The sequence below is a fragment of the Bradyrhizobium sp. SMVTL-02 genome, assembly GCF_051853005.1.
Taxonomy (GTDB): domain Bacteria; phylum Pseudomonadota; class Alphaproteobacteria; order Rhizobiales; family Xanthobacteraceae; genus Bradyrhizobium.
Genome location: NZ_CP182469.1, coordinates 1 through 228,552 on the forward strand (window position 1 = coordinate 1; position 228,552 = coordinate 228,552).

Here is a 228,552-nt window from a genome sequence, read left to right on the forward strand (position 1 = left end):
GACGATGGACTCGCTTGAGGTCGCGTCATTCCAGGGATTCGGCAGGACCCTGCATGGCGCTCACCGATTCAATCTGAGCTCTCAAGAGAAGTTTTTGACGATGAACACATCGGAACAGGATCGCTGGTCACGCGTGAAGGGTCGGCTGCGCTCGAGCGTTGGCGAAGACGTCTATACGAGCTGGTTTGCACGCATGGATCTCGAAGGCGTGCAGGACGAAAGCGTGCGGCTGTCGGTGCCGACGCGCTTCCTGAAGAGCTGGATCCAGGCCCATTATGCCGAGCGCGTGCTGTCGTGCTGGCAGGCCGAGATGCCGGAAGTGCATCGTATCGATCTCACCGTTCGCTCCGCGGTGCGCCCGGTGGCGCCGCCGAAGGAAGCGCCCGCGCCGGTCGAAGCGCGTCGCGCGCCTGCGGCGGAGCTGCGTTCGACCGCGACCGCGCCGGTCTCGGCCAATCATGATGCGCTCGGCGGCTCGCCGCTCGATCCGCGCCTGACCTTTGCGAGCTTCGTCGTCGGCCGCGCCAACACGCTGGCGCATGCGGCTGCGCGTCAGGTCGCAGAAGGACGCCGCGGCGATCCCGTCATGTTCAACCCGCTCTACATCCATGCCGGCGTCGGCCTCGGCAAGACGCATCTGCTTCAGGCCGTGACCTGGGCCGGCAATTCCGGCAACGAGCGCAAGGTGCTTTATCTCACCGCCGAGAAATTCATGTACGGCTTCGTCGCAGCGCTGAAGACGCAGACGGCCCTGGCGTTCAAGGAAGCGCTGCGCGGCATCGACGTGCTCGTGATCGACGACCTGCAGTTCCTGCAGGGCAAGTCGACCCAGGCCGAGTTCTGTCACACGCTGAACGCGCTGATCGATGCCGGCCGCCAGGTCGTGATCGCGGCCGACCGTCCGCCGTCCGATCTCGAGAGCCTCGACGACCGCGTGCGCTCGCGCCTTGCCGGCGGCCTGGTGGTCGAGATGGGCTCGCTCGGCGAGGAGCTGCGCCACGGCATTCTCAAGTCGCGCGTCGCCGCAGCCCGCGCCCATCACGCGACCTTCGACGTGCCGGAGGAGGTGCTGCATTATCTCGCGCGCACCATCACACACAACGGCCGCGACCTCGAAGGCGCGATCAACCGCCTCTTGGCGCATTCCAAGCTCAACAACCAGCCGGTGACGCTGGAGATGGCCGAGCGCGAGGTGCGCGACCTGGTCCGGCCGCAGGAGCCGAAGCGGATCAAGATCGAGGACATCCAGCGCGTGGTGGCCCGGCAGTACAATGTCAGCCGCTCCGACCTGCTGTCCTCGCGCCGTACCGCCAACGTGGTCCGGCCCCGCCAGGTGGCGATGTATCTCGCCAAGACGCTGACCCTGCGCTCGCTGCCCGAGATCGGCCGCCGCTTCGGCGGACGCGACCACACCACGGTGCTGCATGCCGTGCGCAAGATCGAGGCGCTGGTCTCCAAGGACACCGCGCTGTCGGAGGAAGTGGAGTCGCTGAAGCGCCAGCTTCAGGAATAAAGGCCTATTTCCTTCACCTCTCCCCGCTTGCTTCGCCTCTCCCAGCCTGCGGGCAGAGGTCGGAATCCGCGCGCAGCGCGGATTCCGGGTGAGGGGGAGCCCTCCGCGCATCCAACTCTCACCGTCCTCCGCGGAGACTCCCCCTCACCCCCAACCCTCTTTCCGCAAGCGGGGCGAGGGAGCGCACCTGTGCCTGGGCGGCGGCCTTCGTTTCTGCCTGTAAATCGTGGGGAACTGCCCCCGATCCCTTGAATCCCGGGACCATCCGAGCCACCTTGCGCGACCCTGACAGCTTTGATCATATCGGCTGGATGATCCGGCTTTTCGGGGTCTTCGGTGCCGTGGCGCGCGTCCCGCCGCCCGGCCTTCTCAACGCTGAGTTTTCCTCGGGGATCGGGCGAGTAGTGCAATGAAGGTTACGGTCGAACGCGCGCAACTCCTGAAGTCACTGGGCCATGTCCACCGCGTGGTCGAGCGCCGCAACACGATCCCGATCCTCGGCAACGTGCTGGTCCGCGCCGAGAACGCCAAATTGTCGCTGAAGGCGACCGACCTCGACCTCGAGGTCACGGAAACGCTGGCGGCGGAAACCGCGACCGCCGGTTCCACGACCGTGCCGGCGCACATGTTCTACGACATCGTGCGCAAGCTGCCTGACGGCTCGCAGATCGTGCTGGAGGCCGACGGCGACCGCGCCGTGCTGGCGATCCGCGCCGGCCGCTCGCGCTTCACGCTGCAGACGCTGCCGGAGAATGATTTCCCGGATCTGGCCGCCGGGGACATGTCGCACTCCTTCTCGCTCGCCGCCAAGGACGTCAAGCGGCTGATCGACCGCACCCAGTTCGCGATCTCGACGGAAGAGACGCGCTATTATCTCAACGGCATCTATCTGCATGCCGCGGGCACGGCCAAGGCCGCGACACTGCGCGGCGTCGCCACCGACGGCCACCGCCTCGCCCAGCTCGACCTGGTGCAGCCCAAGGGCGCCGAGGGCATGCCCGGCGTGATCGTGCCGCGCAAGACCGTCGGCGAGGTGCAGCGCCTGATCGAGGACACCGACGCCGAGATGACGATCGAGCTGTCGCAGGCCAAGATCCGCTTCACGATCGGCAACGTGGTGCTGACCTCGAAGCTGATCGACGGCACCTTCCCCGACTATGGCCGCGTCATTCCGCAAGGAAACGACAAGGAGCTCGTCGTCGACAAGAAGGATTTCGAGAACGCGGTCGACCGCGTCTCGACCATCTCCAGCGAGCGCGGCCGCGCTGTCAAACTGTCGCTGTCGGCGGGCAAGCTGGTGCTGTCGGTGACCAATCCGGACTCGGGCAGCGCGACCGAAGAGCTCGAGGTCGAATACGCCTCCGACGCCCTCGATATCGGCTTCAATTCCCGCTACCTCCTCGACATCGCCGCCCAGATCGAAGGCGAGGTCGCAACGCTCCGCCTCGCCGACCCCGGCTCGCCGACCCTGGTGCAGGACCGCGACGACAAGAGCGCATTGTACGTGCTGATGCCGATGCGGGTGTGAGGGAGGTGGTCCCTCGCAGGCGCATGCTGCCTCTAGAATCGAGCGCGATGCGCATTATTGCGCCCTCTCCCCGTGCGGAAGAGGGCTACTCCGCTATTGGCCACGACCTCACTCGGGTGAGGGGTCCTCTCGCGGCACCCTCACTGCGGAGACAACCCCTCACCCGCCGCCGCTACGCGTCGGCACCCTCTCCCACAAGGGGGAGAGGGGAAGAAGTCGCCACCGCTTCATCATGAGGGTGCGAGGTGAGAGCTGGTGCCACAAGATCCTCACCATCGGCCGACCGCTAAGCATCTTCGCCAATTTGCGAAGAATATGCGGCACGCGCCGACCGACGCGGAAGCCGCAATGTGGCGTCTGGTCAGGGATCGTCGGCTGTCAGCCGACAAATTCCGCCGGCAAGTCCCATGCAGGAGCTACATTCTCGACTTTGTCTGCTTTGAAAAACGCCTTGTAATCGAGATCGACGGCAGCCCAGCACGCGGAATCACACGGCGATATCGCGCGCAATGCGATGATCGCGGCCGAGGGATTTGAGATAGCTCGCTACTGGAACAACGACGTGCTGCAGCAGCCCACGTCTGTCTTGGAGGATATCCTTGCAAAGCTTGCCGGGCGGTAACATACACCTCACCCGTCGCCTCACTTCGTGAGGCGCCACCCTCTCCCACAAGGCCCCACAAGGGGAGAGAGGGAAAAAACGCGTCGATGACAAAGCACCCATGACCCCCTCCCGCATTCATCGCCTGACGCTGACGCATTTTCGCAATTACCGGGCGGCGGGGCTCGAGACGACGGCTGACATGGTGGCGCTGGTCGGGCCGAACGGGGCGGGCAAGACCAATTGCATCGAGGCGATCTCATTCCTGTCGCCGGGCCGGGGCCTGCGGCGCGCGACGCTGGAGGACGTCGCCGACAATCAGGGCGATGGCTCCTGGGCGGTGTCGGCGCAGGTCGAGGGCGCGCTGGGGCTCGCCACGCTCGGCACCGGCATCGATGCGCCGAGTGCGGACACCGGAGTGAGCCGGCGCTGCCGCATCGACCGCGAGCCGGTGAGTTCAGCCACCGCGTTCGGCGACCACATCCGCATGGTGTGGCTGACGCCGGCCATGGACGGGCTGTTCATGGGCGCCGCCTCCGAGCGGCGGCGCTTCTTCGATCGCCTGGTGCTCGCCATCGACAGCGAGCATTCCAGCCGCATCAACGCCCTGGAACGTTCCCTGCGCTCACGCAACCGCCTGCTCGAAACCCGCAATTACGACGACCATTGGTGTGACGCGATCGAGCGCGAAACCGCCGAGCTCGCGGTCGCGGTCGCCGCCACGCGCAGCCAGACCGCGGCGCGGCTGACCGGCATGCTCAACGCACGCGCGCAAGCCTCCGCATTTCCGTCGGCGCACATCGCGCTCGACGGCTGGATGGAGAACGCGCTGCTTCAGGAGACCGCGACGTCGGTCGAGGACCGCTACCGGCAGATCCTGCGCGACAACCGTCCGCGCGATGCGATTGCCGGCCGCACCACCGACGGCCCGCATCTCACCGATCTCCAGGTGATCTACGCGCCGAAGAGCATGCCCGCGCGCGACGCATCCACGGGCGAGCAGAAGGCGCTGCTGATCGGCCTCGTGCTGGCGCATGCCATGCTGGTCGCCGAGATGACCGGCATCGTGCCGCTGCTGCTGCTCGACGAGGTCGTCGCCCATCTCGATCCGGACCGGCGCGCTGCGCTGTTCGACGAGCTGCACAAGCTCGGCGCGCAGGTGTGGCTGACCGGCGCGGACCCCGCCGCCTTCGCCGAGATTGGCGCCGGCGGCGAATTGTTTGACGTCGAGAGCGGACGCGTATCGGCCCGGCGCTCGCCTTCGCATTGAACCCGCCCGGCCGGTGGGGCCAACGCCGTCGCGCTGGATCTGCCGCCCGGCACGTCTTCCTACGAGCTGCGCGTGTCGGGCCTTCTGGTGCGCACCGATACCATCACCCTGGCCTCAGGCGAGGCCTTGAGCCTGAGCGACGATCCGAAGCCGTCCCAGGTCTACTGAACCCGAGGCCCGTTCCGGGGCGTCACGGCGCCTCGCAACAAGCCTCTGCGCCCCGCAAAAACCACGCCTGCCAGAGGTTTGAAACGGCCCCTCGAATCGGCCTTTTTGCAGTGCCCGGAATCGACCTTCAAACGGCTTGAAAACCGGCGGAAAAACCCTATCTGCTCAGAGGGTTGCCGGAGGATACTTTGCGCTAGGCGCAAGCGGTCTTTCATGGCACAAATAGCTCGCAAATCAGCGCCTTTTGCGCCGCTGATTCGGGCGACATCTCGAAGGCCTCTCATGACAGAACCTGCTCGGCAGACGCCTGCCGAAAACGAGCCCTCAAATCCGAGCGATTACGGGGCGGAATCGATCCGCGTGCTCAAGGGTCTCGACGCCGTCCGCAAGCGCCCGGGCATGTATATCGGCGACACCGACGACGGCTCGGGCCTGCACCACATGGTGTACGAGGTCGTCGACAACGCGATTGACGAGGCGCTCGCGGGCCATGCCACGCGCGTCGACGTGATCCTCAACGCCGACAATTCCGTCACCGTGCGCGACGACGGCCGCGGCATTCCCGTCGACATCCACAAGGGCGAAGGCATCTCGGCGGCCGAGGTCATCATGACCCAGCTGCACGCCGGCGGTAAGTTCGACCAGAACTCGTACAAGGTCTCCGGCGGCCTGCACGGCGTCGGCGTCTCCGTCGTCAACGCGCTGTCGAGCAAGCTCGGCCTTCGCATCTGGCGCGACGACAAGGAGCACTACATCGAGTTCGCGCATGGCGATGCGGTGGCACCGCTGAAAGTGGTCGGCGACGCGCCCGGCCGTCGCGGCACCGAGGTGACGTTCCTGGCCTCGACCGAGACGTTCAAGAACGTCGAATATGATTTCGCAACGCTCGAGCATCGCCTGCGCGAGCTCGCCTTCCTCAATTCCGGCGTCAACATCATCCTCTCCGACATGCGCCATGCGGTCGAGAAGCGCGAGGAGATGCACTATTCCGGCGGCGTCGAGGAATTCGTCAAATATCTCGACCGCAACAAGAAGGCGCTGGTGCCGACGCCGATCATGGTGCGCGCGGAAGCCAACGGCATCGGCGTCGAGGCCGCACTGTGGTGGAACGACAGCTACCACGAGAACGTGCTGTGCTTCACCAACAACATCCCGCAGCGCGACGGCGGCACCCATCTCGCCGGCTTCCGCGGCGCGCTGACGCGCCAGGTCAACGGCTATGCCGAGGCCAATGCCAAGAAGGAAAAGATCGCGCTGACCGGCGACGACTGCCGCGAAGGCCTCACCGCCGTGCTGTCGGTGAAGGTGCCCGATCCGAAATTTTCGTCGCAGACCAAGGACAAGCTGGTGTCCTCGGAAGTGCGTCCCGTGGTCGAGAACGTCCTCAACGAGGCGCTCCAGGCCTGGTTCGAGGAGCACCCGTCCGAGGCCAAGATGATCGTCGGCAAGGTGATCCAGGCCGCGGCCGCCCGCGAGGCCGCGCGAAAAGCGCGCGAGCTGACGCGCAAGAGCCCGCTGTCGGTCTCCTCGCTGCCCGGCAAGCTCGCCGACTGCCAGGAAAAGGATCCGGCCAAGTCCGAACTGTTCATCGTCGAGGGTGACTCGGCAGGCGGCAGCGCCAAGCAGGGCCGCAACCGCGAATTCCAGGCCGTCCTGCCGCTCCGCGGCAAGATCTTGAACGTCGAACGCGTCCGCCCCGACAAGATGCTGTCGTCCGAGCAGATCGGCACGCTGATCACCGCGCTCGGCACCGGCATCAGCGACGAGTTCTCGATCGAGAAGCTGCGCTATCACAAGATCATCGTGATGACGGACGCCGACGTCGACGGCGCCCACATCCGCACGCTGCTGCTGACCTTCTTCTACCGCCAGATGCGCGACATCATCGATGGCGGCTATCTCTATATCGCCCAGCCGCCGCTCTATAAGGTCTCGCGCGGCAAGTCCGAGCAGTACCTGAAGGACGAGCGCGCGCTGGAGGACTATCTCATCGACGCCGGCCTCGATGACTGCGTGTATATCCCCGGCACTGGCGGCGACCGCTCCGGGCGCGACTTGCGCGCGCTGGTCGACGACGCCCGCGTGGTCCGCAGCATCCTGCGCAACCTGCACAGCCGCTACAACCGCAGGGTGGTCGAGCAGGCCGCGATCACCGGCGTGCTGAACAAGGAAATCTACGGCGATCCCGAGAAGGCAGCGGCCGCCGCGCAATACATCGCGAGCCGGCTGGACAGCCAGGCCGAGGAGGTCGAGCGCGGCTGGGTCGGGCAGTTCGCCGAGGGCCAGGGTTTCGTGTTCGAGCGCACCGTGCGCGGCGTCAAGGAATCGGCGATCATCGACGACGCGCTGCTCGGCTCGGCCGAAGCCCGCAAGCTCGACGAGTACACGCCCAAGCTCCAGGACGTCTACGCCCGCTCCGGCAAGCTGCGGCGCAAGGACAGCGAGCACGTGGTGCACGGCCCGGTCGACCTGTTCGAGGCGGTGACCGACGCCGGCCGCAAGGGCATCACGCTGCAGCGCTACAAAGGTCTCGGCGAGATGAACCCGGAGCAGTTGTGGGAGACGACGCTCGACACCGAGGTGCGCTCGCTGCTCCAGGTGAAGGTCAAGGAGGTCGACGAGGCCGACGACATCTTCACCAAGCTGATGGGCGACGTGGTCGAGCCCCGCCGCGATTTCATCCAGGAACATTCGCTGAGCGCGACGATCGATATCTGAGGCCGGTTGGCTTCAGGTTTGATCTGCTACTAGCCAAGCTCTTGCTGCACCTCTCCCGCTTGCGGGAGAGGTCGCGGCGAAGGCGCGGGTGAGGGCTTTCACCACTTGGGATTGTCCCGTTGCGGCGACACCCTCTCCCCAGCCCTCCCGCGCAAGCGGGGGAGGGAGCGCACCTGCGCTCGGGGCAAACGTCGCGTCCCTGAACCTCACCACCCGCCCCCGCGACGAAGTAGCGTGCCCACGGGCCGCCTGACCTCACCATGAGGTCCGGCACAGTCTCCGAAGCTGGCGGGCGCGCCCCGAACCCCACCCGGCACAATTGCTCCCCTGCTCAAATCTCTGTAGTTTCCGCCCGAAACAGGCCCGCCCACCCCATCAGGACAGCGAGAATCCATTTGGCGCCCATCCAGTACATCGTCGAGGGCGGTCACCGGCTCTCGGGCTCGATCGAGCCGTCCGGCAACAAGAACTCGGCGCTGCCGATCATCGCCGCCGCCCTGCTCACCGAGCATCCGGTGACGCTGGAGAACGTGCCGCGGATCCGCGACACCGAGACCCTGGTCGAGCTGATCCGCTCGGTCGGCGCCTCCGCCGAGTGGACCGCGCGCAACACGCTTCACATCCACGCCAAGAGCATCCGCGCCGCCGATCTCGATCCCGAACTGTGCGTCCGCATCCGGGCCTCGATCCTGCTAGCCGGTCCCCTGCTGGCCCGCTGCGGCGAGGTGATGCTACCGCCGCCGGGCGGCGACGTCATCGGCCGGCGCCGGCTCGATACCCATGTGCTGGCGCTCGAGCAGCTCGGCGCGAAGGTCACAGCGACCGACCGGCTCGAATTCCGCGCGGCCAGGCTCGCCGGTGCCGACGTGTTCCTGGACGAGCCGAGCGTGACCGCGACCGAGAACGCGCTGGTGGCGGCGGTCGCCGCCGACGGCGTCACCATTTTGCGCAACGCCGCGTCCGAGCCGCACGTGCAGGACCTCGCCAACTTCCTGGTCGCGCTCGGCGCGAAGATCGAGGGCATCGGCACCAACACCATGGTCATCCATGGTCCGGCGACGCTGGGGGAAGCAACCTACCGGATCCAGCCCGACCATATCGAAGTCGGCTCCCTGATCGGGCTCGCCGCCGTGACGCGCTCACAGCTTCGCATCGTGCGATCAGGCGTCGAGCATCTGCGCTCGATCCGCATGGGCTTCGAGCGGCTCGGCATCGTCTGCCGCGTCGAGGGCGACGATCTCATCGTGCCTTCGAACCAGACGCTGAAAATCCAGGATGATTTCGGCGGCCATGTGCCGAAGCTCGAGGACCAGCCCTGGCCGGCCTTCCCGGCCGATTTGATGTCGATCGCGATCGTCACCGCCACGCAATGCGAAGGCGTGATCCTGATGTTCGAGAAGATGTTCGAATCCAGGATGTTCTTCGTCGACAAGCTGATCGCGATGGGCGCGAGAATTGTTCTTTGCGATCCTCATCGCGCCATCATCGCCGGCCCCAGCCGCCTGCGCGGCGCATCGATGATCTCGCCCGACATCCGCGCCGGCATGGCGATGCTGCTGGCGGCGGTATGTGCCGAGGGCACGTCCACGATCAACAATGCCGACCAGATCGAGCGCGGTTATGAGCGCATCGAGGAACGGCTGAACGCGCTGGGCGCCAAGATCAAGCGCGTGCCGGAAAGGAAGAGCTGAGGCCTTCTTCCTTCTCCCCTTGTGGGGAGAAGGTGGCGCGAAGCGCCGGATGAGGGGTTCTCGCGGCGAATTCAAATGCGAGTTGGACTGGCGGAGAGAGACCCCTCACCCGTCTCGCCGCTACGCGGCGAGCCACCCTCTCCCGCAAGGGGAGAGGGAAGGGACACGGGCCATGTTTTCGACGTGGGGCTGTGCTAATGAGCCGCCATGCTCGACACTGTCCAACATCATGCGGAGCCGCGAGCCGGCGTGCCGCAAAGCCATCTCGCGCAAGAATTCGGCGAGACAATGCGGCTGGCCGTGCCGATGATGCTGACGCAGCTCGGGCAGATCGCGATGATCACGACCGATCTCGCGATGATCGGTCACCTCGGTGAGAGCGCGGTCGCCGCGGCCGCGCTGGCGCATACCGTCTATTTCGTCAGCTTCACCTTCGGGCTCGGACTGATGTCCGCGGTGTCGCCGCTGGCCGCGCAGGCGTTCGGGGCCGGGGATGTGAGGCGTATCCGCCGCTCCCTTCGCGTCGGCCTGTGGACCGCGCTGCTGATCTCGCTGCCGATAATGGCCTCGCCGCTCTATGGCGAGCAGATTCTGCTCGCGCTCGGTCAGGTGCCGCAATCGGCCGCGCTGGCGCAGCGCTACCTGAACGGTCTTGCCTGGGGCATCGCGCCGGCGCTCGGCTTCATCGCGCTGCGCAGCATGATGAGCGCGGTGAACCGCCCGCAGGCGCCGCTGTGGATCACGATCGCGGCGATCCCGATCAATGCCGTGCTGGTCTATGCGCTGGTCCACGGCGTGTTCGGCCTGCCGGAGCTCGGCCTGTTCGGCGCGGGCCTTGCGACCACGCTGGTCAATCTCGGCACCTTCATCGTCGCGCTGGCCATCGCAGGGCTGCGCAAGCCGTTCGCGGATTATCATCCGCTCGCCCGTCTCTGGCGGATCGACTGGCCCTTGATGCACCAGCTCGTCGCGGTCGGCGCGCCGATCTCGTTCTCGCTGCTGCTGGAATACGGCCTGTTCTCCTCGGCCGCGCTGCTGATGGGACTGATCTCGACCACGGCGCTCGCCGCGCACCAGATCGCGTTGCAGGTGACGGCCGTGCTGTTCATGGTCCCGCTCGGGATCGGCATGGCGGCGACCGTGCGGGTCGGTCATGCCTTTGGCCGCAACGACCCGGCGGGCGTCCGGCGCGCGGGGCTCGTTGCCGCCGTGCTCGGAATCGCATTCGTGTCCGCTTTGACCGTCGCGATCATCGCCGGCCGCTACGAACTCGGCCGGCTGTTCTTCGGCCGCAGCGAGGCCAGCGCGGCGACGGTCGAGCTGACGGCGACGCTGCTGCTGGTCGGCGCGAGCTTCTTCATCGCCGATGGCCTGCAGACCATCATGGGCGGCGCGCTGCGCGGCATCAATGACACCGGGATGACACTGGTGTTCGCGGCCATCGGCTATTGGTGCGTCGCCTTTCCCATCGCCTGGGTGCTGGCCTTCCACACGGAACTGGGCGCGGTCGGCGTCTGGGTCGGATTCTCGATCGGCTCGTTCGTCTATGCCGCCCTGTTGATCTTGCGCTTCCGGATGCTGGCGCGCAAACTGATGGGATGATCGGGACGGTCCGCGAAATCACCCCCAATGTCGATGCCGGCCCGCTGCTGGCAGGCGCGCAGTTCATCGATGCCTTTCGCGTGGAGGTCGGCGCGACGCAATTGAGCGCCCGCGAGGCCTGCACCCGGATGCTGCTGCACGGGCCGCGCTGGATCGATGCGCTGACGCGCTTGCGCAACATCCTGGTGAAACCCTTCGGACTGAAGACGTCGGGCGAAGGTGCTCCGGCTCCGCACGGGATGATCGGCCTGTTTCCGGTGCTGAGCGAAACGCCGGAGCGGCTGATCGCCGGGTTTGACGACTACCATCTCGATTTCCGCGTCGTGGTTGACGTCGCCGGCGACGCGGCGCGCCGGCGGGTGACATTGACCACGTTGGTGCGGACCAACAATCTGCTCGGGCGTACCTACCTCACGCTGATTGTACCATTCCACAAGCTCGTCGCCCGCAGCATGATGGGAGACCTCGCGGAGCCGGCCCGATGACGCTGTCCGTCGACCTGTTCTTCTCGTTCCGCAGCCCGTATCTGGCGCTGCCGAAAACATTGAAGCTGATCGAAGAGTATGATCTCGCGGTGAACCTGCGGTCGGTCCATCCGGTCGCGCTCCGCATACCCGGCTTGTTCAAGAAGGCCAATTGGCCTTCAATACTGTCGCATCGGAAAACTTCATAACAACGGCAGCTGTCCCCTTCTGCGTCGGGGATATCGTCAGCCGCAACTGGGATGTCGGTGCCCCGGAGACCGCCTAGGTTAAGCTCAAGCGAGCTAGGCATTGGTTTTTCCTCCCCAGCTTATTCCGCCACCCGCACGGACTTGCCGGTCGCTGCCTCCGACCACTCCCCGACGACGCGGTCGAGGTCGCAGAGATTCTGGTGCATCTGCTCCAGCGAGAAGCCGAGGGCGAAGAAGCGCTCGGCGGTGTCGCCGGGCTGGCCGCGGATCAGGCCGTCGTGACGGACGGACGCGACCGCCTCGGCGTAATGCTGGAGCGCGACGTGGACGGGATGGATCGGCGGCGCGCCGGCGCCTTCGCGCAAGGCCGCGGCGGCCGAACGCAGGAAGCGCGCGATCACCGTCGAGACCTCGGTCAAGGGAGCAGCTAACCGCATCTGCACCTCGACCGGCAGCGGCACCACCGTGGCACGGCCGATCATCACGACGTCGTGGCGCAGCCGCAGCACGGTACGCAGCAGCGGGCCGGTGTCGGGCCCGCTCGACAGCCGCGCGGCGCGCTCGCGCTCGGCCTCGGCGCCGATCGCATTCATGCCGACCATCGCGGTGCCGATGCCGTCCTGGATCCGGTGCAACGCGTCGTTGTCGCGGCCGCGCGTCAGGCCCGCGAGCAGCTCGGTGAAAGCATCCGCGATCAGTTCGAGCAGCGCGGCCGCGGCGGCACGGATCTGCCGCACGGCGCGCGAAGGCAGAACGAGAAACGAGACCAGCAGACCCGTGATGGCGCCGACGCCGACCTCGCTGACGCGGTCAATCGCCGAGGTCATGGGATCGGAGTGGTGCATGGTCGGGACCAGCAGCACGATGATGGCGGTCACCGTCGCGGCGTTGAGACTTGGATTGATCGCGGCCACGAAAGCAAGTGGCGCGACCGCCAGCACCAGCAGCCCCAACAGCCCCGCCTCGGTCGAATAAGGGATCAGGATCGCGATGGCGCCGCCATAGATGGCGCCGCCGATCGTGCCGATCACGTAGTCGCGCGTGGCCTTCAGCGAGCGGCCGACGCTCATCTGGGTCACGATCAGCGACGTCAGCACCGCCCAGAGTGGTAATAGCAGATGCAGCGCGGTGGCGATCGCATAGGCGGCAACCGCGGCCACCGTGACCCGGATCGCCAGCCCTAACTGCGTTCGCCGCGACCGGATCCGCTCCAACGCCTTCCCCGCGAATGCCATGCTCGACTATCCCGGTCCGATCCTCATGAAGCGAGGCAAAAGCATAGCTGATGCCCGCGGCCGCAAGGTTGCTTGAAAGGCCAGATCAGCCCGCCTAACTTGCCGGCCAAAACGAGGAAACACGATGGCCCACGAAACCGCAACGCTCGCCGCCTACGTCTTCAACCTGAAATTCCAGGATATTCCGGCGCAGGTGCTGGAGCGGGCAAAAGTGCTGACGCTGGACTTCCTTGGCAGCGCGATCCGGGCCCGACACGAGGCGGAATCGACCCCGTCGATGCTGAAGATGCTGGAGGCGCTGGCGCTCGACACCAGGGGCGACTCCACCGTGTTCGGCGACACCAAGACCTGGACGCCGGCGGTCGCGGCTCTCCTCAACGGCGCGCTCGGCCATTCACTCGACTTCGACGACACCCACGCCGATTCCTCGCTGCATCCGAGCGCGCCGGTGGTTCCGGCCGCTTTCGCCGTCGGCGAGATGGTCGGCGCCTCCGGGCGCGACGTGCTCACAGCGATCGTCGCTGGCTATGAAGTCTGCTGCCGGCTCGGCAATGCGCTCGACCCGACCTCGCATTATGCGCGCGGCTTCCACCCGACCGCGACCGCCGGCACCTATGGCGCGGCCGCGGCCGCCGGCAAGCTGTTCGGCCTCAGCGAGAAGCAGCTGATCGCCGCGTTCGGCGTCTCCGGCAGCCAGGCTGCGGGCTCGCTGCAATTCCTGATGAACGGCGCCTGGAACAAGCGCTACCAGGTCGGCGCCGCCGCGATGAACGGCGTGATCGCCGCGACGCTGGCGCGCAACGATTTCGTCGGCGCGACCGAATCGGTCGAGGGCAAGCACGGCCTGCTCGCCGGCTACACCGACGATGCACATCCGGACAAGGCTGTCGCCGAGCTCGGCAAGACCTACGAGACGATGAAGATCGGCGTAAAACCCTATCCGAGCTGCCGCTACACCCATGCCGCGATCGACGCGCTCATCGCGATGCGGCGCGAGCACAACCTGACGCCCGACCAGGTCAAGCGCGTCGAGATCGGCCTGCACCGCAACGGCATCACCTTGACCGGCGATGCCGCGACCAAGCGCCACCCGCGCTCGATCGTCGGCGGCCAGTTCTCGATGTTCTTCACCGGCGCGCTCGCGCTCGACCAAGGCTCGTTCGGCTGGGACGACTACAACCGCCTCGGCGATGCCGCCATCGATGCGCTCGCCGACAAGTTCGACGTGGTGCAGGACGACCGCCTCGAGATCGGCCGCACCCATCCGTTCGGCGCGCGCGTCAGCATCACCACGGATGACGGCGTGCATGAGCGGCTCTATGCCGATCCGTCCGGGGAGCCGAATTCGTTTCCGGACACGCAGGCGATGCAGCAGAAGTTTTTGACGCTGGCCCGCCCGGTGCTGAACGCGCGGGCGGAGAAGTTCGCCGACGCGATCATGACGCTGGAGCGGTTCGACCGCGTGGCGAAGGCGACCGAGCTGGGGAGGTAGTAAATTATCGCCACGAAGGCGGTGCACCCTCGCCCCTTGTGGGAGAGGGTGGATCCGCGGAGCGCCGAGCCGCACGGGCTTTGTCGCGACGGCGATGCGAAATTCTGCTACCGTCGCGACCAAGAGAGCCCAGAAGGAGCCTACCCATGAGCTGGATGCCCGACAACGATCCCGTGCTCGGCGATCCCAAATCCTGCGACGCGCTCGACCTCGTCATCGTGCCGCGCACGCGCGACCTCGGCGACGGCTTTGCGGTGCGCCGCGCGCTGCCGCATGGCAAGCGGCAGATGGTGGGGCCCTTCATCTTCTTCGATCATTTCGGCCCGGTGCAGTTCGTCTCCGGCAAGGGCATGGACGTGCGGCCGCATCCGCATATCGGGCTTGCCACCGTCACCTATCTGTTCGACGGTGCGATCATGCATCGCGACAGCGAGGGCAACGTCCAGGAGATCGCGCCCGGCGCGATGAATTTGATGACGGCCGGGCGCGGCATCGCGCATTCCGAGCGCACGCCGGACGCGCAGCGCGCCTCGGGCCAGAAGATGCTGGGCCTGCAAAGCTGGATCGCGTTGCCGGCGGGATCGGAAGAGATCGCACCCTCGTTCCAGCATTATGCCGCGGGCGATCTGCCGATGATTTCCGAGCGCGATTTCACCGCGCGGGTGATCGCGGGCTCGTCCTTCGGCATCGCCTCGCCGGTGTCGATGGTCTCGCCCTGGTTCTACACCGAGGTCACGGCCGCGGCAGGCGCGAGCGTGCCGCTCGACCCCGACCATGAGGAGCGCGCGATCTATCTCGTCGACGGCGAGGTCGAGATTGCGAGCGAACGCTATGAGGGGCCGCGGCTGCTGATCTTCCGGCCCGGCGACCGCATCACCGTGAAGGCGCTCAAAGCGACGCGGATGATGTTTCTCGGCGGCGATGCTTTGGAAGGCCCGCGCCACATCTGGTGGAATTTCGTCTCCTCCAGCAAGGAGCGGATCGAGCAGGCCAAGCAGGACTGGAAAACCGGCCGCTTTGCCCCGGTTCCGCAGGAACATGAGTTCATTCCACTACCGGAATAGGCTAATCCGGTCTCCGGCCGCGCCATTTGGTGCGTCCGGACTCCCGACGCCGCGCCTGCGAAAGATCTGCCGATGACCGCCATGCTCTCCAGCGACCTGCCCCTGACCAAGATCGGGCGCGGCAAGGTGCGTGATATCTATGCCGTCGACGATGACCGCCTGCTGCTGCTCACCACCGATCGCATCAGTGCCTTCGACGTCGTGATGGGTGAGACCATTCCGCTGAAGGGCGCGGTGCTGACGCAAATCAGTGCGTTCTGGTTTGGCAAGCTCGAAGGCGTGGTGCCGCATCACATGATCAGCGCCGACACCGACGAGATCATCGCGGCCGTGCCTGCGTTGGAGCCGCACCGTGCCGACATTCTCGGCCGCGCCATGCTGTGCAAGCGCACCACCGTGTTTCCGATCGAATGCGTGATCCGTGGCTATCTCTCGGGCTCGGCCTGGAAGGAATATGCGGCCTCAGGCACGCTCGCGGGCGAGAAGCTGAAGGCGGGCCTCGTCGAAAGCGAGAAGCTGGAGCCTGCGATCTTCAGCCCGGCGACCAAGGCCGAGACCGGTCACGACGAGAACATCACCATTGCCAAGATGCGCCAAGTGGTCGGCGACGAGGTCGCCTACACGCTGGAGAGCATGACGCGCGCGATCTACACGCTCGGCGAGGAGCTCGCCCGCGAGCAGGGCATCATCATCGCCGACACCAAGTTCGAGTTCGGCCGCGACAAGGACGGCCGCATCATCCTGATCGACGAGGTGATGACGCCGGATTCGTCGCGCTTCTGGGCGGTCGATGCCTTCAAGCCCGGCCAGCCGCAGGCGAGCTTCGACAAGCAACCCCTACGCGACTATCTCGATGTCGAGCGCCGCGCCGGCCGCTGGAACGGCGACGCCCCGCCGCCGCCGCTGCCGGCGAGCGTGGTGGAGGCGACCAGCAAGCGGTATCTGGAAGCGTATCGGCGGGTGACGGGGACGGAGCTGAAGCTTTAAGCCCGACAGTTGCCGCGCGCTCCGTCATTGCGAGCACGGCGAAGCAATCCAGACTGTCGCCGCGGAAATAGTCTGAATTGCTTCGCTACGCTCGCAATGACGTGGAGGGGTCCGTGCTCCTCGTCGTACCGGCGAACGCTGGGCATGAAGCCTCGCGTCAACCTCAACATGTGGTCCTGGACGAAAGGGGTTTGCGCGACCAAGCCCCATGATGAGGCAGTTGGCGTGACCCATTGCGGGGCGTTGGGACAATAGCTCCCGGCCCCCGGATGTATCGGTGTCAGTAAAGTCGCAGCCGCGGGAGCGGGAGGCGGCTTTCGAGCCTCCTCCCGCCGGTTAGACGCCCGCCATCATCACGTATTTGATCTCGACATATTCTTCCATGCCGTGACGCGAGCCTTCGCGCCCCAGGCCGCTTTCCTTGATGCCGCCGAAGGGCGCGACTTCCGTGGTGATCAGGCCGGTGTTGACGCCGACCATGCCTGATTCCAGCGCTTCGGCGACGCGCCAGACCCGGCCGAGATCGCGGGAGTAGAAGTAGGAGGCGAGACCGAACGGCGAGGCGTTGCACATCGCGATGACGTCGGCTTCGTCCTTGAAGCGGATGACAGGCGCGAGTGGACCGAAGGTCTCCTCCTGGGACACCAGCGAGTCCGGCTTGACATCGGCGAGCACGGTCGGCTCGAAGAAGGAGCGTCCGAGCTCGCTGCGCTTGCCGCCGGTCACGACCTTGGCACCGCGCTTCACGGCATCCGCGATGTGCCGCTCGACCTTGTCGACCGCCTTCATGTTGATCAGCGGCCCCTGCGTGACGCCGCTCTCGGTGCCGTCGCCGATCTTCATCGCCGCGACCTTCTTCGACAGCTTCTGAACGAACTCGTCGTAGATCTTGTCCTGAGCGTAGATGCGGTTGGCGCAGACGCAGGTCTGGCCCATGTTGCGATACTTCGAGACGATGGCGCCCTCGACCGCGGCGTCGATGTCCGCGTCGTCGAACACAACGAAGGGCGCGTTGCCACCGAGCTCGAGGCCGAGCCGCTTCACGCCCACGGAAGCCTGCTGATAGAGGATCTTGCCGACCGCGGTCGAGCCGGTGAAGCCGACGAAGCGAACCGCCGGATGCTCGCACAGCACCTTGCCGATCGGCGGCGCATCACCGGTGATGATGTTGAGCACGCCCTTGGGGATGCCGGCCTTCTCGGCGAGCACGGCGAGCGCCAGCGCCGACAGCGGGGTCTCGTTGGCGGGCTTGAGCACCACGGTGCAGCCGGCCGCCAGCGCCGGCGAGACTTTTCGCGTGATCATCGAGTTCGGGAAATTCCACGGCGTGATCGCGCCGCAGACGCCGATCGGCTGCTTGATCGCGAGCAGGCGCGCATCGGGGCGCTGGCTCGGAATGGTCTCGCCATAGACGCGGCGAGCCTCCTCGGCGAAGAACTCGATATAGGCGGCGCCGATGTCGACCTCACCGAGCGCCTCGGACAGCGGCTTGCCCTGCTCGGAGGTAAGGATCAGAGCGAGGTCCTCACGGTTGGCGGTGATGAGCTCGAACCATTTGCGCAGGATGTTGGAGCGCTGCTTGGCGGTGTGCTTGGCCCAGGCCGGAAAGGCGCGCTCGGCGGCTTCAACCGCTTTGGTGGTCTCGGCCGCACCAAGCTGCGGCACCTTTGCGAGCTCGACGCCAGTGGCGGGATTGTTCACCGCGAAGACCGGCGTACCGACCCAGGCGCCATCGATGTAGCAGGCCTCCTTCAGCAGCGAGGGGTCCTTGAGCCGATCGCGCAGGGTGGCGGTGGCTTGCGTGGCGCGGGCGGCGGCGGTCGGGGTCATGGCATTCTCCCTGAGGGCGATCGGATTGGCCCGGTATATAGGGACAGGCGCCGCACAATGCACCGCCGCGCAACGCACAGCTGATGGGAGCTAAACTCGGGGCGGCGAGTCCTTTACCTCTCCCAGCGGGGAGAGATTGGCATCGCGATCGCGGAAGCAATTACGCAGCGCCGCTCATATAGGTCTCACGCCGTCCGATCATGCGCTCGGCAGCCGCCTTCGCGGCGGCCCTCGAGGACGTTGCGCACGTCCGGTATTCGAGATCGGGAACGTCGGTGGTGTCGCGGCGGCCGAACCAGCTCTTCGAGCCGACCGGCAGCAGCGCCAGCGCCTGCGCCAGATTGTCGACCGCGCCGAAGGAATAGAGTGCGCCGGTGCCGGCAACACGCACCTCATAAATGCCGGGCGAGATCGGCGCCTCGAGGTTGTCGCCCCGTCCGGGACGGGGATAGCGCTTCCATTCGCTCCAGGTCGAAATCATTTGAGGTCCCCCGCGGCCGGGAGCCGGCCGCCAAATTTGCGTCGAGTCTTAACGTCGGCCGTCGATTGACCGAGTGATGAACGTCGCAACGCACAAAATGTTTCAGGTGCTTCCAACACGCGAAACATATCCCCGCGCCCCATCCATGGTCACGGCTCGTTGCGGTCATCCACCGCAGATTGTGATGGAGTGTTGCCGTCCAGCCGCCTTCTCGTCCTGCGTGGGGCGCGGCCCGTCAAGTCACGACATCGCGACCAGGGTGAAGGTTGAGGCGCTTGCCGCGCAGGACCTCCGGGAGGACAATCGATCACTTCCAACGATAATCAAACCGGAGGAAACGCGCATGCAAAGCCAGGCCCAGATCGACGCGATTCTGCGCAAGACCAGCGATGCCAAGGAGATTCCCGGCGTGGTCGCGATCGCCGCGAGCGGGAATGACGTGCTGTATCAGGGCGCGTTCGGCAAGCGCGACCTCTCCAAGCCCGAGGCGATGACGCTGGACAGCGTGTTCTGGATCGCCTCGATGACGAAGGCGGTGACAACGGCAGGCGCGATGCAGCTGGTCGAGCAGGGCAAGCTGTCGCTGGATGCGCCGATCGGCGAGTTGCTGCCCGATCTCGCCAAGCCGCAGGTGCTTGAAGGCTTTGACGCGAAGGGCGAGCCGAAGCTGCGCCCGGCCAGGGGCGCGATCACGCTGCGCCAGCTCATGACCCACACCGCCGGTTTTGCCTACAACGTGTGGAACGGCGATCTCGCGCTCTATCTGGAGAAGACCGGAACCCCGAACATCTTCTCCTGCCAGGACATCGCGCTGAAGACGCCGATCATGTCTGATCCGGGCACGCGCTGGGAATATGGCATCAACATCGACTTCGTCGGCAAGGCAGTGGAAGCCGTCAGCGGCAAGCGGCTCGATGCCTACTTGCGCGACAATCTCTTCACCCCGCTCGGCATGAGCGACACCGGCTTCAAGATCACCGACACCATGCGCCAGCGGCTGGTCGCCACCCATGCGCGCGGCGAGGATGGATCGCTGGCGCCGATCCCGTTCGAGATCGAGCAGAATCCGGAATTTTGCATGGGTGGCGGCGGCCTTTACGGCACGGCCGGCGACTACATCAAGTTCACCCAGATGATCCTCAACAAGGGCCGCGGCAACGGCAACCAGGTGCTGAAGCCCGAGACGGTCGCGCTGATGGGCCAGAATCACATCGGCGATCTCACCATTGGCAAGATGACGACGGTTGCGCCCATGTACACCAACGATGTCGATCTCTTCCCCGACATCGTGAAGAAGTGGGGGCTGTCCTTCCTGATCAATACCGCCAAGACGCCGGAAGGCCGCAGCGCCGGCAGCCTCGCCTGGGCCGGTCTCGCGAACACCTATTTCTGGATCGACCCTGCGCGCGATGTTTCCGGCGTGATCCTGATGCAGGTGCTGCCGTTCGTCGACGCCAAGTGCATCGAGGCCTTCACGGGATTCGAGCGTGGGGTCTATGCCGGACTCGATGCGGGGAGCGGGCAGAAGGCGGCGTGAGAGGCTGATCTCGCTACAGGAAAACTGTCATTCCCCGCCTTGTGCGCAATTGCGCACTGGAGCGGGGAATCCAGTACGCCGCGGCCGCACCGTATTCCATTGGCGTCTCTGAGATGCTGGATCGTCCGGTCAAGCCGGGCGATGACAGCGGAGGACGAGGCGCGCATCTGCATCCACATCGTCATTGCGAGCGTAGCGAAGCAATCCAGTCTGTCTCCGCGGAGGGATTCTGGACTGCTTCGCTTCGCTCGCAATGACGGCGGAGAGAGTGAGGACTAAACCGTCAGCCCGCGCTGGCCGGCGAGCTCTTTCAGCGACACAAGCGGGCGGGCGCCGATGTGCTGGATCACTTCGGCGGCCGCGAGTGCGCCGAGCTCGCCGCACTGCTTGTAGGCAAGATTGCGCGCGAGACCATAGAGGAAGCCGGCGGCGAAAAGGTCGCCGGCTCCAGTGGTGTCGACGACCTTGTCGACCGGAAAGGCGGGCGCTGCGACGGCGTCTTCCGACGACACCACCATGCAGCCCTTCTCGCTGCGGGTGACGACGCCGAGATTGACGTCGTTGCGCAGCTGCTTCAGCGCGGTGTCGAAATCCGAGGTCATGTAGAGCGAGTGCAGCTCGGACTCGTTGGCGAAGACGATGTCGACGGTGCCGCCCCGCATCAACGAGAGAAACTCGTCGCGATAGCGATCGACGCAGAAGGAATCCGACAGCGTCAGCGCCACCTTGCGCTTGGCATCATGCGCAATCTTGGCCGCCTTGACGAAAGCATCCTTGGCGTTCCTCGGGTCCCAGAGATAACCTTCGAGATAGACGATGCCGGCGGAAGCGATCTCGGCCGGATCGATATCGGCGGGCGACAGATCCTGCGCGGCGCCGAGGTAGGTGTTCATGGTGCGCTCGCCGTCATCGGTGACGAGGATGTAGGAGCAGCCGGTGGCGGGACCGTCGGTCGCGGGGGGCGTGTTGAAGGAGACGCCGGCGGCGCGGATGTCGTGGACATAGAGCTTGCCGATCTGGTCATCCTTGACCTTGCCGACATAGGCGGCGCTGGCGCCAAGGCTGCCGATGCCGACGATGGTGTTGGCGGCAGATCCCCCCGAGACTTCCGTGGCGGGCCCCATGTCCTCGTAAATGGCCGCAGCCCGCGCCTCGTCGATCAGCGACATGCTGCCCTTGGTCATGCCGTGCTTGGCCAAGAAGGCTTCGTCGGTCCTGACCAGCACGTCGAACAGCGCGTTGCCGATCCCGAGAACGTCATATTTCACGTCAGCCATTCACCTTGATCCTGTTTGGCGGATTGCGATCCCTGCGGAAATCCGCTTCCTGTCGGCCTGAATCCGGCTCGCGGCCTATCACGACCGGCCCTGCCCGGGCAAGCAACGGTATTATGTACGCTCGATGATCCGCTCCTTCCTGACAGTTTCGACGGGAACACTGGCCTCGCGGCTGCTCGGCTTTGCGCGCGATTCCATGATTGCCGCACTGCTGGGCACCGGCGCGGTGGCGGATGCGTTCCTGGCGGCGTTCCAGCTCGTCAACGTGGTGCGGCGGCTGCTCAGCGAGGGGGCACTGAATGCGGCGCTGATTCCGGCCTGGCTGCGCGTCCGTGACCGCGATGGCGAGCAGGCTGCATCTGCCTTCGCGGGCCGCGTGCTGGCAACGGTGAGCGCGGTCCTGATCGCGATCTCGGCCGTCATAGCGCTGGTGATGCCCCTGATCATCACGATCATCGCACCGGGCTTTCTCGGCAGCGGCACGCTCGATCTCGCCGTCGCGAACGCGCGGTTGATGCTGCCCTATCTCGCCTTCGCCGGGCCCGTCACGGTGCTGATGGGACTGCTCAACGCGCAGGGACGTTTTGCCCTCACCTCATTCTCGCCGCTGCTGTTCAATATCGCGTTGATCGCTGCGATCGCCGCGCTCCTCGTCGGACATACTGATGCGACCTTCGCGGCATGGATGCTGGCGGCCACCGTCGGCATCGCCGGCCTGCTGCAACTATTGATGCTGGTCTCGCAGCGCAGTGCGAATCTCGCGACACCGTTGCGCGTGAGCTTCGACGAGGAGATGCGCGGCTTCTTCGCCAGGGCCATTCCCGGCATGATCGCAAGCTCGGGGCCGCAATGGCTGATGGTCGCGGGCGCGATCATCGCGTCCGCCACGCCGTCCGCGGTGTCATGGCTCTATTTCGCCAACCGCCTGATCGAGCTGCCGCTCGGCATCGTTGGCGTCGCCATGGGTACGGTGCTGGTGCCGGAGCTGACGCGCGCCGTCACCAGCGGCGACCGCGAGGCGGTGGCGCAGGCGGAATCGCGGGCGCTGGAGCTTGCGACCGGGCTGGCGCTCCCGGCGACGCTCGGCCTCATCGTGCTGGCCGAGCCGATCGTGCGGCTGCTGTTCGAGCACGGCGCCTTCGGCGCGGACGACAGCACGGCAACTGCGCATGCGTTGATGTGGCTGGCGCTGGGCCTGCCGGCCCACGTGCTGATCAAGGCGCTGTCGCCGGCGTTCTATGCCCGCAGCGACACGATGACGCCGCTGCTCGCCACGGCCAAAGGCTTTGTGGTTGCGGTCGCGCTCGCCGTTCTGCTCGGCCATGTCTTCGGCGCCAGCGGGATCGCGGCGAGCATCGCGGCCGGCGCCTGGAGCAGCGCGATCTCGCTGCTCCGGAAGGGCACGAGCGAATTCGGCTTCTCGGTGGACCATGCCGCGCGAAAACGGCTGCCGCGGATCGTGCTCGCCGCGGCCGCCATGGGCGTCCTGCTCTGGTTGTCCGCGGATCTGATGCCTGCCGAAGCGCATGGCCTGATCCGCTTCATCGTGCTGGGCGTGCAGATCGGGGCCGGAATCGCGATCTATGGCCTGCTGCTGCAAACCCTCGGCGCCGCCTCCTGGCGCGAGGCGGCTGCCGCCTTGAGGCGGGCCACACATTAGAGCGTTCGCCGCCGCCCTTCACCTCTCGCATCGGGAGAGGTCGATTTGCGCAGCAAATCGGGTGAGGGGCTTGGTCCAACGATAGAATCTAACCCCTCACCCGCGCCTTCGGCGCGACCTCTCCCTATGGGGAGAGGTGGAATTACCCTTGACGGAGCAGCGCCGCTGTTGGAAACGACGGCCAAATAGCTTTGGGAAGGCTGACCATGCCATTCGTTGAACGGGTCTTTTCGGGCGTCCAGCCGACGGGCAATCTGCACCTCGGCAACTACCTCGGCGCCATCGTCAACTTCGTGAAGATGCAGGAAACCCACAACTGCATCTATTGCGTCGTCGACATGCACGCGATCACACAGGGCGTGGACGTCTGGGGCGGACCGGCCGAGCTCGCGCGCAACACCCGCGAGGTGACGGCGGCGTTCATCGCCGCGGGCATCGATCCGAAGAAGCACATCGTGTTCAACCAGAGCCAGGTCTCGGGACACGCCGAACTCGCCTGGATCTTCAACTGCGTCGCGCGCATGGGCTGGCTCGGCCGCATGACCCAGTTCAAGGAGAAGGCCGGCAAGGACCGCGAGAATGCCTCCGTGGGCCTGTTCGACTATCCCGTGCTGATGGCGGCCGACATCCTGCTGTACCGCGCGACCCACGTTCCCGTGGGCGAGGACCAGAAGCAGCATCTCGAGCTCTCGCGCGACATCGCGCAGAAGTTCAATAACGACTTCGGCGACTCCATTCGCGCGCAGGGCACCAATGACGGCCTGTTCTTCCCGCTGCCGGAACCCTTGATCACGGGCCCGGCGACGCGCGTGATGAGCCTGCGCGACGGTACCAAGAAGATGTCGAAATCGGATGCCTCCGACAATTCGCGCATCAACCTCACCGACGATGCCGACACCATCGCGCAGAAGATCCGCAAGGCGAAGACCGATCCGGAGCCGCTGCCGACGGAAGAGAAGGGCCTGGAAGCGCGCCCCGAGGCCGACAATCTCGTCGGCATCTTCGCCGCGCTCTCCGGCCGCTCCAAGCCCGACGTGCTGCGCGATTTCGGCGGCGGCCAGTTCTCCAGCTTCAAGAATGCGCTGGCGGAGCTGTGCGTGACAAAACTCGCGCCGATCGCCGGCGAGATGAAGCGCCTCGTCGCCGACCCCGGCGATATCGACACGATCCTGAACGAGGGTTCGGACCGGGCCCGCGCCATCGCCGACGAGACCATGAAGCTCTCGAAGGACATCGTCGGCTTCATCCGCCGGCGCTAGGGCGCGCTTCGCAAGAGCGGCCGGCGCCACGGCGCCGGCTCGTTCGCCTCTCCCAAACATTGCGGGAGTATGGCAGCATGCTACCCGTGCACATTCCGGGACATGCATGACCAGCAAGCGACTTTGCTTCGAGCCGGGTCACAAGCCCAAATGCCTCGTCGTCGTCGACGACAGCGCCGAATGGGATCGCGCGGTCTATTACGCCAGCCGCTGGGCGATCCGTGCCGGCGGCGGCGTCGTGATGCTGCGCATCATCGAGCCCGAGGAGCAGACGCAGGAATGGCTCGGGGTCGCCGACATCATGCGCGCCGAGGCGCAGGAGGCGGCGGAGGCCGCGCTCGACCGCGCCGCCGGGAGAGCCAACGGCATCGCCGCGATCACGCCGGAACGGGTGATCCGCGAAGGCGCCGCGATGGAACAGCTGCTGGCCGTGATCGACGAGGACCCTGATATCGCCATGCTGGTGCTCGCCGCCAATCCGGGGGCAGAGGGTCCGGGACCGCTGGTCTCGCTGCTCGCGCATGAGCTCGGCACGTTCCCGGTGCCGGTGACGATCATTTCGGGCGCGCTGAGCGACCAAAGCGTGGATTCGCTGTCGTAGCTCGCTCTTCACCTCGCCCCACTTGCAGGAGAGGTCGGATCGCGAAGCGATCCGGGTGAGGGGGAGCCTCCCCGCGTCCAACTTTCACCGTCCCCGCGGAGACTCCCCTCACCCCAACCTTCCCCCTGCAGGCGGGGCGAGGGGAAGGAAGCACCTAACCCGCTGACATAACAGCGAAACTGTCTGCCGCCCCCTTGACCGTGCGTTCCCCGTCGCCATCTGCTAGGTGATAGAGCACGCGCCGGCCTTGAACCGGCGACGTCTGGAGAAAACCATGTTCATTCAAACCGAAGCCACCCCCAATCCCGCCACGCTGAAATTCATTCCCGGCCGCGTCGTGGTCGACGGCAGCCCGATGGAATTTGCCAGCCGCGAATCGGCTGCGCGGTCGCCGCTGGCCGAGAAGCTGTTCGACGTGCCCGGCGTCACCGGCGTGTTCTACGGATCGGACTTCATCACCGTGACCAAGGCGAGCGGTGAATGGCAGCAGCTCAAGCCCGCGATTCTCGGCGCCATCATGGAGCACTACATGTCCGGTGCGCCGCTGCTCGCCGGCGGCGAGGCGCAGCGCGATGTCGATCTCGACGACGAGGACGAGTTCTTCGACGAGGCCGATGCCGAGACGGTCGACATGATCAAGGATCTGATCGAGACCCGCGTGCGGCCGGCGGTCGCCAATGACGGCGGCGACATCACCTTTCGCGGCTTCAAGGACGGCATCGTCTATCTCAACATGAAGGGCGCCTGCTCCGGCTGCCCGTCATCGACCGCGACGCTCCAGCACGGTATCCAGAACCTGCTCAAGCACTTCGTGCCCGACGTGGTCGAAGTCCGTCCGATGTGATCGATCAGCGAATGGCGAGTAGCGAATGGCGAATGGCATTCCGATCGGCTAGACTATTCGCCATTCACCACTCGCCATTCGCTCTTTCATGCTGATCCTTGCCATCGATACTGCGCTCGAGGCGTGCGCGGCGGCCGTGCTCGACACCGACGCCGACGAGCTCCTCGCACAAGAAACGCTGCTCATGAAGCGCGGTCACGCCGAGGCCCTGATGCCGATGATCGCGCGCGTGATGCAGTCAGCCAATCTCGCCTTCACCTCGCTCGATCGCATCGCCGTCACGGTCGGCCCCGGCAGCTTCACCGGCCTGCGCGTCGGCATCTCGGCAGCACGCGGCCTTGCGCTTGCGGCGAAACGGCCGGCGGTCGGGCTGACGACGCTGTCGGCCTATGCCGCCACCATCGTCGGCCAGAGCGGCACGGTGCCGGTGATCTCCGCGATCGATGCGCGGCATGATCACGTCTATTTCCAGATCGTCGCCGGCGACGGTAGCCAATTGGTGCGGCCGGGTATCGCGCCCGTCGATGATGCGATCGCAGCCTCGCAATTCGGCGCGCCGCATCTGGTCGGCAATGCCGCAAACATTCTCGCCGATCGCTGGCCGAAGGATCTGCCGCCTCCGGTCGCGGTCGACGCGCAGCCCGCGCCCGACATCGCCTGGGTCGCTTGGCTCGGCGCCGCCGCCGACCCCGAGACGACCGCGGCGCGGCCGTTCTATCTGAAGGCGCCCGACGCAAAACCGGCCGCAACGCCGTCGCTCGCACAAGCCGCGAGCTCATGATGGGATGGCTGTCGGAATGGTGGCGCGGCGGCGCGGCAGCCGTCGAGCCGGTTTCCTTGCGCGACGCCGCACGGCTGGCGCAGCTTCATGGCGCCTCCTTCGCGCATGGCTGGGGCGAAAGCGAGTTCGAGAGCATGATCAGCGAGCGCAACACGCTCGTGCATCGGTTACGCCTCGGCCGCAAGATCATCGGCTTTGCCGTCTCGCGGATCGGCGCGGACGAGGCGGAGATCCTCTCGGTCGCGGTCGACCCGGCCTATCGCGGCCGCGGCCTGTCTCGCACGCTGCTGATGACCCATCTCGGCCATCTCGCGGGGCGCGGCGTGCGCACGATATTTCTCGAAGTTGAGGAAAATAACCAGCCGGCGCGGCGACTCTACGACCGGGCCGGATTCATGGTGGTCGGACGCCGCGAACGCTACTATAAGCAGCCGAACGGGGAACAATTGAACGCCCTTCTGATGCGACGTGACTTGTCGTAACATTCGATGGCAGAAAGCGCCCCGTCAGGCAGACAAATCATGACCGCACTGAAACCTTCTTCCGCATCCAAGGCGTCCGGCATCGAGGCGCGCTGTGCCGCCACCGGCATGCGCATGACCGAGCAGCGCCGCGTCATCGCCCGCGTGCTCGCGGAGGCGGTCGATCATCCCGATGTGGAGGAATTGTACCGGCGCTGCGTTGCCGTCGACGACAAGATCTCGATCTCGACCGTGTATCGCACCGTCAAGCTGTTCGAGGACGCTGGTATCATCGAACGCCATGATTTTCGCGAGGGACGTGCGCGCTATGAGACGATGCGCGACAGCCACCACGATCACCTCATCAATCTGCGCGACGGCAAGGTGATCGAGTTCACCTCCGAAGAGATCGAGAAGCTGCAGGCGGAGATCGCCCGCAAGCTCGGCTACAAGCTGGTCGATCACCGGCTCGAGCTCTATTGCGTCCCGCTCGACGACGACAAGCCCACGAATTGATGAACGGATCTTTCGGCGAGCTCTCTTCACCTCTCCCGTTGGCGAGAGGTCGATTTGCGAAGCAAATCGGGTGAGGGGACTCAGGTCCCCGAGAGAGCTGATCCCCTCACCCCGCGCTTCGCGCCAGATCATTTCAAGCTCACCGCAAACTGAATGCCCATCGATCTCATCATCTTCGATTGCGACGGCGTGCTGGTGGACAGCGAGGTGATCTCCTGCCGCGCGCATGCCGACGTGCTGACCCGGCACGGCTACCCGATCACGTCGGAGCAGGTGTTGGTCCGCTTTCTCGGGGTGTCGGAGAAGGACGCGCGGCGGATGGTCGAACAGGAAATCGGCCGCAGTCTTCCCGACGATCTGGAAAGCCAAGTCAATGCCGCCACGCTGCAATTCTACGCCAGCGATCTGCAGCCGATCACCCATGTCGCCGCGGCGATCGCCGCGATCGATTTGCCGAGATGCGTGGCATCGAGCGGCACGCCGGACAAGATCCATCACGGCCTGACCTGCGCCGGGCTCCACGACCTGCTCGCCCCTCACATCTTTTCGGCGAGCCAGGTCGCGCGCGGCAAGCCCGCGCCCGATCTGTTCCTATTCGCCGCCGCGCAGATGCAGGTCGCGCCTGAACGGTGCCTCGTGATCGAGGACAGCGTTCCCGGGGTGACCGGCGCGCACGCCGCCGGGATGACCGTGCTGGGCTTTCACGGCGGCAGCCACTGCCCGCCGGGCCATGCCGAAAGGCTGCGGTCTGCCGGCGCCGCACTGACCTTCGACGATATGCGGCAATTGCCCGAACTGGTGCGGCGGGTCGAGACGGATGCTCTCGCGGGCTAGCCCCTGGCCGTCATTCCGGGCGATGCGCAGCGTTGAACCCGGGAATCTCGCCTAAAAACGTCCGGATTCCGGGTTCGCTCGCGCGCGAGCGCGCCGGAATGACCGTATGGCCGCCCATTCGCTGGATTTTCGCCCCTCCAGCCTATATCTCAGGGCCGTCCTCCACCGCCATTTTCGGGTTCCATGACGCCGCCGCGCAAGCTGCACATCAAATCATATGGCTGCCAGATGAACGTCTACGATGCCCAGCGCATGGTGGATACGCTGGCTCCGGAAGGATTCGTGGAGACGGCGAGCGCCGAGGATGCCGATCTCGTCATCCTCAACACCTGCCATATCCGCGAGAAAGCCTCCGAGAAGGTCTATTCCGAGCTCGGCCGGCTGCGTATCGCCAAGGACGAGGCCGCGCGCGGGGGCCGCGCGATGCAGATCGCGGTTGCCGGCTGCGTGGCGCAGGCCGAGGGCGAGGAGATCGTGCGCCGGGCGCCGGTCGTCGATGTCGTGGTCGGACCGCAGAGCTATCATCACCTGCCGGAGCTGTTGAAGCGCGCCGGCAACGAAGGCCGCGCGATCGAGACAGAATTCCCGGCCGAGGACAAGTTCGGCTTCCTGGCCCAGCCGAAGCCCGATGCGATCCGCGCGCGAGGCATTTCCGCCTTCGTCACGGTGCAGGAGGGCTGCGACAAGTTCTGCACCTTCTGCGTCGTGCCCTATACGCGGGGCTCGGAAGTCTCGCGCCCCGTGGCGAAGATCGTCGACGACGTGAAGCGGCTCGCCGACAACGGCGTGCGCGAGGTCACGCTGATCGGGCAGAACGTCAACGCCTATCACGGCGAGGGCCCGGACGGAAAAACCTGGCCGCTCGGCCGGTTGCTCGAACATCTGGCGACAATTCCGGGGATCGCGCGGCTGCGCTATTCGACCAGCCACCCCCGCGACGTCGATGACAGCCTGATTGCAGCCCATCGCGATCTCGGTGCCCTGATGCCGTTCGTGCACCTGCCGGTGCAGTCGGGCTCGGACCGGATTCTCGCCGCCATGAACCGGAAACATACCGCCGATGATTATCGGCGTGTCATCGACCGTTTCCGTACCGCTCGCCAAGACATTGCTTTTTCATCAGATTTCATCGTCGGCTTCCCCGGCGAAAGCGAGCAAGATTTTCTTGCCACTCTCGCGCTTGTCACGCAAATCGGCTACGCTGCGGCGTATTCGTTCAAATACTCCGCCCGGCCGGGAACGCCGGCCGCGGACATGCAGGAGACGGTGTCCCCCGCCGAGATGGACCAGCGATTGGAGCGGCTCCAGGAACTGATCGACAGTCAGCAATCGGCCTTCAACAAGGCCGCGATTGGCTCGACGGTCGACGTGCTGTTCGAGCGTCCGGCGCGCAAGGACGGCCAGATCGTCGGCCGCACCGCTTTTCTCCAGCCCGCCCATGTGATGGCCTCGCCCGACATCATCGGACAAATCCTGCCGGTGCGGATCGACAGCCTCGAGCGCTACAGCTTCCTCGGCGAGCTCGCGACACCGCGCACCGCGCGCGAGCCCGCTTTATCGCAAGCCACTGGAGCCTGAACCCTTGCCAAAAAGCGCATCGGATTCGTCTTCTATCGCTCCCAGCCGCAAATTTGATCGCGACATGCAAGTTCCGCCCGAGACCCAGGTCGTCATCGATTTCGACGACAACCGCGCCGCTTCCGCCCTGGTCGGCCCTTACGGCCAGCACCTCGCGCAGATCGAACGGCGGCTCGGCGTCGTCGTCGATTCCAAGGGCAACCACATCACCATCGGCGGCACGCGCGACGGCTGCGACGCCGCGCGCCGCGTGCTGGAGATGCTCTACGCGCAGGCCCTGAAGGGACAGGACCTCGACCAGGGCGAGGTCGAAGGCTCGATCCGCGCCGTGATCGCGCAGGGCTCGCTGTTCGAGTTCGATGCCAAGTCGGCCAAATCGACCTTCGACAGCATCAACCTGCGCAAGCGGCCGGTGCGCGCACGCACCGCCGCGCAGGACTCCTACATCCGCGCGCTGAAGCGCCACGAGCTGGTGTTCGGCATCGGCCCCGCGGGTACCGGCAAGACCTGGCTCGCGGTCGCGCATGCCGCGCAGCTGTTCGAGCGCAAGGAGGTCGACAAGATCATCCTGTCGCGCCCGGCGGTGGAAGCCGGCGAGCGGCTCGGCTTCCTGCCCGGCGATCTCCGCGAGAAGGTCGATCCGTATCTCCGCCCGATCTACGACGCGCTTTACGATCTCATGGACGCGCGCATCGTCGAGCGCGCACTGCAGACCGGCGAGATCGAGATCGCGCCGCTCGCCTTCATGCGCGGCCGCACGCTCACCAACGCCGCCATCATCCTGGACGAGGCGCAGAACACCACGTCGATGCAGATGAAGATGTTCCTGACGCGTCTCGGCGAGAACAGCCGCATGATCGTGACAGGCGACCCCTCGCAGATCGACTTGCCGAACGGCCAGACCTCGGGTCTTGCCGAGGCAACGCGCCTGTTGAGCGGCGTCGAAGGCATTGCCCAAGTTCATTTCAAAGCCGAGGACGTGATCCGCCATGAGCTCGTGGCGCGGATCGTCGCCGCCTATGAAGGTTCGCCGCAGCGGCCGGCCACCGATAAATCCTGACGGGACAACAGCCGGACCAGACGGGCGCGAACGCGGCGCCTGATCGTTCCGAACAAAGACAATGTCACATCCGAACCTTCCCATGACCGAGGTCCTCGTCGTTGCCGATTGCTGGCAGCGCGAGCCCGATTCCGAAGCCGTGATCCAGCGCGCGGTTGCCGCCGCCGCCGAGAGCGTCGAGGAAGATGTTGCCGACGCGGAAGTGGCGGTGATGCTGACCGATGATGCCGGCATCCGCACCCTCAACAGCAACTGGCGCGGCATCGACAAGCCAACCAACGTGCTGTCGTTTCCCGCGCTCCAGCCGGAAGGCGAATGGAAGGAAGGCGATGCGCCGCGCATGCTCGGCGACATCGCGATCGCCTACGAGACAATGCGGCGCGAGGCCGACGAGGAACACAAGCCGTTCGAGCATCATTTGAGCCATCTCGCCGTGCACGGCTTCCTGCACCTGATCGGCTACGACCACGAGAACGACGACGACGCCGAGGAGATGGAAGCGCTGGAAACCGAGATCCTCGCCCATCTCGGCATCCCCGACCCCTATGCCGACCGCCCGGGGACGCACTGAGATGCCGGATTCCGAGCCAACCCACGACAATTCGCGCAACACGCCCAATCTGCCGGCCGTAGTGACCCCTGGCGAGGTGCTGCGTCCCACTGCGGAAAGCTGGTTGCTGCGCGCCATCCGCACGCTGTTCGGCTGGAAGGCGGGATCGGTGCGCGACGATCTCCAGGTCGTGCTCGACGCCACGACGCCCGACGACACCGGCTTCTCCGCCGTCGAGCGCACCATGCTGCGCAACATCCTCGGGCTGCACGAGCGCCGCATCGCCGACGTCATGGTGCATCGCGCCGACATCATCGCGGTGAAGCGCGACATCCCGCTCGGCGAACTGATGGACCGCTTCGAGAGCGCCGGCCATTCCCGCCTCGTGGTCTACAACGAGACGCTCGACGATCCCGTCGGCATCGTCCACATCCGCGATCTGCTCGCTTTCATGACCGTGCGGGCGCGGGTGTCGGAGGCCACCAAGACCAAGCGCAAGAAGCCGCTGCCGGCCGGCCTCGATCTGCGCGCGGTCGACCTTGCGATGCCGCTCGAGGACGCCCGCATCATCCGCAAGCTGCTCTACGTGCCGCCGTCGATGCGGGCGATCGACCTCCTCGCGCAGATGCAGGCGACCCGCATCCACCTCGCGCTGGTGGTCGACGAATATGGCGGCAGTGACGGGCTGGTCTCGATCGAGGACATCGTCGAGCAGATCGTCGGCGAGATCGACGACGAGCACGACAGCGACGAGCCGCCCTCGATCGTGCGCCTGCCTGACAACGCCTTCATCGCCGACGCCCGCGCCAGCCTCGACGACGTCCGCACCGTGATCGGCGCGGACTTCGTCACCGGCGAGGCCGGCGAGGAGGTCGAGACGCTCGGCGGCTATCTCGTCAGCTTCGTCGGACGCCTGCCGGTGCGCGGCGAGGTGATCTCGGGGCCCGGCAATTACGAGGTCGAGGTGCTCGATGCCGATCCGCGCCGCGTCAAGCGGCTGCGCATCTCGACGCGGAAGGAACGTCCCGCGCCGCGCACCCAGCGCGAGAGCCGCCGCCGCGAGGCCGCGCCGGACAGCAGCCCGCCGCCGGCCAGTGACACGCCGACCCCGCCGCCGAGCGAGGGGACCGGCCCGCGGTGAGCGCGTTGCAGCGACTTCGGCAGATCGCGCTTGCCATCATCCTCACCTGGGGCTGGAAGCGCGCCGTCATCGCCATGGCAGCCGGCGCGCTGTCGGTGCTGGCGTTGGCTCCGTTCAACCTCTTCCCGGTGCTGTTCATCACCTTCCCGGTGCTGGTCTGGCTGATCGACGGCGCCGGCGGCGGACGTTATGGCGGCGTCCCCGCCGCGGCGCTGACCGGCTACTGGTTCGGGCTCGGCTATTTCGTGCCCGGCCTCTACTGGATCGGCTACGCCTTCTTCGTCGACGCCGACATCTTCGCCTGGCTGACGCCGTTCGCCGTGCTGGGCCTGCCGGCCTATCTCTCCATCTTCACGGCGATCGGATTAGCGCTGGCGCGCCTGCTCTGGACCAAGAACGCCACGCGCGTGCTTGCGCTCGCGGCAAGCCTCACCATCGCCGAATGGCTGCGGGGCCATGCGCTGACCGGCTTTCCCTGGAACGCGTTCGGCTATGCACTGTCCGAGCCGCTGCCGCTGGCGCAGACGGCCTCGCTGATCGGCCTATGGGGCATGACCTTCCTGACGGTTGCGATCTTTGCGAGCCCGGCGACGCTGATCGACCGCACGCCCGATCGCAGCATTGCGTGGCGCGGACCGGCGGCGGCAATCGCGCTTCTGACCGTCATGGGCATCTTCGGCGCGATCCGCCTGTCGCTGCACCCGACCACGATGGTCGCTGGCGCCAAGCTGCGCCTGATGCAACCGAACCTGCAGCAGGACGCGAAGTTCAACTACGCAGCCAAGGCCGAGGTGATGAAGAAATACCTCGCGCTGTCGGACCGCGCCTCCGGACCGCAATCGACGGGCGTGCGCGATGCCACCATCCTGATCTGGCCGGAATCCGCCTTCCCGTTCTTCCTGACCCGCGAAGCCGACGCGATGGCTGAGATCGCCGAGCTGTTGCCGAAGGGCACGGTGCTGATCACGGGTTCGGTGCGCGCGCCCGACCTGCCGCGGGGGACGCCGATCACGCGCGCCTACAATTCGATCTACGTCATCGATCACGACGGCAGCGTGCTCTCGGTTTACGACAAGCTGCACCTCGTGCCGTTCGGCGAGTTTCTTCCCTATCAGGAGTTGATGGAGAAGCTCGGTTTCGAGCAGCTGACGCGTGTGCGCGGCGGCTTCATCGCCGGCAGCGGGCGGCATGCGCTGCCGGTCCCCACCGCGCCATCGGCACTGCCGCTGATCTGCTATGAGGCCATCTTTCCCGGTGAGGTGGCAGGACGCAACGAACGTCCGGGCTGGATCGTGAACCTCACCAATGATGGCTGGTTCGGCATCTCGACCGGCCCCTATCAGCATCTGGAGCAGGCGCGAATGCGCGCGATCGAGCTCGGATTGCCGCTGGTCCGCTCCGCCAATACAGGCATCTCGGCGGTGATCGATCCGGTCGGACGAACCGTCGCCAGCCTCGGTCTCGGCATCGAAGGCATTTTGGACGCAAACCTGCCCGCAGCAATCCCCCCGACAGTCTACGCGCGGCTGGGCGATGTGCCCGCAGCCACCCTCGTCGCGCTCGGCGTGATACTCGCCGTCCGTCGGCGTGTTGCCAAACGGCACCCCCGATCGCACCGCGGCGAGCGAGGCGGCCGGAATCCTTTGACAACCGTAGTCCCACGGTTGACAGATTGCACGCGGGTTCCTCATTCTGCATCCGCTGCGAAAGACAGCGGGCGTTGCTAAATTTCTCCGCAATGTTTCCCAATAACAGGGTTTGATTTTTACGTTGCTGGCACCTGAGGCATTCCGTCGATTGCGCTGAAGGTGGTGTTTGGAGGCTGAGGAAATGTCGAAAGCGCCCAACCCTGTTGACAAATATGTCGGCAGCCGTGTGCGTATGCGCCGCATCATGTTGGGCATGAGCCAGGAAAAGCTCGGTGAAGCTTTGGGCCTGACGTTCCAGCAGATCCAGAAATACGAGAAGGGCACGAACCGGGTCGGCGCGAGCCGCATCCAGCAAATTGCCGAGATTCTGCAGGTACCGGTGTCGTTCCTGTTCGAGGGCGGCCCGAGCGGCGTGCCGGGTCCGGACGGCTTCAGCGAAGGCGCCTCGCCCTCTTACGTGTCCGACTTCCTCGCGACCTCCGAAGGTCTCGCTCTGACCAAGGCCTTCACCCGAATCACCGATTCGAAGATGCGCCGCTCGATCGTCGATCTCGTCGAGCAGATCGCGGCCCGCGAAGGCCCCGACAAGCGCTGAGGCGCACCAGCTCAATCCGATTTGAGGCTGCGCCAAATCTGGCCTATGTCGTCGTTTGCGGCCGCGCGTTGACGCGCGCCTTCCCGGATGATGCGATTCAAAGGCATAGATGCGTCCATGACGAACGCCAACTGGTTCGATACCCAAACCATTCTCGACGGCATCCGGCGCTGGGTGGAGATCGAGACGCCGACAGAGGCGCCTGAACAGGTCAACAAACTCGTGTCGCTGGTCGCCGCTCAACACCGCGACCTGCCCGTCACGCTCGAGCGCGTCGCCGGCGTCGACGGCTGCGGCGATCATCTGCTGGCCCGCTCGACCTGGGGTCAGGAGCAGCCGGGCATCCTGGTGCTGAGTCACCTCGATACCGTGCACCCCCTGGGCTTCATCGAGCGCCTGCCGTTCAGGGTCGAGGGCGACAGCGCGTTCGGTCCCGGCATCTACGACATGAAGGGCGGGGCCTACATCGCCCATCATGCGTTCGCGGCGCTCTGCGCCGACGGCAAGCGATCGCCGCTCGGCATCACCCACATGTTCACCTCCGACGAGGAGATCGGCAGCCCCACCTCGCGCGCACTGATCGAGCAGGAGGGACGCAAGGCCAAATACGTGCTGGTGACGGAGCCGGCGCGCGACGGCGGCAAGATCGTCACCGGACGCAAGGGCGTCGGACGCTTCGAGGTGTTCATCAAGGGCGTGCCGGCGCATGCCGGCTCGCGGCCCGAAGACGGCCGCAGCGCCATCCGCGAGCTCGCCAACATCATCCATGCGCTGGAAGGAATGAACGACCTGAAGCGCGGCGTCACCGTCAATGTCGGCGTGGTGCGCGGCGGCACGCGCCCCAACGTGACGCCGGAAGAGGCCTATGCCGAAATCGACCTGCGTGTTCCGAGCTTTGCCGATGCGGATGAATTCGCCGGCAAGATCCTCGGGCTGAAATCGAAAACGGAGGGCGTCACCGTCACGGTCACCGGCGAGCTCAATCGTCCTCCTTACGAGAAGGGCAATGCGGGCGCCTCGCTCTACCAGCACGCCAGGGCGCTCGCCACCGAGATTGGCTTCGAGCTGATCGACACCTATACCGGTGGCGGCTCGGACGGCAATTTCACCGCGTCCCACACCGCCACGCTGGACGGGCTCGGCGTCGACGGCAAGGGTGCGCATACCCCTTATGAGCAGCTCTACGTCTCGTCGCTCGAGCCGCGCGCGCGGCTGCTCTATCGGCTGTATCAGACGCTGCGATGAGCGAGCGCAAGCCAGACCCCGATCGCGACGACAGCGAGCGCGCCTTCTTCGGGCGCCGAAAGGGCCACAAGCTCAGGCAGCACCAGGCCGACCTGATCGACAATCTGCTGCCGCATCTTGCACTCGACATCGAGGGCGAGAAGCCGGCTGATGCGCGCGAGATCTTCGATCCCGCCGCGGATGACGTGCGGCTCGAGATCGGCTTCGGCGGCGGCGAGCATCTCGCGGCCGAGGCGCAGAATTTCGCCACGACCGGCTTCATCGGCTGCGAGCCCTATGTCAACGGCATGGCGAAAATCCTCGCGCAGATCGAAGCCGCGAACATCGCCAACATCCGTCTGTTCGCCGGCGATGCCGCCGAGCTGCTGGCCTGGCTGCCGAAGGCCTCGCTGTCGCGGATCGACCTGATCCATCCGGATCCCTGGCCGAAGCGGCGGCACTGGAAGCGGCGCTTCGTCCAGGACAGGACGATCGCCGCAATGGCGCGCGTGCTGAAGAGCGGCGGCGAATTCCGCTTCGTCTGCGACATCGACGATTACTGCGCCTGGACGCTGTCGCATCTTGCGCGCTCGCCGGATTTCAAATGGCTCGCGGAGCGCGCCGACGATTTCCGGCAGCCCTGGGCCGGCTACACCATGACGCGCTACGGCCGGAAGGCGGCCCGCGAAGGCCGCAAGGCGGCTTACTTGCGGTTCAGGCGGGTCGGTTAGAAGCTAGATCGTCTGCCGGTTGCGCCAGAAATTCACGACGCGTTCGGCCGTCGTCGGCATCAGGCGCGTGAAGTTCATGCGGGCGGCTTCGATGTCGGCATCGGCGGGCGTGCGATTGGGGCCGCACCAGAGCAGGATCAGTGCGCGCACCGTGGGCCAGCCGAGATTTAGCACCCGGCCGAGGATCAGGATCGGATCGTAGCGGTCGCCCGCGATCAGTCGGTCGAGGATCGAGATGCGGATGCCGGCCATCGCCGAGAGCGAGGCGATCGATTCCTCGTATTTGTGCGCCTTGGCAAAACCAAGCAGCGCGCTCTCGCCGAGATGGCCCTCGCGATGCAAGGTGAGCACGGTGCGCTGGGCCGCGGAGAAATCGCGTCGCGGTCCGGGCGGCAGTGCAGCCTCTTCGATCGCCGCCATGGCACGCTTGATCTCGACCTGGCGAACGGGATTGACCACGGTGGAGAGGCGGCGGCGGATGACGTCGAGCGTGCCCTCGAGAAGCTGTTTCAGGTTCTCGCCCGAGAGATCGCTGCGCTGGCCGAGCTTGAGCGTCAACACGCCATCCTGCGCCGAACGCTTGATCAGCTCGGAATAACTGGCAGGCGAAAACACCGCGCCGGCATTGCCCGCGGCGCGGCGCACGACGTCGCGATCGCCGCGCTCAACCAGCACGTCGGTGACGACGGCCGGCAGGACGGGACGTTCCGTCATCGCCAGAAGATGACCCTGTCCTTTCAGCCGTGCGATCTCGACGAGAGCGGCGTCATCGAGCACGGGCGAGCGGCGCAGCACGGGGCCCGCCACCATGATCTCGTTTTCGCGCGCCAGCTGGTTCACCAGATGCGGCGGCGCATTGTTCAGCCGCGAGAAGCGCTCGGCGAGATCGACGCGCGAGTCGAGCTCGGCATGCGGGACGAGATCGATCAGGAGATTGTCGAACAGATCGATGAGCTCGGGACCGAGGCTCGCCGGATCCTGGAAGTAGAGGTCGGCGATGGCGTGCGCGATCTCGCCGCGACGGCGAGGGTCGCCGCGTTTGACGATAGCGTCCAGTCCGGGAATGAGCGACGTGGCAGCGGTCATGAAAACACAAACTCGTACAGGGCACGCCGCGGGTGCGCCCTCGGCCCCACAATCAAGAAATAGGCCTCGGAAATGAAGGAAGCGTTGCGTGCGAGACGCCGCGAATCGGGCGTAAAAAGCCTCATCCGGCCTCCGATGGGCCTTGTCCGGGAGAGCAGAAAGGGCTATATCAGCGCCAATTCATCTTCTCATACGATCCGCGTAGTGAGAGTGGGCCCGAAAGGACCCGCTCTTTTTTATTACCTGAACGCGGGTTGGCGGAAGATCCGGCCCGACGCGCTGTCGGGAGAGTTCCGAAACGGGCTTTGAAGTCTTAACCAAGCCTTAACCCAAGCGTTAACCAACGAGCGCCTTGACCGCTGATATGACCGAACCGAACACTGGTTCCACCGATGCCGAACTGCTGGCCGAGCCGAGGCTCGTGGTCGAGCCCGGCGTGGCGGCGCGGGTGTCTGCGGTCGCAGCTCCCGTGCTCGAGGGCATGGGTTACCGCCTGGTCCGGATCCGCATCTCCGGCGAAGCCGGCTGCACCGTGCAGATCATGGCCGAACGGCCGGACGGTTCGATGCAGCTCGAGGATTGCGAGGCGATCTCGCGGGCGCTGTCGCCCGTGCTGGATGTCGCCGACCCCATCGACCGCGCCTACCGGCTGGAGATCTCCTCGCCGGGGATCGACCGCCCCCTGGTGCGGCGGTCCGATTTCGAGCGTTATTCCGGCCATCTGGTGAAGGTCGAGATGGCGGTGGCCCACGAGGGACGCAAACGGTTCCGCGGCACGCTCGGCGCCGTCGAAGGAGACCGCGTCCATCTGCATCGCGACGACGTCAAGGCGGGCGACGATGCCGACGTTCTCCTGACGATGGAGGATATCGGCGAGGCCCGGCTGGTGCTGACCGACGAGCTGATTGCCGAATCCATGCGCCGCGGCAAGGCCGAAGAGCGCCAGATACGCCGGGATCTCGGTCTCGCGCCGCCGCAGGCGCCGCACGCGAAAATCAGCGAAAAAACCACCAAGAGCACCAAGCCGAAAAAGAAGCCGGCCCCGACCAATACCAAGAAACATCGCCTTGCCGCCGAACGCGCGCGGCGCGGCGAGATCGAGCCTGAAGGAGACTAGCCATGGCAGTCAGCGCCAATCGACTCGAATTGCTCCAGATCGCGGACGCCGTCGCGCGCGAGAAATCGATCGACCGCGGCATCGTCATCGCGGCGATGGAGGACGCCATCGCCAAGGCCGCGCGGGCCCGTTACGGCAGCGAGACTGACGTTCACGCCGAGATCGACCCGAAGAAGGGCGAGCTGCGGCTGTCGCGGCACATGCTGGTGGTCGACAAGGTCGAGAATCATTCCAACCAGATCTCGCTGGTGGACGCGCAGCGTGCCAATCCCGGCGCCCAGGTCGGCGACACCATCGCCGACACCCTGCCGCCGCTGGAATACGGCCGCATCGCCGCGCAGTCGGCCAAGCAGGTCATCGTGCAGAAGGTGCGCGAGGCCGAGCGCGACCGGCAGTACCAGGAATTCAAGGACCGCATCGGCGACATCGTCAACGGCGTCGTCAAGCGCGTCGAATATGGCAGCGTGATCGTCGATCTCGGCCGCGGTGAAGCCATCATCCGCCGCGACGAGATGCTGCCGCGCGAAGTGTTCCGCAACGGGGACCGCGTCCGCGCCTACATCTTCGACGTCCGCCGCGAGACGCGCGGCCCGCAGATCTTCCTCTCCCGCACCCATCCGCAGTTCATGGCGAAGCTGTTCGCGCAGGAAGTGCCTGAGATCTATGACGGCATCGTCGAGATCAAGGCGGTGGCCCGCGATCCGGGCTCGCGCGCAAAAATCGGCGTGATTTCCCGGGATTCCTCGGTCGATCCGGTCGGCGCCTGCGTCGGTATGCGCGGCTCGCGCGTGCAGGCCGTGGTGAACGAGCTGCAGGGCGAGAAGATCGACATCATCCCGTGGTCGCCCGACATCGCGACCTTCGTGGTCAACGCTTTGGCGCCGGCCGAAGTCTCCAAGGTCGTCATCGACGAAGACCGCGAGCGCATCGAGGTCGTGGTGCCCGACACCAACAACCAGCTCTCGCTGGCGATCGGCCGCCGCGGCCAGAACGTGCGTCTGGCCTCGCAGCTCACCGGCTGGGACATCGACATCCTGACCGAGCAGGAGGAATCGGAGCGCCGCCAGGCCGACTTCGAGAACTCCACCCGCGTCTTCATGGAATCGCTCAACGTCGACGAGGTGGTCGGCCAGCTGCTGGCGTCCGAAGGCTTCACCTCGGTCGAGGAACTCGCGATGGTCGACGTCAAGGAGCTCGCCGGCATCGAGGGCTTCGACGAGGAGACCGCCCAGGAGCTCCAGAGCCGCGCCCGCGAATATCTCGAGCGGCAGGAAGCCGAGCTCGAGGCGAGGCGCAAGGAGCTCGGCGTCGAGGACGCCCTCAAGGACGTGCCCGGCGTCACCTCGAAGATGCTGGTGAAGTTCGGCGAGAACGACATCAAGACCGTCGACGACCTCGCCGGCTGCGCCACCGACGATCTGGTCGGATGGACCGAGCGCAAGGAAGGCGGCGAGCAGACCAAATATCCGGGTGCGCTCGACGGTATCGAGATCTCCCGTGACGATGCCGAGGCGATGATCATGCAGGCCCGCGTCAAGGCCGGCTGGATCACCGAGGCCGATCTCGCCAAGCCCGCCGAAGAGGCTGAAGCGACCGAAGATCAGCCGGCTTAAGGGCGACGGAGGATGTCGCCCGGATGCTCGCCAGCACTGACAGCGAACTCGATCATGGGCCGCGGACCGAAAGGTCCGCGACCATGCGGATGTGCGCGGTCAGCCGGCAGGTCCGGCCGATCGACGAGCTGATCCGCTTCGTCGTCTCGCCGCAAGGCGACATAGTTCCCGATCTCAAGCGCAAGCTGCCCGGGCGCGGCATGTGGGTCACCGCCTCCCGCGAGGTGGTTGCGGAAGCCGTGCGGCGTCACCAATTTAGCAAGGCCTTCAAGCGCGAGCTGCGCGTTCCCCAGACGCTCCCCGCCGACATCGAGGCGCTCCTCGTCAGGAGCGTGGCGGAAGCCCTTGGAATCGCCGCCAAGGCGGGCCAGGTCGTGGCCGGCTTCGGCAAGGTCGAGAGCGCCCTGCGGGAAGGCACGGCCGAGGTCCTGATCCACGCCAGCGACGGGGCTGCGGACGGAATCCGCAAATTGGACATGCTGGCGCGTCAAAATGCCGGAAATCGCGGCGGCAAGCCCCAGATTCCCGTCGTCACCGCACTGAAATCGTTAGAATTGGATTTGGCACTGACCCGGTCAAATGTGATACATGCTGCGCTGCTCGCGGGCCCGGCGAGCAGGTCATTCCTGTCACGTAGCCAGATGCTGGTCCGATACCGGATGGCGGACGATGACAAGACTGCCGAAAAGCACGGCCAGGATTTCTGAAAGACAACGACGAACCGATCTGACGGTGCGGCAACGCACAACACTGATAAATCAGGATTAGGACTGCTGAATGGTTGATACCAAGACCCCTGGCGACAAGAAGCTGAGCGTTCCGAGCAAGACGCTATCGCTCAAGCCGCGCGTCGAAACGGGTACCGTGCGCCAGAGCTTCAGCCATGGCCGCAGCAAGCAGGTCGTGGTCGAGAAGCGCGGCAAGCGCCGCATTGGTGAGGGCCCCGAGCCGCACGCGCCCGAGGCTGCTGCAAAGCCGGCTCCGGCTGCGCCCGCTCCGTCGCGCCCCGCGCCGCCCCCGCCGCGCAACGCCGGTTCCGGCGTGGTCCTGCGCACCCTGACCGAGGATGAGCGCTCGGCCCGTGCGAGCGCGCTGGCCGATGCCAAGCTGCGCGAGGTCGAGGAACGCCGCCAGGCCGAGGAAGAGGCCCAGCGCCGCGCCGCCCGCGAGGCCGCCGAACGCGCCGAGCGAGAGGCCGCCGAGTCCCGCCGCAAGGCCGAGGAAGAGCGCCACCGTCACGAGGACGAAGCCAAGCGGAAGGCCGAAACCGAGGCCAAGAAGCGTTTCGGCGAAGGCGAGCAGCCGGCAGGCGCCGCACGCCCCGCGACCGCCGCGCCGGCCTCTCCCGCGCCGCGCCCCGGCGCGCCCGCGCCCCGGCCTGGAACCACGACCGCCCGCCCGGGAACCGCCACCACGCGTCCTGCAACCACGACCGCGCAGCGTCCGGGTGGACCGGCCGGCCGCGGCCCCGCAGTTGCCGCCGAAGCCGATGAGGACGAGGCGCCGCGCCAGATCCGTCGCGGTCCCGGCGGCGCCGCGCGTCCCGCGGCAGCCCCGAAGACCACCCACAAGCCCGGCCCGCAGAAGGAGCGCGGCCGCCTGACTGTTGTCACCGCGCTCAACGCCGACGACGTGCGCGAGCGCTCGATCGCCTCGTTCCGTCGCCGCACCCAGCGCCTGAAGGGCCACGCCTCGAACGAGCCGAAGGAAAAGCTGATCCGCGAGGTGACGATTCCGGAAGCGATCACGATCCAGGAACTCGCCAACCGCATGTCCGAGCGCGCGGTCGACGTCATCCGCATGCTGATGAAGCAGGGCGCGATGCACAAGATCACCGACGTGATCGACGCCGACACCGCGCAGCTGATCGCCGAAGAGCTCGGTCACACCGTCAAGCGCGTTGCCGCCTCCGACGTCGAAGAGGGCCTGTTCGACCAGGTCGACGATTCCACCGACACCGAGACGCGTTCGCCCGTGGTGACCGTGATGGGCCACGTCGACCACGGCAAGACCTCGCTGCTCGACGCGCTTCGCCATGCCAACGTGGTCTCCGGCGAAGCCGGCGGCATCACCCAGCATATCGGCGCCTATCAGGTGCTGTCGCCTGAGAGCGGCAAGAAGATCACCTTCATCGACACGCCGGGCCACGCCGCGTTCACCGCGATGCGCGCCCGCGGCGCCAAGGTCACCGACATCGTCGTGCTGGTGGTCGCGGCCGATGACGGCGTGATGCCGCAGACGATCGAAGCCATCAACCACGCCAAGGCGGCGCGGGTGCCGATCATCGTTGCCATCAACAAGATCGACAAGCCGGATGCCAAGCCCGAGCGCGTCCGTACCGAGCTGCTCCAGCACGAGGTGCAGGTGGAATCCTTCGGCGGCGAAGTGGTCGACGTCGAAGTGTCCGCCAAGAACAAGACCAATCTCGACAAGCTGCTCGAGATGATCGCGCTGCAGGCCGAAATCCTCGACCTGAAGACCAATTCGGAGCGTCCGGCCGAAGGCACCGTGATCGAAGCCAAGCTCGATCGTGGTCGCGGTCCGGTCGCCACCGTGCTGGTCCAGCGCGGCACGCTCCGTGTCGGCGACATTATCGTCGCCGGGGCCGAGATGGGCCGCGTCCGCGCGCTGATCTCGGATCAGGGCGAGACGGTGCAGGAGGCCGGTCCCTCGGTGCCGGTCGAGGTGCTCGGCTTCAACGGTCCGCCGGAAGCCGGCGATCGTCTCGCCGTGGTCGAGAACGAAGCCCGCGCCCGCCAGATCACCAGCTACCGCGCGCACCAGAAGCGCGAGAACGCGGCTGCCTCGATCTCCGGCATGCGCGGATCGCTCGAGCAGATGATGTCGCAATTGAAGACGGCGGGCCGCAAGGAATTCCCGCTGATCGTCAAGGCCGACGTGCAGGGCTCGCTGGAGCCATCCTCGGCTCGCTGGAGAAGCTCGGCACCGACGAAGTCGCCGCCCGCATCCTGCATGCCGGCGTCGGCGGTATCTCGGAATCCGACGTGACGCTCGCGGAAGGTTTCAACGCCGCAATCATCGGCTTCTCGGTTCGCGCCAACAAGGAGGCCGCTGCGGCCGCCAAGCGCAACGGCATCGAGATCCGCTACTACAACATCATCTACGACCTCGTGGACGACGTGAAGAAGGCGATGAGCGGCCTGCTCGCGCCGACCTTGCGCGAAACCATGCTGGGCAATGCCGAGATCCTGGAGATCTTCAACATCTCCAAGGTCGGCAAGGTCGCCGGCTGCCGCGTCACCGACGGCACCGTGGAACGCGGCGCCAATGTGCGCCTGATCCGCGACAACGTCGTCGTGCACGAAGGCAAGCTGTCGACGCTGAAGCGCTTCAAGGACGAGGTGAAGGAAGTCCAGGCCGGTCAGGAATGCGGCATGGCCTTCGAGAACTACCACGACATGCGCGCAGGCGATGTCATCGAGTGTTATCGCGTGGAGACGATCCAGCGCTCCCTGTAAGTCCAAATCTTACCGAAGCGTTCGGATCTTTTTGAACTGAAATTGCGGGAGTGCGATGGCCGGATTTTTCCGGCCATCCACGCCTCATTCGTTTCAACAGGACAAATGACAATGCTCGTGTCCCAAACGCGGGCACGACGAGGTGATTTCCAGACCATGCCCCGCCACCACCAGAAGAAAAGTTCCGCGCCCGGCGGTTCGCAGCGTCAGCTGCGCGTCGGCGAGCAGGTTCGCCATGCGATGGCCGAGATTCTGGCGCAAGGCAACGTGCATGATGCGGATCTGGAAGGCCACATCATCACCGTGCCGGAGGTACGGATGTCGCCCGACCTGAAGCTCGCGACAATCTACGTGATGCCGCTCGGTGGCCGCGACACCGAGATCGTCATCGCTGCGCTCGAGCGCAACAAGAAATTCCTGCGCGGTGAAGTCGCGCGGCGCGTTAACCTGAAATTTGCACCTGACATTCGCTTCCGCGTCGACGAACGATTCGACGAAGCGGAACGGATCGAGAAGCTTTTGCGAACACCTGCGGTGCAGAAGGATCTCGAACGGGACTTGGAACAGGATCCGGCTTCGGATCGGGAAGAAGAGCAATGACGATGGACCCGGCTCACGGCACGATCGACGGCAACGACGCCGATCAGCGCGATGTGCAAAAAAATGATTTTGCCGAGATGGGCGGCAATTCTCAGCCGCATCAGGAGCCGCGCCGCGTCAACAACGATCCGCGCGCCAAGCAGCAGAAGGGCGGCCAGGTCCGCCGCGACCGCCGCGACGTCCATGGCTGGGTCGTGCTCGACAAGCCGATCGGCATGACCTCGACGCAGGCGGTTGCGGTGCTGAAGCGCCTGTTCAACGCCAAGCGCGCGGGGCATGCCGGCACGCTCGACCCGCTCGCCTCCGGCGGCCTGCCGATCGCGCTCGGAGAGGCCACCAAGACGGTTCCCTTTGTGATGGACGGCCGCAAGCGCTACCAGTTCACCGTGTGCTGGGGCGAGGAGCGCGACACCGACGACATCGAGGGCCGGGTGACCGCGACCTCCGACCAGCGCCCGACCCGGGAGGCCATCCTGGCGCTGCTGCCCCGCTTCACCGGCGTGATCGAGCAGATCCCGCCGCGCTATTCGGCGATCAAGGTCCAGGGCGAGCGCGCCTATGACCTCGCCCGCGACGGCGAGGTCGTGGAGCTGGCCCCTCGCCCCGTCGAGATTCACCATTTAACCCTTGTAGATCAACCAGATAAGGACCGGGCCGTGTTCGAAGCCGAGTGCGGCAAGGGCACCTATGTCCGGGCGCTGGCCCGCGATATGGGCCGGATTCTCGGCAGTTACGGCCATATCTGCGCGCTCAGGCGGACCCTGGTCGGCCCATTTGGCGAAAACGACATGATTCCGCTGGATCAGCTGGAGGCTTTGTGCGATAGAGCCGCGTCAGGCGAGGGCAGCCTCGCCGACGCGCTTTTGCCCGTTGAGACCGCGCTGGACGACATCCCGGCACTGGCCGTCACTCGGGCTGATGCGGCAAGGCTCCATCGGGGCCAAGCCGTTTTGTTGCGCGGACGGGATGCGCCCACTTGTAGCGGCACAGTCTATGTCACGGTGGCAGGCCGTCTTTTGGCGCTTGCCGAACTTGGCAATGGCGAAATCATCCCCAAGCGTGTGTTCAACCTGACCGGCCTGACTGCCAGCCCCGGTCGCAACGAGAGAAATTGACGATGTCGATTGCCGCAGAACGCAAAGCGGAAGTCATCAAGACGAATGCCACCAAGGCCGGCGACACCGGCTCGCCCGAGGTTCAGGTCGCGATCCTGTCGGAACGCATCAACAACCTCACCAACCATTTCAAGACCCACGTGAAGGACAATCATTCGCGTCGCGGCCTCTTGAAGCTGGTCTCGACCCGCCGCTCGCTCCTCGACTACCTCAAGAAGAAGGACGAGGCGCGCTACAAGGCGCTGCTCGAGAAGCACAACATTCGTCGTTGACGGTTCCTGCGCGCGCCACGGGCGCGCGTTTTTGCGCGTAGTTTCGAACGAAAGCGCTTATTTGAAGGTTTTTGATCGAGGCTGCGTGCGCGTCGGATGCGGGCCAACAACCACTCGCATCCGGGGCATGACCGAAGACCGCGGTTTGGTGTTCGCGTTCGTGCCGACTGACAGTCCAGCAGCAATCCGGCGGCTGGGCACAACGGGCAAGGCGCCCGTATGACCCGAAAGGATGGACGCCATCCGACATCCAAAAACCATGGCAGGATCGCAGGACGCTGATCAACCGCTCCGATCAGCGTCCCGCAATCTTGCGCATGGTTTTTGTTTTTCGAAGCGTCCCTTCTTTCGAGAACCCATGAAAGAAGACCTCTATGTTCACTAAGCATTCAGTCGAGATCGACTGGGGCGGACGCCCCCTCAAGCTCGAAACCGGCAAGATCGCTCGCCAGGCCGACGGCGCCGTCATCGCCACCTATGGCGAGACCGTGGTGCTCGCCACCGTCGTCGCGGCGAAGGCGCCGCGCGAAGGCGTCGACTTCCTGCCGCTGACCGTCGACTACCAGGAGAAGACCTATGCTGCGGGCCGCATTCCCGGCGGCTATTTCAAGCGCGAGGGCCGTCCGACCGAGAAGGAGACGCTGGTCTCCCGCCTGATCGACCGTCCGATCCGCCCGCTGTTCGTCGACGGCTGGCGCAACGAGACCCAGGTGATCGCCACCGTGCTGTCGCACGACATGGAGAACGATCCCGACATCGTCGCGCTGGTGGCATCGTCGGCTGCGCTGACGCTCTCCGGCGCGCCGTTCAAGGGGCCGATCGGCGCCGCGCGCGTCGGCTTCGCCAATGACGAGTTCATCCTCAACCCGACGCTCGACGAGATGGTCGACACCCAGCTCGACCTGGTCGTCGCCGGCACCGCCGACGCCGTGCTGATGGTGGAATCGGAGGCCAAGGAGCTGAACGAGGACATCATGCTCGGCGCCGTGATGTTCGGTCACCGCCACTTCCAGCCGGTGATCAACGCGATCATCGAGCTCGCCGAGAAGGCCGCCAAGGAGCCGCGCGAAGTCACCGTGATCGACAACGCCGCGCTCGAGAAGGAGATGCTCGGCCTCGTCGAGCAGGAGCTGCGCGCCGCCTACGCCATTCCGGTCAAGCAGGATCGCTACGCCGCGGTCGGCAAGGTCAAGGAGAAGGTGATCGCTCACTATTTCCCCGAAGGGCAGGAGCCGAAATACGACAAGCTCCGCATCGCCGCGGTGTTCAAGGAGCTCGAAGCCAAGATCGTTCGCTGGAACATTCTGGATACCGGCAAGCGCATCGACGGCCGCGACGTCAAGACCGTGCGCAACATCGTCGCCGAAGTCGGCGTGCTGCCCCGCGCTCACGGCTCGGCGCTGTTCACCCGCGGCGAGACCCAGGCGATGGTGGTGACCACGCTCGGCACCGGCGAGGACGAGCAGTACATCGACGCGCTGTCGGGGACGTACAAGGAAACGTTCCTGCTGCACTACAACTTCCCGCCCTTCTCGGTCGGCGAGACCGGTCGCCTGGGCGGCACCAAGCGCCGCGAGATCGGCCACGGCAAGCTGGCCTGGCGCGCGATCCATCCCGTGCTGCCGCCGCATCACGAATTCCCCTACACCGTGCGCGTGGTCTCGGAGATCACCGAATCCAACGGCTCCTCGTCGATGGCTTCGGTCTGCGGCGCCTCGCTCGCGCTGATGGACGCCGGCGTGCCGATGAAGCGGCCGACCGCGGGCATCGCGATGGGCCTGATCCTCGAAGACAAGCGCTACGCGGTGCTCTCGGACATCCTGGGTGACGAGGATCATCTCGGCGACATGGACTTCAAGGTTGCCGGTACCGAGCACGGCATCACCTCGCTCCAGATGGACATCAAGATCGAGGGCATTACCGAGGAGATCATGAAGGTCGCCCTCGGCCAGGCCAAGGAAGGCCGCATCCACATCCTCGGCGAGATGGCCAAGGCGCTCACCAACGCCCGCGCCGAGCTCGGCGAATACGCGCCGCGCATCGAGACCTTCAAGATCCCGACCGACAAGATCCGCGAAGTGATCGGCACCGGCGGCAAGGTGATCCGCGAGATCGTCGAGAAGACCGGCGCCAAGGTCAACATCGAGGACGACGGCACCGTGAAGGTCGCCTCCTCAGACGGCGAGGCGATGAAGGCTGCGATCAAGTGGATCAAGTCGATCGCGTCCGAGCCGGAAGTCGGCCAGATCTATGACGGTACCGTCGTCAAGGTGATGGAGTTCGGCGCCTTCGTGAACTTCTTCGGCTCCAAGGACGGGCTCGTCCACATCAGCCAGCTCGCGGCCAACCGAGTGCAGAAGACCTCCGACGTCGTCAAGGAAGGCGACAGGGTGAAGGTCAAGCTGCTCGGCTTCGACGACCGCGGCAAGACCCGCCTGTCGATGAAGGTGGTCGATCAGACCACCGGCGAGGACCTCGAGGCCAAGGACAAGGCCGCCGAGGGCGAGAAGGCCCCGCGCGAAGCGGCCGGCGAGTAAGCCTCGCTACACAGTGCAGAAAAACGAAGGGCGGCCGAAAGGCCGCCCTTTTTGTTTGTGCTTCGATCGGTCAGCGCGCTGCTCTTCACCTCTCCCTATGGGAGAGGTGAACCGGCCTCACGCCGCGATGTCGTAGCGGTCGAGGTTCATCACCTTGGTCCAGGCCTTGGCGAAGTCCTTGACGAACTTCTCCTTGGAGTCCGAGGTCGCATAGACCTCGGCGAAGGCGCGGAGCTGCGAGTGCGCGCCGAAGATGAGATCGGCGCGGGTGCCGGTCCACTTCACCGCATTGGTCTTGCGGTCGCGTGCCTCGTAGGTGCCGTCGGCCACCGGCGTCCACTGCGCGCTCATGTCGAGCAGGTTGACGAAGAAGTCGTTGCTCAGCGTTCCCACCTTCGTGGTGAAGACGCCGTGCTTCGAGCCGTTCGCATTGGCGCCCAGTACACGCAGGCCGCCGACCAGCACCGTCATCTCGGGGCCGGTGAGCTTGAGCAGCTGCGCGCGATCGACGAGGGCTTCTTCCTCCTGCAGGAACTGATGCCTCTTGCCGACATAGTTGCGGAAGCCATCGGCCCGGGGCTCGAGCGGCGCGAAGGACTCCGCGTCGGTCTGCTCCTGCGAAGCGTCCATGCGGCCCGGCGTGAAGCCGACCTTGACGTCGACGCCGGCATCCTTGGCGGCCTTCTCGACCGCGGCGGTACCGCCGAGCACGATCAGATCCGCAAGCGAGACCTTCTTCGCGCCTGATGACGCGTTGAAGTCCTTCTGGATCGCTTCGAGCTTGCCGAGCACCTTGGAAAGCTGGGCCGGCTGGTTCACCTCCCAGTCCTTCTGCGGGGCAAGGCGGATGCGGGCGCCATTGGCGCCGCCACGCTTGTCCGAGCCGCGGAACGTCGAGGCCGACGCCCAGGCGGTCGAGACCAGCTCGGACACCGAGAGGCCCGAAGCCAGGATCTTGGTCTTCAGCGCGGCGATATCCTGCTCGCCGACCAGTTCGTGGTCCACGGCCGGAATCGGATCCTGCCAGATCAGCGTCTCCTTCGGCACCAGCGGGCCGAGATAACGCTGGATCGGGCCCATGTCGCGATGGGTCAGCTTGAACCAGGCGCGGGCGAACGCGTCCGCGAACTGATCGGGGTTTTCGAGGAAGCGGCGCGAGATCTTTTCATAGGCCGGGTCCATGCGCAGCGACAGGTCCGTCGTCAGCATGGTCGGCCGGTGCTTCTTCGACTTGTCGAAGGCGTCGGGGATGATCGCGTCGGCGCCCTTGGCCGTCCACTGGTTCGCGCCGCCCGGGCTCTTGGTCAGCTCCCATTCGTACTTGAACAGGTTCTCGAAGAAGTTGTTGCTCCACTTCGTCGGGGTCGTCGTCCAGGTCACCTCGATACCGCTGGTGATGGCATCGCCGGCGAGGCCCGAAGCGTGCTTGCTCTTCCAGCCGAGGCCCTGATCCTCCAGTGCACCCGCTTCCGGCTCCGGTCCGACCAGCGAGGGATCGCCCGCGCCGTGGGTCTTGCCGAAGGTGTGGCCACCGGCGATCAGCGCGACCGTCTCCTCGTCATTCATCGCCATTCGGGCAAACGTCTCGCGGATGTCCTTGGCCGCGGCGACGGGATCCGGCTTGCCGTTCGGGCCTTCCGGATTGACGTAGATGAGGCCCATCTGCACGGCACCGAGCGGTTCGGCCAGCTGGCGTTCGCCGCTGTAGCGTTCATCGCCGAGCCAGGTGCCTTCCGGACCCCAATAGAGCTCTTCCGGCTCCCAGACGTCGGCGCGGCCACCGGCGAAACCGAAGGTCTTGAAGCCCATCGATTCCAGCGCGACGTTGCCGGCGAGCACCATCAAATCGGCCCAGGAAATCTTGCGGCCGTACTTCTGCTTGATCGGCCAGAGCAGACGGCGCGCCTTGTCGAGGTTGGCGTTGTCGGGCCAGCTGTTCAGGGGCGCGAAGCGCTGCTGACCGGCGCCGGCGCCGCCGCGGCCGTCGGTGATGCGGTAGGTGCCCGCGCTGTGCCAGGCCATGCGGATCATCAGGCCGCCATAGTGACCGAAGTCGGCCGGCCACCATTCCTGCGAGTCCGTCATCAGGGCGGTCAGGTCCTTGATGACCGCGTTCAGGTCGAGCGACTTGAACTCCTTGGCGTAATCGAACTCCTTGCCCATCGGGTCGGACAGGTCGGAATTCTTGTGCAGCATCTCGATGCTGAGCTGGGTTGGCCACCAGTCGCGGTTCACGCGCGTGGGTTTTCCGCCCGAAAACGGGCACTTCGAAGTGTCGTCCATGATTACCTCCTCTGGTGGCGTCCGACGGCGCCCTTTGACCAGGTAGAACCACTCTAGGCGGCGCCTTCTATCAGGTGAAGTTGACTTTAATGATCGCTGCGATAGGATTTTCTTATGATCAATCTGACGCTGCGCCAGCTCCGGTATTTCGACGCGCTGGCGCGCCACGGCCATTTCGGCCGCGCGGCCGAGGCCTGCTCGATCTCGCAGCCGGCGCTGTCGATGCAGATCAAGGAGCTGGAGGAGACGCTCGGCGGCCTGCTGCTGGAGCGCAGCGCGCGGCAGGTCGCGCTGACCCGGTTCGGCGAGGAGCTCGCGCAACGTGTCCGCGACATCCTGCGCTCGGTCGACGAGCTCGGCGATTTCGCTCGCGCCTCGCAGGACCGCTTCGCCGGCCGCCTGCGCATCGGCATGATCCCGACCATCGCGCCGTATCTGCTGCCCAAGATCACCAAGAACCTCACGCGCATGCATCCGGAGCTCGACATCCGCGTGCGCGAGACCATGACGCCGCGGCTGATCCAGGAGCTGGTCGAGGGACGGCTCGACACCGCCATCGTGGCGCTGCCGGTGTCGGAGCCCTCGCTCACCGAGGTCGCCCTGTTCGAGGAGAAATTCCTGCTGGTGCGGCCGGGCGCCGATGAGGGGACGCCAGCGCCCTCGCGGGAGATGATGCGGGAGATGCGCCTGCTGCTGCTCGAGGAGGGTCACTGCTTCCGCGATCAGGCGCTGTCGTTCTGCAACATGCAGTCGGCGCCGCCGCGCGAGATGCTCGATGCGAACTCGCTGTCGACGCTGGTGCAGATGGTCAGCGCCGGCATCGGCGTCACCTTGATCCCGGAGATGGCCGTGCCGGTGGAGACGCGATCGGCCTCGGTCTCGCTGACGCGCTTCCGCGACCCGCAGCCCTCGCGCACCATCGGCATGGTCTGGCGCAAGACCAGCCCGCTGGCGCGGCAGCTGCTGCAGATTTCCGAGGTGGTGTGCCTGTCGGCCGGCAAGGTGCGCGCACGGCAGACCGTGCGCAGCCAACGGGGTTGAACGTCGATGTCAGATCCGATCATCCGTCCCGCGCGCAGCGACGAGTATGACGAGATCGGTCGCGTCTGGATGGAGAGCTGGGCTTCGACCGGCCTCGGTGAAGCCAGCGAATTCCTGCTGGCTAACCTGCGCGCGCGCATTCGGCGCGAGATCGAGGACGGCTGGAGCCTGTTCGTCGCCGACGACAACGGCACCATCGTCGCAATGCTGGCGCTGCATCTGCCAAAGCTCTATCTCGACATGCTGTTCGTCGGGCCCGCCTATCAGGGGCAATCGCTCGGGCGAAAGCTGCTCGCCTTCACGCGCACGCAAATGCCGGACGAGATGTATCTACGCTGCGTGCGCGAGAACGAAAAGGCCTGGCGCTGGTACGAGCGCGAAGGTTTTGTGTTCGAGAAGGAGGAGATCGAGCCTTCGAACGGGTTCATGATGAAACATTATCGGTGGAAGAACAAGGGAAACGCCCGATGATCAGGCTCTATTGGTCGCCCCGCTCGCGCTCGTTCACGACGCTCTGGCTGATGGAGGAGAGCGGCCTGCCCTATGAGCGCGTGCTGACCGACATCTCGACCGGCGCGCAGAAGGCGCCGGACTATCTGAAGATCAACCCGATGGGCAAGGTGCCGGCGCTGACCGATGGCGATGCCGCGCTCGGCGAAGCCGCGGCGATCTGCGCCTATATCGCCGACCGCTATCCCGAGACCAAGCTCGCGCCCGCCGTGACCGATCCGCGCCGCGCGCGCTATCTGCAATGGCTGTTCTTCTCGCCCGGTTGCATCGAGCCCGCCATCATCCAGATCTTCACCAAGATCGAGATCGCGGCCTCGACCGCGGCGTGGGGCAGCGCGACGCAGGTGTTCGACGTGCTGGAGGCCGCACTCGCCAACGGCCCGTGGATTCTCGGCGAGGAGTTTTCCGCCGCCGACGTCACGGTCGGCTCGGGCCTGAATTTCGCAGTGCGCCTGTTCAAGATGGTGCCGTCGCGGCCGGCGTTCGATGCTTATCTCGCGCGCTGCATGGCGCGACCGGCGTTCCAGCGCGCGGAGAAGATCGCGGCGGGGTAAGGTAAATCTCGCATGGTGGGCAAAGCTGAGCGTGCCCACCACTGGCGTTGTGATCGCGGAGAGATGGTGGGCACGGCGCACGAAGGACGCGCCTTTGCCCTACTCCGAGGCCTTCAGATCATCCGGCCGCGGCATCAGGACGATGTTGTAGCCGGAATCGACATAGTGGATCTCGCCGGTCACTCCGCCGGAGAGGTCGGACAGCAGATACAGGGCCGAGCCGCCGAGCTCGTCGAGCGTGACGCCGCGGCGAAGCGGCGCGTGCTTCTGCATGAAGGCGAACATCGCGCGCGCCTCGCCGATGCCGGAGCCCGCGAGAGTGCGGATGGGGCCCGCAGAGATCGCGTTGACGCGGATGCCGCGCGGCCCGAAATCGGAGGCGAGGTAGCGCACGGAGGCTTCCAGCGCCGCCTTGGCGACGCCCATCACATTGTAGTTCGGCATCGAGCGCTCGGAGGCGCCGAACGTCAGCGTGATCATGCTGCCGCCGTCGGTCATCAGCTCGGCGGCACGTTTTGCGACCTCCGTGAACGAGAAGCAGGAGATCACCATGGTACGCGAAAAGTTCTCGCGGCTGGTGTCGGCGTAGCGGCCCTTCAGCTCGTTCTTGTCGGCAAAACCGATGGCGTGGATGACGAAATCGAGCTTGCCCCATTTTTCGCGCAGCACAGCGAATGTGGCATCGACGCTGGCGATGTCCTCGACGTCGCAGGGCAGCACCAAGTCGACACCGAGCGATTCAGCCAGCGGCTTGACGCGCTTGCCAAGGGCCTCGCCCTGGAAGGTGAAGGCAAGCTCGGCGCCATGGGCATGCAGCGTCTTCGCCATGCCCCAGGCGATCGAATGATCATTGGCGATGCCCATGATCAGACCGCGCTTGCCTTTCATCAGTCCTTCCATTGCCTTGCGGCTCCTATCATTCCGACGTCATCGCCCGCCTTGTGCGCGCTCGCGCACTGGGCGGGCGATTCAGTATTCCAGTGACGGCGATTACAGGCCGAGAAGCCGAGGTGTGGGGCTCACACATCCAGCCGGCTGAGCACCAGCGTGGCGTTGGTGCCGCCGAAGCCGAACGAGTTCGACAGCACGGTGCCGACCTTCACGTTGTCGATGCGCTTGCGCACGATCGGCATGTCGGCAAACACGGGATCGAGCTCCTGGATGTGCGCGCTCTCGCAGATGAAGCCGTTGTTCATCATCAGCAGCGAGTAGATCGCCTCCTGCACGCCGGTCGCGCCCAGCGAATGGCCGGTCAGCGCCTTGGTCGCCGAGATCGGCGGGCACTTCTCTCCGACGCCGAACACCCTGCGGATCGCCTCGATCTCCGGCGGATCCCCGGCTGGCGTCGAGGTCGCGTGCGGATTGATGTAGTCGACCTTGGTCTTCACCGTCGACATCGCCATGCGCATGCAGCGCTCTGCACCTTCGCCCGACGGCGCGACCATGTCGTGGCCGTCCGACGTCGCGCCATAGCCGACGATCTCGCCATAGATGCGCGCGCCGCGCGCCTTGGCATGCTCGAGCTCTTCCAGCACCAGCACGCCGGCGCCGCCGGCGATGACGAAGCCGTCGCGGTTGACGTCGTAGGGGCGCGACGCGGTTGCCGGCGTGTCGTTGTATTTCGAGGACATTGCCCCCATGGCGTCGAACAGCACCGACAGCGACCAGTCCAGCTCCTCGCAGCCGCCGGCGAAAATGACGTCCTGCTTGCCGATCTGGATCGTCTCATAGGCATTGCCGACGCAGTGGTTCGACGTCGCGCAGGCCGAGGAGATCGAATAGTTCACGCCCTTGATCTTGAACCAGGTCGCGAGCGTCGCGGAGGCCGTAGACGACATCGCCTTCGGCACCGCAAACGGCCCGACGCGCTTCGGCCCCTTGGTGCGGGTGATGTCGGCGGATTCGACGATGGTGCGCGCTGACGGTCCGCCGGAGCCCATGATGATGCCGGTGCGGATGTTGGAGACTTCGTTGGGCGACAGACCGGAGTGCTGGATCGCCTGCTCCATTGCGACGTGATTCCACGCTGCGCCCTGACCGAGGAAACGCATGGCGCGGCGGTCGACCACCGTCGACGGATCGAGCGTCGGCTCACCTTGCACCTGCGAACGGAAGCCGAGCTCGGCATATTTCTCAGCCCGCGAAATGCCCGACCTCGCCTCGTGAAGGCTCGCAAGCACTTCCTGGGTGTTGTTTCCGATGGACGAAACGATGCCCATTCCGGTGACCACAACCCGCCTCATGACAGCCTCGCCTAAATCGTTGTCTTTCGTGTGATGCGCCTCAGCCCAGGCTCGTGCCCTGCTTGAACAGGCCGACCTTCAGATCCTTGGCGCGATAGATAATCTGGTCATCGACCGAAAGCCACCCGTCGGCGATACCGAGCACGAGCTTTGAGCGCATCACGCGCTTCATGTCGACGTTGTACACAACCTTGCGGGCCTCGGGCAGCACCTGGCCGCTGAACTTCAACTCGTTGAGGCCAAGCGCACGGCCGCGACCTTCGCCGCCGATCCAGCCCAGATAAAAGCCGACCATTTGCCACAGCGCATCGAGGCCGAGGCAGCCGGGCATCACCGGATCGTTCTTGAAGTGGCAGCCGAAGAACCAGAGGTCCGGCTTCACGTCGAGCTCGGCGCGCACGAGCCCCTTGCCGAACTCGCCACCATTGTCGTTGATTTCCGTGATGCGATCGAACATCAGCATCGGCGGCAGCGGCAGCTGGGCATTGCCCGGGCCGAACATCTCGCCGCGCGCGCATGCCAGCAAATCCTCGTATTCGTAACCGTTGCGCCTGTTCAGCATGCACGAGCCTCTGTTCAAATACCGGTTGAGCGGCGTTCTTTGGCGAAAATGGGCCCCGGCTCGGTCGGAGAGCAACGCCACTTGCCGTCGTCAGGCGCAGCTCCCGCAAGCCCCGGATGGACGGCGGACCGGGCTCCATGCCCGGTTGCGCCAAAATCGGCTAAGCGGAACCGCGGGCTCTCTAACACAGGCGATTTCAGTGGCAAAGCGGTCTCATGAAGGTAAAATGACGGTGTCCTCGCCAGGTTCCAGAGCTGATTAGAAGCTCTCTAGTTGCGAGAAACTTGCATCTGCATCTTTCTATTCTTATATTGCAGGGAGTTATTGTTCACGCGTGCCCGAAATCTGGAAATGAGCGAGAATACCGCGCCCCATCACGACGACGAGGTCCATGCCGCGGCCCTTCTGTCCGGCCGCCAGCCGGCACTGACCGGCTGCCCCTGGCACGACGTCAACGAAATGCTCCAGTCTGCCGGGCTGCGTCCGACGCGCCAGCGGATGGCGCTCGGCTGGCTTCTATTCGGCAAGGGTGCGCGGCACCTCACGGCTGAAATGCTGTACGAGGAAGCGACGCTCGCCAAGGTCCCGGTGTCGCTGGCGACCGTCTACAACACGCTGAACCAGCTCACCGACGCCGGCCTGCTCCGCCAGGTCAGCGTCGACGGCACCAAGACCTATTTCGATACCAACGTCACCACCCACCACCACTATTACCTCGAGAACAGCCACGAGCTGGTCGACATCGAGGATCCGCATCTGGCGCTGTCCAAGATGCCGGAGGTGCCCGAGGGGTACGAGATCTCCCGCATCGACATGGTCGTGCGCCTGCGCAAGAAGCGCTGAGGTTTACCTGCAGGGTCGTCCCGGCCAGTGCGCAATTGCGCACCGGAGACCGGTACGACAACAAGTCAATTCACCTGCTCGTCCGAATAAACGCCCCAGAGGCGTTCCTGCTGGATCCAGCCGTCAAAACCGTTACCGGTGACGCGGCACCAGTTTGCAGCGCACTTCCTCACCTGGGTGACGACGCCGGCCTGGAGCCGGGCCGTGACCGCGCTGTCGGGATCAGCCCGGTCGTAGATCGGCGCGAGGTCGTCCTTGTGCTTCATGGTGACGACCGCAGTGCGGCGGCCCGACAGCAGCGAGTGATAGACCCAGCCCTCGGCGCCCTCGGAATCGCGCACCCGGCGCCAGTTCTCGAACTCGGCAGTGATTTCGACCGGCAGCCCGGCGCGGGTGTAGACCCAGGCCACATCATTGTCCTTGGTCGGGCCGGCGCGGACGTTGACGTGGTCCGACTTGAGGCTGACATAGCGCGGCACCGGCAAGCCGCTGGCGGTCTGCGGCGTGTTGTCCTTCGCCGAATGCGAGGGGCCGACCGAGGCGCTCAACCAGGTACAAGCGAGCGCCATCACCGAACAAAAACGCCCCAACGCCATCAACCCGTCTCCTGTCGAGGACCCGGCCACGCGCCGACCCCTCACCCCAAAATTCCAAAAACCCTGCCGCGCCAGTTCCTGACCCGCCCCACGCGGGTGTTCCACCAAGCCGGCCCGTGGTTCTTGTTTTGGCCCGGCCTTCTGCTAGAGAGGACGGGCACTTGAACAACCAGTTTGCCCCGATTTTCCAGCCTGGAAATGTCGGGAGAGCTTGAAGGAAACGCCGGGGACGACACGGCACGGGCAGTGTCGAACAACCGGGTTAATGAGGGCTGAACGACCGGCCTTTGGCGACAGAGGCGGCGTGCGGCGCCTCATGAGAGCAGGACATGTCGGTGAAGAAAAAGCCCCTCGTCGTGGTGACGCGCAAGCTGCCGGATTCGATCGAGACGCGGATGCGCGAGCTGTTCGACGCGCGGATCAATCTCGACGACACGCCGATGTCGCCTGAGCAGATCGCGGAAGCCGCGCGCACCGCCGACGTGCTGGTCCCGACCGTCACCGACCACATCACCGCCGACATCGTCAACCAGGCCGACTGCAAGCTCCGCCTGATCGCCAATTTCGGCAACGGCGTCGACAATATCGATGTCGAGGCCGCGCATGCCCGTGGCATCACCGTCACCAACACGCCAAAGGTTCTGACCGAAGACACCGCCGACATGACCATGGCGCTGATCCTGGCCGTGCCGCGGCGGATGATCGAAGGCGCCTCGATCCTCACGGACGGAAAATCCTGGGCCGGCTGGTCGCCGACCTGGATGCTCGGCCACCGCATCGGCGGAAAACGTCTCGGCATCGTCGGCATGGGCCGCATCGGCCAGGCGGTGGCGCGCCGTGCCCGCGCCTTCGGCCTGCAGATCCACTATCACAACCGCCGTCCCGTCGCCCCCAAGATCGCCGAGGAGCTCGGCGCGACGTATTGGGAAAGCCTCGACCAGATGCTGGCACGGATGGACATCATCTCGGTGAACTGCCCACACACGCCGGCGACCTATCATCTGCTTTCGGCGCGGCGGCTGAAGCTGATCCGCAAGGACGCCTACATCGTCAACACCGCGCGCGGCGAGGTGACCGACGAGGACACGCTGGTCAAGCTGATCGAAGGCGGCGAGATCGGCGGCGCCGGCCTCGACGTCTACGAGCACGAGCCTGCGGTGAACCCGAAACTGGTGCGGCTCGCCAAGGCGGGCAAGGTGACGCTGCTGCCGCATATGGGCTCGGCCACGATCGAGGGCCGCGTCGAGATGGGCGAGAAGGTCATCATCAACATCCGCACCTTCCTCGACGCGCACAAGCCGCCGGACCGCGTGCTGCCGAGCATGCTGTAGGGTGCCGCGCGCTACTCGCGGTGGACGCTGAGATCCTCGAACACAGGCCCATCGCCGTTGAGCGGATTTGCGGGATCGCGAGAATAGCGCAGCGTCTCGAAGCGCATCGCGCGTGCATCGATCATCAGCAGGCGGCCAACCAGGCCGTCGCCGAAGCCGACGATCTCGCGGATCGCCTCCAGCGCCATCATCGAGCCGAGCACGCCCGCGAGCGCGCCCATGACGCCGGCCTCGGCGCAGGCCGGTATCGTGCCCGGCGGCGGCGCCTCCGGAAACAGGCAGCGATAGGTCGGGTTGAATTCCCCGGCTTCGTTGGTCTCATGCGCGCGGATGGTGGTGAGCGAGCCGTCGAAGGTGCCGAGCGCCGCGGTGATCAGCGGCCGCTTCGCGAAGAAGCAGGCGTCGGAGACGAGATAGCGCGTCGAGAAATTGTCGGAGCCGTCGAGCACGAGGTCGTAATCGCCGATCAGGCTGAGCGCGTTATCGGCGTTCAGCCAGGTGGCGTGGCCGACGAAGCGCACATGCGGATTGAGCGCCGCGATGCGCTCCGCCGCGCTTTCGACCTTGTGCCGGCCGATATCGGGCGTCGTGTGGATCACCTGGCGCTGCAGGTTGGACAGCGACACCACGTCGTCGTCGACCACGCCGAGCGTGCCGACACCGGCCGCGGCCAGATACATCAGGGCGGGCGCACCGAGCCCACCGGCGCCGATCACCAGCACGGAGGCCTTTTTCAACGCAGCCTGGCCGGGACCACCGACATCGCGCAGCACGATATGGCGGGCATAGCGTTCGAGTTCGTCCGGGCTCAGCATCGTCCTACGCCTCTCTTACCACGCGTTCGCTCTCGATCCTCATGGTGAGGAGCGCGGAACGCGTCTCCGGACGATGCTACGCATCGCCGTCGAACCATGAAGGCGCCGATATCGCCTGTGGCCATCCTTCGAGAGGCGGCCGTCGGGCCGCGCCTCAGGATGAGGACCTCAGTTCTGGCCTCTCAGCCACCTGAACCGCCGCAACATGGTTCGCGACCAACGAGATGTGCTTGAATGGCATTGCATTCAATGGGCTGGCTGGATTTGTCATGAGATCGATGCTTGCGGCAACACTGATGTTGGCGGCCGCCACGGCCGCGCACGCCCAGATGACGGCGCCGCAGATCCCCGGCACCAAGCCCAAACCGGTCCAGACCGTTCCCGTCCGCCCGCCCGCACTGCAAACGGCGCCGGAGACCGCCGATGCCATGGCGCAAGCCGAGCGCCTGTCGTTGCAGTCCGACCTCGCCTGGGTCGGCCAATATAACGGCGCCATCACCGGCGACGTCAGCGAGCGCATGGTCAACGCGATCAAGGAATACCAGAAGGCCACGGGCGGCAAGCCGACCGGCGTGCTCAATCCGCAGGAGCGTTCGGCGCTCGCCGAGACCGCGCGGCGGAAGCAGGACAGTGTCGGCTGGAAGATCGTGGTGGAACCGACCAGCGGCGCGCGGCTCGGCATCCCCTCGAAACTGGTGCCGCAGCAGGCGGGCGATGCCAACGGCTCGAAATGGACGTCGCCGACCGGAACCGTCCAGGTGGTGCTCAGCCGTCGCAAGGAGGCAAACCCGACCACCGCAAAGCTCGCGGACGCGGAAAAGAAAGAGCCTGCGGGGCGCAAGGTCGACTACACCGTGGTGAAGCCCGACTTTTTCGTGCTGTCGGGCTTGCAGGGCCTGAAGAAGTTTTACGTGCGCGGCACCTTCAGGGGCGGCGAGGTCCGCATCATGACGATCCTCTACGACCAGGCCATGGAGAATACGGTCGAGCCGGTCGTGATCGCGATGTCGAGCGCGTTCAATGCATTTCCGTCCACCCCGATGGCCGGGCCGCCGCCGCGCAAGAACGTCGAATACGGCACCGGCATCGTGGTCAGCGATGACGGCGCAATTCTGGCCGACCGCCTCGTCACCGACAGCTGCCTTGCGATCACCATCGCAGGCTTCGGCAGCGCCGATCGTCTCGCCGAGGACAAGGAGCACGATCTGGCGCTGCTGCACATCTACGGCGCGCGCGGCCTGAAGCCGCTCAGTCTCGCCAGTGGCGCAGCGAAGACGAGTGTCGATGTCATCGGCATCGCCGATCCACAAAGCCAGGGCGGCGCGGCCGGCGTCTCGAGCGTCAAGGGCGCGCTGGCGCCGGTCACCTCAAGCGATTCCGGGTTGTCGCCGCCACCGGCGGTCGGATTCTCCGGTGGTCCTGCCCTCGATGGCGACGGCAAGTTCGCCGGGGTCGCGCTGCTGAAGCCGGCGATGGTCGCGGGCCCCGGGATAGCGGTGCCGGCGTCACAGGCGGTGATGGTCTCGGCGGAAACGGTGCGCGATTTCCTGAAAGCAAATGGCATCACCGCCAATGGCAGTTCGACGGACGCGAAAGCCGCCGTCGTGCGCGTGATCTGCGTGCGGAAGTAGCGATCAGCTCAGCCTGAACCTGACCCCGGCCTTCGCCAAGCCACCCGAAATCCCGACCGGCGTGCCATCGGCGCGCCAGCAGGCGGCGCCGGTCATGGTGCCGTCGTCGTCGAACGCGACGGCATTCATGCCGCCGGCGACGGTCGCGACGGGCTGCACCTTGTGGCCCATGCCCTTCAGCTTCACCCGCACGCTCTCCGGCACCTTCTGCTCGACCTCGAGCGCGTTGCCTTCCGTCCAGACCCTGGGCGCCTCGACCGCCTCCTGCAGGCTCATGCCGTGGTCGATCAGATTGACCAGCGCCTGCATCGCGCTCGGGAAGATGCGCTTGCCGCCGGGCAGTCCCAGCGCATAGCGCAGCTTGCCATCGCGCAGTGCCATCATCGGCGACATCGAGGTGGTGACCCGCTTGCCCGGCGCCAGCGACAGCGCGTGTCCGGGACGCGGATCGAACAGGTTCATGTAATTGTTGGCGATGGCGCCGAGACCCGGGATCATGATCTTGGCGCCGGACAGATTGTTGATGGTCTGCGTGGTCGCGACCACGTTGCCGAAGCTGTCTGCCGCCGTCATATGCGTGGTGTGCGCGCCTTCGAGCTGCGAGACGCCGGCGCTCCAGGCCTGCGCCCGCGCGGGATCGATCGCACGGCGGCGTTCCTCGGCATACGCCTTCGACGTCAGCTTCTCCACGGGCACGCCGACATAGTCAGGATCGCCGCTGGCCGCGGCGCGATCGGCAAAGGCGATCTTCAGGACCTCGGCGAGATAGTGGATCGTCTCTGGTGTGCCGAAGCCGAGGGTTTCGATGTCGTAGCCTTCCAGGATGTTCAGCATCTGCGCGATATGCACGCCGGACGCCGCCGGCGGCGGCGGCCCCAAAATGGTCCAGCCGCGATAGTCGGCGCGGATCGGCTGGCGCTCGACGGTCTTGTAACCGGTGAGATCGTTGCGGCGGATGAAGCCGCCGGTCTTCTCCATGTAGTCCGCGAGGATGTCGCCGAGCGGCCCGTCGTGGAGCGCGGTCTCGCCGTGATCGGCGATGAAGCGCAGCGTCTCGGCATATTCGGCCTGCACCACGCGCTCGCCGACCTTCAACGGCTCACCATCAGGCAGAAAGACCGCCGCGATCGGCTTGTCCTTGCGCATCTCGGCGGCACACTCGCCGATGCATTCGTGCAAATAGGGCGTCGCCGCATAGCCGCGCGCCGCATGCTTGATGGCAGGCTGCATGACGTCGGCGAGGCTCATGGTGCCGAATCTCTGCAGCGTCTCGCACCAGGCCTTCAGCGAGCCCGGCACCGCGACGGCCTTCGGGCCGTTGAGGTTCTCGTTGCCGGCGGTATCGAACACGTCATGCGCGGAGCCCGGCTTGGGGGTATAAGTTGTGTCGCGCACTGCCGATGGGACCGTGCTCTGGCCGTCGATGAAGCGGTGGCCGCCGTCAGCCAGACGTATGTGCGCCATGCCGCCGCCGATGATGCCGACCATCATCGGCTCGACCACGGTGAGAGTGAACAGGGTTGCAATCGCGGCATCGATGGCGTTGCCGCCGGCGGCCAGCATCTCGGCGCCGGCGCTGGAGGCAAGCGGATGATTGCTGACCACCATGCCGCGGCTCGAGACCGCCGGCATCTTCTGGCAGTCAAACGTCGTCGCCGTCCGGTCACGCCAGTTGCCGCTCATCTCGCCTGCTCTTTCCATTCAAGGCGTCGAGCACACCATAGGCGCAACCACGGGTCCAGTATTGGTACGGATTAGCTGGCATTCCCGATTCTGCCATCATCGTTACCGTCGATTCGGACATCCGCGGTCCCCTTTGGATCGGGCAGGGCACGTCCTGAGCAAGAAGAGCTCAGCATCAAGAAGCGATGCACGTTCGCGTGGCGTTTCCCCTAAGACCCAAGCGCCAAGGGATTGAACTTCAATGCATACGATCGTACTGGCCACCCAAAAGGGCGGCAGTGGAAAGAGCACGCTTGCCATCGGGCTCGCGCTGGCAGCCAAGCAGGCCGGCTTTACCGTCCGCCTGATCGAGACCGATCCGCAGGGTACCCTCTCCAATTGGCAGCGCCGCCGCACCACCGACGATCTCGTCGTCGAGCCGATCTATCAGGCCGCCGATATCGCGCCGCGCCTGAAGATGCTGGCCGACAGCGGCCTCCAGCTTGCGATCATAGACACCGCGGCCGGCCTTTCCGCCGCCACCACCGCCGCGATCCGCCATTCCGATCTCTGCCTGATTCCGGCCCGCCCGAGCGTCGCCGACATCGAGGCGACCGCGTCGACGCTGAGCGTCGCGCGCGCCTGGAAGCGTCCCTACAGCTTCGTGCTGAACCAGACGCCGATCCGCGGCCAGCGCAACGACAACGCGGCGGGCGCGCTCGCCGAAGAAGCGGCGCTCGATCTCGCTGATGTGCTCGCGCGTCCGCCGATCGTGATGCGAAACGACCACCAGGACTCGCTCGCCAGCGGCCTCGCCGTCAGCGAGTTCGCGCCGAACGGCAAGTCGGCCGTCGAGATCCGCGGCCTCTGGCGCTGGATCGAGACCCGGCTCGAGCTCGAAGCCACGACCAATTTCCTGATCGACCAGGTCATCGCGGCTGCGGACGGCATGCTGCACATCGCCAGTGAGCTGGGCGTAGACGAAACCACGACGCTGGCGTCCTGAGCGGGGCGATCGCTCCGACGCCAGCCGGCCCTTCTCCATCCGGAAGGGCCCTAGCGACCAAGCACTTCCGCCACGGAGGGATTCTGGATTGCTTCGCTGCGCTCGCAATGACGCGCGTGGTGGGATCGTCGCCTTCGCCGGAACTCACGGCCTGTCGGCGGCAAGCCTGATGGTCACCTCTGACATTTCGGGCACCAGAAGGTCGAACGGCCGTTCTGGGTGAAGCGCTTGACCGTGCCGCCGCAGCGCGGCGTCGTACATGTCTCGCCTTCGCGGTCATAGACTTTGAACGAGTGCTGGAAATAGCCGAGCTCGCCAGTGGTCTGGCGGTGGTCGCGCAAGCTGGAGCCGCCGGCCTTGATCGCATCGTTCAGCACGGTGTGGATCGCGCCGACCAGACGCTTTGCATGATCGGTCGGCTCGCCCTTCCTGGTCGACAGCGTCGCGGCAATGCGCCGCGGCGACAGATGCGAGCGGTGCAGCGCCTCGCAAACATAGATGTTGCCGAGGCCGGCCACGACGCGCTGGTCGAGCAGCGCCGCCTTCAGGCTGGTGGTCTTGCCTTCGCACGAGCGCGCCAGCATCGCGGCGTCGAACTCGTTGCCGAGCGGCTCGGGACCGAGCCCGCGGAGCAGCGGCTCTTCTTCGAGCGCGTTGCGCGCGATCACTTTCATGTAACCGAAGCGGCGCGGGTCGTTGAACACGATGTCGGCGCCGGAGGACATCCGAAACAGCACGTGGTCGTGCGCGGAATCCTTGGATTTCGGATAGTGAAACTCGCCAGGCTGAACCTCGTTGTCCGGCTTGATGACGCGGAACGAGCCCGACATGCCCAGATGCATCAGCAGCACGTCACCGGAGGCGAGATCGGCCATGAGATATTTTGCACGGCGGCCAAGCCCTGTGACGACCTGCCCCTTGAGCCGGGCCACGAAATCCGGCTGGAAGGGGAAGCGCAGGTCCGGCCGGCGGGCCTCCGCGACCAGGATTTTCGCACCCTCCATGACGGGCTGAAGGCCGCGGCGGACGGTCTCGACTTCGGGCAATTCAGGCATGGTCAGGCATTCACCTTATCAGGGCGGTGTGATAGCGCCATTGCAGCGGGCAGGCTATGGTCCGCCTCGTGGAGCAGAGTAATGGATCGGCCGGGCGAAACCACGCATTTTGGCTTCAAAGACGTCCCCCTGGGGGACAAGCAGACGCTGGTGAACGACGTGTTTCACAGCGTGGCGTCGCGCTATGACCTGATGAACGATTTGATGTCCGGTGGTCTGCACCGGGTCTGGAAGGACATCATGATCAACGCGCTGGACCCGCCGAGGAGCGACCGGCCGTTCGCCCTGCTCGACGTCGCCGGCGGCACCGGCGACATCTCGTTCCGCGCCGCCAAGGCGGCCGGCCCCGGCTTTCATGCCACGGTTTGCGACATCAATTCAGACATGCTCGCGGTGGGGCGCGAGCGCGCCGCCAAGCGCCATCTCGGTACCCAGGTCGATTTCGTCGAAGGCAATGCCGAAGCGCTCGGCTTCGCCGACCGCAGCTTCGACGCATATACGATCGCTTTCGGCATTCGCAACGTGCCGCGGATCGACCTTGCGCTGCGCGAGGCCTATCGCGTGCTGAGGCCCGGCAGCCGCTTCCTGTGCCTGGAATTCTCCACCGTCGAGATGCCTGGCCTCGACAAGCTCTATGATCTGTTCTCGTTCAAGGTGATCCCGCCGCTCGGCCGCATGGTCACGGGCGACGCCGAATCCTACCAATATCTGGTCGAATCGATCCGCAGGTTTCCGAAGCCTGCCGCCTTCGCCGACATGATCCGCGAGGCCGGCTTTTCCCGCGTGAGCTGGCAGACACTTTCCGGCGGCATCGTCGCACTGCATTCGGGCTGGCGTTTGTGATCTCTGCTTTCACCCACATTACGCGCCTCATCCGCGCCGCGTTCGTGTTTGCGCGCGAAGGCGTGTTCGGCTCGGTCGATCCAAGCCTGGTGCCACCGCCCGGGCAGCTTGCGCTGAAGCTCGCGCGCCTCGTCGAGCGCCGCGGCGTCAAGCAGGGACCACGGATCTCGCGCGCGTTGACGCGCATGGGCCCGGCCTATCTCAAGCTTGGGCAATTCCTGGCGACGCGTCCGGACGTGGTCGGCTTCAATATGGCGCGCGACCTCGAAAGCCTCCAGGACCGGCTGCCCCCGTTCCCGCAGGCGGACGCGGAAGCTGCCATCGCGACCTCGCTGGAGCGGCCGCTCAAGGACATCTTCGTGAGCTTCGGCCCGCCGGTCGCGGCAGCCTCGATCGCGCAGGTGCATCGTGGCGAGGTGATGCGCGACGGCATCCGCAAGCCCGTTGCGGTCAAGGTGCTGAGGCCCAATGTGGCCTCGCGTTTCCGCCGCGATCTCTCGGATTTCTTCTTCGTCGCGGAGAAGGCGGAGGCTTATTCGGCCGAGGCCCGGCGCCTGCGCCTGGTCGAGGTCATCAACACCATGTCGCGCTCGGTCGCGATGGAGATGGACCTGCGGCTGGAAGCAGCCGCGCTGTCCGAGATGGCGGAGAACACGGGCGACGATCCCGATTTCCGCGTGCCGACCGTCGACTGGGACCGAACCACGCACAACGTGCTGACGATGGAGTGGATCGACGGCATCGCGCTGAACGATCACAAGCGCCTTGCAGAGGCGCAGGTCGACCTCCCCGATCTTGGCCGCAAGGTGATCCAGAGCTTCCTGCGACACGCCTTGCGCGACGGCTTCTTCCACGCCGACATGCATCCCGGCAACCTGTTCCTCGATGACGCCGGCCGCCTCGTCGCGGTCGATTTCGGCATCATGGGCCGGCTCGGCATGAAGGAGCGGCGCTTCCTCGCCGAGATCCTGCTCGGCTTCATCACTCGCGACTATCGCCGCGTGGCGGAAGTGCATTTCGAGGCGGGCTATGTGCCCGCGCACCATTCGGTCGAGAATTTCGCGCAAGCCATCCGCGCCATCGGCGAGCCGATCCACAACCGCACCGCCGAGGAAATCTCGATGGCGCGGCTGTTGACGCTGCTGCTCGAGGTCACCGGCCTGTTCGACATGACGACGCGGCCGGAGCTGATCCTGCTGCAGAAGACCATGGTGGTGGTCGAGGGCGTGGCGCGCGGCTTCGATCCCAGGCTCGATATCTGGAAAGTCGCCGACCCCGTGGTGCGCGAATGGATCGAGCGCAATCTCGGACCGATCGGCCGGGTGCAGGGCGCGATTGCCGGGACCGGGGACATTGCGCGCGTGCTGATGCGCCTGCCGGAGATCGCGGAGCGATCGGTGAAGGTCATCGAGCAGCTCGAGACCATGACGCGGGAGGGTATCAAGCTGTCGCCGGAGAGCATCGCGGCGATGGGCCGCAGCGAGGGCCGCAAGAACCGCTGGCGCACCGTGGCGCTCTGGATCATCGCCGCGACATTCATCGGGATCCTGATCGCCGTCCGGAATCTTTGATTGCACTGCAATCAAACGAGTGATAGCATCGCCATCATTCCGTGCTGGAGGGCGTCATGGCAAGCCTGACCATCCGCAAGCTCGACGATGCCGTCAAAACCTATTTACGGCTGCGCTCGGCCAAGAACCACAGGTCGGTCGAGGAAGAGGTCCGGGTCATCCTGCGGGAGCTGATCGAGGGCCGCGAGGAGTCGGTGACGCCGTTTTCAGCGCCGCCGGCCCAATCCATGGCCCCGACACCCCAGCGCACCGGCGCCCTCCCCGAGGCCAGCGTCACCCTGATCATAGGCGGCGGGATCGCGGCCTATAAATCGCTGGACCTGATCCGCCGGCTCAAGGAACGCCGCATCGAGGTCCGCTGCGTGCTGACCAAGGCGGCCCAGCAATTCGTGACCCCGCTGGCGGTCAGCGCGCTCTCGCATGAGCGCGTCTACACCGACCTGTTCGACCCCCAGAGCGAGTTCGACGCAGGTCACATCCGCCTCGCGCGCGACTGCGACCTGATCGTGGTGGCGCCGGCGACCGCCGACCTGATGGCGAAGATGGCGAACGGCCATGCCGACGATCTCGCCAGTGCCATCCTGCTCGCGACCAACCGAAAGATCCTGCTCGCGCCGGCGATGAATCCGCTGATGTGGAACAACGCGGCGACGCGGCGCAACCTCGCCCAGCTCCAGCGCGACGGCGTGGTGCTGGTCGGACCGAATTCCGGCGAGATGGCCGAGGCGGGCGAAGCGGGTGTCGGCCGCATGTCGGAAGCGATCGAGATCGCCAATGCCGCCGAGCGCCTGCTGCGACCGCCGGTGCCGAAGCCGCTCGCCGGCAAGCGCGTGCTGATCACCGCCGGTCCGACGCACGAGCCGATCGACCCGGTGCGCTACATCGCCAATCGATCCTCCGGCAAGCAGGGCTTTGCCATTGCCGCCGCGGCGCAGGCCGCCGGCGCCGAAGTGATCCTGGTGAGCGGCCCGGTCGACCTCGATGATCCCGCCGGCGTCACCGTCAGGCACGTCGAATCGGCACGGCAGATGCTGGAGCAGGTCCAGGCGGCGCTGCCCGCCGACATCGCGATCTTCGCCGCCGCCGTCGCCGACTGGCGCGTCGCCAACGCGGGCGAGCAGAAGCTGAAGAAGACCGCAGGCAGCATGCCGCCGCTTGAGCTGGTCGAAAATCCCGACATCCTTGCCACGATCTCGAAGCTCGCGGACAAGCGCCCACCGCTGGTGATCGGCTTCGCCGCCGAGACCGAGCACCTCATCGACAACGCCAAATCGAAACTCGCGCGCAAGGGCTGCGACTGGATCGTCGCGAACGACGTCTCGCCTGCGACCGGCGTGATGGGCGGCGACCGCAACACTGTCCACCTCATCAGCAAGAATGCTGCGAAGAACGGCGAGATCACGGTTGATTCCTGGCCCGTGATGACCAAGGAACAGGTCGCCATCGAACTGGTCGCGCACATCGCCAGAAGCGTGACCGACAAATCCATGGAGCCGGCATCTTGAGCACGAAGGTCACCGTCGAATTGCAGCGCCTCGCCCATGCCGACGGGCTGCCGCTGCCGGCCTATCAGACCGCGGAAGCCGCCGGCCTCGACCTGATGGCCGCGGTGCCGGATGCCGAGCCGATGACGCTCGCACCGGGCCAATATGCGCTGGTGCCGACCGGCCTTGCGATCGCATTGCCGCCTGCGCACGAGGCGCAGGTGCGGCCGCGCTCGGGGCTTGCCGCCAAGCACGGCGTCACCGTGCTGAACTCGCCGGGAACCATCGACGCCGACTACCGCGGCGAGATCAAGGTGATCCTGATCAACCACGGCACCGCGCCGTTCGTGATCAAGCGCGGCGAGCGCATCGCGCAGATGGTGCTCGCGCCCGTGGTGCAGGCCGCGCTGGTTCCCGTGGCGAGCTTGTCGGCAACCGATCGCGGCGCCAGCGGCTTTGGTTCGACGGGCCGCTAACCGAGGTGCGAGTGGGTACACCTCTCCCGCTTGCGGGAGAGGTCGGCACGCAGTGCCGGGTGAGGTCCCGATGCGGTAGAATACCTTCTCCCCAACCCTCCCCCGCAGGCGGGAAGTCACCCGCAGAACTACGTGCGCCTGGAACCCTGCGGCCGGCATTTTTTGGGAGCCGCGTTGGCGTTCACGATCTGGACTCTTACCGGTAGAGTCACGCTGGGGGTATTGTCCTTTGATTCGCGTGCGGCGGGGGTCGCCGCGCGTAAATCCGTGCGGTCTTGGGGCAACTATGTCAGGCGTGATCGTGTCGATGCGTCGGACGCTGCTGTCGTGCACATCGTTGGCGCGCAACAGCTTGTTGGGAGGCGCTTTCGCAGCGCTGCTGCCGGCTGCGCCGGCCGAGGCCGCCGACCTCGTCGACACGCTCTCCATATTGCTGGACTTCAACCGGCAGGAACTCGCGGTGCTCGCCACAGCGCTCGCCTTGCTCGGCTTCTCGGTCATGGCCGCGATCCTGCTGATGCGCACGCGCGTGCGCACGGCGGAGAACGAGGCGCGGCTGCGGGCGCGGATCGGGGAGCTGCAGCTGCAGGCCGACCGCTTCGGCGCGCTGCTGTTCGCCGAGCCGCAGATCCTGATCTCCTGGCCGGCCGGCGACAATCGCGCGCAGATCTCCGGCGACATTGCGATGGTGCTGCCGCGCGATTCCTCGCCGCAGCGCGTGCTGGCGTTCGGAACATGGCTGCCGCCGGAACCCGCGCTGCAGATGGACCACGCCGTCGACGCGCTGCGCGAGCGTGGCGACGGGTTCCAGCTGACGCTGACCACCGCGCATGGCCACACGCTGGAAGCCATCGGCCGGGCCATCGGCGGCCAGGCCATCGTCCGGATTCGCGAGCTCTCCGGACTGCGGCGCGATCTGGCCGAGACCCATCTGCGCTACAAGGCGCTCTCGGACGAGACCGAGATGCTGCGCGGCTTCGCCGCCGCCGCGCCGTGGCCGATCTGGGCCAAGGGCGAGAACGGCGCCCTCACCTACGCCAATCCGGCCTATGTTCGCGCCACCGAGGCGAGCAGCATCGCCGACGCCCATGAGCGCAAGCTCGAGCTGCTCGACAGCGCCGACCGCACCGCGATGGAGCGCGGACTGAAGGATGCCGCCAGCTTCAGCTCGCGGCTGCCGATCGTCGTCAGCGGCGAGCGGCGCATGTACGACGTTCGCGCCGTCAATGTCGGCAGCGGGAGCGTCGGCGTCGCCATCGACGCCAGCGAAGCGGATGCGCTGAGCTCGGCCCTGGTGCGGATGGCGGAGGCGCATCGCCGCACACTCGACCAGCTCTCCTCCGGCGTTGCCGTATTCGACGGCCATCGGCGCCTTGCTTTCTACAACGATTCCTACCGCCGGCTGTGGGACCTCGACCGCAACTTCCTCGACGCCAACCCCGATGATTCCAGCGTGCTCGACCAGCTTCGCGCTGCGCGCAAGCTGCCGGAGCAGCCGGACTTCCGCGCCTGGAAAGCCAAGCTGCACGAGGCCTATCGCGCGGTCGAGACCGCCAAGGACACCTGGTATCTGCCCGACGGCCGCGCGCTCTCCGTCGTCACCACGCCGAACCCGGAAGGCGGCGTCACCTACCTGTTCGACGACGTCACCGAGAGCCTCGAGCTGGCCCGCCGCTTCGACGGCATGATCCGGGTCCAGCGCGAGACGCTGGACAGTCTCGCCGAGGGCGTTGCCGTGTTCGGCAGCAACGGCAAGGCGCAGCTGTTCAACCCGGCCTTCGTGCGGATGTGGAAGCTGTCGAGCGACGCCATGCGCGAGGAGCCGCATATCCAGACCGTCGAAGGCTGGTGCCATCAGCTGTTCGACGATCCGCGCGTCTGGCGGCAGATCCGCGAGGCCATCACCTCGATCGAGAACCGCGCCGACGTGCCGCTCAAGCTGGAGCGCAAGGACGGCAGCGTGCTCGACGGCATGATCCGCCCGCTGCATGACGGCGCCACCATGCTGACGTTCCAGGACATCACCGACACCGAGAATGTCGAGCGCGCGCTGCGCGAGCGCAACGAGGCGCTGGAAGCCGCCGACCAGATGAAGGTGGATTTCGTCCACCACGTCTCATACGAGCTGCGCTCGCCGCTCACCACCATCATCGGCTTCGCGCATTTCCTCAGCGACCCCTCGACCGGGCCGCTGACGCCGAAGCAGGCCGAATATCTCGACTACGTCACCAAGTCGACCAACGCGCTCTTGGCGCTCACCAACAACATCCTCGATCTCGCCACCATCGACGCGGGCGCGATGAAGCTGGAACTCGGGCCCGTCGACGTCAGCAAGACCATCGAGCTGGCCGCCGAGGGCATCCAGGACCGCCTCGCCACAGACCGCATCCGCCTCAAGGTCGAGATCGCGCCCGATATCGGCAGCTTCATCGGCGACGAGAAGCGCGTGGTGCAGGTGCTCTATAACCTCCTCGCCAACGCCGTCGGGTTTTCTCCACAGGATTCCACCGTCGGAATCAGCGCGCGCCGCACCGAACGCAGCGTGGTCTTCACTGTGACAGATTCCGGGCCTGGAATACCTGCCGACATGAAGGACAAGGTGTTCAACTGGTTCGAAAGCCGCTCGCAGGGGTCGCGTCACCGCGGCGCCGGGCTCGGCCTGTCGCTGGTGCGCTCCTTCGTCGAGCTGCATGGCGGCAAGGTGCGGGTGGATTCGATCGTAGGCCGCGGCACGGTCGTGATCTGCGACTTCCCGACCGACCAGGCGGCGCATCGCGACGCCGCCGAATGACCGCGCCCACCACATTCTCCGTCGCGCTTCACGACGAGACGGCCACCGCGCAACTGATGGCCGATCTCGCACTGCTGATCGGACCCGGCGACGTCATCACCCTCACTGGCGATCTCGGCGCCGGCAAGACCGTCGCCGCCCGCGCACTGATCCGCTATCTCGCCGACGACGAGGAGCTGGAAGTGCCGAGCCCGACCTTCACGCTGGTGCAGGGCTACGAGCTGCCACCCTTGCCGGTGATGCATGCCGATCTCTACCGCGTCGAGGACGAGAGCGAGCTCGAGGAGATCGGGCTGTCGCCGCTTCCCGAGGCGACGCTCGTGCTCATCGAATGGCCCGAGCGCGCGCCGTCGGCGATGCCCACGGATCGCATCGACATCGCGCTCACACACCGTCCGGCACTGGGCTCGACTGCGCGCGCCGCCGACATCACCGGTTACGGCAAGGGCGCTGCGCAGGTCGCGCGGCTGCAGGCGCTGCGTGAATTCCTCGACGCGTCCGGCTATATCGACGCGACGCGACGGCGCATGAACGGCGACGCCTCGACCCGCTCCTACGCGCGACTGCTGCGTGACGGCGAGATCGTCATCCTCATGAACTTCCCGCAGCGCCCCGACGGCGCGGCCCTCTACAACGGAAAGTCCTACAGCGCCGCGGTGCATCTCGCCGAGAACGTGAGGCCGTTCGTCGCGCTCGACGAGGGCCTGCGCGCCCAAGGAATCTCTGCGCCCGCGATCCATCATTTCGATCTCGACCACGGCTTCCTGATCAGCGAGGATTTCGGCAGCGAGGGCGTGATCGAGGGCGATCCGCCGCGCCCGATCGCCGAGCGCTACGAGGCCGCGACCGACCTGCTGGCGATGCTGCACGGCAAGGCGCTGCCGGAGAGCCTGCCGCTCGACGGGCAGACCTACGACATCCCCGTCTTCGACGTCGAGGCGCTTCTGATCGAGATCGGATTGATGCCGGAATGGTATCTGCCTGATCGCAACGCGCCGCTGAGCGAAGAGAAGCGCGCGGAATTTTTCGCGATGTGGCGCGAGCTGCTGAAGAAGCCGCTGGCCACGCCGAGGACCTGGATCATCCGCGACTATCACTCGCCCAATCTGATCTGGCTGGGGGAGCGCAACGGAATCGGGCGGGTCGGCGTGATCGACTTCCAGGACACCGTGCTCGGGCCGCACTCCTACGACGTGGTGTCACTGCTCCAGGACGCGCGCATCGACGTGCCTGAAAACATCGAGCTGATGCTGCTGTCGCGCTACATCAAGGCGCGGCGCGCGGCCGATGCGAGCTTCGATGCGGCCGGCTTCGCCGAGCTCTACGCGATCATGTCGGCGCAGCGGAACACGCGTCTGCTCGGCACCTTCGCGCGTCTCAACCGCCGCGACGGCAAGCCACATTATCTGCGTCACCAGCCGCGGATCTGGACCTATCTCCAACGCTCGCTGGCGCATCCCGCCCTCAGCGTCCTGCGCGACTGGTATCTCGCCAACGTGCCACCGCCTCGAGGATCGTCCTAACAGCGGCCAATGCCCGAATCGGGCCCGATTTACCGGCTGTTAGCCAAGACCTCGCTATTCTGGCGGCGAAGCAGCCGGATAAAGACGGGGCTGGAGCAGGGCAGATGGCGGTAAAGACGGATCAGCGCGGCAACAGCCGGGTTGTTTTCGAGCGCGGGATACCGGCCCAAATGATGGGAATCGACGGCACCTGGCGGCGCGACTGCACCATGGAGGATGTCTCCGACAGCGGCGCCAAGCTCACCATCGACGACGGTTCGGTCGAAGGCCTGCATCTGAAGGAATTCTTTCTGCTGCTGTCTTCCACGGGACTTGCGTACCGGCGCTGCGAACTGGCCTGGGTCAATGGCGACCAGATCGGCGTCAATTTCCTCAAGGCCGGCGACGGGAAGAAAAAGGCCCGTTCCGCATCCCTTGGGGCGTAACGGCAACACCCGTCGCACAACCGTCACGGCGGGTGGTTAAGGCGGTTGAGACGCGGTACGATCGATACAGTCCCGTGCTAGGATTTGCTGCAAACGCGAAACCAGACAGGTCGAAGAAGAGTTCCGAGAAGGCAAAGGATGTCCGTCAAGCCGACCAAAGCCATGGTGCTCGCCGCAGGGTTCGGCCTGCGCATGCGTCCGTTGACGGACAAGATGCCGAAGCCGATGGTGCCGGTGGCGGGCCAGCCGCTGCTCGACCACGTCCTCGACAAGCTCGGCCATGCCGGCGTCACCGAGGCGGTGGTCAATGTGCACTACCTCCCGGACCAGATCATCGATCACGTCGCATCGCGTCAGATCCCGCGCGTGACCATCTCGGACGAGCGCGACCAGGTGCTCGGCACCGGCGGCGGCGTGGTCAAGGCACTGCCACTGCTCGGCGACGCCCCGTTCTTCCACGTCAACTCCGACACGCTGTGGATCGACGGCGTGCGCTCCAATCTGACGCGCCTTGCCGAAAACTTCGACCCCGAGCACATGGACATCCTGCTGCTGATGGCACCGACCGCGACCAGCATCGGCTATAGCGGCCGCGGCGATTACGGCATGCTGCCCGACGGCGCGTTGCGCAAGCGCAAGGAGAAAGAGGTCGTTCCGTTCGTCTATGCCGGCGCGGCGATCCTGTCGCCGTCGATCTTTGCCGATGCGCCCAAGGGCGAATTCTCGCTGACAAAGATGTTCGACCGCGCCAACGAGCAGGAGCGGCTGTTCGGCCTGCGCCTCGACGGCGTCTGGATGCATGTCGGCACGCCCGATGCCGTGCACGCCGCGGAAGAGGCGTTTCTGGAGAGCGTGGCCTAGTGACCAGCCTCGAAGATGGTGCCGTACGGGACCTGTCCCAGGCGCAGCGAACAGCGGGGAAAGACTTCGCCCCGCCCATGACCATTCGAGTCAGCCTGCCTATATTGCCCTGATTCCCGAATCAGGCGGCCCATGCGTGTTTTCAGCGTTCCCATCTCAGTTCCGTTCCTGCGCACGGTCGTCACGGCCCTGCTCGACGGCCGCCTGGTGGACGGCTTCGAGGCCCGCAAGGAACCGGCGCGACTGGCCGACGCTACGCTGTATCTGCCGACACGGCGCGCGATGCGCGTCGTCCGCGAGATATTCCTCGATGAAATGAATGCGGACGCGGTGGTGCTGCCGCGCATCGTCGCGCTCGGCGACATCGACGAGGACGAGCTCGCCTTCACCGAAGAGAGCGAGCAGTTTTCCAGCGCAACGCCGCTCGACATTCCGCCACGGCTCGGCGAGCTGGAACGGCGGCTGACGCTGGCGCAACTCGTGGCCGCCTGGGCCAAGGGCCCGGTGCTGGCGCCGCTGGTGGTCGGCGGCCCCGCCTCGACGCTGGCCCTCGCCGGCGACCTCGCGCGCCTGATCGACGACATGGTCACGCGTGGCGTGGACTGGAGCGCACTCGACGGCCTCGTGCCTGATCAGCTCGACCGCTACTGGCAACATTCGCTCGAATTCCTGCGCATCGCCCGCATCGCCTGGCCCGCTCATCTCGCCGAGATCAAGCGCATCGAGCCTGCGGCGCGACGCGACCTCCTGATCCAGGCCGAAGCCAAGCGACTGACCGCGCATCCGAGCGGGCCGGTGATCGCGGCGGGTTCGACCGGCTCGATGCCGGCCACCGCAAAATTCCTGCACGTGGTCGCCGCGCTGCCCCATGGCGCGGTGGTGCTGCCGGGGCTCGATACCGATCTCGACGACGACGCCTGGCGCACCATCGGCGGCGTACGCGATGCGCTCGGCAAGTTCGCGGAGCATCCGGCCTCGAACCATCCGCAATATGCGATGCACACGCTGCTGGAGCGCTTTGGCATCAAGCGCAGCGACGTCGAGATCCTTCAGCCGCCGGCGGGACGCGGCCGCGACCTGCTTGCATCCGAATCGATGCGGCCCTCCACCAAGACGGAAGTCTGGCACGACCGGCTGAAGCAGCCTGATGTCGCCGGAAAGATCGCGCGCGGCATGAGAAATCTCGCCGTGGTGGAGGCGCCCAATCCCGAAATGGAAGCGCTCGCGATCGCGATCGCGATGCGCGAGGCGCGGCATCTCGACAAATCAGCGGCGTTGGTGACGCCTGACCGCGCCTTGGCGCGGCGGGTGATGGCGGCGCTGACGCGCTGGGATCTCGCCTTCCACGATTCCGGCGGCGACGTGTTGATGGAAACCTCCGCCGGAGTCTTTGCACGCCTTGTGGCAGAGGCAGCGACAAAGGGCCTGGAGCCGCCGACGCTGCTGGCGATGCTGAAGCATCCGCTGTGCCGGCTCGGCCGCGCGCCTGGCGCGTGGAAGATGGCGATCGAAGGCCTCGAGCTCGCGGTCTTGCGCGGCACACGTCCGCCGGCGGGCACGGCGGGCCTCTTGCGCGAGTTCAACCGTTTGCGCGAGGAGTTGGCAAAGCTGTGGCGCAGCGAAGTCTCCGCGCTCCATAAGGCAGAGCCGCGCGCTCGTCTCAAGACCGAGGATCTCGATCGCATCCAGGCGCTGATCGATACACTGCAAAAGGCACTGGCGTCGATCGAGAGCCTGCCCCCGCCGAAGCCGTATGACTTCGCCGAGCTCGCGCACCGGCATCGCGAGATCATGATCGAGCTGTCGCGCGACGAGCAGGGCATCCCGCTCGCCTTCGAGGAGCGCGAAGGCCTCGCGCTCGCCGGCGCCTTCGACGATCTGCTGCGCGGCGGCACGACCAGCGGATTGATGGTGCCGCTGCCCGAGTACGCGGACGTGTTCCAGACCGCCTTCGGCGACCGCGCGGTGCGGCGGCGCGACAGGCCGGGTGCGCGGCTGCAGATTTACGGCCCGCTGGAATCGCGCCTGATGCAGGCCGACCGCATCATCATCGGCGGCCTGATCGAAGGCGTCTGGCCGCCGGCGCCGCGCATCGACCCCTGGCTCAGCCGGCCGATGCGGCACGAGCTAGGGCTCGACCTGCCGGAGCGCCGTATCGGCCTCTCCGCGCACGACTTCACGCAACTGCTCGGCGGCGACGAAGTCATTCTCACCCATTCCGCCAAGGCCGGCGGCGCGCCGGCGGTGGCCTCGCGCTTCCTGCATCGGCTGGAAGCGGTTGCCGGCGACGAGCTCTGGAAGGCGGCCGTTCGCGCCGGCGAAAAATACGTGCAATTCGCGGGCGCGCTCGACCAACCCGATGAAGTCAAGCCGATCAAGCAGCCCGAGCCGCGGCCGCCGCGCGCGACGCGGCCGCTGAAAATGTCGGTGACTGCGATCGAGGACTGGCTGCGCGATCCCTACACGATCTACGCCAAGTACATTTTGCGGCTCGATGCACTGGACCCCGTCGACATGCCGTTGTCGGCCGCCGACCGGGGTTCGGCGATCCATGATGCGATCGGCGAGTTCACCGAAAGCTATGCAACGCGTCTGCCCGACGATCCCGCGCGCGTGCTGCGCGCGATCGGCGAGAAGCATTTTGCGCCGCTGATGGAACGCCCCGAGGCGCGGGCGCTGTGGTGGCCGCGATTCCAGCGCATCGCGCGCTGGTTCGGCGAATGGGAGCAGGCGCGCCGCGACGCGATCGAGACGATCGTCGCGGAGACCCCTGGCGAGATCTCGATCACGCTCGACAACGCGCGCACTTTTTATCTCTCCGCGCGCGCCGACCGCATCGAGCGGCGGCAGGGTGGCAGTTACGCCATCCTCGACTACAAGACCGGCCAGCCGCCGACCGGCAAGCAGGTCCGCATGGGCCTGTCACCGCAGCTCACGCTGGAGGCCGCGATCCTGCGCGAAGGCGGTTTTCCCGATATCGATGCCGGCTCCTCCGTGAGCCAGCTCGTCTATGTCCGCCTCAGCGGCAACAATCCACCCGGAGAGGAACGCATCCTCGAGCTCAAGTACAAGCAGGGCGACGAAGCGCAGCCGCCGGACACGGCAGCCGCCGAGGCGCGGGCCAAGCTTGAGGCGCTGATCCGCGCCTTCGAGGATGAGAACCAGCCCTACACCTCGCTGAATCTGCCGATGTGGGCGAACCGCTACGGCGCCTATGACGACCTCGCCCGGATCAAGGAATGGTCCGCGGCCGGCGGTTTGGGAATCGAGGAATGGTGAAACTGCCGCGCCCCATTCCCGACGAGGTGCGCGCGCGGCAGGCGCGCGCGTCCGATCCGACCGCGTCGGCCTTCGTGTCGGCCAATGCCGGCTCGGGCAAGACGCATGTGCTGGTGCAGCGCGTGATCCGCCTGTTGCTGTCGGGCGTGCCGCCGGAAAAGATCCTCTGCATCACCTTCACCAAGGCTGCCGCCGCCAACATGGCCGAGCGCGTGTTCACCACGCTTGGACACTGGGTGACGCTGGACGATGCCGGGCTCGACGCCGCGATCCGCGCGGTCGGCATCCCGCATCCTGATCGAAAATTGCGGCGCGAGGCGCGAAAGCTGTTTGCCTGCGCGCTGGAGACACCGGGCGGATTGAAGGTGCAGACCATCCACGCGCTGTGCACGCGCCTGCTCCAGCAATTTCCGTTCGAGGCCAACGTACCCGCGCGCTTCTCGGTGATCGACGAGCGCGACCAGACCGACATGATGGAGCGCGCCAATCTGAAGGTGCTGCTGGAGGCCGCACGAGACCCCGACAGCGTCACCGGGCGCGCGCTGCTGACGGCGATGGCGAGCGCCGCCGACGTCACCTTCAAGGAGGTCGTGCGCGAAGCGTGCCTGAGCCGCGACCATTTCATGGCCTGGACCGACGAGGCGGGTAATGCAGAAGCGGCTGCCGCGCAGATGGCGGCGGTGCTGGGTGTCGACGCGAGCGACCGCATCGAGGACGTCGAGACCGAGATCCTCGACGGACCGTTCCTGCCGCGATCGCGCTGGGACGACATCGCCTTCGCGCTGGAGGGCGGCAGCAAGTCCGACAATGACCAGGCGGGCCGGCTGCGCGAAGCGAAGGCCTTTTCCGGCGGCGCGCAGGTCGATGCCTATCTCTGCGTCTTCCTCACCGACGACAAGCTGCCGCGCAAGGCGGTTCTGACCAAGAAGTTTTGCGACAACAACCCCTCCATCGCACGCCTGTTCGAATCGGAAGTGCAGCGCCTCAGCGGATTGATCGAGAAGCGCCGCGCAGTGACCATGCGCGATCGCACCGCGGCGTTGCTGCATATCGCGACTGCCGCCGCCGCGAACTACCGCCGCGAGAAGCAGGGACGCGGCCTGCTCGACTACGACGACCTCATCGACAAGACGCTGGCGATGCTTGACCGCATCTCCTCGGGCTGGGTGCATTACAAGCTCGACCGCGGCGTCGATCACGTGCTGATCGACGAGGCGCAGGATACGAGCCCGCGGCAATGGGACATCGTCGCTCACATCATTTCCGAGTTCACCACAGGCGAAGGCGCGCGCGAGGGGCTGAACCGCACGGTCTTTGCGGTAGGTGACGAGAAGCAGTCCATCTTCTCGTTCCAGGGCGCTGACCCACACGAATTCGACAAGCGCAAGCGGGAGCTTCAACGCAAGTTCAAAGCTGCCGGCCTGAAGTTCGATCCGGTTGCCTTCACTTATTCGTTCCGCTCGGGTGCAGCGATCCTTCATTCGGTGGACCACGTCTTCCGCGAGCCCCAGATCTACAAGAGCATCCATTCGATCGATATCGGTTACCCGCTGCACAATTCGCTCGCGGATGCCGGCCCGAGCGTGATCGAGCTATGGGACCTTGCGGAAGCCGATGACCGACAGGACATCGAGGGCTGGCGCGCGCCGTTCGACGGCGTCGCCGTCACCAGCCCCGAGATCAAGCTCGCGGGCCGGATCCAGGCCGAGATCAAGCGGCTGGTCGAGAGCGGCACGCTGACCGGTCACGAGGGCGAGCGCCGGCCGCTGCGCTATGGCGACATGCTGATCCTGGTGCGCCGGCGCGGCAATGCGTTCGACGCCGTGATCCAGGCGCTCAAGCACGCCGGCATCCCGGTCGCGGGCGCCGACCGGCTCAAGCTCACCGAACACATCGGCATCATCGATTTGATGAACCTTGCGGACGCGCTGCTGCTGCCGCAGGACGACCTCGCGCTCGCAGTGGCACTGAAGAGCCCGCTGTTCGGGTTCGACGACGACGATCTGTTCCAGCTCGCCTGGAATCGCAAGGGCTCGCTGCGCCGCGCGCTCGGTGAGCATGCGGCCACAAGCGAGAAGTTCGCGACGGCGTTGCGGCGCCTGGAGGCCTGTGAGATCCGCGCGCGCGAGGAGACGCCGTTCGCCTTCTACGCCTGGCTGCTCGGGGGCGACGGCGGCCGCGCCCGCATCCTGCGCCGGCTCGGCCATGAGGCCAACGACGCGCTCGACGAATTCCTGGAGCTGGCGCTGAACTACGAGCGCAAGGCGCCGGCCTCGCTGCAGGGCTTCATGGCCTGGCTGCGCTCAGCCGACACCGAGGTGAAGCGCGACATGGAGATCTCGCGCGACGAGGTGCGGGTGATGACCGTGCACGGCGCCAAGGGCCTCGAAGCCTCGGTCGTGTTCATGGTCGACACCACGTCGTCGCCCGCCGACTCGCAAAGGGTCCGGCTGATCAACGTGCCGCGCGGCAACGGTGGCGAAGTCGTGGTCTGGGCCGGGCGCAAGGCGGACGATCCAAAACCCGTCGCCGATGCGCGCAAGGCCATGATCGAGGAGACCGAGGACGAATATCGTCGCCTGCTCTACGTCGCGATGACGCGCGCGGCCGACCGGCTGATCGTCGGCGGCTGCTTGCCCGGCAACATGAGGACGGTGCGCAAGCTGAGCTGGTACGACCTCATCGACACCGGCCTCGCCGGCTCGGGCCTGGACAAGCAGACCATCGAGACGCCGCTCGGCAAGGTCACGCGTTTCGCCCGGCCGGAGGATGCCGTCGGGTTGGGCACGCCGGCGACGTCCGTGCACCAGACCATCGCGTTGCCGGACTGGCTGCGGACACCGGCGCCGCGCGAGACCGCCGACGACGATGCGGTGCGCCCGTCCGGCCAGTCGGCCGGGGACGGCCGCAGCGTGCGGGCAGGCGAATCGGTGCAGTCCCGGGCGCTGGCGCTGCAGCGCGGCACGCTGGTGCACCGCCTGCTGCAATCCCTGCCCGACATCTCCTCCGAGCGCCGGCGCGAGGCCGCGCTCGGCTTCATGGCGCGCAATGCCGCGGACTGGCCGGAAGCCGACCGCGTTGCGCTGGCCGACAAGGTGCTCGCCCTGATCACCGAGCCGCGTTTTGCCCCGGTCTTTGCCGCCGGCAGCCGGGCGGAGGTCGCCATTGCCGGCCGGCTGGAGCGGCCGGGCCGCAGCCCGGCGCTGGTGTCGGGGCAGATCGACCGGCTGGTCGTGCGTCCGGACGAGGTTTTGATCATCGATTTCAAGACCAATCAGGCCGCGCCGAAGAGCGCCGCCGAGGCGCCGGCAGCCTATGTCCGGCAGCTTGCGCTGTACCGGGCGGTGCTCGCGCGGCTTTATCCCCAAAGGCCGATCCGGGCCGTGCTGCTCTGGACCGAGGCCCTTGAATATATGGAGATTTCGGCCCCCGCGCTGGACGCGGCGCTGGCATCCCTTCATCTCGGTGTGAGCGTCCTTGACCCGGCAAGGAGCCGTTCATAGGTTCACCCCATGATCCCGGGCGCGATTCCACGTCGCGCCGATTCTCCTTCAACCGAGTGAGGTACTCCAATGGCCGTTAGCAAGGTTTCCGACGCCGATTTCGAAGCCGAAGTGCTCAAGGCGAACGGCCCCGTGGTGGTCGATTTCTGGGCCGAATGGTGCGGTCCCTGCCGCATGATCGCGCCCGCGCTCGACGAGATCGCCGGCGCGATGGGCGACAAGGTCAAGATCGTGAAGCTCAACGTCGACGAGAGCCCGAAGACCGCATCGAAGTATGGCGTGATGTCGATCCCGACCCTGATGATCTTCAAGGGCGGCGAGATGGCCTCCCGCCAGGTCGGCGCCGCGCCGAAGGCGAAGCTGCAGCAGTGGATCACCTCGGCGGTCTGATCCGCGGCGCTTCCGAAGAATTTGTGCAACGGCCGGCGCTATGCCGGCCGTTTTGTTTTGCTTAACTGGTCGTCCGTGAAGAGTGGCTAAGCGATTGAGCTAGAATCGCATTTGTCGTTGTGGACTGTTTTGCGTTTGCAGGGGTTTGATGCTTCGGGCGTCGGAACCTTGCAATTTCATTTTCAAGATTGAACGAAGCCGCTGGCGCGGCATGTAGGGAGGCATAGCAAGGATTGCCTCCTGTCTGAGAGGATTGCGGGTTTTCGAAGCCCAACCCTTTAGACAGGAGGTTTTCCGATGGCTGAGATCAGCCCACTTCGCCGCCGCATGATCGAGGACATGACGGTCCGCAATCTGTCACCGGCGACGCAGCAATCCTACCTCAACGCCGTAGCGAAGTTGAGCCGATATTTCGGTCGTTCTCCTGACCGCCTCGACCTGGAGGATATCCGTGCTTTCCAGGTTCATCTGGTTGCGACGGGGATGTCCTGGCCGGCGCTGAACCAGATCGTCTGCGCACTGCGGTTTTTCTACGGTGTGACGCTGGGTCATGACACCGTTCCGGAGCGCATCGCCTATGCGCGTAAACCGCGCAAACTGCCGGTGGTGCTGAGCGCCGACGAGGTCGTGCGCTTCCTGGAAGCAATCCCAAGCCTCAAGAGCCGTACCGCGCTGACCACCGTCTATGCCGCAGGCTTGCGCGTATCGGAAGTGGTCCTCTTGAAGGTTGTCGACATTGATAGCCAGCGGATGTTGATCCGGGTCGAGCACGGCAAGGGCGGCAAGGACCGTTACGTTATGCTCTCGCCGCAGCTTTTGAGGATTCTGCGGACGTATTGGCGGCTCACTCGGCCCAAACGATGGCTATTTCCCGGCCGCGACGACGAGCGTCCGCTCGTCCCTAACGTGCTGCACGCCGCCTGCCGTTCAGCCTGTACGGCGGCCGGCTTGAGCAAGTCGGTGACAGTGCATACGCTGCGGCACACATTCGCGACCCATCTCCTGGAGAACGGGGCCGACGTGCGCATCATCCAGGTGCTGCTCGGCCATGCCAGTCTGCAGAGCACGGCGCGCTATACCCAAGTCGCCACAAAGACCATCAGCAATACGCCAAGTCCGCTTGACCGGCTCCGCCTGGAGGTCGTGCCGCCCGGCTGAGCGGACCTGATGACTCCAGTTCTGGAAGTGGCGGATATCTTCCGCCGCCACGGCGAAGCGTTTCGGCAAGCTCGTGCCGGACATCTGGGTCGCGTCGAGCGGCGCGTCATGGGCGCGATCACGGCATGCCGGACGGCTGTGCTTGGCGGCCACATCGAGCAATGCGACGACTGCGGTGCCACCCGGATCGCCTACAACTCCTGTCGCAATCGGCATTGCCCGAAGTGCCAAGGCTCGGCGCGCGCGCAATGGCTTGCCGAGCGACAATCCGAACTCCTTCCCGTGCCATACTTCCACGTCGTCTTCACCTTGCCGGCGCCGGCCAGAGAGATTGCTTTCCAGAACAAGGCGGTGGTCTATGCCATTCTGTTCCGCTGCGCGGCCGAGACGCTCACCACCATCGCGGCCGACCCCAAGCATCTCGGCGCTCAGCTCGGTCTGACCGCCGTCCTCCATACTTGGGGTCAAACCCTGCAACACCATCCGCATATCCACTGCGTCGTGCCTGGTGGTGGACCTTCACTCGACGGCACACACTGGGTCGCTTGCCGGCCCGGCTTCTTCCTGCCGGTGCGCGTCCTCTCCAGGCTGTTCCGCCGCCTGTTTCTGCAAGAGCTGCAAGCTGCCTTCGCGGCTGGCCAGTTGGGCTTCTTTGGCGATCTCGCCCGTCTCGCCGATCCCGCCGCATTCGCCGAGCGCCTCGCTCAACTTCGATGGACCGACTGGGTCGTCTATGCCAAGCCGCCATTCGGTGGGCCCGAACAGGTGCTGGCTTATCTCGGCCGCTATACGCATCGCGTCGCCATCGCCAACAGTAGGCTGATCTCGCTTGCCGACGGCAAGGTGAGCTTTGCCTGGAAGGACTATCGGCAGAATCGTAAAACCAAAGTGATGACGCTTAAGGCCGATGAGTTCATTCGTCGCTTTCTCCTGCACACCCTGCCGGACAGCTTCCACCGCATCCGCCACTATGGTTTCCTCGCCAATGGCGGACGCAACGATAAAATCGCTTTCTGCCGTCAACTCCTTGCTGTCCGCAACGCTCCGACTGATCAAGAAGCCGGCGCCGATCCCCTCACCAAATGCGAGATCCCCGTCTGCCCGCATTGTGGCGGCACCATGCGGCGCGTCGATATCGTCCCGCGAGCCTGCGCGCGCGACCAGCCGTTTCATTGTGATACGTCATGACCAGCGTCTGTACCATCCACCCCTTCCGTAATCACCTTCTTGGTGGCAACGTCCGAAGTCGCCGTGGCCGCGCTCGTCACCGAACACCCCGCCAATCGTTCGGTAGCGCATCCCAGCGCTGCAAATCGCTCGCTGGATCGCGCCCTTGGCCCGATCAATCGGGCCCCTCACATCCGATGAATGACTCGCGGACGCGCGGCGACCACAGGCGAGCGTTCCCCGCAGCCGCACCCGCTGCACTATTCCCATAGCGCCCACAACTCCGCAGCTTCGTTCAATCCGGCTTCTATGAGGTCGCACGCACCACAGAGCGCGCGGCTCGCGCCTGCCACGCGACCTCACAGAACCCTCAAGATTCCGTCGAATCGCCAACCATGATTCCGTCATCACATCGGAGGTGGCGATGCGACCGAAGAAGCACAGGACGACGGGATCGGGCGATCTGTTCCGGGCCAGGCTGGACCAAATCATCAATATGAAGCACGAGCTGGTTCAGCTCGCCGGCAAGGTCGATTGGGACTGGATCGACGGCGAGATCGCGCCGCTCTATAGCGAGAATGGTCGGCCCGGGATCGCGAGCCGCTTCATGATCGGGCTGTTGCTGCTCAAGCACATTTACGGGCTGTCCGATGAGGGGGTGTGCGAGCGCTGGGTCCACGACCCATATTTCCAGTACTTCACCGGCGAAGAGTTCTTCCAGCACGCATTCCCGCACGAGCGCTCGGACCTGAGCCACTGGCGCAAGCGGCTCGGCGACAAGCTGGAGCTGTTGCTGGCCGAGAGCTTGCGGGTGGCACACGAGGCCGGCGCGTTACGCAGCCAGGACATCAAGCGGGTCACAGTCGATACCACCGTGCAGCCGAAGGCGATCACCTTCCCGACCGATGCCAAGCTCTTGCACGCGGCGATCAAGGGGCTCAACCGTCTGGCGAGGAAGCACGGGGTCAAGCTGCGGCAGTCCTATCTGCGCATTGCCAAAACCGCGACAATGATGGCGGGACGCTACGGCCATGCCAAGCAATTCAAGCGGCATCAGCGGCAGTTGCGCATCCTGCGCAGCCGACTGGGCCGGATCATCCGCGATATCCGCCGCAAGATCGAAGGTCAGGCTGTGCTTGAGAACACGTTCGCCCTCCCGCTCAGCCGGGCCTCGCAGATCCGCTCGCAGCAGCAACGCCAGCGCGGCTTCAAGCTTTATTCCTTCCACGCCCCGGAGGTGGAGTGCATCGGCAAGGGCAAAGCAGCCGCGCCTTACGAGTTAATGGCATGGACCACGCCCGCTCTCAGCGGCAACGTGCAGCCCGGCGGGGGGCAGCAGCAGGAGCGCAAGCCATGTCGAATACGAACCTTGTCACAATCGGCATCGATCTCGGGAAGAACACATTCCACGTCGTCGGTCTCGATGCCACAGGCGCAATTACGCTACGCAAGAAGCGGTCGAGAAATCAGCTTGACCAGTCGCTGGGCAATATTCCGCGTTGTCTGATCGGAATGGAGGCGTGTGCAGGCGCACATCATCTGGGGCGCAGGCTCGAGAAATTAGGCCATCAAGTACGGCTCTTGCCGGCGCAGTACGTCAAACCATACCTCAAGGGTCACAAGAATGACTTTCGGGATGCTGAAGCGATCGCCGAGGCCGCTCAGCGGCCGACAATGCGGTTCGTTCCAGTGAAGTCAGCCGAACAACTTGATTTACAGGCACTACACAGAGTTCGCAGTCGATTGGTGACGCAGAGAACGGCGGTCATCAATCAAATCCGGGGCTTTTTGCTTGAGCGAGGGCTACCAGTGCGGCAGGGAGCGGCAGCACTCCGACTGGCACTTCCTCAGATTCTCTCAGCGCCAAACGACAACTTATCGCCTCGCGTGATCCAGCTCATTCAGGACTTGGCCGAGGACTGGCGCTATCTCGACCGACGGGTCGCGTCAATGACGAAAGAAATCGACGAACTCGCTGATCAAGATCCACACTGTCGCCGCCTAATGAGTGCGCCCGGCGTCGGGCCGATCATCTCAAGCGCGATGGTCGCCGCCATCGGAACCGGTGATGCCTTCCATAAAGGCCGAGACTTTGCAGCATGGCTTGGTCTGGTACCAAAGCAAATCTCGACCGGCGATCGAACCATTCTCGGGCGCATATCGAGGCGCGGTAATCGGTACCTGCGAACGCTGTTTATTCAAGGTGCCAGAGCCGTACTTCTGCAGCGTCAGAGTTGGCCTCGGCATGGCTTCGCAGCCTGGTTAGAGGCAGCGTCGAAGCGGCTCCACTCCAATGTCTTGGTTGTTGCCCTGGCCGCAAAACTTGCGCGCATGGCCTGGAGCATGCTCGCAAAGGGCCGTGACTACGACGCCAACCTCCTGGGCCGCACCGCATAAGAAACAGGGCCGGAAAGGAAAATCCAAGGTCGGGATCAGAAGGCACAATAACCCGCCGAGGTTTGCGAGACGGAAAGGACGAATGGAGAAACGGTTCCACCGACACTTCTGAAGCCTGGTTCGACTCCATGGCCCTTCTTGAGGCCGGCGAGTTATTGAGGACAGAAGTGAGCGGATATCCATGATGGCTCGGGGCAACAGCCCCAAATTGAAGCCGGATAGATTGGCGCAAACCGCTTCATCCCTTTGTCGATTCCTCTTGCAACGCGGGCGTGGTCCATAGATCGGCGTCAAAGCCTCCATCGTCACCAACAACCGCCGTTCTCCCGGGGGCCTGTTCGTGCTGCACGCCAGGGCGCTACCCGATAACCCGTACGACGGTCACACCTTGCGGGACGTCATCGACCGCACCGAGACACTCACCGGCTGCGCGATCGAGCGGGCCTATGTCGACAAGGGATACCGCGGCCACGACGCACAAAATCCCCGACGGATCTTCATCTCCGGCCAGAAGCGCGGCGTCTTCGGTGTCATCAAGCGCGAGCTGCGCCGCCGCTCCGCCATCGAACCCATCATCGGACACCTGAAGGCCGATGGTCACCTCGGCCGCTGCTACCTCAAAGGCCGCGCCGGCGATGCGGCTAACGTCATCCTCTCAGCCGTGGGCCACAACTTCCGCCGCATCCTCGCCTGGCTCAGAGAACTCTTGTGCCTCATCCTGCTCCAGCTATGGCGCACGTTCGGCCGTCCCGCCCCGCTCAATTCGCCTTCTTAACGGACGACTAATCAGCGTCAGTGCCCGTTGAAACTGCTGCCGCGCACTCCGTCCTCATCCTGAGGAGCCCGCCTGAAGCGGGCGTCTCGAAGGATGGCCGCGGGAAAAGCTTCAAACGCGATAGTCCTGCCGCTTGCGGGGAAAGGGGGCGCACCTTTCGAGCCGACAGACTAATTAATCGGCCCCACCGTGAACGGTCCGATCGCGATGACGTGGCAGTCGCTGTCGCGCCTGGCGCAGTCGGCGAGCGCGGTGTTGACGGCGGTCTGCTCCTCGGCGGCCTTGAGGCCGAGGCCCGGGCGGCCGGCGGTGCCGACGGCGACGGCGTTCCAGCCCATGGCGTCACCGAGCTTGCGCACGACCTCGTCGCGGGCATCGGCCACGATCGAGGGATTGCTCGCGGCGTGGAAGAAGCCGGTAATCCTGAGCAGGGTCGGGATCGGCACGACGAAATTGTCGTCGACCGCGACGATCATGCAGGCGACGCCGGCGATCGCGCCGCACGATTCAAGCGAACGCCGCGCCGATTCCTCGGCGGATGATGCGCCCAGCACCATGAAGTATTGTCCGGCCGGTCCGAGCGCGACCGAGCGGGATTTCGCGGCCGGCACGAACATGTTCTCGAGCCGGACTTTCTGCGGATCGCGCACGATCGGAAAATCCTTCGAGGCGAACGCCCGCTCGGTCATGGCGTCGTGCCGGAAGTAGGGCGCCGGCGGCATCGGCGGCTTGCCGTGCGCGTAGACGACGTTGTTGCCGACCGCATAGAGCTCGCAGCGCCGCGGCGACTGCGCGGCATCGGCGCGCTTCTGGCACTGCTCGAGCGCGCCGTTGCGCGCGGCCTCCTCGCTCGGCTGGTTCAACACCGAGCCGGTGAAGCCGCCGACATTGAGCGCGAACGCCTTGTAGTCGCCGGCCGCGGCATAATCGCCAGCCAGATAGTTGCGGACGCGCTCGTTGATGAAGGGCACGCTGTCGGCCGAGAGCTTGCCTGTCATCGGCGATGCGGATGGTGACGGCGCGGGCACCGGCGCCATCGCAGCGCCGGCATTCGACGCAGGCATCGGAGCCATCGGCGCCTTTGCCATTTGGGTCGGCATCGGGCTCGGCGACGCCGTCATCGCCGTCGGTGTTGCGCTCGGCGTGGCAACGGCTGGCGCGGCCGGCGTCGATGCGGCGGTCGCGGTCTGCTTGAGCTTGGTGTTGTAGAGGAAGCCGGTGACGACGATGCCGACGATCGAGACCACGGCAACCACCAGCGGCCACATCCACACCGGCGCGGCGGCCACCTTCGAGGCCGCCTTCTTCAGTTGCGGCTTGGAATAGCTGCCGTCGTCGCGCCGCATCGCCACCATGTAGGCGTGCACCGGCGTCGGGATGTTCTTCACCTCCTGCGCACCGATATCGGCAAACTGAACCGACAGCTTGTTGGCGACCTGCTCGTGCACGGCGCGGGAGACGCAGATGCCGCCGACCTCGGCAAGGCCCTCCAGCCGCGCCGCGATGTTGACGCCGTCGCCCAATAAATCGCCGTCGCGCTCGACCACGTCGCCGATGGTGATGCCGATGCGGAACGACATCTGCCGGCTCGGCGGGTACGCCATGTTGCGGGTCCGCAAGCTCTCCTGGATGTCGATCGCGCAGCGCACGGCATCGACCGCGCTCGGGAATTCCGCGAGCACGGCATCGCCCGCCGTGTTGAAGATGCGCCCGCCGGCCTTGGCGATGAAATCGTCGATAACCTCGCGATAGGAGGCGAGACGCCGCAGCGTCTCCTCTTCGTCCTCCGCGACCAGCCTCGAATAACCGGCAATATCGGCTGCGAAAATCGCCGCGATCTTGCGTTTCATCTGTGACCCGCCCGGAACAAATTCGCGGGCGCAGAATGCCGCTATCTCCAGCGCGGCGCAACAAAGTTCAACGCCCGCCACGGTCGGTGGCGAGCGCTGAACTTATTCAGGAATTTTGAGCTGAGCCCCGGAGCGGTGCCCCGGGGCTTAGTGCATAGCCGTCGTGTTGAGCTCGTGCTGGATGCTCTTGTAATGATCGAGCCGCGCGATCGCGAGATCGAGCTCGGAGCCTTCCTGCTCGGACAGCTTTTCCTGCATTTCGGCGATCTTGTCGGCGAACTGCGCCCGATCAAGCTCCTCGATCGACGTGGCGACATCGGCCAGGACGGTGAGGCGATCGTCGGACACTTCCGCGAGGCCACCGGTCACGATGACCTTCTGCTTCTGGCCGCCGACAATGATGGTCAGGATGCCCGGCCGCACCGCGGCCACGAGAGGAGCATGCCCGGCGAGCACGCCGAAATCGCCTTCCCAGCCGGGGACGTCGACCTGGTCGACCTCGCCCGAGAATGCGAGCCTTTCCGGCGAGACGAGATCGAAGTGGAAGGTGGCCATGATGTACCTGCGAATAGCGAATAGCGAATGGCGAACAGCGAACCGAATGGGAGCAGCTATTCGCCACTCCCGATTCGCTATTCGCCAGCTTAGGCGGCCTCGGCCGCCAGCTTCTTGCCCTTCTCGACCGCCTCTTCGATGGTGCCGACCATGTAGAAGGCAGCTTCCGGCAGGTGGTCATACTTGCCTTCCACCAGGCCCTTGAAGCCCTTGATGGTGTCGGCGAGGTCGACGAACTTGCCGGGCGAGCCCGTGAAGATTTCGGCGACGTGGAACGGCTGCGACAGGAAGCGCTCGATCTTGCGCGCGCGGGCCACCGTCAGCTTGTCCTCTTCCGAAAGCTCGTCCATGCCGAGAATGGCGATGATGTCCTGCAGCGACTTGTAGCGCTGCAGCACCTGCTGGACCTGACGGGCGACGGCGTAGTGCTCCTCGCCGACGACCAGCGGGGAGAGCATGCGGGAGGTCGAGTCGAGCGGGTCGACGGCCGGATAGATGCCCTTTTCCGAGATCGCGCGCGACAGCACCGTGGTGGCGTCCAGATGCGCGAACGAGGTCGCGGGCGCCGGGTCGGTCAAGTCGTCGGCCGGCACGTAGATGGCCTGGACCGAGGTGATCGAACCCTTCTGCGTGGTGGTGATGCGCTCCTGCAGCGCGCCCATGTCGGTGGCGAGCGTCGGCTGATAACCCACCGCCGAAGGAATACGGCCGAGCAGCGCCGACACTTCCGAACCCGCCTGCGTGAAGCGGAAGATGTTGTCGACGAAGAACAGCACGTCCTGGCCCTGGTCGCGGAAGTGCTCGGCGACAGTCAGACCGGTCAGGCCGACGCGGGCGCGGGCGCCCGGCGGCTCGTTCATCTGTCCGAACACCAGCGCGCACTTCGACTTCACGCTCGGATCCGGATTGTGCGGGTCGGCGTTGACCTTGGATTCGATGAACTCGTGATAGAGGTCGTTGCCCTCGCGGGTACGCTCGCCGACGCCGGCGAAAACGGAGTAACCGCCGTGCGCCTTGGCGACGTTGTTGATCAGCTCCTGAATCAGCACGGTCTTGCCGACGCCGGCGCCGCCGAACAGGCCGATCTTGCCGCCCTTCGCATACGGAGCGAGCAGATCGACGACCTTGATGCCGGTGACGAGAATTTCGGCTTCGGTCGACTGGTCGGTATAGGTCGGCGCTTCCTGGTGGATGGCGCGGGTGCCTTCCGACTTGATCGGGCCGGCCTCGTCGATCGGCTCGCCGATGACGTTCATGATGCGGCCCAGCGTACCGTCACCCACGGGAACCGAGATCGGCTGACCGGTGTCGGTCACTTCCTGGCCGCGCACCAGACCTTCGGTGGCGTCCATCGCGATGGTGCGGACGGTCGACTCGCCGAGATGCTGCGCGACTTCCAGCACCAGGCGGTTGTTGCCGTTCTTGGTCTCGAGCGAGTTGAGAATGGCCGGCAGGTGGCCTTCGAACTGCACGTCGACGACGGCGCCCATGACCTGGGTAACGCGACCGATCTGTGTGGCTGCTGTAGCCATTTACTGTCTCCTTCGATCCGAATTTCGTGTCCGGTCAGACTGCTTCTGCGCCGGAGATGATTTCGATGAGTTCCTTGGTGATCTGAGCCTGACGCGTGCGGTTGTAGACCAGCGTCTGCTTGCGGATCATCTCGCCGGCGTTGCGGGTGGCGTTGTCCATCGCCGACATCTGCGCGCCATAGAACGAAGCGTTGTTCTCGAGCAGGGCGCGGAAGATCTGCACCGCGAGATTGCGCGGCAACAGGCGCGTGAGGATCTCGTCCTCCTCCGGCTCATATTCGTAAGAGGTCGCGCTGCCGTTCGCAGCGCCTTCCTCGACGACCAGCGGGATGATCTGCTGGGCGGTCGGGACCTGTGCGATCACCGACTTGAATTGCGAGTAGAACAGCGTACAGACGTCAAACTCGCCGGCGTCGAAACGGGCCAGCACCTTCTTGGCGATATCCTCGGCGTTGACGAAGCCGAGCTGGCGCACGCTGCGCAGGTCGAGATGCTCGACGATCTGCTTGTCGAACTGGCGGCGCAGCTGCTCGTAGCCCTTGCGGCCTACGCAGAAGAATTTCACCTCCTTGCCCTGGTTCATCAGAGCGAGCGCGCGCTCGCGGGCAAGACGGACGATCGAGGAATTGAAGGCGCCGGACAGGCCGCGCTCGCCGGTGCAGACCAGCAGCAGGTGAACCTGATCGCGGCCGGTGCCGGCCAGCAGCGCCGGCGCGCCGGGCGAGCCCGCCGCGGCGCTGGCGATGTTGGAGATCACCGCGCCCATCTTGTCGGCATAGGGACGCGCGGCTTCCGCCGCGGTCTGCGCACGGCGCAGCTTGGATGCCGCGACCATCTGCATGGCCTTGGTGATCTTCTGCGTCGCCTTGGTGGAGGCGATGCGGACGCGCATGTCTTTAAGTGAGGCCATTCTTCGTTCACCCCGGCGGTTCGACTGAAGCGTCGGACCGCTAGCCTGTCCCTATCGCAATGCCCGGCCGGGCGCCGGGCACGCGTCTTATTGGTTGCCTCTCGCGAAGCAGTCATGGCCGGACGGCTCCGGCCATGCCTGAATTAGGCGAAGCTCTTCGCAAAGCCTTCGACCACCGACTTCAGCTTGCCGGCGGTGTCGTCGGAGAGATCGCGGCTGTCGCGGATCGAGTTGAGGATGTCGACATGCTTGCCGCGCAGCAGCGAGAGCAGGCCGTCCTCGAACGGCTTCACCTTGTTGAGCGGGAGCGGATCGAGATAGCCGTTGGTGCCGGCCCAGATCACGCAGACCTGCTCTTCCATCTTCAGCGGCGAGAACTGCGGCTGCTTCAGGAGCTCGGTGAGGCGCGAGCCGCGGTTGAGCAGGCGCTGGGTCGAGGCGTCGAGGTCGGAGCCGAACTGCGCGAACGCCGCCATTTCGCGATACTGCGCGAGCTCGCCCTTGATCTTGCCGGCGACCTTCTTGGTGGCCTTGGTCTGCGCCGACGAACCCACGCGCGACACCGACAGACCGACGTTCACCGCCGGACGGATGCCCTGGAAGAACAGGTCGGTCTCCAGGAAGATCTGGCCGTCGGTGATCGAGATGACGTTGGTCGGGATGTAGGCCGACACGTCGTTGGCCTGGGTTTCGATGACCGGCAGCGCCGTCAGCGAGCCCGAGCCCTGGTCCTTGTTCAGCTTCGCCGCGCGCTCGAGCAGGCGGGAATGCAGATAGAACACGTCGCCGGGATAGGCTTCGCGGCCCGGCGGGCGGCGCAGCAGCAGCGACATCTGGCGGTAGGCGACGGCCTGCTTGGACAGATCGTCATAGATGATGACCGCGTGCATGCCGTTGTCGCGGAAGTACTCGCCCATGGTGCAGCCGGTGAAGGGCGCGATGTACTGCATCGGCGCCGGATCCGACGCGGTAGCGGCGACGACGATCGAATATTCGAGCGCGCCCTGCTCTTCCAGCACCTTCACGAACTGCGCGACGGTCGAGCGCTTCTGGCCGACCGCGACGTAGACGCAGTACAGCTTGATGTTCTCGTCGGGCTGCGCGTTGAGCGGCTTCTGGTTCAGGATGGTGTCGAGCGCGATCGCGGTCTTGCCGGTCTGTCGGTCGCCGATGATCAGCTCGCGCTGGCCGCGGCCGATCGGGATCAGGGCATCGATCGCCTTGAGGCCGGTCGCCATCGGTTCGTTCACCGACTTGCGCGGAATGATGCCGGGCGCCTTGACGTCGACGCGCATGCGCTTGTCGGCCTGGATCGGGCCCTTGCCGTCGATGGGGTTGCCGAGCGCGTCGACGACGCGGCCGAGCAGGCCCTTGCCGACCGGCGCGTCCACGATGGCGCGGGTGCGCTTGACGGTCTGGCCTTCCTTGATCTCGCGGTCGGCACCGAAAATAACGACACCGACGTTGTCGGTCTCGAGGTTCAGCGCCATGCCGCGGGTGCCGTTCTCGAACTCGACCATTTCACCGGCCTGAACGTTGTCCAGACCGTAGACGCGGGCGATACCGTCGCCGACGGACAGCACCTGTCCGACTTCGGAGACTTCAGCTTCCTGGCCGAAATTCTTGATCTGGTCCTTGAGGATCGCGGAAATTTCCGCGGCGCGGATGTCCATCAGCCTGCCTCTTTCATCGCGTGCTTGATCGAATTGAGTTTGGTGCGAAGCGAACCATCGACCATGCGGCTGCCCAGCTTGACGACGAGGCCACCGATGATCGCGGGATCGACTTTCACGTTCAGCGCGACGTCCTTGCCGGTCACCGACTTCAGGGCAACCTTCAGGGCGTCGAGATTCTTGTCAGAGAGCGCTTCCGCCACGGTCACATCGGCCGTCGTCTCGCCCTTGAACCTGGCGACGAGGACGCGGTAGGCGCGGATGACGTCGGACACCGCGAACAGGCGGCGGTTGGCGGTCAGCACCTTGAGGAAATTGGCGGAGATCCCGGCGATGCCGGCCTTGTCCAGCACGGCCGCGAGAGCCTTGGACTGGGTGTCAGCCGCGAACACCGGGCTGCGGACGAGGCGCTTCAGATCGGCGCTCTCGGTCAGCAAGGCATCGAATTTGTCGAGATCGGCTTTGACCTCGTCGACCAGTTTCTGGTCGCGGGCCAGTTCAAACAAGGCCGTTGCATAACGGCCGGACACACCTGAAACGGACGTATCTTCTGCAGCCACAGACGCGCTCTTTTTGCTGTCAAACTCGCAAGGGAAAAACCGTCGCCACGAAGCGGCGCCTAGCGATCCAAGCCCTTGGAATTCAAGCGGGACTTCGATTTTCGGCCGGCACGGGAGGTGCCGGATCCGTTAAAATCGCGGCTTTGCTAACATAGCAGGCGCGCACGTGCAACATGACGCCAAATTAAAGGCAAGGGTTCTGTCGCAGTGCTCGCACTCCGCGGGAACTCCCGGCGCTCGAAGGCGACGGGGCTTGCCGCGCCACGGAATTGCCATCAGCCCTGACGGCGGCATGCCGAGCTTTGGTTCCTGCCGCCAGCGCATACCCGCCATGAACACGGATCGCTGAGGCGTGATTTTCGGCCACCCCATTCCACTGGCTGAATACTTTCCCAATTCTAAACGCTGCCGGCTATGACTTCGTTTTACAGTATTGGTAAGTAATAATGAAGTTAACAAATCGTTAAAGCCCACGTTTGCGGAACATCGGCTGGATACCGTGCTGCGGTAACAAGATATTTCATCACGCCACATAGGGGATTTACTGCCCAATTCACGCCTCATTAGGAATCGAAACGCCAACCCGCTCACAAACTGATGGGGGCTCCACTAGCCACATATGTGGCAATACTAGCTTAGGGACCAATAAATGCTGTCTTTGAAGACGCTGGGCTTTGCGACCCGGCCGCGCACGGCGCTCGCTTTCGTCGCCGCAACTGTCATCGTCGGTGGAACTGCCACCGAGGCTTCCGCCAAATCCAGGCATCACCGGCATCATCACAGCCACCAAGCCCAAGCTGACACCAACGCGACCTCCGATTGGCGCAACGCCAATGCGGCGATGACGCCGTCGTCGGGCACGGGGCACAGCTTCTCCGGCATGGCCTCCTATTACGGCAACGAGTCCGGCAGCCGGACCGCGTCGGGCCAGCGCTTCAACCAGAATGCCCTGACTGCTGCGCACCGCTCGCTGCCGTTCGGCACCAAGTTGCGCGTCACCCACCGCGGCCAGAGCGTGGTCGTCACCATCAACGACCGTGGCCCGTTCATCCGCGGCCGGGTCCTCGATCTCTCCACCGGCGCTGCCCGCGCCATCGGCCTCACCGGCGCGGGCGTCGGCCGCGTCACCGCGGAAGTCGTCTCCTAAGGCGCCCTTCAAGCGCCTCACATTAAGCGCGCACTTTCCATCAGTTTGATGCGCGCATGAAACAAGCCCGCGGTCTTGGGGGACCGCGGGCTTTTTGGTGTTTGCTGTCCTCATTGCGAGCGCAGCGAAGCAGTCCAGAACCTTTTCGCGGAGGGATTCTGGATTGCTTCGTCGCAAGGACTCCTCGCAATGACGAGGGATAGATCGAGACCTACAAGAAGCTCTGTGGATCGACGTCGACTTCGAGCTTTTGGTTGCCCGTCGGCTTCGGGCAGACGGCGAGCCAGTTGCGCAAATAATCCGAGAGATCGAAGCCGCGCGCCGATTTCACCAGGATGCGGAAGCGGTAGCGGCCCTTGATGACCGCGAGCGGCGCCTCGGCCGGCCCGAGCACCACGACGCGCTCGTCGCGCGGGGCGAGCGCGACGAGACGGCGGCCGAGGCCTTCCGCGCTCGGGCGATCGCCTGCCGAAATGATCAGGCTCGCGAGCCGGCCGAACGGCGGATAGAGCGTCTTCTCGCGCAGATCGATCTCGCTGTCGTAGAAGGCCTCGCGGTCGCAGGCGACCAGCGCCTTCATGACGGGGTGATCGGGCTGATGGGTCTGCAGGTAGCCGACGCCGCGGCCCTGCTCGCGGCCGGCGCGGCCGATCACCTGGTTGAGCAATTGCCAGGTGCGCTCCGCCGCGCGCGGATCGCCGTTGGACAGGCCAAGATCGGCATCGACCACGCCGACCAGATTGAGCCGCGGAAAATTGTGGCCTTTTGCCACCAGCTGCGTGCCGATGATGATGTCGACGCGGCCCTCCGCGATCTCGGCAAGCTCCGAGCGCATCGTCTCGATCGAGGTGATGAGATCGCTCGACAGCACCATGGTGCGCGCTTCCGGGAACAGCGCGGCCGCCTCCTCCTGCAGGCGCTCCACGCCGGGACCGACCGCGACCAGCGATTCCTCCGCCGAACAGTTCGGACAAATGTGCGGGCGCGGCATCGAGAAGCCGCAATGGTGACAGACCAGGCGCTGGCGAAAGCGGTGGTCGACCAGCCAGGAGTCGCAGATGGTGCAGGCGAAGCGATGACCGCAGGCACGGCACAGCGTCAGCGGCGCATAGCCGCGACGATTGAGGAACAGCAGCGCCTGCTCGCGCTTTTCGATCGCGGTTCTGATCTCGGATGCCAAGCGCGGCGAGATATAGCGGCCGCGCGCAGGCGGCTCGCGGCGCAAGTCGATCGCCTCGATATGCGGCATGTGCTGGCCGCCGAAGCGCGAGGGCAGCGCGATGCGCTGATAGCGGTTCTTGCGCGCATTGACCTCGGATTCGACCGACGGCGTCGCCGAGGCCAGCACGACCGGGATCTTGGCGATATGCGCGCGCACCACCGCCATGTCGCGGGCGTGATAATGCACGCCCTCGTCCTGCTTGTAGGCTTGGTCGTGCTCTTCATCGACGACGATGAGGCCGAGATTGGCGTAAGGCAAAAACAAGGCCGAGCGCGCGCCGACCACGACCGGCGCGCTTCCCTCGGAGATCGCTGCCCAGTTGCGCGCGCGGGTGCGCGGCGTCAGCTCGGAATGCCATTCGATCGGCCGCGCGCCGAAGCGTTGCGCGAAGCGGTCGAGGAACTGGCCGGTGAGCGCGATCTCCGGCATCAGGATCAGCGACTGCTTGCCGCGGCGCATCGCTTCCGCCACGGCCTCGAAATAGACCTCGGTCTTGCCGGAGCCGGTGACGCCGTCGAGCAGCGCGACGTGGAAGGTGCCATTGGCCGCGAGCCCGCGCATCGTATCGGCAGCCGTGCGCTGAAGCGGCGAGAAATCCGGACGGCCGAAATCCGGATCGGGGGCCGGCGGCGGCGCAGGCGGAGGCATCGGCTCGACCGTCAGCGTGCCTTCGTCGACGAGGCCGTCGATCACGCCGGCCGACACGCCGGCCTCCTTCGCGGCTTCCGACTTGCCGTGCAGCAGCCGGTCCGACAGCACCTCGATCACGCGCGCCCGCGCCGGCGTCAGCCGCCGCGGCGGATCGCCGACGAGGCGCACCCCGGGCCGCACCCGCTCGGGGCCGAGATTTTCGCCCATCCGCAGGCACATCCGCAGCACCATGCCGCGCGGGCTCAGCGTGTAATCGGCGACCCAGTCCACGACCGCGCGCAACTCGGGTTTGAGCGGCGGAATGTCGAGCTTCTCGCTGACCTCCTTGAGACGGTTGTGCAGGCGCGAATCGGGATTGGCGTTCTCGCCCCAGACCACGGCCAGCACCTCGCGCGCCCCGAGCGGCACACTGAGGAGATCGCCGGCCTTCAGCTCCATGCCGCGCGGCACCTTGTAGGAATAGGTCTGGTCGAGCGCGACCGGCACCAGCACGTCGACGATGCGGGTCGCGTTGGCGGGGGCGGCGTTGCTGCGCGACGAATGATCCATCAACGGTCTTGGAGGGAGAATCGGAACCTTGCGGCCTCAGGCTAGCGCCATGAAGCGGCCTTAGCGAACGGTAAACTTGTGTGATGCGATATACTGTGCGGAATCATTACGTCCAGAGCGCATGAGCAAAGCGGCCTCCCCCTTGATCGAGCTCGCCAGCGCCGATCCCTCGATCGCGCGGGAGATGACGCGCTGGCTGTCGCATCTCGGCGCCGAGCGGCGGCTGTCGCCGAAGACGCTCGAGGCTTACGGCCGCGACTTGCGGCAGTGCCTGGATTTCCTCTGCACCCATTGGGGCGAGCGCGTGACGCTCGAGCGATTCGCCGCGCTGGAGGCGACGGACGTGCGCGCCTTCATGGCGATGCGCAGGGCCGACGACATCGCCGGCCGCTCGCTGATGCGCGCGCTGGCGGGCCTGCGCTCGTTCGGCCGTTTTCTCGAGCGCGAGGGCAAGGGCAAGGTCGGTGCATTGTCCGCGATCCGCGCGCCGAAAGTTGCGAAGAGCCTGCCGAAACCGCTGCCGATGGCATCGGCAAAGCGTCTTGCCGATGCCGACGAGCGCGCCGGCGAGGAACGCGAGACCTGGATCCTGGTGCGCGATGCCGCGGTGATGGCGCTGCTGTACGGCTCCGGCCTGCGCATCTCCGAAGCGCTCGGCCTGAAGCGCCGCGAGGTGCCGAAGCCCGGCGAAGGCGACGTGCTGGTCGTGACCGGCAAAGGCAACAAGACGCGCATGGTGCCGGTGCTGCAGAACGTGCTGGAGCTGGTGCAGGAATATGTTTCGATGTGCCCGTATCCGCTGCCCGCGGAAGGGCCGATCTTCGTCGGCGCGCGCGGCGGCCCACTCAGTCCGCGCATCATCCAGCTCGCGATGGAGCGGCTGCGCGGCGCGCTTGGGCTACCCGACAGCGCCACGCCGCACGCGCTCCGCCACTCCTTCGCCACACATCTGCTGTCGCGCGGCGGGGACTTGCGCGCCATCCAGGAACTGCTCGGCCATTCCTCGCTCTCGACCACGCAGATCTATACCGGGATCGATTCGGAGCGGCTCCTCGAAGTCTATGCCAGCGCGCATCCGCGACGCTGAATCCTGACATCAAGCTGTCATCCCGCGCATGCCTCTTGCGCGCCACCTGCGGTTCAGTCAATCGTGGGGAACCAGACAGGAGGTAACATGAGCGCACATGAAAGCATGGAGCATGCCGAGCACGCCGAGCACGCCTCCGGCTCGAACAAGAAGATCGCCCTTCTGATCGCCGTGCTGGCGCTGTTCCTTGCGATCTCGGAGACGCTCGGCAAGGGCGCCCAGACCGAATCGATCAGCAAGAACGTCGAGGCCGCCAATCTCTGGGCGTTTTTCCAGGCCAAGAGCATCCGCCGCACCGTGGTCGTGACCGCAGCCGAGCAGGGCAAGCTCACGCTGGCCGGTACCACCGACGATACCCTGAAGGCGACCGTGCAGAAGCAGGTCGACGACTGGACCAAGACCGCGGCGCGCTACCGCTCCGAGCCCGAGACCGGCGAAGGCACCGAGCAGCTCGCCGAGAAGGCCAAGCATGCCGAGCACGAGCGCGACGAGGCGACCGCGAAGTACCACCACTTCGAACTCGCATCCGCCGCCTTCCAGATCGGCATCGTGCTGGCGTCCGCCACCATCATCACCGGCATGATCGCGCTGGCCTATGTCGGCGGCGTGCTGACGCTCGCCGGCCTGATCATGACCGCCCTCGGCCTGTGGTGGCCGCATCTGCTGCATCTGCATTGAGGGGTTGAGGCAGGGTTCTCATCGCGTCATTGCGAGGAGCCTTTGCGACGAAGCAATCCAGACTGCCTCCGCGGAAAGACTCTGGATTGCTTCGCTGCGCTCGCAATGAGAGGATAGAGGCGCGTGCCTCTGGCAGCGCAGCTAGCGCGCTTCGTGCACGCTCTTGCGGAAGCGCTGGATCAAACGCAGCGTGCGGGCGGACCAGCCTTCGCCGTTACCGGCGACCAGCTCGCGGATGCGGCGCTTGATCGGGTCGACCAGCCCGTGCGCCTTGGCGCGCACCTTCAGCACGAGATCGTAGATCCGCTCGAACCAGGGCATCTCCAAAAGCTTGTCGCGCGTGACGTCGAACACGAAGGCGGTGACGCCGACGCCGGCGAGCTTTGCGAACACCATCGTGAAGACCGCGCTGGTCCAGTACTCGTGCGTGAGCAGCCACAGGCCGACCAGCTTGAGCGGAAACAGCGGAATGATCGGGACCGCGAACACGATCAGCGTCATGGCCGGCGACAGCGCGTCGACACGCTCCGTCAGCCATTGCTTGAAACGTGCGAGCGGGATGGCTGCGACAACCCGCGCGACGATCGGTTCGAGGTGGTCCCACAGCCAAGCTTCGATCAGGAAGACGATCGCAAGCAGGACCCAGACCGGTTGCAGAAGGCGGCGCAGCATGTGTTTCCCGCCCGATTCGTCGCTGGGCACGCGCCTACATATGGATGGCCCGCTTGCCGACCGCAAGCGCGGCCTCCTTGACGGCCTCCGAGCGGGTCGGATGGGCGTGGCAGGTCCGCGCGAGATCTTCCGCACTGCCACCAAACTCCATGAGAACGCAGGCTTCATGGATCATTTCGCCGGCTTCACGGCCGATAATGTGCACGCCGAGCACGCGATCGGTCTTCGCATCTGCGAGAATCTTCACAAAGCCATCGGTGGTCTGGTTGACCTTGGAGCGGCCGTTGGCGGTAAAGGGAAACTTCCCGACGGTATAGGCTGTGCCCGCCTGTTTCAGCTCCTCCTCGGTCTTGCCGACAGAGGACACTTCCGGCGTGGTATACACGACGCCCGGGATCACGTCGTAGTTCACGTGGCCGGCCTGACCGGCGATGATCTCGGCGACCGCAACGCCTTCGTCCTCGGCCTTGTGGGCGAGCATCGGGCCGGCGACGACGTCGCCGATGGCATAGACGCCCTTCAGGCTGGTGGCGAAATGCGGATCGATCTGCACGCGGCCGCGCGGGTCGAGCGCAACGCCGGCTTCCTTCAGGCCGAGCCCGTCCGTGTAGGGCGTGCGGCCGATGCAGACCAGAACGACGTCGGCCTCGATGGTCTCGGCGGCACCGCCCGCAGCCGGCTCGATCTTCGCGAGCAATGCCTTGCTGTTCGCTTCGACGCCGGTGACCTTCGAACCCAGCTTGAATGCGAATCCCTGCTTTTCAAGGATGCGCTGGAATTGCTTGGCGACCTCGCCGTCCATGCCGGGCAGAATGCGATCGAGGAATTCGACCACCATGACCTCGGATCCGAGCCGGCGCCACACAGAGCCAAGCTCGAGCCCGATCACGCCGGCGCCAATGACCAGCAATCTGCCGGGCACCTTCTCCAGCGATAGCGCGCCGGTCGAGGACACGATGCGCTTCTCGTCGATCTCGATGCCCTTCAGGCGCGCGATGTCGGAGCCGGTGGCGATCACGATGTTCCTGGTCTCGACAAGTTGCGACTTGCCGTCGGCGGAGACCTCGACCTTGCCCGTCCCCAAGATCTTGCCGGTGCCCTTGAGCACGTCGACCTTGTTCTTCTTCATCAGGAACTCGACGCCCTTGACGTTGCCGTCGATGCCCTGCTGCTTGAAGTTCATCATCGCGGGAAGATCGAGCTTCGGCGCGGAGACCGACACGCCCATCTTGGCGAAAGAATGCCCGGCTTCCTCGAACATCTCGGACGCATGCAGCAGTGCCTTGGACGGCATGCAGCCGACATTGAGACAGGTGCCGCCGAGCGTTGCGTTCTTTTCGACCACGGCGACCTTCATGCCGAGCTGGGCCGCGCGCACTGCGCAGACATAACCGCCCGGTCCGGTGCCGATGACGACGAGATCGTAGGTAGCCATGAGAGAAAGTCCCGTAGGTTTAGCGTGACGAGGATGTGTCAGCGTCCGCGCGGCGCGTCAGCGTCCGCCGGACACATCGAGAATGGCTGAGGTGACGTAGGAGGCCTCGTCCGACAGCAGCCAGACGATGGCATTGGCGATTTCGTCGGCGGTGCCGACGCGCTTCATCGGCACCATGTGGGCCAGACGATGGGCGCGGTCCGGCTCGCCGCCGGCGGCGTGTATCTCGGTGTCGATCAGGCCGGGACGGATCGCGGCGACGCGGATGCCTTCGTTCGCGACCTCGTAGCCGAGACCGACGGTGAAGGAATCGACCGCGCCCTTGGACGCGGCATAATCGACATAGGTGTTGGGGGCGCCGAGCCTCGCAGCAACCGACGACAGGTTGACGATGACGCCGCCCTTGCCGCCGTGCTTGGTTGACATCCGCTTCACCGCCTCGCGTGCGCAGAGGATCGAGCCAGTGACATTGACCGCCATCACGCGCTGGATGCGTTCGGCCGACATCTCGTCGACGCGCACGCCGCTCTTGCCGACGATGCCGCCATTGTTGACGAGCGCGCCGAGGGTGCCGAACCTGTCCGCTTCCTGGAACAGGTTGAGGATGTCGCTTTCCTCGGCGACATCGCATTTCACCGCGATGGCCTTGCCGTTGCTCGCCTCGATCTGCGCGACCACCTCGTCGGCCGCCGTCTTGTTGCTGGCATAGCCGACCACGACGCGAAAGCCGCGCGCGGCCGCCGCGATCGCGGTCGCACGGCCGATGCCGCGGCCGCCGCCGGTGATGACAACGACTTTATCCGTCACACGCGCCTCCATGGTTCGACACGCGCCGTCGCACGACAGAGCGACGGCGCTCGCAGAGCATCAGGGATCAGAGGTCCAGCACCAGCCGCGCCGGATCTTCAAGGCTCTCCTTGACGCGAACCAGGAAGGTGACGGCTTCCTTGCCGTCGATGACGCGGTGATCGTAGGACAGCGCCAGATACATCATCGGGCGGATCTCGATCTTGCCGCCGACGACCATCGGCCGCTCCTGGATCTTGTGCATGCCGAGAATGCCCGACTGCGGCGCGTTCAGGATCGGGGTCGACATCAGCGAGCCGTAGATGCCGCCATTGGTGATGGTGAAGGTGCCGCCCTGCATCTCGTCGATCTTGAGCTGGCCGTCACGGGCGCGGCGGCCGAAATCGGCGATGCTCTTCTCGATGTCGGAGATCGACTTTTGGTCGCAGTCACGCACCACGGGCACGACCAGGCCCTTGTCGGTGCCGACGGCGACGCCGATGTGATAGTAGTTCTTGTAGATCAGGTCGCTGCCGTCGATCTCGGCGTTGACTGCCGGGACGTCCTTCAGCGCCTGCACGACGGCCTTCGTGAAGAAGCCCATGAAGCCGAGCTTGGCGCCGTGCTTCTTCTCGAACGCGTCCTTGTAGTGGGCGCGCAGCGCCATGACGTTGGTCATGTCGACCTCGTTGAAGGTCGTGAGCATGGCCGCGGTGTTCTGCACGTCCTTGAGGCGGCGCGCGATGGTCTGGCGCAGGCGGGTCATCTTGACGCGCTCTTCGCGGGCGGCGTCGTCGGCCGGCGACGGCGCGCGCACCTGCACGGCGGCGGCGGGCTGGTTGACCGGCGTCGGTGCGGAGGCAGCACGCTCGATCGCAGCTAACATGTCGCCCTTGGTGACGCGGCCATCCTTGCCGGAGCCGGGAACGGTCGAAGCGTCGATACCGGTCTCGGCCGACAGCCTGCGCACGGACGGAGCGAGCGGCGCATCGACCGGCGGCGCCTTCGCGGCAGCGGCGGCAGCCGCCGGGGCCGCAGCAGCCTGAGCGGGCGCGGCGGCAGGCTTGGCGGGAGCAGCGGCGGGCTTGGCGGCGCCGGCACCGTCGGTGATCTGACCGAGCAGCGCACCCACGGCAACCGTCGCGCCATCGGCGGCGATGATCTCGCTCAGCGTGCCCGCGGAGGGCGCGGGGACCTCGATGGTGACCTTGTCGGTCTCGAGCTCCACCAAGGGCTCGTCGACGGCGACGGGATCGCCGGCCTTCTTGAACCAGCGGCCGATGGTAGCCTCGGTGACGGATTCGCCGAGCGTCGGCACACGAATTTCAGTCATGGTCTCTTCCTTAAGGGATCGCCGGTAGCAGTCATGAATTCAGGTGTCATCGGCCGGCGGAAAGCCGGCCTTCCAGCAAGCCGGGACGTTCGCACTCACGTCACGACGACTGGATGCCCCGCTCCGGTGCGCTGGTTGCGCACAAGGGGGGGCATGACGCAGTTCAAAAAGTTCAGCTCAGTGCTTCGTCCAGGAACGCCTTCAGCTGAGCCTGATGCTTGGACATCAGACCCGTGGCGGTCGCGGCGGAAGCGGCGCGGCCGACATAACGCGGACGCCGGCTCGCGCCGTTCACCTGGTTCAGCACCCATTCCAGATAGGGCTCGATGAAGTGCCAGGCACCCATGTTGCGGGGCTCTTCCTGGCACCACACCATCTCGGCCTTCTTGAAGCGCGACAGCTCGGCCACCAGCGCCTTCAGCGGCACCGGATAGAGCTGCTCGACGCGCATCAGGTAGATGTCGTCGATGCCGCGCTTCTCGCGCTCCTCGTAGAGGTCGTAGTAGACCTTGCCGGAGCACAGCACGATGCGGCGGATCTTCTCGTCCGGAACGAGCTTGATGGCTTCGTTCGGCAGCATCTGGGCGTCATCGTACAGGATGCGGTGGAAGGTCGTTCCCTTCGCGAGCTCCTCGAGACGCGACACCGCCCGCTTGTGACGCAGCAGCGACTTCGGCGTCATCATGATCAGCGGCTTGCGGATCTCGCGATGCAGCTGCCGGCGCAGCACGTGGAAATAGTTCGCCGGCGTGGTCGGGTAGACCACCTGCATGTTGTCTTCCGCGCACATCTGCAGGTAACGCTCGAGGCGCGCCGAGGAGTGCTCCGGACCCTGGCCCTCATAGCCGTGCGGCAGCAGGCAGACGAGGCCGGACATGCGCAGCCATTTGCGCTCGCCCGAAGAGATGAACTGGTCGAACACGACCTGCGCACCGTTGGCGAAGTCGCCGAACTGGGCTTCCCACAGCGTCAACGTGTTCGGCTCGGCGAGCGAGTAGCCGTATTCGAAGCCGAGCACCGCTTCTTCCGACAGCAGCGAGTTGATGACCTCGTAATGGCCCTGCTCGTGGCCGAGATGGTTGAACGGGGTGTAGCGGCTCTCGTCCTCCTGGTCGATCAGGACGGAGTGGCGCTGCGAGAAGGTGCCGCGCTCCGAATCCTGCCCGGACAGGCGGACGTGATGGTTTTCGTTGAGCAGCGAGCAGAACGCCAGCGCCTCGCCGGTTGCCCAGTCGATGCCGGTGCCGGTCTCGATCGCCTTGGAGCGGTTGTCGAGGAAACGCTGGATGGTGCGGTGAACGCGGAAGCCGTCAGGCACCTTGGTGATCTTGCGGCCGATATCCTTCAGCGTGGCGATGTCGACGCCTGTGACGCCGCGTCGTGCATCCTCTTCCTGGTCGGCGATCTTGAAGCCGGACCACTTGCCGTCGAGCCAGTCGGCCTTGTTCGGCTTGTAGGAGGTGCCGGCCTCGAACTCGGCATCGAGCCGCGCGCGCCAGTCGGCCTTCTGCTTGTCGACTTCACCCTCGGTGACCACGCCTTCGGCAATCAGGCGCTTGGCATAGAGAGTGAGGGTCGAGGGATGGGCGGCGATCCGCTTGTACATGACCGGCTGGGTGAACGCCGGCTCATCGCCCTCGTTGTGGCCGTAGCGACGATAGCACCACATGTCGATGACGACCGGCTTGTGGAACTTCTGACGGAATTCGGTCGCGACCTTGGCGGCGAACACGACGGCTTCCGGATCGTCGCCGTTCACGTGGAAGATCGGCGCATCGATCATCTTCGCCACATCCGACGGATAGGGCGAGGAGCGCGAGTAACGCGGATAGGTGGTGAAGCCGATCTGGTTGTTGACGATGAAGTGCACCGAGCCGCCGGTGCGGTAGCCCTTCAGGTCAGAGAGACCGAAGCACTCCGCGACCACGCCCTGGCCGGCGAACGCAGCGTCGCCGTGCATCAAGAGCGGCATCACCGAGATGCGCATATCAGGCGGATCGCCGTGCTGGTCCTGCTTGGCGCGGACCTTGCCGAGCACCACGGGATCGACGATCTCGAGATGCGAGGGGTTGGCGGTGAGCGACAGATGGATGCGGTTGCCGTCGAACTCGCGGTCCGAGGAGGCACCGAGGTGGTACTTGACGTCGCCCGAGCCTTCGACCGCGTCGGGGTTGGCCGAGCCGCCCTTGAATTCGTGGAACAGGGCGCGATGGGCCTTGCCCAACACCTGGGTCAGCACGTTGAGGCGGCCGCGATGCGGCATGCCGAGCACGATTTCTTTCACGCCGAGATTGCCGCCGCGCTTGATGATCTGCTCGAGCGCGGGGATCAGCGCTTCACCGCCATCGAGGCCGAAGCGCTTGGTGCCGGTGAACTTGGTGTCGCAGAACTTTTCGAAACCCTCGGCTTCGATCAGCTTCGTCAGGATGGCGCGGCGCCCTTCGGGAGTGAACGAGATCTCCTTATCGGGTCCCTCGATGCGCTCCTGGATCCAGGCCTTCTGCGCGGCATTGCTGATATGCATGAACTCAACGCCGAGCGTCTGGCAGTAGGTGCGCTCACAGATCGCCGTGATCTCGCGCAGCGTGCCGTATTCGAGGCCGAGCACGTGATCGAGGAAGATCTTGCGGTCGAAATCGGCTTCGCTGAAGCCGTAGGTGCGGGGATCGAGCTCTTCGCGGTTGCGCTGGGCTTCGATGCCAAGCGGATCGAGCTTGGCATGGAAGTGGCCGCGCATGCGGTAGGAGCGGATCAGCATCAGCGCGCGGACCGAGTCGCGCGTCGCCTGAAGCACGTCGGCGGAGGAGACGTCGGCGCCCTTGGCCTGCGCCTTGGAGGCGATCTTGGCACCGACCGCCTTCTCGACTTCCGCCCAATTGCCGTCGAGGGCAGACGTGAGCTCGTCCTTCGGCGTCAGCGGCCAGTTGTCCCGCTCCCAGGACGGCCCCTCGGCGTTCTTGCGGACGTCGGCGGGCTGGTCGTTGAGGCTCTTGAAGAACTCCTGCCACTCGGCGTCGACCGAGGACGGGTCCTGCTCATAGCGGGCGTAGATTTCGTCGATGTAGGTGGCGTTGGTGCCCTGCAAAAAGGATGACAGGGCAAAGGCTGCGTTCGCGTCCTGGCGAGACATACTTGAGTTCCTGGCGATTTCGGTTCGCGCATAACAAACGGCGCTGGCGCCGAGCTTCCCGACAGGGCTCGACGCGACAGGCACCCTTTACCCTATTTGCTGCGAAACTTCGCCCGGAAAAGCACGAAGAAATGAATTACCCTTTCAACTTTTCGGCAAGCGTGTGTCCGAGGCGGGCGGGCGACGGCGACACTGTAATCCCTGCCGATTTCATCGCTTCGGTCTTGGAACCTGCGTCGCCCTTGCCGCCTGAGATGATCGCGCCGGCATGTCCCATGCGGCGACCGGGAGGGGCGGTGACGCCGGCGATGAAGCCGACCATCGGTTTCTTGCGGCCGCGCTTGGCCTCGTCCTTGAGGAACTGGGCAGCGTCCTCCTCGGCGGAACCGCCAATCTCGCCGATCATGATGATCGATTCCGTCTTGGGGTCGGCCAGCAGCATTTCGAGCACGTCGATGAACTCGGTGCCCTTGACCGGGTCGCCGCCGATGCCGACCGCGGTGGTCTGGCCGAGGCCTTCCTGGGAGGTCTGGAACACCGCTTCGTAAGTGAGCGTGCCGGAGCGGGAGACGATGCCGACCGAGCCGGTCTTGAAGATGTTGGCCGGCATGATGCCGATCTTGCACTCGCCGGCGGTCATGACGCCCGGGCAGTTCGGCCCGATCAGGCGCGACTTGGAGCCGGTCAGCGAGCGCTTGACGCGGACCATGTCCAAGACCGGAATGCCTTCGGTGATGCAGACGATCAGCGGGATCTCGGCGTCGATGGCTTCGCAGATCGCATCCGCCGCGCCAGGCGGCGGCACGTAAATCACCGAGGCGTCGGCGCCGGTCTTCTCACGCGCCTCGCGCACGGTATCGAACACCGGCAGGCCCAGATGCGTCGAGCCGCCTTTGCCCGGCGAGGTGCCACCGACCATCTTGGTGCCGTAGGCGATCGCGGCCTCGGAGTGGAAGGTGCCGTTCTTGCCGGTGAAGCCCTGGCAGATGACCTTGGTGTTCTTGTCGATCAGGATGGACATGAGGTCTGCTTTCGCGAAACTAACAGAGTGAGGGGGTCAGTGGATGCGGCGGTAGACGCCGGTGAGGACGTCAGTCCAGCCTTCCGCGTCCGGCGAGAACTGGATCTTCAACGAGTAGGAATTGTCGTCGATGATCTCGTAGACATGGCGCGCATTGCCGCGGAGCGAGCCGCGCACCAGCGTCAGGGTCTTGCCGACCCATCCGCCGGAAGCGGGCGAGGGCGGCGTGTAGCCGAGCGAATCGTACCAGAACAATTTGTAGGTCCGGTCGTCGCGATCGAAGGTGAAGATGCCGTGGGTGGCAAAGCTCTGCTTGCCGTCGCGCATCTGGACCGCGTCCTGGATCAGATAAAATCCATTCAGGTCCATGCGCGCGACGACGCGAGAGGTGGCCGGCCCGCCCGCCGTCCAGCGCGACGGGAAGACCATCTCCTCACCATCCCATTCGCCCGCGAACGCGGCGAGGCGCGCGTGCTCGGGGAGCGGAGATGATGCGGCGAGATGGTCCTGGGCCATGGCCTCAGCCTCCCTTGACGGCCTTCACGATCTTCTGCGCGGCGTCGTCGAGATTGTCGGCCGGCACCACGTTCAGTCCGGATTCACGGATGATCTTCTTGCCGAGCTCGACATTGGTGCCTTCGAGGCGGACCACCAGCGGCACGCTGAGGCCGACTTCACGAACCGCAGCCGTGACCCCCTCGGCGATCACGTCGCACTTCATGATGCCGCCGAAGATGTTGACCAGAATGCCCTTCACGTTCGGATCGGCGGTGATGATCTTGAACGCGGCCGCGACCTTCTCCTTGCTGGCGCTGCCGCCGACGTCGAGGAAGTTCGCCGGGGCCATGCCGTAGAGCTTGATGATGTCCATCGTCGCCATGGCAAGTCCGGCGCCGTTGACCATGCAGCCGATGTTGCCGTCGAGGGTGACGTAGTTGAGGTCGTACTTGGAGGCCTCGATCTCCTTGGCGTCTTCCTCGGTCTCGTCGCGCAGCGCGAGGACCTCGGGGTGACGGAACAGCGCGTTGTCGTCGAACGACACCTTGGCGTCGAGCACGCGGAGCTGGCCCTGCCTGGTCACGACCAGCGGGTTGATCTCCAGCATCGACATGTCCTTGGCGACGAAGGCGGCGTAGAGCTGCGCGGTGAGCTTTTCCGCCTGCTTGGCGAGATCGCCGGAGAGCTTCAGCGCATTCGCAACCGTGCGGCCGTGATGGCCCATCACGCCGGTGGCGGGATCGACGGAGAAGGTCACGATCTTCTCAGGTGTGTTGTGCGCGACGTCCTCGATGTTGACGCCACCTTCGGTCGAGACGACGAAGGAGACGCGCGAGGTCTCGCGGTCGACCAGGATTGAGAGGTAGAACTCCTTGTCGATGTCCGAGCCGTCCTCGACATAGAGGCGGTTGACCTGCTTGCCGGCAGGGCCGGTCTGCACCGTCACCAGCGTGGCGCCCAGCATCTGCTTGGCGAACTCGGAGACTTCCGAGGCCGACTTGGCGATGCGGACGCCGCCCTTGTCGCCCGCCGAGGCTTCCTTGAACTTGCCCTTGCCGCGGCCACCGGCATGGATCTGGCTCTTCACCACCCAGACCGGACCGGGCAGCGCCTTGGCGGCGGCTTCCGCGTCGGCCGCCTTGAGGACCGGCACGCCCTTGGAGATCGGCACGCCGAACTCACCCAGCAGCGCTTTGGCCTGATATTCATGGATATTCATATGGTCGCTCCCTGAACCCGCGGGCGGTGACCTCTTGGGCCCACCTCAGTCTTGTGTCTGGCATACCATATACCACAGGAACTGCAACCCGGATTCTTTGACATCGATCGAGATCTGGACGGCTTGGACGGAACTCGCCCGGCAGCGGGTCCCGGAATTGAAACCGCCGAAGACCGGTTTTTCGATCTTCGGCGGGGTATTGTTGGAGCCTTAGCGGCCGAGAAGATCGGGTGCGATCTTCTTGCAGGCATCGACCAGGCCCTGCACGGCACCGACCGATTTGTCGAAGGCCTCGCGGTCCTTGCCGGCGAGTTCGATCTCGACGACGCGCTCGACACCCTTGGAGCCGATCACGACGGGCACGCCGACATACATGTCCTTCACGCTGTATTCGCCGTTCAGGTACGCGGCGCAGGGCAGGACGCGCTTCTTGTCCTTCAGGTAGCTCTCGGCCATCGCGATCGCGGAAGCGGCGGGGGCGTAGAAGGCCGAGCCGGTCTTGAGCAAATTGACGATCTCGGCGCCGCCGTTGCGGGTGCGGTCGACGATCTCGTCAAGGCGCGCCTGCGAGGTCCAGCCCATTTTGACGAGGTCGGGCAGCGGAATGCCGGCGACGGTGGAGTACTTCACCAGCGGCACCATGGTGTCGCCGTGGCCGCCGAGCACGAAGGCGGTGACGTCTTCGACCGAGACGTTGAATTCGTCGGCCAGGAAGTAGCGGAAGCGCGCCGAGTCGAGCACGCCGGCCATGCCGACGACCTTCTTGTGCGGCAGGCCGCTCGCCTTCTGCAGGGCCCAGACCATCGCGTCGAGCGGGTTGGTGATGCAGATGACGAAGGCGTCAGGGGCGTACTTCTTGATGCCGGCACCGACCTGCTCCATGACCTTGAGGTTGATGGAGAGGAGGTCGTCGCGGCTCATGCCGGGCTTGCGCGGCACGCCGGCGGTGACGATGCAGACCTTGGCGTTGTCGAGCGCTTCGTAGGAGTTCGCGCCGGCGTAGCGGGCGTCGAAGCCGTCGACGGGCGAGGACTGCGCGATGTCGAGCGCCTTGCCCTGCGGCACGCCCTCGGCGATGTCGAACATCACGACGTCGCCCAGTTCTTTCAGGCCGATGAGATGAGCCAGCGTTCCGCCGATCTGACCGGAGCCAATCAAAGCAATCTTGTCGCGCGCCATGTGAACCTGTCCTTTAGACATCCGAAGGAGGGAAAACTGATGGGTGGTTATCCCTTTCGCTTCCCGCGTTCAAGTCGGCGAATGCCCATTTGTCGGGCTGGGCGCGATGGCAGCCAGCATACCCTTCCGTCATTCCGGGATGCGCCGACAGGCGCAGGTCCGGAATCCATCGGGCGGCAGAGTGGGGCGGCGCGATGGGATTCCGGGCTCGCGACTTTGTCGCGCCCCGGAATGACGCCGGCGAAGATGATGGAATAGGACTTAAGTCTCCACCAGGCCCTTGGTGGAGCCGCTGGCAGTGGAATCCTTGCGGCCGTGAGCCAGCGCCAGATAGGATTCCGAGCTCATCTCGATCAGGCGCGACGCCGTCCGCTTGAACTCCATGGCCTCGTTGCCCTCGGTGGCGAGGTAGAGCGAGATCGGGTTGGCATCGGCCGAGGCCATCAGCTTCACGGCATTGTCATAGAGCGTATCGATCAGCGTGATGAAGCGCTTGGCGGCGTTGCGCTGGGAGAAGTCCATCACTGGAATATGGTCGACCAGGATGGTGTGATAGTCGTGCGCCAGCCTGAGGTAGTCGGATGCACCGAGCGGCTTCTCGCAGAGATCGGCGAAGGAGAACCGTGCCACGCCGTGCGCCGAGCACGGCACGTGCAGGATGCGGCCCTTGATCGAGATGTCGCGCGATCTGCATTTGGCGCCGCCTGACATCTTCGACCAGGCGCGGTCGAGCGCGGCATCCGCATCGCCATCGGCCGGTGTCAGCCACATCGGCACGCCCTGCAGCTTCTCCAGCCGGAAGTCGGTGCGCGCATCGAGCCGCGCGACGTCCATGTGGTCGGTGATCTGCTTGATGAAGGGCAGGAACAGCGAGCGGTTCAGGCCGCCCTTGTAGAGATCGTCGGGCGCGACGTTCGAGGTCGCGACCACGACGGTGCCGAGCTCGAACAGTTTTGCGAACAGGCGTCCCAGGATCATGGCGTCCGCGATGTCGGTGACGTGGAATTCGTCGAAGCAGAGCAGCCAGCTCTCCTCGAAGATCGCCGTCGCCGTCAGCGCAATGACGTCGCCGTCGGCGATCTCGCCGCGCGCGATGCTCTGGCGATAATCGTAGATGCGCTCATGCACATCCGCCATGAATTCGTGGAAATGCGCGCGGCGCTTGTGCTCGACCGAGGAGTGCTGGAAGAACAGGTCCATCAGCATGGTCTTGCCGCGGCCGACCTCGCCATGGATGTAGAGCCCGCGCGGCGCCTCGTCCTTGTCGCTGCTGCTGAACAGGCGGCTGAGCAGCCCTTGCTTGCGCGCGGGCTTGTAAGCGGCGAGCCGCTGGTCGAGCGCCGCATAGGCCTCGGCGACCTCGGCCTGCGCAGCATCGGGCTCGATCGCGCCCGATGCGATCTCGGCCTGGTATGCCTCGCGGAATGAGGAGTTTTCGGTGGAGAGCATGGCCCCTTACGGCCAGAGATGGGCGGAAATTGCAAGCCGTGAAATGGTGGACGGGGTATGCGCGCTTCTTCTCCCTCGCCCGTTCTGGGCCGTGACGAACTTCGTTCGCTCCGAGAGGGTCGGGGTGGGTTCTATCCGCGTATGAGATCCATCGAAGGACCTGTAGCCCCTCACCCGGATCGCAAGAGCGATCCGACTCTCCCCGCCAGCGGGGAGAGGTGAAGAGCTACTCACAGAGTTCGTAGGCGTCCTCGACGACATAGGGGCCGCCGCCCGTCGATGCGCGCGAGGAGAACAGCACGAAACGTTCGGCGGTGAAGGCCTTGCTCGGGAAGTAGCCGCGCAGCGACAGATAGTCGGCGACGTCGCGGTCGGAAGCGTCGTGCAACCGCGCCAGCGTCACGTGCGGGATGTACTTGCGTCCCTCCGGATCGAGGCCGATCCGCTGCATCATGCGCTCGAGTTCGGCCTGCAATTCCATCAGCGGCTTGCTCGGCGCGATGGTGGCGACCACCGCGCGCGGCTTGCGGCCACCGAAGCTGGTCAGCCCTTGCACCTTCACCTCGAACGGCTTGCGGTCGACGCGAAACAGCATCGAGGCGATCTCGTTGGCGGAGACGCCGTCGATATCGCCGATGAAGCGCAGGGTGACGTGATAATTTTCGGGATCGATCCACCGGGCGCCGGGAAGGCCGCCCCTAAGATTGGAAAGCGACTGGCCGATGTCGGCCGGAATTTCCAGACCAGTGAACAAACGCGGCATCGTTTCGCACTCCCGATGCTTGGGCACGGCCCTCGAGGCGAGGACCATATCCAAATTAGAGCCGGCGACGAATCACCGGTAACCTGATTCCTATCGCAGTTGTGTGACTCTGCGAAGCTTCGCGCGCCCAACCCCGGGAAAACCCTGGGAATTAGGGTTAGCGCTGCCTGCTTTTCAACGCCGTTGCTCGGTTATCGTGCCAATGAATGCCTCCACCATGGGCATGATGTTGCCGACGATGATGTCGACGCCCGCCGCGGTCGGATGGATGCCGTCGGCCTGGTTGAGCTTGGCGTCGGCTGCGACGCCCGCGAGGAAGAACGGATAGAGCGGCACTCCGAATTCCTTGGCCAGATCCGGATAAATCGAATTGAAGCGCGCTGCGTAGTCGGCCCCGTAATTTGGCGGCGCCAGCATGCCGCACAGCATCACTGGAATCTTGCGCGCCTTGAGCCGCTGCACGATGTCGGTCAGCGCCGTGCGCGTCAGGGCGGGATCGATGCCGCGCAGCGCGTCGTTGGCGCCGAGTTCGACGATGACGCCATCGGTTCCATCGGGGACCGACCAGTCGAGCCGGTCGCGGCCGCCGGAGGCGGTGTCGCCCGACACCCCGGCATTGGTCATGTCGACCGCTATGCCTTTGTCCTGCAAGGCTTTTTGGAGCTTTTGGGGAAACGCCTCCCGGGCCGGGAGGCCGAGCCCGGCGCTCAAGGAATCGCCGAGAACGACAAGCTTGACCGGCTTTGTCGCGTCCGCCCCGGCCGGGTTCGCAATTGTCATGAAGGCGAGCACCAACACGGCTATGTGCATGAACAATCCGTAACGCCTCTCGACCGCGCTATCGGAGTTGCCATATGACCGGACCATGGACACCTATTCCTCTTCGCTCGCCACGACCGCGATGGACACCATCGCCATCTCCAACGTCAATCTCTCATTGGGCACGGGCGCGGCGCGCGTTCACATCCTCAAGGATATCAGCCTGCGCGTCGCCTCGGGCGAGACGATCGGTCTGATCGGCCCGTCAGGGTCGGGCAAATCCACGCTGCTGATGCTGATGGCGGGGCTGGAGCGTCCTGATAGCGGAGAGGTGGTGGTCAATGGCACGCCTTTCAATGCCCTCGACGAGGACGCGCTGGCCCGCTTCCGCGGCCGCCAGGTCGGCATCGTCTTCCAGTCGTTCCATCTGATCCCGACCATGACGGCACTGGAGAACGTCGCCGTGCCGCTCGAGCTCGCCGGCAATCCGGACGCCGGCAAGCGCGCGGCGGAGGAGCTGCAATCGGTCGGCCTCGGGGATCGCCTGCATCATTATCCGAGCCAGCTCTCCGGCGGCGAGCAGCAGCGCGTCGCGCTCGCGCGCGCGCTGGCGCCGGATCCCGCCATCCTGGTCGCGGACGAGCCGACCGGCAATCTCGATGAAGCCACCGGAAAGCAGATCGTCGACCTGCTCTTCACCAAGCATGCCGAGCGCGGCATGACCTTGGTGCTGGTGACGCACGATTCCTCGCTGGCGCATCGCTGCGATCGCGTCATCCGTCTGCGCTCCGGGCGCATCGACACGCAGTCCGCGCCCGCATGAGCGCTGCTGCCGAACCGTTCGCGAAGCCGAACGCCGTCGCACTGTCGCTGCGCTATGCGCTGCGCGAATTGCGCGGGGGCCTGCGCGGCTTCTACGTCTTCATCGCCTGCATCGCGCTCGGCGTGATGGCGATCGCCGGCGTCGGCTCCGTCTCGGCGAGCCTGTCCGACGGCCTCGCCCGCGAGGGCCGCACGCTGCTCGGCGGCGACGTCTCGTTCGTGCTGTTTCAGCGCGAGGCCAAGCCCGACGAGGTCGCGTTCCTGCGCTCGCGCGGCGCCGTCTCGACCGCCGCCACCCTGCGCGGCATGGCGCGCTCGGCCGACGGCAAGCTGGCGCTGGTCGAGATGAAGGCGGTCGATGGCACCTATCCGATGCTGGGGCAGTTGACACTGGCGCCACAGCTGGCGATGTCCGATCTGCTCGCCGAGCACGACGGCGCATTCGGCGCCGCCGCCGATCCGACTCTGCTGGCACGCCTCTCGCTCAAGGCCGGCGACCGCGTCACCATTGGATCTGCGACCTTCCAGATCCGCTCGACCGTCGAGGCCGAGCCCGACAAGCTCGCCGGCGGCATCGGCTTCGGCCCGCGCTTTTTGATCAGCGAGGATGCCTTGCGCGCCACCGGCCTGATCCAGCCCGGCAGCCTGGTGCGCTGGGTCTACCGGGTGAAGCTGCCCGATACCGCCAACAGCGAGCGCGCCACCGAGGCCTTCATCGCAGACGCGCGCAACGCCGCGCCGCAGGCCGGCTGGGAGATCCGCAGCCGCTCCAATGCCTCGCCGCAGCTGGAGCGCAACATCAACCGCTTCACGCAGTTCCTGACGCTGGTCGGCCTCGCCGCGCTGCTGGTCGGCGGCGTCGGCGTCGCCAATGCAGTGAAGAGCCATATCGACCGCAAGCTCGAGGTGATCGCCGCCTTCAAGGCGGTCGGCGCCACCGGCCGTGACGTGTTCGGCATCTATCTGGCGCAAGTGATCCTGCTGGCCGCGATCGGGTCCGTGATCGGGCTTACGCTCGGCGCCGCCATGCCGTTCGCCATCGTCGGGCTGTTCGGCAAGCTGCTGCCGCTGCCGGTGGTGCCGGCCGTGCATGCAGACGAGCTCGCGCTGTCCTTCGTCTACGGCCTGCTCACCGCGCTCGCCTTCGGCCTGTGGCCGCTCGGGCGCGTGCACGACGTGCCGGTAGCGGCGCTGTTTCGCGACACCATCAGCTCCGAATGGCACCGGCCGCGGGCGAGCTACCTCCTGTTCATGGGCGTCGTGATCGTCCTGCTCGTCGCGGTCGTGATCGGGCTTTCGTTCGACAAGCGCATCGCCGCCGTGTTCGTGGCCTCCTCCGTCGTCGTGTTCGCCCTGCTGCGCGGCATCGCCGCCCTCTTGATGACAACCACGCGGCGGCTGCCGCGGACGCGGCTGCCGATGCTGCGGCTTGCGATCGCCAACATCCACCGGCCGGGCGCGCTGACGCCCTCGGTGGTGCTGTCGCTGGGTCTCGGGCTCGCCGTGCTCGTCACCATCACCCAGATCGACGGCAATCTGCGCCGGCAGTTCCTCGCGGCGCTGCCCGACCGGGCGCCGTCGTTCTTCTTCATCGACATCCCGAGCACGCAGGCCGAGCGGTTCGACGGCTATCTGCGCCAGATCGCCCCTGGCGCGAAGGTCGAGGACGTGCCGATGCTGCGCGGGCGCATCGTCGCCGCGCGCGGCGTGCGGGCCGAGGAGCTCAAGCCCACCACCGATTCCGAATGGGTCCTGCAGAGCGACCGCGGCCTGACCTATACGGCCGAGATGCCGAAGGGCTCCAAGGTGGTCGAAGGCGAGTGGTGGAGCGCGGACTATTCCGGCCCGCCGCTGGTCTCGATGGAGAAGAAGATCGCCGACGGGCTCGGCCTCAAGCTCGGCGACGAGGTCGTGGTCAACGTGCTCGGCCGCGACATCCCGGCGAAGATCAGCAATCTGCGCAACATCGACTGGCAGGGGATGGGCATCAATTTCGTCCTGGTGTTCTCGCCCAACGCCTTCAGGGGCGCACCCCACACCCACATCGCGACGCTGACCGAGGCGGGCGGCGACGCCGCCGGCGACGGCAAGATCATCAAGCAGGTGGCCGACGCCTACCCCATGGTGACGAGCGTGCGCGTGCGCGAGGTGATGGAGACGGTCGGCTCGGTCGTGACCAATCTGGCCCTGGCGATCCGCGGCGCCAGCGCCGTGACCCTGATCTCGGCGATCCTGGTGCTGGGCGGGGCGCTCGCCGCCGGCCACCGTCACCGGGTCTACGATGCGGTAATCCTGAAGACCCTGGGCGCGACCCGGCTGCGGCTGCTCGGCGCCTATGCGCTCGAATACCTCCTGATCGGGCTCGCCACGGCGGTGTTCGGCGTGATCGCCGGCAGCATCGCGGCCTGGATGATCGTGACGCGGCTGATGACGCTCAGCTTCGTCTGGCAGGCCGGCAGCGCGGCCGGCGTGGTGGCGGCCGCCCTGGTCGTCACGGTCGGGCTCGGGCTGGCCGGCACGCTGCTGGCGTTGAACAAAAAGCCCGCCACGGTGTTGCGAAATTTGTGACAAATGGTAGCGGGCGGCCGCGCGGGTGCGAAATCGCACGATTCCTGCGATTAACCACGTCCGCCCGTCGGGATTGCAGCCAAGGGCGACATTCAGCCGCGCGTGGACGGTTGCAGCGGATGTGTTAGTTTCCCACATATCGAATGGGTTCGGAGCCCCATTGTTAGCCAAAATTTAGTCGGCAGGCAGCGGTATCCGAGATAGAGTTTGACGAACCGGCGGCATGGCGACCCTCATGCCGGACCGGCCAACCAACGGGAATTCGACCATGTCCGACCTAGACCGTAACTACGCTTCTCCCTTCGGCAGGGCCGCCGGGCGTGTCGACGCCGCGACGGTCGATGCCGGCCTGCGCGCTTATATGCTGCGCATCTACAACTACATGAGCATTGGCCTCGCCATCACGGGCCTGGCCGCGCTCGGCGTCTACATGGCCGCCGTGACCGACGTCCCGACGGCGGACGCCGTTCGCGTCGGCAAGCTGTTCCTGACGCCGTTCGGCTACGCGATGTTCGTCAGCCCCCTGAAGTGGCTGTTCATGCTCGCGCCGCTGGCGATGGTGTTCGTGATCTCCGCGGGCATCAACCGCCTCGCCCCCTCGACCGCCCAGATCCTGTTCTGGGTGTTCTCGGCGCTGATGGGCATCTCGCTGTCGTCGATCTTCCTGGTGTTCACCCACACCTCGATCGTGCGGGTGTTCTTCATCACCGCGGCGACCTTCGGTGCGCTCAGCCTCTACGGCTACACCACCAAGCGTGACCTGACCGGCATGGGCTCATTTTTGTTCATGGGCCTGATCGGCATCATCATCGCGAGCCTGGTGAACCTGTTCCTGGCGAGCTCGATGCTGCAGTTCATCGTGTCGGTGGTCGGCGTGCTGGTGTTCGCGGGCCTCACCGCCTGGGATACGCAGCGGCTGAAGAACGACTACATCTACGGCTACGCCTCGGCCGGCGGTGACATCGCAGAGCGTGCGGCCATCACCGGCGCACTGTCGCTGTACCTGAACTTCATCAACCTGTTCACGCTGCTGCTGCAGCTCCTCGGCCAGCGCGACTGAGCGATAGACCCGAGAGAACGACACGAACCCCGGCCGCGCGGCCGGGGTTTTTGTTTGCGCCCCGGTAGCAGCCACAAACACCGTCATTGTGAGTGCAGCGGTCGCGGTAGGGACGCTCATTGCTGGGCGCCCCCCGCACAGATCCGTACGTGCGGCTTTCCCGCATACGGCTCCCACCTCGGGTGAGTAGCGGTGAAGCGTGTTCGGGGCCAAGGATGGAGGATTTGTGGCTTGGGGAGCAAGTCGGAGGCAAGCCGCGCGACCCGCTGCCACGTGGTCCCGTCAATCTGGCTGCGGCGCCGAAGCATCCGCCTCCATTGTTCGGTGACGAAGTAGCGGAAGGCGCTGAGCGCTCGGCTGTTGGTCGGTACCGCGTGGTAGTTGAAGTACCCGGTAACGACCTGCCGCAGCCATTTGCCCTGTTCGAGCACCGACTGGTGCATACGCCGTCGCATTCCCTGCTTCACGGCTTGCAGTTTCGCCCGCATGCGGTCTTTGCGAGACTTGCGCCTGATCTGGAACTTGCCTTGCTTGGATCGGCTGCAGATGAAGGTGAAGCCGAGGAAGTTGAAGGTCTCCGGCTTGCCGAGCCCGCGCCGCCTGCGGTTGTCCTCCGCATGACGTCCGAACTCGATCAGCCGGGTTTTCTCAGGGTGCAGTGACAGCGCGAACTCCTGCAGCCGTTTGCGCAATTCTTCGAGGAAGTGCCGGGCCTCATTCTCATGCTCGAAGCCGACGATGAAGTCGTCAGCGTAGCGCACGATGATCATGTCACCCGCGGCCTCGCGCCGTCTGAAGCGTTCGGCCCACAGATCGAGGGCATAGTGCAGGTAGATGTTGGCAAGCAGCGGCGAGATCACCGCCCCTTGTGCCGTCCCCTGTTCGCTGACCCTGACCGTTCCTTCTTCGAGAACACCCGCCTTGAGCCATTTGCGGATCAGACGGATGATACGCTGGTCGCCGGTCCGATGTTCGACGAAGCGGATGAGCCATTCCTGGTCCACCATGTCGAAGAACGAGCGGATATCGGCGTCAACAATGAAGTTCACCCGCCGGCTCTCGATTCCGACCAGCAGCGCATCCATCGCATCGTGCGCGCTGCGCCCGGGCCGGAACCCATACGAGAACCCGAGGAAGTCCTCCTCGTAGATCGCGTTGAGCACCGTAGCGGTTGCCCGCTGAACGATCTTGTCCTCGAGGGACGCAATCGCCAGCGGTCGCTGCCGCCCATCCTGCTTCGGGATATGGACCCGCCGCGACGGCTGCGGCCGGTACGCTCCCCGGTGAACACGAGCATGCAGGTCCTCAAGATTGGCCTTGAGGTCTTGCTCGTAGTCCCGCCACATCATTCCGTCCACACCCGGCGCGGCATGCTTCTTCAGCGCGAAGAACTCCGCCTCGAGCAGTTCAGGCGTGATGTGGTGAAGCAGCGCAGTGAACCTCTCCTTCTTCCTTTCCCTTGCAGTTCGCCGTATGCGTTCCAACGCCTGTGTCACGCTTGTCCGGCTCGGCGTCCGGGGCGTGCTTTGCTGGTCCGCATTCCCCTTGGTCGCGGCCCTTCGCTCCACCAACTCCTCCGCGGATCGCTCCGCTTCGTTCGCAGGCTTCGACGCTACTACGGCCGCGTCCGACTTCCCGCATCCGTTCGTCATCGGCTTTGGCTCCTCGCCTTCCCGATGCGGACCTTGGGGGCATGTTGCCATCGGTCAGATGCGGGACCTCCCAGGTTCCGACGCGGTCCTTTGCTGCGTGATGGGGTCTTCGACCACGGCAGAGCGTCAGCGCCTCGCATAACGGCGCCGCACATGTTGCCTTCGACGTTGCTTACCGGCTCGGCCTCTGCGAGTTTCTGTCTTTCGCGGCTCAATAGCCCACCCCACAGCATCGTTGTGTACGCTTCGCAGCCGCCGTTGCCGACGGCCACGCAACACTCACTACCGGGCGCTCGCTACCGCTTACCCGGACCGGACTTCCACCGGTTGGACCACGCCAGCTTGCCTGGCGCACAAGCAATCCAGAGTCTCTCCGCGGATGCATTTCCGGATTGCTTCGCTGCGCTCGCAATGACGAGTTGGAGGCACTGTTGCCCCTTCCAGCAGTCGGACGAAGGCTCTATCCTCCCGCCCCATGTCCGCACCTGAAATCAGGCCCACGACCGAGGCCGACCTCCCCGCCATCACCGCCATCTACCAGCAGGCCGTCCGCGAGGGCACGGCGACGTTCGAGCTGGACTCGCCCGACCTTGCCGAGATGACGCGCCGTTACCGCGCACTGGTCGATGGCGGCTATCCCTATTTCGTCGCGATCCTCGACGGGCGCGTGGCCGGCTATGCCTATGCCGGCGCCTACCGGCCACGGCCGGCCTATCGCTTCACCGTGGAGAACTCGATCTATCTCGATCCCTCCTTCCACCGCCGTGGCGTCGGGTCAAAGCTGCTGGAGCGGCTGATCACCGAATGCGAGGCGCGCGGTTTCCGCCAGATGATCGCGGTGATCGGCGATTCCGCCAATGCGGGCTCGATCGGCGTGCACACCAGGGGCGGCTTCAAGATGATCGGCACGCATCCCAATGTCGGGCTGAAATTCGGGCGCTGGCTGGACACCGTGATGATGCAGCGCGACCTCGGCGAGGGCGCGAAGACGGTGCCGGGGAAGTAGGGTAGTCCCGTAGGCCGCTACACCACCGCCAGCTTGCGATCGATCACCAGCAGCACGCGCTCGAGCTCGTGGCCGCGGCGCAGGATCAGGCCCGTGGCCGAGATCACGCTGTACATGCCCTGCTTGCGCGCCAGGCGCGGGTCCTTCTCGATGCGATAGATCGGCACTTCCGAGGCGCGGCGATAGACCGAGAACACCGCGCGATCCCTGAGGAAGTCGATGGCGTAGTCGCGCCACTCGCCGTCGGCAACCATGCGGCCATAGAGATTGAGAATACGATGCAGCTCGAGTCGGTTGAAGGTCACCCGGCTCGACTGCGCGTTCGCAGCGGCGGGACGCGCCGCCGCACGCTGCCCGCTCGGATCGGCATCCTCCGGCATCAGGCTCATGGGAGCGCCTCCTCCTCGCACAACATGACCACGTCCGCGAAAATCGTCCCCGGAACCGCGGATCATGACAGTTGCATGATCGCGCCAACCGCTGTCCTTCGCAAGGGCTCTCGATGGAACTCGGGGACAAAATCCGAAGAGTTTCCAGAGGGTTTCGGGGCTCAACCGGCGGAATTGCACCACACGCAGGAGTGGAACTCCGTCGGGACGAACCGTCACGGGATCGTGCGCAAGAATCTTAGTCTCGCCGCTTTTCCGCCCAGCGCCCGCCGCCCTGCATTGCGAAAAGGCTGATGTGCGTTGACCCGGTCCTTTCGGTTCTGGATTCCTCAGCCCCCAGCCCCCCGGGGTCGAACAGGATCGGGTCTGTACGCGCGACAAGGAGGGCCAACGCAAGTTGGTCCTTTTTTGTTTGTGTCGGGATGTTTGCGGCTCGCCCCCTCTCTCCAGACATCAGCGGAAAGACTCTCCCCCCTCATCCTGAGGAGCCGCGCCATTCGCGCGGCGTCTCGAAGGATCGAGGCCCCCCGCTGCATCAGCGCCGCCCTTCATGGTTTGAGACGCGCGCAAGGGCGCGCTCCTCACCATGAGGAGCGAACGAGTGCGACGCTCGAGAACGAGAGAGAGGAATTCGAATCAGTGCAGCGACGTGTACGCCGCGCCGAGCATCGGGCCCGGCCTTTCGCGGCTGCCGTCCTGGACGTAGACCACCGCGCCGTCGACGCCGTCACGCGTGAGGTTCTCGATCGGCACGGTCCAGCTTTCCGGACGGCCGTTCCAGTCGCCTACCTTGAGCAGGTTGCGCACCACGTTGTGGTAGGTGATCTGCTGCCCGCGATTTTCGCCGCGGCTGATCGCGATCGGCACCGACTTGGAGATCGAGCAGATCCAGACCTCGCCGTGCGAGACCGCCGGCTCCTTGCTTTCGGCTACCGACACGTTGATCTGCTTGCCTGCGAGCGACATCGTAACCGGAACGCTCATCACGCCGGAGCCCTTTTCGGACTTGCCGATCGCGCTCTCGATGCCGGCGCGATCGCTGCCGATGACATGCGTGGAGCCGTTGACGACGACCTGCGGCGTGTAGACCTCGCGGTCACCGCGCATGCGTGAATAGGCTCGCTGCCGCGCAGAGAAACGCGAATCGGCCAGCGTGTCCTTCCAGCCGAGATAGTCCCAATAATCGATCGGCATGCTCAGCGCGATGATCGAGGGGTCGCTGGAGAGATCGCCGATGATCTTGTCCGCGGGCGGGCAGGACGAGCAGCCCTGCGAGGTAAACAATTCGACGACGGCGCGCGGATCGGCGTGAGCGGGACGGATGACGGCGACGATCGCACAGATACCGAGTGCTCCCGACCAGAGGGCACCGGACCAACGTGAAATCAGATGAGAAGCCGTCATTGTTGTCATGTCGAACGCCGCACACCAAAGCTCGTGGGAGGGGGAATCTTATCGAATGATGGTCACCGTAGTCTTACGGGCGCGACCTGCTCAACCACCCAGGAAACCGTGCCGAGCCGATTTTCCGCCGGATGGGCCCATCCAAAGCATGCCGCAAACGCGCGAAGGCGGCCTTGTGATAGGCCGCCTTCGTTTAACCTTCTACTCACGTCGCAGTGAGCCACCGTTCACAAATTCGCGCTTAAGCCGCGAGCTTGCGCAGCACGTAGTGCAGGATGCCGCCGTTCCGGTAATAGTCGAGCTCGTCCAGCGTATCGATGCGGCAGAGCAGCGAAACGCGCTGCAACGAACCGTCTCCGGAGACGATTTCCGCCGTCAGCTTCTGGCGCGGCTTGAGGTCGCCGACGAGGCCGCGCAGCGTGACCTTCTCGTCGCCCTTCAGGCCGAGCGACTGCCAGGAGGTGCCTTCCTCGAAGGTCAGCGGCAGCACGCCCATGCCGACCAGGTTGGAGCGATGGATGCGCTCGAAGCTCTGGCAGATCACGGCGCGGACGCCGAGCAGACGGGTGCCCTTCGCGGCCCAGTCGCGCGAGGAGCCGTTGCCGTATTCGGCGCCGGCGAACACCACCAGCGGCACCTGCTCCTGCTGGTACTTCATCGCGGCGTCGTAGATCGACATCTGCTCGCCGTCGGGCCAGTGCTTGGTGAGACCGCCCTCGGGGATATTTCCATCCGCACCCTTGAGCATGAAGTTCTTGATGCGGATGTTGGCGAAGGTGCCGCGCATCATGACTTCATGGTTGCCGCGACGCGTGCCGTACTGGTTGAAGTCGGCCGGACGCACCTGGTGCTCGCTGAGATATTTGCCCGCGGGCGAGGTGAGCTTGATCGAACCGGCCGGCGAGATGTGGTCGGTGGTGATCTTGTCGCCGAACAGGGCAAGGATGCGCGCCTCGACGATGTCGGTGACCGGCTCCGGCTCCTTCTTCATGCCTTCGAAATAGGGCGGGTTCTGCACGTAGGTCGAAGACATGTTCCAGCGATAGGTCTCGCTCTCGACCGTCTTGATCTTGCGCCAGTTGGCGTCGCCCTTGAACACGTCGGCATACTTCTTCTTGAAGATCGCCGAGGTCACGAACTTCTTCATGAAGGCGTTGATCTCCTTCGTGGTCGGCCAGATGTCCTTCAGGTACACCGGCTTGCCGTCCTTGCCTTCGCCGATCGGCTCGACGGCGAGGTTCTTGGTGACGCTGCCGGCGAGCGCGTGGGCGACGACCAGCGGCGGCGAGGCCAGATAGTTCGCCTGCACGTCCGGCGAGACGCGGCCTTCGAAGTTGCGGTTACCGGAGAGCACGGCGGCGGCGACGATGCCGTTGTCGTTGATCGACTTCGAGATCTCCTCCGGTAGCGGACCGGAATTGCCGATGCACGTGGTGCAGCCGAAGCCGACCAGGTTGAAGCCGACCTTGTCGAGATCCTTCTGCAGGCCGGAATCGGCGAGATAGCCCGCGACGACCTGGCTGCCCGGAGCGAGCGAGGTCTTGACCCACGGCTTGGCCTTGAGGCCCTTGGCGGCGGCGTTGCGCGCCAAAAGTCCGGCGCCGATCAGCACGCTCGGGTTCGAGGTGTTGGTGCAGGAGGTGATGGCCGCGATCACGACGTCGCCATGGCCGATCTCGAAGTCCTTGCCCTCGACGGGGAAGCGCTTCGTGGGCTCCTCGGCCTTCTTGTACTCGGTGCCGAGCGCGAGCGAAAAACCTTCCGCGACCGACGGCAGCGCGATGCGGCCCTCGGGACGCTTCGGACCGGCCATCGACGGTACGACGTCGGCGAGGTCGAGGGTCAGGGTCTCCGTGAACACCGGATCGGGAGACTTGGCGGTGCGGAAGAGCCCTTGCGCCTTGGCATAGGCCTGCACCAGCGCAACGCGCGGCGCGGCGCGGCCGGAGGTCTTGAGGTAGTCGATCGCGGCGGCGTCGACCGGGAAGAAGCCGCAGGTCGCGCCATATTCGGGCGCCATGTTGGCGATGGTCGCCTTGTCGGCAACGGAGAGGTTGTCGAGGCCCGGACCGAAGAACTCGACGAATTTGCCGACGACGCCGAGCTTGCGCAGCATCTGCGTGACGGTCAGCACGAGGTCGGTGGCGGTGACGCCTTCCTTCATCGCGCCCTTCAGCTTGAAGCCGACGACGTTGGGCAGCAGCATCGACAGCGGCTGGCCGAGCATGCAGGCTTCCGCCTCGATGCCGCCGACGCCCCAGCCGAGCACGGCGAGACCATTGACCATGGTGGTGTGGGAGTCGGTGCCGACCAGCGAGTCGGGATAGGCGACCTCGAAGGTGCCGGTCTTCTTGCCGACCGTCATCTTCTCCTTCTTGGTCCAGACCGTCTGGGAGAGATATTCGAGATTGACCTGGTGGCAGATGCCGGTGCCCGGCGGGACGACGGAGAAGTTCGAGAACGCCTTCTGGCCCCACTTCAGGAACTCGTAGCGCTCTTGGTTCTGCTTGTATTCCTCGGTGACGTTCTTGGCGAAGGCCTTGTTGTCGCCGAAGAAGTTCACGATCACGGAGTGGTCGATGACGAGATCGACCGGCACCAGCGGATTGATCTTCTCAGGCTCGCCGCCGAGCTTCTGCATGGCGTTTCGCATTGCAGCCAGGTCGACGACGGCCGGAACGCCGGTAAAATCCTGCATCAGCACGCGGGCGGGGCGGAAGGCGATCTCATGCTCCAGCGACTTCTTCCGCAGCCACTTCGACACCGCGACGATGTCTTCCTTCTTGACCGAGCGGCCGTCCTCGTTGCGCAGCAGGTTCTCGAGCAGGACCTTCATCGAATATGGGAGTTTCGAAATTCCCTTCAGACCATTCTTCTCGGCCGTGGGCAGGCTGTAATAGACATAGGTCTTGGCGCCGACCTTGAGGGTCTTTTTGCATTTGAAGCTGTCGAGCGAGGTCATGTAGGAAATCCCAATTGTTAGTTATACCCGGCAGGGTATTTTAACACCGTCAGCGTAGCAGGCTGGGTCGCTTGCAGGAACAGGTTGAGTTGCTGCATCAAGTAGTTCCGGGCTTATAGAAGCTTTCTAACCGCACCGCCACAGCCACAATCGTGCCGCAGCAATTGCTGAGCCAAAAATTCCCATGCGCTACCCCAAGATTTCCTGAGGCCTGGCGTTGAGCGGACTGGACCAGGCCAAGATGCAGCTGTCCGGACGCGGGGTGGCCTGCGTGCGCGGCGGGCGCGAGGTGTTTTCCGGGCTCGACTTCCATGCCGTCTCGGGCGAGGCCGTGTCGGTGATGGGGCGCAATGGCGCGGGCAAGTCCTCGCTGCTGCGGCTGATCGCAGGCCTGCTCGCTCCGGCCGGCGGCACGATCGTACTGGACGGGGGCGATGCCGACATGACGTTGCCCGAACAGTGCCACTATCTCGGCCACCGCGACGCGCTGAAGCCGGCGCTGAGCGTGGCCGAAAATCTGGCATTCTGGGCTGATTTTCTGGGCGGAGAGCGGGGCGACGCCGCCGCGAGCCTCGAGGCCGTCGGCCTCGACCACGCCACCCATCTGCCCGCGGCCTTCCTGTCGGCGGGCCAGCGCCGCCGGCTCTCGCTGGCCCGGCTGCTCACTATCAGGCGCCGGATCTGGCTGCTGGACGAGCCGACCACGGCGCTGGATCTCGCCGGCCAGGACATGTTCGGCGGCCTGATGCGCGAGCACCTCGCCCATGGCGGCATGATCATCGCGGCGACCCACGCGCCGCTCGGGATCAATTCGCGGGAGCTGCGGATCGGGGGGATGGCGTGAACTTCGGGCACCCTCAGCTTTCCAAGCGGCCGGGCGCCGGCCTCTCCTTTCCCTCCCCCCTTGTGGGGGAGAGAAAGGCAGGGGGGTGCCACGCGGCAAAACCTCTCGGTTCTAGCGTCGGGAAAGTGAGCGCTCTGTTGCTCGCTGCCTGCCGCCGACAAGCATCTCGCCCGGGGCTACCCCCCTCCCCTGCCCTCCCCCACAGGGGGAGCGCAGTGTGCCCGGAACTGGCGGCGGATGTTTTCCCAGTCATTGGGAGCACCCCATGACCGCCCTGTCCGCCCTGATCCGCCGGGACATCCGGATCGCGCTCCGCGTCGGCGGCGGGGCGCTGATCGGGGTGCTGTTCTTCCTGACGGTGGTGGTGCTGATGCCGTTCGCGGTCGGGCCGGACCTGGCGCTGCTGTCGCGGCTCGGGCCGGCGATCCTCTGGCTCGGCGCGCTGCTGGCGAGCCTGCTCACCCTGGACCGGCTGTTCATGGCCGACCATGAGGACGGCTCGCTCGACCTGATCACGATGAGCCGGACCCCGCTGGAACTCGCCTGTGCCGCCAAGGCGCTGGCGCATTGGCTGGCCGCCGGCCTGCCGCTGATTGTCGCAACCCCCGTCCTGGGCCTGCTTCTGAACCTCGACATGGTCGCGACCGGCGCGGTGGCGCTGACGCTGCTGGTAGGCACTCCGGCCCTGACCTTCACCGGCATGATCGGCGCGGGGCTGGCGGTGACGCTGCATCGCGGCGGGCTGTTGATGGCGGTGTTGGTGCTGCCGCTGTCGATCCCCGTGCTGATCTTCGGCGTTGCGGCTTCGCAGGCCGCCATCGTCGGTCCCATGACTTTCGGAGCGCCGTTCTCGATCCTGTGCGCGCTGTCGCTGGTCAGCCTCGTGGTCGGCCCCTTCGCGGCGGCCGCGAGCCTGCGGCATGGACTGGATTGAATTGGACTGGACTGACCTTGACCCCGATCAACTTTCGCTGCCCGCTTTCATGCTGATTGCGTGAGCAGCCCCCGGTGATTATCACGATACCATGTCGCTGATCGACCTCGCCAACCCCACGCGGTTCCTCGCGCTGACAGCGCGGGTGTTGCCATGGCTTGCGGGTGCGACCGTCATCCTGCTCGCCATCGGCCTCTATCAATCCGCTTACGCGCCCGACGACTACCAGCAGGGCGCGACCGTGAAGATCATGTTCATCCACGTGCCCAATGCGTGGCTGTCGATGTTCGTGTGGGGCGTGATGAGCATCGCTTCCCTCGGCACGCTGGTGTGGCGGCATCCGCTCGCCGATGTCGCCGCGAAGGCGGCGGCTCCGATCGGCGCCGGCTTCACCTTCCTCGCGCTGCTGACGGGCTCGCTGTGGGGCCGGCCGATGTGGGGCACCTATTGGGAATGGGACGCGCGGCTGACCTCGGTGCTGATTCTGTTCCTGATGTATCTCGGCCTGATGGCGCTGTGGCGTGCGGTCGACGATCCCTCGCGCGCGGCACGCGCCGCGGCGGTGCTGACACTGGTCGGCGCGATCAACCTGCCGATCATCAAGTTCTCCGTCGACTGGTGGAACACGCTGCACCAGCCGGCTTCGGTGATGCGCATGGGCGGCTCGACGCTCGACAAGTCCTTCCTGGTTCCGCTGCTGGTGATGGCGATCGGATTCACGCTGCTGTTCGTCACGCTGCACCTGGCGGCAATGCGCAACGAGATTTTGCGCCGCCGGGTCCGCTCGCTGCAGATGATGCAGGCGAGCCGGGTCGCGTTTTCGAGCGAAATGGGCACCGGTTCGCGTCAGGAAAATGCGTCAAAAGGGGCGGCGTGATCATGTCGCTCGGTCCCTACGCCTCCTTCATCGTAGCGTCCTATACCGCTGCGGCCCTCGTGATCGTGATCCTGATCGGCTGGATCGTGCTCGACTTTCGCAGCCAGACGCAGCGCCTGCGCGAGCTCGACCGTAGCGGCGTCACCCGCCGCTCTGGCCGCGGGGCGATGGACGCGTCATGAGCGATCAATCGACCTCCGGCGCGCCGCAGCGCCGCACCTTCCTGATGGTGCTGCCGCTGATCGCGTTCATCGGACTGGCGCTGCTGTTCTGGTTCCGGCTCGGCAGCGGCGATATCTCGCGGATTCCGTCCGCACTGATCGGCAGGCCGGCGCCGCAGACCGCGCTGCCGCAGTTGGAGGGATTGCAGGACAACGGCGCACAGGTGCCGGGGCTCGATCCCGCCGCCTTCAAGGGCAAGGTCAGCCTCGTCAATGTCTGGTCGTCCTGGTGCGTGCCCTGTCATGACGAAGCACCGCTGCTGACCGAACTGGCAAAAGACAAGCGCTTTCAGCTCGTCGGCATCAACTACAAGGACGCAGCCGACAACGCGCGCCGCTTCCTCGGGCGCTACGGCAACCCGTTCAGCCGCGTCGGCGTCGACGCCAACGGCCGCGCCTCGATCGAATGGGGCGTCTATGGCGTGCCGGAGACGTTCGTGGTCGGGCGCGAGGGCACGATCGTCTACAAGCTGGTCGGGCCGATCACGCCGGACAATCTGCGGACCGTGCTGCTGCCGCAGATGGAGAAGGCGCTGAAGGCGGGGTCTTAGCCGAGACCGTCATTGCGAGCGCGGCGAAGCAATCCAGACTGTCTCCGCGGAAGGATTCTGGATTGCTTCGCTTCGCTCGCAATGACGAGTTGAGAGACCGTCAGCCCTTCCTTACGTCCCCGGCCTCGGCCTCGCTCGCTTCCAGCGATGCCGGCTCGATCCCGTAGCGTTTGGTCAGTGGCATCTGGGCGATGGCGAAGATCATCGTGATCAGGGTGACGCCGAACACCTTGAAGTTCACCCAGAAATCCGTGCTCTGGGTGCGCCAGACGATCTCGTTCAGCATCGCCATGCCGGCGAAGAACAGCGCCCAGCGCAGCGTCAGGATGCGCCAGCCCTGCGGCGTCAGATTGAACATCTGGTCGAACATCACGGCGATGAAGGATCGGCCGAACAGCAGGCCGCCGCCGAGGATCGCCGCGAACAGGCCGTAGATGATGGTCGGCTTGACCTTGATGAAGGTCTCGTCGTGCAGCACCAGGGTCAGCGTGCCGAACACCAGCACGATCACGCCCGTCACGATCGCCATGATCGGGATGTGTCGCGTCACGACGTAGGAGGCGGCCATCGCCGCGACGATCGCGACCATGAAGGCGCCGGTCGCGACGAACAAGTTGAACTTCGCATTGACGAAGAAGAACACGAGCAGCGGCCCGAGCTCGGTCGCAAGCTTGAACAGCGGATGCGGCTGGGTCTTGTCCATTCTCTCTTCCGTCTCTCCCAACCTTCGAGACGACCGCTTCGCGGTCTCCTCAGGATGCGGACCTCATGTGTGGCACGACCTCATCCTCAGGAGCCGCGCAAGCGGCGTCTCGAAGGATGACGCTATTCGATTCCGGCGATGGCGCGGGCGAAGTCGCGCGCAGTGAACGGCGCGAGATCGTCGACGCCTTCGCCGACGCCGATGAAATGCACCGGCAGTTTGAATTTCTCCGCGAGCGCCACCAGGATGCCGCCGCGCGCGGTGCCGTCGAGCTTGGTCATCACGAGGCCGGTGACCCCGGCGGTGCGATGGAACGCCTCGACCTGCGACAGCGCGTTCTGGCCGACAGTAGCATCCAGCACCAGCAGCACGGCATGCGGCGCAGTGTCATCCACCTTGCGGATCACGCGCACGACCTTCTCGAGCTCGTTCATCAGCTCGGCCTTGTTCTGCAGGCGGCCGGCGGTGTCGATCAGGAGCACGTCCATGCCCTGCTCTTTCGCCGCAGTCAGTGCGCTGAAGGCGAGGCTTGCCGAATCCGAGCCCTGCGCGGCGGCGATGACGGGCGTCTTCGTGCGCTCACCCCAGACCTTGAGCTGCTCGATGGCGGCGGCGCGAAACGTGTCGCCGGCGGCCAGCATCACCTTGCGGCCTTCCGATGCGAATTTTTGCGAGAGCTTGCCGATGGTGGTGGTCTTGCCGGAGCCGTTGACGCCGACGACGAGGATCACGAAAGGCTTCTTGCCCGCATCGATCACGAGCGGCTTGGCGACCGGCGCCAGCACCTTCTCGACCTCGGTTGCGACGACGTCCTTGACCTCGTCCGCAGAGATTGCCTTGTCGTAGCGGCCGGCGCCGACGGCATCCGCGATCCGCACCGCGACCGAGGTGCCGAGATCGGCGCGCAGCAGCACGTCCTCGATGTCGTCGAGCATGGCGCGGTCGAGCTTGCGCTTGGTGACGAGGTCGGCGACCGCGGTCCCGAGCGAGGACGAGGTGCGCTTCAGCCCGTTGGACAGGCGGCGCCACCAGCTCAGCTTGGGGGTGTCGGAGGTGGTATCGTTCATGGGGGCGTGTTAGCCGTTCCGGCTCGCAAACGAAAGCCTTGACCGAAAGTCTTGCAATTGCTCGATGTTCCCGAATTGACCGCCGATGAAATCCTGGCCCGCGTGCTCCATCGCGACGGGCTGATGCTGATCATCGACAAGCCGGCCGGCCTGCCGGTGCATCGCGGCCCCAAGGGCGGCCCCAATCTGGAGGATTCCTTCGACGCGCTCCGGTTCGGCCTGCCGCGGCCGCCGGTGCTTGCGCACCGGCTGGACAAGGACACCTCCGGTTGCCTCGTGCTCGGGCGCCATCGCAAGGCGACCGCATCGCTCGGGCTGCTGTTCAAGCACGGCAAGATCGGCAAGACCTACTGGACCGTGGTCGAGGGCGGCCCTGCTGAAGATGAAGGCAGCATCGACATGCCGCTTGGCAGGCTCAATGCGGAACGCGGCTGGTGGCAGAAGCCGGACCCGGACGGGCAGAAGGCGATCACCAACTGGAAGGTGATGGGCCGGGCGGACGGTTTCACCTGGCTCGCCATGGAACCGGTGACCGGGCGAACCCATCAATTACGCGTGCATTCGGCCGAGAGCGGATGGCCGATCTTCGGCGATAACATTTACGGCAACGGCCCGCGCTTCGGCGAGCCGAAGCTGCACCTGCATTCACGCGAGATCGTGGTGCCGATCTCCCGGAACAAGGAGCCGGTCCGCGTGGTGGCCCCGGCCCCGCCGCATATGCACGAGAAGCTCAGGGCCTGCGGATGGAACGGGAAGTAGCTGTCGTTTACCTCTCCCGCTCGCGGGAGAGGGAGCGCAGCGTCTCCGCGGTGACACCTCGTTCTCATGGCCCCATGGTTTACGAAACGTTCAGTGCTCGCCTCTAATGATCACGGTTGCTTAGAACAAGCTTCCGTCAATCCGCTCAGGACGAGCCGCGCTTCATGCCCAAGGCCGAGCTATCGATCATCGACGAGGTCGAATCCGCACTTCGGATCGGCTCGCCGGAAAAGGGCCTGGAAACGGCGCGCCGCGTCACCGACCTGTTCCTGTCCTCCGCCGGCAGTTTTAGCGACGAGCTGATCGCGCTGTTTGACGACGTGCTCGAGCGCCTGATTCGCACCATCGAGCTGCGCGCGATTGCCGACATGGGCGCACGCGTCGCGCTGGCCGAGATCAGCATGCAGCTCGCACCGATCGCCCAGGCGCCGCCTTCCGTGATCCGCCGCCTCGCCAACAATGACGAGATCCGCATCGCCGGCCCCGTGCTGCAGGAATCAGCGCGCCTCGACGATGGCGAGCTGGTGAAGATCGCCTCCAGCAAAAGCGAGCCGCATCTGCTCGCGGTTGCCGGTCGCTGGTGGCTGAAGGAGATCGTCACCGATGCGCTGCTGGCGCGGCGCTATCCCAGCGTCAGCCGGCGACTTGCCGCCAATCCCGGCGCGCGCGTCTCCGGAAACGGATTTGCCGTCATCGTCGGCCAGGCCGAAAGCGATCCCGAGCTCGCCGTGAGTGTCGGCGTTCGTGTCGACCTGCCTTCGGAGCTGCGCCGCCAATTGCTGCGCTCGGCGACGGATGCGGTGCGCACGCGCCTGCTGTCGCGCGCGCCGCCGCATCTGTTCGAGGAGATCCAGAGCGCGATCGCAGCCGTCACCGTCGGCGTCGAGCGCGAGATGTCGGGCGTTCGCGATTTCGAGGGCGCCAAGCGCGCCATCGCCGGCCTCAAGGCCACCGGCCAGCTCAACGAGGCAACGCTGCTCGGCTTTGCCAGGCAGCGGCGCTATGAAGAGACCGCCGCCGCCCTGGCGGCGTTGTCCGGATCGACGGTCGAGGTGATCCGTCCACTGATGCAGAGCCTGCGCGAAGACGGCCTTCTGGTGCCGTGCAAGGCGGCCCAGCTCAGCTGGGAGACGACAGCCGCAGTGCTCGAAAGCCGCTTTGCGACAGGCGCGATGAAGCCTGCAGACGTGGCGAGGGCGCAGGGGCACTACGCGCGCATGACGGCGGAGAATGCAAGGCGGACGCTCAGGTTCTGGCAGGTAAGGGCGTCGTAGACTCTTCCCCTCTCCCCTTGCGGGAGACGGTGGCTCGCCGCGTAGCGGCGAGACGGGTGAGGGGTCTCTCGCGGCGCGCACCTTCACGCAGTTGAATTCGCGGAAGCAACCCCTCATCGGCGCTTCGCGCCACCTTCTCCCGCAAGGAGAGAAGGAAGAAGGCCCCGGCTTACGTCGTCAACCGCTCGCCATCGCTGCCGGTGATCATGAGGGGCACGATGGTTCCCATCCGCTCGCCCGCAATCGCCACCGGCAGATAGTGCTCCGTGCGGCCCTGCGCCTCACTCTCGATCAACACCTCTCGTGTCGCACCGATCTCGCCTTGCAGCCTCCGCCGCAACGCCGCCTCTCCCGCAGCGCGCAATCGCTTCGCGCGGTCCTTGACGACCGGACCCGCCACCTGCGGCATCCGCGCGGCGGGCGTGCCGGGGCGCGGGGAATAGGGGAAGACGTGCAGGAAGGTCAGGCCGCACTCCTCGACGAGATCGAGCGAGCGCGAGAACATCTCCTCGGTCTCGGTCGGGAAACCCGCGATGATGTCGGCGCCGAAGGCGACATCGGGACGCAGGCCGCGCACCTGGTTGCAGAACGCGATCGCATCCCGCCGCAAGTGCCGCCGCTTCATGCGCTTCAGGATCATGTCGTCGCCTGACTGCAGCGACAGGTGCAGATGCGGCATCAGGCGCACATCGGCCGCAATGGCGTCGAGCAGGTCATGATCGGCCTCGATCGAATCGATCGAGGAGATGCGCAGGCGCTTCAACTCAGGCACATGCCGCAGGATCTGCTTCGTCAGCATGCCGAGCTTGGGCGCGCCGGGCAGGTCCGTGCCATAGCTGGTGAGATCGACGCCGGTCAGCACGATTTCGGCATGGCCGCGCTCGGCCAGGGCGCGCACCTGCTCGACCACGGCGCCCATCGGCACCGAACGCGAATTGCCGCGGCCGAACGGAATGATGCAGAAGCTGCAGCGATGGTCGCAGCCGTTCTGCACCTGCACGAACACGCGCGGCAGGCCGCTGGCAAAACCGTCGATGAGATGCGGCGCCATCTCCTTCACGGCCATGATGTCGCTGACGGCGATCTTCTCGCTCGGGCCGATGTCGAACGCGCTGCGCGTTTCCTGCCACGCTTCGCCGCGCATCTTGTCGTCATTGCCGACGACGCGATCGACCTCGGCCATATCGGCAAACATCTGGCTTTGCGTCTGCGCCGCGCAGCCGGTGACGACGATGCGCGCCGAGGGGCGCTCGCGCTTCAATTTGCGGATCGACTGGCGCGCCTGCGCGACCGCCTCGCTGGTGACGGCGCAGCTGTTGATGACGATGGTGTCGGAAAGCCCCGCGCCCTCGGCTTCGCGCCGGATCACCTCGGCCTCGAAGGCGTTGAGGCGGCAGCCGAAGGTGACGATGTCGACAGGCATTACCCGACCGGCGCGAACAGCGCCGGATCGAAATTGCCCTCATATTCGAAGGTCGCGGTGCCCGTCATCAGCACATGGTCGTCGCGCTCGCGCCATTCGATCCCGAGCTTGCCGCCCGGCAGCGTGATCTCGACCTTGCGCGCGGCGCGCTTGAGGCGTGCGGCCGCAACCGCCGTCGCGCAGGCCGCCGAACCGCAGGCCCGGGTCAGGCCCGCACCGCGCTCCCAGGTGCGGATGGTGATGTGCTCGCGATCGACGATATGGGCCAGCGTGATGTTGGCGCGCTCGGGGAAGATCGGATGATTCTCGAGCAGCGGACCGAAACGGCCGAGATCGTAGGCGTCGACGTCGTCGACCCAGAACACCGCGTGCGGATTGCCCATGCTCACCACGGAGGGCGAATGCAGGATCGGATTGTCGATCGGCCCGATCTGCAATTCGATGTAGCGGGTGTCGCGAAATTCTTCCGCCAGCGGAATGTCCTGCCAGCCGAACTTCGGCGCCCCCATGTCGACGGTGTAGAGATCGGGCGCCGGACCCTGCCATGCGTTGAGCAGGCCGGCGGCGGTCTCGAAGGTCGCCGTGGTTTGCCCGGTCTTCTCGAAGATGCGGCGCACCACGCAGCGCATGCCGTTGCCGCAGGCACCGGCCTCGGAGCCGTCATTGTTGTAGATGCTGATGAAGGCTTCGGTGCCGACGAGCCGCGGCTTCTGCAATACCATGAGCTGGTCATAGGGCACGCCGCCCTGCGCGGACGCCACGGCGCGGGCGTCGTCAGGCGTCACCCTTGCCGCGGAGTCGCGCATGTCGACAACGACGATCTCGTTACCGATGCCGTTCATCTTGGCAAATACGTGATTGGCCAGCGCGCTCATGAAAATTCCCGAATTTCGCCCGTCTTATATGGTGATCCCAGGCGGCTTGGCCAGTGATTTGCCACGACCAGCAGGACATCGGCCATGACGCATCTGTCATGGGACGAATGCGGCGCTCGCGTGTTAGAACGGCGCAGTTCGCGCGCACCGGGACGCGCGGCCGGGTTAAGGCCTTGGTGGGTAAGGTCTTGATGAATTGAGGCCCTGGCGAACCGGGGCCTTGGGAGAATAAAATGACCAGTTTTCGTCGTCTCGCTCTGGCCGCGCTGATCCCGGCAGCGGCCTTGTCGCTTGGCCTGTCAGGCGCTCTGGCGCAGTCCCCGAGCCCGGCGCCCGCTGCCTCGGCAAGCCCCTCGCCGGCCCCATCGGCTTCGCCGGCACCGGCCGCGAGCGCATCGCCCGCCCCTGTTGCTACGCCGTCGCCTGCGGCGAGCGCCTCGCCCGCGCCTGCAGCTTCGCCATCACCCGCAGCCAGCGCGTCGCCCAGCCCGCCGCCGGCTGCGGCCGCCACCCCTGCCCCGGTGCAGACCGCCGACCCCTTCGGCCTCGAGACCACGCTCGAGCCGAAGAAGGTCGTGATGGTCAAGGGCACCGCCAATTGGGACTCCGCCTTCGACACGCTGATCGATGCCTTCAAGGCGCTCAACACGCTGCTGGACAAGCAGGGCATCAAGCACGCCGGCAATTCGATGATCGTCTACACCTCGACGGACGACACCGGCTTCACCTTCCTCGCCGAGATCCCGGTCGAACAGGATCCCAAGAACCTGCCCAAGGACGTGAGCATCGGCAAATCGCCGGAGGGCAAGGCGCTGAAATTCGTCCATCGCGGCTCGTACGACAACATGGACAATACCTATGAGGCGATCACCAATCACCTCGACGACAAGAGACTGGAAGCCAAGGACACCTTCATCGAGGAGTACCTCACCGATCCCCTGAAGACGGCCGAGGACAAGCTCGTGATCAATGTTTTCGTGCCGCTGAAGTGAGACTGATGAAAAAGCCTGCAATAATCGCCGCCGTCCTTGCCGCCACGCTGCTGGCCCCGCCCGCGCGCGCCGACGATTTTCCCGCCGCGATCTCGGTCAGCGGCGAAGCCTCCGTGTCAGCGGCGCCTGATCTCGCGCAGATCGACGCGGGCGTCGCGAGCGACGCCAAGACGGCGAAGGAAGCCTCCGACGCCAACAACGCCGCGATGGGCAAGGTGTTGCTGGCACTGAAGGGCGCCGGCGTCGCCGAGAAGGACTACCAGACTTCGCGCCTGTCGCTGCAGCCGCAATACGGCCAGAACAAAGCCACCGGCGCCTCGCCCGTAACGGGCTTCCGCGCCTCCAACCGCGTCACGGTGAAGATCCGCGACGTGACCAAGGTGGCAACCATCATCGACACGTTGGTTGCCGCCGGCGCGAACGACATCGGCAACATCTCGTTCGAGGTGACGCAGGCGTCAAAGCTGCTCGACGATGCGCGTGAGCAGGCGGTGGCGGACGCGCGCCGCAAGGCCGAGATCTATGCGAAGGCCACCGGCGTCACGCTGGGCGCGCCGCTAAGCGTGTCCGAAGGCGGCGCTCCGGTGCCGCTGTTCAAGGCACGGATGGCAACAGCGCCGATGGCCGCGCCTGCGGCGGTCGCACCGGGCGAGGAAACGCTGTCGGTGACGGTGAATGTGAGCTGGGCGATCAAGGCGGGGCCGTAAGGCGATTGCTGAGAGCTGCCCGGCAACCACAACTGTCGTCCCGGACAAGCACAAGCGCGCGCTGGTCCGGGACCCATAGCCAGAGGAAGTGGCTGTGCGCGGAGTCGGCAACTCCGAGTCTTCGCCAAACATCTCGCTGTGGCTATGGCGTCCCGGGCTCGCGATTTCGTCGCGCCCCCGGGACGACGAGCTGCATGTGCGGCGACAGCGGAGTTAAACCGCGGGCCGTCAAATCTCCACCACCTGTCCGGGCTTCATCGCCACGAATCGCTCCTGCGGAATCTTCGCGGCATCCAGCGCTTCGACCAGCGCTTTGGCCGGCGCGTCGATGGCTTCGTCGGTCAGCTGGAACGTGCCATGGTGATGCCCGAGCGCGGCCTCGGCGCCGCAATCGGCCAGCGCCTTCACCGCATCTTCCGGGTTCATGTGCTGGTCGCGCATGAACCAGCGTGGCTCGTAGGCGCCGATGGGCAGGATCGCGAGACGGAACTTGCCGTGCTTCTCGGCGACGCGGCGGAAATGCCGGCCGTCGCCATAGCCGGAATCGCAGACCACGTAGATCTTCCCGGCGGGCGTCTCCAATACAAAGCTCGCCCACAGCGCCTTGTTGCGGTCGAACAGGCCGCGCGCGGTCCAGTGCCGGGTCGGCACCAGGTGCACGGCGACGCCTTCGCCGAGCTCGACGCGGTCGTGCCAGTCGAACGCTTCCGCCCTGATCGTGGGATCTGCGCCGCGCATCGTCACGTCGTTGCCGAGGGGGGTGACCACGCGCGGGCCAAAATTCTTGGCGAGGCGCGACAGCGTCGCCATGTCGAGATGATCGTAGTGACCGTGCGAGACCAGCACGACGTCGACCTTCGGCAGCTTCTCGAAGGCGATGCCAGGATCGTTGTGCCGCTTCGGCCCGGCCCATGCGACCGGCGACACCCGCGAGGACCAGACGGGATCGATGAGGATGTTGAGGCCGCCGGCCTGGATCAGCCAGCTGGCGTGGCCGATGAAGGAGAGCCGCACCTTGTCGCCATCGACCCGCTCCGGCGGGGTGTCGGCATGCGGGCTCGGGGCCCAGTCCGGCCAGGCCGCCCGCTGGCGCTTGCCGCTGAACTGCCAGCGTAGCACCTCGCGAAGCGACTTTGGCGGGGCCCCGTCCGGATCGAAGAAGTGCAGGCCGTTGAAATGGTCGGAGGCGGGGCCGTCATAGGTCTTCATGCGGGACATCCAGAGCGAGGGGACGCCGACCAGGGCACCGGCTGCGGCAAGCAGTCCAAAAAGGCGGCGGCGGGTGACCGGCACGGGCGGGCTTCTAGGGATGGTCAGGGTGGTAAGACATCACGGCCTATATGGGACGGGCCGCCAGAAAAGGAACCCGCCGCAAAAAGGGACATAGTTTCAGAGTCTTGCCCTACCAGAGGCATCCCGGCACCCTAACTTTCCTTGACTTTTGGGCGAGAGCGGCGTTTAACCCCGCCACTTTCTCGGAAAGGTTTTCTTTTCGACCCGCCGACCGGTCCTCGAGGCCGGAGGTCAACGCCCGACAGCGCTGTGCGCCCTCGGGCGCAAAGGTGTTTTGGAAGATCGTTTAATCCAAGGAAGTGGTCATCGCCCGACTTGATCGGGCGATCCAGCATCCCAGAGGCGGCTCGGCTGGAACCGAGGTGCCGCGGCGTACTGGATGCCCCGGTCAAGCCGGGGCATGACAGCGGTGAATAACGGAGCGCTTCCCGTCGGGAAGACAGCAGCAGGACAACGGCATTGTTCGACAATCTGTCGGAACGGCTTGGTGGCATTCTCGATCGTCTGACGGGGCGCGGTGCGCTGACCGAAAAGGACGTCGACGCCGCGATGCGCGAAGTGCGCCGCGCGCTGCTGGAGGCCGACGTCGCGCTCGAAGTCGTGCGCAGCTTCACCGAGCGCGTGCGCGAGCAGGCGATCGGCGCCACCGTCGTCAAGTCGGTCACCCCCGGCCAGATGGTGGTCAAGATCGTCCATGACGAGCTGATCAACACGCTCGGCGCCGAAGGCCAGACCATCGACGTCAATGCCGTGCCGCCGGTGCCGATCATGATGGTCGGCCTGCAGGGCTCCGGTAAGACCACCACCACCGCCAAGCTCGCCCGCCGCCTGGTCCAGCGCGACAAGCGCAAGGTGCTGATGGCCTCGCTCGACGTCTATCGCCCGGCGGCGATGGAGCAGCTGGCCGTGCTCGGCCGCGATCTCGACATTCCGACGCTGCCGATCGTCGCGGGCCAGCAGCCGCCGCAGATTGCCAAGCGCGCGCTGGAAGCCGGCAAGCTCGGCGGCTACGACATCGTGCTGCTCGACACCGCCGGCCGCACCACGCTCGACGAAGAGATGATGGCGGAAGCCGCGGCGATCAAAGCCGCCGCCAACCCGCATGAAGTGCTGCTGGTTGCGGACTCGCTCACCGGCCAAGACGCGGTGAATCTCGCGCGCTCGTTCGACCAGCGCGTCGGCCTCACCGGCATCGTGCTGACACGCGTGGACGGCGACGGCCGCGGCGGCGCCGCGCTGTCGATGCGCGCGGTCACGGGGAAGCCGATCAAGCTGATCGGCACCGGCGAAAAGACCGATGCACTGGAGGATTTCCACCCCGACCGTATCGCCGGCCGCATCCTCGGCATGGGCGACGTGGTCTCGCTGGTCGAACGCGCCGCTGCCAATATCGACGCCGAAAAGGCCGCGCGCACCGCCGAGCGCATGCGCAAGGGTCAGTTCGACCTGAACGACATGCGCGAGCAGCTTTTGCAGATGTCCAACATGGGAGGCATCAGCGGCCTGATGGGCATGATGCCCGGCATCTCCAAGATGAAGAACCAGATCGCGGCGGCCGGCATCGACGACAAGATTTTGAAGCGCCAGGTCGCGATCATCGATTCCATGACGCGCCACGAGCGCCGTCATCCTGACCTGCTGAAAGCGAGCCGCAAGAAGCGCATCGCGGCCGGCAGCGGCCAGAGCGTCGAGCACGTCAACAAGCTGCTCAAGATGCACCGGAACATGGCCGACGTGATGAAGGCCATGGGCTCGGGCAAGCGCGGCCCGCTCGCCGGCATCGCGCAGGCGATGGGCTTTGGCGGCGGCATGAAGATGCCGTCACCCGAAGAGATGAAGGCGCTGCAGGAGAAGATGCAGAGCGGCGGCGGACAAGGCCTGCCGAATTTGCCGAAGGATCTGCCGCCCGGCCTTCGCAGCGGCCTGCCCAACCTTCCCGGACTGACCGGGCTGAGCGGCAAGCCGACGCTGCCGGGCCTCGGCGGTTTCCCGGGCAAGAAGAAATGAGGGATTCGTCGCGCGGGATCGCAACCGGTCTCGCGTGACGCGGAACACCAATCAACCGAACAAAACGTCACTTCCGAAGGAGAACTGAATGTCCGTCGTTATCCGCCTTGCCCGTGCAGGCACCAAGAAGCGTCCCGTCTATCACGTCGTCGTCGCCGACTCGCGTTTTCCGCGCGATGGCCGCTTCATCGAGCGTCTCGGCTATTTCAATCCGCTGCTGCCGAAGGACAACGAGACCCGACTCAAGCTCGACATGGACAAGGTGAAGTCCTGGCTCGCCAAGGGCGCGCAGCCGTCGGACCGCGTGATGCGTTTCCTCGATGCCGCCGGCGTCAAGAAGCGCGAAGCGCGCAACAACCCCGAGAAGGCCGTGCCGCGCAAGGAGCGCAAGGCGCAGGCCGAAGCCGCCAAGGGCTAAGGCTAGATCATGTCGGCGCTGGTCTGCGTCGCGCGGATCGGCGCCGCGCATGGTGTGCGCGGTGCGGTCAAGCTATGGACCTTCACCGAGGATCCGTTTGCCGTCCGCCGCTACGGTCCGCTTGTCGCCAAGGACGGCAAGCGCCAGTTCGAGGTCGCGACGGCGCGCGAGGCGAAAGACCATCTGGTCGCGACGTTCAAGGGCGTCACGACCCGCGATGAGGCCGAGCGCCTCAACGGCATCGAGCTCTACGTCCCGCGCGAAAAACTGCCCGCGACGGACGAGGACGAATATTACCACACCGACCTGATCGGGCTCGCCGCCGTCACTACGGACGGCGAGGCGCTCGGCCGCGTGCTCGCGATCCATAATTTCGGCGCCGGCGACATCATCGAGATCGCACCGCTCAAGGGCGCGACGATGCTGCTGCCGTTCTCGAATGCGGTGGTGCCGGAGGTCGACCTCAAGGGCGGACGCGTGGTGATCGAACTGCCGCAGGAGGTCGTGGGCGACCGGGACGAGGACGATGAGCCCTCCGCAAGTCGCCCCGGCCTGGTGCGCAAGGCGCACGGGGGCCGGGACCCATAACTACAAATCGTGGTTTTGGCTAAGCTGGCAGTTCCAGCCATCGCAAAACGAACTGCGATGGTTATGGGTCCCGGCCTTCGCCGGGACGACGAGAACTGAGATCGAATGACCAACCGCTCACCCTGGCGCGCGACGGTGCTGACGCTGTTTCCGGAGATGTTTCCGGGACCGCTCGGCGTGAGCCTCGCTGGCCGGGCGCTGGCCTCAGGGCTCTGGGAGATCGAGGCGCGGGACATCCGGGCCTCCGCCATCGACCGCCACCGCAGCGTCGACGACACTCCGGCCGGCGGCGGCCCGGGCATGGTGCTGCGGGCGGATGTTCTGGCGGCCGCAATCGATGCAGCCGAGATTGCCCCCGAGCGGCCGCGCCTGCTGATGAGCCCCCGGGGTCGGCCATTGACCCAGGCTCGCGTCACCGAGCTTGCGCAAGGCCCCGGGCCGCTGATCGTCTGCGGACGGTTCGAGGGGATCGACCAGCGGGTGATCGACGCCAGGGGCCTGGAGGAGGTCTCGATCGGCGATTATGTACTCTCGGGGGGCGAAATCGCAGCTCTGGCCCTGATCGACGCCTGCGTCCGGCTGCTGCCGGGGGTGATGGGCAAGGAAGCCTCGGGAACCGAGGAAAGCTTTTCCGACGGCCTGCTCGAATACCCCCAGTACACCCGCCCGCAGCAGTTCGAGGGGGTCCCGATCCCGGAAATCCTGACCTCGGGCGACCATGCTAAGGTTGCAGCTTGGCGGCGGGCGCAATCCGAGGCCCTGACGAAAGCCCGGCGGCCCGATTTATGGGCCCAAATCCCGCCCAAGCCCCCGAATCGGCCCCGTCGCCAAAAAACGCCAAAAAACAAGACAGACGGGTGACAAACGCTCCGGGTTGCCTTATAGGAGCGGCCACATCCGCAATGGCTGGATAGACGAATTTCACGCAGCCCCCGTTTCGAAGGCTGGGCGCGCCGATGGAGATTTACCCATGAACCTGATCCAACAGCTTGAAAAAGAGCAGTTCGAGAAGCTCTCCGCCACCAAGGAGATCCCGGAATTCGCCCCCGGCGACACCGTGATCGTCAACGTGAAGGTCGTCGAAGGCGACCGCACCCGCGTGCAGGCCTATGAGGGCGTCTGCATCGGCCGTTCCGGCGGTGGCCTCAACGAGAGCTTTACCGTCCGCAAGATCTCCTATGGCGAGGGCGTGGAGCGCGTGTTCCCGCTGCTCTCCCCGATGATCGACTCGATCAAGGTCGTGCGCCGCGGCAAGGTGCGTCGTGCCAAGCTCTATTACCTGCGCAACCTTCGCGGCAAGTCGGCCCGCATCGTCGAGAAGCAGGACCGCCAGGCCGCCGTGGGCGAGTAAGCTTCGCCACCAGGCATGTCTTTCCAAAGCGCGGGGCTCGGCTCCGCGCTTTTTTGTTTGGCTCCGCAGTCATTGCGAGGTGCCCTTGCGACGAAGCAATCCAGACTGTCTCCGCGGATGCGTTTCTGGATTGCTTCGCTCCGGTCGCAATGACGAGCTGAAACTCTCGCGCTTTATCTTCCGCGTGCTATATAGCTTCTAGAATGTTTCCAGATCTGACCAGCTTCGCACCCGTCCGGCGCATCGTCATCGACGATCGCTCGCGGCTGCCTGGACGGTTCTTCGGACGCTTCGCGACCTCGGCAACGTCAGAGCTTAGCCGCGCAGCCTAAAAGCTGCGCTGACGATTTTGTTGCCCGCGCGCGAACCGCGCTCATCGCTTTCACACATTGTTCGGAGCTCACGCTCATGTCCAAGCCGACCACCCTGTACGACAAGATCTGGAACGACCATCTGGTGCACGAAGCCGACGACGGCACCTGCCTGCTCTACATCGACCGCCACCTGGTGCACGAGGTCACCTCGCCGCAGGCGTTCGAAGGCCTGCGCGCCACGGGCCGGAAGGTCCACGCGCCCGAGAAGACGCTCGCAGTCGTCGACCACAACGTGCCGACCACCGACCGCACCAAGCCGAATCCCGATCCTGAAAGCATCGAGCAGATCAAGGCGCTGGCCGAGAACGCCAGGGAATTCGGCATCGAATATTACAACGAGTTCGACAAGCGCCAGGGCATCGTCCACGTCATCGGCCCCGAGCAGGGCTTTACGCTGCCCGGCACCACCATCGTCTGCGGTGACAGCCACACCTCGACGCATGGCGCGTTCGGCGCGCTCGCGCACGGCATCGGCACCTCGGAAGTCGAGCATGTGCTGGCGACGCAGACGCTGATCCAGAAGAAGGCCAAGAACATGCGCGTCACCGTCGACGGAAAACTGCCTGACGGTGTGACTGGCAAGGATATTATTTTGGCCATCATCGGCGAGATCGGCACCGCGGGCGGCACCGGCTACGTGCTGGAATATGCGGGCGACGCGATCCGCGCGCTCTCGATGGAGGGCCGCATGACGGTCTGCAACATGTCGATCGAAGGCGGCGCGCGCGCCGGCCTCGTTGCGCCGGACCAGAAGGCCTACGACTTCCTGCGCGACCGGCCGAAGTCGCCGAAGGGCGCGGCCTGGGACGCGGCGATGCGCTATTGGGAGAAGCTGCGCTCCGACGAAGGCGCGCATTTCGACCACGAGCTGCGCCTCGATGCGGCAAAACTGCCGCCGATCGTGACCTGGGGCACCTCGCCTGAGGACGTCATCTCGGTCACCGGCATCGTGCCTGATCCGGACAAGATCGAGGACGAGGCCAAGCGCATCTCCAAGCATCGCGCGCTGAAATACATGGGCCTGACCGCGGGAACGAAGATCACCGACATCAAGCTCGACCGTGTCTTCATCGGCTCCTGCACCAACGGGCGCATCGAGGATCTGCGCGCGGCCGCGAAAATCGCGGAAGGCAAGACCGTTTCAGCGAACGTCAACGCCATGGTGGTGCCGGGCTCCGGCATCGTGAAGGAGCAGGCGGAAGCCGAGGGTCTGGACAAGATATTCATCAAGGCCGGCTTCGAATGGCGCGAGCCGGGCTGCTCGATGTGCCTCGCCATGAACCCGGACAAGCTGAAGCCGGAAGAGCGCTGCGCCTCGACCTCGAACCGCAACTTCGAGGGCCGCCAAGGCTTCAAGGGCCGCACGCATCTGGTGTCGCCGGCGATGGCCGCGGCCGCGGCGATCGCTGGTCACTTCGTCGACGTCAGGGATTGGCGGTAAGCCGGTTCCTGCAATTGTAGCGATCGCGGCAAAGCGCCGTTAAGCGCCTGCAACGACACTGCGTCCTCGCGACGGTTCGCGAGGACGCGAGCGATGGCCAACAAGCCTGAATATGTCGATCTGATCAGCGAAGTCACGCGCCAGCACCGGCGGCGCGCTCAGCCGCTGGCCGCCGGCGATGTTGCGGCAGTGGAAGCTCGAGAATTTGATGCGGTGGAAGTCGGCTTCGTGGAAGCTGAAGGATTGGCTTTAGGCTGCATCAAGACAAAGGGCGCCGTCGCGGCGCCCTTTTCATTTCGATCGTGCTCACCAATAGCGGTACGGATAGTGCCAGCGGTGCCAGCGGCAGATGCGGCGCGGGCCGTAATAGGTCCAGATGATCCGGCAGCGGCGCGGATAGTGATAGTAGGGATAGTAGCCGCCGTAATAATAGCGCCGGTGGAAGTGGCGATAGCCGTAATATGGGCGATAGCCCCAGTGACGGTGATAGCCGCCGTAATGACGGAATCCGCCGTAGCGAATGCCGCCGCCGTGAAAGGCCGGCGCGGCGCGGAAGCCGCCGCCATGAAAGCCGCCACCGTGGAAGCCGCCGAAATGTCCGCCGCCACCGTGGAAGCCACCGCCGCCGTGAAAATGTCCGCCACCACCATGTCCACCGCCGCCGCCATGCCGGACCTGCGTGACGAGATCGTCGGCCGCAGCTTTCGCCGCGGATGCCGTCGCCGGATTGATCAAGGTGAGCGCTTCAGCGCGATCCGCGCTCCCGGCCGACAGCATCAGCGTCGCGGCGGCCGCAATCCCGAGCACGCGCATCGGGCCTGCCCTGAGACCCAAACTCCTCAGCATGGACTCCTCCCTGTATGTGGACAGCGGCATTGTCGCGCAGCATCTCGCGCCGCCGCTGTTCATTTGCAGTCGCTCCCGAGATTAAGTTAGGGACAGCGACGTGAATGCCTCATGAATGAATGAGTCTCCGGACGACGCTGTCGTAGCCCGAGGAATATTCGAGATGACCGTCTACGCGATTGCGCAACTGAAGATGACCGACCGCGCGGCCTACGACCGCTATCAGGCGCGGTTCTTCGACGTGTTCAGGAAGTACAACGGGCGGCTGCTCGCTGCCGATGAACATCCGCGCGTGCTCGAAGGCACCTGGCCGCATGACAAGCTCGTCATGATGTCGTTTCCGGACGAGGCCGCATTCCTCGCCTTCTCGAACTCGCCCGAATACGAAGACATCTCGCGCGACCGCAAGGCGGGCGCGCAGGCGACGGTGCTGCTGGTGAAGGGATTGGTGCCCGGCTAGCGGATCACCAGAACGGCCCGTAGCCGAACACGAAGGGTGCGGGCACGCCGTAAGGATAGGGACGGTAGTAAACCGGCCGCGCGTAATAGCGCGGGTCACGGCGCAGGGCGGGCCGTACGATGTCAGGAGTTCGCGCGTGTCGCCGCGCATCGAAAACCGCGATCCCCGCGGAGGCCTCGGGTATCGCCACCCTGTGTGAAGCGGAAACTCGAGGCAGGCCGGCGGCAAGCGCGACGCAAACGGCGGCCAGTGCAATCCATCTCGCCATGACGATCCTCACGAGGCCACCGCGATGCTCGCTGGCGCGGGCGTCAGCCCCGCCGCCAGTAGCAGTGCATATGCGGCACGATCACGGTGCCGCTCGGCCTGTATTCCTGCACGTAGGTGGCGTTGCACTCGCGGACCGCGTCGGGGCCCGGATTGTAGCGGGGATAGACGCCGTCAGGGGTGTAATAGGGCGTCACCCGCAGGCGCGCCGGAGGCCGCCTGCGCGGCGGGGGGAGGTCATCGGGCGAGGCCGCCTGGGCCAGCCGGATCTCGGGGCCAGCCGTCTGCACTTGAGCATTAGCGCCCGCGCCGACAAGAAAGATCGAAAACAACCCCATGCACAGTAGAACCGGTACCACTGTTCCCGCCCGCATCACACCACCACCGACCTGAGCCAACCCCTTGATGCGCCGTACGCTCCTCGTTTTCGCGCGCGGCGTCAACGCTGCTTCTTGGCCCGATCCTATAAAGCGGGATGCATCGCCGCGGAACCCGCGTTAAGAGAGACCCATGTGGACAAAATTGAAAGCGCCTTCGCTCGCCGAGATGGAAGCGATGGCCCATGATGTGTTCGAGCGCCTGCCGGCAGAATTCCGCAGCCTCTGCGAGGGCGTCATTCTCCGCGTCGACGACTTCCCGACCGAGGAGGTCCTCGACGAGATGGACTGCGAGAGCGAGTTCGACCTGCTCGGCCTGTTCCAGGGCGTCGGCCTGCCGCAGCAAAGCCTCGGCGACGTCGCGCGACTGCCGAACATGGTCTGGCTCTACCGCCGGCCGATCCTGGATTACTGGGCCGAACACGACGAGAGCCTCGGCCACATCGTCCGCCACGTCCTGATCCACGAGATCGGCCACCATTTCGGCCTCTCGGACGCCGATATGGCGGCGATTGAGGCCAAGGCAGACTAGAGCGCGCCTCGGTCGTGGCTTGATCCGGCCAAGCAGACGAGACCTGCCGAATTCGGCCTAGGATTTCTCCCCCGATCGCGATAAATACCCGGTTCCCCCAGACCCACCCGGGAAAGCGCAACCATGGACAAGTTCACCACGCTGGAAGGCGTCGCGGCGCCGCTGAAGATCATCAATGTCGACACCGACATGATCATTCCGAAGCAGTACCTCAAGACCATCAAGCGCACCGGCCTTGGCAAGGGGCTCTTCTCCGAGCAGCGCTACAAGGACGACGGCAGCGAGAACCCGGATTTCGTCCTCAACCAGTCCGCCTATCGCAATGCGAAGGTGCTCGTCGCCGGCGACAATTTCGGCTGCGGCTCGAGCCGCGAGCATGCGCCCTGGGCGCTGCTCGATTTCGGCATCCGCTGCGTGATTTCGACCTCGTTCGGCGACATCTTCTACAACAACTGCTTCAAGAACGGCATTCTGCCGATCCGCGTGTCGCAGGAAGACCTCGACAAGCTGTTCGACGACGCCGAGCGCGGCGCCAACGCGACGCTGACGATCGACCTGCCGAACCAGGAGATCCGCGGCCCCGACGGCGGCAAGGTCAAGTTCGAGATCGACCCGTTCCGCAAGCACTGCCTGATCAACGGCCTCGACGACATCGGTCTCACCATGGAGAAGAAGGCCTCGATCGACAGCTACGAAGACAAGCTCAAGCGCGAGCGCGCCTGGGCCTGATCTTAAGTTTTCGTCCGAGCCCCGGCGTTCCAAGCGCCGGGGCTTTTTCTTTGCCCGGCTTATCTCCTGGTTTATGCGCATGCTGCCCGAGATCGTCACCTTCTGGCATGGCCCGATGGACGCACTGCGCCAGACCTGTCTGCGCTCGCAGCTCGCGGCCGGTCACAAGGTCACGGTCTACAGCTTCGACCCCATTCCCGGCCTGCCGGCGGGTGTCGCGAATGCCGAGGCAGAGGCGATCCTGCCGCACGCGTTCTCGGAACGGCTGCGGCCGCTGCAGCCGGACGGCAGCTGGCGCGACTGGACCACGCTGCAGTTCAGCGACTTCTTCCGCATGAAGCTGATGGCGAAGGGCCTCGGCCTCTGGCTCGATGCCGACGTGCTGCTCCTGAAGCCCGTCGAGATCGATCCGGCAAAGCCCTACTTCGCCTGGGAGCGGCCACGCCAGCTCGGCAATTCCGTGATCTATCTGCCGCCCGACCATGGCATCGTGCGCGCGTTCGAGGAGCTGATGGAGCAGGAGGAGCTGACGCCGAACTGGCTGTCGCTGCGCCATCGCATCACCTTCATGATGCGCCGCCTGCGCGGTGGCTCGAACAGGCTCTCGGATATTCGTGTTGCCATCTACGGACCCGCGGCGCTCACCGCGCTCGCGCGCCGCACCGGTGAATTGCAGAACGCACTCCCGAAGCAGTCGTTCTACGCCGTGCATGCGCAGCCAAAACTGTTCTTCGATCCCTCCAGCTATCTCGACCTCGTCACCAACCCCGAGATCATCGGCCTGCACATCTCGCCCAAGGGGCGCGGCGGCGAGAAGCCAATTCCGGGCAGCCTTTATGCCTGGGCGGCGGAGAGGTTTGGCTAGCTGCTGTGCCGTAAGCGCTCTCCAGCTTGCACGCTGGGCTGTCACATATGGCCTTTGGAATGGTCGGAGCGCACGCCTCGTCCTTCGAGACGACCGCTCCGCGCCTCCTCAGGATGAGGCTAATCGGCATCGGTGCTTGTCGAAATCGCTGCCGCGCATTCCGTCCTCATCCTGAGGAGCCCGCCCCAAAGGCGGGCGTCTCGAAGGATGGGCCGCCGGGAAACCCGCTCTCAATGCGATAGCTCTACGTTTAGAAAAGGTTGAGCGCTCGCGGGCGCTCTTCCCAATTTGATCCAGCGCAACGCGCTCCTGCACCATTGTGCCTAGTCTGGCTCCAATTCCACGATCCCAACGGAGCCTCGCATGAGCACCGCAAGCAGGCCTTATCCCATCGTTCAGGACCTCATCGAGTCCTTCGCAAACTGGCTGAAGCATCGCCGCGAGATGAACGAGATGCGGCAGCTCGATCACGCCGATTTCGACCGGATCGCGGCCGATCTCAGGATCGCGCCTGATGATCTCGAAGAGCTGGTCCGCAACGGCAAGCATGCTGCCGACGAGCTGCCGAAGATGCTGGAACAGCTCGGCATCAGCGCCGAAGGCCTCGCCCGCGCACAGCCGCTGTTGCTGCGCGACATGGAGCGGGTCTGCTCGCTCTGCAATCACAAGGGAGAGTGCGACCGCGACCTCGCTGACGGCACCGCCGCGGAGAACTATCACGGCTATTGCGGCAACGCCGCGACGCTGGAATCGCTCGACCGCGCCGACCTCGCGCCGCGCTGACGCGCGTTTGTGCGATGTCGTGGTCGCTTTTCGACGATCTCGTAAAGCCGCTCTTTCAACATCCTGTAGTGCTACGACGAGTAGCCGAATCCTTCAGGTTGCGGTCCGAAGACCCGGCCATCCGCCGCACCGCTGACGGCAGCGTACAGCGGAGCTCCCACCTCGTGCGAACCTCGCCGGGCAGCAGCGGGGCGGTAATAGTATGACTGTTGCGCGGTGAGGATGCAGGAAAGCTCACGGCAATTATCCGTGCTTGATCTCGCCTCTTGGCTCTGTTTGGATCGTTACCGTTCGGGGCAATTCGTATTTCGGATAATCATGGCAAATGAACCAGATGGATCCCGTCGTTCATTGGGTGCTCGTCCAGCCGAGGACACCGTGACTGCCCACCGGAAGGGCATCGGGAATCGGCTGTTGGCGGCGCTGCCGCCGGCGGATCTCGGTTTGCTGACGCCCCACTTCCAGAAAGTCTCGTTCGAACCCGATGCCGTCCTGGTGCGATCGGGCGATGAGCTCGACCCGGTCTATTTTCCCCATAGCGGCGCCATCGCCTTCATGCTCGATATGCCGGACGGACAAACGGTCGCGACCACCTTGATGGGACGGGAGGGCGCTTTGGCCTCGTTCTCCGTGCTCGGCCCGTCGCCTTCATCGGTAACTGCGATTGCCCGCATAGCCGGCACTGCATCGGTGATCTCCGCCGCCAAATTTCGCGCTGCCCATGCGCAAAGCGCAGCCATCAGGAATGTCGTGCAGGTCCACGCCCGTGCCGTGCTGTTGCAGCTCCAGCACGTCGCCGCCTGCAACGCGCTGCACCGGGTTGATGGCCGCATGGCGCGGTGGCTCCTGCAGCTTCACGACCGCGTCCCCCAGGACCTGCTTCCGGTGACGCAGGAGGCGCTGTCGCAATTGGTGGGAGTGCGGCGGCCGACCGTTACTCTGACGATGAACAAGCTACGAGAGGCCGGTGCCATCCCGTCCGAGCGGCGTGGGTTTGTCGAGATCCATCGGGCGCGGCTCGAGAGCGTCGCATGCGATTGCTATGCGCTCATGCAGCGCAACATCGATCGGATGTATTGCCAGGAGTTGGCCGCGCCGCAGCCTGCCGATACGCCCTCCCGGGAAACCGCGATGACCGCTTGATCCTCCACTTGGAGGGACAGGAGATTTCCGCCTGGCGCGTAAAGCGCCTCAGCCCTTCCCCATCGCGGCGATCGCATCCGCGATCTCGATCGTGCGCCGCGCCATCTCGGCGTGCAGGCGCTCGACCATCGCACCATCGAGACGGATCGCGCCGCGCGAGGCGTTCTCCGGCAATTCGAACGCGGCGATGATCTTGCGCGCACGCGCGACTTCCTCCTCCGGCGGGGTGAAGATCGCGTTGCAGGCTTCGATCTGCGAGGGATGGATCAGCGTCTTGCCGTCGAAGCCGAGGTCCCGGCCCTGCGCGCATTCGGTGGCGAAGCCGTCGGGATTGGCGATGTCGCTATAGGGACCGTCGAGGATCTCGAGGCCATGGGCGCGCGTCGCCAGGATGCAGTGGGTGATCATCGGGATCATCGCGGCGCGGCCCGGCAGCATTCGGATGCGCGTCTCGCGCGAGATGTCGTTCGGGCCGAACACGAAACCGGAGAGGCGGGTCTTCGGATCGCGCCCGGCGGCGGCCAGCTCCTCGGCGTGCAGCACCGCCTGCGCGGTCTCGATCATGGCCCAGACCTTCACGGTGGGGGCGGCGCCGAGCTCGGCGAGGCGGCGGCCGATGGTATCGAGATCTTCGATGCTTGAAACTTTTGGAACCAGGATCCCATCGGGCGAGGCCTTTGCGGCCATCGCGACGTCATCGGCCCACCAGGGCGTATCGAGACCATTGGTGCGGATCAGGACCTCGCGCCTCCCAAAGCCCTTGGCCGCGATCGCGGCGGCGATCCCGTCGCGGGCCACCGCCTTCGCCTCGGGGGCGACGGAGTCTTCCAGATCGAGGATCAGGCCGTCGGCGGCCAGGTTCCGCGCCTTTTCCAGCGCGCGGGGGTTGGAGCCGGGCATGAACAGGTGGCTGCGGCGCGGGCGGGTCATGCGATCGTTCCTTGCTGTTTCCTCGTCTGTCTTCCGACCGAAGCCGATAGCATCTGGCCTGCCCATTCGAAAGGCTTGTTCGTTCCCGGGCTCTATGGTTAGGCATAGGTCATGATGACATTCCCGAAGCATTTGCTGGAAGGCTACAAGGGCTTCGCCACCCAGCGGCTGCCGGCCGAGCAGACCCGCTACCGCGAGCTGTCGCTGAAGGGGCAGTCCCCGGAAGTGATGGTGATCGGCTGCTGCGACAGCCGCGTCTCGCCCGAGGTGATCTTCGACGTCGGCCCGGGCGAATTGTTCGTCGTCCGCAACATCGCCAACCTCGTTCCGGTGTATCAGCCCGACGGCAACGCGCATGGCGTGTCGGCGGCGCTGGAGTATGCCGTGACGGTGCTGAAGGTGAAGCACATCGTGGTGCTCGGCCACGCGCAATGCGGCGGCATCCGCGCCTTCGTCGACAAGATCGAGCCGCTGACGCCGGGCGACTTCATCGGCAAATGGATGCAGATGTTCATCAAGCCCGGCGAGGTGGTCGAGCAGCGCGACCACGAGAGCATGGCGCAATTCGTCGAACGCATCGAGAAGGCCGCGGTGTTCCGCAGCCTGGAAAACCTGATGACCTTCCCGTTCGTGCGCAAGGCCGTGGAGAGCGGCCAATTGCAGACCCACGGCGCCTATTTCGGTGTCGCGGAGGGATCGCTGTTCGTGCTGGACAAGGCGAGCAAGGAATTCAAGAACGCGCGCAGCGTGGCTTAGGATCGCTCGAAGGCGGGCAACTGCCGCCTCAGATGCGATCGTCGTCCCGGCCGAGCGGAGCTCTTGGCAACGCGCAGCGTTGTCCAGAGCGCTGCGCCGATCCGGGACCCATAACCACAGGAAGTTGCTTGGCGAAGACTCGTGGTTGCCAGCCCGCGCAACGGCGCGAGCCTGTCCCGGATCTGCGCGCGCTTTGGCCCGCTTGTCCGGGACGAGGAGAGCAGAGAACGACGGCCTACGCCGCCTTCTTCTTCGCGCTGATCAGCTTGCGGTTGATCAGCACTTCCGCGATCTGGATCGCGTTGAGGGCGGCGCCCTTGCGCAGGTTGTCGGACACGCACCACAGCGCAAGACCGTTCTCCACGGTCGCGTCCTCGCGTATGCGGCTGATATAGGTGGCGTCCTCGCCGGCCGCTTCATAAGGCGTGGCGTAGCCGCCGGGCTCCTGCTTGTCGATGACGAGGCAGCCGGGCGCCTTGCGCAGGATCTCGCGGGCTTCGTCCGCGCTGATCGGATTCTCAAACTCGATGTTGACGGCTTCGGAGTGGCCGACGAACACGGGCACGCGCACGCAGGTCGCGGAGAGCTTGATCTTGGGATCAAGGATCTTCTTGGTCTCCGCCATCATCTTCCACTCTTCCTTGGTGTAGCCGTCCTCCATGAAGACGTCGATGTGGGGGATGACGTTGAAGGCGATGCGCTTGGGGAATTTCTTCGCGACCAGCTCGTCATTGGTGTAGACGGCCTTGGTCTGCGAGAACAGTTCGTCCATCGCGTCCTTGCCGGCGCCGGACACCGACTGATAGGTCGAGACCACGACGCGCTTGATCGTCGCCTTGTCGTGCAGCGGCTTCAGCGCGACCACGAGCTGCGCGGTCGAGCAGTTCGGGTTGGCGATGATGTTCTTCTTCTTGAAGCCTTCGGTCGCGGCCGCGTTCACCTCGGGGACGATCAGCGGCACGTCCGGGTCCATGCGCCAGGCCGAGGAATTGTCGATCACGACCGCGCCGGCGGCGCCGATCTGCGGCGACCATTCCTTGGACACCGAGCCGCCCGCCGACATCAGGCAGATGTCGACGTCGGAGAAATCGTAATGCTCGAGCGCTTTGACCTTCAGGGTGCGGTCGCCATAGGAGACCTCGACGCCGACGCTGCGGCGCGAGGCCAGGGCCACGACCTCGTCCGCCGGGAATTTGCGCTCATCCAGGATGTTGAGCATTTCCCGTCCGACATTGCCGGTCGCGCCGACGACTGCGACTTTGTAACCCATCGTTCACTCTCCGATGAAAAAGCCCGTTCCTGAAGCTGACGCTTAAACAGGAAGAGCAGCGCTTCTATGCGAGAACCGGCCTCAAGACAACGTTGGACCATGCCCGAAGGCCGTGGATGCAGTCGCCAGAGGCCAGAACGGCCGTTAGCCCTACCCAGATCCATCTGACGCTCGCAGCCTTCGCCGACGAGGTGGTCGGCACGGTGGCACGCCTGTTCGCCTATGTGGGGGCGCTGCTGCTGTTTGCCATCCTGGCCCTGGCGGGACTCGGCCAGCTGCCTCCCTTGCGCGACGATGAGCCCGCCCCAAAGCCGGGCTGGAGCGTGGCCGACCGCTCGCATCCGGCCTTCGTCCTCAGCAGGCTCGATTCAGCTGAGAAAACAGTCTCTTATACGATCCTCCGGCATCCGGAAGGAGGCCGCAAGGACGTGATGCGCTGGCCAGGCGAGGCGGACAAGCCGGCGGCCCAGCTCGAGATCTACCGCGAGGGCGGCGAATTCGACGTGGCCCGCCCGGCGGCAGCCGACCTCGCCGTCCAGATGGGTTTGGCTGCGGACACCCCGCTCGAGCAGGCCGGCCTGATCGACACCAAATTCGGCCCCGTTGCCCTGTTCCGGCCGAGCGGCACGGCGACGGCGGCCTGCCTCGGCTACCTCAAGCGCAGCGAGGAGCCGGCGCTGCAGATCTCCGGCTTCTCCTGCCACGGCGATACCCTGCCCGCCCAGCGCGCCGCGATCGCCTGCACGCTGAACCGGCTGACGCTGCTCACCTCCGGCAACGAGCCGAAGCTGGCGGAATTGTTCGCCCATGCAGAGCTGAAGCGCCGGGGTTGCGAGTCCCAAGGGGCGTCGCGGGGCTCGCCGGACTGGCTGCTCGGCGCCGCGAATGCGCAATTGCGCGGGGCGCTTTGACCGGCATCAAGCTCAAGTGGCTGGTTTGCATGCGACTTTTGCCGGCGGGCACGATTATTCCGCGCTGGTGTGACCCAATAGACCTAGTTGCAACCACCCCGGCCGGGCTAGTATGGGGCGAAATCGACTGGCGGCATGCCGCCTGAAGGGGACGTGATGAGCTCGAATATTTCTGCCGCGAACAAATTGGCGATCTGGCTTGCGGCGGGGGCCGTGGTTGCGATCGCCTTCGCGACGCCGGCTGCGGCCGACACCAAGACCAAGCGCTATGACGAGCGCGGCCGGCCCTATTACGGCCCGAGCGGCCCCAACGCGGTCTTTCAACAGGGCCGCACCCGCATCTATGTCAGCAAGCGCTCCTGGCTCGACGGCGGCACCGAGGTCAATCCTGGCGACCGCAAGTTCACCGACTACGCTTTCCCGCCGGCGGTCGGCTATCCGTCCTTCGGCCGCGAAAACCTCAACCGCCCGATCGATCGCCAGCCGCTCTCGACCCCGGCCGATGTCGGCGGCTATCCGCAGAATTTCCCGCTGTACTGAGCGGGCGTCACCACCGAATCAAAAGGCCGGGCTCACGCCCGGCCTTTTTGTTCGAGAGGATGCCGCATGCACTCCTGCCTCTCCGTCGTCTTTGCGAGCGCAGCGGCGCAATCCAGAATCTCTCCGCGGAAGGATTCTGGGTTGCTTCGTCGCCCGCGCAAAATTGCTGCGCAATTTTGGCGCGGGCTCCTCGCAATGACGGCCGAGGCCAGGCGTCACGCATTCGCCGCCGGGTCATAACGCCGGCAAAACTCCTCGATCGCCTCGGAGCGGAAATCGGCGAGGCGCTCGAAGATGAGCGCATCCGGCCAATCCCACCAGGCGATGCGGCGCAGGCTCTCCGCAACGGCATCGGGAAAGCGCTTGCGGATGGGACGCGCGGGGACGCCGCCGACGATCGTGTAGGGCTCGACATCGCGGCTGACGACCGCGCCCGCGGCGATCACGGCGCCGTCGCCGACCTTCACGCCCGGCAGAAGGATGGCGGCGTGGCCGATCCAGACGTCATTGCCGACGATGACGCGATCGCCGCGGCGGCCTGCGAAGAAGTCGCGATCACGCGTGGCGCTCGCCTGGTAATATTCGGGGACATAGGTGAAGCGATGCTGGGACGGGCGGCCCATCGGATGATTGGGCGCCCCGATCCGCACCGAATTGGCGATCGCCGTGAACTTGCCGATGGCGGCATCGGCGACGTCGCAATTTTCGCCGAGATAGGAGTAGTCGCCGAGCGAGGCATATTCGATTCGGGTGTTGGCGAGAACCTCGCAGCGCCGCCCGATCTGCGCCTCGCGCCGGCGCACCGTTTCATGGATGATGGTTTCCGCGATCTTGGGGCGGGGTGAATTCATGAAGGAGCTCCGATGAAGTCGTAGCCCGGGTGAGCGTAGCGACACCCGGGAACACTGCAGGCAAGGTCCCGGATGTCGCTTCGCTCATCCGGGCTACGATAGCGGTGCCCGCCTTACGCGTGCAGCTTCTGCAATTCCTGCAGGATCGCTTCGCCCATCTGCGTGGTGGAGGCGGCCGTGGTGCCTTCCGACTTGATGTCGGCGGTGCGCAGGCCGCTCGCCAGCACGGCCGCGATCGCGGCGTCGACCTTGTCGGCGAGATCGCCCATGTCGAAGGAATAGCGCAGCGCCATGCCGAAGGACGAGATCATCGCGATCGGGTTGGCGAGGCCCTTGCCGGCAATGTCAGGGGCCGAGCCGTGCACGGGCTCGTACAGCGCCTTGCGCTTCTTGGTCTTAACGTCCAGTTCGCCGAGCGAGGCCGACGGCAGCATGCCGAGCGAACCGGTCAGCATCGCGGCAATGTCGGACAGCATGTCGCCGAACAGATTGTCGGTGACGATGACGTCGAACTGCTTCGGCCACTTCACCAGCATCATGCCGCCGGAATCGGCGAGCTGATGCTCGAGCGTGACGTCGGGATATTCGCGCTTGTGGACCTGGGTCATGACCTCGTTCCAGAGCACGCCCGACTTCATGACATTGCGCTTCTCCATCGACGTCACCTTGTTCTTGCGCTTCCTGGCAAGCTCGAAGGCGACGCGGCCGATGCGCTCGATCTCATAGGTGTCATAGACCTGGGTATCGATGGCGCGCTTCTGGCCGTTGCCGAGATCGGTGATGGTCTTGGGCTCGCCGAAATAGACGCCGCCGGTGAGCTCGCGCACGATGACGATGTCGAGGCCCTCGACCGCCTCGCGCTTCAGGCTGGAGGCATCCGCCAGCGCCGGGTAGCACACGGCCGGACGGAGGTTGGCGAACAGGGCGAGATCCTTGCGCAGGCGCAAGAGGCCGGCTTCCGGGCGCACCTCGTAAGGCACCGCATCCCATTTCGGACCGCCGACCGCGCCGAAGATCACCGCGTCGGCGTCCTTGGCCTTGGCCATATCGCCCTCGGAGATCGACACCCTGTGGGCGTCATAGGCGGAGCCGCCGACGAGGCCGGTGTCGGTCTCGAATTTGGCGATCCCGGCCGAATTCAGCCAATCGATCAGCCGCTTCACCTCGCCCATCACCTCCGGGCCGATACCGTCGCCGGGGAGCAGCAGCAATTTGTGGGTCGCCATGGTCGTTTCCTTTGAGATCGAATTCGGCCGGAGTGCTAGAGCGGCGTTGCGCGCTTGGCAAGACACCATTGCCGCGCCGCGGCTGTGCAAGACCGGCAGGGGCTGCCACAGTGCGGCCTGCCGGAGTACCCCTTGCACGCGCCTGATCGCCCCCCGCCCGACGCGCATCCTGCGCGGCTGATCCTGACCCTGTCGCTGGCGGCGACGGTCGGGCTCGGCATCGGCCGCTTTGCCTATGCGCTGGTGCTGCCTGATATGCGGGAGGACCTCGGCTGGTCCTACTCGGCGGCCGGTTTCATGAACACGATCAACGCCGTCGGCTACCTCGTCGGCGCCCTGCTGGCGTCGCGGCTGATCCGGCGCGTCGGCTGGTCGGCCGCCATCCGCGGCGGAACCCTGGCCTGCGTCGCGGCGCTCGCCACCTGCGCGCTGACCGGGAATTTCGTCGCGCTGAGCCTTGCCCGGCTCGTGCTGGGCCTGGGGGCGGCGGCCGGCTTCGTCGCCGGTGGTGCGCTGGCTGCGGCGATCGCGCAGTCGCGCCCCGAGCGGGCCAATTTCCTGCTCAGCCTGTTCTATGCCGGGCCCGGCATCGGCATTCTCGCCTCCGGGCTGATCGCCCCGTTCACGCTGCAACATTTCGGGCCGGGCTCGTGGTGGCTGGTATGGTGGGCGCTGACGCTGCTGTCCGTCGCCATGACGATCCCGCTGTTCCTGATCCGCATCGAGAGCGGCGCGCGCTTCTCCGAAGGCAGCCACGCCGCTTTTGCGATCCTGCCCGTGCTGATTTATCTCGCCGGCTATTTCCTGTTCGGCGCGGGCTACATCGCCTACATGACCTTCATGATCGCCTATGTGCGCGACGGCGGCGGCGGCGCCGCGGCGCAGGCGGCGTTCTGGAGCCTGATCGGCCTGTCCGCCTTCGTCACGCCCTGGGCCTGGCGTAGCGTGCTGGCGCTCGACCGCGGCGGGCTCGCCACGGCGATCATCCTCGGCACCAACGCACTCGGCGCCGCCTTGCCGATGCTGGGGCATTCGCCGGCCTGGCTCGCGGTGTCCGCGATCGTGTTCGGCGTCGCCTTCTTCGCCGTGGTCGGCTCGACCACGGCCTTCGTGCGCTTCAACTACCCGCCCGAGGTGTGGCCGACCGCGATCGCGGCGATGACGATCTCGTTCGGCGTCGGCCAGACGCTGGGGCCGATCGTGGTGGGCGCGATCACGGACGCGCTGGGGAGCTTGAGTTACGCGCTCAATGTGTCGGCGGCATTGCTGGCGCTCGGGGCCGTGGCGGCGCTGTGCCAAAGGAAGGTGGGACCGGCCAAGTAACCGATGTCGTCCCGGCGGAGGCCGGGACGACAACTAACTCCCGCTAAACGAATTATACCCTTGGTCCTCCCAATAGCCGCCCTTGTACTCGTTGGTGACTTCCATCGAGACCACGTATTTCGGGTTCTTGAAGCCTAGCTTCGTGGGCACGCGGATCTTCATCGGGAAGCCGTAGGCGCGTGGGAGAATCTCATTTGCGTATTTGAACGTCATCTGCGTCTGCGGATGCAGCGCGCTGCGCATGTCGAGCGGCGAGTTGTAGCCGTCCTTGTCGGCGCACTGGAACCAGACATATTTGGCGCGCGTGTCGGCGCCGATCAGCTTGAGGAAATCGCGCAAGGGCGTGCCGGTCCAGCTGCCGATCGCGCTCCAGCCCTCGACGCAGATGTGACGGGTGATCTGCGTCACCTGCGGCAAATGATAGAGCTCCTCCAGCGTCCATGACTTCTTGTTGTCGACGAGGCCGCGGACCTCGAGCTTCCAGTCCGCAGCCGAGACATCGGGCGCGTCGTCGAGCTCGTAATAAGCATTGAACGGGAACGGTTTCGTGATCGCGCTCTCGGGGAAGGTCGGCGCCAGCGCGTCCGGATTGAAGATGAAGGACTGCACCGCGTCGTTGAACTTCGAGACCTGTGCCAGCAGCGTATCGGCCGAGGACGAGTCCACGACGTCGCAGCCGGTCAGCAGCGTCAGCGCGCCGAGACTGGCGCCGCCCGCAATGAAGCGGCGACGGGTGAAATCCGGCATCGTCTTGATGGCGTCCTTGATGAGCAGCCGCTTGTCGACGCCGGGGATGAGGAATGAGCGCTTGGCCATGATGATTCTCCTAATCAGCGGCCAATGATCATCGCGCGCAGGCTCTTCGGCACCAGCAGCGCGAGCAGGACGTGAATGACGAGGAAGGCGCAGATCGCGGCCATGCAGAAGAAATGGACGTAGCGCGCGGTCGGATAATCGCCGAACAGCATCACGAGATAGTAGAGCTGCACCGGCTTCCACATGCCGAGGCCCGAGAGCACGATCAGCACGCCGACCACGATGATGCCGGCATAGAGCATGCGCTGCACGTAATTGTAGACGGTGAGGTCGTCATGGCCGAGCTTGAAGGTCAGGGCGGCCCTGACGTCGCGCAGCACGCCTGATGGCGTGATCGGCAGCAGCTTTTTCCGGAAGCGACCGCTGGCGAAGCCGGTTATGAGATAGGCGAGGCCGTTGATCATCAACAGCCACATCGCCGCAAAGTGCCAGAGCAGGGCGCCGCCGAGCCAACCGCCGAGCGTGTACTCGCGCGGGAAGCTGAAGCCGAACAACGGCGAGGCGTTGTAGATCTGCCAGCCCGACAGGATCATCAGGATCATGGCGAGGGCGTTGATCCAATGCATGACGCGGACCCAGGCCGGCTGGATCACTTTGGTCGGGGTGGACCTGACCTGCTCGTCGGTGACCGTGAGGCTCGCCATGATGGTTCCGTCCTGAACGTCCGTGTGACAGCGAGTATACGCCGGTGCGTCCGCTTTCGTTACGCCCCGTTAGCCATGGAATCGATGCCCGCGGGCTATGATGGTCACAAGAAGGCGAGCCGGGCACCCCCGGCTCGCCACGGCAAAGCCCCCTGTTCGGGGATGAAACAGGGGGGGCGCGGTGTTACGTTGCCGGCATCAGCACGGTGTCGACCACATGGATGACGCCGTTCGACTGGTTGACGTTGGTGATCGTCACCATCGAGGTGCCGCCCTTGGCATCGACGATCCAGGTCTTGCCGTCCATCTTCTTGACGGTCAGCTCCTCGCCTTCGGCGGTCTTCAGCTTCTTGCCGTCGGTGAGGTCGGAGGCCTCGAGCTTGCCGGGCACGACATGGTAGGTGAGGATCTTGGTCAGGGTCGCCTTGTTCTCGGGCTTGACCAGATTGTCGACGGTGCCGGCCGGCAGCTTGCCGAAGGCGGCGTTGGTCGGCGCGAACACCGTGAACGGGCCCTTGCTCTCCAGCGTCGGCACCAGGCCGGCCGCCTTCACCGCCGCGACCAGCGTGGTGTGGTCCTTCGAGTTGACCGCGTTCTGGACGATGTTCTTCGACGGGAACATCGCGGCGCCGCCGACCATGACGGTCTTCTCCTCGGCACGCACCGGCGCGACGACGGTCGCGGTGACGGCGAGGGCGCTGAAGGCGGCGGCAGCGAGATAGGCAATGCGCTTCGACATGGAGTGTCTCCCGATTGAATTGAGCCGGCGATGGCCGGTGTTTGAGTTGGGCAACAACGGAGCTTGCGTCCCCCTTGGCGTGAAGCAGCAGCGCCGTCGTCGGACCGAACTACGGGAGGGTTTGCGATGCGGTTTCGGAGAAAAATTCTTTGTGATGCGTGAAACTATGCGGGGGGATGTTCGTGGGGGTGCGTCCGCCCCGTCATTGCGAGGAGCGAAGCGACGCAGCAAGCCAAACTGTCACCGCGGACACATTCCTGGATTGCTTCGCTTCGCTCGCAATGACGAGGCATAGCCCGGATGTCCGGGCTACGAACCATCAATCCCTGTTCTGCGGCGTCTGAATGAAGCCGCGATTATGTGTCGGGCTGATCAGCAGCTCGTTGATGCAGACGCGCGGCGGCATGCTAGCGATGAAGGCGATGGTGCGGCCGAGATCCTCGGGCTGCAGCATCCTGGCCTGCTCCGCCTCGCTCGGCACCACCGGGCGCAGCTTCAGGATCGGTGTCGCCACCTCGCCCGGCATCAGGCAGCAGGCGCGCAGGCCATTGACGCATTCGTCCATGTTGAAGGAATGGGTCAGCGCCAGCACCGCATGTTTTGTCGTTGTGTAGGCCGGGCCCGGCATCTTGGAGACGTGGCGGCCGGCCCAGGACGAGACGTTGATGATCGAGCCGTCCTGCTGCTTGCGCATCGTCGGCAGCACTGCGCGCATGCAATAGAGCACGCCGTTGAGATTGACCTGGACGAGCTTGTCCCAGCCCTCCTGTTCCATGTCCTGCCAGCTGCGCTTGGGAACATTGATGCCGGCATTGTTGACCAGAAGGTCGATGCGGCCGTGCCTGGCGACGATCTGATCGGCCACCTCCTGGACGTCAGCCGCATCGGACACATCCAGTGCGATGGCTTCCGCCACCCCGCCGGCCCCCGTGATCTTGGCGACCACGGTATCCAGGGCGTCCTTGCGGCGGCCCGAAACCACGACGATCCAGCCGTCGGCGGCCAGCGCCTCGGCGCCGGCTTCCCCGATCCCGCTGCCGCCGCCCGTCACCCAGGCCACGCGTTTCCCGTTTTTTGACATGCAAACTGTCTCCGTTGCTTCATTGGGGCGGTTTTTGCTAATCCAGCCCTCGGTTTTGACCGGCCTTGTCAGTCCTGCGGTCGAGGAAATCTTGCATGAACCACGCAGCCAACGCCAACCTGTTTTCCCGCCTGTTCGACGGCCTCGATAACCCTGCGCGCCTCGCGATCGAGACGCAGGACGGCGCCCAAATCAGCTATGGCGATCTGGTCGCGCGCGCCGGGCAGATGGCGAACGTGCTGGTTGCCCGCGGCGTGAAGCCGGGTGACCGCGTCGCGGTGCAGGTCGAGAAATCCGTTGCCAACATCGTGCTGTATCTGGCGACCGTGCGGGCTGGCGCGGTCTATCTGCCGCTGAACACCGCCTATACGCTGAACGAGCTCGATTACTTCATCGGCGATGCCGAACCGTCGCTGGTGGTCTGCGATCCCTCCAAGGCGGAAGGGCTCGCGCAGATCGCCGCAAAGGTGAAGGCGAAGGTCGAGACGCTCGGCGCTGACGGCAAGGGCTCGCTGACGGAGGCCGCGGACAAGGCGAACAGCGAATTTGCGACGGTGCAACGCGCGGGCGACGATCTCGCCGCGATCCTCTACACCTCGGGCACCACCGGCCGTTCCAAGGGCGCGATGCTCACGCACGACAATCTCGCGTCGAACTCGCTCTCGCTGGTCGATTATTGGCGCTTCACCGACAAGGACGTGCTGATCCACGCGCTGCCGATTTATCATACGCATGGCCTGTTCGTGGCCACCAACGTGACGCTGTTTGCGCGCGCGTCGATGATCTTCCTGCCGAAGCTCGATCCGGACCTGATCATCAGGCTGATGGCGCGCGCGACGGTGCTGATGGGTGTGCCGACCTTCTACACCCGGCTGCTGCAGAACCCCGGGCTGTCGCACGAGACCACCAAGCACATGCGGCTGTTCATCTCGGGCTCGGCGCCGCTGCTCGCCGACACCCATCGCGAATGGTCGGCGCGCACGGGACATGCCGTGCTGGAGCGCTACGGCATGACCGAGACCAACATGAACACGTCGAATCCTTACGACGGCGAGCGCGTGCCCGGCGCGGTCGGCTTCCCGCTCCCCGGCGTATCCGTGCGCGTGACCGATCCCGAGACCGGCAGGGAATTGCCGCGCGAGGAAATCGGCGTGATCGAGGTGAAGGGCCCGAACGTCTTCAAGGGCTATTGGCGCATGCCGGAGAAGACCAAATCGGAATTCCGGCCCGACGGCTTCTTCATCACCGGCGACCTCGGCAAGATCGACGACAAGGGCTACGTCCACATCCTCGGCCGCGGCAAGGATCTCGTGATCTCCGGCGGCTTCAATGTCTACCCCAAGGAGATCGAGAGCGAGATCGACGCCATGCCGGGCGTGGTGGAGTCCGCCGTGATCGGCGTGCCGCATGCGGATTTCGGCGAGGGCGTCACCGCGGTGCTGGTCTGCAACAAGGGCGCCGACGTCAGCGAAGCCTCGGTGCTGAAGGCGCTCGACGGCCGCCTGGCAAAATTCAAGATGCCCAAGCGCGTCTTCGTCGTCGACGAGCTGCCGCGGAATACGATGGGCAAGGTGCAGAAGAACGTGCTGCGGGATACGTACAAGGATATTTACGCGAAGAAGTGAGAAGGGCCCAGCTCTCTCGCCTCGTCATTGCGAGGAGCTCTTGCGGCGAAGCAATCCAGACTGCCGCCGCGGAAAGACTCCTGGATTGCTTGGCTGCGCTCGCAATGACGGAGGTTCCGGCGGCTACTGCCCGCCCGCCAGGCTCATCACAAACCTGCTGCCGACGATGAACAGATAGCACCCGAACGCGACTTCCAGCGTGCCTTCGACATCGCATGCGCGGCTCGCACACCCAGCGGCGCGGTAACGAGGCTCATCGGCATCACCAGCACGGCGCCGATCAGCGAGACGTAGCCGAGCGCGAACGGGATCTGCAGCGCTGCGACGGCCGGATAGGTAGCCGCCGCCGGCCAGCCGGCATAGATGTAGCCGAGCGCGCCGGGAATTGAGATCAGCACCGCGAGGGCCGACGAGGTCGCGACCGCCTGGTGGATCGGGCGGCTGTAGAAGGTCATCAGCAGGTTCGAGAACAGGCCACCGCCGATGCCCATCAGCGTCGACAGGATGCCGACGCAGAAACCGTAGAATCGCATCAAGGGTCCTTGCGGCAGGTCATCGCCGAACTTCCAGCCTTCGCGCGCGAAGACGAGACGTGCGGCCGCCGACCAGGCGACGCAGACGAACACGATCTTGAACAGCCGCTCCGGCGCGAAGCGCGCGATGACGCTGCCGGCGGCGACGCCGATCACGATCGGCAGCCACCAGACGCGCAGAACCGACATGTCCACGGCGCCGCGCTTGTAGTGCGCCTGGAAGGAGCGGATCGAGGTCGGGATGATCACGGCGAGCGAGGTGCCGACGCAGAGCGGCATTCGCAGCTCGAGCGGCACACCCGCGATGCGGAAGCACTCGTAGAACACCGGCACGAGAATCGCGCCGCCGCCGATGCCGAACACGCCGGCCAGGAATCCCGAGAGCGCGCCGGTCGCGATCAGCAGCAGCGCGAGCTCGACGATCTCCTTGATATCAAGACCTGCAATCACCCCTGACCCGCCCCGGCGACTGGTCCGCAGCGGCTCCGAAACGTGCGCCCGGAGTTGGCTGCGTGCCAAGCTGTAAGCGATCTGATCCCCGCGGTCGACACGGCGCACCCCTCGGCTGGGGTGGAATGCTGGGTGCGCATATCCCGAGCGGATGAAATTGGCTCGTGAGGAGGAGGTTGGCCTTGGGAGAATCTGGGCTGGCGACGCGTCTGGCCAATCTCTGCCCGGTTTGGACGGCATGGTCCGTTTAGAGGTGTTCCAATAGCAATTTCAACACGCACGGCGCCTTGGAAAGGTATGAATTTGTATTCGTTTCTTTGTTGGCGGACGGCGGCTCTGGTATACCAAGCCACTGATTGGCTTGTGTCATCAACGCCGTAGAGTTGAACCCGGGTTCGATTTATGGCGATTTGGTGATTGCGCAGGCGAAATCGACTCCGTAAATAGAGCCGACCTTCCGCGATCCCCGCGCGCGCCCTCGAGGGCCGCCATACAACATCAAAGCCCATGACCGCACGGATCGAACGACCGCTTTCACCACACATGCAAGTCTACCGCTGGACGCTGACGATGGCGCTGTCCATCGTCCATCGCGCCACCGGTATCGCCCTTTATGTCGGAACCCTGCTGCTGGCCTGGTGGCTGATCGCGGCGGCCTCCGGCCCCGCCGCCTATGCCCATGTCCAGGCCTTCACCGGCAGCATCATCGGCCGACTGATCGTGTTCGGCTACACCTGGGCGCTGATGCACCATATGCTGAGCGGCATCCGGCACTTCGTGTGGGACCTCGGCTACGGCTTCAAGGCCAATGAGCGCGAAGCGCTGACCTGGGGCGCAGCGATCGGCGGCATCGCCCTGACGGTGCTGATCTGGATCATCGCCTACGCGATCGGAGGTGGACGATGAGCACAGCTGATACGTCGAAGCGCAGCATGCGCACCCCGCTCGGCCGCGTCCGCAATCTCGGCGCCGCCCACTCCGGCACCGGCGACTTCTGGCGCCAGCGCGTCACTGGGGTGGCCATGGTGCTGCTGATGATCCCGGTGATCGTCGTCATCATGATGACGCTCGGCCGCAACCAGGCCGGCGCCAAGCAGATCCTGGGCTCGCTGCCGATCGCCATCATCATGGTGCTCTTCATCGTCGCCAGCGCCTGGCACATGAAGATCGGCATGCAGGTCGTGATCGAGGACTACGTCCACAACGAGAAGCTGAAGCTCGCTTCGATCATGCTCAACAATTTCTTCTCGGTCGCGGTCGCGCTCGCCTCGATCTACGCGATTCTCCAACTGTCAGCCGGAGTGTAACCCATGGCCACAGAGACGAATGGCAAGGGCAACGGCGCTCCCGCCACCAACGGCAAGGCCTATCCGATCGAAGACCACACCTATGACGTCGTCGTGGTCGGCGCCGGTGGCGCGGGCCTGCGCGCGGTGGTCGGCTGCAGCGAGGCCGGTCTTCGCACCGCCTGCATCACCAAGGTGTTTCCGACCCGTTCGCACACGGTCGCGGCGCAGGGCGGCATCTCGGCTTCGCTCGGCAACATGCACAAGGACGACTGGCGCTGGCACATGTACGACACCGTGAAGGGGTCGGACTGGCTCGGCGACCAGGATGCGATCGAATACATGGTGCGCAACGCGCCCGACGCGGTCTACGAGCTCGAGCATTGGGGCGTGCCGTTCTCGCGCACCGAGGACGGCAAGATCTACCAGCGCCCGTTCGGCGGCATGACCACCGAGTTCGGCAAGGCCCAGGCGCAGCGCACCTGCGCCGCCGCCGACCGCACCGGCCACGCCATGCTGCACACGATGTACGGCCAGTCGCTGCGCCACGCCGCCGAGTTCTTCATCGAGTTCTTCGCCATCGACCTGATCATGGACGACCAGGGCACCTGCCGCGGCGTCATCGCGCTCAAGCTCGACGACGGCACGCTGCACCGCTTCCGCGCCCAGACCACGATCCTGGCGACCGGCGGCTACGGCCGCGCCTACGCTTCCTGCACCTCGGCGCACACCTGCACCGGCGACGGCGGCGGCATGGTGCTGCGTGCCGGCCTGCCGATGCAGGACATGGAGTTCGTGCAGTTCCACCCGACCGGCATCTACGGCTCGGGCTGTCTCGTCACCGAGGGTGCGCGCGGCGAAGGCGGCTATCTCGTCAACTCCGAGGGTGAGCGCTTCATGGAGCGCTACGCGCCGTCGGCGAAGGACCTCGCCTCGCGCGACGTCGTCTCGCGCGCGATGACCATCGAGATCCGCGAAGGACGCGGCGTCGGCAAGAAGAAGGACCACATCTTCCTGCATCTCGACCATCTCGATCCCGCCGTGCTCGCCGAGCGCCTGCCGGGCATCTCCGAATCCGCCAAGATCTTCGCCAATGTCGACGTGACGCGCGAGCCGATCCCGATCGTGCCCACCGTGCACTACAACATGGGCGGCATCCCGACGAACTATCACGGCGAAGTGCTGACCAAGAAGGACGGCGATGACAACGCCATCATTCCGGGCCTGATGGCGATCGGCGAAGCCGCCTGCGTCTCGGTGCACGGCGCCAACCGGCTCGGCTCCAACTCGCTGATCGACCTCGTCGTGTTCGGCCGCGCCGCCGCGCTCCGCCTCGCCGAGAAGCTCACGCCCAACGCCAAGCAGCCCGAGCTGCCGGCGAACTCGGCCGAGCTCGCGCTCGGCCGTCTCGACCATTATCGCTATGCTTCCGGCGGCACGCCGACCGCCAAGCTGCGCGAAGGCATGCAGCACGTGATGCAGAACAATTGCGCGGTGTTCCGCACCGGCGAGGTGCTGAGCGAAGGCCAGAACCTGATCCAGAAGGTCCACAGCGGCATCACCGACATCGCCGTGTCCGACCGCTCGCTGGTGTGGAATTCGGACCTCGTCGAGACGCTGGAGTTCGACAATCTGATCTCGCAGGCGGTGGTGACGATGAACTCGGCCGCCAACCGCACCGAGAGCCGCGGCGCGCACGCCCGCGAGGACTTCTCCGAGCGCGACGACAAGAACTGGATGAAGCACACGCTGGCCTGGCTGGACGATGCCGGCAAGGTCAGGATCGAGTACCGCCCGGTTCACAACTACACCATGACCAACGACGTGCAGTACATCCCGCCGAAGGCGCGCGTGTACTGATCGAACAGCGAAGGCCCTATCGAAATGGTTGAATTCGCACTTCCGAAGAACTCCAAGATCACTGGCGGCAAGACCTGGCCGAAGCCCGCGGGCGCGACCGAGCTCCGCGAGTTCAAGGTCTATCGCTGGAATCCTGACGACGGCAAGAATCCGAGCGTCGACACCTATTACGTCGACACCAATGATTGCGGTCCGATGGTGCTGGACGGCCTGATCTGGATCAAGAACCACATCGACCCGTCGCTGACTTTCCGCCGCTCCTGCCGCGAAGGCGTCTGCGGTTCTTGCGCCATGAACATCGACGGCCAGAACACGCTCGCCTGCACCCGCTCGATGCACGACGTCAAGGACGGGGCGGTGAAGATCAACCCGCTGCCGCACCAGCCGGTGGTGAAGGACCTCGTCCCGGATCTGACGAACTTCTACGCGCAGTACGCCTCCGTCGAGCCGTGGCTGAAGACGACCTCGCCGACGCCGCAGAAGGAATGGCGCCAGAGCCACGAGGACCGCGAGAAGCTCGACGGTCTCTACGAGTGCATTCTCTGCGCCTGCTGCTCGACCTCCTGCCCGAGCTATTGGTGGAACAGCGAGCGCTATCTCGGTCCCGCTGCGCTGCTCCAGGCCAACCGCTGGGTCTCCGATTCGCGCGACGAAGCCACCGGCGAGCGCCTCGACAATCTCGAGGATCCGTTCCGGCTCTATCGCTGCCACACCATCATGAACTGCGCCAAGGCCTGCCCGAAGGGCCTCAACCCGGCAGAAGCCATCGCCGAGCTCAAGCTCAAGATGGTCGAGCGGCAGGTCTAGCACCGTTCATGCTACGGCCCCCGGCCGGCGCGGCCGGGGCATGCCACGATCCGGGTCAGTCCGAGTAGATTTTGCCCCGACGCGCCTTGCGCGCGATTCGTCGGAATACAACCCGAGATTATCGCCACAAGCCGCTTCCTTCCCGGCGGGAAATTCAAGTAAGCTCTCCGGTCAGGGACCGGAGCGACCGTGCAGGGAGCGCAACGCAATTCGCTGAGGCTTTTGCAGTGGATGATGGTTGCATCCCTGGCGCTGCCGATTGCGCTGTTCGCGATCGCCTCCACGATCTCCTACACCTCGACCAGGGAGATGGCCGACCGCGAGATCGAGCGCACGCTCGACGTGGCGCATGAGCATGCGCTCAAGGTGTTCGAGACCATCGACCGCAGCCTGTCCGAGCTCAACGAGGTCGTGCGCGGCCTTCCCGACGACGTCATCCGCGCGCGCGAAGCGGCGCTGCACCGCCGGCTGAAGCGGCTGACCGATTCGCTGCCGCAGCTCAAATCGGCCTGGATCTTCGACGCGGACGGAAAGGCGCTGGTCAACAGCCTCGTTTCGCCGCCGCCTGAGCTCGGCTTTGCGGACCGCGACTATTTCTACGTCCATGTCGACCAGACCATCGGCACCTTCATCGGCATGCCGCTGACGCCGCGTCCGCCCTATCAGGGCGCGCGCTTCTTCGGCATGAGCCGCCGCCGCGACTCCGACGACGGCCGCTTCACCGGCGTGATCCAGGCCTCCGTCCTGCCGGAATATTTCGAGAGTTTCTACGCCAGGATCGGCTCGGAACCCGGCAGCTTCTTCGCGATGGGGCGCACCGACGGCGTCGTGGTGGCGCATTTCCCGCGGCTCGACCGCGACCTCCGGCTCGATCCGGGCGGCCCGGTCGGCCGCGAGATCGCCGCGCACCCCGCGCAGGGGCTCATGACCATCGCCTGGCCGTCGGACGGGATCGAGCGCCGCATCGGCTACAGGCGCGTCGCCGAATATCCGATCTATGTCAGCGCCGGCTTCGAGACGTCGGCGATCCGCGCGCGCTGGCTCGCCACCATGGGCCAGCATCTGGTGTTCGGCGTGCCCGCCACCGCGCTGCTGTTCCTGCTGCTGGCATTCGCTTTCCGGCGCACCCAGCATCTGCAGATGGAGGCCGCAAAGCGGCGCGAGGCCGAGGAGGCGCTCAAGCACAGCCAGCGCCTGGAGGCGCTCGGCCAGCTCACCGGCGGCGTCGCGCACGACTTCAACAACCTGCTGACCGTGATCCGCGCCTCGGTCGATCTGTTGAACCGGCCGCAGCTGAGCGAAGAGCGACGGCAGCGCTACATCACGGCGATTGCGGACGCGGTGGCGCGCGCCGCCAAGCTGACCTCGCAGCTGCTCGCCTTTGCGCGGCGCCAGACCCTGAAGCCGGAAGTGTTCGACGTCGGCGAGCGGCTGCAGTCGCTGCACGACATGCTCGCCACGCTGCTGGGACCGGCCATCGAGATCGCGATGCGGCTGCCGGCCGAGCCTTGCCTCGTCAATGCCGATGCCAGCCAGTTCGAGACCGCGCTGATCAACATGGCGACCAATGCGCGCGACGCCATGCAGGGCAAGGGCAGGATCAGCTTCACCGTCGAGAGGGCCGCGACCATTCCCGACACGCCGGCGCACGTCTCGTACGGTCCTGTCCCGGGACACCTCGGCTTCGTCGGCGTGATCGTCAGCGACACCGGCGTCGGCATTCCACCCGCGCGGCTCGCGCGGATCTTCGAGCCGTTCTTCACCACCAAGCAGGTCGGCCAGGGCACGGGTCTCGGCCTGTCCCAGGTGTTCGGTTTCGCCCGGCAATCAGGCGGCGAGGTGACGGTGACGAGCGAAGTCGGCCAGGGCAGCACCTTCTCTCTCTATCTCCCCCGCGTACCCGCGGACCTCTTGCCGCAGCAGCAGGCGCCGAACACCGCGCCTGCGGTCGCCGGCAGCGGCATGTCGGTGCTGCTGGTCGAAGACAATATCGAGCTCGGCAATTTCGCCGCCGATGGTCTCACAGCGCTCGGCTACAGCATCACGCTGCTCGACAATGCCGCCGATGCGCTGGCCGAGCTCGTCGTGGACGCCGGCCGTTTCGATGTCGTGTTCTCCGACATCGTGATGCCAGGAATGACCGGGCTCGATCTGGCGCGGGCGATCCGCGATCGCGGCATCGGCGTGCCGGTCGTGCTGACCACCGGCTACAGCCAGGCACTGTCCCAGGAAGGCAATTTCGGTTTCGATCTCGTGCAAAAGCCCTATTCGATCGAGGAGCTGTCGCGCGTGCTCCACCGGGCTGCGCGGCTGCGGCGGGTGCGTGACGGCGCCGCCGAATAGGGTATTCGGGAACCGACGGGAACCGGCTGATTTGTCTCGCGTTATCCGGCCATGCAAAAGCCAGCCGGCAAGCGCGACCAGGGCAGGACGCCACCCATTATCGAGATCAAAGGCGAGAATGGCGAGGAGGTGGCTCCGCCGCCGCCCGAGGTGCTCGAACCCGATCCCGAGCTCTCTCCCGAAGAGGCCGAGCGGGCCCGCAGGGATTATCTGCTGAAGCGGTTCTGGATCAGCGCGCGCGGCTTCTGGGGCCGCAACGGCGACCGCCTCGCCTGGCCGTTCTCGGTCGGCCTCGGCGTGCTGATCGTCCTCATCGTCTGCTTCCAATATGGCATCAACGTCTGGAATCGCGCGATCTTCGATGCCATCGAGCAGCGCGACGCGACGAGCGTCTTCCATCTCACAGCAGTGTTCCTCCCGCTCGCGATCGGCAGCATCGTGCTCGGCGTGGCGCAGGTGTTCGCGCGCATGGGCATCCAGCGGCGCTGGCGGGCCTGGCTCACCAGCAGCGTGCTGACGCGCTGGCTCACCAGCGGACGCTACTACCAGCTCAACCTCGTCGGCGGCGACCACCAGAATCCGGAATACCGCATCGCGGAGGACCTGCGCATTGCGACCGACGCACCGGTCGATTTCCTCGCCGGCGTCACCTCGGCGCTGCTGTCGGCCGCGACCTTCATCGTCGTGCTCTGGACCATCGGCGGCGCGCTCACCATCACGCTCGGCGGCTCGTCGGTGACCATTCCCGGCTTCCTCGTGATCGCCGCCATCCTCTACGCCGCGATCGCATCCGGCTCGATCATGGTGATCGGCCGGCGCTTCGTGCAGGTCTCGGAGGACAAGAACCAGGCCGAGGCCGATTTCCGCTATACGCTGACACGCGTGCGCGAGCACGGCGAGAGCATCGCGCTGCTCGGGGGCGAAGAGGAGGAGCGCGACGGCCTCGACCGCAATTTCACCAACGTGTTGCGGCAATGGGCGCGGCTCGCCGGCCAGCACATGCGCACCACGCTGGTATCGCAAGGGTCGAGCCTCGTTGCACCGGTCATGCCGCTGCTGCTCTGCGCGCCGAAATTCCTCGACGGCAGCATGACCCTTGGGCAGGTCATGCAGGCGGCCTCCGCCTTCACCATCGTACAGAGTGCGTTCGGCTGGCTGGTCGACAATTATCCGCGGCTCGCCGACTGGAACGCCTGCGCGCGCCGCATCGCCTCGCTGATGATGTCGCTCGACGGCCTCGAACGCGCCGAGCAGGGCGACGGCCTCGGCCGCATCCAGCGCGGCGAGACCCGCAACGAGGCGATGCTGGAGCTGCGCGATCTCTCGGTCACGCTCGATGACGGCACCGCAGTGGTCGGCGAGACCGAGGTGGTGATCGAGCCCGGCGAGCGGCTGCTGGTCGCCGGCGAATCCGGCACCGGCAAGAGCACGCTGGTGCGCGCCATTGCCGGGCTGTGGCCGTGGGGCGGCGGCAGCGTCAACTTCCATCCCGACCGGCGGCTGTTCATGCTGCCGCAGCGGCCCTACGTGCCCACCGGATCGCTGCGCCGCGCCGTCGCCTATCCCGGAGCCGCAGAGGATTGGACCGTCGAGGAGATAGGGGAAGCCCTGCACAAGGTCGGCCTCGACCATCTCAAGCAGAAGATCGAGGAAGAAGCCGCGTGGGACCAGACGCTGTCGGGCGGCGAGAAGCAGCGCCTCGCGTTCGCGCGGCTGCTGCTGCACAGCCCTGATATCGTCGTGCTCGATGAGGCAACCTCGGCGCTCGACGAGAAGAGCCAGGACAAGATGATGAAGATGGTCACGGACGAGCTGCCGAAGGCGACCATCGTCAGTGTCGCGCATCGCGTCGAGCTGGAAGCCTTTCACAGCCGCAAGATCGTGCTGGAGCGCCGCAAGGGCGGCGCCAAGCTCGTCAGCGACGTCGACCTGATTCCGCGCAAGGGCCGGCGCAGGCTGCTCGGGCGATTCCTGAGGCAGCGGAAGAAGGCGGCGTGAGGCTCGCTCCGTCGTCCAGCGTTGGAGTCGCCGCCAAAACCGGCTATGCATGCGCCGCCTGCAACGAGGACCTGCTGCTTGACGCCCGACAAAGCCCCTTCGTCCGCGCCGTTCGGCGCGTTTGCGCCGAATGCGGCTCAGGCCGCGATCATCCGCCTCGCGACACGATCGGGGCTGAAGCGCGGCGCGTTCCGGCCCTGGCTGTCGCGGCTGGTCAATTGGCTGCGCGGCGGGCCGATAGATGTGCAATATCAGGGCGCCTCGTTCCGCTTCTATCACCAGGGCAGCGCGACCGAGCGCGGCGCCCTGTTCAATCCCGACTACAATCTCGAAGAGCTCGACTTCCTGCGCCAGCACACGCCTGCTGGCGGCGTATTCGTCGACGTCGGCGCCAATGTCGGCACGTTTGCGCTGGTGATGGCGCAACAGGTCGGCACCCAGGGCAAGGTGGTCGCGATCGAGCCGCATCCGCTGACCTTCGGACGGCTCTCCTTCAACCATGCTGCATCCAAGGCAACGCAGGTGCGGCTGGTTCAGGCCGCCGCGGGCGAGCGCGAGGGCGAGCTGATGATCGAGAGCGGCGGCGGCAATCTCGGCGCGACGCATGTCGTGACCGGCGCCGCGAGTGCCGACGCCATCAAGGTGCCGTCGCTGCGCTTGACGCGCATTCTCGATGAGGCCGGCGTCACACAGGTCGATTCGCTCAAGATCGACGTCGAGGGCTTTGAGGACCGCGTGCTGATCGGCTTCTTCCGCGACGCGCCGCAATCGCTGTGGCCGCGCGCTGTGGTGATCGAGCATCTGTCACAAAACGAATGGCAGCAGGATTGTATTGCCGACATGGTCGCTCGCGGCTTTACGGTCGCGCGCAAGACACGAAGCAATACGTTCCTGTCGCGCTGACAGCGACAAACTGAGGGAGGTTGCGATGATCGACCATCTGGGTTTCTCCGTCTCCGACTACGAGCGCGCGAAAGCGTTCTATGCGAAGGCGCTCGCCCCGCTCGGCTACGGCCTGATCATGGAGATCACGGCGGAGCAGACCGGTCATGCTGCGGCGGCCGGCTTCGGCGCCAACGGCAAGCCGGATCTCTGGTTCGGCGGCGAAGGCGCGATGAACAAGCCGGTGCACATCGCGATCGCGGCCAGGGACCGCGCCACTGTGGATGCCTTCTACAAGGCGGCGATGGCGGCCGGAGGACGCGACAACGGGCCGCCCGGGATTCGGCCGCATTATCACGCGAACTACTACGGCGCGTTCGTGCTCGATCCTGACGGCCACAACATCGAGGCGGTCTGTCATCTGCCCGAATAGGGCGCGCTTCGACCCGATGCGAGGAGGAACATCGGCACGGCATCGTGGTTATCGTCCTCTGGACAATGATCTCGATGATGCCGATGCCGATCGAACCGCCCGAGATTCCGCCGGCGACACCGGGCACTCCGACCGAGCCGCCGCCGGGAATTCCGCCGGGCAATCCGCAGCCCGACATCACGCCCCCGGTGCGCGAGCCCGGCGAATCACCGCGGCCCGACGAATTGCCGGGCCACGTGCCCGAAGAGATTCCATCGCGCGGCCCGAATGGTCCGCTCACGCCCAATCCTGCTACGGACGCAATGCCGCCGGACAATCACATATGAGGCGACGCATCACATGTCAGGCGATTGCAACGTGCGTCTGAATGCGCAATGAACGTCACCATAGTGAGTTGATTTGCGTGCAGAAATAAATCGGGCCGCGACCACTTCGCCCGCCACAATGCGGCCTAACGCGTAGCTGTTCATCCCAACCACTTCGTCAAAGAACCTTCCGGGGAAGTTCACCACCATGACCAACCTTCGTTTCGTGCTGCTTGCGACGACGGCTCTCACCGCGATGCAATTGGCCAACACCGCATCGCATGCGCAGAGCGCGTCGCCGCTCGTGGTCGCGCAGGCGCAGCCGGCTCCGTCGCAAGAGACCGGCCCTGACGGAAAACCGAAGCAGCCGCCGAAGGGCCCGCCTGCGGCAACGCCGCCCGGCGCGCCTGCGCGCCCGGCGACACCGCCGCCCGCGGCTGCACCGCCCCATCCGCCCGCTGCACCTCCGCCGGCTGCCGCACCGGCGCGTCCTGCAGCACCTCCGCCGCCCCCGCCTCCTGCAGCCCGTCCGGCTCCGCCTGCGCCGCCTGCCGCTCCGAAGCAGCCGTCGCCGCCTCCCGCCGCCGCTCCGCAGCAGCACGCCCCGACACCGCCGCCTCCGGCACCGCCTGCAGCACGGCCGGCTCCAACACCGCCGGCCCCGCCTCCGGCCGCAGCCCCGCAGCAGCATGCCCCGACGCCGCCTCCGGCTGCGCCTGCGGCACGGCCCACGCCATCGGCACCGCCTCCTGCTGCCGCGCACCCGACGCCAACACCTCCGCCGCCGCCTCCAGCGCCGCCCTCGGCGCGGCCCGCGCCTGCGCCTACGGCGACGCCCACCGCGGCTCCGCCCGCTGCACCTGCGGTCCGCCCCGGCGCGTCTGCGCCCGCGGCCACTCCCGCTCCGACACCCGCACCGACTGCAACACCGGCACCGACCGCGACACCTGCGCCGACCGCAACGCCGGTTCCGGGCAGCACGCCCGGCGCACCGCCGGCCGGCCGCCCCGGTGCACCGCCTCCCGGCGTACGTCCCGGCGCGCCTCCGGCGGCGGGAACGCCGGCGCCCGGTGCTGCACCCGCTCCAACGGCAACGCCGGCCCCGACCGGCGCTCCGACGCCGCCGCCTGGACGTCCGGGATCAGCGACCCCCGCTCCCGGCACGACCCCGGCTCCCGGCGCGGCCCCTGCCCCGACGGCGACGCCAACGCCCGGCCAACAGGGTGGAACGCCTCCTGCCGGCGCGCCCGCTGCCGGAACCCCGGCTGCACCGCCTCAGGCCGGCGGCCTCCCGCCCCGGCCCGCGGCCCCTGCCGGCGCTGCAGCTCCGACGGTCGTCCCCGGCTCCCCGGCTGCTACGCCGCCGCCCGACCGGGCCCAGTACCGTCCGCCGACGGTTGCGCCGGCCTTCCAGGCCGCGCCAACGGTCGCAGCACCCCTGCCGCCTCCGCCCCGGCCGCCGCAGCGTGATCTGACGCCGCTCGCGATCGGTGCCGGCGTGGTGGCCGGCGCCGTGATCGGCGCCACCATTGCCGACTACCGCAACCAGCGGCAGGAAATCGTCGAAGGCGGCCGCACCGTCTACACCGAGCCGGACCGCATCATCATCCGCGATCCCGGCGGGCAGGCCTATGTCCGCGGCAACGATCTCTATCGCTTCCGCTACGGCGCCCGCGACATCCGCACCGACACGATCGGCGGCGAGACCCGCACCGTGGTGATCCGTCCTGATGGCAGCGAGGTGATCACCGTGGTCGGTCCGGACGGCTCGCTGCTGCGACGCATCCGCAGGGACCCCGGCGGGCGCGAGATCGTCATCATCGACAACAGCTACCGCGATCCGCGGTCGGTCGGCGGCTTCTATGTCGACGTGCCGCCGCCGGTCGTGACCATCCCCTACGATCGCTACATCGTCGACGCGCAGGAAGCGTCGCCGGACGTGATCTACGCGACCATGCAGGCACCGCCGGTGCAGCGGATCGATCGGCGCTACTCGCTCGACGAGATCCGCTACAGCCCGAATGTTCGCATGCAGATGCCGAGCATCGACGTCAACACGATCAACTTCGAAACGGGATCGTGGACCATCCCGCCGGACCAGGCGGCCCGGCTGCAGGTGATCGCCGACGGCCTCAACCAGGCGATCCAGCGCAACCCGCGCGAGGTGTTCCTGATCGAGGGGCACACCGACGCGGTCGGCAACGACGTGGACAATCTGTCGCTGTCGGATCGCCGTGCGCAGGCCGCGGCGGAGTTGCTGACGCAGCAGTTCAATGTGCCGGCGGAGAACCTGACGTCGCAGGGCTATGGCGAGCAGTACCTGAAGGAGCAGACGCAGGGGCCGAGCCTGATCAACCGGCGCGTCACCATCCGCCGCATCACGCCGCTGCTCAACGGCGGCCAGGCCGCGCTGCCGCCGCCCCCGCCCGGCACCGCGCCGCCGCGGTAAGGGCACGCACAAACGCAAATGGCCGGGAGCGATCCCGGCCATTTTTTCGTCATTGCGAGGAGCCCGCGACGAAATCGCGAGGCAATTTTGCGCTGGTGCGACGAGGCATTCCAGACTGTCACCGGGTAGAGATTCTGGATTGCTTCGCTTCGCTCGCAATGACGAATGAAGCTTATCGCTTGTGGGTCTATCCACTTGGCGAGAACGTCCCGGATATCGCTTCGCTCATCCGGGCTACGAGCGCCTCAGCCGTTGTCGCTCTCGAGCTTGAAGATCTGCGAGCCTTCGCTGCCCGAGAGCAGGCCGGTGTCGCTGTAGAGCTTCAGCTTCGTCCGCGTATCCGCGATGTCGAGATTGCGCATGGTGAGCTGGCCGATGCGGTCGGCCGGCGTGAAGGCGGCGTCCTCGACCTTCTCCATGCTGAGCCGTTCCGGCGCATAGGTGAGGTTGGGGCTCTCGGTGTTGAGGATCGAATAGTCGTTGCCGCGGCGCAGCTCCAGCGTCACCTCGCCGGTGACGGCGCGCGCGACCCAGCGCTGTGCGGTCTCGCGCAGCATCAGCGCCTGCGAGTCGAACCAGCGGCCCTGATAGAGCAGACGGCCGAGACGCATGCCGCTGATGCGGTACTGCTCGATGGTGTCCTCGTTGTGGATGCCGGTGACGAGGCGCTCATAGGCGATGTGCAAGAGCGCCATGCCCGGCGCCTCGTAGATGCCGCGGCTCTTGGCCTCGATGATGCGGTTCTCGATCTGGTCGCTCATGCCGAGGCCATGGCGGCCGCCGATCGCGTTGGCTTCGAGAAACAGCGCCACCGGATCAGAGAAGGTCTGGCCGTTCAGCGCGGTCGGCTCGCCTTCCTCGAAGCGCACCACGACCTTCTCGGCCTTGACGTTGCAGTCATCTCGCCAGAACGGCACGCCCATGATGGGGTTGACGATCTTGATGCCGCTGTCGAGGCTTTCGAGATCCTTTGCTTCATGCGTGGCGCCGAGCAGGTTGCTGTCGGTCGAGTACGCCTTCTCGGCGCTCATCTTGTAGGCAAAGCCCTGCGCGGTCATGAAGGCCGACATCTCGGCGCGGCCGCCGAGCTCGTCGATGAACTGCTGGTCGAGCCAGGGCTTGTAGATCTTCAGGCCCGGATTTGTGAGCAGGCCGTAGCGGTAGAAGCGCTCGATGTCGTTGCCCTTGAAGGTCGAGCCGTCGCCCCAGATGTTGACGCCGTCTTCCTTCATCGCCGCAACCAGCATCGTGCCGGTGACCGCGCGCCCGAGCGGCGTGGTGTTGAAATAGGTGATGCCGCCGGTCGAGATGTGGAAGGCGCCGGACTGGATCGCGGCGATGCCTTCGTGGACGAGCTGCGTGCGGCAATCGACGAGGCGCGCGTTCTCGGCGCCGAACTCCTTGGCCTTGCGCGGGATCTCGTTGTAGTCGGCCTCGTCGGGCTGGCCCAGATTGGCGGTGTAGGCGTAGCAGCGCGCGCCCTTCTGCTTCATCCAGAGCAGCGCCGCGCTGGTGTCGAGGCCACCCGAAAAAGCGATGCCGACTTTCTCACCCTTGGGCAGGCTTTTCAGGATCGTGGTCATGGGGCTTCCAATCGGGTCTCAAAGGGTCTGATTTCGGGGCGAACTTGACCGCGCGAATATCAAATTTCGCGGGGCTGGGCACGCATTTAATGGCTCAAATCGAGGGCGCGGGGCCCGTCTTGCGGCCGAACAGGCGCTGGCGGAGCCGGTAGGCGGGCATGTTCAGCCGGGTCAGGGCGGCATCCATCGCCTCGTCCGAGAACCGGGTCCGCGGCCAGCGGTAGATCAGCGCGTAGGCGAACCAGATCACGACGAAAGTGACGAGGCCGGCGATCGACACATCAGTAAAGAAATGCCCGCCGAAGGCCATGCGCAGCCCGCTGGTGACCGCGCCGAAGATCACGGCGCCGGCGTAGGCGAGCGGCCGCCATGCCGGAGGAGCGAGCGCCGCAGGGGCCAGCGTCCAGAACGCGGTCGCGCCCTCGCCCGAGAAGAACGAGCAATTGCGCGCGCAGCCGCCGCGCGGATCCCACCACGGCACGAACTGCTGGTCGCCGGCGAACTCCGTCACCACCACCGGGCGCGGCCGGCCCCAATAGGTCTTGAAGGCGAGGTTGGTGAGGATGCCGGCCGACAGGACGATCGTCACCAGCAGGAACACGATCGCGCGTCCCGATACTAGCAGCGGCCGGTCGGGCCGGACCATCTTGACCACCAGCGCCACCAGCGACGGCATCACAAACGCCCAGGCGATCCACATCGCAGCATCCCGCGCAAACCCCGCCCAGCCGATCGCTTTAAGCGGAAAGGTTTTGGTTTCGGGATCGAAGAACAGCGACGCCAGCTTGAGATCGAGCTCGGGATAGAGGCCGAAAACGACGCCGATCACGAGCCACAGTGCCAGGGCGATGAAGAGTCCAGTCCGGTTCATGGCGCGCGGTTTAGCGGAGTGGGGCGGGGATGGAAACCCCACGGGAGGTAGCCATCCTGCCCTGGAGGGCAGGGTAAGCAGGTCACCTTGCATCCGGCCTTGAATTCGCCGGCAATGGCGGAGGCGGCTTGCGAGGGGTTGGCGGGTCGCGCCAGGCACCGGCGTTGCGGCCGGCGATCAGCCAGTAGACGACGCCGGCGACAATGCCGGCTCCGGTCATGATCTCGAGGTGACGCCGCACGATGCCCTCGAACTGCAGCGTGTCGGAATGGAAGGGCACGAGGCCGAGATAGCAGGCGAGCCCGACGAGGCCGCCACCGACGGCATAGGCGAGCGCGCTGCGGATATAGAGCGCTTCGGTGATGGCGACGATCACCGCGGCCGGCACCAGCGCGAAGCCCGAGACGAAAATGAAGCCGAAGCCGAGCAGGATGTCGATCGCGCCCTGGTCGACGGAGCCCGCGCCGAGATCGGCGAATTCCGGAAACAGCAGCGCCATGACCACGATCATGCCGCCGACGAAGCAGGCGGCGAGGAAGCCGATGAAGATGACGATGAGGCGGCCGATCAGGGACATTGCGTCAAAACCACCTCTGCCGTCATTGCGAGGAGCACTTGCGACCAAGCAATCCAGACTGCTTCCGCGGCGACATTCTGGATTGCTTCGCTTCGCTCGCAACGACGAGGAGGCGAGAGCTGGGCATGAGAACCTAGTCCGTCATCGCCATGGCGCGCAGCGCCTGGCGCTCGCGGGCCGAGAGCTTTTCGGTCTCCGACTTGAGCTGGCCGCAGGCGGCGAGGATGTCGCGGCCGCGCGGGGTGCGCACCGGGGAGGAATAGCCGGCGTTGAAGATGTATTCGGAGAACTTTTCGATCTGGTCCCAGTCCGAGCATTCATAGGCGGTGCCGGGCCAGGGATTGAACGGGATCAGGTTGATCTTGGCCGGAATGCCCTTGAGCATCTTCACCAGCAGCTTCGCGTCGTCGAGCGAATCGTTGACGCCCTTGAGCATCACATATTCGAACGTGATGCGGCGCGCGTTCGACGCACCGGGATAGTCGCGGCAGGCCTGCAGGAGCTCCTTGATCGGATATTTGCGGTTGAGCGGCACCAGCTCGTTGCGCAGCTCGTCGCGCACGGCGTGCAGCGAGATCGCGAGCATGACGCCGATCTCCTCGCCGGCGCGCACGATGTTCGGCACCACGCCCGAAGTCGATAGCGTGATGCGGCGGCGGGAGATGCCGATGCCTTCGTTGTCGCCGACGATCAGCAGCGCGTCGCGCACCGCGTCGAAATTGTAGAGCGGCTCGCCCATGCCCATCATCACGATGTTGGTGACGCGGCGCGTGCCGTCCTCGCGATCGGCCCAGTCGTTGAGACGATCGCGCGCGACCATCACCTGGCCTACGATCTCGCCGGCGGTGAGGTTGCGCACCAGGCGCTGCGTGCCGGTGTGGCAGAAGGCGCAGTTCAGCGTGCAGCCGACCTGCGAGGAGACGCAGAGCGTGCCGCGGTCGGTCTCGGGGATGTAGACGCACTCGACTTCATGCGCTTTCTCGACATTGTCGCCGCTCGGCAGCCGCAGCAGCCATTTGCGGGTACCGTCGTTGGAGATCTGCTCGGCCACGACTTCGGGCCGATCGACGGTGAAGTGCTGCGCGAGATCGGCGCGGATGCCCTTCGAGATCGAGGTCATCTCGTCAAAACTCCGGGCGCCGCGGAAATAGAGCCAGTGCCAGAGCTGCTGCACGCGCATCTTGCGCTGGGCCGGCGCGACGCCGATCTCGCCGAGTCGATCGGCAAGCTCGGTGCGCGACAGGCCGATCAGCGACGGTTTTGCCGGCGGCACATAGGTTTCAAGCGGAGTCTTCTCCACCAAGATTGCGTTGTGCGGCTCGGTCGTCGGTTGCATTGAATGGACCTAATGGCTTGGTCGTTCCGGAGCTCGAAGAGCTGAACCTGGAACATCGAGATTCCGGTCTGGCCCTTCGGACCATCGCGGAATGACGGAAAAACTTGGAACCGCCCCTATATAGCAACCGGAACATCCGATTGCGACCTTATCGCCCTCAGCTTTAACGACCAGGCGTTACCGCCTGCAATCCTGGGCGATCTTGTCGAGCGCCTGGGCGAGGCCCTTCAGCGAGAAGGTGTCGGTCGTCTCCGTCCCCTTGGCCGAGACGCCCCTGACCACGAGATCGGCGGATTTGCGCATGGCTTCGACCATCCGCTCCTCCTCGGCCGCGTTCTTGATCCAGAGGCCGTCGCCCTGCGTGTACATGGCGAAAGCAGCGCCGCCGACCTCGACCGTCGATTCCGAGCCCGGCTTCAGCGCGTAGCCGATCATGACCGAGACTTCGTTGTTCACCTTTTCCGCCGGCCGGGTCGAGACGAAGGCATAGGCAGGATCGCGCGGCCGATTCGGCGGGTTGGTCTTGGACGATGACGGCTTTGCCAGCGCAAAGCAGACCTTCTTGCCGTTCGGGGTGGCCGAATAGGCCCCCCAGGTGCCGAACTGGCCGATCAGGGTCGGCTCCGCGCCGCCGGCAACCGCCGCGGCCGGGCCCGCCGGTTTGCTCTCGGGCTTTGCAGCGGTCTTTGCGGCCGTATTGGCGGCCGGCGCAGCCGCTTTCGGTGCGGTCTCCTTGGGTGCCGTTTTGGGCGCCGGTTGCGCCGTCTGCGCCCGCGCGAGACCGGCGATCCCGCACGTCGTCATGCCGACCAGCAAAATGAAAGATAGCACCCGCCACATGCTGGAGTGGTTCCCTCAATATTGTGACTGGAAGATGGCCCGGCCGCGCTTTGTCCCCGGCTAGGGATAACCGGGAAAGCTCAATTTGGGAAGGCAGTTAGCGGAAGTGTCGGCGGTCAGCTTCTGGATCGCGCGGCGCGCTGGGCGGCCCATTGCGCGTCGGTCCAGCCGAGCAGGTCTTCGGCGCCGGAACTGCGCAAATGCGCGCCACCGTCGATCACCACCATCTCGCCGTTGATGTAACCGGCACGGTCGGAGACGAGGAAGCTGGCGAGATCGGCGAGCTCGCCGTGCTCACCGGTGCGGCCAAGCGGATTGCGCGCGGTCCAGCCTTCGTCGCGGCCCTCGGGGCGGAGCTGCCCCGATGCGCCGGCGGTCGGGAACGGCCCCGGCGCGATCGCGACGGTGCGGATGCCCTTCGGGCCCCATTCGACGGCGAGACTTTTGGTCATCGCCAGCACCGCCGATTTCGCCATCGCCGATGGCACGGTGAAGGCGCGGCCGGTGATAGTGGAGGTCGAAAGGATCGAGAGCACCACGCCACCATGCCTGGCCTCGATCCAGCGTCTGCCCGCGGCGAGCGTGCAATACATCGCGCCATGCAGCGTCGGCGCCAGGATCGCATCCGCGGCGCGAAAGGAGAGATGCTCGCTCTGCGCGATGAAGGAGGCAGCGGCATTGTTGACGAGGATGTCGAGCGGCGCCCCGCGCCAGATTTGATCCATCATGCTGTCGACGGCTGCGCCGTCCCGGATATCACAGGCGATCGTCGTGAGCTTGCCGCCGGTCTGTTCGCGCATCTCGGCTGCCGCTGCCTCGAGCCGGTCGAGCGAGCGGCCGCAAATCACGAGCTCGGCGCCGAGCGCGAGGAAGCGGCGTCCCATCGCCGCGCCGAGGCCCGAGCCGCCGCCGGTGACGAGGATACGCTTGTTCTCGAGCAGGCCTGTTTCAAACATGGTTTGAATCCTTTCTCCGCGGATTTCGTCATTGCGAGCGCGGCGAAGCAATCCAGACTATTTCCGCAGGACGGATTCTGGATTGCTTCGCTGCGCTCGCAATGACGGAAGATAGGCCGTCGTGCTGACCCAAACAAAGAATCCGGATTGTCCGGCCGCAGCAAATCCGGCAGAAACGATCCAACTATAATTCCCCTCGAAACGCCTCAAGGTGCTGCCATGAAAGCCATCCTCTGCTCGCAATATTGCCAGCCCGACGATCTCGTTCTGGCGGACGTGCCGGATCCGGTGGCGGGTCCCGGCGAAGCCGTGATCGCGATCAAGGCGGCGGCGCTGAACTTCTTCGACATCCTGATGATCCAGGGCAAGTATCAGATCAAGCCGCCGTTCCCGTTCTCACCCGCCGCCGAAGTCGCCGGCGTGATCGAGAGCATCGGCCCCGGCGTGATGGACCTGAAGGTCGGCGACCGCGTCGTCGCCTCCTGCGGCCACAACGGCGCGCGCGAGAAAATCGCGCTGCCGGCGGCGTCGATCGTCAAGATTCCCGACAATCTCGACTATGACCGCGCGGCCGGCATCATCATCATCTATGGCACCGCGCTGCATGCGCTGGAGGATCGCGCCAGCCCGAAGCCGGGCGAGACACTCGCGGTGCTCGGCGCGGCCGGCGGCACCGGTTTGGCCGCCTGCGAGCTCGGCAAGCTGATGGACCTGAAGGTGATCGCCTGCGCCTCCTCTGACGAGAAGCTAGCGTTCGCGAAAGCGCATGGCGCCGAGCTGACGCTGAACTACGGCAAGGAAGATTTGAAGGAAGGCCTGCGCAAGCTCACGGGCGGCAAGGGTGTCGACATCATCTTCGATCCGGTGGGTGGTGCATATGCCGAGCAGGCGCTGCGCTCGATCGCCTGGGAAGGCCGCTTCCTCGTGATCGGCTTTGCCGCCGGCGACATTCCGAAGATGCCGCTGAACCTCGCGCTCTTGAAGGGCTGCGACATCCGCGGCGTGTTCTGGGGCGCCTGGACCCGGCTCAATCCGGCCAAGAACCGCGCCAATCTCGAGAAGCTCGTGAAGTGGACCGCGGAAGGAAAGATCTCATCGCATGTGGACCGCACCTTCCCGCTGGCGCAAACGGCGGATGCGCTGAAGGTGCTGGCGGGACGCCAGGCCATGGGCAAGGTGATCCTGCATCCGTGAGGATGCAGCGGCGAATGGAATCGCGACGCCATCGCCACGCACTCAACTGTCATCGCCCGGCTTGACCGGGCGATCCAGTACTCCGAGGCGACGGTGAGATGCGGAAGGGCCCCGGCGTACTGGATGCCCGGTCAAGCCGGGGCATGACAGCGGCGGGCGTGGAAAGCGTCCGCGACATCGCAAGGTTGCGCACATCGGCGCCCGGAAAAAAATCCCTCAACCACGGCGGGCAAAATCGCGGTGCATGTCGCCGCGCCGCCGCAATCAAACCCAAATATCTCCAGATTCGTCCCAACGGCCGTCGTTTTTTGGGCTGAATCGGACGGCGATTTACGGTTCCAGTTTGCGGGGCACTTCTGGACAAAAGCAAGAAGACTGAAACCGGCATGGCCCCTGCGTTGCGTCAGTAATGGGGAGCATCAGACCATGGAAACGACGGCCCACCGTCCGTCGAAGGAGTCGCACGCGCTCGACTCCGATCGATCTGCATCACCTACGTCCACGGCGGACTACATCCGGGCGCGCGCCAGGCGAGCCGAACTACCACAGGACGATCCAATTCCACTGTTCCTGTCCGATCCGCGCGGAGCACCCGACCCACGGGAATATGCGCCGATGGCGTTGCGTCGCACGGCCAGGACCGCGCCTCGTCTTATCGTCGCGGGACTTGTGATATCCGCCGCAGCGATTGCGGCCGTGCTGTCTGAATCCGACCTGCGCAGCCTCGTCGCCGACTATGCCTTCGGCGCAACAGGCGCGGCTCAGGCCAGTCTGGCGGTCGCACCATCTCAGACCGAGTTCAAGGATCCCGCCCGCGCAACCAACGCGATGCTGGTGAGCGCCGACAAGCAAGAGCTAGCGGCGCCTTCGACGCCAAGCCGCGAAGCGATTGCGACCGCCTACCAGACCGCGCTGCAAGCCCAAAGCCAGAGCCAAGTCCAAAGCCAGGTCCAAAGCCAGGTCCAAAGCCAGGTGCAAGGTCAGGCCCAGAGCCAAGTCGAATCGCCGGCTCCGGCTGCCGTCGCGGCACAGCCCGCACCGCCCGAGCCTGCGAGGACGCTCGACGCCGACACGCTGGCAGGATTGATGACGCGCGCGAAACGCCTGATCGGCGTCGGCGACATCGCCGCCGCGCGCCTGCTGCTCGAACGCGCCGCCAACGCGAAGGACGCAACGGCCGCGCTGCTGCTGGCGCAAACCTATGATCCGGCAGTGCTCGGTACCAGCGATGCGCGGAGCGTCATTGCCGATGCGGCAGCCGCCCGTGACTGGTACCAGCGCGCCGCCAGCCTCGGATCGGCGGAAGCGCGCAAGCGCCTCGCCCAGCTCTCGAACTAGATCACTTCAGGGGACATCATGCGCAACGTTTTGAAAATGGCGCTTGCCGCCATCACGACCATCTGTGCCTTCGCGGCCCATGCCGAGCAGGGCGAATACGATCCGGCCAAGGTCTCTGACAGCCTGAAGGCCATCTTCCAGTTCGGCTCGAGCTCGACCAAGCAGTCGCTGAACGCCAACACCGTCACGCTGATCACGGGCACGATCGGCGGCACCTATGTGCAGTTCGGCGCCGACCTCGCCTCGGTGCTCGACGACGGCAACAAGATCCGCGTGCTGCCGATCGTCGGCCGCGGTTCGGTGCAGAGCGTCGCCGACATCCTGTTCCTGCAGGGCGTCGATCTCGGCGTCGTGCGCGCCGATACGCTCGACTATCTCGAGCGCAAGGGTTTTGCCAAGGACATCAAGAAGCAGTTCACCTACGTGACCAAGCTCTACAATGAAGAGATGCAGGTCATCGCGCCGAAGTCGATCGCGACGCTGAAGGATCTCGAGGGCAAGAAGGTCAGCGTCGATCTGCCCAATGGCGGCACCTTCGTCACCGCACTGACGGTGTTCGAGCGGCTCGGGATCAAGGCGAACTTCGTCTATGTCGAGCAGCGCATCGCCATGGAGAAGCTGAAGGCCGGCGAGATCGACGCGGTCATCGTGGTCGGCGGCAAGCCGTACAAATCAGTCTCCACCTTCGGCAATGACGGCCGCTTCCATCTCGCCAAGGTGGACTACGCAAAGCCGCTGCAGAGCGACTATCTGCCGGCGACGCTGACCGCGAAGGACTATCCGAACCTGATCAAGGAAGGCGAGAGCGTCGACACGATCGCGGTGCCTGCGGTGCTCGCGGCCTATAATTGGGCGCCCAACACCGAGCGCTATCGCAAGCTCGCGCTGTTCGTGGACGCATTCTTCACGAAATTCCCGGCGCTGCAGAACCCGCCCTTCCATCCCAAGTGGAAGGAGGTCTCGCTCGCGGCGCCGCTGTCCGGCTGGAACAGATTGCCGGTGGCGCAGCAATGGCTCGACAAGCACGGCGTCGAGCCGGTGACGCGCCAGCGCTTCGAGGCGTTTTTGAAGCAGAGCCCCGCGGCTGCGCAGGTGTCCGACACGGACAAGGAAACGCTGTTCAAGCAATTCCAGGCATGGGACGCGGAAAAGGCGCGGGCGGAGAAGAAATAGCGGCCGTCATTGCGGGGAGCGGAGCGAGGAAGCAATGCAGGAATCCCTCCGCGGAAAGAGTCCGGATTGCTTCGCTTCGCTCGCAATGACGATGCTTCGGGCAAGCAGCACCCACCCTCTTGCTGTCATCGCCCGGCATGACGGCCGTGGGCGTGGCTACGACGTGGCAACAACGCCTACTGCGCCGCCTCGCCCTCCTCCACGCCGCGCTTCAGCGCGGCGCGGGCGGCTTCGCGGTGCTCGGTCGTGATGTGGCTGGCAACCATGCGGATGGCGGTGGCGAGCACGGCGGCGTCATCGGTGAAGCCCAGGATCGGCATCACGTCGGGAACAAAGTCGAACGGCAGGACGAAATAGGCGATCGCGCCGAGCAGCGACGCCTGGACATGGCGCGGCGTCTGCCGGTCGAAGGCGCAGTAATAGGCCGCGAGGAGATCCTCGGCGAACGGCAGCTGCGCGGCGACACGCTTCAGCTTGCGCCAAAAGCGGCGGCGGACGCTCTCACGATCCTCCGCAAGCCGGTCGGCCGGCTCGAAGCCGACGCTGTGCTCGGCAGCCATGCTTCAACTCCCCGTTCACCGAGGGGCGGCGGATCGCCGCGTGCCCTGCTGATCACAACATGGGGATGCGGCCGGCCGCTGCAAGATGTCAGCCTGGTGTCAGCTAAGCCGACAGCCTGGCGATCGCATTCATCGCCTTCGCGAGCTCGATGTCGCGCGCTGTGACGCCTCCGGCATCATGGGTCGACAGCACTACCTCCACGGTCTTGTAGACGTTGCGCCATTCGGGGTGATGGTCCATCTTCTCGGCGACCAGCGCCGCGCGCGTCATGAAACCGAACGCCTCGTTGAAATCCTTGAAGACAAAGGTTTTCGCGATTGCGTCGCGACCCGCGACTTCGCTCCAGCCGGGGATACCACCCAGTGCCTGCTTGCGTGCTTCCGCCGCCAGCCGTTCTGCCATGATCGTCTCCATGCTTCAGGGGAACTTTACCCTAACGCCGTGTTTACGGTCCGGGTTCACCGGGGGATTTCCTCGATCCGCTAACCATGACGGAGATGTAACCCCGCCGGACAAGAAATTTGCTACAATTGCGGGCCTAAGTCGCCGGCCGAGATGAAGCTGAGCCTGAAACGCCTGTTTGGGAGATCGATGACCGGGGGTCTGGACCTGGCCGAAGCGCCAACTCCGCCTTCGCCGCGATCAGCGGCGCGGAAGACGGCGCTCGTATCCCTCGCGCTGGTGCTTGCGATCATCGGCGCGCTCGTCGGCGGCTATTACTTCGCGATGCGTCCGGTGACGCTGAAGGTCGCGGTCGGCCCCGCCAACAGCGACGACGTCAAGGTCGTGCAGGCGCTGACGCAGGCTTTCTCGCAGAACAAGAGCTACGTGCGGCTGCGTCCGATCCAGACCGACGGCGCCCCCGCCAGCGCCCAGGCGCTCGCGGAGGGCAAGGTCGACCTCGCCATCGTGCGCGGCGATGTCGACGTGCCGAAGAACGCGCAGGCGGTCGCGACCCTGCGCAAGAACGTCGTGGTGCTGTGGTCGGTCCAGGGCAAGGGCAAGAAGAAGGGCGCCAAGATCACCAAGATCGCCCAGCTCGCCGGCCATCGCGTCGGCGTGGTCGGCCGCACCCAGGCCAACGTCAACCTGCTCAACGTGATCCTGCAGCAATACGGCGTCGATCCCGCCAAGGTCGAGATCATCCAGTTTCCGGCCACCGAAGCCGCCGAGGCGATCAAGTCCCAGAAGGCCGATGTCTATCTTGCCGCCGGCCCCGTCAACAGTAAGATCACGGCGGAAGCGATCGCCGCCTCCACCAAGGATTTCGGCACGCCGATCTTCCTCGCGATCGATTCTGCGGATGCGATCGCGCAGAACCACCCGGTCTATGAAGCCTCCGAGATTCCCGCCGGCACCTATGGCGGCTCGCCCGATCGCCCCGACGACGAGGTCAAGACCATCAGCTTCTCGCACCACATCGTGGCGCGCAAAGCCGTGTCCGATACCACCATCGCGGCGTTCACGCGCCAGCTGTTCGCCGTGCGGCAGCAGCTGGTCTCGGAATTCCCGCTGGCGGCCAAGATCGAGACGCCCGACACCGACAAGGACGCGGTGATCCCCGTGCATCCCGGCGCCGCCGCCTTCGTCGACGGCGAGGAAAAGACCTTCCTCGACAGATACAGCGATTACATCTGGTGGGGCCTGATGGCGCTCTCCGCGATGGGCTCGATCGGCGCCTGGTTCGCCGGCTACCTGAAGAAGGACGAGCGCGACAACAACAGCCATCTGCGCGAACGCCTGCTCGACATGATAGCGACCGCCCGCAAGAGCGAGACGACGGACGAGCTCGACCAGATGCAGGCGGAGGCCGACGAGATCCTGCGCGACACGCTGCACTGCTTCGATCACGGCGCGATCGAGGAAGGCGGGCTCACCGCCTTCAACATCGCGCTCGACCAGTTCCACGCCGCCGTCGCCGACCGCAAGGCGGTGCTGATGAGCCTGCCACAAAACCTGCAGCGCGCGGGTGCACAGTTCAGGGCCGCCGGCAACGCGTAAAGCTTAGCCGCGTTATCGCTGCGTCACATTGTCCCAATATAGCGTCTGACTTGACCGGCGGCCCGCCTAGCGGCCGTCGCACGCGATATCGAGGCCATCCCATGAACATCAAATTCTCCCGCCGCGGTTTCCTCGCCACCGGCGCCGGCGCGCTCGGCGCCATCGCCATGCCCTATCTGTCGCGCGCGGCCGACCGGCCGGCGGTCACACATGGTGTGCAGTCGGGCGACGTCACCGTCGACGGCGGCGTGGTGTGGGCGCGCGCCGACCGTCCCTCGCAGATGCTGGTGGAGGTGGCGACGACCGAGTCCTTCAAGGACGCCCGCACGCTGCCGCCGATCGCCGCGCTGCCCGAGAGCGATTTCACCGCAAAGCTGCTGATCGAGAACCTGCCGGGCGGACAGGACATCTTCTACCGCGTCCGCTTCCGCGATCTCTCGCACAGCGCGATCGAGGGCGAGCCGGTGACTGGCCGCTTCCGCACCGCGCCGGCCGACCGCCGCGACGTCAGCTTCGTCTGGGGCGGCGATGTCGCGGGCCAGGGCTGGGGCATCAACCCCGACGACGGCGGCATGTTCACCTTCGCGGCGATGCGCAAGCACCGTCCGGATTTCTTCCTGCACTCCGGCGACACGATCTATGCCGACGGTCCCATTGCATCCGAAGTGAAGCTCGCCGACGGCAAGATCTGGAAGAACGTCACGATTCCCGAAAAGGCCAAGGTCGCCGAGACGCTGGACGAGTATCGCGCCGCGCACAAATACAATTTCACCGACGAGAACTTGCGCGCCTTCAATGCCGAAGTGCCGATCTTCGTGCAGTGGGACGACCATGAGGTGACCAACAACTGGTCGCTCTCCAAAGAGCTGCCGGCTGTCTACAAGGTGCGCGACATCTCGCTGCTCGCGGCTCGCGCGGGCCGCGCCTTTCATGAGATGTACCCGATGCGAGAGAGCATCACCGAGCCCGGCCGCGTCTACCGCCAGATCTCCTACGGACCGCATCTCGACGTGTTCGTGCTCGACGAGCGCAGCTATCGCGGCCCGAACGGCGCCAATCTCGAGACCGCCTACGGTCCCGCCAGCTACTTCCTCGGCCCCGACCAGATCGCCTGGCTGAAGCGCGGCCTTTTGAATTCGCGCGCGACCTGGAAAGTGATCGCCTCCGACATGCCGATCAGCCTGATCGTGCCGGACACGCCGCAGGGCGGCTCGGAAGCCATTGCGCAGGGCGACGGCCCGGTGCGCGGCCGCGAGTTCGAGATTGCCGACATCCTCCGCTTCATCAAGACGGCGCCGATCAACAACACCGTGTGGCTGACGGCGGACGTGCACTACGCCGCCGCGCACTACTACGATCCGAACAAGGCACAATTTCAGGAGTTCGAGCCGTTCTGGGAATTCGTCTCGGGTCCGCTGCACGCCGGCACTTTCGGACCCAACGCGCTCGACAACACCTTTGGGCCCGAGGTGCGGTTCGTCAAGGCGCCGGGCAAGGACAGCCAGAACCTGCCGCCGTCCGCGGGCATGCAGTTCTTCGGTCACGTCAAGATCGACGGCGCGTCCGGCCAGATGACGGTGACCTTGCGGGACCGCGCCGATGTCGCGCTGTGGTCGACCACGCTCGATCCCAAGCTTGCGTGACGACCAATTCGGAAGCCGGATGGCGGTGAACCATCCGGTCGGCCCGGACGACAATTGCAGGCGCCGGTGCATTCTCGTTGCCGGAGCAGGCGCCAGGCGCGCAGGCCGCGGCGATCAAGACGATCTCGTCCCCGCCGCCGCTCCCGCACACATTCTTCAGGGGCGTCGACACCGACCTCGCCGAGCTCTGCATTCGCTCCGGCAATCAGGTCGTCAGGCGCCCCGCGCCTGTAGCGCGGCCTCAAGCGCCTCGCTGGAGCACGGCTTTTGCAGGCGCGGCTGGCCCGCGAGTTCGGGCGGAATCCGCGCGTCGGCACCGTAGCCGGTGACGAAGACGAACGGAATCTTCAGCGCGACCAGCCGCTCGGCGATTGCAAAGCTCGTCTCGCGGATCAGCTCGACATCGAGCAACGCGAAATTCGGCGCACGCGCCGCGATCTCGCTCAACGCCTGCGCGACCGACCCCACCGTGCGCACGCTCTTCACGCCAAATCCGAGCAGGCGGTCCTCGAAATCGATCGCAATGATCGGGTCGTCCTCGACGATCAGAACGTCGGCGGGTACATCGGACGGGCTGTCCGGGGGAGGAGGTATCATAATCCTGGCTATCGAGGGCTGCATGTTTTGTCCTTCAGGCAGCCCCGTCCCGACACCTGCGCTCAGCGCATCGAAGGGTTCCCGGAACGAAACTCACCACACAACAGTTTCCACGTCTGTCCACTTGTGCACACAGCCCGCGAACGGAACTCGCTAGTGTCGAAAGGAGAGCAGGGGGGATCTACGATGGACGCGCGCACCATGGTTACCGAGATCGAGAGCCGGCCGGCCAACAATCTGTTGCGGCGCTTGAATGCGGCGGACTACGCCCTGCTCGCGCCTCACGTCACTGTTGAAGATTCGGCCGCGCACCAGTTGCTCTACAATCCCGGCGACGACGTCCAGGTCGTCCACTTCCCCTGCGGGCCGGCGCTCGCGACGTTTCTGGTGCCCAATGAGGATGGCCGCGATGTCGAGACCATCCTGGTCGGCCGCGAGGGCGCGGTGGGCGGCATCGTCAGCGAAGGATATCTGCCCGCGTACACCCGCATCTGCGTGAAGTTCGGCGGTCCCTTTGCACGCATTCATGTCGGCAAGCTCGAAGCAGCCAAGCTGCGGTCGACGTCGCTGCGTAACATTTTTGCCCGCTACGCCGACTGCATGCTGGCGCAGATATTCCAGTCCACCGCCTGCAACGCCATCCACTCGATCGAGCAGCGCACGGCGAAATGGATTTTGGCGGCGATGGAGCGCACCGGCGACGAGAGCAGCGTGCCGCTGACCCATGAGCAGCTCGCGACACTGCTCGGGGTCGGGCGCAGCTATGCCAGCCGAGTGCTCCAGTCGTTCAGGGCCGAGGGCGTGCTCGACACGCGGCGCGGATCGATCCTGGTCCGCAATCGCGACGGCCTGCGCCTGCGCGCCTGCCTGTGCAACGATGCCGTGAAGATGCACTTCGAGGAGGTGCTGCGCGGGGTGTACCCGACCGAGGAGCGGGAGGCTGGGTAGCGGTTATTGCTTCTTGCTTCTCGCCTTGCGGGAGAGGTGGCAGAGGCGGCTACGGCCGCCGTTCTTCAGAACGCCGAAGCAAAGCTTCGGCTATCGCGCCGGATGAGGGGTTCTCTCCGCGCACCCCACGGTTGTTTGAGTTCGTGGAGAGATACCCCCTCACCCAAATGAGCTTGTGGCTAATGGCGGAGCTGCCCTCTCCCACAAGGGGAGAGGGCACAAAAATGTGCCGCGCGCGCTTCTCGACGTCTGCCGTGCTATAATCCTTCTCGCATGAGCGGGGCTTTTCTTCACACGGTCTTCGACATCGCGGCGTGGCTGGCGGCGGCAGCGGCACTCTCCTGGCTGTCGCGGCGCGGCTTGCAGTTTCCGGCGCAATCCTTCGAGCTGCCCTATGTCGCCGCGCTGGTGTTCGGCGCCGGCCTCGGCGCCTATCTGTTCGGGTCCGCCAATCTGTGGCTCTCCGGGCAGAGCGGCATTGCGCGCTCGGTGGAGGGCGCGCTTGCCGGGGGCATCGTGGCGGTCGAGCTCTACAAATGGACCGCGGGGATCAGGTTACGAACCGGCGCGCGCTTTGCGCTGCCGCTGGCGCTCGGCATCGCGATCGGGCGGCTCGGCTGCTACTTCGCGGGCCTCGACGATTTCACTTACGGCACGCCGACGGCGCTGCCCTGGGCCCATGATTTCGGCGACGGCGTTCTCCGCCATCCCGTGCAGCTCTATGAGAGCGCGGCGATGGGCTTGTTCGCGCTTGCCTATGTGCTGGCGGTCTTGAACCGGAATACGTTCGCGATCACCAATGGATTCTACCTGGTGCTCGCCTGTTACGGAGCGCAACGCTTGCTGTGGGAATTCATCAAGCCCTACGGCACGCTGATCGGACCTTTCACCCTGTTTCACCTGCTGTCGCTGTCCATCCTGCTCTATTCCGCATTCATGCTGGCGACGGCGCCCAAAGCGAGACCCGTGCATGAACGTGCCGTTGCGTAAGTCGCGCCCCTACATCTTCTGGGGCCAGACCCAATCGCTCTGCGAGACCTGCCTGAAGCTGGCGCCGACCAAGATCCAGATCCAGGGCAGCGAGGTCTGGTTCGAAAAGCGCTGCAGGGAGCACGGCGTCCAGTCGACGCTGGTGTCGACGGACGCCGCCTATTGGCGCCTGTGCAAGGATTTCATCAAGCCGGGCGACCGGCCGCTGCAATTCCAGCAGCGCACCGAATTCGGCTGCCCCTATGATTGCGGCCTCTGTCCCGACCACGAGCAGCATTCCTGCCTGGCGCTGATCGAGATCACCGAGCACTGCAATCTCACCTGCCCGGTCTGCTTCGCCGAATCCTCGCCCGCACGAACGAAATTCACCCCGCTCGCGACGGTGGAGAAGATGCTCGACGCGCTGGTCGCCAGCGAAGGCGAGCCCGACCTCGTGCAGATTTCGGGCGGCGAGCCGACGCTGCATCCGGATTTCTTCGAGATCATGGACGCCGTGCGCGCCCGCCCGATCCGCCACGTCATGATCAACACCAATGGCCTGCGCATCGCCCGCGACAAGGATTTCGTGGCGCGGCTGGCCGAGAACAAGCGCGGGCTGGAAGTCTATCTCCAGTTCGATTCGCTTCAGCGCGATGCGCTGAGCAACCTGCGCGGCGCGGATTTGCGGAAAATTCGCCAGCAGGCGCTGGAGCATCTCGAGCATTACGGCGTCTCGACCACGCTGGTCGCCACCATCAAACGCGGGCTCAACGACGCCGAGATCGGCGACATCGTCCGTCACGCGCTGACATGGGAGTGCGTGCGCGGCGTCACCTTGCAGCCGGTGCAGGATGCCGGACGCAACGAGAGTTTCGACAAGACCACCGACCGCATCATGCTGTCGGAGATCCGCAAGCGCGTGGTCGAGACCGGCGTGTTCGGCGACAAGGACATGATCCCGCTGCCCTGCAACCCCGAAAGCATCTCGATCGGCTATGGCCTGCGCAACGGCGAGAAAGTGCTCCCGCTGACCTCGCTGATTCCGCAGGAGCAACTGGTTGCGGTGATGCCCAACACCATCAGCCCGGAAAAATATCCGATGCTGCGGGAGAAGTTCGTCGATTTGTTCTCGCTGTCGTCGGGGCCGCTGAACACGAGCGAGCGCGTCTGCGAATTGCTGTGCTGCCTGCCGAGCTTCAACGTGCCGCAAGGGCTGTCCTACGAGAACGTCTTCCGCGTGACGATCGTGCAGTTTCTCGACCGCTTCAATTTCTGCGTCGGCAACGTCAAGCGCTCTTGCATCCATTTCGTGACCGAGCAGGGCGCGATCATTCCGTTCGACACCTACAACCTGTTCTACCGCAACGGTGCGATCGGCAGGATCCGCGCCGGGCTCGAAGGGCCGACGTATCACGAGGCAAGGCAAAGCGAGGAGGCACCACGATGAGCGACACGCCGCCGATTCTGCCGCCCGTCCGGACGCCCGGCGACGCCCGCAGCGGCTGCCTCACCGCGCTCATGGCGACTGCGGGGGTGATCCTGCTGCTTCCAGGTCTCTGCGCCCTGTTGGTCGGCGGGGCCTCGGTGATCGACGACGGCAAGATCGATTCCGACATCGCCCCGCTGGTCTTCCTGGGGCTGGTCGTCGGCATCGGGGGCGTCGTCCTGATCTGGGCGGCGATCAAGGGGGGAAAGGCCCCGACCCATCCCGGAACCCGGCCTTAAGCCCCGGGAATCCGCGGACAAAATTCAGTCAACCAACCGGCAAAGAACACATTGTTTTTTGGCGGTTTTTGCATATATTGCGCCGCAAACGCGTAAGGTGCCCGGTCGAGCTGACCGGCTTCCTTTTTGGGCGAAGCAGGCCCCGTTTTCCACGTTTCCAGCGTTGTCCGTGAAGAGGTCCCGGTCTGACCGGCGAGATCGCGCTTAACCCATTGTTCGACCGCAAAGAAGCTCACACATGAACCTTCGCAACGTCGCCATCATCGCCCACGTCGACCACGGCAAGACGACCCTCGTCGACAAGCTCCTCCAGCAGTCCGGCACGTTCCGCGAGAACCAGAAGGTGACGGATCGCGCCATGGACTCCAACGACCTGGAGCGCGAGCGCGGCATCACCATTCTGGCCAAGGCGGCCTCGGTGCAGTGGAAGGACACCCGCATCAACATCGTCGACACCCCCGGACACGCCGATTTCGGCGGCGAGGTCGAGCGCATCCTCAACATGGTGGACGGCGCCCTGGTGCTGGTCGACGCCGCCGAAGGTCCGCTGCCGCAGACCAAGTTCGTGGTCTCCAAGGCCCTCAAGGTCGGTCTCAAGCCGATCGTCGTCATCAACAAGGTCGACCGCCCGGACGCGCGCCCGACCGAAGTCATCAACGAGGTGTTCGACCTGTTCGCGGCGCTCGACGCCAGCGAGGAGCAGCTCGACTTCCCGATCCTCTACGGGTCGGCCAAGCAGGGCTGGATGGCCGAGAGCCCCGAGGGTCCGAAGGACAAGGGCATGGAGCCGCTGTTCGACCTGATCCTGCGCCACGTCGCGCCGCCCAAGGTCGAGGAAGGTCCGTTCAAGATGATCGGCACCATCCTGGAAGCCAACCCCTATCTCGGCCGCATCATCACCGGCCGAATCTCCTCCGGATTGCTCAAGCCGAACCAGCAGGTCAAGGTGCTGAACGCCGAGGGCAAGCTGGTCGAGTCCGGGCGCATCACCAAGATCCTGGCGTTCCGCGGCCTCGAGCGCACCCCGCTCGATGAAGCCGAAGCCGGCGACATCGTCGCGATTGCGGGCCTCACCAAGGGCACCGTCGCCGACACCTTCTGCGATCCGGCCGTCGAGGTGCCGCTGCCGGCGCAGCCGATCGATCCGCCGACCGTGTCGATGTCGTTCATCGTCAACAACTCGCCGCTCGCCGGCACCGAAGGCGACAAGGTGACGAGCCGCATGATCCGCGACCGTCTGCTCCGCGAGGCCGAAGGCAATGTCGCGCTGCGCGTCGTCGAATCCGCCGACAAGGACGCGATGGAAGTGTCCGGCCGCGGCGAACTCCAGCTCGCGATCCTGATCGAGACCATGCGCCGCGAAGGTTTCGAGCTCTCGGTGTCGCGTCCGCGCGTCGTGTTCCAGAAGGACGAGGCGACCGGCGCCACCATGGAGCCGATCGAGGAGGTCGTGATCGACGTCGACGAGGAGCATTCCGGCGTCGTCGTGCAGAAGATGAGCGAGCGCAAGTCCGAGCTGATCGAGATGAAGCCGTCGGGCGGCAACCGCCAGCGTCTGGTATTCTACGCGCCGACCCGCGGCCTGATCGGCTATCAGGGCGAACTGCTCACCGACACCCGCGGCACCGCGATCATGAACCGCCTGTTCCACGGCTATGCGCCGTACAAGGGCGAGATCCAGGGCCGCCGCAACGGCGTCTTGATCTCCAATGACCAGGGCGAAGCGGTGGCCTACGCCATGTTCAAGCTGGAGGACCGCGGCCCGATGATGATCGAGCCGGGCTGGAAGGTCTACAAGGGCATGATCGTCGGCGAGCACACCCGCGACAACGATCTCGAGATCAACGTGCTCAAGGGCAAGCAGCTCACCAACATCCGCACGACCTCGAAGGACGAAGCCGTCCGCCTGACCCCGCCGATCCGCATGACGCTGGAAAAGGCGCTCGCCTATATCGAGGACGACGAGCTCGTCGAGGTCACCCCGAAGTCGATCCGCCTGCGCAAGAAGCACCTCGACCCGAACGAGCGCAAGCGCGCGGAAAAGGCCAAGGAAGCGGTGGCGTAAGGCCACCGCTCTCGCTCCCGCCTTCGCTAAAGCTCCGGCGGGCCGAGCAGCCTTGTGGCCCCGGCGTAGCCTTGGCGGAGACGGGACCGGGGCATCCAGTACGCTGCGGCTCTATCATGGCTGCCTCTGGAATACTGGATCACCCGCTTTCGCGGGTGACGAGAGCCGACGCGCGGCGGCTTCAGCACTCTTCCCGAACGTGCTAGAGCCCGTCCATGCCCTTCCCCTCCTCCGTGGACGTCGCGATCATCGGCGCCGGTGCCGCCGGCCTCGGCGCGGCGCATGCGCTTGATGGCTCCGGCCTCTCGATGATCGTGCTGGAGGCGCGTAACAGGCTCGGCGGGCGGGCCTGGACCGTGCAGGCCTCGCCCGAGGTGACCTTCGACGTCGGCTGCGGCTGGCTGCATTCGGCGGACCAGAATTCCTTCGCGACGATCGCAAGGCAACTCGATTTCGAGCTCAACAAGGACCTGCCGCCCTGGCGCGAGCGCGCCTACGGCAATGCCTTTCCGCAAAGCGAGCGCGACGATTTCATGCGCGCGATGGACGCGTTCTATGGACGTCTCTGGCAGGCCGCAAAAAAGGGGAAGGACGAGCCCGCGAGCCTCAGTCTCGAGGCCGGCAATCGCTGGAATCCGATGATCGATGCGATCTCGACCTATATCAACGGCTGCGAACTCAAGAACATGTCGACACTGGACTGGGACGCCTATCAGGACACGGGCCTCAACTGGCGCGTCCGCCGCGGCTATGGCGCCCTGGTTGCGGCCTATGGCGCGCCCTGCCCGGTGGCGCTGAACTGCAACGTGACGCTGGTCGATCATTCCGGCAAACGCATCCGCATGGAGACATCGCAGGGCACGCTGGATGCCGGCAAAGTGATCGTCACCGTCCCGACAAATCTGATCGCCGATGAGGCGATCCGCTTCTCGCCGCCGCTCCCCGCCAAGGTCGATGCCGCAGCCGGCCTGCCGCTCGGCGTCGACGACAAGGTGACGCTGGCGCTCGAGGATGCCGAAGCCTTCCCGAAAGAAGGCAATTTGCGCGGCGCCACCATGCGCACGGAGATGGGCACCTATCACATCCGCCCGTTCGGCCAGCCCTGTATCGAAGGCTTCTTCGGCGGCAGCTTCGCCCGCGCGCTGGAAGATTCCGGCGAAGGCGCCATCGCCGCGCACAGCATCGACGAGATCACGGGCTTTCTCGGCAACGATATCAGGCGCAAGCTGAAGCCGCTGTACGAGTCGCGCTGGGCACGCGATCCCTACGCGCGGGGATCGTATTCGCACGCGCTGCCTGGGCACGCAGGCGACCGCGCCTTGCTGGCCGCGCCCGCGGATGACCGGCTGTTCTTCGCGGGCGAAGCGACGTCGCCGACCTTCTTCACGACGGCGCATGGCGCGCGGGACAGTGGAGAGCGCGCGGCGAAGGAAGTGCTGGCGGCGCTGGGCAAGCCGTAGCACCACACTCCGTCATTGCGAGCGCAGCGAACCAATCCAGGATCTTTCCGCGGTGGAAGTCTGGATTGCTTCGCTGCGCTCGCAATGACGAACTACTCAATCACCCGCGCCCGCAGGTCCGCGTCAGGCACTAAACACGCATCGTATTTCCCAAAAATGCGATAGCGGTTGCGCGCGATCAGGCTGTAGACGGGGTCCCGCAGCGGCTTCGGCACGGCCAACAGCATCCGCACCCAGCCCCAGCCGGGGAGTTGTGACAGCACCGTCAGCGCGGCATCCGACTTCATGAAGACTTCGCCGCCATGGACCACGGCGTTGGTATCGGGGTCGCCGGGGTCGATGCCGAATGTGCCCGCCAAACGCGCGCCATAGTCCGACTGGATCGGCGTGAAGCGAAACCGCTTCGCCGTGTCGCGCTTGGCGACGAAGCGCACCCAGCGCGAGCAGAAGATGCAGACGCCGTCGAACAGGATCAAATCGTCGTCGGGCCACTTACGCATCAGCTTCTCTCTCTTTGACGCGTTTCTTCACGCAAACCGGGATCCACTTCGCTCGAAATTATCCAGCATCAGGAGCGCGACCGGCGCCACCATGGAGCCGAGCGAAGCCACAATGCCCGCCACGAGCCCGACCGCCGCGGTGCGGTGTCATGGTTTCTTGGTCGCCATTGGTTTCGACGGGTTCAGCGCACGTTCGAGCTCGGCGGCTGCAGCTTTCACCCCGGCTTCAGTCTCGATCATCCAGTGCCCTTCGCTGCCAACCGCAGGCAACACGCGGAAATCGACTTTGCCGCCCGTGCTGCGGAAGGCATCTGCCAACGACTTCGAGAATGCCGCCGCAAAATAGCTGTCATTGCTCGCGGCGAACCATGTGACGGGAATGCGCGCCGACCTGCCGAATTCGGTCGCCGCCGCCAGAAGCGCCTGTGGCGCACAGATCCGGTTCGGCTCGTCATTCGCGCGGCCGCCGCGCCCCGGCGCGAACGCGACGATGGCGGAAATCGCTTTTGGATCGGCATTGCTGAGCGCCAGCGCACCCCATCCACCGGCGGAATGGCCGATGACGATCGCGGCATCCTTGCGGATGAAATCCTGCTTGCGCACATGATCCAGCGCGAGCGAAATTTCTTCGGCCGTCGCACGGCCGGAACGCAGATAGTCCGGCTCGTCGCAGCCGCCCTGGTCTTCGACGTAACGGCCGCCCGTCGCACCGTGACCGAGCCGCTCCGGCACCAGCACGGCAAACCCGCGCGCGACGAGGAACGCCGCGAGCGCGCGGTATTCCGGTTGCGACATCTGCGCGCGACGCAACGCGTTCTGCGTCGAGGCATGCGCGATGACCGCAACGCGGAATGGACCGGTACCAGCGGGACGAAACAGCAGCGCATGCGCGGCGATAGCAGCGTCCGGCGAGGGCAGATTCCACGCCTGCCGGCGAAACGGCTCGCCTTCCGCGCCCGATGCACCGAACGTGACCTGAGCGCACAGAGGGGACGCGGTCAGCAGGGCCAGCAGAGGCAAGAGTGCAGGGATGTTGAAGAGCCGCATGAATGGCCAAAGGCGAGCACGGACAGCACCAGACTAGTAGGAACGAATCATTCTGGGCGGACTTTCTGCGTTGCAATTGCCGTTCATTGGTTGCTGCAACGCAGTTTTGCACCGGCGCGTAGCAGCCGGTTGCCGTTGAAGGCAGCGCCTTGTTCTCTTTCGGGACAACATGGCCATAATACTGATGCAGAAAGTCCACAGGTTAACCGATAATTAACGATAGGTCTTGCCGCCGGCGCGGCGACTTGGTTTGATCGCGTCCATGAGCACAACCCTGATCGAGGTCCGGCCGGCCAAAGCTGCAGATGCAACTGCGGTGGCATCGACCCATGACGAAGCCTGGCGCTCGGCCTATCAGGGCATCATTCCCGGCGCCGAGCTGGAGAAGCTGATCAACCGCCGTGGTCCGCAGTGGTGGGACAGCGCGATCCGCAAGGGCAGCCGCGTCAGCGTGCTGGTGTTCGGCGACAAGATCGCGGGCTATGCGAACTATGGTCGCAACCGCGCGCGCAGCCTGCACTTCGACGGGGAGATCTACGAACTTTATCTCCGTCCCGAATTCCAGGGTCTCGGCTTCGGCCGCCGCCTGTTCGCCGCAGCCCGGCGCGACCTGATGCAGAGCGGCCTGAAGAGCATGGTGGTATGGGCGCTCTCGGACAACGATCCTGCGACCGAGTTCTACCGTGCCCTGGGCGGCCGCATGGTGGCGCGCTCCTCGGAGCGTTTCGGGCCGAAGTCGCTCGACAAGGTTGCCTTCGCCTGGACCAATTGAGCTGCTGAAGCCCAGCCGGTAGCGCTTTCCTTTCCCGCGATACCGCCCGCCCCTTGCGCCGGTGATCGCTGGATTCATTATTTCACAAAAACGCGATGGATTGGCGGGCCAAGCCCGCGTATGACAGCGCCAAAATCGCTGCCGGGCGCGATTTAACCTCGGCAACAACGGAGCCTTGAATGCGTATCGATGCGGTCTCGATCGGAAAAAACGTCCCCCACGACGTCAACGTCATCATCGAAGTCCCCGTGGGCGGCGAACCGATCAAGTACGAGATGGACAAGGAGGCCGGCACGCTGGTGGTCGACCGCTTCCTGTACACGCCGATGCGTTACCCCGGTAACTACGGCTTCATCCCGCACACGCTGTCCGACGATGGCGACCCCTGCGATGTGCTGATCATCAACACCCGCGCCATCATCCCCGGCGCCGTCATGAGCGTGCGCCCGGTCGGCGTGCTGTTCATGGAGGACGAAGCCGGCGGCGACGAGAAGATCCTGGCGGTGCCGTCGTCGAAGCTGACGCAGCGCTATGACAAGGTGAAGTCGTACTCCGACCTGCCCGACATCACGCTGCAGCAGATCCAGCACTTCTTCGAGCACTACAAGGATCTCGAGAAGGGCAAGTGGGTGAAGATCCTGCGCTGGGGCGGCCCGGAGGATGCACACAAGCTGATCCTCGAGGGCATCGAGCGCGAGAAGAAGAAGAAGGGCTGAGGCATCGGCCCGGACAAGGTTTGCTCCCTCGCCCCGTTCTTACGGGGCCGCGACGAGCTTCGCTCGCGCTGAGAGGGTTGGGTGAGGGGCTGCTTCTGCGAGCACGGTGACAGCTCTCTCGCGGAGAGTCCCCCTCACCCGGATTGCTTCGCAATCCGACCTCTCCCCGCAAGCGGGGCGAGGTGAAGAAAACCTACACCGCCGGCTTCGGCAGCCCTGCAATCGCACACGCCGCGCGGAGCGTATTCACCAGGAGACATGCCACCGTCATCTGGCCGACGCCGCCCGGCACCGGCGTGATGGCACCGGCCACGCCGAGCGCTTCCTGGTAGGCGACGTCGCCGACGAGGCGCGTCTTGCCATCCTCCTTCGGGATCCGGGTGATGCCGATGTCGATCACGGTTGCACCGGGCTTCAGCCAGTCGCCGCGCACCATCTCGGCCTTGCCGACGGCGGCGTAGACCAGGTCGGCCCGCTTCACCAGGCCGGGCAGATCGCGCGAGCGCGAATGCGCGATCGTCACCGTGGCATTCTCGTTCAACAGCAACTGCACCAGTGGACGGCCGACCAGGTTGGAGCGGCCGATGACGATGGCGTTCATGCCTTCGAGTGAGGCGTGCACGCTCTTGGTCAAAATGATCGAGCCCAGCGGCGTGCAGGGCGAGAGCGCTTCGAAACCGGCGGCGAGACGACCGGCATTGTTCGGATGCAGGCCGTCGACGTCCTTGGCGGGATCGATGGCGTTGATGACGGCCTCGGTGTTCAGCCCCTTCGGCAGCGGCAGCTGCACGAGAATGCCGTGCACGGCAGGATCGCGGTTGAGTTTCGCGACGACGGCCAGCAAGTCCGCCTGCGAGACGTCGGCCGGCAGCCTGTGCTCGAACGAGGCCATGCCCGCAGCCTGGGTCTGGGTGTGCTTGGAGCGGACATAGACCTCGCTGGCGGGGTCGTTGCCGACCAGCACCACCGCCAGGCCCGGCACCAGATTGTGCTCGCGCTTGACCCGGGCGACTTCGTCGGCGACGCGGGCGCGGAGTTCCGCGGCGATGACTTTTCCATCGATGATCTCAGCGGTCATGTCAGTTCCTCAGTCTGTCGATTTGTCGTCCGCTGCTTTGGCCTGGACGAGCCGGCGCAGGGCTTCGCCCAGCCGCGCCGGATCGCCGTCGACCGCGATCTGCTTCAGCCGAGACGTCGCCCCCGACAGGAGCCTGACGCTGGCCTTGGGCACGCCAAGCGACTTCGCCAGCAGCACCAGAACGGCCTTGTTGGCCTCGCCGCCATCGGCAATGGCACGCACCCGCACCTTGAGCACGCTGCGGCCATCGGCCAGTTGCTCGATCCCGTCGATGTCGTCGCGGCCGCCGCGCGGCGTCACCCGCAGCGCGATGCTGATTCCCGAGGCCGCGTAACGCCAGGGTTCCTTGCCAGCCTCTTTCGCGATCAAGGGGCTCCAGCCTGCTCAGATCACGTTCGGGTAGATGTAGTACAGGATCACCCGCTCGATGAACATGATGATCAGGATCAGGATGATCGGCGAGATGTCGAGACCGCCAAGGCTGGGCAGGAAATTGCGAATCGGCGCCAGTAGCGGCTCGGTGATCCGGTACAGGAACTCAGCCACCGCCGACACGAACTGGTTACGCGTGTTCACGACGTTGAAGGCGATCAGCCAGGACAGGATCGCGGAGGCGATCAGCAGCCAGACGTAGAGGTCGAGCACGATGATGACGATGTCGAGAACGGCACGCATGGCTTTTGAGGCCTCTGGCTTATGAAAAACTCTGGCTTGGTCGGGAGTGACGCCTTTTGCTAGATATCGGTTCCCCCCGGCCCAAACAAGTCAAGTTCGGGCAGCGAAATGGCTAAAAGCGGGTTACACCCGTCCTTGACTTGACCTTGGCAGGGACTTAAATGGCGCCCGGTTGTCGGCCGCGTTCACCAGAGCGGTCAGCAAAAGGGGCCATAGCTCAGCTGGGAGAGCGCGTCGTTCGCAATGACGAGGTCGGCGGTTCGATCCCGCCTGGCTCCACCAGCCTTCGCAGGCTACGCCTGCTTCGGCTCGGCAAGCCGCTTCGTAGCGAAGGCTGCCGCGCCGTAGCCCGAAGGGCGACGCGGCTCCCTCGAATCCCCTACCTGCCCGTAAATCTTGGCGGCCGCTTCTCCATGAAGCTTGCCACGCCCTCGCGGAAGTCGCTGCCGGCCAACGCCACCATCATCTCCTGTTGGCCTCGATCGTTGCCTCCGCCAGCGTCTGGAACGGGACCTCGTAGAGCTGGCGCTTGATCACGGCCATCGCGCTGGGCGAGACGAAATCGGCGAGATCGCGCGCATAGGCATAGGTCTCCTCGCGCAGCTTCTCGGGCGAACAGAGCCGGTTGACGAGTCCGATGCGCAGAGCCTCGTCGCTCGACACGCGGCGCGCCGAGAGCAACAGGTCCATCGCGTTGGCGTGGCCGACGATGCGCGGCAGCATCCAGCTGATGCCATGCTCGGCGATCAGTCCGCGCCGCGCGAAGGCCGTGGTGAACACGGTGTTGTCGGCGGCAAAGCGCAAATCGCAATAGAGCGCGTGGACGAGACCAATGCCGGCGGTCGCGCCGTTGAGCATGGCGATGACGGGCTTTTTGATCGATGGATAGAAGCCGTAGCGCGTCTGCCAGTCGGGCCGACGGTTCATGTCGAACGGCGGCAAATTCGATGCGCGCCTGACGTCATCGGGATCGAGGCCCTTCAGTGCATCCATGTCGGCACCGGCACAGAAGGCGCGGCCCGCGCCTGTCAGCACGATGACACGGACATTGTCGTCGGCGTTCGAGGTTTCCATTGCATGACGCACGTCGCGCTCCATGATCGGCGTCCAGGCATTCATGCGATCGGGGCGATTGAGCGTGATGGTCGCGATCCTGTCGCTCACCCCATAGAGAATGTGTTCGTAGGCCACGGCGCTCTCCCATTATCTGCCGGCACGCGTCTGCGCGCGCTCGTTGTCAGCGAGCCTAGCATATCCAGCGATGAGCCAAGGACTTGCGCCAAGGCCTTGTGCGAAGGACCTGCGTTAAGGCGCGGGTTACTCGGCGGCTTGCGCCAGCACCGGCCGGCGCGCCAGCCAGCCGTCGATGAAATGATCGAGCCAGGCGCGTTCCGCCGCATCATAGACGGCACGGTCGGCAAAGTGATGGTGCCGCTCGCGCGCGCCGGGAGCACTGAGGCCATCGTAGCCGCGCGTGGTCCAGCAATGCATCATCGCGTAGGTCACGTCAGGATGGAACTGCACGCCGAAGGCATTGCCGGCGCGATAGGCCTGGACGGGAAAGTCATCGCCTTCCGCAAGCAGTTCGGCACCGGCGGGCAACGTGAAGCCCTCGCGGTGCCAGTGATAGACCTGCGCCGGCCAGTCCGGGCAGAGCGCGTGTCCCGCCGCCGTCGGGCGGATGGGGTAATAGCCGATCTGGGTCAGCGCCTCCGCATGCGGCGCGACGCGGGCCCCGAGCTGCATCGCCAGCATCTGCGCGCCCAGGCAGATGCCGAGGAACGGCCGCTGTTCGCGCAGCGGAATTTCGATCCAGTCAATCTCGCGACGGATGTAGTCGTCAGGATCGTTGGCGCTCATCGGGCCGCCGAAGAACACGGCGCCGGCATGCTGGTCGAGGGTTTCGGGCAGGGGATCGCCGAAGCGGGGACGGCGGATGTCGAGGCGATGGCCGAGCACGCGCAGCGCATTGCCGACGCGGCCGGGTGTCGAGGATTCCTGGTGCAGGACGATCAGGACCGGCAGCCGGTTTTCGGAGGCGGCGGCGTTCGGCGCCCTGTTTCGGAAGGGCACCACTTCTGCGCCACCAAACCTGTCCGTCCGGAACGACATGGCCTCTGCGAGTGCTATCAGTTCAGACCACCAGCATAGCTAAGCGATGGTTAACATCGTGTGAGTTTGCGCACACACGCTTCCTGGACTGGAGCAAGCTCCGGGCCACTAGGGACGTTCAGAATTGCCTCAGCGTCGCTGCCGCTGGAACCGGCTGGTGGCCCACAGGATGAAGCTGCGCGGAAAGAACCGCAGCGCGAATGGCACAATCTTGATGCCGAGACCTGGCAGCACTGCCCGTTTGTTGGCCATCAGGCCCTGATAGGCCTGCCTGGCAACATCGGGCGCCGACACGTTGAGAAGCGCGGTATTGTGCCCGGATCCCACGCCGGCACGCGCCTGGAATTCGGTGGGCACCGGCCCCGGGCAAAGGACGGTGACACGAACGCCGCGCGGCGCGAGCTCCGCCCGCAGCGCCTCGGTGAGGGAAATCACATAGGCCTTGGAGGCGTAGTAGACGGCCATGCCCGGGCCGGGCAGAAAGCCGGCGACCGATCCGACATTCAGAAGTCCGCCCTTGTTCCTGACGAGCTGATCGGCAAAGCGCAGCGACAGATCCGTCAATGCCCGCACGTTGACATCGACGATGCCGACCTGCTCGGCGCGGTCACACTCGACGGCATCGCCGAACACACCGAAGCCGGCATTGTTGACGAGATGATCGAGCTCGACGCCCTCGGCTTTGAGCGCTGCGGCGATCTTGTCCCCGGCGCCGGCGTCCTGAAGATCGCAGGCGATCACGATCGGCTTCTTGCCGCCCTTGGCGGCGAGCTCGCTGGCGAGCGCCTCCAGCCGGTCGGCCCGCCGCGCCGTAAGCGCTACGCGATGTCCGTTGGCGGCGAACACACGCGCCAGCTCCGTCCCAATGCCCGCCGAGGCGCCGGTGATCAACGTTACCCGCTCAGTCACGATCGATGTCTCTTGAATTGAAGTTTTGTGTTCCCGCAATCGCGGAACGAGAGCATAGGCCGTGCGCGACAGGCAAGCGGCGCCGGCCGCATGGCCAGTTGAGCGGAGGTCAGGGCAAGCAGAAAACCCGGGAATTTACGGGCAAATCCGGGTAGGCATCGCTCACATTAAAGTTTCGTCATGTCATCCGCAAAAGCGGCCATCGGCCGGTTTGCTCGGATCAACCGCCGACGGCACTGTCCTTCACCTGCCCACCGGCACGCTCCGCAACGGCATGCTTGAGGTCGATCCGGTCGCGCTGGGAGATGCCGAGCAGATCGGAGGCGCGCCAGACGACGTTGTCCTCGAACTCAGAGACCTGGCCGTCGGCATAGACCAGCTCCCACATCATCTGCACGATGCGCTTGCGGCCCGCTTCGTCGAGCGAGCGCATGATGACGCTGGTGAAATGGTAGAGATCGACCGCATCGCCCTCGACCTGGGTCGCATCGGCGATCAGGCGATCTGCCGTGCCGCGATCGAGCCCGAAATGGCTTTCGATCAGGCTGTGCAACTTGCGCTGCTCGGCCGCGCTCGGCCGGCCGTCCAGCGAGACGACGTGGACCAGCAACGCGGTCGCCGCGAGCCGATAATCGCTGTCGCCGAACGCGCGATCCCCGCCCTGGGGGGCAACAATGTCGGCGATGAATTGGCGCAGGCCGTCGAGCATAAGGTCCTACCGAAATCGATGCCGCCGCGGGGTGCGGCGGCTACCGAGCATTATATGAGCGGGAAATTCAACCGGCGCAACGTCCGTCAGTTTCGCGCGAGTATTACGTTTCGGCAATCTGGGCGCGCGGCGCAGCGAAGCAATCCGGAATCTTTTCGCGGAGACAGCCTGGATTGGTTCGTCGCAAGGGCTCCTCGCAATGACGGAGAGTGCGGCAATCCCCTCCTGTGCCTCACGGTATCTCGTACACCACCATCTTGTCGGCGATGCCGCGCAGCGCGGCCTGTTTCTGGATCGGCTTGATCTCGCGCTGCTGCAGCAGTTCGGCGACCGCCGGTGCATCCGCCACCGGACCGGTGATGTGGATCTCCTGCGCGGTCGACAGGCTCTGCACGCGCGCGGCGATGTTGACGGTCTGGCCGAAATAATCCTGCCGCTCGTTGAGCATCACCGCGAGGCACGGCCCCTCATGGATGCCGATCTTGACGATGAGGTCGGTGGTGCCGCGCTGCTTGTTGAGCTCGTCCATCGCCGCGCGCATCCGCAGGCCCGCGACGATCGCGTGCTCGGGACGGACGAAGGTCGCCATCACGGCATCGCCGATGGTCTTCACCACCGCGCCCTTCTCGGAGGAGATGATCTCGAGCAGCGCGTGGAAATGGGCACGCACGAGGTCGAAGGCGGCGAGATCGCCGACGCGTTCGTAGAGTGCGGTCGAGCCCTTCAGATCGGTGAACAGGAAGGTGAGCGAGGTGATCTGGAGCCGCTGGTCGAGACTGAGATTGTCCGCCTTGAACACATCGCGGAACGTCTGGTTCGACAGCATCCGCTTGGCGGTGAGGAACGGCTTGCGCTTGCCGATGAGATGATGAAGCGCCTCGGCCGCGATGAACACCGACGGCAGCACGCGCACGCCGGCCTGATTCTCCAGCGACAGCCGCAGCGGGCCCGGCCGCATCGTCGTGGTCCCGGTCGGCGCCTGCACCTTGTTGTACATGATGGCAAGCTGCTGGCGGTCCTTGGTCGGTTCACCCTGGACGTCGATGAAATGAGCGGCGTGCGTCACCGGCTCGAAGATGATGACGAAGTCGCTCGGCAGTTGCAGCGACATGGTCGCCTTCTCGCCGGCCGGCAGCTCCATCGTATCCAGCGTGACCTCGTTGGCGAGCGTCGAAAACGATTCCTTGTTGAAGTCGACGCCGGAGCTCCAGAACACCTGCTTGAAATATTCCCACACCGGAAGCGTGTCGGGATCATGTGCCGCGATGCGCCGGACGCGCGGATTCACGGTGAAGGAAACCTCGACCTGGTCGTCGACGGAGGCCTTGTAGCCGCAGGCGCAGAGCGCACAGTGATAGTCGTCGGGCTTGAGCGCCTTCAGGGTCGAGTGCGCCCCGAGCACGCCGCCGCAGCCCGGACACAGCACGTTCCAGCCGAGATCGAACAGCCCGAGCCGCGCGGAATGCAGGAAGGCCGAGATCACGTGCTCCTCGTCGAGACTGTGCTGCGTGGAGAAATCGAGCACGTTGACGCGATTGAGCTCGTGATCCTCGCCGTGCTCGATGAGCTCTGCAATCGCATCGACCACCTTCGCATCGGCGGTCTGCTTCAGAACGGAAAACTGGGCCTGAATGTCGCTCATGGCGTAACTCTATCTTGCGTGATCACGCCATCGACCCGGCAATCGCCTGTCATCGACGCGTGATGCGGAACATGGGTGAGTGATCCGGCTGGGTCGTGACGACGCCAAGCGGAATCACGGGGGTCGTGTCGGCCAACTCGACGCGGAAGGCGCCGATCAGCCGGGCCAGCGCCAGCACGGATTCGGCCTGCGCAAACGGCGCGCCGATGCAGACGCGCGGGCCGGCGCCGAACGGCAGATAGGCGAAGCGGTCTGGCGCCTCTTTCGACATGAAGCGCTTGGGAATGAACGCGTTCGGCTGATCCCACAACTTCTCGTGCCGGTGCAGCAGCCACGGCGCGATCATGATGATGTCGCCCTTGCCGATCTGGACGCCGGCCGCATTGTCCTTCTCGCGCGCGGCCCGCGCGACCAGGAACGCGGGCGGATAGAGCCGCATCGTCTCCTCGATCACGGCGCGGGTGAATTTCTGGCGGTCGATATCGGCCATGCTGTCGAGATGCTCGCCCCGCGTCTCGGAGGCGACTTCCTCCTGCGTCTGCGGATCGAGCGCGAGCAGATAGAGTGCCCAGAACAGCGCCGTCGCCGTGGTCTCGTGCCCGGCGAGAATCATGGTGGCGACCTCGTCGATGAGCTGTGCGTCGGAAAAGCCTTTGCCGGTTTCAGGATCGCGCGCCTCATCCATGAGATCGAACAAATCGCGCGGCGGCGCGCCGTCCTTCTTGCCCATCTTGCGCCGCTCGGCGATCAGCATCGCAACGAATTCGGTCCAGCGCTTGCGGAAGCGGGCGCGGGCACGATCCATCGGGGTCGGCCAGGACACCGGCAGCAGCATGTCGAGGAAGTACGGCCGTCCCAGCCGTTCGCCGTATTCCATCACGAAATTGCGCAACGTTGCGCCGTGCCGGTCCATGCCGAACGAGAACATCGTGCGGCCGGCGATCTCGAGCGTCATGCGCTGCATGATCTCGCGTAGATCGACCGGCTCCCTCGTGCGCGCATCGAGCTTGGCGATGGTCTCGTCGAGCACCGCGGTCATGTGCGGAACGAGGTTCGCGGTCGCGCGCGGCGTGAACGCCGGCGCGAGCGTGCGGCGCTGGAACGTCCATGAGTGGCCTTCCGCGATCAGAAGGCCGCCGCCGAGCACCGGACGCAGCATGCGGATGCCGGCCGGCGTGCGCGTGTAGTTTTCGTAATTGGTGAGCAGGACATGCCGGATCGCATCCGGCTGGTTCAGGATGAAGCTGTTGCGGAGGACGAAGCGGCCCGGGATGACCTCCTCCTCGTAGGCACGCTGCCCCCAGGTCGCGATCATGTTGCGTCGGATCACGGCGAGCTTGCCGAGAAACGACATGTCGTCGGGCGCACGCGGCGGGGCCGGGGGGACGATGGGCCGACGCACACTGGCGATATTCATGGCTCACTCCCGAGAGTTCTGTCCCAGTTCAATAGCTAGTAAGTCAGCTCGGCGATCGCAATCCTGTTCTCGGCGGCCGGCCAGAGCCGTGCCACAATCCGTTCTTCGCCGAACTGGGCCACGACGTTACGGCCGATCTCCGCGGCCGGAAGCCGCAATGTCGCTGCCGCATCGGTGGGCACGCCCGGCTTGACGTCGGCCGGCTCCTTGCCGTCGAACAGCACCACGTCCCGCGGCAGGCCGAAATAGCCGCGCGGACGCGACATGATCGCGACCGCACCTGCGTCGTTGTCCGCCGGCCCGAGCGGGCGTGCGGGCCGGAGGTGCACGACGTCGGACGAGCGCGGAAAGGGCGAACGATAGATGTGCGTGGTCGGCGCGTCCGGTGCCGCCAGGACGAATTCGAGCGACCAGGACGGCTCGACCTGCGCCGGCCCCCAGCGGCCGTCGGCGCCGGTCTTCGCGCTGTGCACGGCACCGCCCTTGCGCTCACCGGTATCAGGATCGACGCGGAAAACATCGACGGTTGCGCCGGCGACCGGGCGATTGGTCGACACGCCACCGGGCGTGCCGGTGACGAGTCCGCTCAGGCGGACACTCTGCTCCGGTACGATCGCGATTCGCTGGGGCTCGCGGCCGGCGATGAACTTGTAGATCTCGCGGAAAGCGCGCGGATGGAACGCCACCTCGCGATGGTCGAGCGCGCCGAGCATGAGATTGGTGGCGCCCTTCAGCTCCGGCCCCTCGGCGGTGACGTTGGTCGGCGTTCCCGGTTTGCCGATGAAGCGGCCGTCGGCTTGCGCATACTTGTCCATGCCATCGCTGCGCAGCGTGAGGAAGGCAACGCCGGGCGTGACCTCGCTCTCGCCTTCGTTCAGGCTGCGCAGAAACGCGCCGCGGCCGTTGAACTCGTTGTTGGGCTGGTCGTCAGTCGCGAACACGCCGTGATTGGGCGTGCCGCACAGCACGGCGTGGCTGACATCGCCCGCACCGCCGTTCTTGATGACATTGCGGATCGCATTGCCGCCGCGCGAGCTGCCGACCAGCGCCACGCGGGGCGCGCCCGTGCGGCGTTTCAGTTCAGCGATGGCCGCTGTGAGCTCGCGGCGCTGGTCCTCGGTCGAAGAGCGGTTCGCCTGCTCGACCTTGTCATCGCTGCGCGCCAGCGGGTCGGTGAAATTGATCGCCATCATGCGATCGCGCGCGATGCCGTTGGATTCCATCCGCCACAGGGTGGTCATCCAGAGCGCGTCATAGTCGCCATTGCCGTGGACGAACAGGATCGGTGGTATCTCCGGAAGCTGCGCCGCTATCGGCGCCGATTGTGCCAGCGCGCCCGTCCGCAAGCTCGCAGCCGCGAAGGGCAAGCTTGCGGCCCCCAGCAGGATCGTCCGTCGCGACGGCTTCATATGTTCCTCCCCGGCAAAACCATCTTTGCACCGCTTATACCGGCCTAACCACTGGACAGCGAAGGACTTTCGCGGGCATCACTGAATTTGCCGGAATCACCTGAAGACCACTCCGATCCACGTCTGCCAGCCCATATGGAAGGGGATATGACCGAGCAGCCGAACCGTCAGAAATTCGCCGGCGAGGGCATCGCCGCCCCCCTGCGGTTCACCGTATTCCGGCGCATCTGGCTCGCCAGCCTGCTCTCGAATCTCGGCCTCCTGATCCAGGGCGTGGGCGCAGCCTGGGCGATGACGCAAATGGCGGCTTCGGCGGACAAGGTGGCGCTGGTGCAGACCGCCCTGATGCTCCCGATCATGCTGATCTCGATGCCGGCCGGCGCCATCGCCGACATGTATGACCGCCGCGTCGTCACCCTGGTCTCGCTCGCGATCGCGCTGACGGGCGCGAGCGCGCTGACGATCCTGGCCGGCCTGAAGCTCATCACGCCGGAAACGCTGCTCGCTTTCTGCTTCGTCGTCGGCAGCGGCAACGCGCTGTTCGGGCCGGCCTGGCAATCCTCGGTCAGCGAGCAGGTGCCGCCGGAAGCGCTGCCGTCGGCGGTCGCGCTGAACGGCATCAGCTACAATATCGCGCGCAGTTTCGGCCCCGCAGTCGGCGGCGTCATCGTCGCCGCGCTCGGCGCAGTCGCCGCCTTCGCCTGCAATGCCCTCCTCTATCTGCCGCTGCTGGTGGTGCTGCTGCTCTGGCGCCGCTCGGTCGAACCCTCGCGGCTGCCGCGGGAAAAGCTCAACCGCGCCATGGTGTCGGGCTTCCGTTACATCACCAATTCGCCGCCGATCAAGATCGTGCTGTTGCGCACGCTGGTGATGGGCCTGATCGGCGGCGCCATCATGGCGCTGATGCCGCTGGTGGCGCGCGACCTCCTGCATGGCGGCGCGCAGACCTACGGCATCATGCTCGGTGCCTTCGGCATGGGCGCGGTGGTCGGCGCGCTCAACATCCACGAACTGCGCAAGCGCATGAGCGGCGAGGCCGCGATCCGCGCCTGCACCATCTCGATGGCGTTCGCGATGGCCGCCCTCGCCGTGAGCACCGAGCCGGTGCTGACAGCCACCGCGTTGGTGCTCGCCGGCGCGGTCTGGATGGCGGCGGTGGCGCTGTTCAATATCGGCGTGCAGCTCTCGGCGCCGCGCTGGGTCGCCGGCCGCTCGCTGGCCGCGTTCCAGGCGTCGATTTCCGGCGGCATCGCGATCGGCGCCTGGGGCTGGGGCCATCTCACCGACTATGCCGGCGTCGAAGTCGCGCTGCTAACGGCCGCCGGGCTGATGCTGCTTTCGCCGCTGCTCGGGATCTGGCTGACGATGCCGCGCGTCGGCGCCCGCAACGAGGATGCCGAGGTGCTGGCCGATCCCGAGGTCCGGCTGTCACTCACCGGCCGCAGCGGGCCGCTGGTGGTCGAGATCGAGTACCGCGTCGCCCAGGAGAACGCGCGCGCCTTCCACAACGTGATGCAGGACGTGCAGCTCTCACGGCAGCGCAACGGCGCCTATGGCTGGTCGATCGCGCGCGACATCGCCGATCCCGAATTGTGGACCGAGCGATATCACTGCCCGACCTGGTTCGATTACCTGCGCCAGCGCAATCGCTCGACCCTGTCCGAACGCGCGCTGCACCAGCAGGCGATCGATTTCCACATCGGCCCCGACCCGGTGCGCGTCCGCCGCATGCTGGAGCGCCCGTTCGGCTCGGTGCGCTGGAAGGACGAGACGCCGGACCGCGCGGGCGGCGACGTGCTGCCGGTGGTCGCAACTGCGGCGGGAAGCAGTACGTAGATTTTCTCAGACCGTAGCTGCTTGCCCCGCATGAGCGAAGCGACATGCGGGGCAAGCCTCCCGGATATCGGCGCTCATCCGGGCTACGGCAATCACTACTGCCCGTGATCCGTCAGCACCTTGTCGCAGGCCTTGGCGAGGCGGGTGCGGTTCTGCTTCAGGCACGCCAGCACGGCGCCATCGCCATTGTTCATCACGGCGCGGCAGAAGCGGCTGACATCGCGCGCGCAGGCGTCATGTCCGGGCTGCTGTTGCGCGGACGCAACGGATGCGCACAAGAGCATGGAAATAGCGAAAAGAAATCTGGTCATCGCGTAATGCCTCTTACCCGGAAGAATGAGCGGGCGAAGCTAGTGCGACGATGCCTTGGCCGCAACGGCTTTATTGGCAGGCTGCATGATAGCGCCGCGTGGCCCCGGCTCGACGCCGGAGCGCAGCGCGAGGGAGCTCTCAAATCGCAACGCCTGCGGCGTTTCGCGCTCGCTTACTGTTTGTCCTGCGCGTCAGCGATCTTGCGCGAGGCGCCCTTGGCGAGGTCCTTGTCCATCACCGCACGGCAGCCGGCGCTGAGATCCGAGCGATGCTTGAACATGCACGCGGTGATCTTCGGGATGTTGGGGATCTCCGACGAGCACAGGCGGAAGGCATCGCCGGTGCACATCTGCTGCGCTTCGGCCGTGAAGGCGAAGCTCGAGGTCGTCGAGACGATCGAGACGAGGACGGCAAAGCCCAGCGCCAGGCCGGTGTCGCGGATCTTGCTACTCAGGGACTTGGTCGTGCAGGACGTGGTCATTTGAAGCTCCCATTGGCGCCGCGATGGCGGGCCCGTTGTCAATGGGACCTACGATGCTCCCGCAAAACCGTTCCCACCGTGATGACGGTCACGGCCGGCCCGGCTTCTGTGACCTCGGTCACTTTGGCGCACCTCGCTGAAATTTCTCCGCGTCCGCTGTCGTGTTGGTGTCACGTTAACCGTTCCTTCGCATTAATGGCTCGTCGCGCGGGAAATTCCGCCGGTTTGGTTGCGTAATTGGAAAGAGTAGCGATGCGTAATGCGTTGGGCCTGATGCTGGCCAGTGTAGTTGCGGCGGTCGTGATCGCCGCCGGCGGTTGGTTTTATTATTCCGCCAGCGCCGATCAGGGCGCCCCCAAGACAGTTGCCGCCCGTGCCGCCGAGCAATTGCCGGCACAGGCGAAGCTCGCCGCCAGAGACGACGTCGAGACCACCGCGGCGATCGCGGCGAGGCCAACGACCGTTGCCCAGGCAGCCGCGCCTGCCCCGGCCGCGCCAGTTCAGCCGAAGCAGGCCTGCGCCAATCCGAACGCGCTGGGCGTCTCCCGCGTGGTCGAGATCGACACCACCGGCGGCCCCGGCTTCGGCTTCGACCATTTCAAGCAGTTCGACTTCCTGACCGACAAGGAGGTGGTGCTGACCTTCGACGACGGTCCCTGGCCGGTGAATACGCCCGCGGTGCTGAAGGCGCTCGCGGATGAATGCACCAAGGGCCTGTTCTTCTCGGTCGGCAAGCATGCGACCTATCATCCGGAAATCCTGCGCCAGGTGCTGGCCCAGGGCCACACGGTCGGCACCCACACCTGGTCGCACGTCAATCTGAACGGCAAGAAGATGACCGAGCAGATGGCCAAGGACGAAGTTGAAAAGGGTATCAGTGCGGTGAAATTCGCGCTCGGTGCCAACCCCGCGCCGTTCTTCCGCTTCCCGCAGCTTCAGCATAATCCGGCAATCGTGACCTATTTCGCCACCCGCAACGTCGCGATGTTCTCGACCGATATCGACTCCTTCGATTTCCGCAAGGGCGCGACGCCGGAGAAGATCATCGAGACGGTGATGACGCGGCTCGACAAGCTCGGCAAGGGCATCATCCTGATGCACGACTTCCAGAAGCACACCGGCGAAGCGCTGCCCGCTCTGCTCGCGCGCCTCAAGGCCGGCGGCTACAAGGTCGTGCAGATGAAAGCCAAGACGACGCTTCAGACGCTGCCGGAATATGACGAGGCGCTGATGAAGGACATGAAGGTGCCGACGGCCGGCACGAGCATGCGTCCGATCTCGAGCGTGGTGCAGACGGTGTCGCAGTAGGCTCGCTCGAAACGCTTTCTCAAGGCGAATCATGGCCGGGCTTTTGCCCGGCCATTTGTTTTGGAGGTGGCGCCTACCAGTAGATGCCGTGGCGATGCAGCTCGCTGATGATGCGGCGTTCGGTACAGTCGTGCTTGTGCTTCGGCTTCTCAGCCATTGTGGTCCCCGCGGCCTTGGCGGTCGCCGACGCTGCGGCGGTCTGCAACGCGCGGTCATGCGAGCCTGCTGCCGTGGGCATACGTTTCAAGGCGGTCTGCTGAAACAAGGCGCTGGTGCCGCAAGAGGGATTCGAACCCCCGACCCCGTCATTACGAATGACGTGCTCTACCGACTGAGCTATTGCGGCGAACCCTGCCGGGACCGGGGCGATGCCGGTCCCGATACGCGCGCCCCTGATATCGGGCATGGCCCGAATTGGCAAGGACAAGCGGGACGCGAAATGCGCCTCACGCGCCCCAGCGGGACCAGAATCCGCGCCAGCCGCCGGCCTGGGCCTTTGCCTGGGCCTTGGGCGTGCCGATTTGTTCCGTAAATTCGTCGCTCGGGCCGTCGTCGTCGATCCCGGGATCGTCGGGCGCGCGGACGATCGGGATCACGGCGGGGATCGGGGCAGGGGCCGGCTTGCCGTCGGCGCGGGGCCGGAACACCGGCGTTGCCGCCGGCGGCGCTGATTCGGCGGGATCGGGGGCCGGAGTGACCGGGTCGGCAGGTTCCGCCGCCGGCTCGTCCCTGACGGCTTCGTTGGCGGCCTCCTTGACGTCCTCCTTGACGTCCTCCTTGGCGGTTTCCTTGGTCTCAGGAGGAGAATTGTCCTGGGCGGCGGGTGCCGGAGCCGGTGTAGGCACGACCGGTTCCACCGGGCTCTCGCTCGGAGCCGCCGTCACCCGCTTCGGCGGCGGGGCCGCCAGCATGGCTTCCTCGAAGGCCGAGGATTCGATCGTGGTCGCCTTGTCCGAGGGCAGGCTGGCGACCGGCGTCTGCCATTGGAAGGCGTCGAGCCGGCCGGTGACCGGGGAGACCGGGCGCCAGCGATCGCTGACATAGCCGTCCGCGGTCCAGGCCGGATCGTGGCGGGCGCGCACCGCGCGCAGGGTCCAGGCGCGGGCACGGCCGCTATCGCCATGCTCGGCGCGCTCGATCTCGGCCATCAACAGCGCGACGCGCTGGGTCGGATCGTTGAGATAGGGCGCGAGCACCTGGCGCGCGCGGGCGAACTCGGAGGCATCGATCGCGGCGCGTGCGATCGCGAGCTGGCCCTCGACATGGCCCGGCTTGTCGGCCGATGTCTTCGCAGCAAGGGTCTCGACCCGCTGCAGGCGCTGCCGCGCGGAATCGCCGAGCTTCACATGCGCATAGGCGTCCGCGAGATCGGGATGCGGATTGGCGAGCCAGGCTGTCTCGACCAGCTTCATGGCGCGGCGCACCTGATGCGCCTCGCTCTCGAATTTTGCGGCAAGCACCGCGGCCGGCACCAGGGTCGGCGCGAGCTTGACCGCCTCCCTCACGCTCTCGCGCGCGACGTCGCGGTCCATCTTTTCCAATTCCAGCGCGCGCGCCGTGAGCAGAACGCCGCGCTGGCGGCGATAGGCCGGCTTGTCGATCAGGCCAGCGGACAGATTCGAATCGAGGATCGCGAGCGCGCCGCTCCAGTCACCGCGGGCGCAGCGGAAGCCCAGCACCGCATGCGAGGCCCAGGTCGAGGACGGCGACAGCTTGAGCGCTTCCTCCGCGATCATCACGGCGCCGACCGCATCGTCGGCGCGCTGCGCCTCGATGAACAGGCCGCGCAGGCCGAGCAGGCGCGTATCCTCACGCTCGGCCATGGCGCGGAACACGCGCTGGGCCTCGTCACGCTTGCCTTCGAGCTGGGCCGATTGCGCATGCAGCAGCAGCGCGAGCGGATCGTTCGGCGCGTGCCGCCGCGCCGCCTCGGCGTGCCGGCGGGCGAGCGCGGTGTCGCCATGGCCGATCGCGAGCAGGCCGTGGGTGATGGCGTGGCGGCCGCGCGCGTGACGCTTTTCTTGACGGCGGCGGCGCATGCGGCCCGGCGTACGCCAGATCGTGGTCAGGATGCTCCAGACCAGCACGACGGCCGCGGCAAACAGGCCGAGCAAGAACACGAACCTCGGCAGCGTCGTCGAAGCGCGGAAGCTGCCCGCGGTCAGGACGAGATCACCGGGCTGGTCGGCAATCCAGGCCGCGCCGGCCGCCGCCAGCGCAATCAGGACAAGGAAAAGGACGATGCGAAGCATGGCGATCCCTATTACGCGCCGATTGTTGCGCGTATCTTATTGAGAAGATTTGGCGAGATCCGCCATGGCATCGTCGGCGAATTTGCGGGAGGCGGCGAGCGCGGCGTCGCGGGCATCGGCCTTGTCGAGCCAGGCCTGCGCCGGTGCGCGATCGGCCTCGGGCAAGGTCTTCAGCTCGCGCCGCGCCTCGACGAAATCGTTGCGGAGCGCCGCGGCCGTCACCCGGGCGACGATGGCGCCGCGATCGTTGCCGACGCCGTCGGTGCGCTCGATGCGCACGAGTTTCGAGGCGCCGGCCTGCAGGCGCTCGACGATGCCGGCATTCGCGGCCGGGGCTTCCGCCGGCGGCGACAATTTCGGCACGATGTTGAGAAGCTCGCGGCTCAGCGCCACCGGTGTCGGAATGCCCGACGATGCGAACGTATCGAGCGGCTTCAGCATGTCGGGCCTGGCGGCGAGCGACCGCGCCGCCGACAGCTGCGACTGATAGGGATCGCCATGGCGCACCGCGACATCGAGCAGGGCCGCCGCCACCACGAAGCGCAACGGCTTGTCATCGATCTTTTTTGCTTCGGCGATCTTCTCGCCCTGCTGCGCGAGCTCGGCGCGTTCAGTCTTGCTGGCGCGCTCGAGCTGCGCGACGCGGTCGGTGAGTGCGCCAAGATCGGGCGCGGCCGGTGACGCTGATTTCGCATCGTTCAGCGCGCTTGCGGTCTTGTCGGACTGCGCGCGCAAATTGGCGATGTCGCTGCGCAGAGCGCTCGTCGATTTCTCCAGCGCGTCGATCCGCGCCACTATCGCCGGATCGGCGACGGGCTTGCCGGCCTTGGCCTCGACCGCGGCGAGGCGACCGCTCAGCGCATCGACCGTCGCGCTCGTCACTTGCGGCGCGGCCGGCGGCGCCTGCACCGCGGGCCAGCCCAGCATCCAGCCGACCCCGATCACGAGCGCTGCCGCCGCCGCACCGGAGAACGGTGCGATGACCCAGGGGGAAACCGGCCGCGAGGCGGATGCGGGCGCAATGGAAGGCTGCTCCTCGGCTGACTCGGGGGGAGGCTCGGGCTTGGTCTGCTCGACCTTTTCCTGCTCAGGCGCGGCCTGCTCGGCCGCCGGCTGAGCCCCGGGCTCGCCCGCCGCCTCCTGCGGCTGGGTCGAGACTTCGGTTGCCTCCAAATCGATGGTGGGCGGGGTGCGCTTGGCACGACCGGTGTCGGGAGCCAATCCTGCCTCTTCAGGCTTGTCGTCGGCCATCGTGACGGTTCCTCACACTTCCATACCTTGCACACATCCTGGCATACATCCTTAAACGGACCCGATTGCGTCGGATTCGGCCCGACCTCTTACGCCAAACGGGTACGCAAAGCACGCTCCAAGGTGTCAAATAAGGCATTTTCGTCGGGCGTCGCGGCCACCAGAACCTGCGGCGCACCGGCATCGCGCAGCACGCCGGCGACCGTCTCGGACAGGCAGCATTGCGGGATCGCCAGCGCCGAAATTTCGACACCTTCATCCCGCGCTGCATCCAGAAACGCCCGCGCGCTGCGCCGGGAGTAGTGCAGCACCGCCTCGACGCGGTGGGCGGCAAAGCCCTCGCAGACCTCGGGCGGCAGGTGCTTGACCGGCGCCATGCGATAGGTCGTTTGCGTAACCACGTTAAATCCTTCCGCACCCAGCTCACCGCCGAGATCGCGCGACAGATCCGCACCGGCAAGATAGAGCAACGTGCTTCTCTTCTTCAGCTTGTCGCGCGCACTTTGCACGACCTTATCGCGCAAGGCTGCGGCATTGCCGCCGGCGACGATGATCTCGCCAAAGCCGGCGTCGCGCGCGGCAGACGCGGTGTGCTCGCCGACCGCGAACAGCGGCAGCTCCAGAAGACCGAGGTCCCGCAATTGCGGCGCGACGGCGCGGATCGCATTGGCCGACGTGACGATGACGGCGCCATAGCCCGCTTCACTCTCGTCGTGGAAGGCGACGGGCTCGAACTTGAGCACCGGCGCGAGCAGCACCACATGCCCCCGCGCGCGCAGATTTTCCGCCGTCGCCTCATTGTCGGGATGCGGCCGTGTGACAAGAATGGACATCGCTGCTGTTCCCGAGGCGCGTGACGGGTGAAGCATCCATCAGGATGGCTGCGCGTGACGATTGCGCAAGCCGACGCCGGGATGCTACCGGACTTACCAGAACGCTGCTTTATGGCTCAGTGCAAGGGCGCAAATTGGACAACGATTCGCCAATGCTGGTATTGGGTATCGAAACCACCTGCGACGAGACCGCCGCGGCGGTGATCGAGCGCGCGCCCGGCGGCAGTGGCAAGATCCTGTCCAACATCGTGCGGTCGCAGGTCGAGGAGCATGCCCGCTTCGGCGGCGTGGTGCCGGAGATCGCCGCGCGCGCGCATGTCGACGTGCTCGACGGGATCATCGACCGCGCCATGCACGAGGCCGGCATCGACTATGCCCAGCTCGACGGCGTCGCCGCGGCGGCAGGGCCGGGGCTGATCGGCGGCGTCATCGTCGGGCTCACCACCGCGAAGGCGATCGCGATGGTGCATGACACCCCGCTGGTCGCGGTGAACCATCTGGAAGCACACGCGCTGACGCCGCGTCTCACCGACGGCATCGATTTTCCCTACTGCCTCTTCCTCGCCTCGGGCGGCCATACCCAGATCGTGGCGGTCACCGGCGTCGGCGAGTATGTGCGGCTCGGCACCACCGTTGACGACGCCATCGGCGAAGCCTTCGACAAGGTCGCGAAGATGCTGGGGCTGCCTTATCCCGGCGGCCCGCAGGTCGAACGCGCGGCGGCAAGCGGCGATGCTGCGCGGTTCGCCTTCCCGCGACCGATGCAGGGGCGCCCCGATGCCAATTTCTCGCTGTCCGGATTGAAGACGGCCGTCCGCACCGAAGCAAGCCGGCTCGCCGAGATCACGCCGCGGGACATCAGTGATCTCTGCGCGAGCTTCCAGGCCGCGGTGCTGGATTCGACCACCGACCGGCTCAGCATCGGCCTCAAGCTTTTCCGCGAGCAATTCGGCGCGCCGCGCGCGCTCGTGGCCGCCGGTGGCGTCGCCGCCAATCAGGCGATCCGCGGCGCGCTGCACGACGTCGCGCGGGAGGCCCGGACGCAACTGATCATGCCGCCGCCGGCGCTCTGCACCGACAATGGCGCGATGATCGCCTGGGCCGGCGCCGAACGTCTCGCGCTGGGACTGACCGACACGATGGAGGCGCAGCCGCGCGCACGCTGGCTGCTCGACGCCAATGCGACGGCGCCGGCCGGCTACGGCAAGACGCGGGCGGGATATTGAATGTTGTGGTGTCGCCGTGAGCTCCACTTCACCTCGCCCCGCTTGCGGGGAGAGGTTGAATTCGATCGCAGATCGAATTCGGGTGAGGGGGACCTTCTCTCTCTGTCACCATCCCTGCAGAGACTCCCCTTCACCCCGACCCTCTCCCCGCAAGCGGGGCGAGGGAGTGGAGGGCTCGAGCCATGACCGCGTTACAATCCGTCGCGGTGATCGGAGCGGGCGCCTGGGGGACCGCGCTGGCGACGGTGGCGGCGCGGGCAGGGCGAGGCGTCACGCTCTGGGCGCGCAACGCGGAGCATGCGACGCGGATTGCCTCGACGCGCGACAATCCGCGGCTACCAGGCGTGCGGCTGGTGCCGGAGATCGTGGTGACGAGCGATCTCGCGGAGGCATCGCGCGCGGAGATGCTGCTGATCGCAACGCCTGCGCAACATCTGCGCGGCGCGGTCAACATGCTGGCCTCGCACCTCGCAAAGCCAATTCCGATCATCGCCTGCGCCAAGGGCATCGAGCACGGCACCCACAAGTTCATGACCGACGTGATCGCGGAGGCCGCGCCGCATGCAATGCCGGCGATCCTGTCGGGTCCGAGCTTTGCCGACGACGTCGCGCGCGGCCTGCCGACGGCGGTGACATTGGCGGCGAAGGACGACGCGCTGGCGAGCAGCCTCGTGCAGGCGCTGGGCTCACCGACATTCCGCCCCTATCACTCCACCGACATCCGCGGCGTCGAGATCGGCGGCGCGGCCAAGAACGTGCTGGCGATCGCGGTCGGCATTGCGGTCGGGCGCAAGCTCGGCGCCTCGGCCCAGGCGGCGCTGGCGACGCGCGGCTTTGCCGAGCTGACGCGCCTCGGCCGCGCGCTCGGCGCGCGCGGCGAGACGCTCACCGGCCTGTCCGGCCTCGGTGACCTCATCCTGACCTGCTCGAGCCCGCAATCGCGCAATTTCGCGCTCGGCCTCGCCCTCGGGCGCGGCGAGCAGCCGTCTGCCGGCAAGCTCGCCGAGGGCGAGTTCACCGCGCCGGTGCTGATCGAGCTCGCGGCTTCGCAAAACATCGAGATGCCGGTATCAGAAGCGGTCGCTTCGATCCTGGGCGGCCGGAGCACGATCGACGCCGCCATTTCGGGATTGTTGACGCGTCCCTTCAAGGCAGAGGAATGAGCATGGCGTACTGGCTGGTGAAATCCGAACCGTCGGTGTGGTCCTGGGACCAGCAGGTGGCGAAGGGCGCCAAGGGCGAAGCCTGGACCGGCGTGCGCAATTACACCGCGCGTCAGAACCTCGTGAACATGCAGAAGGGCGACAAGGCGTTCTTCTATCATTCCAACGAGGGCAAGGAGATCGTCGGCATCGTCGAGATCATCAAGGAGGCCTACACCGACCCAACCGACAAGACCGAAAAATTCGTCTGCGTCGACATCAAGGCCGACAAGCCGCTGAAGACACCGGTGACGATGGCCGCTATCAAGGCGGAGAAGAAACTCGCCGACATGGCCCTGGTGAAATATGCGCGCCTGTCGGTGCAGCCGGTGACGGCCGAGGAATGGAAGCTGGTTTGCAAGATGGGCGGACTGTAAGAACTACGAAGTCCCAGCTTGCGCCTCCGGCAACGCCAAGACCTCGCAGGGCGAGGCGATGCCGCGCAGCTTGTGCCGCCCGAGCGCAACCAGCGGCATCTCCGTCTCCGCCGCGAGCGCACCCGAGACCAGCACAGTCCTGGCGAGCGGCTTGCACAGGCCTTCGAGCCGGCTGACGAGATTGACGGCAGGACCGATCGCGGTGAAATCCAGTCGATTGGCGGCGCCGATATTTCCCCAGAGCATCTCGCCGAGATGAAGCGCGGCGCCGAACGCGAGCGGCGGCAAGCCTTGCGCCCGTCGCTCTGCGTTGAGATACGCCATTCCGGCTTCGGCTGCGCCTGCGGCACGCAGGGCCGCCTCGCAGGCGCGACGCGGCGACGCCTCGACCACCGGAAAGATCGCGAGCACGCCGTCACCGATGAATTTCAGCACCTCGCCGCCGAAGGCGTGAACGGCACCGGCAATGCGGTCGAACCAGGCATCGAGTGCGGCGATGATGTCGGCGAGCAGACTGGTTTCCGACAAGGTGGTGAAGCCGCGCAGATCGGCATAAAGCAGCGCCGCCTGGATGGTCTCCCCGAGGTCGCGCCGCAGCGGTGCCGCTAGCACCCGCTCGGCACTGCGCTTGCCGAGATAAGCCTCCAGCGTCGCCCGCAAGGTGGCGCGCGCTGCGAGCACAGCCAGCGGGGTCGCGGCAAAGCGCGCGGCCTGGCGCAATTGCTCGATTTCGGCCGGCGTGAATTGACGCGGCGCGATCCAGCCGAGCACCGGCCCTGCGCGCCCGACAACATCTTCATGCACCTCGCCATCAGCGATGTCGCGCAGCCAGCGTCGGCCGGCATCGTTGGGCGGATCGGGCGCAAGGCCACCCGGCGCGAAGCCGAGCGCTTCGATGACGCTGCCACTCTCGGCGCGCCACAGCCAAGTCCGCTTCGCGATCAGCGGATGCGGCACCTCCAGCGTCAGGGCGCCTGCCGCAAGCGGCACACCGTCGGCAAGCAGATGCGCACCGAGGTCCGCAAGCAGGCGGTCGGCGCCGGGACTATCGGAGGCGGCATCGACAAGCCAGGCGAGGGTTAATTGCATGCCCCGATGATGGCCAAGGAGGGCCGCCTTTGTCACGGGCAATCCTTGACGGGCTGCCTTGGCGCCGCCATGTGCCAGTATCGCCTTAGGGATGATCGCAAATGACCGTGCCGTTCGTATTGCGACGCGAGACCCAGATCGCCGCCCCGCGCGCCACCGTCTTCGCCTATTTGACCGACCCTGAGAAAATCCTGAGCTGGATGGGCTCGGATGCGACCACCGAGCCTCATCCCGGCGGGCTCTACCTGCTCAAGGGGATCGGCCCGCGCGCCAGCGTCGCCCGCGGCGCCTTCCGCGAGGTCGTTCCGGTGCATCGTCTGGCTTACACGTTCGGCTGGGAGGGTGGTCAGGAAGTGCCGCCCGGCTCGAGCCTGATCGAGATCGACCTGATCGAACAGGATGGTGGCACGCTGCTGCGCATGACGCATAGCGGGCTGCCGACCGAGGAACAGGTGGCCGCGCACGCGAAGGGATGGACGCACTACCTAGCCCGGCTCACGAACGCCGCCGCGGGGCGCGATCCGGGTCCCGACAAAGGTGTTTCAGACAAGATGTAGCGACGGGGGCGGGTCACACCGCCGCGGTGGCCACCACCTGCGCCAGCAGCTGCTCTCGCCGAGCCTGCGAGCGCTGGCCCTTCATCGTCGCAGCAAAGCGCTCGAGGATGCCCTCTTCGAAGGCAGTGACGATGGTGTCATGCACGTAGCTCTTGCGGCAGATCGCCGGCGTATTGGAGAGCTTGTCGGCCGCGGCGCGGATCGCGTCCAGCACCTGCTTCTTGCGGCCGCGCTGGCTGGTCGCCGGCGTGATCCGCGACAGCGATTCCACGACCACGGCTGACGCCATCAGCGTGCGAAAATCCTTCAGCGAGATCTTGATGCCCGCGATTTCGCGCAAGAACGCATTCACCTGCGTGGTGTTGACCGCGCGCACGATGCCGTAGGCGTCGCGGTACTGGAACATGCGCTTGCCGGGGACGCCCTGGAGAATGCCGATGGCGCGCACCAGCTTGGCCGCGTCGCATTCCTTGCGCACCGCCTTGCCGCCCTTGGCCTTGAAGGTCAGCACGAAGCAGTCGTCTTCCAGCGTGACGTTGGACTTCAGCAGCGTGGTGGCGCCGCGGGTGCCGTTGAGGCGGGCATAGGATTCGTTGCCCGGGCGGATCGCGGTGCGGGCGATCAGCTCGATCACGGCCGAGAGCGCGAATTCGCGCGTCGGCTCGTCGCCCGAGAGGAACGCAGAGACCTTGCGCCGGATTTTCGGCAGCGCGCCGACGAGCTTCTCCAGGCGATGCGCCTTGCGGTGCTCGCGGACCTTCTCCCAATCGGCGTGATAGCGGTATTGCAGCCGGCCCGCGGCATCGCGACCCACCGCCTGGAGGTGCGAGCTCGGGTCGGCGGAGTAACGCACGTCGCGATAGGCCGGCGGCACCGCCATGGCGTGCAGCCGACGGATGGTGCGGGCGTCGCGGATATGGGCACCGTTGGGGCGGACGAAGGAATAGCCCTTGCCGCGCTTGATGCGGCGGATGGTCAGCTCGTTCTGGTCGCCGAGCCGCAGCCCCAGCTCCTTGGCCAGCGCCTCGACCGCCGCCGGGGACGCCGAATCGAACACCTTTTTCGGGCTGGGGCGGGTGGAACCGGCCGGTTTCGGCCATTGTCCGAGGGCCTTAGCTAGCGCAATGGCAGCAGCATCGGCCGAAGCGGGCCGCATCGTCCCGAGATTCTGCTGATCCATCATAGTCTTACGCCTTGGCCCTGTGTGTTACCGTTCAATGCCGCTGTTCTGATGTTTGTTCCCTGCGGGGTCTCGTTGGACCCGGATTAGCCACTTAGGGTGTTCCGAACCGTATTGCGAGTCCCGAATCAGTGAAAAACGGTTTCTAAATACCGTCTGCGACGCATGGGCGCCCTGCATGAGCCTGTTCCGGCGATTTGGGTAAAGAGCCGAAAGGCACCTGTCGGCCTGCTTCAGATTTGCGACAGCCAATCTGGCTGACCTTGATCCTCCGCATGGTCGGCGGCTCGCCGAAGGTCCAGCTTGTGCTCCTTGTCGGGTCCGGTTAGCCCGACGCATAATCCGTCAAATGATACGGTCGGCATTGCCTGAGCTTGCCGCATGTGGAGGGAAATATGTCCGAGAAGATCTACGACGTGCCGGCGGAATGGGCAAAACGCGCTTGGGTCGACCAGGCCAAGTACAAGGACATGTACGCGCGCTCGATCTCGGACCCGAACGGCTTCTGGGCCGAACAGGCCAAGCGCCTCGATTGGATGAAGGCGCCGACCAAAATCGAGAACGTTTCCTTCGCGCCCGGCAATATCTCGATCAAATGGTTCGAGGACGGCATCCTCAACGTCGCCCACAACTGCATCGACCGGCATCTCCACAGGCGCGCCAACCAGACCGCGATCATCTGGGAAGGCGACGATCCCTCCCAATCCCGCCACATCACGTATAAGGAACTGCACGACGAGGTCTGCCGGATGGCCAACATCCTGCGCACCCGTAACGTCAAGAAAGGCGACCGCGTCACCATCTACCTGCCGATGATCCCCGAGGCCGCCTATGCGATGCTGGCCTGCGCGCGAATCGGCGCGATCCATTCCGTGGTGTTCGCAGGCTTCTCGCCCGACAGCCTCGCCCAGCGCATCAACGACTGCAAATCCAAGGTGATCATCACCGCCGACGAAGGCCTGCGCGGCGGCAAGAAGGTGCCGCTGAAGGCCAATGTCGACGCGGCGCTCGCCAAGGCGGACGGCGTCGATTGGGTCGTCGTGGTCAAGCGCACCGGCGGTCAGGTCGATATGAATCCGTCGCGCGATCTCTGGTATCACGACGCCGCCAAGATGGTGACGGCGGAATGCCCGGTCGAGCACATGCACGCCGAAGACCCGCTGTTCATCCTCTACACCTCGGGCTCGACCGGCCAGCCCAAGGGCGTGCTGCACACCACCGGCGGCTATCTCGTGTTCGCCTCGATGACGCATCAATACGTCTTCGACTATCACGACGGCGACATCTACTGGTGCACCGCCGACGTCGGATGGGTCACCGGCCACAGCTACATTCTCTACGGTCCGCTGGCCAACGGCGCGACCACGCTGATGTTCGAGGGCGTGCCGAATTACCCGGATAATTCGCGGTTCTGGAACGTCATCGACAAGCACAAGGTCAACATCTTCTACACCGCGCCGACTGCGATCCGCGCCCTCATGCAGAGCGGTGACGAGCCGGTGAAGAAGACCTCGCGCGCTTCGCTACGCCTGCTCGGCTCGGTCGGCGAGCCCATCAATCCCGAAGCCTGGGAATGGTATCACCGAGTCGTCGGCGAGGACCGCTGTCCGATCGTCGACACCTGGTGGCAGACCGAGACCGGCGGCATTTTGATCACGCCGCTGCCGGGCGCGACGAAACTCAAGCCGGGTTCGGCGACGCAGCCGTTCTTCGGCGTGGTGCCTGAAATCGTCGATGCCGACGGCAAGGTGCTGGAAGGTGAGACCACCGGCAATCTCTGTCTCACGCGGTCATGGCCGGGCCAGATGCGCACGGTCTATGGCGATCACGCGCGCTTCGAGCAGACCTACTTCTCGACCTACAAGGGCAAGTATTTTACGGGCGACGGCTGCCGACGCGATGCCGACGGCTATTACTGGATCACCGGCCGCGTCGACGACGTCATCAACGTCTCCGGCCATCGCATGGGCACCGCGGAAGTCGAGAGTGCCCTCGTCGCTCACGAGAAGGTCTCGGAAGCTGCCGTGGTTGGTTTCCCGCATGACATCAAGGGCCAGGGCATCTACGCCTATGTCACGCTGATGGCCGGCGTGCAGCCGACCGACGATCTGCGGAAAGAACTCGTGACCTGGGTGCGCAAGGAGATCGGCCCGATCGCCTCGCCCGACCAGATCCAGTTCGCCCCTAGCCTGCCCAAGACCCGCTCCGGCAAGATCATGCGTCGCATCCTGCGCAAGATCGCCGAGGACGAGCCGGGCAGCCTGGGCGACACCTCAACCCTCGCCGATCCCGCCGTGGTCGACGATCTCGTCAAGAACCGGCAGAACAAGAAGTCGGCATAAGGCCGATCTCGTGCCCCGGACGCAGCGCAGCGCTCCTTCAGCGGTGCGCTGCCGAGCTGGGGCCCAACGGCAGATCCTGCGGCCTCCTGGGTCCCCGCGCTGCGTCGCGTCACTTCGTGCTGCGCCTTGTCCGGGACACGACCCGCGGTTCGCGTTGATCTGCCTGAAACAACAGCCATTCATATCCTCACGCTCTTGTCAGGGCGCGCGGCGGCGTGGCCGCATCTTTCCCTCCAGTGTTGTTTTCAGGTCATTTACTTTATTTCCAACATTTCCTTTGTTCACCGATTGGCTGGCCCTGGGCGGCCACGCTTGGAAACCATCCGGTTAACGGGCGCGGTCAATACTGTGTGGGCGAGCCGGGCCGTTGCCGGGTATTTTGCGTAGATTGGACGACCCGTTCGGGACAACGGAAGGGAGGCATTGATGTCGATGAGGATTGCTGTGGCGGTCGCCGC

Annotated in this window: 200 protein-coding genes, 2 tRNA genes and 7 pseudogenes (1 of these 209 only partly in view); 125 read left to right on the forward strand and 84 right to left on the reverse strand. The window is 65.5% G+C overall.

The features are described from left to right. The first annotated feature begins 100 nt into the window (after window positions 1-100). The 9 genes and pseudogenes from dnaA to ACNJYB_RS00045 all read left to right on the forward strand — a co-directional run. Window positions 101-1,513 carry a chromosomal replication initiator protein DnaA gene (dnaA, locus tag ACNJYB_RS00005; RefSeq protein WP_439372093.1) on the forward strand — a complete coding sequence of 471 codons (1,413 nt, stop codon included), beginning with the start codon at window positions 101-103 and terminating at the stop codon, window positions 1,511-1,513. A gap of 409 nt (window positions 1,514-1,922) precedes the next feature. Then, entirely contained in the window at window positions 1,923-3,041 is a 1,119-nt protein-coding gene (gene dnaN / locus ACNJYB_RS00010; RefSeq protein WP_271582895.1) for a DNA polymerase III subunit beta, read from the forward strand. 255 nt (window positions 3,042-3,296) lie between these two features. Next, window positions 3,297-3,663: pseudogene (locus ACNJYB_RS00015) on the forward strand (endonuclease domain-containing protein). A gap of 100 nt (window positions 3,664-3,763) precedes the next feature. Further along, window positions 3,764-4,912, forward strand: coding sequence for a DNA replication/repair protein RecF (recF, locus tag ACNJYB_RS00020; RefSeq protein ID WP_439372095.1), 1,149 nt, complete (start codon window positions 3,764-3,766; stop codon window positions 4,910-4,912). A gap of 450 nt (window positions 4,913-5,362) precedes the next feature. Next, window positions 5,363-7,798, forward strand: coding sequence for a DNA topoisomerase (ATP-hydrolyzing) subunit B (gyrB, locus tag ACNJYB_RS00025; protein WP_439372097.1), 2,436 nt, complete (start codon window positions 5,363-5,365; stop codon window positions 7,796-7,798). Between the two features lie 395 nt (window positions 7,799-8,193). Next, entirely contained in the window at window positions 8,194-9,489 is a 1,296-nt protein-coding gene (gene murA, locus ACNJYB_RS00030) for a UDP-N-acetylglucosamine 1-carboxyvinyltransferase (RefSeq protein WP_439372099.1), read from the forward strand. 207 nt (window positions 9,490-9,696) lie between these two features. Further along, window positions 9,697-11,091 (forward strand): MATE family efflux transporter, encoded by a 1,395-nt coding sequence (locus ACNJYB_RS00035; protein ID WP_439372100.1) that lies wholly within the window; start codon window positions 9,697-9,699, stop codon window positions 11,089-11,091. Then, window positions 11,088-11,576: a DUF2867 domain-containing protein gene (locus ACNJYB_RS00040; RefSeq protein WP_439372102.1), complete on the forward strand. Its 489-nt coding sequence runs from the start codon at window positions 11,088-11,090 to the stop codon at window positions 11,574-11,576. The genes ACNJYB_RS00035 and ACNJYB_RS00040 overlap by 4 nt, the downstream gene beginning before the upstream one ends. Continuing rightward, window positions 11,573-11,728 (forward strand): annotated as a pseudogene (locus ACNJYB_RS00045) (2-hydroxychromene-2-carboxylate isomerase); the annotation flags it as partial. The gene ACNJYB_RS00040 and the pseudogene ACNJYB_RS00045, both read left to right, overlap by 4 nt. A 155-nt stretch (window positions 11,729-11,883) precedes the next feature. On the opposite strand, the gene ACNJYB_RS00050 reads toward ACNJYB_RS00045, so the two are convergent. Continuing rightward, complete coding sequence (locus tag ACNJYB_RS00050) at window positions 11,884-12,999, reverse strand: FUSC family protein (RefSeq protein ID WP_439372103.1); 1,116 nt, start codon at window positions 12,997-12,999, stop codon at window positions 11,884-11,886. A gap of 124 nt (window positions 13,000-13,123) precedes the next feature. Between ACNJYB_RS00050 and ACNJYB_RS00055 the strand changes: the two genes are divergently transcribed. The 3 genes from ACNJYB_RS00055 (at window position 13,124) to ACNJYB_RS00065 (ending at window position 16,542) form a co-directional block, all read left to right on the forward strand. Continuing rightward, window positions 13,124-14,491: an MmgE/PrpD family protein gene (locus tag ACNJYB_RS00055; protein WP_439372105.1), complete on the forward strand. Its 1,368-nt coding sequence runs from the start codon at window positions 13,124-13,126 to the stop codon at window positions 14,489-14,491. A gap of 146 nt (window positions 14,492-14,637) precedes the next feature. Next, a complete protein-coding gene (locus tag ACNJYB_RS00060; RefSeq protein WP_439372106.1) occupies window positions 14,638-15,555 on the forward strand; it encodes a pirin family protein in 918 nt (305 codons plus the stop codon). A 72-nt stretch (window positions 15,556-15,627) separates the two neighbouring features. Beyond that, window positions 15,628-16,542: a phosphoribosylaminoimidazolesuccinocarboxamide synthase gene (locus ACNJYB_RS00065; RefSeq protein WP_439372108.1), complete on the forward strand. Its 915-nt coding sequence runs from the start codon at window positions 15,628-15,630 to the stop codon at window positions 16,540-16,542. A 336-nt stretch (window positions 16,543-16,878) separates the two neighbouring features. Here the strand turns inward: ACNJYB_RS00065 and ACNJYB_RS00070 are convergent, their stop codons facing one another. Both ACNJYB_RS00070 and ACNJYB_RS00075 read right to left on the reverse strand, forming a co-directional pair. Further along, on the reverse strand, window positions 16,879-18,372 hold the full coding sequence (locus ACNJYB_RS00070) for an NAD-dependent succinate-semialdehyde dehydrogenase (RefSeq protein WP_439372110.1): 1,494 nt from the start codon (window positions 18,370-18,372) through the stop codon (window positions 16,879-16,881). A gap of 160 nt (window positions 18,373-18,532) precedes the next feature. Beyond that, entirely contained in the window at window positions 18,533-18,853 is a 321-nt protein-coding gene (locus ACNJYB_RS00075; RefSeq protein ID WP_439372111.1) for a hypothetical protein, read from the reverse strand. A 343-nt stretch (window positions 18,854-19,196) separates the two neighbouring features. Between ACNJYB_RS00075 and ACNJYB_RS00080 the strand changes: the two genes are divergently transcribed. Then, a complete protein-coding gene (locus tag ACNJYB_RS00080) occupies window positions 19,197-20,390 on the forward strand; it encodes a serine hydrolase domain-containing protein (protein ID WP_439372113.1) in 1,194 nt (397 codons plus the stop codon). Window positions 20,391-20,665: 275 nt separating this feature from the next. Here the strand turns inward: ACNJYB_RS00080 and ACNJYB_RS00085 are convergent, their stop codons facing one another. Next, entirely contained in the window at window positions 20,666-21,667 is a 1,002-nt protein-coding gene (locus tag ACNJYB_RS00085; protein WP_439372115.1) for an adenosine kinase, read from the reverse strand. A gap of 124 nt (window positions 21,668-21,791) precedes the next feature. Between ACNJYB_RS00085 and murJ the strand changes: the two genes are divergently transcribed. The 16 genes from murJ to trmB all read left to right on the forward strand — a co-directional run bounded on the left by murJ (window position 21,792) and on the right by trmB (window position 37,151). After that, the gene (gene murJ / locus ACNJYB_RS00090) at window positions 21,792-23,327 is read left to right on the forward strand and encodes a murein biosynthesis integral membrane protein MurJ (protein ID WP_439372116.1); all 1,536 of its coding nucleotides are present in this window, start codon (window positions 21,792-21,794) and stop codon (window positions 23,325-23,327) included. A gap of 206 nt (window positions 23,328-23,533) precedes the next feature. Further along, complete coding sequence (gene trpS, locus ACNJYB_RS00095) at window positions 23,534-24,586, forward strand: tryptophan--tRNA ligase (RefSeq protein ID WP_439372118.1); 1,053 nt, start codon at window positions 23,534-23,536, stop codon at window positions 24,584-24,586. 106 nt (window positions 24,587-24,692) lie between these two features. Next, a complete protein-coding gene (locus ACNJYB_RS00100; RefSeq protein ID WP_183248316.1) occupies window positions 24,693-25,187 on the forward strand; it encodes a universal stress protein in 495 nt (164 codons plus the stop codon). A gap of 274 nt (window positions 25,188-25,461) precedes the next feature. Next, window positions 25,462-26,031, forward strand: coding sequence for a NifU family protein (locus ACNJYB_RS00105; RefSeq protein ID WP_439372120.1), 570 nt, complete (start codon window positions 25,462-25,464; stop codon window positions 26,029-26,031). Window positions 26,032-26,119: 88 nt separating this feature from the next. Then, a complete protein-coding gene (tsaB, locus tag ACNJYB_RS00110; protein WP_439372122.1) occupies window positions 26,120-26,812 on the forward strand; it encodes a tRNA (adenosine(37)-N6)-threonylcarbamoyltransferase complex dimerization subunit type 1 TsaB in 693 nt (230 codons plus the stop codon). Continuing rightward, window positions 26,809-27,294 (forward strand): ribosomal protein S18-alanine N-acetyltransferase, encoded by a 486-nt coding sequence (gene rimI, locus ACNJYB_RS00115; RefSeq protein WP_439372123.1) that lies wholly within the window; start codon window positions 26,809-26,811, stop codon window positions 27,292-27,294. Before tsaB ends, rimI begins: the two co-directional genes overlap by 4 nt. Before the next feature lie 39 nt (window positions 27,295-27,333). After that, on the forward strand, window positions 27,334-27,789 hold the full coding sequence (locus tag ACNJYB_RS00120) for a Fur family transcriptional regulator (protein ID WP_060909534.1): 456 nt from the start codon (window positions 27,334-27,336) through the stop codon (window positions 27,787-27,789). A gap of 153 nt (window positions 27,790-27,942) precedes the next feature. Beyond that, window positions 27,943-28,623 carry an HAD family hydrolase gene (locus ACNJYB_RS00125; RefSeq protein WP_439372125.1) on the forward strand — a complete coding sequence of 227 codons (681 nt, stop codon included), beginning with the start codon at window positions 27,943-27,945 and terminating at the stop codon, window positions 28,621-28,623. A 183-nt stretch (window positions 28,624-28,806) separates the two neighbouring features. Continuing rightward, entirely contained in the window at window positions 28,807-30,201 is a 1,395-nt protein-coding gene (gene miaB, locus ACNJYB_RS00130) for a tRNA (N6-isopentenyl adenosine(37)-C2)-methylthiotransferase MiaB (protein WP_439372127.1), read from the forward strand. 64 nt (window positions 30,202-30,265) lie between these two features. Next, a complete protein-coding gene (locus tag ACNJYB_RS00135) occupies window positions 30,266-31,261 on the forward strand; it encodes a PhoH family protein (RefSeq protein WP_439372129.1) in 996 nt (331 codons plus the stop codon). Window positions 31,262-31,343: 82 nt separating this feature from the next. Then, window positions 31,344-31,832: an rRNA maturation RNase YbeY gene (gene ybeY / locus ACNJYB_RS00140; protein ID WP_439372130.1), complete on the forward strand. Its 489-nt coding sequence runs from the start codon at window positions 31,344-31,346 to the stop codon at window positions 31,830-31,832. A 1-nt stretch (window position 31,833) separates the two neighbouring features. After that, complete coding sequence (locus ACNJYB_RS00145) at window positions 31,834-32,952, forward strand: hemolysin family protein (protein WP_439372132.1); 1,119 nt, start codon at window positions 31,834-31,836, stop codon at window positions 32,950-32,952. Next, complete coding sequence (lnt, locus tag ACNJYB_RS00150; RefSeq protein WP_439372133.1) at window positions 32,949-34,679, forward strand: apolipoprotein N-acyltransferase; 1,731 nt, start codon at window positions 32,949-32,951, stop codon at window positions 34,677-34,679. Before ACNJYB_RS00145 ends, lnt begins: the two co-directional genes overlap by 4 nt. 103 nt (window positions 34,680-34,782) lie before the next feature. Further along, window positions 34,783-35,196 carry a helix-turn-helix domain-containing protein gene (locus ACNJYB_RS00155; protein WP_018319423.1) on the forward strand — a complete coding sequence of 138 codons (414 nt, stop codon included), beginning with the start codon at window positions 34,783-34,785 and terminating at the stop codon, window positions 35,194-35,196. A gap of 87 nt (window positions 35,197-35,283) precedes the next feature. Beyond that, entirely contained in the window at window positions 35,284-36,441 is a 1,158-nt protein-coding gene (locus ACNJYB_RS00160; protein ID WP_439372135.1) for a M20 family metallopeptidase, read from the forward strand. Continuing rightward, on the forward strand, window positions 36,438-37,151 hold the full coding sequence (gene trmB, locus ACNJYB_RS00165; protein WP_439372136.1) for a tRNA (guanosine(46)-N7)-methyltransferase TrmB: 714 nt from the start codon (window positions 36,438-36,440) through the stop codon (window positions 37,149-37,151). Before ACNJYB_RS00160 ends, trmB begins: the two co-directional genes overlap by 4 nt. 3 nt (window positions 37,152-37,154) lie before the next feature. Here the strand turns inward: trmB and ACNJYB_RS00170 are convergent, their stop codons facing one another. Beyond that, window positions 37,155-38,237, reverse strand: coding sequence for a DUF2336 domain-containing protein (locus ACNJYB_RS00170; RefSeq protein ID WP_439372137.1), 1,083 nt, complete (start codon window positions 38,235-38,237; stop codon window positions 37,155-37,157). A gap of 364 nt (window positions 38,238-38,601) precedes the next feature. Between ACNJYB_RS00170 and rimP the strand changes: the two genes are divergently transcribed. The 8 genes and pseudogenes from rimP to pnp all read left to right on the forward strand — a co-directional run bounded on the left by rimP (window position 38,602) and on the right by pnp (window position 48,970). Further along, a complete protein-coding gene (rimP, locus tag ACNJYB_RS00175; RefSeq protein ID WP_439372139.1) occupies window positions 38,602-39,354 on the forward strand; it encodes a ribosome maturation factor RimP in 753 nt (250 codons plus the stop codon). Between the two features lie 2 nt (window positions 39,355-39,356). Beyond that, the gene (gene nusA / locus ACNJYB_RS00180; protein WP_439372141.1) at window positions 39,357-40,967 is read left to right on the forward strand and encodes a transcription termination factor NusA; all 1,611 of its coding nucleotides are present in this window, start codon (window positions 39,357-39,359) and stop codon (window positions 40,965-40,967) included. A gap of 23 nt (window positions 40,968-40,990) precedes the next feature. Continuing rightward, complete coding sequence (locus ACNJYB_RS00185) at window positions 40,991-41,674, forward strand: RNA-binding protein (RefSeq protein ID WP_439372142.1); 684 nt, start codon at window positions 40,991-40,993, stop codon at window positions 41,672-41,674. Window positions 41,675-41,744: 70 nt separating this feature from the next. Beyond that, window positions 41,745-44,446: pseudogene (infB, locus tag ACNJYB_RS00190) on the forward strand (translation initiation factor IF-2). 156 nt (window positions 44,447-44,602) lie between these two features. Further along, window positions 44,603-45,046 carry a 30S ribosome-binding factor RbfA gene (gene rbfA / locus ACNJYB_RS00195; RefSeq protein WP_439375764.1) on the forward strand — a complete coding sequence of 148 codons (444 nt, stop codon included), beginning with the start codon at window positions 44,603-44,605 and terminating at the stop codon, window positions 45,044-45,046. Beyond that, window positions 45,043-46,161: a tRNA pseudouridine(55) synthase TruB gene (gene truB / locus ACNJYB_RS00200; protein ID WP_439372143.1), complete on the forward strand. Its 1,119-nt coding sequence runs from the start codon at window positions 45,043-45,045 to the stop codon at window positions 46,159-46,161. Before rbfA ends, truB begins: the two co-directional genes overlap by 4 nt. Window positions 46,162-46,163: 2 nt before the next feature. Further along, complete coding sequence (gene rpsO, locus ACNJYB_RS00205) at window positions 46,164-46,433, forward strand: 30S ribosomal protein S15 (protein ID WP_008540131.1); 270 nt, start codon at window positions 46,164-46,166, stop codon at window positions 46,431-46,433. Between the two features lie 374 nt (window positions 46,434-46,807). Continuing rightward, entirely contained in the window at window positions 46,808-48,970 is a 2,163-nt protein-coding gene (gene pnp, locus ACNJYB_RS00210; protein ID WP_439372144.1) for a polyribonucleotide nucleotidyltransferase, read from the forward strand. A gap of 117 nt (window positions 48,971-49,087) precedes the next feature. Here pnp and katG read toward each other — a convergent pair whose 3' ends face one another. Then, complete coding sequence (gene katG / locus ACNJYB_RS00215) at window positions 49,088-51,253, reverse strand: catalase/peroxidase HPI (RefSeq protein ID WP_439372146.1); 2,166 nt, start codon at window positions 51,251-51,253, stop codon at window positions 49,088-49,090. 114 nt (window positions 51,254-51,367) lie between these two features. On the opposite strand from katG, the gene ACNJYB_RS00220 reads away from it, so the two are divergent. The 3 genes from ACNJYB_RS00220 to ACNJYB_RS00230 are packed head-to-tail and all read left to right on the forward strand — an operon-like array spanning window position 51,368 to window position 53,358. Beyond that, a complete protein-coding gene (locus ACNJYB_RS00220; protein ID WP_439372148.1) occupies window positions 51,368-52,294 on the forward strand; it encodes a LysR substrate-binding domain-containing protein in 927 nt (308 codons plus the stop codon). 6 nt (window positions 52,295-52,300) lie between these two features. Next, window positions 52,301-52,765 carry a GNAT family N-acetyltransferase gene (locus ACNJYB_RS00225; protein WP_439372149.1) on the forward strand — a complete coding sequence of 155 codons (465 nt, stop codon included), beginning with the start codon at window positions 52,301-52,303 and terminating at the stop codon, window positions 52,763-52,765. Then, window positions 52,762-53,358 (forward strand): glutathione S-transferase family protein, encoded by a 597-nt coding sequence (locus tag ACNJYB_RS00230; RefSeq protein WP_439372150.1) that lies wholly within the window; start codon window positions 52,762-52,764, stop codon window positions 53,356-53,358. The genes ACNJYB_RS00225 and ACNJYB_RS00230 overlap by 4 nt, the downstream gene beginning before the upstream one ends. 99 nt (window positions 53,359-53,457) lie before the next feature. On the opposite strand, the gene fabI is transcribed toward ACNJYB_RS00230, so the two are convergent. The 3 genes from fabI to fabA form a co-directional block, all read right to left on the reverse strand. Then, entirely contained in the window at window positions 53,458-54,258 is an 801-nt protein-coding gene (fabI, locus tag ACNJYB_RS00235) for an enoyl-ACP reductase FabI (protein ID WP_439372152.1), read from the reverse strand. Between the two features lie 119 nt (window positions 54,259-54,377). Beyond that, window positions 54,378-55,601, reverse strand: coding sequence for a beta-ketoacyl-ACP synthase I (gene fabB, locus ACNJYB_RS00240; RefSeq protein WP_439372153.1), 1,224 nt, complete (start codon window positions 55,599-55,601; stop codon window positions 54,378-54,380). 40 nt (window positions 55,602-55,641) lie between these two features. Continuing rightward, window positions 55,642-56,163, reverse strand: a complete 522-nt coding sequence (fabA, locus tag ACNJYB_RS00245; RefSeq protein ID WP_080133780.1) for a bifunctional 3-hydroxydecanoyl-ACP dehydratase/trans-2-decenoyl-ACP isomerase — start codon at window positions 56,161-56,163, stop codon at window positions 55,642-55,644. A gap of 351 nt (window positions 56,164-56,514) precedes the next feature. Here fabA and irrA point away from each other — a divergent pair, with 351 nt between their 5' ends. After that, entirely contained in the window at window positions 56,515-57,006 is a 492-nt protein-coding gene (gene irrA / locus ACNJYB_RS00250; protein ID WP_439372155.1) for an iron response transcriptional regulator IrrA, read from the forward strand. Window positions 57,007-57,071: 65 nt separating this feature from the next. Here irrA and ACNJYB_RS00255 read toward each other — a convergent pair whose 3' ends face one another. After that, window positions 57,072-57,602 (reverse strand): SH3 domain-containing protein, encoded by a 531-nt coding sequence (locus tag ACNJYB_RS00255; protein ID WP_439372156.1) that lies wholly within the window; start codon window positions 57,600-57,602, stop codon window positions 57,072-57,074. Between the two features lie 329 nt (window positions 57,603-57,931). Here ACNJYB_RS00255 and ACNJYB_RS00260 point away from each other — a divergent pair, with 329 nt between their 5' ends. Then, window positions 57,932-58,933 (forward strand): 2-hydroxyacid dehydrogenase, encoded by a 1,002-nt coding sequence (locus tag ACNJYB_RS00260; protein ID WP_439372157.1) that lies wholly within the window; start codon window positions 57,932-57,934, stop codon window positions 58,931-58,933. An 11-nt stretch (window positions 58,934-58,944) separates the two neighbouring features. On the opposite strand, the gene ACNJYB_RS00265 is transcribed toward ACNJYB_RS00260, so the two are convergent. Continuing rightward, on the reverse strand, window positions 58,945-59,748 hold the full coding sequence (locus tag ACNJYB_RS00265; RefSeq protein WP_439372159.1) for a HesA/MoeB/ThiF family protein: 804 nt from the start codon (window positions 59,746-59,748) through the stop codon (window positions 58,945-58,947). A gap of 269 nt (window positions 59,749-60,017) precedes the next feature. Between ACNJYB_RS00265 and ACNJYB_RS00270 the strand changes: the two genes are divergently transcribed. Beyond that, window positions 60,018-61,379, forward strand: coding sequence for a serine protease (locus ACNJYB_RS00270; RefSeq protein WP_439372160.1), 1,362 nt, complete (start codon window positions 60,018-60,020; stop codon window positions 61,377-61,379). A 3-nt stretch (window positions 61,380-61,382) separates the two neighbouring features. Here ACNJYB_RS00270 and ggt read toward each other — a convergent pair whose 3' ends face one another. Beyond that, entirely contained in the window at window positions 61,383-63,062 is a 1,680-nt protein-coding gene (gene ggt / locus ACNJYB_RS00275; RefSeq protein ID WP_439375765.1) for a gamma-glutamyltransferase, read from the reverse strand. A 241-nt stretch (window positions 63,063-63,303) separates the two neighbouring features. Here ggt and ACNJYB_RS00280 point away from each other — a divergent pair, with 241 nt between their 5' ends. Next, entirely contained in the window at window positions 63,304-64,047 is a 744-nt protein-coding gene (locus ACNJYB_RS00280; RefSeq protein WP_439372161.1) for a nucleotide-binding protein, read from the forward strand. A 173-nt stretch (window positions 64,048-64,220) separates the two neighbouring features. Here the strand turns inward: ACNJYB_RS00280 and mutM are convergent, their stop codons facing one another. Continuing rightward, complete coding sequence (gene mutM / locus ACNJYB_RS00285; protein ID WP_439372162.1) at window positions 64,221-65,102, reverse strand: bifunctional DNA-formamidopyrimidine glycosylase/DNA-(apurinic or apyrimidinic site) lyase; 882 nt, start codon at window positions 65,100-65,102, stop codon at window positions 64,221-64,223. A gap of 81 nt (window positions 65,103-65,183) precedes the next feature. Between mutM and ubiE the strand changes: the two genes are divergently transcribed. From ubiE to ACNJYB_RS00365, 16 genes and pseudogenes are all read left to right on the forward strand, one after another. Beyond that, on the forward strand, window positions 65,184-65,945 hold the full coding sequence (ubiE, locus tag ACNJYB_RS00290) for a bifunctional demethylmenaquinone methyltransferase/2-methoxy-6-polyprenyl-1,4-benzoquinol methylase UbiE (protein WP_439372163.1): 762 nt from the start codon (window positions 65,184-65,186) through the stop codon (window positions 65,943-65,945). After that, window positions 65,942-67,516, forward strand: a complete 1,575-nt coding sequence (ubiB, locus tag ACNJYB_RS00295; RefSeq protein ID WP_439372165.1) for a 2-polyprenylphenol 6-hydroxylase — start codon at window positions 65,942-65,944, stop codon at window positions 67,514-67,516. Before ubiE ends, ubiB begins: the two co-directional genes overlap by 4 nt. A gap of 56 nt (window positions 67,517-67,572) precedes the next feature. Beyond that, window positions 67,573-69,021, forward strand: coding sequence for a bifunctional phosphopantothenoylcysteine decarboxylase/phosphopantothenate--cysteine ligase CoaBC (gene coaBC, locus ACNJYB_RS00300; protein WP_439372166.1), 1,449 nt, complete (start codon window positions 67,573-67,575; stop codon window positions 69,019-69,021). Next, entirely contained in the window at window positions 69,018-69,476 is a 459-nt protein-coding gene (gene dut, locus ACNJYB_RS00305) for a dUTP diphosphatase (protein WP_439372168.1), read from the forward strand. The genes coaBC and dut overlap by 4 nt, the downstream gene beginning before the upstream one ends. A 286-nt stretch (window positions 69,477-69,762) precedes the next feature. Next, window positions 69,763-72,267, forward strand: a complete 2,505-nt coding sequence (locus ACNJYB_RS00310) for an ATP-binding protein (RefSeq protein WP_439372169.1) — start codon at window positions 69,763-69,765, stop codon at window positions 72,265-72,267. Then, window positions 72,264-73,790, forward strand: coding sequence for a tRNA (adenosine(37)-N6)-threonylcarbamoyltransferase complex ATPase subunit type 1 TsaE (gene tsaE / locus ACNJYB_RS00315; RefSeq protein WP_439372171.1), 1,527 nt, complete (start codon window positions 72,264-72,266; stop codon window positions 73,788-73,790). Before ACNJYB_RS00310 ends, tsaE begins: the two co-directional genes overlap by 4 nt. Before the next feature lie 104 nt (window positions 73,791-73,894). Beyond that, complete coding sequence (locus ACNJYB_RS00320; RefSeq protein WP_439372173.1) at window positions 73,895-74,215, forward strand: PilZ domain-containing protein; 321 nt, start codon at window positions 73,895-73,897, stop codon at window positions 74,213-74,215. A 138-nt stretch (window positions 74,216-74,353) separates the two neighbouring features. Continuing rightward, a complete protein-coding gene (locus tag ACNJYB_RS00325) occupies window positions 74,354-75,076 on the forward strand; it encodes a nucleotidyltransferase family protein (protein WP_439372175.1) in 723 nt (240 codons plus the stop codon). A 132-nt stretch (window positions 75,077-75,208) separates the two neighbouring features. Continuing rightward, window positions 75,209-78,355: a double-strand break repair protein AddB gene (gene addB / locus ACNJYB_RS00330; protein WP_439372176.1), complete on the forward strand. Its 3,147-nt coding sequence runs from the start codon at window positions 75,209-75,211 to the stop codon at window positions 78,353-78,355. Next, a complete protein-coding gene (gene addA / locus ACNJYB_RS00335) occupies window positions 78,349-81,858 on the forward strand; it encodes a double-strand break repair helicase AddA (RefSeq protein WP_439372177.1) in 3,510 nt (1,169 codons plus the stop codon). The genes addB and addA overlap by 7 nt, the downstream gene beginning before the upstream one ends. Before the next feature lie 69 nt (window positions 81,859-81,927). Next, on the forward strand, window positions 81,928-82,248 hold the full coding sequence (trxA, locus tag ACNJYB_RS00340; protein WP_008540017.1) for a thioredoxin: 321 nt from the start codon (window positions 81,928-81,930) through the stop codon (window positions 82,246-82,248). 297 nt (window positions 82,249-82,545) lie between these two features. Beyond that, window positions 82,546-83,406, forward strand: coding sequence for a tyrosine-type recombinase/integrase (locus tag ACNJYB_RS00345; RefSeq protein ID WP_439368084.1), 861 nt, complete (start codon window positions 82,546-82,548; stop codon window positions 83,404-83,406). Between the two features lie 6 nt (window positions 83,407-83,412). Beyond that, window positions 83,413-84,594 (forward strand): IS91 family transposase, encoded by a 1,182-nt coding sequence (locus ACNJYB_RS00350; RefSeq protein WP_439375460.1) that lies wholly within the window; start codon window positions 83,413-83,415, stop codon window positions 84,592-84,594. 403 nt (window positions 84,595-84,997) lie between these two features. Then, window positions 84,998-85,903, forward strand: a pseudogene (locus tag ACNJYB_RS00355) (IS5 family transposase); the annotation flags it as partial. A gap of 23 nt (window positions 85,904-85,926) precedes the next feature. Next, a complete protein-coding gene (locus ACNJYB_RS00360) occupies window positions 85,927-86,970 on the forward strand; it encodes an IS110 family transposase (protein ID WP_128944741.1) in 1,044 nt (347 codons plus the stop codon). A gap of 286 nt (window positions 86,971-87,256) precedes the next feature. Next, window positions 87,257-87,745: pseudogene (locus tag ACNJYB_RS00365) on the forward strand (IS5/IS1182 family transposase); the annotation flags it as partial. A gap of 170 nt (window positions 87,746-87,915) precedes the next feature. On the opposite strand, the gene ACNJYB_RS00370 reads toward ACNJYB_RS00365, so the two are convergent. The 6 genes from ACNJYB_RS00370 to ACNJYB_RS00395 form a co-directional block, all read right to left on the reverse strand. After that, window positions 87,916-89,595: an adenylate/guanylate cyclase domain-containing protein gene (locus ACNJYB_RS00370; protein WP_439372178.1), complete on the reverse strand. Its 1,680-nt coding sequence runs from the start codon at window positions 89,593-89,595 to the stop codon at window positions 87,916-87,918. 147 nt (window positions 89,596-89,742) lie between these two features. After that, window positions 89,743-90,150, reverse strand: coding sequence for a F0F1 ATP synthase subunit epsilon (locus tag ACNJYB_RS00375; protein WP_439372179.1), 408 nt, complete (start codon window positions 90,148-90,150; stop codon window positions 89,743-89,745). Between the two features lie 89 nt (window positions 90,151-90,239). Further along, entirely contained in the window at window positions 90,240-91,682 is a 1,443-nt protein-coding gene (atpD, locus tag ACNJYB_RS00380) for a F0F1 ATP synthase subunit beta (RefSeq protein ID WP_439372181.1), read from the reverse strand. A gap of 34 nt (window positions 91,683-91,716) precedes the next feature. Further along, the gene (locus ACNJYB_RS00385) at window positions 91,717-92,592 is read right to left on the reverse strand and encodes a F0F1 ATP synthase subunit gamma (RefSeq protein ID WP_439372182.1); all 876 of its coding nucleotides are present in this window, start codon (window positions 92,590-92,592) and stop codon (window positions 91,717-91,719) included. Window positions 92,593-92,735: 143 nt separating this feature from the next. Next, window positions 92,736-94,265, reverse strand: a complete 1,530-nt coding sequence (atpA, locus tag ACNJYB_RS00390; RefSeq protein ID WP_439372184.1) for a F0F1 ATP synthase subunit alpha — start codon at window positions 94,263-94,265, stop codon at window positions 92,736-92,738. After that, complete coding sequence (locus tag ACNJYB_RS00395; RefSeq protein ID WP_439372186.1) at window positions 94,265-94,825, reverse strand: F0F1 ATP synthase subunit delta; 561 nt, start codon at window positions 94,823-94,825, stop codon at window positions 94,265-94,267. The genes atpA and ACNJYB_RS00395 overlap by 1 nt, the downstream gene beginning before the upstream one ends. Before the next feature lie 649 nt (window positions 94,826-95,474). Between ACNJYB_RS00395 and ACNJYB_RS00400 the strand changes: the two genes are divergently transcribed. Beyond that, on the forward strand, window positions 95,475-95,972 hold the full coding sequence (locus ACNJYB_RS00400; protein ID WP_439372187.1) for a septal ring lytic transglycosylase RlpA family protein: 498 nt from the start codon (window positions 95,475-95,477) through the stop codon (window positions 95,970-95,972). Window positions 95,973-96,183: 211 nt separating this feature from the next. Here ACNJYB_RS00400 and ACNJYB_RS00405 read toward each other — a convergent pair whose 3' ends face one another. Further along, a complete protein-coding gene (locus ACNJYB_RS00405) occupies window positions 96,184-98,394 on the reverse strand; it encodes a primosomal protein N' (protein ID WP_439372189.1) in 2,211 nt (736 codons plus the stop codon). Window positions 98,395-98,515: 121 nt separating this feature from the next. On the opposite strand from ACNJYB_RS00405, the gene ACNJYB_RS00410 reads away from it, so the two are divergent. Continuing rightward, window positions 98,516-99,481 (forward strand): tyrosine recombinase XerC, encoded by a 966-nt coding sequence (locus ACNJYB_RS00410; RefSeq protein ID WP_439372191.1) that lies wholly within the window; start codon window positions 98,516-98,518, stop codon window positions 99,479-99,481. 87 nt (window positions 99,482-99,568) lie between these two features. After that, window positions 99,569-100,159 (forward strand): DUF4337 domain-containing protein, encoded by a 591-nt coding sequence (locus tag ACNJYB_RS00415; protein ID WP_439372192.1) that lies wholly within the window; start codon window positions 99,569-99,571, stop codon window positions 100,157-100,159. A 141-nt stretch (window positions 100,160-100,300) separates the two neighbouring features. On the opposite strand, the gene ACNJYB_RS00420 is transcribed toward ACNJYB_RS00415, so the two are convergent. The 12 genes from ACNJYB_RS00420 to ACNJYB_RS00475 all read right to left on the reverse strand — a co-directional run bounded on the left by ACNJYB_RS00420 (window position 100,301) and on the right by ACNJYB_RS00475 (window position 114,454). Then, complete coding sequence (locus ACNJYB_RS00420; RefSeq protein ID WP_439372194.1) at window positions 100,301-100,831, reverse strand: hypothetical protein; 531 nt, start codon at window positions 100,829-100,831, stop codon at window positions 100,301-100,303. A gap of 34 nt (window positions 100,832-100,865) precedes the next feature. Beyond that, entirely contained in the window at window positions 100,866-102,266 is a 1,401-nt protein-coding gene (lpdA, locus tag ACNJYB_RS00425) for a dihydrolipoyl dehydrogenase (protein WP_439372195.1), read from the reverse strand. 57 nt (window positions 102,267-102,323) lie between these two features. Next, window positions 102,324-103,085, reverse strand: a complete 762-nt coding sequence (locus tag ACNJYB_RS00430) for an SDR family oxidoreductase (protein ID WP_439372197.1) — start codon at window positions 103,083-103,085, stop codon at window positions 102,324-102,326. Window positions 103,086-103,140: 55 nt separating this feature from the next. Next, a complete protein-coding gene (odhB, locus tag ACNJYB_RS00435; protein WP_439372199.1) occupies window positions 103,141-104,385 on the reverse strand; it encodes a 2-oxoglutarate dehydrogenase complex dihydrolipoyllysine-residue succinyltransferase in 1,245 nt (414 codons plus the stop codon). A gap of 172 nt (window positions 104,386-104,557) precedes the next feature. Beyond that, complete coding sequence (locus tag ACNJYB_RS00440; protein ID WP_439372200.1) at window positions 104,558-107,515, reverse strand: 2-oxoglutarate dehydrogenase E1 component; 2,958 nt, start codon at window positions 107,513-107,515, stop codon at window positions 104,558-104,560. Window positions 107,516-107,651: 136 nt separating this feature from the next. After that, window positions 107,652-108,536, reverse strand: coding sequence for a succinate--CoA ligase subunit alpha (gene sucD / locus ACNJYB_RS00445; protein WP_439372201.1), 885 nt, complete (start codon window positions 108,534-108,536; stop codon window positions 107,652-107,654). A 36-nt stretch (window positions 108,537-108,572) separates the two neighbouring features. Further along, complete coding sequence (locus ACNJYB_RS00450) at window positions 108,573-109,052, reverse strand: DUF1579 family protein (RefSeq protein ID WP_439372203.1); 480 nt, start codon at window positions 109,050-109,052, stop codon at window positions 108,573-108,575. Window positions 109,053-109,056: 4 nt separating this feature from the next. Further along, window positions 109,057-110,253, reverse strand: coding sequence for an ADP-forming succinate--CoA ligase subunit beta (sucC, locus tag ACNJYB_RS00455; protein ID WP_439372204.1), 1,197 nt, complete (start codon window positions 110,251-110,253; stop codon window positions 109,057-109,059). A 210-nt stretch (window positions 110,254-110,463) separates the two neighbouring features. Next, on the reverse strand, window positions 110,464-111,432 hold the full coding sequence (mdh, locus tag ACNJYB_RS00460) for a malate dehydrogenase (protein ID WP_439372206.1): 969 nt from the start codon (window positions 111,430-111,432) through the stop codon (window positions 110,464-110,466). Between the two features lie 261 nt (window positions 111,433-111,693). Then, window positions 111,694-112,881 carry a cell division protein ZapE gene (gene zapE, locus ACNJYB_RS00465; RefSeq protein ID WP_439372207.1) on the reverse strand — a complete coding sequence of 396 codons (1,188 nt, stop codon included), beginning with the start codon at window positions 112,879-112,881 and terminating at the stop codon, window positions 111,694-111,696. Between the two features lie 226 nt (window positions 112,882-113,107). Continuing rightward, a complete protein-coding gene (gene thpR, locus ACNJYB_RS00470) occupies window positions 113,108-113,644 on the reverse strand; it encodes an RNA 2',3'-cyclic phosphodiesterase (protein ID WP_439372208.1) in 537 nt (178 codons plus the stop codon). A 174-nt stretch (window positions 113,645-113,818) separates the two neighbouring features. Beyond that, window positions 113,819-114,454, reverse strand: a complete 636-nt coding sequence (locus ACNJYB_RS00475) for an arylesterase (RefSeq protein ID WP_439372209.1) — start codon at window positions 114,452-114,454, stop codon at window positions 113,819-113,821. Between the two features lie 55 nt (window positions 114,455-114,509). On the opposite strand from ACNJYB_RS00475, the gene ACNJYB_RS00480 reads away from it, so the two are divergent. From ACNJYB_RS00480 to ACNJYB_RS00490, 3 genes are all read left to right on the forward strand, one after another. Beyond that, complete coding sequence (locus tag ACNJYB_RS00480; protein ID WP_439372210.1) at window positions 114,510-115,226, forward strand: ABC transporter ATP-binding protein; 717 nt, start codon at window positions 114,510-114,512, stop codon at window positions 115,224-115,226. Then, window positions 115,223-117,793, forward strand: a complete 2,571-nt coding sequence (locus ACNJYB_RS00485; RefSeq protein ID WP_439372211.1) for an ABC transporter permease — start codon at window positions 115,223-115,225, stop codon at window positions 117,791-117,793. Before ACNJYB_RS00480 ends, ACNJYB_RS00485 begins: the two co-directional genes overlap by 4 nt. Before the next feature lie 268 nt (window positions 117,794-118,061). Continuing rightward, the gene (locus ACNJYB_RS00490; protein WP_026312126.1) at window positions 118,062-118,853 is read left to right on the forward strand and encodes a Bax inhibitor-1/YccA family protein; all 792 of its coding nucleotides are present in this window, start codon (window positions 118,062-118,064) and stop codon (window positions 118,851-118,853) included. A gap of 116 nt (window positions 118,854-118,969) precedes the next feature. Here ACNJYB_RS00490 and ltrA read toward each other — a convergent pair whose 3' ends face one another. Next, window positions 118,970-120,349 (reverse strand): group II intron reverse transcriptase/maturase, encoded by a 1,380-nt coding sequence (gene ltrA / locus ACNJYB_RS00495; RefSeq protein ID WP_439368145.1) that lies wholly within the window; start codon window positions 120,347-120,349, stop codon window positions 118,970-118,972. A 631-nt stretch (window positions 120,350-120,980) separates the two neighbouring features. Here ltrA and ACNJYB_RS00500 point away from each other — a divergent pair. After that, window positions 120,981-121,511, forward strand: a complete 531-nt coding sequence (locus ACNJYB_RS00500; RefSeq protein ID WP_439372212.1) for a GNAT family N-acetyltransferase — start codon at window positions 120,981-120,983, stop codon at window positions 121,509-121,511. A 17-nt stretch (window positions 121,512-121,528) separates the two neighbouring features. Here the strand turns inward: ACNJYB_RS00500 and ACNJYB_RS00505 are convergent, their stop codons facing one another. From ACNJYB_RS00505 to acnA, 3 genes are all read right to left on the reverse strand, one after another. Beyond that, window positions 121,529-121,900, reverse strand: a complete 372-nt coding sequence (locus tag ACNJYB_RS00505; protein WP_439372213.1) for a DUF2794 domain-containing protein — start codon at window positions 121,898-121,900, stop codon at window positions 121,529-121,531. 636 nt (window positions 121,901-122,536) lie between these two features. After that, a complete protein-coding gene (locus tag ACNJYB_RS00510) occupies window positions 122,537-123,313 on the reverse strand; it encodes a DUF1223 domain-containing protein (protein ID WP_439372214.1) in 777 nt (258 codons plus the stop codon). Between the two features lie 232 nt (window positions 123,314-123,545). Next, window positions 123,546-126,266, reverse strand: a complete 2,721-nt coding sequence (gene acnA, locus ACNJYB_RS00515) for an aconitate hydratase AcnA (RefSeq protein WP_439372215.1) — start codon at window positions 126,264-126,266, stop codon at window positions 123,546-123,548. Window positions 126,267-126,507: 241 nt separating this feature from the next. On the opposite strand from acnA, the gene ccmA reads away from it, so the two are divergent. From ccmA to ACNJYB_RS00540, 5 genes are all read left to right on the forward strand, one after another. After that, complete coding sequence (ccmA, locus tag ACNJYB_RS00520; protein ID WP_439375766.1) at window positions 126,508-127,110, forward strand: heme ABC exporter ATP-binding protein CcmA; 603 nt, start codon at window positions 126,508-126,510, stop codon at window positions 127,108-127,110. A gap of 265 nt (window positions 127,111-127,375) precedes the next feature. Beyond that, window positions 127,376-128,044 (forward strand): heme exporter protein CcmB, encoded by a 669-nt coding sequence (gene ccmB / locus ACNJYB_RS00525; protein ID WP_439372216.1) that lies wholly within the window; start codon window positions 127,376-127,378, stop codon window positions 128,042-128,044. Between the two features lie 91 nt (window positions 128,045-128,135). After that, entirely contained in the window at window positions 128,136-128,921 is a 786-nt protein-coding gene (locus ACNJYB_RS00530) for a heme ABC transporter permease (protein ID WP_439372217.1), read from the forward strand. Further along, window positions 128,918-129,103 carry a heme exporter protein CcmD gene (gene ccmD, locus ACNJYB_RS00535; protein WP_439372218.1) on the forward strand — a complete coding sequence of 62 codons (186 nt, stop codon included), beginning with the start codon at window positions 128,918-128,920 and terminating at the stop codon, window positions 129,101-129,103. Before ACNJYB_RS00530 ends, ccmD begins: the two co-directional genes overlap by 4 nt. After that, the gene (locus ACNJYB_RS00540; RefSeq protein WP_439372219.1) at window positions 129,100-129,693 is read left to right on the forward strand and encodes a DsbE family thiol:disulfide interchange protein; all 594 of its coding nucleotides are present in this window, start codon (window positions 129,100-129,102) and stop codon (window positions 129,691-129,693) included. Before ccmD ends, ACNJYB_RS00540 begins: the two co-directional genes overlap by 4 nt. Window positions 129,694-129,793: 100 nt before the next feature. Here the strand turns inward: ACNJYB_RS00540 and ACNJYB_RS00545 are convergent, their stop codons facing one another. Both ACNJYB_RS00545 and ftsY read right to left on the reverse strand, forming a co-directional pair. Then, on the reverse strand, window positions 129,794-130,396 hold the full coding sequence (locus ACNJYB_RS00545) for a septation protein A (RefSeq protein WP_439372220.1): 603 nt from the start codon (window positions 130,394-130,396) through the stop codon (window positions 129,794-129,796). 122 nt (window positions 130,397-130,518) lie between these two features. Continuing rightward, entirely contained in the window at window positions 130,519-131,463 is a 945-nt protein-coding gene (gene ftsY / locus ACNJYB_RS00550; RefSeq protein WP_439372221.1) for a signal recognition particle-docking protein FtsY, read from the reverse strand. 57 nt (window positions 131,464-131,520) lie between these two features. Here ftsY and ACNJYB_RS00555 point away from each other — a divergent pair, with 57 nt between their 5' ends. Further along, a complete protein-coding gene (locus tag ACNJYB_RS00555) occupies window positions 131,521-132,222 on the forward strand; it encodes an RluA family pseudouridine synthase (RefSeq protein WP_439375767.1) in 702 nt (233 codons plus the stop codon). 164 nt (window positions 132,223-132,386) lie between these two features. After that, window positions 132,387-133,496, forward strand: coding sequence for a DUF2336 domain-containing protein (locus tag ACNJYB_RS00560; RefSeq protein WP_439372222.1), 1,110 nt, complete (start codon window positions 132,387-132,389; stop codon window positions 133,494-133,496). A gap of 169 nt (window positions 133,497-133,665) precedes the next feature. Here the strand turns inward: ACNJYB_RS00560 and mtaB are convergent, their stop codons facing one another. Continuing rightward, a complete protein-coding gene (gene mtaB / locus ACNJYB_RS00565) occupies window positions 133,666-134,919 on the reverse strand; it encodes a tRNA (N(6)-L-threonylcarbamoyladenosine(37)-C(2))-methylthiotransferase MtaB (protein WP_439372223.1) in 1,254 nt (417 codons plus the stop codon). Continuing rightward, entirely contained in the window at window positions 134,919-135,794 is an 876-nt protein-coding gene (gene dapF / locus ACNJYB_RS00570; RefSeq protein WP_439372224.1) for a diaminopimelate epimerase, read from the reverse strand. Before dapF ends, mtaB begins: the two co-directional genes overlap by 1 nt. 233 nt (window positions 135,795-136,027) lie before the next feature. On the opposite strand from dapF, the gene ACNJYB_RS00575 reads away from it, so the two are divergent. Together ACNJYB_RS00575 and ACNJYB_RS00580 are read left to right on the forward strand one after the other, a co-directional pair. Then, window positions 136,028-136,786 (forward strand): GyrI-like domain-containing protein, encoded by a 759-nt coding sequence (locus tag ACNJYB_RS00575; RefSeq protein ID WP_439372225.1) that lies wholly within the window; start codon window positions 136,028-136,030, stop codon window positions 136,784-136,786. A 5-nt stretch (window positions 136,787-136,791) separates the two neighbouring features. Next, window positions 136,792-137,493: an SIMPL domain-containing protein gene (locus ACNJYB_RS00580; RefSeq protein ID WP_439372226.1), complete on the forward strand. Its 702-nt coding sequence runs from the start codon at window positions 136,792-136,794 to the stop codon at window positions 137,491-137,493. Window positions 137,494-137,721: 228 nt separating this feature from the next. Here ACNJYB_RS00580 and ACNJYB_RS00585 read toward each other — a convergent pair whose 3' ends face one another. Further along, the gene (locus ACNJYB_RS00585) at window positions 137,722-138,786 is read right to left on the reverse strand and encodes an MBL fold metallo-hydrolase (RefSeq protein ID WP_439372227.1); all 1,065 of its coding nucleotides are present in this window, start codon (window positions 138,784-138,786) and stop codon (window positions 137,722-137,724) included. A gap of 459 nt (window positions 138,787-139,245) precedes the next feature. Here ACNJYB_RS00585 and ffh point away from each other — a divergent pair, with 459 nt between their 5' ends. The 6 genes from ffh to leuC all read left to right on the forward strand — a co-directional run bounded on the left by ffh (window position 139,246) and on the right by leuC (window position 144,965). Further along, the gene (gene ffh / locus ACNJYB_RS00590) at window positions 139,246-140,793 is read left to right on the forward strand and encodes a signal recognition particle protein (RefSeq protein ID WP_439372228.1); all 1,548 of its coding nucleotides are present in this window, start codon (window positions 139,246-139,248) and stop codon (window positions 140,791-140,793) included. Between the two features lie 88 nt (window positions 140,794-140,881). Next, a complete protein-coding gene (rpsP, locus tag ACNJYB_RS00595; protein WP_439372229.1) occupies window positions 140,882-141,211 on the forward strand; it encodes a 30S ribosomal protein S16 in 330 nt (109 codons plus the stop codon). 9 nt (window positions 141,212-141,220) lie between these two features. Continuing rightward, window positions 141,221-141,799 (forward strand): ribosome maturation factor RimM, encoded by a 579-nt coding sequence (gene rimM / locus ACNJYB_RS00600; protein ID WP_439372230.1) that lies wholly within the window; start codon window positions 141,221-141,223, stop codon window positions 141,797-141,799. A gap of 105 nt (window positions 141,800-141,904) precedes the next feature. Next, window positions 141,905-142,660 carry a tRNA (guanosine(37)-N1)-methyltransferase TrmD gene (trmD, locus tag ACNJYB_RS00605; protein ID WP_439372231.1) on the forward strand — a complete coding sequence of 252 codons (756 nt, stop codon included), beginning with the start codon at window positions 141,905-141,907 and terminating at the stop codon, window positions 142,658-142,660. Between the two features lie 109 nt (window positions 142,661-142,769). After that, window positions 142,770-143,150: a 50S ribosomal protein L19 gene (rplS, locus tag ACNJYB_RS00610; protein WP_018643929.1), complete on the forward strand. Its 381-nt coding sequence runs from the start codon at window positions 142,770-142,772 to the stop codon at window positions 143,148-143,150. Window positions 143,151-143,558: 408 nt separating this feature from the next. Then, on the forward strand, window positions 143,559-144,965 hold the full coding sequence (gene leuC, locus ACNJYB_RS00615; RefSeq protein ID WP_439372232.1) for a 3-isopropylmalate dehydratase large subunit: 1,407 nt from the start codon (window positions 143,559-143,561) through the stop codon (window positions 144,963-144,965). Between the two features lie 306 nt (window positions 144,966-145,271). On the opposite strand, the gene ACNJYB_RS00620 is transcribed toward leuC, so the two are convergent. Next, complete coding sequence (locus tag ACNJYB_RS00620) at window positions 145,272-145,811, reverse strand: hypothetical protein (protein WP_439372233.1); 540 nt, start codon at window positions 145,809-145,811, stop codon at window positions 145,272-145,274. Between the two features lie 163 nt (window positions 145,812-145,974). Here ACNJYB_RS00620 and ACNJYB_RS00625 point away from each other — a divergent pair, with 163 nt between their 5' ends. Continuing rightward, window positions 145,975-146,271, forward strand: coding sequence for a DUF1330 domain-containing protein (locus ACNJYB_RS00625; protein ID WP_439372234.1), 297 nt, complete (start codon window positions 145,975-145,977; stop codon window positions 146,269-146,271). 4 nt (window positions 146,272-146,275) lie between these two features. Here ACNJYB_RS00625 and ACNJYB_RS00630 read toward each other — a convergent pair whose 3' ends face one another. Beyond that, window positions 146,276-146,539: a hypothetical protein gene (locus tag ACNJYB_RS00630; RefSeq protein ID WP_439372235.1), complete on the reverse strand. Its 264-nt coding sequence runs from the start codon at window positions 146,537-146,539 to the stop codon at window positions 146,276-146,278. Window positions 146,540-146,582: 43 nt separating this feature from the next. Beyond that, a complete protein-coding gene (locus ACNJYB_RS00635; RefSeq protein ID WP_439375768.1) occupies window positions 146,583-146,876 on the reverse strand; it encodes a hypothetical protein in 294 nt (97 codons plus the stop codon). Window positions 146,877-147,048: 172 nt separating this feature from the next. Here ACNJYB_RS00635 and ACNJYB_RS00640 point away from each other — a divergent pair, with 172 nt between their 5' ends. The 5 genes from ACNJYB_RS00640 (at window position 147,049) to ACNJYB_RS00660 (ending at window position 150,967) form a co-directional block, all read left to right on the forward strand. After that, window positions 147,049-147,447, forward strand: a complete 399-nt coding sequence (locus tag ACNJYB_RS00640) for a metallopeptidase family protein (RefSeq protein WP_439372236.1) — start codon at window positions 147,049-147,051, stop codon at window positions 147,445-147,447. 123 nt (window positions 147,448-147,570) lie between these two features. Then, window positions 147,571-148,176 carry a 3-isopropylmalate dehydratase small subunit gene (gene leuD, locus ACNJYB_RS00645; RefSeq protein WP_439372237.1) on the forward strand — a complete coding sequence of 202 codons (606 nt, stop codon included), beginning with the start codon at window positions 147,571-147,573 and terminating at the stop codon, window positions 148,174-148,176. Window positions 148,177-148,255: 79 nt separating this feature from the next. Then, entirely contained in the window at window positions 148,256-149,041 is a 786-nt protein-coding gene (locus tag ACNJYB_RS00650) for a hypothetical protein (RefSeq protein ID WP_439372238.1), read from the forward strand. A gap of 363 nt (window positions 149,042-149,404) precedes the next feature. Continuing rightward, window positions 149,405-149,824 carry a hypothetical protein gene (locus ACNJYB_RS00655; RefSeq protein ID WP_439372239.1) on the forward strand — a complete coding sequence of 140 codons (420 nt, stop codon included), beginning with the start codon at window positions 149,405-149,407 and terminating at the stop codon, window positions 149,822-149,824. A 378-nt stretch (window positions 149,825-150,202) separates the two neighbouring features. Continuing rightward, on the forward strand, window positions 150,203-150,967 hold the full coding sequence (locus ACNJYB_RS00660) for a Crp/Fnr family transcriptional regulator (protein WP_439375769.1): 765 nt from the start codon (window positions 150,203-150,205) through the stop codon (window positions 150,965-150,967). Window positions 150,968-151,015: 48 nt separating this feature from the next. On the opposite strand, the gene ACNJYB_RS00665 is transcribed toward ACNJYB_RS00660, so the two are convergent. Then, a complete protein-coding gene (locus ACNJYB_RS00665) occupies window positions 151,016-151,897 on the reverse strand; it encodes an HpcH/HpaI aldolase/citrate lyase family protein (protein ID WP_439372240.1) in 882 nt (293 codons plus the stop codon). Between the two features lie 111 nt (window positions 151,898-152,008). Here ACNJYB_RS00665 and ACNJYB_RS00670 point away from each other — a divergent pair, with 111 nt between their 5' ends. After that, on the forward strand, window positions 152,009-152,653 hold the full coding sequence (locus ACNJYB_RS00670; protein WP_439372242.1) for a carbonic anhydrase: 645 nt from the start codon (window positions 152,009-152,011) through the stop codon (window positions 152,651-152,653). A 235-nt stretch (window positions 152,654-152,888) separates the two neighbouring features. Here the strand turns inward: ACNJYB_RS00670 and ACNJYB_RS00675 are convergent, their stop codons facing one another. Further along, window positions 152,889-153,923 carry an aspartate-semialdehyde dehydrogenase gene (locus ACNJYB_RS00675; RefSeq protein ID WP_212287415.1) on the reverse strand — a complete coding sequence of 345 codons (1,035 nt, stop codon included), beginning with the start codon at window positions 153,921-153,923 and terminating at the stop codon, window positions 152,889-152,891. A 116-nt stretch (window positions 153,924-154,039) separates the two neighbouring features. Here ACNJYB_RS00675 and ACNJYB_RS00680 point away from each other — a divergent pair, with 116 nt between their 5' ends. Together ACNJYB_RS00680 and ACNJYB_RS00685 are read left to right on the forward strand one after the other, a co-directional pair. Beyond that, the gene (locus ACNJYB_RS00680) at window positions 154,040-154,834 is read left to right on the forward strand and encodes a hypothetical protein (RefSeq protein ID WP_439372244.1); all 795 of its coding nucleotides are present in this window, start codon (window positions 154,040-154,042) and stop codon (window positions 154,832-154,834) included. 156 nt (window positions 154,835-154,990) lie between these two features. Continuing rightward, entirely contained in the window at window positions 154,991-155,374 is a 384-nt protein-coding gene (locus ACNJYB_RS00685; RefSeq protein ID WP_439372246.1) for a hypothetical protein, read from the forward strand. A 215-nt stretch (window positions 155,375-155,589) separates the two neighbouring features. Here the strand turns inward: ACNJYB_RS00685 and ACNJYB_RS00690 are convergent, their stop codons facing one another. Beyond that, on the reverse strand, window positions 155,590-156,225 hold the full coding sequence (locus ACNJYB_RS00690; RefSeq protein WP_439372247.1) for a DapH/DapD/GlmU-related protein: 636 nt from the start codon (window positions 156,223-156,225) through the stop codon (window positions 155,590-155,592). 113 nt (window positions 156,226-156,338) lie between these two features. Next, a complete protein-coding gene (gene leuB / locus ACNJYB_RS00695) occupies window positions 156,339-157,451 on the reverse strand; it encodes a 3-isopropylmalate dehydrogenase (protein ID WP_439372248.1) in 1,113 nt (370 codons plus the stop codon). 132 nt (window positions 157,452-157,583) lie between these two features. Here leuB and ACNJYB_RS00700 point away from each other — a divergent pair, with 132 nt between their 5' ends. Further along, window positions 157,584-158,774 carry a YbfB/YjiJ family MFS transporter gene (locus ACNJYB_RS00700; RefSeq protein WP_439372249.1) on the forward strand — a complete coding sequence of 397 codons (1,191 nt, stop codon included), beginning with the start codon at window positions 157,584-157,586 and terminating at the stop codon, window positions 158,772-158,774. 33 nt (window positions 158,775-158,807) lie between these two features. Here the strand turns inward: ACNJYB_RS00700 and ACNJYB_RS00705 are convergent, their stop codons facing one another. From ACNJYB_RS00705 to ACNJYB_RS00720, 4 genes are all read right to left on the reverse strand, one after another. Beyond that, a complete protein-coding gene (locus tag ACNJYB_RS00705; RefSeq protein ID WP_439372250.1) occupies window positions 158,808-159,590 on the reverse strand; it encodes a molybdopterin-binding protein in 783 nt (260 codons plus the stop codon). 14 nt (window positions 159,591-159,604) lie between these two features. After that, window positions 159,605-160,234 carry a cytochrome b/b6 domain-containing protein gene (locus ACNJYB_RS00710; RefSeq protein WP_439372251.1) on the reverse strand — a complete coding sequence of 210 codons (630 nt, stop codon included), beginning with the start codon at window positions 160,232-160,234 and terminating at the stop codon, window positions 159,605-159,607. 184 nt (window positions 160,235-160,418) lie between these two features. Next, window positions 160,419-160,973 (reverse strand): fasciclin domain-containing protein, encoded by a 555-nt coding sequence (locus ACNJYB_RS00715; RefSeq protein WP_439372252.1) that lies wholly within the window; start codon window positions 160,971-160,973, stop codon window positions 160,419-160,421. A gap of 319 nt (window positions 160,974-161,292) precedes the next feature. Next, on the reverse strand, window positions 161,293-162,054 hold the full coding sequence (locus tag ACNJYB_RS00720; RefSeq protein WP_439372253.1) for an SDR family oxidoreductase: 762 nt from the start codon (window positions 162,052-162,054) through the stop codon (window positions 161,293-161,295). Window positions 162,055-162,149: 95 nt separating this feature from the next. On the opposite strand from ACNJYB_RS00720, the gene ACNJYB_RS00725 reads away from it, so the two are divergent. Next, entirely contained in the window at window positions 162,150-163,679 is a 1,530-nt protein-coding gene (locus tag ACNJYB_RS00725) for a malonate--CoA ligase (protein ID WP_439372254.1), read from the forward strand. Window positions 163,680-163,802: 123 nt separating this feature from the next. Here ACNJYB_RS00725 and ACNJYB_RS00730 read toward each other — a convergent pair. Next, a pseudogene (locus tag ACNJYB_RS00730) lies at window positions 163,803-164,662 on the reverse strand (sulfite exporter TauE/SafE family protein). A gap of 507 nt (window positions 164,663-165,169) precedes the next feature. Between ACNJYB_RS00730 and sdhC the strand changes: the two are divergent. The 10 genes from sdhC to ACNJYB_RS00780 all read left to right on the forward strand — a co-directional run bounded on the left by sdhC (window position 165,170) and on the right by ACNJYB_RS00780 (window position 177,025). After that, window positions 165,170-165,568, forward strand: a complete 399-nt coding sequence (gene sdhC, locus ACNJYB_RS00735; RefSeq protein ID WP_027561807.1) for a succinate dehydrogenase, cytochrome b556 subunit — start codon at window positions 165,170-165,172, stop codon at window positions 165,566-165,568. After that, window positions 165,565-165,969, forward strand: coding sequence for a succinate dehydrogenase, hydrophobic membrane anchor protein (gene sdhD, locus ACNJYB_RS00740; protein WP_439372255.1), 405 nt, complete (start codon window positions 165,565-165,567; stop codon window positions 165,967-165,969). The genes sdhC and sdhD overlap by 4 nt, the downstream gene beginning before the upstream one ends. A 3-nt stretch (window positions 165,970-165,972) precedes the next feature. After that, entirely contained in the window at window positions 165,973-167,808 is a 1,836-nt protein-coding gene (gene sdhA, locus ACNJYB_RS00745; RefSeq protein ID WP_439372256.1) for a succinate dehydrogenase flavoprotein subunit, read from the forward strand. 24 nt (window positions 167,809-167,832) lie between these two features. Continuing rightward, window positions 167,833-168,615, forward strand: coding sequence for a succinate dehydrogenase iron-sulfur subunit (locus ACNJYB_RS00750; RefSeq protein ID WP_211405230.1), 783 nt, complete (start codon window positions 167,833-167,835; stop codon window positions 168,613-168,615). A gap of 189 nt (window positions 168,616-168,804) precedes the next feature. Then, window positions 168,805-170,958 (forward strand): ATP-binding protein, encoded by a 2,154-nt coding sequence (locus ACNJYB_RS00755; protein ID WP_439372257.1) that lies wholly within the window; start codon window positions 168,805-168,807, stop codon window positions 170,956-170,958. Between the two features lie 51 nt (window positions 170,959-171,009). Next, entirely contained in the window at window positions 171,010-172,956 is a 1,947-nt protein-coding gene (locus ACNJYB_RS00760; protein WP_439372258.1) for an ABC transporter ATP-binding protein/permease, read from the forward strand. A gap of 78 nt (window positions 172,957-173,034) precedes the next feature. Beyond that, complete coding sequence (locus tag ACNJYB_RS00765; protein ID WP_439372259.1) at window positions 173,035-173,859, forward strand: FkbM family methyltransferase; 825 nt, start codon at window positions 173,035-173,037, stop codon at window positions 173,857-173,859. A 25-nt stretch (window positions 173,860-173,884) separates the two neighbouring features. Next, window positions 173,885-174,271, forward strand: a complete 387-nt coding sequence (locus tag ACNJYB_RS00770; RefSeq protein WP_439372260.1) for a VOC family protein — start codon at window positions 173,885-173,887, stop codon at window positions 174,269-174,271. Window positions 174,272-174,354: 83 nt separating this feature from the next. Beyond that, the gene (locus tag ACNJYB_RS00775; protein WP_439372261.1) at window positions 174,355-174,597 is read left to right on the forward strand and encodes a hypothetical protein; all 243 of its coding nucleotides are present in this window, start codon (window positions 174,355-174,357) and stop codon (window positions 174,595-174,597) included. Window positions 174,598-174,784: 187 nt separating this feature from the next. Next, window positions 174,785-177,025: an OmpA family protein gene (locus tag ACNJYB_RS00780; protein ID WP_439372262.1), complete on the forward strand. Its 2,241-nt coding sequence runs from the start codon at window positions 174,785-174,787 to the stop codon at window positions 177,023-177,025. A gap of 245 nt (window positions 177,026-177,270) precedes the next feature. Here ACNJYB_RS00780 and argG read toward each other — a convergent pair whose 3' ends face one another. The 6 genes from argG to ACNJYB_RS00810 form a co-directional block, all read right to left on the reverse strand. Continuing rightward, the gene (gene argG / locus ACNJYB_RS00785) at window positions 177,271-178,608 is read right to left on the reverse strand and encodes an argininosuccinate synthase (protein ID WP_439372263.1); all 1,338 of its coding nucleotides are present in this window, start codon (window positions 178,606-178,608) and stop codon (window positions 177,271-177,273) included. Between the two features lie 94 nt (window positions 178,609-178,702). Beyond that, entirely contained in the window at window positions 178,703-179,479 is a 777-nt protein-coding gene (locus tag ACNJYB_RS00790) for a phosphatase PAP2 family protein (protein WP_439372264.1), read from the reverse strand. Between the two features lie 82 nt (window positions 179,480-179,561). Next, the gene (locus tag ACNJYB_RS00795) at window positions 179,562-180,056 is read right to left on the reverse strand and encodes a hypothetical protein (protein ID WP_439372265.1); all 495 of its coding nucleotides are present in this window, start codon (window positions 180,054-180,056) and stop codon (window positions 179,562-179,564) included. Between the two features lie 133 nt (window positions 180,057-180,189). Continuing rightward, the gene (gene rlmN / locus ACNJYB_RS00800) at window positions 180,190-181,392 is read right to left on the reverse strand and encodes a 23S rRNA (adenine(2503)-C(2))-methyltransferase RlmN (protein WP_439372266.1); all 1,203 of its coding nucleotides are present in this window, start codon (window positions 181,390-181,392) and stop codon (window positions 180,190-180,192) included. Between the two features lie 177 nt (window positions 181,393-181,569). After that, complete coding sequence (locus ACNJYB_RS00805; protein WP_439372267.1) at window positions 181,570-182,232, reverse strand: invasion associated locus B family protein; 663 nt, start codon at window positions 182,230-182,232, stop codon at window positions 181,570-181,572. Between the two features lie 116 nt (window positions 182,233-182,348). Further along, on the reverse strand, window positions 182,349-183,188 hold the full coding sequence (locus ACNJYB_RS00810; RefSeq protein ID WP_439372268.1) for an SDR family oxidoreductase: 840 nt from the start codon (window positions 183,186-183,188) through the stop codon (window positions 182,349-182,351). 219 nt (window positions 183,189-183,407) lie between these two features. Between ACNJYB_RS00810 and ACNJYB_RS00815 the strand changes: the two genes are divergently transcribed. From ACNJYB_RS00815 to ACNJYB_RS00825, 3 genes are all read left to right on the forward strand, one after another. Then, a complete protein-coding gene (locus tag ACNJYB_RS00815; RefSeq protein ID WP_439372269.1) occupies window positions 183,408-184,382 on the forward strand; it encodes an NADPH:quinone oxidoreductase family protein in 975 nt (324 codons plus the stop codon). A gap of 426 nt (window positions 184,383-184,808) precedes the next feature. Then, window positions 184,809-185,720: a hypothetical protein gene (locus ACNJYB_RS00820; RefSeq protein WP_439375770.1), complete on the forward strand. Its 912-nt coding sequence runs from the start codon at window positions 184,809-184,811 to the stop codon at window positions 185,718-185,720. Between the two features lie 18 nt (window positions 185,721-185,738). Further along, entirely contained in the window at window positions 185,739-186,893 is a 1,155-nt protein-coding gene (locus ACNJYB_RS00825; protein WP_439372270.1) for a TAXI family TRAP transporter solute-binding subunit, read from the forward strand. A gap of 176 nt (window positions 186,894-187,069) precedes the next feature. Here the strand turns inward: ACNJYB_RS00825 and ACNJYB_RS00830 are convergent, their stop codons facing one another. Continuing rightward, entirely contained in the window at window positions 187,070-187,453 is a 384-nt protein-coding gene (locus ACNJYB_RS00830) for a YkvA family protein (RefSeq protein WP_439372271.1), read from the reverse strand. A gap of 103 nt (window positions 187,454-187,556) precedes the next feature. Then, entirely contained in the window at window positions 187,557-187,856 is a 300-nt protein-coding gene (locus ACNJYB_RS00835; RefSeq protein ID WP_439372272.1) for a 4a-hydroxytetrahydrobiopterin dehydratase, read from the reverse strand. 153 nt (window positions 187,857-188,009) lie between these two features. Here ACNJYB_RS00835 and ACNJYB_RS00840 point away from each other — a divergent pair, with 153 nt between their 5' ends. Next, window positions 188,010-189,455, forward strand: a complete 1,446-nt coding sequence (locus tag ACNJYB_RS00840; protein WP_439372273.1) for a TAXI family TRAP transporter solute-binding subunit — start codon at window positions 188,010-188,012, stop codon at window positions 189,453-189,455. 101 nt (window positions 189,456-189,556) lie between these two features. Continuing rightward, complete coding sequence (locus ACNJYB_RS00845) at window positions 189,557-191,098, forward strand: alkaline phosphatase D family protein (protein ID WP_439372274.1); 1,542 nt, start codon at window positions 189,557-189,559, stop codon at window positions 191,096-191,098. A gap of 213 nt (window positions 191,099-191,311) precedes the next feature. Here ACNJYB_RS00845 and ACNJYB_RS00850 read toward each other — a convergent pair whose 3' ends face one another. Then, the gene (locus ACNJYB_RS00850; protein WP_439372275.1) at window positions 191,312-191,695 is read right to left on the reverse strand and encodes a response regulator; all 384 of its coding nucleotides are present in this window, start codon (window positions 191,693-191,695) and stop codon (window positions 191,312-191,314) included. Between the two features lie 186 nt (window positions 191,696-191,881). Between ACNJYB_RS00850 and ACNJYB_RS00855 the strand changes: the two genes are divergently transcribed. From ACNJYB_RS00855 to ACNJYB_RS00870, 4 genes are all read left to right on the forward strand, one after another. After that, a complete protein-coding gene (locus ACNJYB_RS00855; RefSeq protein ID WP_439372276.1) occupies window positions 191,882-192,643 on the forward strand; it encodes a Crp/Fnr family transcriptional regulator in 762 nt (253 codons plus the stop codon). A gap of 273 nt (window positions 192,644-192,916) precedes the next feature. Beyond that, window positions 192,917-193,633, forward strand: a complete 717-nt coding sequence (locus ACNJYB_RS00860; RefSeq protein WP_439372277.1) for a prolipoprotein diacylglyceryl transferase family protein — start codon at window positions 192,917-192,919, stop codon at window positions 193,631-193,633. Then, window positions 193,614-195,059 (forward strand): radical SAM protein, encoded by a 1,446-nt coding sequence (locus tag ACNJYB_RS00865; RefSeq protein WP_439372278.1) that lies wholly within the window; start codon window positions 193,614-193,616, stop codon window positions 195,057-195,059. Before ACNJYB_RS00860 ends, ACNJYB_RS00865 begins: the two co-directional genes overlap by 20 nt. Continuing rightward, on the forward strand, window positions 195,056-195,337 hold the full coding sequence (locus ACNJYB_RS00870) for a hypothetical protein (RefSeq protein WP_439372279.1): 282 nt from the start codon (window positions 195,056-195,058) through the stop codon (window positions 195,335-195,337). The genes ACNJYB_RS00865 and ACNJYB_RS00870 overlap by 4 nt, the downstream gene beginning before the upstream one ends. Here the strand turns inward: ACNJYB_RS00870 and ACNJYB_RS00875 are convergent. After that, complete coding sequence (locus ACNJYB_RS00875) at window positions 195,334-195,573, reverse strand: hypothetical protein (protein WP_439372280.1); 240 nt, start codon at window positions 195,571-195,573, stop codon at window positions 195,334-195,336. The two genes, ACNJYB_RS00870 and ACNJYB_RS00875, sit on opposite strands and share 4 nt — an antisense overlap. Before the next feature lie 2 nt (window positions 195,574-195,575). Between ACNJYB_RS00875 and typA the strand changes: the two genes are divergently transcribed. Together typA and ACNJYB_RS00885 are read left to right on the forward strand one after the other, a co-directional pair. Continuing rightward, window positions 195,576-197,402, forward strand: coding sequence for a translational GTPase TypA (gene typA / locus ACNJYB_RS00880; RefSeq protein WP_439372281.1), 1,827 nt, complete (start codon window positions 195,576-195,578; stop codon window positions 197,400-197,402). A gap of 215 nt (window positions 197,403-197,617) precedes the next feature. After that, on the forward strand, window positions 197,618-198,862 hold the full coding sequence (locus tag ACNJYB_RS00885; RefSeq protein WP_439372282.1) for a flavin monoamine oxidase family protein: 1,245 nt from the start codon (window positions 197,618-197,620) through the stop codon (window positions 198,860-198,862). Window positions 198,863-198,954: 92 nt separating this feature from the next. On the opposite strand, the gene ACNJYB_RS00890 is transcribed toward ACNJYB_RS00885, so the two are convergent. Beyond that, a complete protein-coding gene (locus tag ACNJYB_RS00890) occupies window positions 198,955-199,362 on the reverse strand; it encodes a thiol-disulfide oxidoreductase DCC family protein (RefSeq protein WP_439372283.1) in 408 nt (135 codons plus the stop codon). 147 nt (window positions 199,363-199,509) lie between these two features. Beyond that, entirely contained in the window at window positions 199,510-200,409 is a 900-nt protein-coding gene (locus ACNJYB_RS00895) for an alpha/beta hydrolase family protein (RefSeq protein WP_439372284.1), read from the reverse strand. A gap of 262 nt (window positions 200,410-200,671) precedes the next feature. Here ACNJYB_RS00895 and ACNJYB_RS00900 point away from each other — a divergent pair, with 262 nt between their 5' ends. Both ACNJYB_RS00900 and ppa read left to right on the forward strand, forming a co-directional pair. Then, complete coding sequence (locus ACNJYB_RS00900; protein WP_008136728.1) at window positions 200,672-201,181, forward strand: GNAT family N-acetyltransferase; 510 nt, start codon at window positions 200,672-200,674, stop codon at window positions 201,179-201,181. Window positions 201,182-201,360: 179 nt separating this feature from the next. Beyond that, window positions 201,361-201,897: an inorganic diphosphatase gene (ppa, locus tag ACNJYB_RS00905; RefSeq protein ID WP_247299836.1), complete on the forward strand. Its 537-nt coding sequence runs from the start codon at window positions 201,361-201,363 to the stop codon at window positions 201,895-201,897. Window positions 201,898-202,090: 193 nt separating this feature from the next. Here ppa and ACNJYB_RS00910 read toward each other — a convergent pair whose 3' ends face one another. The 3 genes from ACNJYB_RS00910 to ACNJYB_RS00920 are packed head-to-tail and all read right to left on the reverse strand — an operon-like array spanning window position 202,091 to window position 203,650. Beyond that, complete coding sequence (locus tag ACNJYB_RS00910; protein ID WP_439372285.1) at window positions 202,091-202,975, reverse strand: bifunctional methylenetetrahydrofolate dehydrogenase/methenyltetrahydrofolate cyclohydrolase; 885 nt, start codon at window positions 202,973-202,975, stop codon at window positions 202,091-202,093. A 9-nt stretch (window positions 202,976-202,984) separates the two neighbouring features. Continuing rightward, window positions 202,985-203,344 carry a DUF167 domain-containing protein gene (locus ACNJYB_RS00915; protein WP_439372286.1) on the reverse strand — a complete coding sequence of 120 codons (360 nt, stop codon included), beginning with the start codon at window positions 203,342-203,344 and terminating at the stop codon, window positions 202,985-202,987. Window positions 203,345-203,359: 15 nt separating this feature from the next. Further along, window positions 203,360-203,650 carry a YggT family protein gene (locus ACNJYB_RS00920; RefSeq protein WP_018645113.1) on the reverse strand — a complete coding sequence of 97 codons (291 nt, stop codon included), beginning with the start codon at window positions 203,648-203,650 and terminating at the stop codon, window positions 203,360-203,362. 206 nt (window positions 203,651-203,856) lie between these two features. Between ACNJYB_RS00920 and ACNJYB_RS00925 the strand changes: the two genes are divergently transcribed. After that, window positions 203,857-203,932, forward strand: a tRNA-Ala gene (locus ACNJYB_RS00925). A gap of 97 nt (window positions 203,933-204,029) precedes the next feature. Here the strand turns inward: ACNJYB_RS00925 and ACNJYB_RS00930 are convergent. The 7 genes and pseudogenes from ACNJYB_RS00930 to ACNJYB_RS00960 form a co-directional block, all read right to left on the reverse strand. Continuing rightward, window positions 204,030-204,841, reverse strand: a pseudogene (locus ACNJYB_RS00930) (enoyl-CoA hydratase). Between the two features lie 126 nt (window positions 204,842-204,967). Continuing rightward, window positions 204,968-205,762, reverse strand: coding sequence for a glutamine amidotransferase (locus ACNJYB_RS00935; protein ID WP_439372287.1), 795 nt, complete (start codon window positions 205,760-205,762; stop codon window positions 204,968-204,970). A gap of 129 nt (window positions 205,763-205,891) precedes the next feature. After that, window positions 205,892-206,671, reverse strand: coding sequence for an SDR family NAD(P)-dependent oxidoreductase (locus ACNJYB_RS00940; RefSeq protein WP_439372288.1), 780 nt, complete (start codon window positions 206,669-206,671; stop codon window positions 205,892-205,894). Between the two features lie 220 nt (window positions 206,672-206,891). Then, entirely contained in the window at window positions 206,892-207,380 is a 489-nt protein-coding gene (locus tag ACNJYB_RS00945) for a TerB family tellurite resistance protein (protein WP_439372289.1), read from the reverse strand. 232 nt (window positions 207,381-207,612) lie between these two features. Next, a complete protein-coding gene (locus ACNJYB_RS00950; RefSeq protein WP_439372290.1) occupies window positions 207,613-209,022 on the reverse strand; it encodes an adenylate/guanylate cyclase domain-containing protein in 1,410 nt (469 codons plus the stop codon). A 49-nt stretch (window positions 209,023-209,071) separates the two neighbouring features. After that, window positions 209,072-210,439: a cytochrome P450 gene (locus ACNJYB_RS00955; RefSeq protein WP_439372291.1), complete on the reverse strand. Its 1,368-nt coding sequence runs from the start codon at window positions 210,437-210,439 to the stop codon at window positions 209,072-209,074. A 35-nt stretch (window positions 210,440-210,474) separates the two neighbouring features. Continuing rightward, the gene (locus ACNJYB_RS00960) at window positions 210,475-211,848 is read right to left on the reverse strand and encodes a hydrolase (RefSeq protein WP_439372292.1); all 1,374 of its coding nucleotides are present in this window, start codon (window positions 211,846-211,848) and stop codon (window positions 210,475-210,477) included. 147 nt (window positions 211,849-211,995) lie between these two features. Between ACNJYB_RS00960 and ACNJYB_RS00965 the strand changes: the two genes are divergently transcribed. After that, window positions 211,996-213,684: an MFS transporter gene (locus tag ACNJYB_RS00965; protein ID WP_439372293.1), complete on the forward strand. Its 1,689-nt coding sequence runs from the start codon at window positions 211,996-211,998 to the stop codon at window positions 213,682-213,684. A 95-nt stretch (window positions 213,685-213,779) separates the two neighbouring features. On the opposite strand, the gene ACNJYB_RS00970 is transcribed toward ACNJYB_RS00965, so the two are convergent. Together ACNJYB_RS00970 and ACNJYB_RS00975 are read right to left on the reverse strand one after the other, a co-directional pair. Next, on the reverse strand, window positions 213,780-213,995 hold the full coding sequence (locus ACNJYB_RS00970) for a cysteine rich repeat-containing protein (RefSeq protein ID WP_439372294.1): 216 nt from the start codon (window positions 213,993-213,995) through the stop codon (window positions 213,780-213,782). A gap of 173 nt (window positions 213,996-214,168) precedes the next feature. Continuing rightward, entirely contained in the window at window positions 214,169-214,477 is a 309-nt protein-coding gene (locus ACNJYB_RS00975) for a hypothetical protein (protein WP_439372295.1), read from the reverse strand. 252 nt (window positions 214,478-214,729) lie between these two features. Between ACNJYB_RS00975 and ACNJYB_RS00980 the strand changes: the two genes are divergently transcribed. Next, a complete protein-coding gene (locus tag ACNJYB_RS00980; protein ID WP_439372296.1) occupies window positions 214,730-215,785 on the forward strand; it encodes a polysaccharide deacetylase family protein in 1,056 nt (351 codons plus the stop codon). A gap of 73 nt (window positions 215,786-215,858) precedes the next feature. On the opposite strand, the gene ACNJYB_RS00985 is transcribed toward ACNJYB_RS00980, so the two are convergent. The 5 genes from ACNJYB_RS00985 to ACNJYB_RS01005 form a co-directional block, all read right to left on the reverse strand. Next, window positions 215,859-216,032: a hypothetical protein gene (locus ACNJYB_RS00985; protein WP_439372297.1), complete on the reverse strand. Its 174-nt coding sequence runs from the start codon at window positions 216,030-216,032 to the stop codon at window positions 215,859-215,861. Between the two features lie 23 nt (window positions 216,033-216,055). Beyond that, window positions 216,056-216,131, reverse strand: a tRNA-Thr gene (locus ACNJYB_RS00990). 100 nt (window positions 216,132-216,231) lie between these two features. Further along, the gene (locus ACNJYB_RS00995; RefSeq protein WP_439372298.1) at window positions 216,232-218,037 is read right to left on the reverse strand and encodes a heme biosynthesis HemY N-terminal domain-containing protein; all 1,806 of its coding nucleotides are present in this window, start codon (window positions 218,035-218,037) and stop codon (window positions 216,232-216,234) included. A gap of 36 nt (window positions 218,038-218,073) precedes the next feature. After that, on the reverse strand, window positions 218,074-219,288 hold the full coding sequence (locus ACNJYB_RS01000; protein WP_439372299.1) for a COG4223 family protein: 1,215 nt from the start codon (window positions 219,286-219,288) through the stop codon (window positions 218,074-218,076). Window positions 219,289-219,377: 89 nt separating this feature from the next. Then, window positions 219,378-220,121, reverse strand: coding sequence for a uroporphyrinogen-III synthase (locus tag ACNJYB_RS01005; RefSeq protein WP_439372300.1), 744 nt, complete (start codon window positions 220,119-220,121; stop codon window positions 219,378-219,380). 152 nt (window positions 220,122-220,273) lie between these two features. Here ACNJYB_RS01005 and tsaD point away from each other — a divergent pair, with 152 nt between their 5' ends. From tsaD to ACNJYB_RS01020, 3 genes are all read left to right on the forward strand, one after another. After that, window positions 220,274-221,347 carry a tRNA (adenosine(37)-N6)-threonylcarbamoyltransferase complex transferase subunit TsaD gene (gene tsaD / locus ACNJYB_RS01010; protein WP_439372301.1) on the forward strand — a complete coding sequence of 358 codons (1,074 nt, stop codon included), beginning with the start codon at window positions 220,274-220,276 and terminating at the stop codon, window positions 221,345-221,347. Between the two features lie 182 nt (window positions 221,348-221,529). Continuing rightward, the gene (locus tag ACNJYB_RS01015) at window positions 221,530-222,510 is read left to right on the forward strand and encodes an NAD(P)H-dependent glycerol-3-phosphate dehydrogenase (RefSeq protein ID WP_439372302.1); all 981 of its coding nucleotides are present in this window, start codon (window positions 221,530-221,532) and stop codon (window positions 222,508-222,510) included. Between the two features lie 2 nt (window positions 222,511-222,512). Next, window positions 222,513-222,926 (forward strand): EVE domain-containing protein, encoded by a 414-nt coding sequence (locus ACNJYB_RS01020; protein ID WP_439372303.1) that lies wholly within the window; start codon window positions 222,513-222,515, stop codon window positions 222,924-222,926. Between the two features lie 3 nt (window positions 222,927-222,929). Here ACNJYB_RS01020 and ACNJYB_RS01025 read toward each other — a convergent pair whose 3' ends face one another. Then, window positions 222,930-224,015 (reverse strand): adenylate/guanylate cyclase domain-containing protein, encoded by a 1,086-nt coding sequence (locus tag ACNJYB_RS01025; RefSeq protein ID WP_439375771.1) that lies wholly within the window; start codon window positions 224,013-224,015, stop codon window positions 222,930-222,932. Window positions 224,016-224,116: 101 nt separating this feature from the next. Between ACNJYB_RS01025 and ACNJYB_RS01030 the strand changes: the two genes are divergently transcribed. Further along, window positions 224,117-224,572: an SRPBCC family protein gene (locus ACNJYB_RS01030; RefSeq protein ID WP_439372304.1), complete on the forward strand. Its 456-nt coding sequence runs from the start codon at window positions 224,117-224,119 to the stop codon at window positions 224,570-224,572. Window positions 224,573-224,585: 13 nt separating this feature from the next. On the opposite strand, the gene ACNJYB_RS01035 is transcribed toward ACNJYB_RS01030, so the two are convergent. Beyond that, window positions 224,586-225,755, reverse strand: coding sequence for a DNA topoisomerase IB (locus tag ACNJYB_RS01035; protein WP_439372305.1), 1,170 nt, complete (start codon window positions 225,753-225,755; stop codon window positions 224,586-224,588). Window positions 225,756-226,147: 392 nt separating this feature from the next. Here ACNJYB_RS01035 and acs point away from each other — a divergent pair, with 392 nt between their 5' ends. Beyond that, complete coding sequence (gene acs, locus ACNJYB_RS01040; RefSeq protein ID WP_439372306.1) at window positions 226,148-228,094, forward strand: acetate--CoA ligase; 1,947 nt, start codon at window positions 226,148-226,150, stop codon at window positions 228,092-228,094. Between the two features lie 426 nt (window positions 228,095-228,520). Beyond that, window positions 228,521-228,552, forward strand: the 5' end (the start) of a protein-coding gene (locus ACNJYB_RS01045; RefSeq protein ID WP_439372307.1) for a L,D-transpeptidase. The gene runs 484 nt beyond the window's last position; the window shows 32 of its 516 coding nt (coding positions 1-32); its start codon is at window positions 228,521-228,523; its stop codon lies off the right edge, out of view.

Bases quoted from the DNA above. Each gene is read 5' to 3' on its own strand.
- dnaA (WP_439372093.1), top strand. From the start codon at position 101: ATGAACACATCGGAACAGGATCGCTGGTCACGCGTGAAGGGTCGGCTG.
- dnaN (WP_271582895.1), top strand. From the start codon at position 1,923: ATGAAGGTTACGGTCGAACGCGCGCAACTCCTGAAGTCACTGGGCCAT.
- recF (WP_439372095.1), top strand. From the start codon at position 3,764: ATGACCCCCTCCCGCATTCATCGCCTGACGCTGACGCATTTTCGCAAT.
- gyrB (WP_439372097.1), top strand. From the start codon at position 5,363: ATGACAGAACCTGCTCGGCAGACGCCTGCCGAAAACGAGCCCTCAAAT.
- ACNJYB_RS00035 (WP_439372100.1), top strand. From the start codon at position 9,697: ATGCTCGACACTGTCCAACATCATGCGGAGCCGCGAGCCGGCGTGCCG.
- ACNJYB_RS00040 (WP_439372102.1), top strand. From the start codon at position 11,088: ATGATCGGGACGGTCCGCGAAATCACCCCCAATGTCGATGCCGGCCCG.
- ACNJYB_RS00050 (WP_439372103.1), bottom strand. From the start codon at position 12,999: ATGGCATTCGCGGGGAAGGCGTTGGAGCGGATCCGGTCGCGGCGAACG.
- ACNJYB_RS00055 (WP_439372105.1), top strand. From the start codon at position 13,124: ATGGCCCACGAAACCGCAACGCTCGCCGCCTACGTCTTCAACCTGAAA.
- ACNJYB_RS00060 (WP_439372106.1), top strand. From the start codon at position 14,638: ATGAGCTGGATGCCCGACAACGATCCCGTGCTCGGCGATCCCAAATCC.
- ACNJYB_RS00065 (WP_439372108.1), top strand. From the start codon at position 15,628: ATGACCGCCATGCTCTCCAGCGACCTGCCCCTGACCAAGATCGGGCGC.
- ACNJYB_RS00070 (WP_439372110.1), bottom strand. From the start codon at position 18,372: ATGACCCCGACCGCCGCCGCCCGCGCCACGCAAGCCACCGCCACCCTG.
- ACNJYB_RS00075 (WP_439372111.1), bottom strand. From the start codon at position 18,853: ATGATTTCGACCTGGAGCGAATGGAAGCGCTATCCCCGTCCCGGACGG.
- ACNJYB_RS00080 (WP_439372113.1), top strand. From the start codon at position 19,197: ATGCAAAGCCAGGCCCAGATCGACGCGATTCTGCGCAAGACCAGCGAT.
- ACNJYB_RS00085 (WP_439372115.1), bottom strand. From the start codon at position 21,667: ATGGCTGACGTGAAATATGACGTTCTCGGGATCGGCAACGCGCTGTTC.
- murJ (WP_439372116.1), top strand. From the start codon at position 21,792: ATGATCCGCTCCTTCCTGACAGTTTCGACGGGAACACTGGCCTCGCGG.
- trpS (WP_439372118.1), top strand. From the start codon at position 23,534: ATGCCATTCGTTGAACGGGTCTTTTCGGGCGTCCAGCCGACGGGCAAT.
- ACNJYB_RS00100 (WP_183248316.1), top strand. From the start codon at position 24,693: ATGACCAGCAAGCGACTTTGCTTCGAGCCGGGTCACAAGCCCAAATGC.
- ACNJYB_RS00105 (WP_439372120.1), top strand. From the start codon at position 25,462: ATGTTCATTCAAACCGAAGCCACCCCCAATCCCGCCACGCTGAAATTC.
- tsaB (WP_439372122.1), top strand. From the start codon at position 26,120: ATGCTGATCCTTGCCATCGATACTGCGCTCGAGGCGTGCGCGGCGGCC.
- rimI (WP_439372123.1), top strand. From the start codon at position 26,809: ATGATGGGATGGCTGTCGGAATGGTGGCGCGGCGGCGCGGCAGCCGTC.
- ACNJYB_RS00120 (WP_060909534.1), top strand. From the start codon at position 27,334: ATGACCGCACTGAAACCTTCTTCCGCATCCAAGGCGTCCGGCATCGAG.
- ACNJYB_RS00125 (WP_439372125.1), top strand. From the start codon at position 27,943: ATGCCCATCGATCTCATCATCTTCGATTGCGACGGCGTGCTGGTGGAC.
- miaB (WP_439372127.1), top strand. From the start codon at position 28,807: ATGACGCCGCCGCGCAAGCTGCACATCAAATCATATGGCTGCCAGATG.
- ACNJYB_RS00135 (WP_439372129.1), top strand. From the start codon at position 30,266: ATGCAAGTTCCGCCCGAGACCCAGGTCGTCATCGATTTCGACGACAAC.
- ybeY (WP_439372130.1), top strand. From the start codon at position 31,344: ATGACCGAGGTCCTCGTCGTTGCCGATTGCTGGCAGCGCGAGCCCGAT.
- ACNJYB_RS00145 (WP_439372132.1), top strand. From the start codon at position 31,834: ATGCCGGATTCCGAGCCAACCCACGACAATTCGCGCAACACGCCCAAT.
- ACNJYB_RS00155 (WP_018319423.1), top strand. From the start codon at position 34,783: ATGTCGAAAGCGCCCAACCCTGTTGACAAATATGTCGGCAGCCGTGTG.
- ACNJYB_RS00160 (WP_439372135.1), top strand. From the start codon at position 35,284: ATGATGCGATTCAAAGGCATAGATGCGTCCATGACGAACGCCAACTGG.
- trmB (WP_439372136.1), top strand. From the start codon at position 36,438: ATGAGCGAGCGCAAGCCAGACCCCGATCGCGACGACAGCGAGCGCGCC.
- ACNJYB_RS00170 (WP_439372137.1), bottom strand. From the start codon at position 38,237: ATGACCGCTGCCACGTCGCTCATTCCCGGACTGGACGCTATCGTCAAA.
- rimP (WP_439372139.1), top strand. From the start codon at position 38,602: ATGACCGAACCGAACACTGGTTCCACCGATGCCGAACTGCTGGCCGAG.
- nusA (WP_439372141.1), top strand. From the start codon at position 39,357: ATGGCAGTCAGCGCCAATCGACTCGAATTGCTCCAGATCGCGGACGCC.
- ACNJYB_RS00185 (WP_439372142.1), top strand. From the start codon at position 40,991: ATGCTCGCCAGCACTGACAGCGAACTCGATCATGGGCCGCGGACCGAA.
- rbfA (WP_439375764.1), top strand. From the start codon at position 44,603: ATGCCCCGCCACCACCAGAAGAAAAGTTCCGCGCCCGGCGGTTCGCAG.
- truB (WP_439372143.1), top strand. From the start codon at position 45,043: ATGACGATGGACCCGGCTCACGGCACGATCGACGGCAACGACGCCGAT.
- rpsO (WP_008540131.1), top strand. From the start codon at position 46,164: ATGTCGATTGCCGCAGAACGCAAAGCGGAAGTCATCAAGACGAATGCC.
- pnp (WP_439372144.1), top strand. From the start codon at position 46,808: ATGTTCACTAAGCATTCAGTCGAGATCGACTGGGGCGGACGCCCCCTC.
- katG (WP_439372146.1), bottom strand. From the start codon at position 51,253: ATGGACGACACTTCGAAGTGCCCGTTTTCGGGCGGAAAACCCACGCGC.
- ACNJYB_RS00220 (WP_439372148.1), top strand. From the start codon at position 51,368: ATGATCAATCTGACGCTGCGCCAGCTCCGGTATTTCGACGCGCTGGCG.
- ACNJYB_RS00225 (WP_439372149.1), top strand. From the start codon at position 52,301: ATGTCAGATCCGATCATCCGTCCCGCGCGCAGCGACGAGTATGACGAG.
- ACNJYB_RS00230 (WP_439372150.1), top strand. From the start codon at position 52,762: ATGATCAGGCTCTATTGGTCGCCCCGCTCGCGCTCGTTCACGACGCTC.
- fabI (WP_439372152.1), bottom strand. From the start codon at position 54,258: ATGGAAGGACTGATGAAAGGCAAGCGCGGTCTGATCATGGGCATCGCC.
- fabB (WP_439372153.1), bottom strand. From the start codon at position 55,601: ATGAGGCGGGTTGTGGTCACCGGAATGGGCATCGTTTCGTCCATCGGA.
- fabA (WP_080133780.1), bottom strand. From the start codon at position 56,163: ATGCTGAACAGGCGCAACGGTTACGAATACGAGGATTTGCTGGCATGC.
- irrA (WP_439372155.1), top strand. From the start codon at position 56,515: ATGAGCGAGAATACCGCGCCCCATCACGACGACGAGGTCCATGCCGCG.
- ACNJYB_RS00255 (WP_439372156.1), bottom strand. From the start codon at position 57,602: ATGGCGTTGGGGCGTTTTTGTTCGGTGATGGCGCTCGCTTGTACCTGG.
- ACNJYB_RS00260 (WP_439372157.1), top strand. From the start codon at position 57,932: ATGTCGGTGAAGAAAAAGCCCCTCGTCGTGGTGACGCGCAAGCTGCCG.
- ACNJYB_RS00265 (WP_439372159.1), bottom strand. From the start codon at position 59,748: ATGCTGAGCCCGGACGAACTCGAACGCTATGCCCGCCATATCGTGCTG.
- ACNJYB_RS00270 (WP_439372160.1), top strand. From the start codon at position 60,018: ATGAGATCGATGCTTGCGGCAACACTGATGTTGGCGGCCGCCACGGCC.
- ggt (WP_439375765.1), bottom strand. From the start codon at position 63,062: ATGAGCGGCAACTGGCGTGACCGGACGGCGACGACGTTTGACTGCCAG.
- ACNJYB_RS00280 (WP_439372161.1), top strand. From the start codon at position 63,304: ATGCATACGATCGTACTGGCCACCCAAAAGGGCGGCAGTGGAAAGAGC.
- mutM (WP_439372162.1), bottom strand. From the start codon at position 65,102: ATGCCTGAATTGCCCGAAGTCGAGACCGTCCGCCGCGGCCTTCAGCCC.
- ubiE (WP_439372163.1), top strand. From the start codon at position 65,184: ATGGATCGGCCGGGCGAAACCACGCATTTTGGCTTCAAAGACGTCCCC.
- coaBC (WP_439372166.1), top strand. From the start codon at position 67,573: ATGGCAAGCCTGACCATCCGCAAGCTCGACGATGCCGTCAAAACCTAT.
- ACNJYB_RS00310 (WP_439372169.1), top strand. From the start codon at position 69,763: ATGTCAGGCGTGATCGTGTCGATGCGTCGGACGCTGCTGTCGTGCACA.
- tsaE (WP_439372171.1), top strand. From the start codon at position 72,264: ATGACCGCGCCCACCACATTCTCCGTCGCGCTTCACGACGAGACGGCC.
- ACNJYB_RS00320 (WP_439372173.1), top strand. From the start codon at position 73,895: ATGGCGGTAAAGACGGATCAGCGCGGCAACAGCCGGGTTGTTTTCGAG.
- ACNJYB_RS00325 (WP_439372175.1), top strand. From the start codon at position 74,354: ATGTCCGTCAAGCCGACCAAAGCCATGGTGCTCGCCGCAGGGTTCGGC.
- addB (WP_439372176.1), top strand. From the start codon at position 75,209: ATGCGTGTTTTCAGCGTTCCCATCTCAGTTCCGTTCCTGCGCACGGTC.
- addA (WP_439372177.1), top strand. From the start codon at position 78,349: ATGGTGAAACTGCCGCGCCCCATTCCCGACGAGGTGCGCGCGCGGCAG.
- trxA (WP_008540017.1), top strand. From the start codon at position 81,928: ATGGCCGTTAGCAAGGTTTCCGACGCCGATTTCGAAGCCGAAGTGCTC.
- ACNJYB_RS00345 (WP_439368084.1), top strand. From the start codon at position 82,546: ATGGCTGAGATCAGCCCACTTCGCCGCCGCATGATCGAGGACATGACG.
- ACNJYB_RS00360 (WP_128944741.1), top strand. From the start codon at position 85,927: ATGTCGAATACGAACCTTGTCACAATCGGCATCGATCTCGGGAAGAAC.
- ACNJYB_RS00370 (WP_439372178.1), bottom strand. From the start codon at position 89,595: ATGAAACGCAAGATCGCGGCGATTTTCGCAGCCGATATTGCCGGTTAT.
- ACNJYB_RS00375 (WP_439372179.1), bottom strand. From the start codon at position 90,150: ATGGCCACCTTCCACTTCGATCTCGTCTCGCCGGAAAGGCTCGCATTC.
- atpD (WP_439372181.1), bottom strand. From the start codon at position 91,682: ATGGCTACAGCAGCCACACAGATCGGTCGCGTTACCCAGGTCATGGGC.
- ACNJYB_RS00385 (WP_439372182.1), bottom strand. From the start codon at position 92,592: ATGGCCTCACTTAAAGACATGCGCGTCCGCATCGCCTCCACCAAGGCG.
- atpA (WP_439372184.1), bottom strand. From the start codon at position 94,265: ATGGACATCCGCGCCGCGGAAATTTCCGCGATCCTCAAGGACCAGATC.
- ACNJYB_RS00400 (WP_439372187.1), top strand. From the start codon at position 95,475: ATGCTGTCTTTGAAGACGCTGGGCTTTGCGACCCGGCCGCGCACGGCG.
- ACNJYB_RS00405 (WP_439372189.1), bottom strand. From the start codon at position 98,394: ATGGATCATTCGTCGCGCAGCAACGCCGCCCCCGCCAACGCGACCCGC.
- ACNJYB_RS00410 (WP_439372191.1), top strand. From the start codon at position 98,516: ATGAGCAAAGCGGCCTCCCCCTTGATCGAGCTCGCCAGCGCCGATCCC.
- ACNJYB_RS00415 (WP_439372192.1), top strand. From the start codon at position 99,569: ATGAGCGCACATGAAAGCATGGAGCATGCCGAGCACGCCGAGCACGCC.
- ACNJYB_RS00420 (WP_439372194.1), bottom strand. From the start codon at position 100,831: ATGCTGCGCCGCCTTCTGCAACCGGTCTGGGTCCTGCTTGCGATCGTC.
- lpdA (WP_439372195.1), bottom strand. From the start codon at position 102,266: ATGGCTACCTACGATCTCGTCGTCATCGGCACCGGACCGGGCGGTTAT.
- ACNJYB_RS00430 (WP_439372197.1), bottom strand. From the start codon at position 103,085: ATGGAGGCGCGTGTGACGGATAAAGTCGTTGTCATCACCGGCGGCGGC.
- odhB (WP_439372199.1), bottom strand. From the start codon at position 104,385: ATGACTGAAATTCGTGTGCCGACGCTCGGCGAATCCGTCACCGAGGCT.
- ACNJYB_RS00440 (WP_439372200.1), bottom strand. From the start codon at position 107,515: ATGTCTCGCCAGGACGCGAACGCAGCCTTTGCCCTGTCATCCTTTTTG.
- sucD (WP_439372201.1), bottom strand. From the start codon at position 108,536: ATGTCCATCCTGATCGACAAGAACACCAAGGTCATCTGCCAGGGCTTC.
- ACNJYB_RS00450 (WP_439372203.1), bottom strand. From the start codon at position 109,052: ATGGCCCAGGACCATCTCGCCGCATCATCTCCGCTCCCCGAGCACGCG.
- sucC (WP_439372204.1), bottom strand. From the start codon at position 110,253: ATGAATATCCATGAATATCAGGCCAAAGCGCTGCTGGGTGAGTTCGGC.
- mdh (WP_439372206.1), bottom strand. From the start codon at position 111,432: ATGGCGCGCGACAAGATTGCTTTGATTGGCTCCGGTCAGATCGGCGGA.
- zapE (WP_439372207.1), bottom strand. From the start codon at position 112,881: ATGCTCTCCACCGAAAACTCCTCATTCCGCGAGGCATACCAGGCCGAG.
- thpR (WP_439372208.1), bottom strand. From the start codon at position 113,644: ATGCCGCGTTTGTTCACTGGTCTGGAAATTCCGGCCGACATCGGCCAG.
- ACNJYB_RS00475 (WP_439372209.1), bottom strand. From the start codon at position 114,454: ATGCACATAGCCGTGTTGGTGCTCGCCTTCATGACAATTGCGAACCCG.
- ACNJYB_RS00480 (WP_439372210.1), top strand. From the start codon at position 114,510: ATGGACACCTATTCCTCTTCGCTCGCCACGACCGCGATGGACACCATC.
- ACNJYB_RS00485 (WP_439372211.1), top strand. From the start codon at position 115,223: ATGAGCGCTGCTGCCGAACCGTTCGCGAAGCCGAACGCCGTCGCACTG.
- ACNJYB_RS00490 (WP_026312126.1), top strand. From the start codon at position 118,062: ATGTCCGACCTAGACCGTAACTACGCTTCTCCCTTCGGCAGGGCCGCC.
- ACNJYB_RS00500 (WP_439372212.1), top strand. From the start codon at position 120,981: ATGTCCGCACCTGAAATCAGGCCCACGACCGAGGCCGACCTCCCCGCC.
- ACNJYB_RS00505 (WP_439372213.1), bottom strand. From the start codon at position 121,900: ATGAGCCTGATGCCGGAGGATGCCGATCCGAGCGGGCAGCGTGCGGCG.
- ACNJYB_RS00510 (WP_439372214.1), bottom strand. From the start codon at position 123,313: ATGACAACAATGACGGCTTCTCATCTGATTTCACGTTGGTCCGGTGCC.
- acnA (WP_439372215.1), bottom strand. From the start codon at position 126,266: ATGACCTCGCTCGACAGCTTCAAATGCAAAAAGACCCTCAAGGTCGGC.
- ccmA (WP_439375766.1), top strand. From the start codon at position 126,508: ATGCAGCTGTCCGGACGCGGGGTGGCCTGCGTGCGCGGCGGGCGCGAG.
- ccmB (WP_439372216.1), top strand. From the start codon at position 127,376: ATGACCGCCCTGTCCGCCCTGATCCGCCGGGACATCCGGATCGCGCTC.
- ACNJYB_RS00530 (WP_439372217.1), top strand. From the start codon at position 128,136: ATGTCGCTGATCGACCTCGCCAACCCCACGCGGTTCCTCGCGCTGACA.
- ACNJYB_RS00540 (WP_439372219.1), top strand. From the start codon at position 129,100: ATGAGCGATCAATCGACCTCCGGCGCGCCGCAGCGCCGCACCTTCCTG.
- ACNJYB_RS00545 (WP_439372220.1), bottom strand. From the start codon at position 130,396: ATGGACAAGACCCAGCCGCATCCGCTGTTCAAGCTTGCGACCGAGCTC.
- ftsY (WP_439372221.1), bottom strand. From the start codon at position 131,463: ATGAACGATACCACCTCCGACACCCCCAAGCTGAGCTGGTGGCGCCGC.
- ACNJYB_RS00560 (WP_439372222.1), top strand. From the start codon at position 132,387: ATGCCCAAGGCCGAGCTATCGATCATCGACGAGGTCGAATCCGCACTT.
- mtaB (WP_439372223.1), bottom strand. From the start codon at position 134,919: ATGCCTGTCGACATCGTCACCTTCGGCTGCCGCCTCAACGCCTTCGAG.
- dapF (WP_439372224.1), bottom strand. From the start codon at position 135,794: ATGAGCGCGCTGGCCAATCACGTATTTGCCAAGATGAACGGCATCGGT.
- ACNJYB_RS00575 (WP_439372225.1), top strand. From the start codon at position 136,028: ATGACCAGTTTTCGTCGTCTCGCTCTGGCCGCGCTGATCCCGGCAGCG.
- ACNJYB_RS00580 (WP_439372226.1), top strand. From the start codon at position 136,792: ATGAAAAAGCCTGCAATAATCGCCGCCGTCCTTGCCGCCACGCTGCTG.
- rpsP (WP_439372229.1), top strand. From the start codon at position 140,882: ATGTCCGTCGTTATCCGCCTTGCCCGTGCAGGCACCAAGAAGCGTCCC.
- rimM (WP_439372230.1), top strand. From the start codon at position 141,221: ATGTCGGCGCTGGTCTGCGTCGCGCGGATCGGCGCCGCGCATGGTGTG.
- trmD (WP_439372231.1), top strand. From the start codon at position 141,905: ATGACCAACCGCTCACCCTGGCGCGCGACGGTGCTGACGCTGTTTCCG.
- rplS (WP_018643929.1), top strand. From the start codon at position 142,770: ATGAACCTGATCCAACAGCTTGAAAAAGAGCAGTTCGAGAAGCTCTCC.
- leuC (WP_439372232.1), top strand. From the start codon at position 143,559: ATGTCCAAGCCGACCACCCTGTACGACAAGATCTGGAACGACCATCTG.
- ACNJYB_RS00620 (WP_439372233.1), bottom strand. From the start codon at position 145,811: ATGCTGAGGAGTTTGGGTCTCAGGGCAGGCCCGATGCGCGTGCTCGGG.
- ACNJYB_RS00625 (WP_439372234.1), top strand. From the start codon at position 145,975: ATGACCGTCTACGCGATTGCGCAACTGAAGATGACCGACCGCGCGGCC.
- ACNJYB_RS00630 (WP_439372235.1), bottom strand. From the start codon at position 146,539: ATGGCGAGATGGATTGCACTGGCCGCCGTTTGCGTCGCGCTTGCCGCC.
- ACNJYB_RS00635 (WP_439375768.1), bottom strand. From the start codon at position 146,876: ATGGGGTTGTTTTCGATCTTTCTTGTCGGCGCGGGCGCTAATGCTCAA.
- ACNJYB_RS00640 (WP_439372236.1), top strand. From the start codon at position 147,049: ATGTGGACAAAATTGAAAGCGCCTTCGCTCGCCGAGATGGAAGCGATG.
- leuD (WP_439372237.1), top strand. From the start codon at position 147,571: ATGGACAAGTTCACCACGCTGGAAGGCGTCGCGGCGCCGCTGAAGATC.
- ACNJYB_RS00650 (WP_439372238.1), top strand. From the start codon at position 148,256: ATGCTGCCCGAGATCGTCACCTTCTGGCATGGCCCGATGGACGCACTG.
- ACNJYB_RS00655 (WP_439372239.1), top strand. From the start codon at position 149,405: ATGAGCACCGCAAGCAGGCCTTATCCCATCGTTCAGGACCTCATCGAG.
- ACNJYB_RS00665 (WP_439372240.1), bottom strand. From the start codon at position 151,897: ATGACCCGCCCGCGCCGCAGCCACCTGTTCATGCCCGGCTCCAACCCC.
- ACNJYB_RS00670 (WP_439372242.1), top strand. From the start codon at position 152,009: ATGATGACATTCCCGAAGCATTTGCTGGAAGGCTACAAGGGCTTCGCC.
- ACNJYB_RS00675 (WP_212287415.1), bottom strand. From the start codon at position 153,923: ATGGGTTACAAAGTCGCAGTCGTCGGCGCGACCGGCAATGTCGGACGG.
- ACNJYB_RS00680 (WP_439372244.1), top strand. From the start codon at position 154,040: ATGCAGTCGCCAGAGGCCAGAACGGCCGTTAGCCCTACCCAGATCCAT.
- ACNJYB_RS00685 (WP_439372246.1), top strand. From the start codon at position 154,991: ATGAGCTCGAATATTTCTGCCGCGAACAAATTGGCGATCTGGCTTGCG.
- ACNJYB_RS00690 (WP_439372247.1), bottom strand. From the start codon at position 156,225: ATGAATTCACCCCGCCCCAAGATCGCGGAAACCATCATCCATGAAACG.
- leuB (WP_439372248.1), bottom strand. From the start codon at position 157,451: ATGGCGACCCACAAATTGCTGCTGCTCCCCGGCGACGGTATCGGCCCG.
- ACNJYB_RS00705 (WP_439372250.1), bottom strand. From the start codon at position 159,590: ATGGCCAAGCGCTCATTCCTCATCCCCGGCGTCGACAAGCGGCTGCTC.
- ACNJYB_RS00710 (WP_439372251.1), bottom strand. From the start codon at position 160,234: ATGGCGAGCCTCACGGTCACCGACGAGCAGGTCAGGTCCACCCCGACC.
- ACNJYB_RS00715 (WP_439372252.1), bottom strand. From the start codon at position 160,973: ATGTCGAAGCGCATTGCCTATCTCGCTGCCGCCGCCTTCAGCGCCCTC.
- ACNJYB_RS00720 (WP_439372253.1), bottom strand. From the start codon at position 162,054: ATGTCAAAAAACGGGAAACGCGTGGCCTGGGTGACGGGCGGCGGCAGC.
- ACNJYB_RS00725 (WP_439372254.1), top strand. From the start codon at position 162,150: ATGAACCACGCAGCCAACGCCAACCTGTTTTCCCGCCTGTTCGACGGC.
- sdhC (WP_027561807.1), top strand. From the start codon at position 165,170: ATGACCGCACGGATCGAACGACCGCTTTCACCACACATGCAAGTCTAC.
- sdhD (WP_439372255.1), top strand. From the start codon at position 165,565: ATGAGCACAGCTGATACGTCGAAGCGCAGCATGCGCACCCCGCTCGGC.
- sdhA (WP_439372256.1), top strand. From the start codon at position 165,973: ATGGCCACAGAGACGAATGGCAAGGGCAACGGCGCTCCCGCCACCAAC.
- ACNJYB_RS00750 (WP_211405230.1), top strand. From the start codon at position 167,833: ATGGTTGAATTCGCACTTCCGAAGAACTCCAAGATCACTGGCGGCAAG.
- ACNJYB_RS00760 (WP_439372258.1), top strand. From the start codon at position 171,010: ATGCAAAAGCCAGCCGGCAAGCGCGACCAGGGCAGGACGCCACCCATT.
- ACNJYB_RS00770 (WP_439372260.1), top strand. From the start codon at position 173,885: ATGATCGACCATCTGGGTTTCTCCGTCTCCGACTACGAGCGCGCGAAA.
- ACNJYB_RS00775 (WP_439372261.1), top strand. From the start codon at position 174,355: ATGCCGATCGAACCGCCCGAGATTCCGCCGGCGACACCGGGCACTCCG.
- ACNJYB_RS00780 (WP_439372262.1), top strand. From the start codon at position 174,785: ATGACCAACCTTCGTTTCGTGCTGCTTGCGACGACGGCTCTCACCGCG.
- argG (WP_439372263.1), bottom strand. From the start codon at position 178,608: ATGACCACGATCCTGAAAAGCCTGCCCAAGGGTGAGAAAGTCGGCATC.
- ACNJYB_RS00790 (WP_439372264.1), bottom strand. From the start codon at position 179,479: ATGAACCGGACTGGACTCTTCATCGCCCTGGCACTGTGGCTCGTGATC.
- ACNJYB_RS00795 (WP_439372265.1), bottom strand. From the start codon at position 180,056: ATGTCCCTGATCGGCCGCCTCATCGTCATCTTCATCGGCTTCCTCGCC.
- rlmN (WP_439372266.1), bottom strand. From the start codon at position 181,392: ATGCAACCGACGACCGAGCCGCACAACGCAATCTTGGTGGAGAAGACT.
- ACNJYB_RS00805 (WP_439372267.1), bottom strand. From the start codon at position 182,232: ATGTGGCGGGTGCTATCTTTCATTTTGCTGGTCGGCATGACGACGTGC.
- ACNJYB_RS00810 (WP_439372268.1), bottom strand. From the start codon at position 183,188: ATGTTTGAAACAGGCCTGCTCGAGAACAAGCGTATCCTCGTCACCGGC.
- ACNJYB_RS00815 (WP_439372269.1), top strand. From the start codon at position 183,408: ATGAAAGCCATCCTCTGCTCGCAATATTGCCAGCCCGACGATCTCGTT.
- ACNJYB_RS00820 (WP_439375770.1), top strand. From the start codon at position 184,809: ATGGAAACGACGGCCCACCGTCCGTCGAAGGAGTCGCACGCGCTCGAC.
- ACNJYB_RS00825 (WP_439372270.1), top strand. From the start codon at position 185,739: ATGCGCAACGTTTTGAAAATGGCGCTTGCCGCCATCACGACCATCTGT.
- ACNJYB_RS00830 (WP_439372271.1), bottom strand. From the start codon at position 187,453: ATGGCTGCCGAGCACAGCGTCGGCTTCGAGCCGGCCGACCGGCTTGCG.
- ACNJYB_RS00835 (WP_439372272.1), bottom strand. From the start codon at position 187,856: ATGGCAGAACGGCTGGCGGCGGAAGCACGCAAGCAGGCACTGGGTGGT.
- ACNJYB_RS00840 (WP_439372273.1), top strand. From the start codon at position 188,010: ATGAAGCTGAGCCTGAAACGCCTGTTTGGGAGATCGATGACCGGGGGT.
- ACNJYB_RS00845 (WP_439372274.1), top strand. From the start codon at position 189,557: ATGAACATCAAATTCTCCCGCCGCGGTTTCCTCGCCACCGGCGCCGGC.
- ACNJYB_RS00850 (WP_439372275.1), bottom strand. From the start codon at position 191,695: ATGATACCTCCTCCCCCGGACAGCCCGTCCGATGTACCCGCCGACGTT.
- ACNJYB_RS00855 (WP_439372276.1), top strand. From the start codon at position 191,882: ATGGACGCGCGCACCATGGTTACCGAGATCGAGAGCCGGCCGGCCAAC.
- ACNJYB_RS00860 (WP_439372277.1), top strand. From the start codon at position 192,917: ATGAGCGGGGCTTTTCTTCACACGGTCTTCGACATCGCGGCGTGGCTG.
- ACNJYB_RS00865 (WP_439372278.1), top strand. From the start codon at position 193,614: ATGAACGTGCCGTTGCGTAAGTCGCGCCCCTACATCTTCTGGGGCCAG.
- ACNJYB_RS00870 (WP_439372279.1), top strand. From the start codon at position 195,056: ATGAGCGACACGCCGCCGATTCTGCCGCCCGTCCGGACGCCCGGCGAC.
- typA (WP_439372281.1), top strand. From the start codon at position 195,576: ATGAACCTTCGCAACGTCGCCATCATCGCCCACGTCGACCACGGCAAG.
- ACNJYB_RS00885 (WP_439372282.1), top strand. From the start codon at position 197,618: ATGCCCTTCCCCTCCTCCGTGGACGTCGCGATCATCGGCGCCGGTGCC.
- ACNJYB_RS00890 (WP_439372283.1), bottom strand. From the start codon at position 199,362: ATGCGTAAGTGGCCCGACGACGATTTGATCCTGTTCGACGGCGTCTGC.
- ACNJYB_RS00895 (WP_439372284.1), bottom strand. From the start codon at position 200,409: ATGCGGCTCTTCAACATCCCTGCACTCTTGCCTCTGCTGGCCCTGCTG.
- ACNJYB_RS00900 (WP_008136728.1), top strand. From the start codon at position 200,672: ATGAGCACAACCCTGATCGAGGTCCGGCCGGCCAAAGCTGCAGATGCA.
- ppa (WP_247299836.1), top strand. From the start codon at position 201,361: ATGCGTATCGATGCGGTCTCGATCGGAAAAAACGTCCCCCACGACGTC.
- ACNJYB_RS00910 (WP_439372285.1), bottom strand. From the start codon at position 202,975: ATGACCGCTGAGATCATCGATGGAAAAGTCATCGCCGCGGAACTCCGC.
- ACNJYB_RS00920 (WP_018645113.1), bottom strand. From the start codon at position 203,650: ATGCGTGCCGTTCTCGACATCGTCATCATCGTGCTCGACCTCTACGTC.
- ACNJYB_RS00935 (WP_439372287.1), bottom strand. From the start codon at position 205,762: ATGTCGTTCCGGACGGACAGGTTTGGTGGCGCAGAAGTGGTGCCCTTC.
- ACNJYB_RS00945 (WP_439372289.1), bottom strand. From the start codon at position 207,380: ATGCTCGACGGCCTGCGCCAATTCATCGCCGACATTGTTGCCCCCCAG.
- ACNJYB_RS00950 (WP_439372290.1), bottom strand. From the start codon at position 209,022: ATGAGCGACATTCAGGCCCAGTTTTCCGTTCTGAAGCAGACCGCCGAT.
- ACNJYB_RS00955 (WP_439372291.1), bottom strand. From the start codon at position 210,439: ATGAATATCGCCAGTGTGCGTCGGCCCATCGTCCCCCCGGCCCCGCCG.
- ACNJYB_RS00960 (WP_439372292.1), bottom strand. From the start codon at position 211,848: ATGAAGCCGTCGCGACGGACGATCCTGCTGGGGGCCGCAAGCTTGCCC.
- ACNJYB_RS00965 (WP_439372293.1), top strand. From the start codon at position 211,996: ATGACCGAGCAGCCGAACCGTCAGAAATTCGCCGGCGAGGGCATCGCC.
- ACNJYB_RS00970 (WP_439372294.1), bottom strand. From the start codon at position 213,995: ATGACCAGATTTCTTTTCGCTATTTCCATGCTCTTGTGCGCATCCGTT.
- ACNJYB_RS00975 (WP_439372295.1), bottom strand. From the start codon at position 214,477: ATGACCACGTCCTGCACGACCAAGTCCCTGAGTAGCAAGATCCGCGAC.
- ACNJYB_RS00980 (WP_439372296.1), top strand. From the start codon at position 214,730: ATGCGTAATGCGTTGGGCCTGATGCTGGCCAGTGTAGTTGCGGCGGTC.
- ACNJYB_RS00995 (WP_439372298.1), bottom strand. From the start codon at position 218,037: ATGCTTCGCATCGTCCTTTTCCTTGTCCTGATTGCGCTGGCGGCGGCC.
- ACNJYB_RS01000 (WP_439372299.1), bottom strand. From the start codon at position 219,288: ATGGCCGACGACAAGCCTGAAGAGGCAGGATTGGCTCCCGACACCGGT.
- ACNJYB_RS01005 (WP_439372300.1), bottom strand. From the start codon at position 220,121: ATGTCCATTCTTGTCACACGGCCGCATCCCGACAATGAGGCGACGGCG.
- tsaD (WP_439372301.1), top strand. From the start codon at position 220,274: ATGCTGGTATTGGGTATCGAAACCACCTGCGACGAGACCGCCGCGGCG.
- ACNJYB_RS01015 (WP_439372302.1), top strand. From the start codon at position 221,530: ATGACCGCGTTACAATCCGTCGCGGTGATCGGAGCGGGCGCCTGGGGG.
- ACNJYB_RS01020 (WP_439372303.1), top strand. From the start codon at position 222,513: ATGGCGTACTGGCTGGTGAAATCCGAACCGTCGGTGTGGTCCTGGGAC.
- ACNJYB_RS01025 (WP_439375771.1), bottom strand. From the start codon at position 224,015: ATGCAATTAACCCTCGCCTGGCTTGTCGATGCCGCCTCCGATAGTCCC.
- ACNJYB_RS01030 (WP_439372304.1), top strand. From the start codon at position 224,117: ATGACCGTGCCGTTCGTATTGCGACGCGAGACCCAGATCGCCGCCCCG.
- ACNJYB_RS01035 (WP_439372305.1), bottom strand. From the start codon at position 225,755: ATGATGGATCAGCAGAATCTCGGGACGATGCGGCCCGCTTCGGCCGAT.
- acs (WP_439372306.1), top strand. From the start codon at position 226,148: ATGTCCGAGAAGATCTACGACGTGCCGGCGGAATGGGCAAAACGCGCT.